Origin of the sequence: Oligosphaera ethanolica (assembly GCF_030814695.1) — a bacterium.
GTDB lineage: Bacteria > Verrucomicrobiota > Lentisphaeria > Oligosphaerales > Oligosphaeraceae > Oligosphaera > Oligosphaera ethanolica.
Genome location: NZ_JAUSVL010000001.1, coordinates 3690074 through 3920759 on the forward strand (window position 1 = coordinate 3690074; position 230686 = coordinate 3920759).

At 59.4% G+C, this 230686-nt stretch carries 160 protein-coding genes, 5 tRNA genes, 3 rRNA genes and 2 pseudogenes (1 of these 170 only partly in view); 85 read left to right on the plus strand and 85 right to left on the minus strand.

What is annotated here, in order from left to right:
* From J3R75_RS12760 to J3R75_RS19885, 5 genes are all read right to left on the minus strand, one after another.
* On the minus strand, nt 1-1595 hold the 5' portion of the coding sequence (locus tag J3R75_RS12760) for a TIR domain-containing protein (protein WP_307262100.1). The gene continues 2545 nt to the left of window position 1, outside the view; only the first 1595 of its 4140 coding nucleotides appear in the window; the start codon lies at nt 1593-1595; the stop codon falls past the left edge of the window.
* A gap of 76 nt (nt 1596-1671) precedes the next feature.
* On the minus strand, nt 1672-5790 hold the full coding sequence (locus tag J3R75_RS12765; protein WP_307265531.1) for a TIR domain-containing protein: 4119 nt from the start codon (nt 5788-5790) through the stop codon (nt 1672-1674).
* 5 nt (nt 5791-5795) lie between these two features.
* Complete coding sequence (locus J3R75_RS12770; protein ID WP_307262101.1) at nt 5796-10703, minus strand: AAA family ATPase; 4908 nt, start codon at nt 10701-10703, stop codon at nt 5796-5798.
* Nucleotides 10704-10989: 286 nt separating this feature from the next.
* Entirely contained in the window at nt 10990-11205 is a 216-nt protein-coding gene (locus J3R75_RS12775) for an integrase core domain-containing protein (protein WP_307262103.1), read from the minus strand.
* The gene (locus J3R75_RS19885; protein ID WP_370882401.1) at nt 11168-11599 is read right to left on the minus strand and encodes a transposase; all 432 of its coding nucleotides are present in this window, start codon (nt 11597-11599) and stop codon (nt 11168-11170) included. The genes J3R75_RS12775 and J3R75_RS19885 overlap by 38 nt, the downstream gene beginning before the upstream one ends.
* Before the next feature lie 653 nt (nt 11600-12252).
* On the opposite strand from J3R75_RS19885, the gene J3R75_RS19890 reads away from it, so the two are divergent.
* Complete coding sequence (locus J3R75_RS19890; protein ID WP_370882402.1) at nt 12253-12537, plus strand: DUF4372 domain-containing protein; 285 nt, start codon at nt 12253-12255, stop codon at nt 12535-12537.
* Here the strand turns inward: J3R75_RS19890 and J3R75_RS12780 are convergent.
* Nucleotides 12534-16505 carry a tetratricopeptide repeat protein gene (locus J3R75_RS12780; RefSeq protein WP_307262105.1) on the minus strand — a complete coding sequence of 1324 codons (3972 nt, stop codon included), beginning with the start codon at nt 16503-16505 and terminating at the stop codon, nt 12534-12536. The genes J3R75_RS19890 and J3R75_RS12780 overlap by 4 nt on opposite strands.
* Nucleotides 16506-16875: 370 nt before the next feature.
* On the opposite strand from J3R75_RS12780, the gene J3R75_RS12785 reads away from it, so the two are divergent.
* The 4 genes from J3R75_RS12785 (at nt 16876) to istB (ending at nt 20084) form a co-directional block, all read left to right on the plus strand.
* Nucleotides 16876-17433 (plus strand): hypothetical protein, encoded by a 558-nt coding sequence (locus tag J3R75_RS12785; protein WP_307262106.1) that lies wholly within the window; start codon nt 16876-16878, stop codon nt 17431-17433.
* Between the two features lie 107 nt (nt 17434-17540).
* Nucleotides 17541-17864, plus strand: coding sequence for a hypothetical protein (locus J3R75_RS12790; protein ID WP_307262107.1), 324 nt, complete (start codon nt 17541-17543; stop codon nt 17862-17864).
* Entirely contained in the window at nt 17861-19354 is a 1494-nt protein-coding gene (istA, locus tag J3R75_RS12795; RefSeq protein ID WP_307262108.1) for an IS21 family transposase, read from the plus strand. Before J3R75_RS12790 ends, istA begins: the two co-directional genes overlap by 4 nt.
* On the plus strand, nt 19347-20084 hold the full coding sequence (gene istB / locus J3R75_RS12800) for an IS21-like element helper ATPase IstB (protein WP_307259564.1): 738 nt from the start codon (nt 19347-19349) through the stop codon (nt 20082-20084). Before istA ends, istB begins: the two co-directional genes overlap by 8 nt.
* 274 nt (nt 20085-20358) lie before the next feature.
* On the opposite strand, the gene J3R75_RS12805 is transcribed toward istB, so the two are convergent.
* The 3 genes from J3R75_RS12805 to J3R75_RS12815 all read right to left on the minus strand — a co-directional run bounded on the left by J3R75_RS12805 (nt 20359) and on the right by J3R75_RS12815 (nt 22841).
* Nucleotides 20359-21171 carry a tetratricopeptide repeat protein gene (locus J3R75_RS12805; protein ID WP_307262110.1) on the minus strand — a complete coding sequence of 271 codons (813 nt, stop codon included), beginning with the start codon at nt 21169-21171 and terminating at the stop codon, nt 20359-20361.
* A 222-nt stretch (nt 21172-21393) separates the two neighbouring features.
* Nucleotides 21394-22203, minus strand: a complete 810-nt coding sequence (locus J3R75_RS12810) for a nucleotidyl transferase AbiEii/AbiGii toxin family protein (RefSeq protein ID WP_307262112.1) — start codon at nt 22201-22203, stop codon at nt 21394-21396.
* The gene (locus J3R75_RS12815) at nt 22200-22841 is read right to left on the minus strand and encodes a type IV toxin-antitoxin system AbiEi family antitoxin domain-containing protein (RefSeq protein ID WP_307262114.1); all 642 of its coding nucleotides are present in this window, start codon (nt 22839-22841) and stop codon (nt 22200-22202) included. The genes J3R75_RS12810 and J3R75_RS12815 overlap by 4 nt, the downstream gene beginning before the upstream one ends.
* A 341-nt stretch (nt 22842-23182) precedes the next feature.
* Here J3R75_RS12815 and J3R75_RS12820 point away from each other — a divergent pair, with 341 nt between their 5' ends.
* Nucleotides 23183-23377 (plus strand): hypothetical protein, encoded by a 195-nt coding sequence (locus J3R75_RS12820; protein ID WP_307262115.1) that lies wholly within the window; start codon nt 23183-23185, stop codon nt 23375-23377.
* A gap of 260 nt (nt 23378-23637) precedes the next feature.
* Nucleotides 23638-23949: a hypothetical protein gene (locus tag J3R75_RS12825; RefSeq protein ID WP_307262116.1), complete on the plus strand. Its 312-nt coding sequence runs from the start codon at nt 23638-23640 to the stop codon at nt 23947-23949.
* Between the two features lie 486 nt (nt 23950-24435).
* Here the strand turns inward: J3R75_RS12825 and J3R75_RS12830 are convergent, their stop codons facing one another.
* Complete coding sequence (locus J3R75_RS12830) at nt 24436-27231, minus strand: immunoglobulin-like domain-containing protein (protein ID WP_307262117.1); 2796 nt, start codon at nt 27229-27231, stop codon at nt 24436-24438.
* 1654 nt (nt 27232-28885) lie between these two features.
* Here J3R75_RS12830 and J3R75_RS12835 point away from each other — a divergent pair.
* From J3R75_RS12835 to J3R75_RS12845, 3 genes are all read left to right on the plus strand, one after another.
* On the plus strand, nt 28886-32296 hold the full coding sequence (locus J3R75_RS12835) for a tetratricopeptide repeat protein (RefSeq protein ID WP_307262119.1): 3411 nt from the start codon (nt 28886-28888) through the stop codon (nt 32294-32296).
* 167 nt (nt 32297-32463) lie between these two features.
* Nucleotides 32464-32652: a hypothetical protein gene (locus J3R75_RS12840; RefSeq protein WP_307262121.1), complete on the plus strand. Its 189-nt coding sequence runs from the start codon at nt 32464-32466 to the stop codon at nt 32650-32652.
* Nucleotides 32653-32655: 3 nt separating this feature from the next.
* On the plus strand, nt 32656-34608 hold the full coding sequence (locus tag J3R75_RS12845) for a hypothetical protein (protein WP_307262123.1): 1953 nt from the start codon (nt 32656-32658) through the stop codon (nt 34606-34608).
* Nucleotides 34609-34954: 346 nt separating this feature from the next.
* Here J3R75_RS12845 and J3R75_RS12850 read toward each other — a convergent pair whose 3' ends face one another.
* From J3R75_RS12850 to J3R75_RS19895, 3 genes and pseudogenes are all read right to left on the minus strand, one after another.
* Nucleotides 34955-35761, minus strand: a complete 807-nt coding sequence (locus tag J3R75_RS12850; protein WP_307262124.1) for a hypothetical protein — start codon at nt 35759-35761, stop codon at nt 34955-34957.
* Between the two features lie 341 nt (nt 35762-36102).
* Complete coding sequence (locus J3R75_RS12855) at nt 36103-36354, minus strand: hypothetical protein (RefSeq protein WP_307259863.1); 252 nt, start codon at nt 36352-36354, stop codon at nt 36103-36105.
* A gap of 109 nt (nt 36355-36463) precedes the next feature.
* Nucleotides 36464-36655 (minus strand): annotated as a pseudogene (locus tag J3R75_RS19895) (DUF6788 family protein); the annotation flags it as partial.
* A 180-nt stretch (nt 36656-36835) separates the two neighbouring features.
* On the opposite strand from J3R75_RS19895, the gene J3R75_RS12860 reads away from it, so the two are divergent.
* The gene (locus tag J3R75_RS12860; RefSeq protein WP_307262126.1) at nt 36836-37153 is read left to right on the plus strand and encodes a hypothetical protein; all 318 of its coding nucleotides are present in this window, start codon (nt 36836-36838) and stop codon (nt 37151-37153) included.
* Nucleotides 37154-37324: 171 nt separating this feature from the next.
* Here the strand turns inward: J3R75_RS12860 and J3R75_RS12865 are convergent, their stop codons facing one another.
* Complete coding sequence (locus J3R75_RS12865; protein WP_307262128.1) at nt 37325-38875, minus strand: transposase; 1551 nt, start codon at nt 38873-38875, stop codon at nt 37325-37327.
* A 449-nt stretch (nt 38876-39324) separates the two neighbouring features.
* Here J3R75_RS12865 and J3R75_RS12870 point away from each other — a divergent pair, with 449 nt between their 5' ends.
* The 7 genes from J3R75_RS12870 to J3R75_RS12900 all read left to right on the plus strand — a co-directional run bounded on the left by J3R75_RS12870 (nt 39325) and on the right by J3R75_RS12900 (nt 49175).
* Complete coding sequence (locus J3R75_RS12870; protein ID WP_307262130.1) at nt 39325-39861, plus strand: hypothetical protein; 537 nt, start codon at nt 39325-39327, stop codon at nt 39859-39861.
* A 424-nt stretch (nt 39862-40285) separates the two neighbouring features.
* A complete protein-coding gene (locus J3R75_RS12875) occupies nt 40286-45181 on the plus strand; it encodes a trypsin-like peptidase domain-containing protein (protein ID WP_307262132.1) in 4896 nt (1631 codons plus the stop codon).
* A gap of 143 nt (nt 45182-45324) precedes the next feature.
* Nucleotides 45325-46098 (plus strand): hypothetical protein, encoded by a 774-nt coding sequence (locus J3R75_RS12880; protein ID WP_307262133.1) that lies wholly within the window; start codon nt 45325-45327, stop codon nt 46096-46098.
* A 47-nt stretch (nt 46099-46145) separates the two neighbouring features.
* Nucleotides 46146-46808, plus strand: coding sequence for a vWA domain-containing protein (locus J3R75_RS12885; RefSeq protein ID WP_307262134.1), 663 nt, complete (start codon nt 46146-46148; stop codon nt 46806-46808).
* A 168-nt stretch (nt 46809-46976) separates the two neighbouring features.
* On the plus strand, nt 46977-48053 hold the full coding sequence (locus J3R75_RS12890; RefSeq protein ID WP_307262136.1) for a toll/interleukin-1 receptor domain-containing protein: 1077 nt from the start codon (nt 46977-46979) through the stop codon (nt 48051-48053).
* A gap of 46 nt (nt 48054-48099) precedes the next feature.
* Entirely contained in the window at nt 48100-48627 is a 528-nt protein-coding gene (locus tag J3R75_RS12895) for a winged helix-turn-helix domain-containing protein (RefSeq protein WP_307262138.1), read from the plus strand.
* Complete coding sequence (locus J3R75_RS12900) at nt 48606-49175, plus strand: IS630 family transposase (RefSeq protein ID WP_307262140.1); 570 nt, start codon at nt 48606-48608, stop codon at nt 49173-49175. Before J3R75_RS12895 ends, J3R75_RS12900 begins: the two co-directional genes overlap by 22 nt.
* Before the next feature lie 29 nt (nt 49176-49204).
* Here J3R75_RS12900 and J3R75_RS12905 read toward each other — a convergent pair whose 3' ends face one another.
* From J3R75_RS12905 to J3R75_RS12970, 14 genes are all read right to left on the minus strand, one after another.
* Nucleotides 49205-54577 carry an nSTAND1 domain-containing NTPase gene (locus J3R75_RS12905; protein WP_307262142.1) on the minus strand — a complete coding sequence of 1791 codons (5373 nt, stop codon included), beginning with the start codon at nt 54575-54577 and terminating at the stop codon, nt 49205-49207.
* 180 nt (nt 54578-54757) lie between these two features.
* Nucleotides 54758-60061, minus strand: coding sequence for a DUF4062 domain-containing protein (locus J3R75_RS12910; protein WP_307262144.1), 5304 nt, complete (start codon nt 60059-60061; stop codon nt 54758-54760).
* Nucleotides 60061-63222, minus strand: a complete 3162-nt coding sequence (locus J3R75_RS12915) for a trypsin-like peptidase domain-containing protein (protein ID WP_307262145.1) — start codon at nt 63220-63222, stop codon at nt 60061-60063. Before J3R75_RS12915 ends, J3R75_RS12910 begins: the two co-directional genes overlap by 1 nt.
* A gap of 15 nt (nt 63223-63237) precedes the next feature.
* Nucleotides 63238-63873, minus strand: a complete 636-nt coding sequence (locus tag J3R75_RS12920) for a vWA domain-containing protein (protein WP_307262146.1) — start codon at nt 63871-63873, stop codon at nt 63238-63240.
* Between the two features lie 67 nt (nt 63874-63940).
* A complete protein-coding gene (locus J3R75_RS12925; protein WP_307262147.1) occupies nt 63941-64711 on the minus strand; it encodes a hypothetical protein in 771 nt (256 codons plus the stop codon).
* A gap of 70 nt (nt 64712-64781) precedes the next feature.
* The gene (locus tag J3R75_RS12930; RefSeq protein ID WP_307262150.1) at nt 64782-66512 is read right to left on the minus strand and encodes a M48 family metalloprotease; all 1731 of its coding nucleotides are present in this window, start codon (nt 66510-66512) and stop codon (nt 64782-64784) included.
* A 218-nt stretch (nt 66513-66730) separates the two neighbouring features.
* A complete protein-coding gene (locus tag J3R75_RS12935) occupies nt 66731-67288 on the minus strand; it encodes a hypothetical protein (protein ID WP_307262152.1) in 558 nt (185 codons plus the stop codon).
* Nucleotides 67275-68144, minus strand: coding sequence for a phosphoribosylaminoimidazolesuccinocarboxamide synthase (locus tag J3R75_RS12940; RefSeq protein ID WP_307262155.1), 870 nt, complete (start codon nt 68142-68144; stop codon nt 67275-67277). Before J3R75_RS12940 ends, J3R75_RS12935 begins: the two co-directional genes overlap by 14 nt.
* A 202-nt stretch (nt 68145-68346) precedes the next feature.
* On the minus strand, nt 68347-70581 hold the full coding sequence (locus J3R75_RS12945; RefSeq protein ID WP_307262157.1) for an ankyrin repeat domain-containing protein: 2235 nt from the start codon (nt 70579-70581) through the stop codon (nt 68347-68349).
* Between the two features lie 42 nt (nt 70582-70623).
* Complete coding sequence (locus J3R75_RS12950; protein WP_307262159.1) at nt 70624-71916, minus strand: hypothetical protein; 1293 nt, start codon at nt 71914-71916, stop codon at nt 70624-70626.
* A gap of 247 nt (nt 71917-72163) precedes the next feature.
* Nucleotides 72164-73714, minus strand: coding sequence for a transposase (locus tag J3R75_RS12955; protein WP_307262161.1), 1551 nt, complete (start codon nt 73712-73714; stop codon nt 72164-72166).
* A gap of 99 nt (nt 73715-73813) precedes the next feature.
* Nucleotides 73814-75712: a DUF4062 domain-containing protein gene (locus tag J3R75_RS12960; protein WP_307262163.1), complete on the minus strand. Its 1899-nt coding sequence runs from the start codon at nt 75710-75712 to the stop codon at nt 73814-73816.
* A 542-nt stretch (nt 75713-76254) separates the two neighbouring features.
* Nucleotides 76255-77982 carry an IS1634 family transposase gene (locus J3R75_RS12965; RefSeq protein ID WP_307259869.1) on the minus strand — a complete coding sequence of 576 codons (1728 nt, stop codon included), beginning with the start codon at nt 77980-77982 and terminating at the stop codon, nt 76255-76257.
* A gap of 129 nt (nt 77983-78111) precedes the next feature.
* Nucleotides 78112-79155 (minus strand): toll/interleukin-1 receptor domain-containing protein, encoded by a 1044-nt coding sequence (locus tag J3R75_RS12970; RefSeq protein WP_307262165.1) that lies wholly within the window; start codon nt 79153-79155, stop codon nt 78112-78114.
* Between the two features lie 42 nt (nt 79156-79197).
* Here J3R75_RS12970 and J3R75_RS12975 point away from each other — a divergent pair, with 42 nt between their 5' ends.
* A complete protein-coding gene (locus tag J3R75_RS12975) occupies nt 79198-79485 on the plus strand; it encodes a DUF4372 domain-containing protein (RefSeq protein WP_307262168.1) in 288 nt (95 codons plus the stop codon).
* A gap of 120 nt (nt 79486-79605) precedes the next feature.
* Here the strand turns inward: J3R75_RS12975 and J3R75_RS12980 are convergent, their stop codons facing one another.
* On the minus strand, nt 79606-79737 hold the full coding sequence (locus J3R75_RS12980) for a transposase domain-containing protein (RefSeq protein WP_307262171.1): 132 nt from the start codon (nt 79735-79737) through the stop codon (nt 79606-79608).
* 258 nt (nt 79738-79995) lie between these two features.
* Between J3R75_RS12980 and J3R75_RS12985 the strand changes: the two genes are divergently transcribed.
* The 3 genes from J3R75_RS12985 to J3R75_RS12995 are packed head-to-tail and all read left to right on the plus strand — an operon-like array spanning nt 79996 to nt 83206.
* Nucleotides 79996-81252 carry a tyrosine-type recombinase/integrase gene (locus J3R75_RS12985; protein ID WP_307262174.1) on the plus strand — a complete coding sequence of 419 codons (1257 nt, stop codon included), beginning with the start codon at nt 79996-79998 and terminating at the stop codon, nt 81250-81252.
* The gene (locus tag J3R75_RS12990; protein ID WP_307262176.1) at nt 81249-82187 is read left to right on the plus strand and encodes a tyrosine-type recombinase/integrase; all 939 of its coding nucleotides are present in this window, start codon (nt 81249-81251) and stop codon (nt 82185-82187) included. The genes J3R75_RS12985 and J3R75_RS12990 overlap by 4 nt, the downstream gene beginning before the upstream one ends.
* Nucleotides 82188-82198: 11 nt before the next feature.
* Complete coding sequence (locus J3R75_RS12995; RefSeq protein ID WP_307262178.1) at nt 82199-83206, plus strand: tyrosine-type recombinase/integrase; 1008 nt, start codon at nt 82199-82201, stop codon at nt 83204-83206.
* On the opposite strand, the gene tnpC (J3R75_RS13000) is transcribed toward J3R75_RS12995, so the two are convergent.
* The 3 genes from tnpC (J3R75_RS13000) to tnpA (J3R75_RS13010) all read right to left on the minus strand — a co-directional run bounded on the left by tnpC (J3R75_RS13000) (nt 83127) and on the right by tnpA (J3R75_RS13010) (nt 85514).
* Complete coding sequence (gene tnpC, locus J3R75_RS13000) at nt 83127-84773, minus strand: IS66 family transposase (RefSeq protein ID WP_307262182.1); 1647 nt, start codon at nt 84771-84773, stop codon at nt 83127-83129. The two genes, J3R75_RS12995 and tnpC (J3R75_RS13000), sit on opposite strands and share 80 nt — an antisense overlap.
* A gap of 61 nt (nt 84774-84834) precedes the next feature.
* Nucleotides 84835-85176 (minus strand): IS66 family insertion sequence element accessory protein TnpB, encoded by a 342-nt coding sequence (tnpB, locus tag J3R75_RS13005; protein ID WP_307262186.1) that lies wholly within the window; start codon nt 85174-85176, stop codon nt 84835-84837.
* Complete coding sequence (gene tnpA / locus J3R75_RS13010) at nt 85176-85514, minus strand: IS66 family insertion sequence element accessory protein TnpA (RefSeq protein WP_307262189.1); 339 nt, start codon at nt 85512-85514, stop codon at nt 85176-85178. The genes tnpB (J3R75_RS13005) and tnpA (J3R75_RS13010) overlap by 1 nt, the downstream gene beginning before the upstream one ends.
* A gap of 96 nt (nt 85515-85610) precedes the next feature.
* Here tnpA (J3R75_RS13010) and J3R75_RS13015 point away from each other — a divergent pair, with 96 nt between their 5' ends.
* Complete coding sequence (locus J3R75_RS13015) at nt 85611-86672, plus strand: IS4 family transposase (RefSeq protein WP_307262191.1); 1062 nt, start codon at nt 85611-85613, stop codon at nt 86670-86672.
* A 219-nt stretch (nt 86673-86891) separates the two neighbouring features.
* Here J3R75_RS13015 and J3R75_RS13020 read toward each other — a convergent pair whose 3' ends face one another.
* From J3R75_RS13020 to J3R75_RS13035, 4 genes are all read right to left on the minus strand, one after another.
* Nucleotides 86892-88862 carry a toll/interleukin-1 receptor domain-containing protein gene (locus tag J3R75_RS13020; RefSeq protein WP_307262193.1) on the minus strand — a complete coding sequence of 657 codons (1971 nt, stop codon included), beginning with the start codon at nt 88860-88862 and terminating at the stop codon, nt 86892-86894.
* Nucleotides 88859-89284 (minus strand): hypothetical protein, encoded by a 426-nt coding sequence (locus tag J3R75_RS13025; RefSeq protein ID WP_307262195.1) that lies wholly within the window; start codon nt 89282-89284, stop codon nt 88859-88861. The genes J3R75_RS13020 and J3R75_RS13025 overlap by 4 nt, the downstream gene beginning before the upstream one ends.
* A 140-nt stretch (nt 89285-89424) precedes the next feature.
* Complete coding sequence (locus J3R75_RS13030) at nt 89425-90342, minus strand: IS3 family transposase (protein ID WP_307262198.1); 918 nt, start codon at nt 90340-90342, stop codon at nt 89425-89427.
* Complete coding sequence (locus J3R75_RS13035) at nt 90339-90659, minus strand: transposase (protein ID WP_307262202.1); 321 nt, start codon at nt 90657-90659, stop codon at nt 90339-90341. The genes J3R75_RS13030 and J3R75_RS13035 overlap by 4 nt, the downstream gene beginning before the upstream one ends.
* Before the next feature lie 313 nt (nt 90660-90972).
* On the opposite strand from J3R75_RS13035, the gene tnpA (J3R75_RS13040) reads away from it, so the two are divergent.
* The 4 genes from tnpA (J3R75_RS13040) to J3R75_RS13055 all read left to right on the plus strand — a co-directional run bounded on the left by tnpA (J3R75_RS13040) (nt 90973) and on the right by J3R75_RS13055 (nt 93764).
* Nucleotides 90973-91311: an IS66 family insertion sequence element accessory protein TnpA gene (gene tnpA, locus J3R75_RS13040; protein ID WP_307262205.1), complete on the plus strand. Its 339-nt coding sequence runs from the start codon at nt 90973-90975 to the stop codon at nt 91309-91311.
* Entirely contained in the window at nt 91311-91652 is a 342-nt protein-coding gene (tnpB, locus tag J3R75_RS13045) for an IS66 family insertion sequence element accessory protein TnpB (protein WP_307262207.1), read from the plus strand. Before tnpA (J3R75_RS13040) ends, tnpB (J3R75_RS13045) begins: the two co-directional genes overlap by 1 nt.
* 62 nt (nt 91653-91714) lie before the next feature.
* Complete coding sequence (tnpC, locus tag J3R75_RS13050) at nt 91715-93286, plus strand: IS66 family transposase (protein ID WP_307262210.1); 1572 nt, start codon at nt 91715-91717, stop codon at nt 93284-93286.
* 253 nt (nt 93287-93539) lie between these two features.
* Complete coding sequence (locus J3R75_RS13055) at nt 93540-93764, plus strand: transposase domain-containing protein (RefSeq protein ID WP_307262212.1); 225 nt, start codon at nt 93540-93542, stop codon at nt 93762-93764.
* Between the two features lie 64 nt (nt 93765-93828).
* Here J3R75_RS13055 and J3R75_RS13060 read toward each other — a convergent pair whose 3' ends face one another.
* The 5 genes from J3R75_RS13060 to J3R75_RS13080 all read right to left on the minus strand — a co-directional run bounded on the left by J3R75_RS13060 (nt 93829) and on the right by J3R75_RS13080 (nt 98884).
* Nucleotides 93829-94278, minus strand: a complete 450-nt coding sequence (locus J3R75_RS13060; RefSeq protein WP_307262215.1) for a hypothetical protein — start codon at nt 94276-94278, stop codon at nt 93829-93831.
* Entirely contained in the window at nt 94271-95344 is a 1074-nt protein-coding gene (locus tag J3R75_RS13065; protein ID WP_307262217.1) for a toll/interleukin-1 receptor domain-containing protein, read from the minus strand. The genes J3R75_RS13060 and J3R75_RS13065 overlap by 8 nt, the downstream gene beginning before the upstream one ends.
* A 38-nt stretch (nt 95345-95382) precedes the next feature.
* Nucleotides 95383-96327, minus strand: a complete 945-nt coding sequence (locus J3R75_RS13070) for a hypothetical protein (protein ID WP_307262220.1) — start codon at nt 96325-96327, stop codon at nt 95383-95385.
* A 151-nt stretch (nt 96328-96478) separates the two neighbouring features.
* Nucleotides 96479-96931, minus strand: coding sequence for a toll/interleukin-1 receptor domain-containing protein (locus J3R75_RS13075; RefSeq protein ID WP_307262222.1), 453 nt, complete (start codon nt 96929-96931; stop codon nt 96479-96481).
* A 69-nt stretch (nt 96932-97000) separates the two neighbouring features.
* Nucleotides 97001-98884 carry an IS1634 family transposase gene (locus J3R75_RS13080; RefSeq protein ID WP_307262224.1) on the minus strand — a complete coding sequence of 628 codons (1884 nt, stop codon included), beginning with the start codon at nt 98882-98884 and terminating at the stop codon, nt 97001-97003.
* Nucleotides 98885-99941: 1057 nt separating this feature from the next.
* On the opposite strand from J3R75_RS13080, the gene J3R75_RS13085 reads away from it, so the two are divergent.
* The 4 genes from J3R75_RS13085 to J3R75_RS13100 all read left to right on the plus strand — a co-directional run bounded on the left by J3R75_RS13085 (nt 99942) and on the right by J3R75_RS13100 (nt 104024).
* On the plus strand, nt 99942-100646 hold the full coding sequence (locus J3R75_RS13085) for a DUF1559 family PulG-like putative transporter (RefSeq protein WP_307262226.1): 705 nt from the start codon (nt 99942-99944) through the stop codon (nt 100644-100646).
* Nucleotides 100647-100915: 269 nt separating this feature from the next.
* Nucleotides 100916-101797: a sulfide/dihydroorotate dehydrogenase-like FAD/NAD-binding protein gene (locus J3R75_RS13090; RefSeq protein ID WP_307262229.1), complete on the plus strand. Its 882-nt coding sequence runs from the start codon at nt 100916-100918 to the stop codon at nt 101795-101797.
* 2 nt (nt 101798-101799) lie between these two features.
* Nucleotides 101800-103293: an NADPH-dependent glutamate synthase gene (gene gltA / locus J3R75_RS13095; RefSeq protein WP_307262231.1), complete on the plus strand. Its 1494-nt coding sequence runs from the start codon at nt 101800-101802 to the stop codon at nt 103291-103293.
* A 74-nt stretch (nt 103294-103367) separates the two neighbouring features.
* Nucleotides 103368-104024 carry a nitroreductase family protein gene (locus J3R75_RS13100; protein WP_307262233.1) on the plus strand — a complete coding sequence of 219 codons (657 nt, stop codon included), beginning with the start codon at nt 103368-103370 and terminating at the stop codon, nt 104022-104024.
* An 830-nt stretch (nt 104025-104854) separates the two neighbouring features.
* Here the strand turns inward: J3R75_RS13100 and J3R75_RS13105 are convergent.
* Nucleotides 104855-105649 (minus strand): HAD-IIA family hydrolase, encoded by a 795-nt coding sequence (locus tag J3R75_RS13105; protein WP_307262235.1) that lies wholly within the window; start codon nt 105647-105649, stop codon nt 104855-104857.
* Nucleotides 105650-105751: 102 nt separating this feature from the next.
* On the opposite strand from J3R75_RS13105, the gene J3R75_RS13110 reads away from it, so the two are divergent.
* Nucleotides 105752-107572 carry a chloride channel protein gene (locus J3R75_RS13110; protein WP_307262237.1) on the plus strand — a complete coding sequence of 607 codons (1821 nt, stop codon included), beginning with the start codon at nt 105752-105754 and terminating at the stop codon, nt 107570-107572.
* A gap of 11 nt (nt 107573-107583) precedes the next feature.
* A complete protein-coding gene (locus J3R75_RS13115; protein ID WP_307262239.1) occupies nt 107584-108360 on the plus strand; it encodes an alpha/beta hydrolase family protein in 777 nt (258 codons plus the stop codon).
* Nucleotides 108361-108631: 271 nt separating this feature from the next.
* On the opposite strand, the gene J3R75_RS13120 is transcribed toward J3R75_RS13115, so the two are convergent.
* Genes J3R75_RS13120 through J3R75_RS13130 form a run of 3 tightly spaced genes read right to left on the minus strand, consistent with a single transcriptional unit; the run spans nt 108632 to nt 110561 of the window.
* A complete protein-coding gene (locus J3R75_RS13120) occupies nt 108632-109294 on the minus strand; it encodes an ATP-binding cassette domain-containing protein (protein ID WP_307262241.1) in 663 nt (220 codons plus the stop codon).
* On the minus strand, nt 109291-110061 hold the full coding sequence (gene hisA / locus J3R75_RS13125) for a phosphoribosylformimino-5-aminoimidazole carboxamide ribotide isomerase (protein ID WP_307262243.1): 771 nt from the start codon (nt 110059-110061) through the stop codon (nt 109291-109293). The genes J3R75_RS13120 and hisA overlap by 4 nt, the downstream gene beginning before the upstream one ends.
* A gap of 5 nt (nt 110062-110066) precedes the next feature.
* Complete coding sequence (locus tag J3R75_RS13130) at nt 110067-110561, minus strand: hypothetical protein (RefSeq protein WP_307262244.1); 495 nt, start codon at nt 110559-110561, stop codon at nt 110067-110069.
* A gap of 180 nt (nt 110562-110741) precedes the next feature.
* Here J3R75_RS13130 and J3R75_RS13135 point away from each other — a divergent pair, with 180 nt between their 5' ends.
* The 5 genes from J3R75_RS13135 (at nt 110742) to J3R75_RS13155 (ending at nt 116392) form a co-directional block, all read left to right on the plus strand.
* A complete protein-coding gene (locus tag J3R75_RS13135) occupies nt 110742-111923 on the plus strand; it encodes a Gfo/Idh/MocA family protein (protein WP_307262246.1) in 1182 nt (393 codons plus the stop codon).
* A gap of 450 nt (nt 111924-112373) precedes the next feature.
* Nucleotides 112374-113951 (plus strand): hypothetical protein, encoded by a 1578-nt coding sequence (locus J3R75_RS13140; RefSeq protein ID WP_307262248.1) that lies wholly within the window; start codon nt 112374-112376, stop codon nt 113949-113951.
* A 122-nt stretch (nt 113952-114073) separates the two neighbouring features.
* Nucleotides 114074-114160, plus strand: a tRNA-Leu gene (locus tag J3R75_RS13145).
* A gap of 232 nt (nt 114161-114392) precedes the next feature.
* The gene (locus J3R75_RS13150; protein ID WP_307262251.1) at nt 114393-115061 is read left to right on the plus strand and encodes a DUF1559 family PulG-like putative transporter; all 669 of its coding nucleotides are present in this window, start codon (nt 114393-114395) and stop codon (nt 115059-115061) included.
* A gap of 656 nt (nt 115062-115717) precedes the next feature.
* On the plus strand, nt 115718-116392 hold the full coding sequence (locus tag J3R75_RS13155) for a DUF1559 family PulG-like putative transporter (RefSeq protein WP_307262253.1): 675 nt from the start codon (nt 115718-115720) through the stop codon (nt 116390-116392).
* A gap of 92 nt (nt 116393-116484) precedes the next feature.
* Here J3R75_RS13155 and priA read toward each other — a convergent pair whose 3' ends face one another.
* Together priA and gdhA are read right to left on the minus strand one after the other, a co-directional pair.
* The gene (gene priA, locus J3R75_RS13160; protein ID WP_307262256.1) at nt 116485-118743 is read right to left on the minus strand and encodes a replication restart helicase PriA; all 2259 of its coding nucleotides are present in this window, start codon (nt 118741-118743) and stop codon (nt 116485-116487) included.
* A 136-nt stretch (nt 118744-118879) separates the two neighbouring features.
* Entirely contained in the window at nt 118880-120220 is a 1341-nt protein-coding gene (gene gdhA, locus J3R75_RS13165) for an NADP-specific glutamate dehydrogenase (protein ID WP_307262259.1), read from the minus strand.
* 492 nt (nt 120221-120712) lie between these two features.
* Here gdhA and J3R75_RS13170 point away from each other — a divergent pair.
* The 7 genes from J3R75_RS13170 (at nt 120713) to rrf (ending at nt 127779) form a co-directional block, all read left to right on the plus strand.
* Nucleotides 120713-120789, plus strand: a tRNA-His gene (locus J3R75_RS13170).
* 360 nt (nt 120790-121149) lie between these two features.
* Nucleotides 121150-121683 carry an amidohydrolase family protein gene (locus tag J3R75_RS13175; protein WP_307262261.1) on the plus strand — a complete coding sequence of 178 codons (534 nt, stop codon included), beginning with the start codon at nt 121150-121152 and terminating at the stop codon, nt 121681-121683.
* A gap of 820 nt (nt 121684-122503) precedes the next feature.
* Nucleotides 122504-124015, plus strand: a 16S ribosomal RNA gene (locus tag J3R75_RS13180).
* Between the two features lie 137 nt (nt 124016-124152).
* A tRNA-Ala gene (locus J3R75_RS13185) sits at nt 124153-124228 on the plus strand.
* Between the two features lie 59 nt (nt 124229-124287).
* Nucleotides 124288-124364: transfer RNA gene (locus tag J3R75_RS13190), tRNA-Ile, on the plus strand.
* A 202-nt stretch (nt 124365-124566) separates the two neighbouring features.
* Nucleotides 124567-127512 (plus strand): 23S ribosomal RNA (locus J3R75_RS13195).
* Nucleotides 127513-127664: 152 nt separating this feature from the next.
* Nucleotides 127665-127779, plus strand: a 5S ribosomal RNA gene (gene rrf / locus J3R75_RS13200).
* Together the 16S, 23S and 5S rRNA genes with 2 tRNA genes alongside form the textbook arrangement of a ribosomal RNA operon.
* A gap of 587 nt (nt 127780-128366) precedes the next feature.
* Here the strand turns inward: rrf and J3R75_RS13205 are convergent.
* Together J3R75_RS13205 and rnc are read right to left on the minus strand one after the other, a co-directional pair.
* Nucleotides 128367-129134, minus strand: a complete 768-nt coding sequence (locus tag J3R75_RS13205) for an HAD family hydrolase (protein ID WP_307262263.1) — start codon at nt 129132-129134, stop codon at nt 128367-128369.
* A 170-nt stretch (nt 129135-129304) separates the two neighbouring features.
* Complete coding sequence (rnc, locus tag J3R75_RS13210; RefSeq protein ID WP_307262266.1) at nt 129305-130027, minus strand: ribonuclease III; 723 nt, start codon at nt 130025-130027, stop codon at nt 129305-129307.
* 98 nt (nt 130028-130125) lie between these two features.
* Between rnc and efp the strand changes: the two genes are divergently transcribed.
* The gene (efp, locus tag J3R75_RS13215; protein ID WP_307262267.1) at nt 130126-130692 is read left to right on the plus strand and encodes an elongation factor P; all 567 of its coding nucleotides are present in this window, start codon (nt 130126-130128) and stop codon (nt 130690-130692) included.
* A 180-nt stretch (nt 130693-130872) separates the two neighbouring features.
* Here efp and J3R75_RS13220 read toward each other — a convergent pair whose 3' ends face one another.
* From J3R75_RS13220 to J3R75_RS13235, 4 genes are all read right to left on the minus strand, one after another.
* On the minus strand, nt 130873-131364 hold the full coding sequence (locus J3R75_RS13220; RefSeq protein WP_307262271.1) for a helix-turn-helix domain-containing protein: 492 nt from the start codon (nt 131362-131364) through the stop codon (nt 130873-130875).
* Between the two features lie 846 nt (nt 131365-132210).
* Entirely contained in the window at nt 132211-132999 is a 789-nt protein-coding gene (gene hisF / locus J3R75_RS13225) for an imidazole glycerol phosphate synthase subunit HisF (protein WP_307262273.1), read from the minus strand.
* Nucleotides 132990-133622: an imidazole glycerol phosphate synthase subunit HisH gene (hisH, locus tag J3R75_RS13230; protein WP_307262275.1), complete on the minus strand. Its 633-nt coding sequence runs from the start codon at nt 133620-133622 to the stop codon at nt 132990-132992. The genes hisF and hisH overlap by 10 nt, the downstream gene beginning before the upstream one ends.
* A 282-nt stretch (nt 133623-133904) precedes the next feature.
* Complete coding sequence (locus tag J3R75_RS13235; RefSeq protein WP_307262277.1) at nt 133905-134567, minus strand: hypothetical protein; 663 nt, start codon at nt 134565-134567, stop codon at nt 133905-133907.
* A 220-nt stretch (nt 134568-134787) separates the two neighbouring features.
* On the opposite strand from J3R75_RS13235, the gene J3R75_RS13240 reads away from it, so the two are divergent.
* From J3R75_RS13240 to J3R75_RS13270, 7 genes are all read left to right on the plus strand, one after another.
* Complete coding sequence (locus J3R75_RS13240; protein WP_307262280.1) at nt 134788-135690, plus strand: permease; 903 nt, start codon at nt 134788-134790, stop codon at nt 135688-135690.
* A 14-nt stretch (nt 135691-135704) separates the two neighbouring features.
* Nucleotides 135705-136028: a DUF6951 family protein gene (locus J3R75_RS13245; RefSeq protein WP_307262281.1), complete on the plus strand. Its 324-nt coding sequence runs from the start codon at nt 135705-135707 to the stop codon at nt 136026-136028.
* 75 nt (nt 136029-136103) lie between these two features.
* Nucleotides 136104-136544 (plus strand): arsenate reductase ArsC, encoded by a 441-nt coding sequence (locus tag J3R75_RS13250; RefSeq protein ID WP_307262284.1) that lies wholly within the window; start codon nt 136104-136106, stop codon nt 136542-136544.
* Between the two features lie 128 nt (nt 136545-136672).
* Nucleotides 136673-137722 carry an ACR3 family arsenite efflux transporter gene (gene arsB, locus J3R75_RS13255; protein WP_307262287.1) on the plus strand — a complete coding sequence of 350 codons (1050 nt, stop codon included), beginning with the start codon at nt 136673-136675 and terminating at the stop codon, nt 137720-137722.
* Nucleotides 137723-138527: 805 nt separating this feature from the next.
* Entirely contained in the window at nt 138528-139871 is a 1344-nt protein-coding gene (locus J3R75_RS13260; RefSeq protein WP_307262289.1) for a TolC family protein, read from the plus strand.
* 1 nt (nt 139872) lies between these two features.
* Entirely contained in the window at nt 139873-141198 is a 1326-nt protein-coding gene (locus J3R75_RS13265) for an efflux RND transporter periplasmic adaptor subunit (RefSeq protein ID WP_307262292.1), read from the plus strand.
* Nucleotides 141195-144293 (plus strand): efflux RND transporter permease subunit, encoded by a 3099-nt coding sequence (locus tag J3R75_RS13270; RefSeq protein ID WP_307262295.1) that lies wholly within the window; start codon nt 141195-141197, stop codon nt 144291-144293. The genes J3R75_RS13265 and J3R75_RS13270 overlap by 4 nt, the downstream gene beginning before the upstream one ends.
* 16 nt (nt 144294-144309) lie before the next feature.
* Here J3R75_RS13270 and J3R75_RS13275 read toward each other — a convergent pair whose 3' ends face one another.
* From J3R75_RS13275 to J3R75_RS13285, 3 genes are all read right to left on the minus strand, one after another.
* Entirely contained in the window at nt 144310-145299 is a 990-nt protein-coding gene (locus J3R75_RS13275) for an NAD-dependent epimerase/dehydratase family protein (protein ID WP_307262298.1), read from the minus strand.
* A gap of 180 nt (nt 145300-145479) precedes the next feature.
* Entirely contained in the window at nt 145480-147537 is a 2058-nt protein-coding gene (locus J3R75_RS13280) for a DUF6259 domain-containing protein (RefSeq protein ID WP_307262301.1), read from the minus strand.
* Between the two features lie 62 nt (nt 147538-147599).
* On the minus strand, nt 147600-148523 hold the full coding sequence (locus tag J3R75_RS13285) for an alpha/beta hydrolase (protein ID WP_307262304.1): 924 nt from the start codon (nt 148521-148523) through the stop codon (nt 147600-147602).
* A gap of 174 nt (nt 148524-148697) precedes the next feature.
* On the opposite strand from J3R75_RS13285, the gene J3R75_RS13290 reads away from it, so the two are divergent.
* The gene (locus J3R75_RS13290; protein WP_307262307.1) at nt 148698-149537 is read left to right on the plus strand and encodes a nitrilase-related carbon-nitrogen hydrolase; all 840 of its coding nucleotides are present in this window, start codon (nt 148698-148700) and stop codon (nt 149535-149537) included.
* Here the strand turns inward: J3R75_RS13290 and J3R75_RS13295 are convergent.
* Nucleotides 149534-150643: a M14 family metallopeptidase gene (locus J3R75_RS13295; protein ID WP_307262310.1), complete on the minus strand. Its 1110-nt coding sequence runs from the start codon at nt 150641-150643 to the stop codon at nt 149534-149536. The genes J3R75_RS13290 and J3R75_RS13295 overlap by 4 nt on opposite strands.
* A gap of 357 nt (nt 150644-151000) precedes the next feature.
* Between J3R75_RS13295 and J3R75_RS13300 the strand changes: the two genes are divergently transcribed.
* Nucleotides 151001-152536: a YifB family Mg chelatase-like AAA ATPase gene (locus J3R75_RS13300; protein ID WP_307262312.1), complete on the plus strand. Its 1536-nt coding sequence runs from the start codon at nt 151001-151003 to the stop codon at nt 152534-152536.
* A gap of 50 nt (nt 152537-152586) precedes the next feature.
* Here J3R75_RS13300 and recJ read toward each other — a convergent pair whose 3' ends face one another.
* On the minus strand, nt 152587-154305 hold the full coding sequence (recJ, locus tag J3R75_RS13305) for a single-stranded-DNA-specific exonuclease RecJ (RefSeq protein ID WP_307262314.1): 1719 nt from the start codon (nt 154303-154305) through the stop codon (nt 152587-152589).
* Nucleotides 154306-154662: 357 nt separating this feature from the next.
* Between recJ and J3R75_RS13310 the strand changes: the two genes are divergently transcribed.
* From J3R75_RS13310 to J3R75_RS13320, 3 genes are all read left to right on the plus strand, one after another.
* A complete protein-coding gene (locus J3R75_RS13310) occupies nt 154663-156105 on the plus strand; it encodes a sigma-54-dependent transcriptional regulator (RefSeq protein WP_307262316.1) in 1443 nt (480 codons plus the stop codon).
* Nucleotides 156102-156659 (plus strand): hypothetical protein, encoded by a 558-nt coding sequence (locus J3R75_RS13315; RefSeq protein ID WP_307262317.1) that lies wholly within the window; start codon nt 156102-156104, stop codon nt 156657-156659. Before J3R75_RS13310 ends, J3R75_RS13315 begins: the two co-directional genes overlap by 4 nt.
* A 222-nt stretch (nt 156660-156881) precedes the next feature.
* Nucleotides 156882-159032, plus strand: coding sequence for a GreA/GreB family elongation factor (locus J3R75_RS13320; protein ID WP_307262319.1), 2151 nt, complete (start codon nt 156882-156884; stop codon nt 159030-159032).
* 55 nt (nt 159033-159087) lie between these two features.
* On the opposite strand, the gene J3R75_RS13325 is transcribed toward J3R75_RS13320, so the two are convergent.
* Entirely contained in the window at nt 159088-159300 is a 213-nt protein-coding gene (locus tag J3R75_RS13325) for a hypothetical protein (RefSeq protein ID WP_307262323.1), read from the minus strand.
* Between the two features lie 249 nt (nt 159301-159549).
* Here J3R75_RS13325 and J3R75_RS13330 point away from each other — a divergent pair, with 249 nt between their 5' ends.
* Entirely contained in the window at nt 159550-159675 is a 126-nt protein-coding gene (locus tag J3R75_RS13330; RefSeq protein ID WP_307260381.1) for a hypothetical protein, read from the plus strand.
* A 428-nt stretch (nt 159676-160103) separates the two neighbouring features.
* On the opposite strand, the gene J3R75_RS13335 is transcribed toward J3R75_RS13330, so the two are convergent.
* The 3 genes from J3R75_RS13335 to J3R75_RS13345 form a co-directional block, all read right to left on the minus strand.
* Nucleotides 160104-161858 carry an alpha/beta hydrolase-fold protein gene (locus tag J3R75_RS13335; RefSeq protein ID WP_307262325.1) on the minus strand — a complete coding sequence of 585 codons (1755 nt, stop codon included), beginning with the start codon at nt 161856-161858 and terminating at the stop codon, nt 160104-160106.
* A gap of 113 nt (nt 161859-161971) precedes the next feature.
* Complete coding sequence (locus J3R75_RS13340) at nt 161972-163621, minus strand: hypothetical protein (protein WP_307262326.1); 1650 nt, start codon at nt 163619-163621, stop codon at nt 161972-161974.
* Between the two features lie 101 nt (nt 163622-163722).
* Nucleotides 163723-163866, minus strand: a complete 144-nt coding sequence (locus J3R75_RS13345; RefSeq protein WP_307262328.1) for a hypothetical protein — start codon at nt 163864-163866, stop codon at nt 163723-163725.
* A gap of 457 nt (nt 163867-164323) precedes the next feature.
* Here J3R75_RS13345 and J3R75_RS13350 point away from each other — a divergent pair.
* Nucleotides 164324-164408 (plus strand) — tRNA-Leu (locus J3R75_RS13350).
* Between the two features lie 1054 nt (nt 164409-165462).
* Here J3R75_RS13350 and J3R75_RS13355 read toward each other — a convergent pair.
* From J3R75_RS13355 to J3R75_RS13380, 6 genes are all read right to left on the minus strand, one after another.
* The gene (locus J3R75_RS13355) at nt 165463-167754 is read right to left on the minus strand and encodes an AAA family ATPase (protein WP_307262330.1); all 2292 of its coding nucleotides are present in this window, start codon (nt 167752-167754) and stop codon (nt 165463-165465) included.
* A gap of 139 nt (nt 167755-167893) precedes the next feature.
* A complete protein-coding gene (locus J3R75_RS13360) occupies nt 167894-168178 on the minus strand; it encodes a hypothetical protein (protein ID WP_307262332.1) in 285 nt (94 codons plus the stop codon).
* Nucleotide 168179: 1 nt separating this feature from the next.
* Nucleotides 168180-168566: a helix-turn-helix transcriptional regulator gene (locus J3R75_RS13365; protein WP_307262333.1), complete on the minus strand. Its 387-nt coding sequence runs from the start codon at nt 168564-168566 to the stop codon at nt 168180-168182.
* Nucleotides 168566-168880, minus strand: coding sequence for a helix-turn-helix transcriptional regulator (locus tag J3R75_RS13370; RefSeq protein WP_307262335.1), 315 nt, complete (start codon nt 168878-168880; stop codon nt 168566-168568). Before J3R75_RS13370 ends, J3R75_RS13365 begins: the two co-directional genes overlap by 1 nt.
* A 206-nt stretch (nt 168881-169086) precedes the next feature.
* Entirely contained in the window at nt 169087-169980 is an 894-nt protein-coding gene (locus tag J3R75_RS13375; RefSeq protein ID WP_307262336.1) for a hypothetical protein, read from the minus strand.
* Complete coding sequence (locus J3R75_RS13380) at nt 169973-171520, minus strand: tyrosine-type recombinase/integrase (RefSeq protein ID WP_307262337.1); 1548 nt, start codon at nt 171518-171520, stop codon at nt 169973-169975. Before J3R75_RS13380 ends, J3R75_RS13375 begins: the two co-directional genes overlap by 8 nt.
* A gap of 640 nt (nt 171521-172160) precedes the next feature.
* On the opposite strand from J3R75_RS13380, the gene J3R75_RS13385 reads away from it, so the two are divergent.
* The 6 genes from J3R75_RS13385 (at nt 172161) to J3R75_RS13410 (ending at nt 177516) form a co-directional block, all read left to right on the plus strand.
* Complete coding sequence (locus tag J3R75_RS13385; RefSeq protein ID WP_307262339.1) at nt 172161-174071, plus strand: DUF4832 domain-containing protein; 1911 nt, start codon at nt 172161-172163, stop codon at nt 174069-174071.
* 65 nt (nt 174072-174136) lie between these two features.
* Nucleotides 174137-174709, plus strand: coding sequence for a hypothetical protein (locus tag J3R75_RS13390; RefSeq protein ID WP_307262341.1), 573 nt, complete (start codon nt 174137-174139; stop codon nt 174707-174709).
* 12 nt (nt 174710-174721) lie between these two features.
* Nucleotides 174722-175372 carry a hypothetical protein gene (locus J3R75_RS13395; protein WP_307262343.1) on the plus strand — a complete coding sequence of 217 codons (651 nt, stop codon included), beginning with the start codon at nt 174722-174724 and terminating at the stop codon, nt 175370-175372.
* On the plus strand, nt 175372-175728 hold the full coding sequence (locus tag J3R75_RS13400) for a hypothetical protein (RefSeq protein ID WP_307262345.1): 357 nt from the start codon (nt 175372-175374) through the stop codon (nt 175726-175728). The genes J3R75_RS13395 and J3R75_RS13400 overlap by 1 nt, the downstream gene beginning before the upstream one ends.
* Before the next feature lies 1 nt (nt 175729).
* On the plus strand, nt 175730-176728 hold the full coding sequence (locus J3R75_RS13405; RefSeq protein WP_307262346.1) for a sialidase family protein: 999 nt from the start codon (nt 175730-175732) through the stop codon (nt 176726-176728).
* 26 nt (nt 176729-176754) lie between these two features.
* Nucleotides 176755-177516: an HpcH/HpaI aldolase family protein gene (locus J3R75_RS13410; RefSeq protein ID WP_307262348.1), complete on the plus strand. Its 762-nt coding sequence runs from the start codon at nt 176755-176757 to the stop codon at nt 177514-177516.
* A 457-nt stretch (nt 177517-177973) separates the two neighbouring features.
* Here J3R75_RS13410 and J3R75_RS13415 read toward each other — a convergent pair whose 3' ends face one another.
* The 3 genes from J3R75_RS13415 to J3R75_RS13425 all read right to left on the minus strand — a co-directional run bounded on the left by J3R75_RS13415 (nt 177974) and on the right by J3R75_RS13425 (nt 181908).
* Nucleotides 177974-179266, minus strand: a complete 1293-nt coding sequence (locus J3R75_RS13415) for a glycoside hydrolase family 28 protein (RefSeq protein ID WP_307262350.1) — start codon at nt 179264-179266, stop codon at nt 177974-177976.
* 111 nt (nt 179267-179377) lie between these two features.
* Nucleotides 179378-180874 (minus strand): AlbA family DNA-binding domain-containing protein, encoded by a 1497-nt coding sequence (locus J3R75_RS13420; RefSeq protein ID WP_307262352.1) that lies wholly within the window; start codon nt 180872-180874, stop codon nt 179378-179380.
* A 179-nt stretch (nt 180875-181053) separates the two neighbouring features.
* Nucleotides 181054-181908, minus strand: a complete 855-nt coding sequence (locus tag J3R75_RS13425) for a glycyl-radical enzyme activating protein (RefSeq protein ID WP_307262354.1) — start codon at nt 181906-181908, stop codon at nt 181054-181056.
* Between the two features lie 488 nt (nt 181909-182396).
* Here J3R75_RS13425 and J3R75_RS13430 point away from each other — a divergent pair, with 488 nt between their 5' ends.
* Complete coding sequence (locus J3R75_RS13430) at nt 182397-182531, plus strand: hypothetical protein (RefSeq protein WP_307262356.1); 135 nt, start codon at nt 182397-182399, stop codon at nt 182529-182531.
* A gap of 269 nt (nt 182532-182800) precedes the next feature.
* Here J3R75_RS13430 and J3R75_RS19900 read toward each other — a convergent pair whose 3' ends face one another.
* The 3 genes and pseudogenes from J3R75_RS19900 to J3R75_RS13450 form a co-directional block, all read right to left on the minus strand.
* Nucleotides 182801-183031: a winged helix-turn-helix transcriptional regulator gene (locus J3R75_RS19900; RefSeq protein ID WP_370882403.1), complete on the minus strand. Its 231-nt coding sequence runs from the start codon at nt 183029-183031 to the stop codon at nt 182801-182803.
* A gap of 42 nt (nt 183032-183073) precedes the next feature.
* Nucleotides 183074-184224, minus strand: a pseudogene (locus J3R75_RS19905) (RNA/DNA-binding domain-containing protein); the annotation flags it as partial.
* Nucleotides 184225-184370: 146 nt separating this feature from the next.
* Entirely contained in the window at nt 184371-186437 is a 2067-nt protein-coding gene (locus J3R75_RS13450; RefSeq protein ID WP_307262365.1) for a pyruvate formate lyase family protein, read from the minus strand.
* A gap of 712 nt (nt 186438-187149) precedes the next feature.
* On the opposite strand from J3R75_RS13450, the gene J3R75_RS13455 reads away from it, so the two are divergent.
* From J3R75_RS13455 to J3R75_RS13485, 7 genes are all read left to right on the plus strand, one after another.
* Complete coding sequence (locus J3R75_RS13455; RefSeq protein ID WP_307262368.1) at nt 187150-187296, plus strand: hypothetical protein; 147 nt, start codon at nt 187150-187152, stop codon at nt 187294-187296.
* A gap of 392 nt (nt 187297-187688) precedes the next feature.
* Nucleotides 187689-189824 carry a type I restriction-modification system subunit M gene (locus tag J3R75_RS13460; RefSeq protein ID WP_307262370.1) on the plus strand — a complete coding sequence of 712 codons (2136 nt, stop codon included), beginning with the start codon at nt 187689-187691 and terminating at the stop codon, nt 189822-189824.
* Complete coding sequence (locus tag J3R75_RS13465) at nt 189821-191287, plus strand: ATP-binding protein (RefSeq protein ID WP_307262373.1); 1467 nt, start codon at nt 189821-189823, stop codon at nt 191285-191287. The genes J3R75_RS13460 and J3R75_RS13465 overlap by 4 nt, the downstream gene beginning before the upstream one ends.
* A 14-nt stretch (nt 191288-191301) precedes the next feature.
* Nucleotides 191302-191619, plus strand: a complete 318-nt coding sequence (locus J3R75_RS13470; protein ID WP_307262375.1) for a hypothetical protein — start codon at nt 191302-191304, stop codon at nt 191617-191619.
* A complete protein-coding gene (locus J3R75_RS13475) occupies nt 191616-192929 on the plus strand; it encodes a restriction endonuclease subunit S (RefSeq protein ID WP_307262377.1) in 1314 nt (437 codons plus the stop codon). Before J3R75_RS13470 ends, J3R75_RS13475 begins: the two co-directional genes overlap by 4 nt.
* Nucleotides 192930-193002: 73 nt before the next feature.
* On the plus strand, nt 193003-194967 hold the full coding sequence (locus J3R75_RS13480) for an RNA/DNA-binding domain-containing protein (protein WP_307262380.1): 1965 nt from the start codon (nt 193003-193005) through the stop codon (nt 194965-194967).
* Nucleotides 194968-194982: 15 nt separating this feature from the next.
* Nucleotides 194983-198018: a type I restriction endonuclease subunit R gene (locus J3R75_RS13485; RefSeq protein WP_370882404.1), complete on the plus strand. Its 3036-nt coding sequence runs from the start codon at nt 194983-194985 to the stop codon at nt 198016-198018.
* A 589-nt stretch (nt 198019-198607) separates the two neighbouring features.
* Here J3R75_RS13485 and J3R75_RS13490 read toward each other — a convergent pair.
* Nucleotides 198608-200419: an ankyrin repeat domain-containing protein gene (locus J3R75_RS13490; RefSeq protein ID WP_307265535.1), complete on the minus strand. Its 1812-nt coding sequence runs from the start codon at nt 200417-200419 to the stop codon at nt 198608-198610.
* Between J3R75_RS13490 and J3R75_RS13495 the strand changes: the two genes are divergently transcribed.
* The 3 genes from J3R75_RS13495 (at nt 200327) to J3R75_RS13505 (ending at nt 202569) form a co-directional block, all read left to right on the plus strand.
* Nucleotides 200327-200713: a hypothetical protein gene (locus J3R75_RS13495; protein ID WP_307262386.1), complete on the plus strand. Its 387-nt coding sequence runs from the start codon at nt 200327-200329 to the stop codon at nt 200711-200713. The genes J3R75_RS13490 and J3R75_RS13495 overlap by 93 nt on opposite strands.
* Nucleotides 200714-200958: 245 nt before the next feature.
* Nucleotides 200959-201480: a DUF6788 family protein gene (locus J3R75_RS13500; protein WP_307262389.1), complete on the plus strand. Its 522-nt coding sequence runs from the start codon at nt 200959-200961 to the stop codon at nt 201478-201480.
* A 138-nt stretch (nt 201481-201618) separates the two neighbouring features.
* The gene (locus tag J3R75_RS13505) at nt 201619-202569 is read left to right on the plus strand and encodes a hypothetical protein (RefSeq protein WP_307262394.1); all 951 of its coding nucleotides are present in this window, start codon (nt 201619-201621) and stop codon (nt 202567-202569) included.
* Here J3R75_RS13505 and J3R75_RS13510 read toward each other — a convergent pair.
* Both J3R75_RS13510 and J3R75_RS13515 read right to left on the minus strand, forming a co-directional pair.
* Nucleotides 202495-203412 carry an IS3 family transposase gene (locus J3R75_RS13510; protein WP_307262397.1) on the minus strand — a complete coding sequence of 306 codons (918 nt, stop codon included), beginning with the start codon at nt 203410-203412 and terminating at the stop codon, nt 202495-202497. The genes J3R75_RS13505 and J3R75_RS13510 overlap by 75 nt on opposite strands.
* Entirely contained in the window at nt 203409-203729 is a 321-nt protein-coding gene (locus J3R75_RS13515; RefSeq protein ID WP_307262399.1) for a transposase, read from the minus strand. Before J3R75_RS13515 ends, J3R75_RS13510 begins: the two co-directional genes overlap by 4 nt.
* Nucleotides 203730-204862: 1133 nt before the next feature.
* Between J3R75_RS13515 and J3R75_RS13525 the strand changes: the two genes are divergently transcribed.
* Entirely contained in the window at nt 204863-204988 is a 126-nt protein-coding gene (locus J3R75_RS13525; protein ID WP_307262402.1) for a hypothetical protein, read from the plus strand.
* A 1357-nt stretch (nt 204989-206345) separates the two neighbouring features.
* Here J3R75_RS13525 and J3R75_RS13530 read toward each other — a convergent pair.
* The 8 genes from J3R75_RS13530 to J3R75_RS13565 form a co-directional block, all read right to left on the minus strand.
* Entirely contained in the window at nt 206346-207086 is a 741-nt protein-coding gene (locus J3R75_RS13530) for a TlyA family RNA methyltransferase (protein WP_307262406.1), read from the minus strand.
* 253 nt (nt 207087-207339) lie between these two features.
* A complete protein-coding gene (locus J3R75_RS13535) occupies nt 207340-208041 on the minus strand; it encodes an HAD hydrolase-like protein (protein ID WP_307262408.1) in 702 nt (233 codons plus the stop codon).
* Nucleotides 208042-208057: 16 nt separating this feature from the next.
* Nucleotides 208058-209383, minus strand: coding sequence for an FAD-dependent oxidoreductase (locus tag J3R75_RS13540; protein ID WP_307262411.1), 1326 nt, complete (start codon nt 209381-209383; stop codon nt 208058-208060).
* A 14-nt stretch (nt 209384-209397) separates the two neighbouring features.
* Entirely contained in the window at nt 209398-212190 is a 2793-nt protein-coding gene (locus tag J3R75_RS13545; protein WP_307262414.1) for a hsp70 family protein, read from the minus strand.
* Nucleotides 212191-212254: 64 nt separating this feature from the next.
* On the minus strand, nt 212255-213277 hold the full coding sequence (locus J3R75_RS13550; protein ID WP_307262416.1) for a glycoside hydrolase family protein: 1023 nt from the start codon (nt 213275-213277) through the stop codon (nt 212255-212257).
* A 141-nt stretch (nt 213278-213418) separates the two neighbouring features.
* Entirely contained in the window at nt 213419-214306 is an 888-nt protein-coding gene (locus tag J3R75_RS13555; RefSeq protein ID WP_307262419.1) for a ribokinase, read from the minus strand.
* Nucleotides 214307-214354: 48 nt separating this feature from the next.
* Nucleotides 214355-215500, minus strand: coding sequence for a sodium ion-translocating decarboxylase subunit beta (locus J3R75_RS13560; protein WP_307262421.1), 1146 nt, complete (start codon nt 215498-215500; stop codon nt 214355-214357).
* Nucleotides 215501-215551: 51 nt separating this feature from the next.
* Complete coding sequence (locus tag J3R75_RS13565) at nt 215552-216706, minus strand: hypothetical protein (protein WP_307262424.1); 1155 nt, start codon at nt 216704-216706, stop codon at nt 215552-215554.
* A gap of 236 nt (nt 216707-216942) precedes the next feature.
* On the opposite strand from J3R75_RS13565, the gene leuS reads away from it, so the two are divergent.
* The 7 genes from leuS (at nt 216943) to J3R75_RS13605 (ending at nt 230621) form a co-directional block, all read left to right on the plus strand.
* On the plus strand, nt 216943-219534 hold the full coding sequence (leuS, locus tag J3R75_RS13570) for a leucine--tRNA ligase (protein ID WP_307262425.1): 2592 nt from the start codon (nt 216943-216945) through the stop codon (nt 219532-219534).
* A gap of 839 nt (nt 219535-220373) precedes the next feature.
* Nucleotides 220374-221090, plus strand: coding sequence for a type II secretion system protein (locus J3R75_RS13580; protein WP_370882370.1), 717 nt, complete (start codon nt 220374-220376; stop codon nt 221088-221090).
* A gap of 393 nt (nt 221091-221483) precedes the next feature.
* Nucleotides 221484-223544, plus strand: a complete 2061-nt coding sequence (locus J3R75_RS13585) for an alpha-amylase family glycosyl hydrolase (protein WP_307262428.1) — start codon at nt 221484-221486, stop codon at nt 223542-223544.
* Between the two features lie 81 nt (nt 223545-223625).
* Nucleotides 223626-225980: a glycoside hydrolase family 31 protein gene (locus J3R75_RS13590; RefSeq protein ID WP_307262430.1), complete on the plus strand. Its 2355-nt coding sequence runs from the start codon at nt 223626-223628 to the stop codon at nt 225978-225980.
* A 733-nt stretch (nt 225981-226713) separates the two neighbouring features.
* Nucleotides 226714-228096: a threonine synthase gene (thrC, locus tag J3R75_RS13595; protein ID WP_307262433.1), complete on the plus strand. Its 1383-nt coding sequence runs from the start codon at nt 226714-226716 to the stop codon at nt 228094-228096.
* Nucleotides 228097-228232: 136 nt separating this feature from the next.
* Nucleotides 228233-229570 (plus strand): DUF2157 domain-containing protein, encoded by a 1338-nt coding sequence (locus J3R75_RS13600; RefSeq protein WP_307262436.1) that lies wholly within the window; start codon nt 228233-228235, stop codon nt 229568-229570.
* Nucleotides 229563-230621 (plus strand): GDYXXLXY domain-containing protein, encoded by a 1059-nt coding sequence (locus J3R75_RS13605; protein ID WP_307262439.1) that lies wholly within the window; start codon nt 229563-229565, stop codon nt 230619-230621. The genes J3R75_RS13600 and J3R75_RS13605 overlap by 8 nt, the downstream gene beginning before the upstream one ends.
* Nucleotides 230622-230686 lie beyond the last annotated feature (65 nt).

The following is a 230686-nucleotide window of genomic DNA, read 5'->3' on the forward strand; positions in this document are numbered from 1 at the left end:
CCAGTTAACATTTCCCATACCATCGCACACCCCTTTTCCCACGTCCCACGTCCTCCTGTTCGAGTGAAGCCAAACGCCCCCCTTGTGGTGAGAACAGAACCGCCCTCAGGACTGAATGTTGCAGACCGTATGTCGTCTTGGAGGTTGGGTTCAGCAACGAGCGTGCCAGTGCCAGTGTCCCAGACACACCATCCACCCGAGTGACCGCACAGGAGGGGGCCATTCACTTCGCCGAACACGGTAAGAACCCGGCGACCGTCGGGGCTGAATTGCGCACTGGCGACCTCATCGTTGTGGTGCAGAGGTTCGCCGAGGGGTTTACCCGTGGCCGCATCCCAGACCCGTGCAGCCTTGTCCCTGCAAGCAGTAACGATGCGCGTCCCGTCGGGGCTGAATTGCGCACAGTTAACCATGCCTTCGTGATGCATGGGGGTGCCAATAGCTTCACCCGTGGCCACATCCCAGACCCGCGCGGTTTTGTCCCAGCTCGCGGTGACAATGCGCGTACCGTCGCGACTGAATTGCGCAGTGGTGACGACATCTTCGTGATGCAGAGGCCCGCCAAGGGGATTACCCGTGTCCGCGTCCCAGACCCGCGCAGCCTTGTCCCCGCCCGCGCTGATGATGCGCGTGCCGTCAGGGCTGAATGCTACAGAGTTGACCGACTCGCCGTGCTGCATCATTGCGAGCAAGCGGGGACGGTCTTCCCGGACAACCAGAGAAACAAATCGGGCCTGGCTGGCCAAGTGATCCGGATTGTGGCTCAAAGCCCGGGCTACGTAGGCCAACGCAGCGTCAGACTGGTCACTCTCTAGCAGATCGCAGGCCTTCAGAAAATCAGACTGTGCGGCTTGCATCCTCGTCTTCTGCTCACTCTCAACGGCCTTTCCCTCAGCCTGTTTTGCCAGAGTCTCTGCGGTTAGGGCCCGATCCCGTTGCCTCTGCGCTTCGCGTTTCTGGGTCCAGGCGATGAACGCCAGCGTGCCGAACACAGCGAGGAGAACGGCTGCGACAATGGTCGCCACCAACCGCTTCCGGGCCTGCGCCCGTTCATGGCGGCGGTAGAGCTGGTCGAAATCAAGCTGGGCGATGCCTGCGAGGATCTTGAGGAATCCGCGCGCCTTGCCGTCGCCTTCCTTGCGCAGGTCGCCGGCGATGGGTTCGGCCGGATAGCGCAGCGCCGGAGGAAAGCACTCGTCCTGCTCATGTCCCCGTGCGGTTGCGTTGGGCTCGCCGTCGAGAATCAGAGCGAGGATGCGATTGCCCTTTCCCATTGCCTGGTAGTCTACGATTTCCTTGTTGACCCACTGGGACCGGGCGGCGTTTCTGGAGCACAGGACGACCAGAAAGCGGGATGCCTCAAGGGCCTTGCGGATTGCCTCGCCAAGATCCGCCGAACTGGCCAGTTCGTCACGGTCGCGGAAGATCGGGCGCAGGTTCTTCCCTAGAACCGCGCCGTCGAATAGCTCCTGGCCGCGGAACTCGGGGGGAATGGGATAGGTTTCGAGCCGTCGGTGCAGCCACTGCCCCACTCGCCGGTCCTTCGACGAGTAGGAGATGAACGCCCAGTAGCTCTTTGTCTTGCCGTTCTCCATCAGCGACGTTCCTCTTTGCCGGCGGCAATCCCAGGCGGGGCGACTGACGCACGGAGCATCTTATTGTCCTGGCTACTCACTTGGCATCCTCCGCAGGCTGGATCCCCAGCAACGCCTCGATCCTCTTCATGTCCGGGTGGTCTTGGCCCGCCTCGCGGAGGAGCTTGAAGTCGTTGCGCAACTCGTCGTTCCAAGTGCGGCCGTCCTCGAAGGCTGTGCCGAGATATTTTGTGTAGATGGCTTGGGCCTTCTCGAACTGCCCGTTGAAGAGATAGGCGTGGGCGAGGTTCATCAGCAGCGGCTCAGGTGTGTCGGGCGGCAGAAACGGCAAGCAGGCTTCGGCCGATATGATCGCGTCCGCTGGCTGCCCGGAGAGCGCCGCCGTCCAGGTCAGAGACACCGCCACGCGTGGCAGGAAACGTCCTCGGTCAGGATCAGTCTTGGGTAACGTCTCGACGGCGTTCCACGCTTGCTGCGCCGCCTGGAATGCCTGCTTGCAGTCGCCGGTGTTCATGAACATATGGGTGCTAATCAGCAGGCTGACGGCCCGATACAGCGCTACGTTCTCGTTGCTGATCTCGAAGTTAGTGCGTTCGCCACGCACGCTGGCCAACGCGTGGCGGTTGATCCTATGCCAGTCGCCGCAGGCACGTCCCTGCTCAAAGTGCTCCGCTGCTTGCTTGCCCAACCCCGCCTGCTTCGCTTCCATGCCAAGAAGGAAGTGAACACGGGCCTTCTCTGTCGCTTTCCAGTCGTTGCGGGTGGCAACGATATCGCCGTGCGGTTGGCCGAGATACAACGCTTTCAGCGCATCTCTCTCCGCCTGCGGTGCAACCGCTGCCCCGGCGTCCCATGACTCCGCCAGCCGCGCCCGTGCCGCTGCCGGGTCGATTCCTGCGGCCAGGGCGCAGATGGTCGCGAACCGTGCCGCGTCCGATCGGGTGAGCGTCATATCCGGGGTGGCGGTATGCGGGGAAAGCAGCGGATACAGTGCCATTAGGCCGGCACACGCCTCGGCGGAACGGCCGTCACTCATCAGGAGTGACATGGGCACCAGGTGAATGGCCCCATTGCCGGGATTGTCGAAGAGAAACGAGACCGCTTCGCGCATCGCGCCGTTGAGCGTCTCAACATTACCGTCCGCCTCCCACCATGCCTTGAGAAGCATCATCTTCCTGAGACTGTACTGCTGCAGCATCGCGTCGCTCATTCCCTGCGCTCGACCGGCCTTTGCGACCTCCGCGAATGTGCCCAGGGCATCCTTATACCGCCGAAGTTCCGCTTGCAGTTCCACGATCTCCATCAAGAAGGGAATTTGCCGTGGTTGCAGACGCTGGATTTGCCGGTAGAGGCGCAAGGCCAGTTCGACGTTGCCGCTCTCTCGTGCCGTCTTCGCTTGTTGCTGCAGATCGTAGGCGGACCAGATGCGAACCTCCGACCGCTGTTGTCGCGTGAACTCCAGGTCCCCCACACGGGACCAGCACTCGATCCGGTTGCCAAACGCCACTACCCATTCCTTAGGGGAGGTGCATAGCGCCGTCACCGGAACCCCCATGGCACGCGTGGAATAAGCGACTTTGCGCTCTACGAGATTCACGACGTGAAGAACTCCCTCTTCGTCACCGGTAACGACGGTTTGGTCTTCTCCTGGAAACTGGGCCAACCGGAACAACGGCGCATCGACTACCGGAACGGTGTGGTGCAGCGCCATCGTGGCCCGGTCGAGTACCGCCAGTTCACCGGAAGCCAGAGCCGCCAGAAGCGGCCCATCGGGGAGCACCAGCAGATCCCGCACCGTCCCGCAGGCGCGCAAAGACGCCTCTCCCAGAATCTTGCCTGCGTTTGTCTCCACGGCCACAATCACCCCGTCGTTGATCCGTCCCAGAGGCGAACTGCGCGCCACGTACATGCACACACCATCGGGCGTGAATGCGGAAGCGGTAACCGGCATCGAGCCCGGAATCTCGGCAACGACGGTTACGGTAGACTCGGTCATTCTCACAAGTCGTACCGTGTCACCGAAAGTCTGTGGCGCCATGAGCAACAGTCCCGCCGGACCTGCGCGTAGATGCCCCACGGTTCCTGGCAGTTTGCCGACCTCCTGTGTCTTCCCCTCGTGATAGAGGGCAACCGTGCCGTCCTTCAGCCCGATCACGGCACGGCCATCGGGCAGCACATCGCCGCACACCGTTGCGGTTGGCAGTCCCCATTCGGTCAGTTCTGCACGCATGCCTGTCATCCCTAGAAGGCTGGCCCAGCCTCGCACGTAGGGCCACTGCTCCAGGGTAATGCCAATGGAACGCGTCGCCATTCTTCGCGTCAGCGTGCCGCCCTGCGGATCCAGCCAGTTTGGCCGACCGCAGGCGAAAGCGCGCAACGAGTTATCCGCTTGCGCTGTCACACGCCAGACCAGATCGCTCGTCTGCTGTGTCTGGCGTACGGTTGACAGATCGACCCACTGGCCTTCCCCCAAACCGGCGGCGAGCAGGCGATGCGGCGCGGCGTACTGCACCGTCGCCAGTTTGCATGGAGCCTGGTACAGACACTGGGCCGTTCCCGAAGCCAGGTTCAGCTCTTCGATGCGGCCGCTGGCGCCGACATCGCTGGCGGCGTAGGCCAGACAGGTCTCGTCCGGGCTGAACGACAGCCGACCGAACAGGCTCTTGCCCGAGGCGAACTGCAAGAAGCGTTGCCCCTGTGCCAGGACGGCGACAACCATGCCATCGGTGGCGTACCAGGCCATATAGCGGCCCGACGCAGAGACAGCGATGCGTCCCGGCCGCTCCGTCGCCTGTCGCCAGACCTGCTGTCCGTCGGCGGTATCGTAGGCTGAGACATGTCCCGCATCCGCATTGAGCGCGGCATAGAGCCGGGTTCCGTCGCCGGACAGACTGACAAACACACTGCCCCGACTTTGCCCGCCGACGCTGATTTCGTGTTCCACCTTCAGCACACCGCCAGTGCGCACCGCCAGGAGCAAGGCCGTGCCGTCCTGTCGCCCGATTGCCAGCCGCCGGCCATCCTTCGTGACACTGAGCGAGGCACACTTGTTTCCCACCTCGTACACGCGCTTCAACGAGCAGAAGTCTGCGGAGACCGCAAAAACTGCTCCGGCTTCGCCCACTCCCCATATCTGCCCGTTATCTTCCCGCACCAGATCCAGCACGACACCGCTGCCATGCGCTAGGCGGCCGGTTTCCCGGCCATCCTCGAAGCGATACACGGTTGTGGTATCCGCCACGGCCAATTGATTTGGCGCCAGGACGCAGACATTGTCGCGGACCACATCCGGGATGGCGTAGGCGGGGTGTTCCGCGGGCAGCGCGCAGATGCTTTCCCAGTAGGCCAGGCGCGAGGCCAAGGACGGTGCCGTGTCGACCGCCGACTCCGCCAACTGTGCTGCCACCAAGGGTTCACGCCGCGCCAACGCCGCGCGTGAACTGCTCACATAGGAGGTCGCCAGGTTGTTGATGGCCCGGTTCTCCGCGGCGGTGGCGAGATCGCGTTGCCTTTGGGCTTCGTTTCGCTGGCGCCAGGCGTATGCGCCGCCGCCGATGGCGGCTATGGCCAGGAGCGCAAACACGGCCGCTAGCAACCCCGCGCGCCGGGCCCGCCGCCGCTCCTCCCGTCGGCAATGGTCGCCGATGACCTTGCGGTCCACCCCCAACAGGAAGGACACCACCCCGACAAACCCGTTCTCCCAACTATCCTTCTCCCGTTCGTCGGCATCCGGCAGCATCGTCGGCAGATTGCGGACAATGAGCCGGTCCTTCAACTCGGCCAACGCCGGCCCCAGGCAGCCATCGCCATCCTTGCCGTCCAGCGTGCCGCCCACCACCACCGGCAGCAAATGCCCCACGGCGTCCTGCCGCGCGGGATTGTTCAGAAAGTGCCGGATCTCCTGGTCAACGGGGCCGGATTGCGCCGCAGCCGGTGAGCACAGCACGATCAAGAAGCGCGAGGCGTCGATCGCCTGGTGGATGGTATCCCAGTAGTGCGCCCGCGTTACGTCGAGGTCCGTCTTGTCGCGATAGACCGGCCGGACATACTTCGGATGCCCCGGACGCAATTCATCCGAAACCAGCTTCACTGGAAAACGAAACCACTCCAGCCGGCTCTGCAGCCAGCGCGCCACCCGCTCGTCCTTGCGCGAGTAGCTGATGAAGGCGACGTATTTGTAGGGCTCGTGGACCATGGTGATCAAGCCTCCGTTATGGTCTTCTGGGCATCTACCACGAAGGGGGTCAGTTGCAGTGGTTTGCCGCAGGCGTCCAGCGGGCAGGCGAGCTGCTGGCCGAGCATCCCGGCGTTGACCGGGAAACGTTGGCCACACCAAGGACAGAGCGCCGTCAGGTGCTCGTCGCAGCGGTCTGGGGCACCTTGTTCGCCAAAGCGCCAGAGCCGGACGGCAGTGATCAGCGGCGGACCGGACGGCGGGAAGTTGACCAGCGTGAGGAAGTGCATCTGGCCGTCTTCTGTGCCGCAGACGATCCGACTGCCGTCAGGAGAGAAGGCGGTAGAGAACACTCTAGAGCCAGCGTGGTAGACCGCCAGGCATTGACCGGTGTCCAGATGCCAGACCCGCAGGGTCTTGTCCCAACTTCCCGAGATGGCGCGCCACCCGTCAGGGCTCACACTCACGCTATTGACATCGTCTTTGTGTCCTTCGAGCGTGCGCAGGCATTGGCCGGTGTCCAGATCCCAGACCCGCAGGGTCTTGTCCCAACTCTCCGAGACGGCGCGGTGCCCGTCGGGACTTATGCTCACGCTCCGGATCAAGTTCGTGTGTCCTTCGTTTATGTGCAGGCATTGGCCGGTTTCCAGGTCCCAAACCTGCAGGGCTCCGTTGCTATCCTTCGAGACAGCGCGCCGCCCATCGGGGTTCATGCTCACGCATAAGACCTGTTCTGTGTGTCCTTCGAGGGTCCGCAGGCAGGCACCAGTTTCCAGGTCCCAGACCCGCAGGGTCTTGTCCAAACTCCCCGAGACGGCGCGACGCCCGTCCGGGCTTAAGCTCACGCTAAAGAATTCGGCCGTGTGTCCTTCGATTATGTGCAGGCATTGGCCGGTTTCCAGGTCCCAAACCTGCAGGGTATTGTTCCAACCCATCCCCGAGGAGACGGCGCGCTGCCCGTCGGGACTCACACTCAAGCTATTGACGCCCGTGTGTCCCTCGATTGCGCGCAGGCATTGGCCGGTTTCCAGGTCCCATAGCCGGAGGCTCTTGTCCCAACTCCCCGAGACTGCGCGCCGCCCGTCGGGACTCACTCTCAAGCTCCGGACCAAGCGCGCGTGGCTCTCGAGGGTGCGCAGACACCGGTCGGTTTCTATATCCCAGACCCGGAGGGTCTCGTCGGAACTGCCCGAGACTGCGCGCCGCCCATCGGGGGTCACGCTTACGCTGCAGATCCAGCCCGCGTGTCCTTCGAGGGTGCGCAGGCATGCGCCAGTTTCCAAGTCCCAGACCCGCAGGGTCTCGTCCCAACTCCCCGAGACCGCGCGCCGCCCGTCGGGACTCATGCTCACATTCAAGCCACAGTCCGTGTGGCCTTCGAGGGTGTGCAGGCACGCGCCGGTCTCCAGGTCCCAGACCCGGACGGTCCTGTCAGAACTGCCCGAGACCGCGCGCCGCCCGTCGGGGCTCACGCTCACGCTCTCGACCCAGGAGCTGTGGCCTTCGAGCGTGCGCAGGCACGCGCCGGTCTCCAGGTCCCAGACCCGCAGGGTCTTGTCCCAACTGCCCGAGACGGCCCGCCGCCCGTCGGGGCTCACGCTCACACTGTTGACCCCGCTGGAGTGGCCTTCGAGTATGCGCAAGCATGCGCCGGTTTCCGTATCCCAGACCCGCAGGGTCGTGTCATGGCTGCCTGAGACGGCGCACCGCCCGTCGGATATCATGCTCACGCTCCGGATCAAGTTCGCGTGGCCTTCGAGTGTGTGCAGGCAGGCGCCGGTTTCCAGGTCCCAGACCCGCAGGGTCTTGTCGTTACTACCCGAAACGGCGCGTCGCCCGTCGGAGCTCACACTCACGCTGAAGACATATCTCTTGTAGCCTTCGAGTGTGCGCTGGCATTGGCCGGTTTCCAGGTCCCATACCCGCAGGGATTTATCGGAACTCCCCGAGACGGCGCGCCGCCCGTCGGGGCTTACAGTCACGCTATTGACCATCTCCGTGTGTCCTTCAAGCGTGCGCAGGCACTGCGTCCTGAGCGGGGCCACGGACGGCCGGGGCGAACGACGCAACCAGGGTTGCTCCCGTGAGGCAATCCTGGCTTCTGCTTCGGCAGAGACTGGACCGTCTGCGGAAAAATTGAAGGCAAGTGGCAACACCTCTTGAGGGTTCGAGACCAAGGAGCTGAGACGGGCATTCACAAAATTGGCGAAGTGCCGGAGCCGCGCGGCGCGCGGAGAGTGCTCCTCGGGGATATCATGCGGGGTAGCGTCCTGTAGTTCTGCGGGCAGCGGCGGATAGGGCGGTTCGGGGCGTGTCTCGCCGCGTTCTTTCGCGAACCACCAGTCGCAACGAATCACCGCATAGTCCCGCAACGCCTTGTTGTAGGCGATCATGGCGACGTCGCGGTTAGCGAACCATGAGTTTTCCTCGCGGAACTCGGGCAGTTCGGTCAGTGCAGCGTTGTTGTCGCCGACCAATTCATAGATCAAGCCGGCACGCGCCTTGGTTTCGACGCAGTCGAGGTCGCATAGCACATCCACCAGCGCGTCCCAGCGGTCGGCGTCCGGCGTCAGTTCAGCGACACGGTGAAGATGAAACGGCAGTTCGCTGGCCTTACGGGCATTGGCGGGATCGGACCGCTCCGGGGCGCGGGCTGACTGACCGTCCTCTCCCGCCGGCGGCAGGAACCACGGTTGCCCGCCAAACCAGCCGGCCATGGTCTCGTGCAGGGGCAGGCGGGAAGCGGCGTCCGGTAGACAATAGGTCTGCACGGCTTCACCGAAACTACGGTGATAGAACCCGAACAGGGACGCGCCCTGGTTGCGGCGCTCGGTAAGGTAGAAGGCGATGTCGCCGTGCAGCCTTACCCAGATGGCGACCGGCAGGGCCTTGATGCGCTCGGCTTCGGGTTTAACCCGTTCGGAGGGCGAGCGGACGATAACGTCGGCCATGACCACGGGATCGGCACCAAGCACAGCGATAACTTCGTCCTCCGCCAGTCCATGGCGGGCCACGACGAGATAGCCCAGCGCGCGCTTGACGATGACCTCGCCATGTTCCTCGCCCCGGGACAGCCGTTGCAGGACGGTGGCGAACAGGTCGGGCAGACCGGACAGTAGCGGGTCGGGCTTGTGCCATGCCGGCCAGCGGGTGGCTTCCTCGGCTGCCACGCGCAGCCAAAGGGCGTTGCCCTCGACGGCGAAGGCGTCGAGGATGGGTCGGCGCTGAGTGTCAGAACGGAGCGTCCGCCCAGCCGCAGTCAGCCAGCGGTCGAGCAATGTCGCGCCATCAGTCTGCGTGAGCGGGGCAAGCCGGACGGTTTGCGCGCCGGGCGCGAGGCGGGTGAGGTTGCGGAGGAGGATTTCGGATTGCGGCGATTGTGGTGAAGGGCGTGTTTCGGCGGGCAAGGCTGCGGATACGACGATGCGGACGTGGGGCGGGAGGTTCTGCGGCAGCCACGACAGTGAGGCGGCTAGGTTGGCGTCGCGAAACTGGTCGAGGGCGTCGAGGAAGAGCCGGATCGGGTGTTCCGCCGTCGCCCTGTCCAGCGCCTCGCGAAAGGCATTGGCCAGGGGATTAATCTCGCTCGGAATTTCTCGGTCGTCGAGTTCCTTCTCCTTGGGGGCGCGGGACGGTTCACCAACAGGAGGGACACTTCTTCCTTTTTCTTTGACCTGGCGGGGGTATAGTGCACGAATCCGGGCGACCAGATCGCGGAGCAGTTCGATCAGGTCGGACGATCCTGGCGTGACGCCGATGAAACGGGAGAGGACCTGGGGATGGTGATCTGCTTTTTGTGTTTCGCCCTTTGCTTCGCCTCGGCATTCCGCTATCGCCTGGGCCATGAGGGCGGACTTGCCGGAGCCGGCTGGACCGACGATGGCGAGCGGCTGGTTCGGGCCGGAAGCGAGATATTCGCGAATCCGGCGTAGCGGTTCCGCGCGGCCAATGAAGCCGGCGCGGCGTTCTTCGGCGAAGTCGCGGTGCGCGGCTTCCTCCAATTCCTCCGGCGAAACTTCCTCGAGACCGGCGATCTGAGACTCGAGGACTTGGCGCAGCCGCACATAAACTTCCGTGGCGAACGCGGCTAGATCGGCGTCCTTGAATGCGCCCTTGTCGCGCCAGGGCACGTCGTAGGGATGGATGTTGGCAGGACCGAGGTGGTCATCCAGCTCGGCGCACAGGACATCCAGCCGGCGGGGGGAGTCGGTATCCGTCGTGCCGTCGGGCAACCAATCGGTAAACGCCGGATGCGGCGTTGCCGGGGGATTGACGATTCGCCGGCGAAAAGCATGCACATGCTGGCGCGCATCCGTCCTGGGCAGGGCCAGCGCACCGTGGATGATCTCCTGGTGCGTGGCGGAGAGGCCGATAGGAAGAGTTTCGCGCAGAGGCGCAGAGGCACTGAGGAAAGATGTAGACCTGACGACATCGCAAAGGGCCGCGAGAAGGGGCCACTCGACTTCTGTCTGCCAGACTGCGAAATCCTTGAAGCGACCCGTCCGCGGCTGCAGCACATACTCCGCCGGCACGGCGTTATCATCCCGTCGATACCAGGCATTCAGAATCTCTGCGTTCTTTGCGCTCTTTGTGGTTAATTCCCTCTCAAGTTCCTCGAATACCTCCGCGGGCAGCGTCTCCGGCAGCGGTCGCCACCCATACCGGTCGCCCAGCAACACGAGGAAATTCGGCTTGATCCGCCCCTCCTGACACCGCTTCAACTCGCGCAGGCAGATGCGCATCGTGCGGTTATCCTTGCCAGCCTCCTCTGGCACGCCCCATCGCAAGTCAATCGCCTGAAACCGCAGTCCCTTTGACAGGCAAAGCCGCTGCAGCTTCGGAAAAACTTCCCGTTGCAACAGGTCTCGCTCGGCCTTGAAGTCACGGAAGGTCGAACTGACGAACAGGCGGATAGTGCGGTGAGCAGTGGACATACTACATCCTCCCTCGATTCTTGTGGTCATACCACACGTGGAACCCGGTAGCGGTCAGGTCGGCATGGAGCCGCCTGACGAAAGGTTGATCCGGCGGATCATCGTCCCGTGCATAGGAAAGTGTAGTACTTCAATAGAAAAAAGACCATTGGTTCATTTTGAAATAAAAGATCTGCCAGTCGCACGACGAGGGGTAGCCATAGGCGGCGGTTCCGACTGCGGGTGACTCTGACTTGTGTATTGTCCTGCCGCCCTGGTTCTTCCGGGGCAGGTTGCTTTGGCGGCGCTACAATCGGCCGCGTTCGAGTTTTGCTCGTCGTTCCGTCATGCGGCGTTTGGGATCGCCACGAACGTACTCGGCAGGCTCCATGTAACGTAGACTGGTGTGCAAGCGGTGTTCGTTGTAGTCTTCGACTCGCGCGGTAATGACGTCCGGGGCTGCCGGATAGTGTGGCGGCAACTCGTCACGCAGGGCTGTGTGAGTGCTGCGGTGGCGGTGCATTGCCCGAACCGCGACCAGGGCTCGTCCAGCGACAGAGCGGGTTCTCCGAGTCGAGAATGTGGTAGACGGCCGACTCGCTCAGGTGAGCCACGCCCTGGTCGGCCATCTGCCAGTCCAGCCGCGTTTTTCTTGGCCTATTCGGCCTGTAACCGCTCAATTTCGGCTTCGGCGGCCCTCTCCTTGCCCCGCTCCTGTCCACGAGTCCGTCCTTCGCTCTTGCTCGCAGCTGAGCCTCCCAGCGATAAATCGTGCTGGCAGAAATGCCGTGTCGACGGCACAGTTCCGCGATGTTGCCCCCAGGCTGATACGCTTTCTTGATGATACCGTACTTCACTTTGGCGCTGAATCTGCGGAGCCAGTTCAGGTGACTTCCTCTGGTTCCGCCTTTCAACATAACCGCGAGCAGGGAAGTCTCCTCATGCAAAATCCGCTTGTGGTCCTGTTTCGACTGAAGCTATACAGCATTCTCACTTCCAGAAATGCCACCACTTCTTTTCGGAATCATCTGGGCGTCCTATACCGCCGAATTGCATGTCGCGGACTTTCCTCCACTTTGCCCGTTTCGCAGGATCGTCTGGTGCAGTTGATGGACAAGCTCCAAGGAGCGGGTAGGGCGCGTCGCACACGGAACACTTACCGTGGTCAGCACATTTGCCACAAAGGACCGCGTAGCATTCACCACAAATGCCCAGCGGATTCATCGTGATTACGACTTCGCCGCGCACAAACGGCCTCATGTCTTCCGGTACATTCTCAATCCCTGAGATCCGGTCAGACGAACAGCATTTGTCACACCGCAAGCCACTCATGACAACCTGCCTTCTTTCACTAGCGTCCCATAGGCGATGGCGGAACCACTCCAACATCACATCGTTGGCCATCATTGTACACGGTAGGGGCTTGAGTGTCAACCCGCGCAATCCGCAAAAGACGAGTACTGACATCGGTGCCGTCTGCCTGTAGCCTACAGGCGCAAGAATACAAACCAAGGCGCGTGACCACACTACCGCGAGGCCTGCGAGATGAGCTTTACCCCCCCTGTGGCAGATCGTCCAGTATATTTCCCGGGGGGGGCTACCCGACCAGATCGCGCGGGAGGCGCAGGCGGACATCAGGTCGTTCGCCTGCACAATCCACGTGCTGGCCCTGCTCTATGGCCAGATCACCCGCTCGGGCAGCTTGAATGAGATATGTGACGCGTCTCGGCTGCACGAGCCCGAGTTGAACCACATACGGGCGCGCCGGAGGGGTGGATGCGTTGCTGGGGACGCTGCTGGCAGGGGCGTGAGGGACGGAGACGGTAGCCTGCGGATGGCCTTTGCTCGGACTTAGGCGTCAAAATTTAACCCAAACCGCTCATATGTCGTACGAAGCCTCTCAATGATGTCGACTCTTGAGACGCCGTTCGCATGAAGAATGCCGGCAAGGTTATCAGCAGCCGATCTCGTGCATGGATGAGAGCACCGTGCCTGACGTGAGAATTCCAACGAGGTGCACAAGGCGCGTTCAGCATAGAGTTCGGATTCGTGCGTATGTCCCGATTTGTGCAGGAGAAAGGAAAGCGGCAGCAACTTGTAGGGCATGTTCATCAGGTTCGGCGGAGATTGGCTTTCGTCCATCTTCAAGGCACGCCGAATGAGCGCTTCAGCTTCCGGCATCCTGTTCAGGGATATGAGCACAGCGCCCAGATTGTTTAACGCGATGGCCACTTTCGGATGCACAGCCCCATAGCAACTCTCCAAAACCTCAGCCGATTGCCGTAAGAGAGGCTCGGCTTCAACGACCCGGTCAGTCATCCTCAAAAGTTGGCCCAGGTTGTTGAGGGAAACCGCTGCCTGGGGGTGGTTGGGGTTCAGACGCTGCCTGTCGATCGACAAGGCTTGGCGCATCAATTTCTCCGCCTCGGGAATGCGTTTCGTAGCCTGCAACAGCTGCGCCAAGTTGGTGAGCATGATCGAAACTTTCGGATGCATGGGGCCGAAGCGCGTCTGGAGAACCGCTAAGCACTTCCTCTGCATGGGCTCTGCCTCGTCCAGGCGCCCTGCCATCTTGAGCAGAATGCCTAGATTGCACAACGCTCCGATAGTGACAGTACGGTTGATCCTGTCAGACTTCGCATCGATCATGAGCGCACGACGCAACAGTGTTTCGGCATCATGGAAATGGCCTGCGCGCTGGTGTAGCTGTGCCATCGTGTTGAGTGCGCGAGAGACGTGCGGATGGACGTCACCGTATGTCTTTTTGAAGGCAGCCAACGCCGACTGAGCAAATCGCTCGGCCTCCTGGACGCGATCCACCTCAAGCAAGAGGTCCGCCATCCTCAGAAGAGCGACAGCAAGCTTGGGACTGTCGGAACCGTAGAACCGTTCATTGATCGCCAGCGCACGCTGCACGAGCGGCTCGACGTCCCGGCCACGGTTCATGTCCTGAAGAATTGTCGCGAGACGAAGAAGGTCTTCCGCGGTTCTTGGATGCTCGGTACCGAAGTTGCGTTCCGTGATCCGCAATGAGCGTCCCATCATGGCTTCGGCCTCCGTGAGGCGGAAATTATCTTGGGCCAACTGGGCGAGCGTGCCAAGCACGGTGGCGACCGAAGGATGATCGGGGCCGCAACAGACTTCGTTGATGGCCAGCGCACGCCGCGACAGATCCTCAGCGTCCGCACTTCGGTTCAGGGCTGCAAGTACCCCGGCCAAGTTGTCGAGGCGGATCGCCACGTTGGGGTGCGATAAGCCATAGTAAGCGGTCTCAATCTCCAACGCCCGGCGCATCAATGGTTCGGCATCCAAAGCGCGGTCCATTTCCAGCAACAACATCGCGAGATTGCTGACGCACCTGGCAACCGCTGGATGTGCTGGGCCATAGTTTACCTCGTCGATCGCCAAAGCCTGTCTGATGAGCGTCTCAGACTCGGCTAGACGACCGGCATCCTGCAGGATGATCGCCAGATTGTTCAAACGCAGAGAGACGTTCGGGTGCGTTGGCGAGAACTCTTGACGGTACTCCTCCAGGGATGTCCTCATCAACAATTCCGCCTCCCCATGGAACGCCAGAGAGGACAGAAACAGGGAAAGTTGATTAGCCACATAGGCAGCGCGCGTGACCGTTGGCTTGGGTGCTTTCAGCCACACGTTGAAGGCGTGAACATAGGACTGGGCGAGCGTGTTGTCGTCGTGCAAGGTTACTGTCCAGTAGCGTCGCAGTTCGTCTTCGTTGAGGTCAAACAGAAGCACGAAGCGGCCAACATCGAGAAGGCAGGTACGCAGGCGATCTCTGGCTTCGAGTTTCGACAACAGCCAGGGAAGTTCGTCGGCTTGACGGATATCCACTGGACGGGCCTCAAAAAGGTCCGCCAGACGCAAGCGCAAGGCACACACGGTTTTGGGCTTGGAAAGGTACCTGTGCTGCACAGCCGTGCGCAGGTGTTCGTGCGCGAAGGCCAGAACGCCGTCGCGGTCCACCAGGCCATCCTCCAACGCGCAGCGTAACGGCGACCAGAGCGCCGCAGGCAGCTGCATCTGTCCGGCCGGTTTCAATGCCTCCAGCAGTTCCGGTTCAGTCAGGCCGCGGCGGGCGGCCCAGAGCAGCGACAGCGCCTCGCGGACCAGCCCGGGGCGGTCGCGTTCGTAGTCGTGTTCGAAACGGGTTAGGATCTTGCCCAGCAAGGCGGGGATGTCGGCGGCTTTGAGATAATAGTCGATTTGCTGGTCGAGCTTTTGGTAGTCGCCGGTGACGCGCAGATCGTCAAGCAGGGTCTTGATATAAAGCGGGTTCGAGGCCGCCGCGACGCCGGCAATCCTGCGCGCGCGATCATTGGAAAGGCCCTGGGCGAAGTGTTTGAGGTGCCGCGCGATCAACTCGACGCGTTCGTCCGGGGTGAGCGGCTCAACGGTGAACGCGGGCCAGCCGCGCGGATGGAGGGCGTCGAAGGTGTCGCCGGGCAGGGTGGAGACGATCAGTCGCAGTTCGCCGGGCAGGCGATGCGGCAGCCAGGCCAGCAGCCGGCCGCGGTCGCGGTCTTCGAGCTGGTTGAGTGCGTCGAGCACAAGGACAGCCCCAACGCCTTTCTGCTTGGCTGTTACGGCAAGGCGACCAAGGTAGTCGGGGAAGACCTTGATGATCTCATCGGCATGGGCGGGAATCTTCCTTTCTTCTTCCTCCAAAACTCGTGCCCCGGATGGATCGTCTGCACCACACCAGCGGATGATGGCCACCATCAGCCGGCGCATCAGGGCGAGGTGAGCCGCGCTCATGGCGGAGCTGCCAATGTAGTGCTGGAAAACGAAGTCGCCGGGGCGCGCCTGGCGCCAGCGCGCTACCCAGTTGGCCAGCAGCGCGGACTTGCCGCCGCCCGACGCGCCCAGAACGGTCAGGGCGCAGCCTTGCGCGCCATCGCGGGCATAGGCGTCCAGCCGGTCGAAATAGGCATCGCGCCCGACATAGAAGTCAGTGCGGCGGCTCTTGGCGTATGCTTCGTGATCGCGGTCTTCACGCGACCAGACGTCGGGCACCTGGTCGGCCGGGAACGCAGCGTTAATGGCTGCTGTGAGGTCGGTGAGCACGAGGTCCGCCAGGGCACGGGGATCGGCGTAGTTCTCGCGCAGGGGGAGTTGCTTGGCCGCGCAGACCGCCTTGACCTTCTGTTTCAGCGCGTCCTGGCGGGTGGGCCGGGTGGTATCCTCTGATAGGTAGTCGCCGCCCTTGGACGCGGCGTGTTGCGGGTCGCGGAAGTAGAAGAAGGCCCGCCCGGCCATCTCGGGGTCGTTGTGCACGCCGTGAAGGATTTCCAGTTCGGTGACGCTGTGTTTGGCGACCTCGTTCTTCAGCCAATCTTCTTCATCAAGGAGCGCCGGGGGAAAGGCTTCCGGGCCGGGAGTCCAGCCGTAGCGTTCGCCCAGCAGGCCGATGAAGAAGGGGCGGCAGCGCTTGATCTCCGCCAGGCAGTGGCGCAGGGTCTCATTGCGCTGCGACTGCTCCTCGGTCACGCCCCAGCGCAGGTCCACCTCGACGAATTCCACTGCGCGTCCTCGGCAGATCCTCCGCAGGGCCGGCCAGACCCGGGCCATGAGTTCGTTGCGGTCCTCGACCATGTCCTTGAAGGTGGAGGAGACAAACACGCGGACGACGCGGTCCTTGGCGGCCGCGGCTTTCGCTCCCGGGTCGGCGGCGGCGGCCGGGCGCGAAACCGGGGACAGGGATTGAGCTGAAGCCGGCGTTGATGGATCGGCGGGTGCCGGATTAGAACGCGGTGTAGCCGTGTCCGGTTCGTTGCGCCCGATAAAGCGTCTCCAAAGGCTCATGATTTTCTCCTTCTTTCGACAAGGCCTTTTCATTTCTGCTGTCACCTGCCACATAAAGTGACCGTAACGCTGCCACTAGCAATGGCCGCGGCTTGACAGGCCGTTGGCCACTTTATCTGGCAGGGGGGATTTTCTCTTCGCGCGCCGTTGTTTTCTTCCCGGCTGGTTTTCTTCTGGCGTTTTCTTCTGGCGCTGGTTTGGTTTTTCTTGCGACTTCCGAGAGCGCAAGGTCTTCTTCTCTGGGTCTTCTTCCCAACCCTATTCAAGGCGATTATTCTTTTGGCCGTGGGCTGGGAACAAAAAAGGTGTTTTTGACGCGGTACATTTTGGTAACTTACCCCCAAAACAACCGCAGCCAAAAACACCAAATATGTGCAATACTATACCCCTTCGTTGCGCCAATCCCCGCTGTCCGCAGATTGTTTTTTATCGGCCGGCCACTTCGTCCAAGTGTTACTGCGATCACGCCGACTGCCAGCGTCTGTGCGCGGCGGAACGTCAGCGACGTCACTACCGCGAGGTGGCCACGACGCCATCCCGGCGTCCCGAGCACGAGGCGATGTTGGCCCGCAAGAAAGTGGAGCGCTTGCGTCGCAAGTATTGCGGCGCAGTGGTCGAAGCGTTGCCAAGCTCGCCTGCCACACGGCTGCGCGCCAAAGCCCCCGTTCGCGCATCCAGGCATGACGCGCGGGAAAGCTCCCTGAGCGTCATCATGCTTCTGGTCTTCATTCTGCAGACGCTGATTGGCTTGCTGGCCATGTTGTTTCAGACCAAGGACACGGCGTCCATGCTGGACATGCTGGCCAGGGCGCAGGCGGTCGGCCGCGATCTGACGGGTCTCCGCCTTGAGAATCTTCCTCTGCGCCAGCTTTTCCTCACCGGCATTTTGAGCATGAAATCCTCACAAAAACCTCCTTCTCCAGGCTAGCGACGCTATCCTCACAGACCAGTCGCCATCCGACTTACCCGGAGCATTGTAGATGGCGTTCCGGCATGTCGCCGGGGCCTTGCAACCCACGTCGAATGGAGGCAATCATGGTCATCAAGACTCACCTGCGGCCGCCCCGCGTCCTGGCGAAGGGATACGGCTGGGCGGATCATCGTCTGCTGCGTGACGGGCATCTGCGCCTGTGCACGACGCCTGCTCTGGCGCTGTATCTTTTCCTCGTTTTGGCCGCCGACGGCGACGGCCTGTCTTTCTACGGAGACCGGCTCACCTGTCATCTCCTCGGGCTGAGCCACGCCGAGCTCGAAGAGGCCCGGAATAATCTTTTGGGCAACGGCCTGATCGCTTGGGACTCTCCCCTGTACCAGGTTCTGGACGTGCCGCGGCAACCGGGGAAGGGAGACTGGGCATGATCAGCCGTGAACTCTTTTGGGAGATCGTCCGTCTGCACAAGGTCGAGAAACTGTGCAGCACGCAGATCGGCGCCAAGCTGGCCATGGCTCCGCGCAGCGTCCGCCGCTTCATGCGGCTGAGCGACTACCCCGTCAAGGCGGCGGAGCGGGAAAGACCGTGTCTGCTTGAGCAGCACGCGACGCGAATCCGCAGCCTTCTGGACTCCTTTGCCTACACCGTCTCGCAGCTTCACGCCCGCCTGGCCGAGGATGGCATCTCCTGCAGCTACCGCAGCCTGGCCCGCTACGTGAAGACGATCCACCCGAAGCAGCCCCCCGCCGTGATGAAGCTATGCTTCGAGCCAAGCGAGGCGGCGGAGGTGGACTTCGGTTCCTGCGGCATGATTTACTGCGGCCAGACGCAGCGGCGTCTTTCCGTGTGCGCGGTGGTCCTGTGCCACTCTCGGATGCTCTACGCGGAGTTCATCCCCTGTGAACGCCTGGAGCACTTTCTCGCCTGCCAGCAGAACGCCCTGCATTACTTCGGCGGCTCGCCACGGCGCATGATCGTGGACAACTGCCGCTGCGCGGTGTTGCGTCACCCGGGCGCCGGCGAGGTCAGCTACAACCCCGCCTTCCTGGACTTCTGCGGGCATTACGGGATGAAACCCACCGCGTGCAGCCCGCGCCACCCGCAGAGCAAAGGCATCGTCGAAAGGGCCGTCGGCTACATCAAGCACCACTTCGTCGACGGGCGGACCTTCGTCAGCCTCGACCAGGCCAACGCGGCCCTGCGCGTCTGGCTGGACGAGGTCGCCAACGTTCGTTCACACGGCACGACCGAGCAGCGCCCCTGCGACATGCTCGCCGAAGAACGGCTGCGGCTTCTGCCGCTGGCGGCCGAACCCTACGAATGCGTGCGCATTGACTCGCGCACCGTCGACCGCTTCGGGCGCATCCACTTCGATCAGAACGACTACAGCGTGCCGCATCGCCTCGTCGGCAGCATCCTCACCGTGAAGGCCTATCCGCACAAGGTGGCCATCTACAACGGCGACATGCTGGTGGCCACCCACCCGCGGTCCTACGACCGGCGCCAGGAAATCATCATGAGCGAACACCACGAGGACGTGATGAAACGGACAAAGGCCGCGCGCCTGCAAAACCTCCGCAGCGACTTTCTGCGCCTGGCGCCGGCGGCGGCCGACTTCCTGCGACAGCTGGAGGAAACCACCCTGGATGCCACCGCGCACCTGACCCGCATCACCGCCCTGGGCGAAATCTATGGGCGGGAAGCCCTCAAAAAGGCGTTGGACACGGCGTTGCACTTCCAGGTGTGCAAGGCCGAATACATCGAGCACATCCTCAGCACCGCCTCACGCCAACAGCCCGAGCAGCGAGGCGTTCTGCACGTGCCCAACGCCAATGGACAGCTGGACCTGCGCGTGCCGACGCCTGATCTGAGCCGCTTCAAAACCATCAAAACAACGGAACGAAACAACCATGGATAAAATCCTCGACGACAACCTGGCCTATCTTGGCCTGACGCAAATACAAAAGCAATACGACGCGCTTGAAAAGGCCGCCGCCACCAAGAGACTGGCGCCGGCGGCCTTCTTCGCGGAGCTCGTCGCCTGCGAAGTGGCCACGCGCAGGGAACGCGCGGCGCAGAGAAGAGTCAGGGCCGCCCACTTCCCGGTCATCAAAACCCTTGATACCTTCAAATGGTCCATCCCCACCTTGATCAATCGAGAGCTCATCCAGTATCTCTTCACCCTGAAGTTCATCGATGAACGCCGCAACGTCGGTCTCCTGGGCAAAAGCGGCGTCGGCAAGACCCACTTGCTCACCGCGCTGGGCTATAATGCCTGCCTGAAGGGTTACAATGTCCGTTTCGAGTCGGCCATCGCCATCATCAACAATCTGAAAAACGCCCAGACCAACGGCTCCTTCCTGCGCATCCTCAGAAACTACACCGCGCCCGAACTGCTCTGCATCGACGAAATAGGCTTCCTACCCATCGACCAGGAGGGCGGCAATCTCCTCTTTCAGGTGATCTCGCAACGCTACGAAACCGGCAGCACCGCCATCACCAGCAACCTCGACTACGACCAATGGACATCGGTCTTCAACAACGACGCCGCAATGGTCAGCGCCTTGCTCGATAGGCTGCTTCACCACTGTGACAGCATCCTCATCGATGGACCAAGCGTCAGAACGGGACTGGATGAAAAGCGCTAACCCGTCAACACCAATACCAACAACGAAAGCATAGACATGACGTTGCCAGCCTGAGCCTTCACCGCCAATGCCATGCCGTCCCTGCCGGTCAAACGGACCTGAACATGATCAGCGGCCCGCCCCCGGACATATGCGCATGACAGCCCCGGTGAAGTCAACCCAGGCTGGCTCTTTCAACTCAAAAATGGACATACACCTCCAGTCCGCTCCTACGGTTGCAGGACCAGGCAACCGCCTGCCTGCGACCCGGCTACGGCCAGCTTATCTGGCAAAATCACGGCCATTTTATCTGGCAGGTAACACATTTCTGCTGGCTCTTGATGAACGCGAGCAGTTCCTGGAACAGGGCCGGATCGTCACGCTGGAGTCGAGCGGCGATCTCCTGCAACTTCGACTGATCGCGCATGATCTCTTCAAGCACGGCGAGCAGTTTTGGCGAGGGGGTGTTTCCGGTTTTCCTGCCGCCCATCCCTCCGATAGTCATCCCGTAGCGGCCGGCCAAATCTGCCAGTGTGCCGCGGATCTCGTCCTCCGGCTTGCCCATAGCGCGCAGCAGGCCAGCGTAGTTGCCAAACGCGGTCTGCAAGTGCGGGTGTGGATGGCCCGTGGCACGGGTGAAGTTGAGGAAGATCTCAACCATACGCCGCATCAGGGGTTCGGCCTCCGCGAGCCGGTTGGTGGCCTTAAGCAACTGAGCCAGGTTGTTGAGGCCAGTGGCGACGGACGGATGGTTCTCCCCGTAGCTTTGCTCAGCGATCTTGAGGGCGCGGCGCATCAGGGGTTCGGCCTCCGTGAACCGGTTGGTGGCCTTAAGCAACTGAGCCAGGTTGTTGAGGCCAGTGGCGACGGACGGATGGTTCTCCCCGTAGCTTTGCTCAGCGATCTTGAGGGCGCGGCGCATCAGGGGTTCGGCCTCCGCGAACCGGTTGATGGCCTGAAGCAACAGCGCCAGGTTGTTGAGGCAAGCGGCGACGTCCGGATGGTTCTCCCCGTAGCTTTGCTCAGCGATCTTGAGGGCACGCCGCATCAGGGGTTCGGCCTCCGCGATGCGGTTGGTGGCCTGAAGCACAGTGGCGAGGTTGTTCAAACTCGTCACCACCTGCGGGTGACATTCCCCGTGGCACACTTCCGCCCCCTGCGGGGCGGACGTCAATTTAGGGCTGCTCAGCCGCTCTCCTGCGGAGATGCGGCCTGCGGCTTCGCAGCCAAATGCCTGCGTGAATCCATGAGCCCACTGATAATTCGTTCGTTTTTGTCCTTGACTTGGGGTCCACTTCGAATTTCATGGTGCGTCCTTTCTGTTCATCGTTCACTGCCCACTGCTCCCCAGCAGACCATCCAAATTATCACGGGTCAGCAAGGCCGCGTCCTGCGGCCGTTCCAGAAACGGGCTGACATCGTCGGCGATGGCTTGAAAATCCAAGGCGAGCAGTCGTTCGCGAACCCGTTCTCGCCAATCCGGCGCGTAGTATCGGCCAGCCCCCTGCGTTTGATCCAGGGCATTCTGTAACAAGGTCAGATTCGGGATCAATGGTGGACGCTGCGAGAGGTACCACACCAGATCATACCAATCCCGCCCTTTGGAGTACTTGCGGGTGATCGCAGCATGAAGCTTTCCCGCCAGAAGCGATGGCGGGTCGTAATACTGAAGCAAAAATGTGACATGCCGGGTCACCACCCGGCGCTCGCAGCGTGCGCCCGCCGGGGGACGCGTGTCGATCTCCACTTTGATGGCCAGCTTTTCCGCCGACATGGCTGACAAACCCGCGTCATGCAGAAGGTCACTCACGCGTACCCAACCCGTATGTACGATTTTGCGGTCGTTCCAAGTCACTTCAGGATTGAATCCGGCCAGCGTCAAATCCCGTTTCACTTTGGCCATCCATTCCCTGCCGTCATACCCTTCGGCTGACACCAGCGAAAAATCGAGATCCTCCGAGAAGCGTGGCAGGTTATGCAAAAAACGCAGAGCCGTTCCTCCGACAAAGGCCAGTGGACGGAACGCCTCACTTTCGTGGAGCGATCGTAATACGAAGGCTTGCAGATATTCCCGGAGCTGGTTCAGTGCCTGTCCGGAATCTGACATACCTCGCACCAAAGCCAAGGCTTCCTCTTTCATAGTGTCTCCGTCCCTTCTTCCGCATCTGATGCCAATCGGAGCCAATGTTCGACCGCCCGGTCGAGTCGCGGACTCCGAAATCGTTTGGCATACAGCTTGAGCCGTTCGGTATCAACTTGCGCAACATGTTGGTAACGCATTTCATCCAGACGTTCAGGGGTCCACACCCCCTCGATCAAATGCCAGTGATCCAGTAACGCCTTCTCCGGCTCCGCAACGAGAAACTTTTGGTCACCGACACCCGCCGATGCAAACCCGAAGAAGCAATCCTGTTTGATGTTGCGATAATCGAAAACGCCGAAGGGATTCTCGAAGCGACGCGGAACGCGCGAAGTCACGCTGGTAAACCGGACCACCCGTTCCGGAATCAGGTCGTAGTGGCCCAACGCCCACAAACCGCTGAGGTACGACGGACGGTACAGCGCATTCGCCAGCACGGCAGGATTCAGCGGCACGCGTCGGTAGGTCTCGGAGAGTGTGTACATCCCGCGCCGCAATCCGATCACCTTGCCTTGGGTCATCCAGCGCGAGAGCTGAACCCGGACCATCTCGCGCCGATCATCAAACGCCTGCGCCAGCAACGCCAGATCGAAGCACGGCATCGTTCCCGCAAGCTTTACAAGGTCGTCAAATTTCATATCCAAAAATTAGCACAACTGTTATTGATTGCAAACAGAGTTCAGGCCCAGCGTCGCCGCCACTCTATCTGTTTTGTGGTTCTTCCCGGTTTTAGGAAAAACGGAATGTTTCAGTCACGGAATGCACGGAGTGGGTATCAACAGGGTTGCTCTGGCGTGTCGCCGTACTGCGCGAATGGCCTCCGGCAAGGTGTCGTCGCGGCATAAACGGTTTTCCCCCGCTGTCGCGGGGCCCCCCATTTATACGCGACGTTCCTTGCCTCTGGCCATTCCCTCAGTGCAAGCCGGTCATGGTCGTCCTTATGAAAGCAAATGACACATTTGCTTTCATAAGGACGACCATGACGTTACCGGCGAAAGCAGTCGAAGCTGGTCTGCATCGGCCTTATGTTATTGGTTCATCGAAAACTGATAACAAGGAGGCTTTCAGGATGCAGACCAGCGACATCTACCATACTCAGGGAATCAGAGGCTTCAAGGTGGCAACGACCCATTACATCGGCGGCCTGTGCATAGTGAAAATCAAGGCCAGCTAACATATCTATCCCCGTTGTCGCTCCAGCGAGGTTACCGGTTCTTCCCGGTTTTAGGAAAAACGGAATATTTCAGTCACGGAATGCGCGTTGCGGGTATCGAAAGGGTTGCTGTGGCGTGTCGCTGTACTGCGTGAATGTCTCCGGCAAGATGCCGTCGCGGCATAAACGGTTTCCCCTCGCTGTCGCGAGTCTTCCCATTTATACGCGACGTTCCTTGCATCCGATCCTCCCCTCAGTGCAAGCCGGTCATGGTCGTCCTTGTGAAAGCAAATGACGCCTTTGCATTCACAGTACGATCCATGGCGTTATCGGCCAAAGCAGTCGAGACTGGCCTGCGTCGGCCCTACGTTATTCGTTCCACTAAAACAGGTAACAAAGATGCTTTCATATTGCCGACCAGTGACATCTACCATATCCGGGGAATCAAGGGCTTCAAGATGGCAACAACTCCTTGTTTCGGCGGCCTGTGCATCGTGAAAATCGAAGCCGGCAAGCATCTTTGTCCTCGTTGTCACTCCGGCAAGGCCTCCCCCTATCCGGTTAGCGAACACGAGATGCAGGCACAAAAGTAGGGCCAATCATGATTTGCCTGCAGTGGAGATAAAGAAGCAGCTGCTAAGTTCCTGCTTGTCGGCATGGCTTTTTCGCAAAACCGGGAAGAGTTTTTTTGTCCGCAGATTGACGCAGATAATTGATAAGATTTGCTGTTTGGTGTCAGTTGCCAGAAAAATTAACCGTATGGGCCGAGGAATACAGCCATAATTGGCGTTTTCCCAGGGTGGCGCGCGCCTTCAGCGCACTGCCCCTGGGAAGGTATGTGGCGCCACTTCAGGGCGCTTGCCGCTTCGTGGAGAGGGAAATGTTAGCTGGTGGCAAGGTATAGCATGAGAAAGGGTTTGCCCTGCAAAGTGTAAACGTAATTTGTGAACGACTCCTTATCAATGATTGGCCTTGCCGAGTGCGTTCTCAAGCAACTCAAACAGCGTCACGGCAACAAAGGCGAGTAAAAGCCTTTCTGCCGCGCTGTCATCGCCTGCGCGAGCTGGAGACGGCCGCGTTCAAGGTCTGACGATGATGTCCACATCAGTGTAGGCGAAGACCCAAATTCCCGCGAGTGGTGATAGTGTGCGGCAGCGGACGTAAACTGACGGTTCCGGGGCCCATTGCCAAGCTTGGCTATCAACGGGTAGGGCCCCAGGTTTGAACACGGACGCGAAGTCTGCTTCGGGTGGAAGTTTGGCTACGGACACGAGGTTCCATCCGGCCTTGAGGGCAATGACGTAGGCCCCAGGGTCGGTCATGGCGGCCAGTTCGCTGCGGTTGTTTTGGCCGTCCGCATCCGGATCATCATCGCCGTTCCAGCGGAAGTGGCCAAAATATTCCAGTTCCCACAGGTCTGGGAGCAGGTCTTCGTCGTTATCCGTCGAGATCAAGTAGCGGCGTGACTGGGGGATAGCGGCATTTCTGGAGGCGTCGGCTACTTCATAGGTAATCACGTATTCACCTGGCGTGCTAGTATCAACGGCTCCGGTGTAGGTCACTTGGGCTGTCAGATCGCCTTCGAAAGAGTCCATGGCTTGGACGCCTGCCCGGAGGTCCAGATCAAGGCCCGTGATACTCAGGATCAGGTCTGTCTCGACCACCAAGACAGGCGGGGTGGTGTCAGATACCACATAGGTGCGGACGCCGGAGATTTCCGGGCCGTCGTTGAATGTTACTGCATACCGGACCGAGTATTCCCCCAAGGCTTGGGTATCGACCAAGCCAGTGACCTGGATGTGCGTAGTGATGTCGTCGCCGTTGCCAGTCGCGGCCGCCACGCCCTGCAACAGGTCTGGCGGCGCCGTGCCGGCCTCAATGCGCATGGTGTTTGGCTCGATGGTTAACACCGGTATGGTACCAGGTTCGTTGAAGACGGTTGGTTCCGGGTCGTTCGCATCAAGAAGCCCGTCGTTATCGGTATCAGGATGGTCCCAGCGTGTGCCCAGCTCATCTTCGGCCTGGTCTGTTAGGCCATCGGAGTCAAAATCGGGATTGCCCGCGTAGGGGAAATAGTAGCGCCAGGCGGCCGCCAGTTCGGGGATATCGCCCATCGCTTGGTAGAGTGCTCGGGTCAAAGTCGAGTCGGTGAACAGCCAGCCTTCTGTTCCCAGCGCCAGGTTCCAGGCACCTTGCAGGGCGTTGACGTGAATGACATCGCCGGCGGCGTTGATCGACATTGATTCCAGCATATTGAGGGGAGAAAGCAGGCGCATCGCAAGAAGTGTGTCATGCATACGGAGCGCCTCTGCCCGCCGCAGGTCTGCAATCATCGCATGATAATGCCCGACCACGACGAAGTGGCCGTTGTCCTGGTACAACGGCGCGATGTGGTTGCCGCCGATGCCATAGGCCTGATAGATTTTCTCATTTTCCGCGTCCCATCCGGACGGTCTATCACCCGCGCTTAAGCCAAAAAGCCCCTTGGCGTTATAGAAGTCACTGGCATGTGCCTGGTTGGCGTACCAGGTAATCTGAGTTTGTGCCGCTGTGGAGCGGGTGGCAAACCAGTTGTTGTCGAAGCGGTCCTTGCCGATCGGGGTGATTGGATAGCCTGCTTCGTCGATGAAGCCGGAGCCATTATCCGTGGGTGGTGGCCCCATCATACCGGGGACGCCGCCGATGTATGCCGCGAGCAGCACGCCCAGCGTTTCGGTGCCAAAGCCATACCAGGCATCACTAAGGAGTTCGCCATTTACATTGTAGCCGTGGTGGAAACCGCCATTGGCGGCCTTCATGGCTGCCCAGTCGATGCTCTTGACGTATGCGATGGCCTGTGCCAACTCATTATCCAAATCAAGCATGCGTAGAGCCACGATGAGGTCAAGCATAGTATAAGCGGTGTCGCCGCTGGACCACTCGCTGAGATTGTTCTGCCCAGCTCCGGACGTAAAGTGCGGAATCAGGTTGGCTGATCCTCTTGGCAGGACATGAAGAATGGTATGGGCCATGTCCGCCACCCTTGCCCGCGCGGTATCTGCTTGCACCAGACCTTGTTTCGTGGCTAGGGCCAGGATTTTGCAGAGCTTCCCGGTCGCCGTGACATTTTCCCTTTTGTCTGGCTCAGGGTCGAATCGGTCATCGACGATCCTGTCCTGGCTATTGTAGCAGCGCAGGAGCTGTCCCAGCCAGATCACTGTCGCTTTTTCGGCTTTTTCGAGTTCGGGCATTTCATAGATCAGTCTGATTTCGTCGATGCTGACTGTGTCGCCGACAGTGGCCCGGTCCAATTGCCAAACCAGCGTATTGACGCTCCGGTTGTTTAGCGATGGGTCGATGACCATCCGCAAGGGTCTGGGAAAGGCGTCGGCGAGCAATTCGGAACGCGGCCAACTTTTACTGGCAATCACTTCCTTCTGGGTCGCGCTTTCATGCTTGAGCTGAAGGGAGAAGGAGAGATCCTCCCGGCCATCAGGTGAAGCGGCCGAGGAGAGATCGACTTCCACGGCGATAATCCGTGGCTGATAGTCTGCCTTGATGACCGTGGAATAAATCGCGCCAATGGTGATATCGTGGCCAAAACGATGAAATTCGCCGGCGGAAGTCCACAACTCGCCAGGCGGTAGCTTTGCACATTCGGCTTGTAGTGTGCCGAGCTGTGGCTGTGAGTAGGAAAACGTGCCTTTGGGATCGTCTCCTGCAACATTGAGCAGCCCGCGCGAAGCGCCCATCCGATTGAAAAGCCAGCCGATCGGGGGGGCGCCGGGGAGTGGCCGATCGTGAGTTTCCACGATGCCAACGATTTCGCGGGCCGAAAGGCAGGAGAGCGAAAGTAGGAGAAATGCTATTGTCTTGAAGTGGCAATGCCCGTTCATTTTATCCTTCTTTCCCTTGTAATCGTTTTGATGGCAGCTTTCCTGGTGCTGTCATCATCTTCTCATTACCGAAACGGTGTAGCTGGATCGTGACGATGATTTTTACAGGAATGTAGCGCTTCAATTGAACTAGGGTCAGCGGCTCATTGTGAATTAGAAGACCTGCTGTAATCGGTCAGCCATTGATATCAACCGGTCTCAGGGAACGCGTGGGACCGATGGGACCGGTTGGCGGCAGCGCTGGGGCGAGGACTCACGTCTCACGACTCATGGCCGGGACACTGGGGACTTTCGGGACTATGGGGAATGACGAATTGGACACAAGGGACTGATTGGGGACCGCTTGGACTTCGGTGACCGCTTGCTTGATACCTGGGCCTGCTGGGAGCGCCGCCATCCCGGCTCTTTTCGGCCAGATCGGACGGACCAAGTCGTCTGATGGTTTGCGGCAGGGCAGTCAAAAAGATCGCATGAACAACAGATATCAATGACTCCTATGAAACCCGCTGCCGCAAAGGTCGGCGGAAATCAAGGTCGGATGGCTGGGCGGCGACTGGCCGTGGGTTTCCTGCAAATTGTCCCCGGTGTTTTCCCCACCGGGGTGATTACTGACCGATTGCGCCGCGCGGGTAATTGGTCAGTGATTGATAACCGCTGGTCGTGCGGTCTTTTGTTTTCAGCGCCAACGGCGCGGTCTAAGATAGCCCAGGGCAAGCGCCCGCAGGGCGCGCCGCCCAGGGTAGAGCCCCCATCCCAAAAGAGCCCTGTAAGGGCGACCTAAAAAACTCTGCGGATGGGCAAGGTACATAGCGGGGAAAACGCTGTGAGGTTCCATTGCCTCTTTGGCCCCGGTCAGCTTCGCCGACCGGGGCCAAAGAGGCCGAGGAACACGACCTTGGTTGGCGCTTTACCCAGGGCGGCGCGCGCTTTCAGCGCTGCTTGCCCTGGGCTATCATGTTTCGCGCCTTCAGCGCTTCTGCCGCTTCGCGGCGATGAAATGCCACGATGTCATAAGTTTTTTTGCAGAAGCAACAAGCGCCATAAAGTTTATGTGAAGGTCCCTAATCCAGTCGTCTCCAAGGATCAGCCATAATCAATGACTCCTATGAAACCCGCTGCCGCAAAGGTTGGCGGAAATCAAGGTCCAATGGCTGGGCGGCGACTGGCCGTGGGTTTCCTGCAAATTGTCCCCGGTGTTTTCCCCACCGGGGTGATTACTGACCGATTGCGCCGCGCGGCTGCCTCGTGAGAGGGGAGTAATTGCCTTTGTTTCGATACACAGTATGTTTTGCCAGTAAGATGCGGACTACGACCTGGTGGCTCGGCCAAAATCAGACCTTGTGCGTCGCGCTGTGGCCCGTACGTTCCGCCGGCGCATGCCGCGCAGGCGGTTCATCGGCTGGGACTTCAAGCCGCTGCCAGTGGGCTACGTGGGGGCAGAGCGAATAGGGCTGGTGGAGATTGCGGAGAGAGTGAAGGGGCTGGTAGCTGGGGAAAAATCGGGAGACAAACTGCTCGGTCAATGGAACAGACATTCATGCCAGGTCCAAATCAGTTCCATTTCCGCTCAAGAAATAGTCGATGGTTTTCAGACATTTTCAGTCGCGGAATTAACTGTGGATGACACGGACATACTCGAAGGGAGGCGTTTTATATGAGAAAAAGCGGTTCCGGGGAAAAAATCTTCGGGAAAGAGGGCGCCTCCAAGGACCGCGTCGTCCGGGTGTTTGTCTCCTCCACCTTCAAGGACATGATCGAGGACCGCAACGAACTCATGGTCGGGGTCTGGCCGGCCCTGCGCAAAGTGTGCCGGGGGCGGGCGGTGGAGTTTGTCGAGGTGGACCTGCGCTGGGGCGTGACCGAGGAACAGTCCCAGCGCAAGGAGACCCTGCGCCACTGTCTGGCGGAGATCAAGCGCTGCCGCCCCTACTTCATCGGCCTACTGGGCGAACGCTACGGCTGGACCCCCGGCCCGGAAGCCTTTCCCCCGGCGCTCCTGGATGAAGAAGTCTGGCTGAAGAACGAGGTCGCCAAACACAGCGTCACCGAACTGGAAATCCTCCACGGTGTGCTCAACGACCCCGAGATGGCTGGACGGGCCTTCTTCTACTTCCGCGACCCGCAATACGCCGCGTCCAAGGGCGGCGACTACCTGCCGGAGGATACCGCCCGGCCCACCCGCCAGGACACGCTGAAAGAGAAGGTCAGGGCGGTCTGCCAGACCAAGAGCATTCCCCTGCGCGAGAACTACGCCGATCCCCGTGCCCTTGCCGCGCTCGTTCTCAAAGATCTGTCCGACGCTATCGACGTCGAATTCCCGCCCGACCAGGTGCCCGACGTCTGGTCGCGCGAAGACCGCGACCACGAAGCCTATGCCAGGAGCCGCCGCACCGACTTCTATGTCGGGCGCGAGGCCTATTTCGAGCGGCTCGACACCTTCGCCCGCGACGGTGCCGATGGCTGCGGCCTGACCGTTCTGGGCGCGTCGGGCGGCGGCAAGTCCGCGCTGCTGGCCAACTGGGTGGCGCGCTGGCGCCAGGCGCACCCCAACGACTTCGTCTTCCAGCACTACATCGGCAGCTCCGCCATGAGCGCGGGGCATCTCGCCCTGATGCGCCGACTCATGGTGGCCATCATCCGCTGGTGCGGCGCGGACGATCCCTCTGGTTCGCACGGGATGGAGGAAGAAGAGAGGAAGATTCCCGCCCAGGCCGAGGAGATCATCAAGGTCTTCCCCGAATACCTCGGCCGCCTCGTCGCCCATGCCAGGCGGAAGGGCGTTGGGGCCGTCCTCGTGCTTGACGCGCTCAACCAGATCGAAGACCGCGACCGCGGCCGTCTGCTGGCCTGGCTGTCGCATCGCCTGCCCGGCGAGCTGCGCCTGATCGTCTCCACCCTTCCCGGCGACACCTTCGACGCCCTCCAGCCGCGCGGCTGGCCCGCGCTCACCGTCGAGCCGCTCACCCCGGACGAACGCGTCGAGTTGATCGCGCGTTACCTCAAGCACTTTGCCCAGGGCCTTTCCGATGACCGCGCGCGCAGGATTGCCGGCGTCGCGGCAGCCTCGAATCCGCTCTACATCAAGACCCTGCTCGACGACCTGCGCGCCACCGGCGACCACCAGAAGCTCGACCAGCAGATTGCCGACTACCTCCAGGCCGCCGACATCCCCGGCTTGCTGGGCAAGATCCTGGCCCGCTTCGAGCGCGACTACGAACGCGACCACCCCGGGCTGGTCCGCGAGTCGCTGTCCCTGCTCTGGGCCGCCCGCCGGGGCCTGACCGAACCGGAACTCCTCCAAGCTCTGGGCTCGACTCCCCAATCTGAGATACCCAATCCCAAATCAAAAATCAAAAATCAAAAATCAAACCCCGCCCCCCTTCCTGCCGCGCTCTGGTCGCCCGTGCGCTGTGCGCTGGAGGATGGCCTAGTAGACCGCGACGGCGTCCTGGCCTTCGCGCACGAACACCTGCGCGCGGCCGTCGAACGACGGTATGTGCCGGAGGTCGGCACGGCCCGGGCCTTGCGCCTGCGGCTCGCCGACGACTTCGCCGGACGGCCCGTCGATGCGCGGCAAGCGGACGAACTGCCCTGGCTGCTCCGTCAGGCCGAATCCCGCGACCGCCTCCGCGCCTGCCTTCTCGACATCGACCGCTTCCTGCTCATGCACAAGCGCGAGGACAACGAACTCCTCGGCTACTGGGTCTGGCTGAAAGAGGAGCGCGCCATGGGCCAGCCCTATGTGCGGGCCTTCGAGCAATGGGCTGGAGGCAAGGGCGAAACCACCGCTATCTCCTACGCCGCGAATCAACTTGCGCACTTCCTCGCCTTCCGCGCCGCGCTTCATGCGGAGGCCGAACCCCTGATGCGGCGTGCCCTCAAAATCGATGAGCAAAGCTACGGGGAGAACCATCCGTCCGTCGCCAGAGGCCTCAGCAACTTGGCGGGGTTGCTTCAGGCTACCAGCCGGCTCGCGGAGGCCGAGCCCCTGATGCGGCGCGCCCTCGAGATCGATGAGCAAAGCTACGGGGAGAACCATCCGTCCGTCGCTATTCGCCTTAACAACTTGGCGGGGTTGCTTCAGGCTACCAGCCGGCTCGCGGAGGCGGAGCCCCTTTTTCGGCGCGCCCTCACGATCAATGCGCAAAACTACGGTGAGAACCATCCGAACGTCGCTATTAACCTCAACAACTTGGCAGCGTTGTTTAAGGACATCAATCGGCTCGCGGAGGCCGAACTCCTGATGCGACGCGTCCTCAAGATCGATGAGCAAAACTTCGGGGAGAAACATCCCTCCGTCGCCATTGACCTCAACAACCTGGCGATGTTGCTTCTGGACACCAGCCGGTTCGAGGAAGCCGATACCCTGATGCGCCGTGCCCTCACGATCGATGAGCAAAGCTACGGGATGCACCATCCGGAGGTCGCCAGAGACCTTAACAACTTGACTCATTTGCTTCAGGCCACCAACCGTTTTGCAGAGGCAGATCCCCTGATGCGCCGTGCCCTCAAGATTAGTGAGCAATGCTACGAGGAGAACAATCCGACTGTCGCCATTCGCCTCAGCAACTTGGCTCAGTTGCTTTATAACACCGACCGATTCGATGAGGCCGAACCCCTTTTTCGGCGAGCCCTCATGATCGATGAGCAAAGCTTCGCGGAGAACAATCCGTCCATCGCCACTGACCTCAACAACTTGGGGACATTGCTTCATGCCACCAACCGATTCGATGAGGCCGAACCCCTGATGCGGCGCGCTCTCATGATCGATGAGCAAAACTACAGGGAGAATCATCCGTCCGTCGCCAGAGATCTCAACAACTTGGCTCAGTTACTTAAGGCCACCAACCGGCTCGCGGAGGCCGAACCCCTGATGCGGCGTATGGTTGAGATTTTCCTCTACTTCACCCGTGCTACAGGCCATCAACACCCGCATTTGCAGGTCGCGCTTACCAATTATGCCAACCTGCTTGACGCGATGGGAAAGCCAGAGGATGAGATCCTCGGCACACTGGCAGATTTGGCCGCCCGCGACGGGCTGGCTCTCGGAGGGGCGGGTGGGTAAACCGGAAGCGGCCCTCGCCCAAACTGCGCGCCGTGCTTGAGGAGATCATGCGCGACAAGTCGAAGTTCCAGGAGATCGCCGCCAGACTCCAGCGCGAGGATCCGGCCCTGTTCCAGGAACTGCTCGCGTTCTTTCAGAGCCAGCAATAAGCCACAGCTCCTTCGCCCGTGCAACAGCGCGATGCACTTCGAAAACAAGTGAAGGAGAAGGAGCAATCTCTTGGTCCCAACCACACCGACACCAGCTCAGCCATCAACCAGTTGGCCGAGCACCCCGAAGGCATGGGCGCCTTTGACGAGGCGGAAACGGAGTACCGCCCGGCACTGGATCGCGCGCCGGGCGGCGAGGAAACATAAATCATGCACCCTGTTCAGGATATGAATGTTCAACCGCCAAGCGCAACGCCGCCCTCGGGTGGGCCGGGCTCGGATGAGGATCAGCACTGTGCCAACGTGGTGCCGGAGCGTTTGCCTGCTGCGGGTGGCCAGGCGCAAGTTTTGCTTCCTTCGGGGAAGGGCTCTCGCAGGTTTTTCCGGGGCGGTGTGATAGCGGCAGGGGCGCTTGTCGGCGCGCTCCTGGTCGCGGGCCTGGCCGCTTCAGTTCAGTCACGTTTTTTCAGGCATCAGGACGGGGAGGTTTGCTGCGGCTTGGGCAGTGAGGACGACGAAAAGACGGACGACAGCACGGCGGACTCCGGGCGGGTCCTCTGCTTTGCCGAAATGCGTCGCCTCGCTGCCAAGGCTATTCGCGTTCAGGAGCCGTTGCGAAGGCAGCGTTTGCGCGCGTGCGCAGCGCCGTATCCCGACGAGGTTATACTGCTGGTGGAAGAGGCGTATGAGGCCGCGAAGCGGCATGCCGAGCGGCGCGCTGTAGAGTGGAATCCTTGCATGGGGGGAACACTATCCGGACTCTGCATCATCGAGGTTCAGGAGCAACAGTGCGAAGACGTTGTCGCGTTTATTGAGCGAGTCTGCAATCGTCAACTGGCGGCCCCGTCGAGCACGCATGACGCGGAACAGAACACCTTCAAGGAAGACCCGTATTGTGATTATCCGGGCCGAGAGCCAGAAACAGCCCACAGATGCTTGGTCAGTCTGATGACACGACTGCTGCCGGATATGCCTTACAAGGAGGTCAAGCGATCTGTGAATGGGGTGCTCCGTCCGGTCTGTATGGCTGATCAATTCGATTATATTGGTCGTGATAGTTATCCCAGCCGATACTTGATAAAGGATGAGTATCCTTTTCGAACCGTCCAGTGCTGGGCGGCGCCTGCCCATGCGCAGAGAATGATCGAAGAGCAGAAACGGGATATCCGGCGATTGGAGCTGCGGGCACGCCAGGGGGAGCGGCAAAGCCTCGAGCAGATACTGGACCTGCTGGTCTTCAATCCGCGGAGTTTCTTTACGGCGGATCCCGTGCTTGCGAACGAAATCTATGAGAGCGCCAAAATGGCCAATCCCAATTTGCGGCTCAGTCAGGAGCCCCAGATTCAACTGGTCCTGTTTCTCAGCGCCAACACCCCTTCGGGCTGGGGCGATCATAGGGCGTATCCGGAGGAAGAAGGGGTCAACCTCGACTTATGGGGCGACGGGGAGCCGGGATACCTCATCAGCCTCGCCTGGCACTACGCACATGACCCCGCTTTCCGGTGGGACATCTTCCAGCGTATCCTTGTCCGATCCGGCGGCGGTCTCGATTGTTTATTGGCGAACCTGCGGCGGGCTTATCTTTACGCGCAGGAAAACGACGGCATGGGGCCAGACGGAGACTTGGGCTTTTTCAGCTATGATCTGGGCATCGACTTTGCATCGCCGCGTGAGATCCGCCGTTGGCTTGCCTATTATGAGCGTAAGCGTCTGGAAAGGTGTAAATACCCTGAACTCTATGAAAAAGGCGTGCGCTTCATCGCGCTGCAGGTCGCCAACGAAGAGGTCTTAGCCAACGAGAATAGCCCCTTGGATCGCGCCCACCAAGAAAACGCACTGCGGCAGGATATGGCCATTGACCTGGCTTGTATTGGGGAAACGATGCTGTCGCCGGTTCCCGCCGATGCGCACCAGACTCGGGAAGAATACCGGCGACTATGCGTTGAATTGAGCGCATTGCTGGTCGCTAAGAAATCCGACAAAGCTCCCACTGCGGCAGCCTTTCAAGCCACACAGCAGGCCTGGACGGCATACTGCCGTTTATTTGAGGATGTTATCCCTGAAAACGATCTGGTGCCGGAGGACGACTGGCGGGTTTGGCTGCTTGAGAAACGGATACTGCAACTCCGCCGCATGAAATATAGAATGCTTGGCAGCTTGTAGAAGGCTCCACACGACAGGTGATCTGCGGCTCGACCGAGGCCGCGCGCGAGAGCTATCTGTCTGCCTTGTATGTTCTCCCTCTGGCGCGGTGGGACGAGACGTGCCTAGCCACTGAGGCGCGCTCCAGGCGCAATCCTATGTTGTGGTCTTACCCAGGGTTGCGACGCTCTTGCCTCGGCGGCCTGTGTATCGTGAAAATCGCAGCCGGCAAACATTTCTGTCCTAGTTGTCGCTCCGACGAGATCACCACCTGTCTGGTCAGTCTGTGAGGACAGCGCTGGCATATATGGGATGTCTGCCGTACCTTTATGGTTTGACGGGTGCAATTCCCAAAAGTGGGTAACGCCTATGCAGCCAGGCCATTGAGTAAATCGGCGTAGAACATGCTCCAGTTGTTGGTTTTAAGCTGACACCTCAGGTGGAGTGCCGCCTCCGCGTTCTCCTGCTTCCAGAACATGCCCGCACCTTTGATTCTCAGGTTCACGATTCTGCGCACGGCGCTTTCAATCGCTCCTGAGCCAATCGGCTGCTTCTCTCTGCTGAGCTTGGCATAGTCAATTGCCGACATGTTGGTTTTGAAATACGCATATTCTCGCCTGATGACCGCGTTGCCACGCCGTCTTGATTTGGCCAGTTCAGCCAGGAACACTGCGGGAGGAGCCTTCTTGAGCAGTTTTTTCATGTTGTCGAGCCACGCGCGCTTCTCGATCAGGCTTGCAAACGTCTTAGCCTCCGCGACGCTTGCAAGATGCTCGACCGCGTGGTAGTAGTCAAGGCACGTTGACACGCGCGCCCTGTCGATGCCGACTTCTTCGATAATCTGGTCAATCCTGTTCCATATCCATTTTGCGCCGTCGCCCAGGAACGTGATTGATTTCGCGTTCTGCGCGCCCATCGCCCTGAGCTCCGCTACCAGCAGCCGAGTGATGTCCTCCGGGCCGCCGATGGTGCCGTCGCAGCGTTCAAGTCCCTTGCGCATTTTCCGGCCCTCGGCGTCCAGTTCGTAGATGATGAACAGCTTCGGTTCACGCCAGTCGGCGACATAGGTATGATAGCCCTTGGCGGTCTTGCGCCCGCGCTTGTTCGTTCGTATGAGGACGCGCCCCCCGTCCATGGCGACCGCGAGTCTTTTTCCATCGGCCTCGTTGCTCACTCGAAGACAAGCGAGCCGTCGTTCCCTCGCTTTCAGGGAAGCATGACCGACAGCCCGGCTGATCGTGCCGACGCGCTTGGCCGAAATGTCCCGGCCCCGTAAGCGCAACGCATTGGACGCCTCTTCGTAGGAGTCTCGCAGCCCTTCCAGCGTGACATCCTCGCACCAAGCAGGCGAAGCGCCGGCAAGGACGCCTAACAAAAGCAAAGCGGGAAACCTGCCTGTGCCCGCCACGCCGCGTCTACCCGTGCCGCGCTTGCGCCCGCGACGCTTCTCTTTTACGGGCAGATAGTAGGCCCCGGTAATCGAGGTATACTTCCCATGCTTGAGCTGAATGCTGGTCAGCCTTTGCCCGTGGTACCGGAGTTTTTTTTAGCGGGCCTTTCTATTCGGACGTCTCCCACCGTCTTTTGCAGCACCTCCGCCACGATGTCGTCCATCGCCTGTCCCAACAGGCGATCCGGTGTGTTTTCCGCTTCCTTGAAGGTCTTCGCCGACGGGCTCCGGTTGAATGTTTTCAGCGCCTGGACGATCTCGGCCTTGCGTTCGAGAAGCTTTTTTTCCACCAGGGCGTTCAGTTCTTCGTCCGTCATTCCCATTTTTCTTGATCTCCTTGATGTTGAGTTCAGTCAGTTCCTCGATGATTGCCCATGCGCGCTCATACATGGCCACGGCACGCTCAAACGCTTTTTCCTCGGACGGCTTCACATACTGGATCTTGTTTTTCGAACCAGCTGAAGACCGCGACAGGTAGCAGAACGGATGCTGCTTGCCTTTCGCGCATTCGCATTGTGCGCGCCCGCACTTGCGCGTCGTATGGACAATCGATCCGCGCACCAGACCACACAGCTTCACCAGTTCCTTTGCCAAATCGCGTTGCTTTTCCATCGCCATCGTCGCAACTCCTTTAATATATGCGGTTTAGCATACCATAAAACGACAACAAAAAAAAGCAAGTCGAGTACTTGCAAAAAAAATGGGGGGGGTAATGTTTACCCCATCGCGCAATGACCCACTTTTGGGAATTGCACCCGGTTTGACTGTCGTTGCGAGTTGCATGAATGGAGTGCCTGCATGAACACCAGTTGGACCGACGATGAATGGTATAATTTTCTTGACGATTTAAGCTCGAATTCCGGCCGTTACGTGCCTGTGATTGGCCCCGAGCTCATGGTCTATCAAGAAGGGGAGCGAACAGTCAGTGTGTATCAACTTTTGGGGGAGCGGCTTGCTGACAAGCTTCGTGTTGACCGCAAACAGCTGCCAGCAGCGTTTGGCCTGGGCGACGTCATTCGCAGTTATCAGTTGCGGCGGGGGGATTTCACTTCTGCCATGCCCTACGCATCGATAGCGGGAGCCCGTCCGAAAAGCCCTGGCGAGAGTCTTGTTTGAGTGCCATGGCGGCTGTCGGGGCGGACGCCAACTGCCCGGGCGGCGGCGACCCGGCTATTTCATTCAGAAAGATTTGTAGTTAGGAAGGATTCTTTGATCTTTTAAACGCACGCGGCGCATTTCACCCGTTAGGTTTATTATTTCTGTCTGTTTATGTCATGTTTTGTCTATTCATGCCGTGTTCCTCATCTTCTCTTCCTGCTCCTGAGCTTCCTTGGCCTTTCTGGCGCGGACCATCAGGATGCGGTCGACGTTGTAGGCGATGATCTTCTCCAGCATTTCCGCTCTGACGTTTTCCAGCCCGCAGCGCCGCATTCTGGCGAAGAAGTAGCCATCCTTCATGACCGCCATGAGGGACTCCACGGCGGAGCGTCGCGCGCGTTGCTCAATGGCCTCGGCGCTGTCCCATTCCCCGGCCGGGGTGATCTTCTTGCCCTTGGCGCCGGAGAAGGTGATCAGCTTGACGCCCAGTTTGAGCGCTGCCTCGCGGTTTTTCTGCGAGGCGTAGCCATCGTCCGTGGTGACCTTTTCCGGCACGTCGCCCACGCGGCCGGTGACGGCTTCGATCGTCTTGACCAGCACGCCGCTGTCGGCGGTATTGCCCTTGTCCAGCGCCAGGTCGACGATGAAGCCCGCGCGGCTGCGGGCCAGACCGGGACGGTAGCCAAGTACGGTTTCGCGGTCGCCTTTGATGATCAGGGCCGCGTCGGCGTCGGCCAGGCTGAGCAACTTCTCGTCCATGGGCACGGCCTCGTGATTGAACACCCGGCGCCGGATTTGATTGCCGGCCTTCCAGGCGTTGACGAGGGCCTTTACGCCATCGAGCAGGTGTCGCTCCCGCTTGGCCTGAAGCTGCGGAGCCAGCCGGGCCGCGTCTTCTGCGAACAAGGTCTTGTAGAGCTCTTTCATGGGTGCCATGGCCTTGTCCATCGTGTCAAGCATCTTGCGATACAACTTCCGTCTTTTGCTCGGAGCCTTCTTGCCGCGGGCCATGTTGATGTCACGCGCCAGGCAGACAATCGTGTCTTTCCAGCTTGGCATCCAGCCATCGGTGAACGTGACCACTCCCTGCTCCCGCAAGGTCCAAAGCTCGATGAAGGCTCGCTGCAGGCTGCGAGCGGCCAGACTGGCGTCATTGGGAAACGCCGAGTTGGCGCACACCGCCGTGCTGTCAACGCAGATTTCCTTGAAGTCGTCAAGCTCCTCGGTCAGGCAGTCCTGGAGCTGGGCATCCAGTATGGCCTGCCGCGTCGCGTTGGTCACGGCGTTGAGGTTGTCGACCAGCGCCTGACGCGATGGCAGGCGAAGACCGCGAGGCGACAGCACGGCCTCGATCGTCTTGTACTCGCAGAAGCGCTCGCAGGCGTCCTGGTCGCTGACCGAACCGTAGCGGCCGCGCATGAGCAGAAAGAGAAAGACGACCAATGCCGGCATTCTGGGGCGACCAGTCTCAAGGGTACGGGGGGCGACGCTGGGCTCCGCCTCGGGGATGTTACTCAGCAAGGCCGGCAAGGCTGGCAAGACTGCCCGTGCCGCTTGCCGCTGGCGCGCACGCTGGGCCTTCTTCCGCAAACCGTAGGCATCCAGGTCGGCGTCAATCAGCGGCAGCAACTCGCCATGGCGGTCGATGAAAGCCAGCATCTCCGCAGCGAAATCAGCCAAGTCGCTGTCGGGAGTGGTCGAAAACAACTGGTAATTTGGAAAGAGAAAAATACATTCCATGGCGTGCCCCATTATGTTTGTGCGACCTTTCTTCGCGGAATTCGATCGCGTTCAGCATAATGTGGCACTTTTTTTTGATTTGTCTCGCGCGTGCGCGCATTATGCGCGCGCACGAGGGCTTTTCGGATGACCTCATCCTAAACGCAAGCGCAGGATAATCATTTCTACTTGAAGAGCCGTTGTTTTTTGGCGTGTTTTTCGCGAAAAAGTAATTGGCAGCTTGCCCATTCCCAGTGATGGGCAGTGGCGACATTTCGCTTGTCGCCGGTCGCCTGCTTTGTGATTGAACGGCGTTCTGCACAGTCCGCAGGACGATTCCAGTATCACCTCCGAAAATTGTGTTTTTTTATAGTAGACAGCTGTTTTTTGCGTCTGTATAGTGCTTGCGGTTGTGGGAAATGCGACTTTTTTGATATTTTGTGCAGAGGGCGTTTTGAGAAGGAGGCAGTATGGCTGGAGCCGACAGATTACAGGCGGGTGGTGGCGGTTTGACCTCTCATGAGGTGCTGCGGGATACGGTAAACAAAGTCGGCACCAAAGTGGTCGCTGACGAATTGAAGTTATCCCCGGCGATGATCTACAAGTGGTGCCAGCCGAGTTGGGGGGAGTTGTCCAGCGGCGAGCGCAATCCGCTTGATCGTATTCTTGCTCTCTGCGAAGCTGCCTGTAGCGACAAGCCCGTCAAGTGGTTGTGCGAACAGCGCAACGGTGTTTTTGTGCGCAATGTCGCACTTGAGTTCGATGGCGAGCCTGCTGCTTCGCATCTTCGGGCAACCCAACGCATTGTCAAGGAATTTTCCGAACTCCTTGGCACGCTCGCCGAGAGCTACAGCGAGGAACAGGGGGTCAGTCCCGGAAGCGCCGCGTGCATTCGGCGTGACTGGGAGGATGTCAAGCGCGCTGCCGAACGTCTTGTCCGCGCTTGCGAACGTGGCGATTTTTCTGGGGAAAGGGCCGGCGGCAACGGACGCCGGGGGGATGTTTGATGCTGGACTGGGACAATGAGCCCGTCGGTGACGATGGGGGCTTTCTCTGCTGCAGGACGCCATGGGCGCAAAGTCACCAGCGCTGGCCGTATGTCCGTATGATAGCGTCCAGCGCAGAGGGCCTCAGTAACCACCGTGATGACGATGCATCGGGAACGGCAGGCCGCATTCTGTCTGCAGGCAGCCGGGGAATGCCGGCGAAAAACACTTGGATACGCGGGAGAAGTAGAGGCCGGTGAAGGCGACGCGATGGGTGGCCAGCAGGCGAATCAGGTCCCTGCCGGCGCGATTGTGACAAATGGGATTGAGGACCGTTATGAAAATATGTCAGCACTGTCAGCAAAAAGTCGGTGAAGCGGTGACCATCTGTCCCGGTTGTGGGAGCAAACTGCCCCCCGTTCGCGACAGGATTGGGCGTTTCACCTTGCATGAACTGGTGAACGAAACGGAAATCACCAGCGCCTATCGGGGACGAGGCGATGGTGAGGCGGATGACAAGCTGGTGCGGGTATTCAATGCCACCGTGCCAATTGACGCCGAGCGTGCAGGCAGACTGCGGATGCGTGTTGAGGCATTGCGGCAACTTGATTCGACTAAGCTGGTTCGTTATGAAGCGGTGGAACAGGATGCCGATGGGACTTGGTTCGTTGTCAGCGAATGGGTAGATTGCGTGGGTTGGGGAGATGTGACGGGTAAAGAACGCTTGTTTCGCGATCCGCGCCGCAAGCGGGAGTGGGTGGACCTGTTTGCGAAGATGGCTCAAGCGCTAGCCGCCTTGCATGTCTCTGGGCAGGTGGTGCCGAATCTGAAACAAGCCGACTTTCTGCTGGTTCGCCGGCAAGACGGCACTTACGATGTCAAACTCGACTGCAGCCTCGAACCGTTCCTGCGCGAGCCGGGAACTGCCAACATCGATGCCGGACATCCGGACTCCCGTGCCGGCAGGGCGCTTGATGGGCGCAGCGACATTTGGTCGATGGGAACTATTTATATTGCGTTAGTGGCGGGATGCACGGTGACGGCTGATAATGCCGTGGCCGTGATTGAGGGCATTCTGAACCGCTTTGCGCCGGTTGTCCTGCACCGCAAACTCGGGGCATTGTTGCGCAGCATGGTAGACGACGATCCGGACAAACGGCCCACCTCGGCCACGGCCGTCGCCGAGGCGATCAGCGCCGTGACTGATCAAGACATCGCAAAATGGGTGCGCTTCGCGAAAGACCCGTGGAAAAACAAACGACTGCACCGCCGCTTCGCCTGGACGGCCGCCATCGCCGTTGCGGTGGTGCTCACGGTTACCGCAGAATGGATTCGCCGCGAGCGGTCGGACACTGAGGAAAAAATCGAAGTCGTGGTCGATGGCCTGAAGACTGAAGATGCGCGTCGTTTGGCTGCTATACGCATGGAACTAGACAAGATAGACATCAATCGGCACGAGCAGCGCTTGGATTTGCTGAGCGATGCCTATAAACAGTCGTTGGCCTTTGTTGTCGTTGAAGTCTGGGAGGAAATTGCTGGGAGGCGCAATTCGCTCATGCACGCATCTGGATCGGCTTTTCTGGTGTCTTCGGATGGCTATCTGCTGAGCAATCGCCATGTTGCCTGCCCGTGGTTGGCGGATACTGACTTGGCTCAGCATTTCGCGAAACGAGCGGCACAGGGTGAACAGGCCGACTTTGGTTACACCATGTACCTTTGGTTTGAGGGCGACGAGGCGTTTTACTCCCGGCTTATCACCAGCAACGATGTCAGGGACCTCTATCGCACGGGCAATGCCTACTGCTCCGAAGGGAACACGCCCAAGCGTGTCGAAATTGTTGCGGTGAATCCGATGCCGGTCCTTTTGGCCGATCGGGAACGTGGTCTGCAGGACGACGTGGCGGTTCTGAAGGTCAATGTCATTCCTGCGGGGGCACTGCCGATACCGTTGGCCAAAACTGACGGGGGTGACGCCCCAACCCGGGCAATGCCAGTGATGGCGATCGGCTTTCCCTACGGCAAGGATCCGATTGTCGGGTCGCAGGTCGTGGCCAATTGGACGCGCGGGACGGTTACTAGTGTGTATGCCGACACTCTGGGCATTGATGCGACGTTGCATTCGGGAAACAGCGGCGGTCCAGTGATCGACATCAAAGGGCGTGCCGTGGGCATTGCCACCGCCGTCTTTATGGCGCGAATGACGGAGATTACTGCACAGGGCCAAACCGTACAGCGACGAGTTACCGCCTCCGACATGGGAAGGGTGCTGCCTATTGCCAAAGCAGTCGAATTGCTTGAACGTGCGCGTGCCGGGGAGCCATGCCAGCGAGGAATTCCCGAGTATGCCTACCGGCGACAGATTGAATCGGCCAAGGCGGCTGCGGTCAACGCAGACTGGCGGCAGGCGGCAGCCGAGACTAGGGATATGCTTGAACCGCATAGTGGTCCAGGCATCCTCTACTGGGCTGCGGTATTGAGCCCGACCAACGCCGATGCCAGCAAGCGCGCCCAAGCCCTCGACTGGGCTGTGGCCATGCAGCCCGATCATTACCCGGCTCATTTTCTGCGTTATTGCGATGACTGGCAGCAGGGCGTGGAGGTAGCGAAGCGCCGTTCCCGTGATACCCTGCTGGCCGCGGATTGGCGCAGCCAGGGCGAATTCTTTGGCAGTGCAGTTAAGCTGATTGAGGCCGCTGCCGGGGAGAAGCGCTTGGCGGCCATGGCCGAGACCGTTGAAGAAGCAGCCGTGCTGGACTGGGTGGCTGTTGAAACGCCTGGAACAAGACTGTCTGTCGACGATCGCCGGAAACTGCTCTTGTCGGCCTTTGGGAAAGTGGATCCCGATGCTCCCTTCGCTTACGTAATTCGCTATTCACTAGATCGGTTGGGACCGTGGACCGAGCCAACACAAAAGAAACATCAGCGCCAAGGGGGCGGCAAAGACGCCAATTTGGCATTCGTGGCCAAAATTCTGGCAGAGCTCGACCATGCCGCAGCGACGCCACGCATTACCGCGAGTACGGGTAAGACGTCACCCACCCGCAGCGCATATGTAGAAGACGCCTTTCTGTTAGCCGCCAATGGCGACTGGCATGAGGCGCTGCGCCTGGCGGAGAAATTTCTTTTAGAAGCGCCGTCGGCGCGTTGTTCAGCGCACTGTCTGCGCGTATCGCTTTTGCGCGCGCAGCTGCTCGCCAGTGCCGGTGATAGGGCGCCTTTACAGGCTATTCTCAAGGGTGGCGACGCGTGGTATGCGAAAATAGCCCGCGCTCTGCTCGACGCCAGCTTTGTTGATGAGCTCATCAAGGACGGCGCTGGCGACATTGAGCGGACCTTGCGGCTGCGACTGGCGCTTGGAATGGCGTCAGAGCTGGACGGTGCCCCCGACGCGGCGCTTGGACATTATCGGGACGCATTGGACACGATGCTTGTTGGACGGCCTGAATTCACTATGGCGCAAGGGCGTATTGAGGCGCTTGCTGGCAATCAGGGGCAAAGACGGTCAGCGAGTACGCGCTCGCTGATACCGCGTGCGATGACAACGCCATCGTGGTTAGGGCCCACGGGCTTGGCGACTCGCAAGGCCGCTGCTGCGGCTCGCGTCCCTGAGCCGCTCCGGGAAAGCAGTGCCTCGCGGGTTGCGCGTTGGGAAGCTTTGGGGGTGCTTTCGCCCGAAACCGTGCCGGCCGTGCACCGTGCCTTCACTGTCTATGGTCGTGTGTTACGGTCGGCTGACAAGCGGAGCAAGTACCTGCCTACTGCCGACAGCTTGCGGGTGGTGGACGGCGGCGGTGATCCCTGGGCGCTGGCCTTGCCCGACGGCCATATTGTGCTTTCCCGGCGTGCATTGGACCTTTGTTTTGCCGATGTGCCGACTGCCGAGGGTGATGCACGGCTGGCTTTCGTTCTCGGCCATGAATTGAGCCATCTGGCAGCGGACGATTTTCGCCATCTGCAGGCATATCTTTTTTTTGCCGAGCCGGAGCATGGCGACGAGGCTGTGCGGCGGATCTTGCGTGAGGGTGGTGATGCCGCCTTGCTGTATGGCGATAACGGCGACCCAGCCGAACGCGCCAAGGCAGTCGGGGCGATGCGGGCAGCCGAACTGCAGGCCGACATCAGTGGCTTCCTCTACGCCGCAATAGCTGGTTTCCGGGTGGACTTGCTGGCCGGCGATGGCAGCCAACGGGAGGACTTTTTTGCTGCTTGGGTACGGCAGGTCGCTCATGGTGCGGAAGATCCGAGGCATCCCGATGCGGCCACCCGTGCGCATGTTCTGCGTCGCCGATTGGGGCATTTGCAGGACTGCGTGTCGCTCTTTGACGCTGGCGTGCTTTTCCTGACGCTTGGTCAATATGACATCGCCTTGCCATTGTTTGAGACCTATCAGCGAGTCTTTCCGTCGCGGGAGGTGTTCAACAACCTCGGGTTGTGCTACCTGCGTCGTTCACAGCCCTATGGTATTGCCGGCTTGGGGACACTCGATACGACGACGCGGGCGCAGTTCCTTGGCTTCGACATGGCCGTAGCACAAATTTCCGGGCAGGACTTGTCGGAGCCGGCGCGCGGGGATCTTGGCTACGCCATTGCCTGCTTTGAGCAGGCTTGCCAGGCTGATGCCGCTTATGTGCCGGCACGCTTGAATCTGGCCACAACCAGCCTGCTGTTGGGAGCAGATGAACAGCATTCTGCCTTGGGCGCTCTTGATCAAGTTCTCGCGCTTGATTCCGGGCATAGCCAAGCGACTCTTTTGCGGTGGCTGATCAAATGTTGCCATGAGCCGGATGAAAGCGTGCGCGCCATCGCCCGCGACCGCCTAGCCGCCTGCACGCTTGATGAGACTATTCCGGTCTGGTTGTTGCAGCATGCAGCCCAGGTGCTGGCAGTCGGCGGGCAGGACGATGCCGCGAAGGCCTTCCACGCCGCCATGCAGTCGCGAACTCAGGGGACGCCAGTGGCGCCCGGGACGACGGCAGTTGCCTATGCTGACCTACTGACCATCACCTGGCCGGTAGCGCCCGGAAGGAGGGTCGTGCCGGATGAGGAACCGCCGGGGTTGCGTGACTATCGTCGCGTTGATTTTCATGCGGGTTGCGCGACGCTGGCTGACGCCCTGTATCTCTCTGACAACGGAACGATGGTGGCGGTAGTGGACGAAATTGTGCGGGGCGGGCGCTTGGTCTATGACACGCCGGAGCCGCTTTCTGCCGTGTTCGCTGCCGCGCCAGCGGACGAATGTGTGTTGCCGACGGGTGACCGGGTGCTGAGCAGCGGGCACGGGGATGCCTTGCTGGTTCGTCACGGTAATCTCAGCCAGTATTGGCTGGTGCATCAAGAATGAATCGCTGTTATCTCATGCCCAGAGGGCAGAAAGGGGGAAGGCAACGGCTGGTTCCGACAAGGATAAGAAGACGATGATTGGCGCCTGAGGCGTCAGAGGAAAACAATCGACAAAGGGAAATTCACAAGACAAAGGAACTGAACATGAAACGAATCTGCATGATGACAATGGGCATGGCACTCATCGGAACGCTATTGGCTGAACCGCAAGCTGAGAAGCAGGTGCTCACGCAAGCCGGGGAGTTTTCCACGTTGTGGTTGCCGTCTTCTTCCCTGATGGTCGGGGCGGTGGTGGAGGCCAATGGCGCGGCGCGCATGGCGGCTCAGCTTCCCAAGGAAGAATCGGCGACGGCCTACGGTTTCGCTGCGGCTGGGATCACGAAAGAGCAGGGGTCTTTCTGTCTTGGCGTGTTGATGACGGACCTCAAGGTCGCTTTGCAGGCGAATGACCAAGTGCGCACGACGGCCGCGATTGACGCGCTGGTGACTGGGTTGCAGCAATTGAAGGCTTCAGAACCTTTGCTGCGTGCGACTCTGCAACTTGGCGCCGCCCACCATGCAGGCATGGGCACGGATGCCTTGCGCCGTCTGGGCCTGCCCGTGATAGAGCCCTTTATCGAGGCATTTGTTGAGCAGGAAGGCCTGGTGGTGCACCTGCGCCTGGGTGAGTGGGTGGAGTCTGTGCGGCTGGCATTGGCAAGCGCTGACGAAAGCAAGCCCGCTGCGGCAACACTGCTGCTGACTCAGATGAACCCGGCTGCCTTCTTCCTGTCGGCTCTTCAGAATGCTGGCCTTCCCGCTGGTGGCAAGGCGGCCTTGGAAACTTTGAAGGCATTGGCTAATGAGCCCAAGCTATCGAATGCACATATTACCCAGGCCCGCACGGCAGTCGAGCAGATTGCCTTGGCCATGCGCTGAGCAGAGTCTACTAATCGTTCCGTAATTAATAATCAAGGAGCACTGTCATGAAACATTTGTCTCGTATTTGTTTGTTCGTACTTATTTCATTTGCCGGTGTGTTTGCGACGACCGCTCTGGCGCAGAACCACGTTCCCATGATCACTGCCCTAGTGCTGGATGCCAGCGGCTCGATCTCGGATAGTGACTTCAATGTTCAGAAGGCTGCTGCCATCAAATTTATGCTTGCCTCCCACGAGCTGTCCAAGGTCTACGGCGGTGAGCGTTCCGACTGGGTGGCTGTCAGTTTCTTCGGTACAGACGATCTCTATGCCGGCATCCCATTCGTGAATGTGAACAGGCAAAACGATCTCGCGGAGGGAATTCGGGCGGTTGCCGGCTATCCGCACCCAAAGAGCGGCACGGCCATCTATACGGCCATACTCAAAGCAACGGTGGAGGTTGAACAGCAATACGGGTCGCTTCCGGGGTTTTACATGCGCAACATCATCCTGGTCACGGACGGCCAGGATAACTCCAGCCGCCGGGATGCCAAGCAACTGGTTGAACAGGCGTTTCCCAATTCGGAGTTCAACCTTATTGTGGTTGGTGTCGGCAAAGATGCTAAAATTGACCAGTTCAAAAATATAGCTGACATGACGATGATGATTGATGACTATGATGAGCTTGTTGCCGCGCTACTGGCAGCGCGGCATGCGCTTTCAAACTAATTCATGCGCATCGCCCCGGCCCACGTTCGGCGGGCCGGGGTTGCATAGTCGCCCCTCCGCGGGGTGATAGCCTTGATGGATACAGTGGACTAATGATTATCGGCTGGGGGAGTTCGTAATTATCCTGTTGCTTGTTGCTGGGCGAGAAGAGCCGGAAGGAAAAACTGCATGAATCATCAAGATAGTGATTGGCGTTCGCTCTTGCTCAGGCCGATCAAAAATGGGAAAATGGTGCCGATCGTTGGTCAAGAACTGTTGACCTATTGCGGTGAAGATGGGCGAGTTGTGCCTCTGCGCGGCGTGTTGGCAAAGAAATTAGCCAGAAAGCACGGACTTGACGAGAGTGCCTTCACCGAGCAGTCAACGCTGTGTGACGTGGCCTATCAGCTTGATCCCTCGGTTCGCAAAGATGATACCTTTTATGACGAAGTGCGAGATATCTACGAGGACATCAATCCGCCTGTGCCCCCAGTCCTTCGGCAGCTTGCCAAAATTGGCTTTCGTGCCTTTCTGACGACGACTTGGGAGCCACTACTCTGCCAGGCTATTGCGGAAGAACGCTACAAAGGTGACCAGTCACCCATCGTTGTCCGCAAACTCCGACTTTTTGACAACGGCCGCGATGGCGTTGTTGAAGACATCCCGTGGCAACAAATTCCCGATGGCGTGACCTTGGTCTATCATCTTTTTGGGAACCTGAAAGAATCGGGGCGAGACTACGCCTTGACGGAAGAGGACATGCTGCGTTGCGCGGCCCGCTACATTGAATGTCGCCATGATTACCTCACGAACTTTGTTTCCTTCTTGGAGGGGGTAAAATTACTGACTCTGGGCTGCAGTTTGCCAAACTGGTTTGCCCGTTTTTTTGTCTGCTTGCTGAAGGGCGACAAGATTGAACAGACGGTACAGTTGGCAGATGAAAGATCACGCACCGATCCGGACCTCTGCGCATTCATGTCCCGGGGCGGCAACCACATCTATGATAGTGATGCGCTGGAGTTCACCCGGAGGTTGTACGAGCGCTGGGATATGTGGAATGTTCCTCTCGCAGCGGAAAATGACAATTCGACCTTGCCACCATTTCGTCCCGGGGCAATCTTCATAAGCTATTCCAAACAAGGTGAAAAGGATCGGCAGGCGGCATCGGCATTGTTCGATGCGTTGCAAAAGCTTGGGGCCAATGTCTGGATGGATGTTATTCCAATTTGCATTCAAGATGATTGCAATTACATTATCCACTGCTGACAAAGGCGGCAGAAGGTCTGTCGCCGCCAAAAACAGGAGTGGCAACATGGGTCAAAAAGTCGCATTTTCTGATGCCGAGATAGCCGAGGCCAAGCGCATGGTCAACGAAGCCGCTGATGTTCGCGAAGTCAAGCAGGGAATGTCGGTTGTCCTTTCCGTCGAACTGGGATTGACCAACAAAGAGGTAGCGATTGCCCTGCAGTCCAGTCCAGCCACAGTCGTGAGGCTGCATGGAGGGGTTCGCCATTGCGCGGCCAAGAGTCATTCTGATGCCGATAGGAAGGCTGCATGGGGCGGGCGACGGCACTCCTACATGACGCCGGAGGAGGAAGATGAGTTTCTTCTGCCATGGGCTGAAAAGGCCGAAAAGGGCGGCGTTCTGATTGTTCCGCCGATTCACAAGGCGTTTGAAAGTCGCATTGGGCGGCGCGTTCAGCCGGCAACCATCTATCGTCTTCTTGCCCGGCATGGCTGGCGAAAGATCGCCCCGGACAACATTCATCCGAAAGGCGATCGCGAAGTCCAGGAGGCCTTCAAAAAAGGGGGCTCTCGATGGCTGTGGACGAAGCGCTGAAAGGGAATCGGAACAATCTGCCGGTTTTGGTGATGTTTCAGGACGAAGCCCGGTTTGGTCGCTTGAGCTTGCCGCAGAGATGCTGGGCACCGGCGCCGATGCGGCCCGTCGTCGTGCAAGGAGTCGTGCGCGAATACAGCTACACATACGCAGCGTTGGCGCCGATGAGCGGCGAAATGGATTGGATGATAGCCTCCAGTATGAATACGACGGAAATGACAGCTTTTCTTCGCCACGTGGGGTCGCGTCATAGCGATCAGTTTGTGGTAATGGTTCTTGACGGGGCGCCATCCCACCGGGCGATACAGCTGGCAATTCCAGAGAACATGGCATTAGTTCGTCTGCCGCCATACTCGCCGGAGCTGAACCCTGTGGAGCATCTATGGGACGAAATTCGTGAAAAGCACTTCGCGAATCGAGTCTTTGACTCGGTGGGGGCGGTAATAGCCCAGGTGGTGGATGCGATAGACAACTGGGAGTCGTCGCCAGATGCGGTTCGCTCGCTATCGGCATGGCCTTGGATTGTTGAAAGTTTGCAATCATCTTGAAAACAAAATGGAATTATTGTCCTGGCTACTCACTTGGCATCCTCCGCAGGCTGGATCCCCAGCAACGCCTCGATCCTCTTCATGTCCGGGTGGTCTTGGCCCGCCTCGCGAAGGAGTTTGAAGTCGCTGCGCGCCTCGTCGTTCCATTTGCGCCCGTCAAGAAAGGAGGTTCTGGCGTACTTCTCGTGGATGGTTTTGGCCTTCTCGAACTGGTTGGTGAGCAGATAGGCGTGGGCCAGCTTCATCCTGGCGGAACATGGTTTGTGGTGGGCGAGGAGGGCGACGGCTTTTTCACCTGCCTCAAGGGCGTCCTTGTGCTTGCCAGTGAGTAAGGCCACCCAGCAAAGCAAGCTGCTGGCATCGCTGAGAAATTGTCCGTCCACGCCCTGAAACTTCGATGCGATGGCTAGGCTCTCGCTAGTCGCCGCGACCGCTTCCGCATAGCTCTTGAGTTCAGCGGCAAGCCCGCCCTGGACTAACAGCGCATCCGCGAGTTCGAGGGACTCGCCCTGCTGGCGTCGCAGTGCGACCAGCCGCGCTAGATGGTCGAAGGCGGCGGCAGGGTCGTTTACAGCCAGGTCGCAATCGATGCACGCGACCAGAACCGCGTCTTGAAGCTCGGCATGCAGCAACGAGAGGGCCGCGGAAAACGATTGCTCGCCACCGAGGAGCCTGATGTCATAATTGCGCATGAAGACGGCACGAAGGGGAAGGCCGGGGTCGCGTTCGGATGCTGGATTCGCCCTGTTTTCTCTCACCCACGAACCCGCCAAGAGGGTCCGGGCGAAGGGAATCGTGGGGTCGTAACGCAGCGCGGATTCAATCCCCGGGCGCAAGAGCGTATCGCGCTCACGCTCGGCGATCTGCCGGACGGTGACGTGCGAACCGGGGGAAAGCAGACGGCTGGGGCGCGAATCGAGGAGCCAGTCGGCCAATGTTCGCCACTCCTTTGGGAGCGTTTCCCTAGTGTGCAAGAGAAGATGGAGACGTTCGCCGTGGGGGATTTCCTGAATCTTACCGTCCGGATCGTAACGCAGCCCAGCTACGCCACTTGCCCATATCCGCACCGCATCGGTGCTCGAAACCTTGTCAACAGCCGCATCCCACACCTGCGCCGTCCGGTCAACACTCGCCGTCACCACCCGCGTGCCATCCGGGCTGAAACTCGCACTGGTGACATCGTCCTCATGGCGCAACGGCTCGCCGATGGGCTTGCTGCTGGCCGCATCCCACACCCGCGCAGTGTTGTCCTGGCTTGCCGTGACCACCCGCGTGCCATCCGGGCTGAAACTCGCACTGAGGACCGAACTCTCATGGCGCAACGGCTCGCCGATGGGCTTGCCGCTGGCCGCATCCCACACCCGCGCAGTGTCGTCCCAACTCGCCGTGACCACCCGCGTGCCATCCGGGCTGAAACTCGCACTGAGGACCGAACTCTCATGGCGCAACGGCTCGCCGATGGGCTTGCCGCTGGCCGCATCCCACACCCGCGCAGTGTCGTCCCAACTTGCCGTGACCACCCGCGTGCCATCCGGGCTGAAACTCGCACTGAGGACCGAACTCTCATGGCGCAACGGCTCGCCGATGGGCTTGCCGCTGGCCGTATTCCAGACCCGCGTGGTCCCGTCGGAACTCGCCGTGACCACCTGCGTGCCATCCGGGCTGAAACTCGCGCTGCAGACAGAACGCTCATGGCGCAACGGGACACCGATGGGTCTGCCGCTGGCTGCATCCCACATCCGCGCCGTTTTGTCCCAACTTGCGGTCACCACCCGCGTGCCATCCGGGCTGAAACTCGCACTGTTGACCCAATTCTCATGGCTCAACGGCTCGCCGATGGGTTTGCCGCTGGCGGCATCCCACACCCTCGCCGTCTTGTCCTGGCTTGCCGTCACCACCCGCGTGCCATCCGGGCTGAAACTCGCGCTGAGGACCCTACCGTCATGGCGCAACGGCTCGCCGATGGGTTTGCCGCTGGCTGCATCCCACACCCGCGCCGTCTTGTCACGGCTTGCGGTCACCACCCGCCTGCCATCCGGGCTGAAACTCGCACTGTAGACCCAATTCTCATGGCGCAACGGCTCGCCGATGGGCTTGCCGCTGGCGGCATCCCACACCCGCGCAGTGTCGTCCCAACTCGCCGTGACCACCCGCGTGCCATCCGGGCTGAAACTCGCGTTGACGACAGGATACGCATGCCGCAACGGCTCGCCGATGGGCTTGCCGCTGGCCGCATCCCACACCCGCGCCGTCTTGTCATGGCTTGCCGTCACCACCCGCGTGCCATCCGGGCTGAAACTCGCGCTGCAGACAGAACGCTCATGGCGCAACGGGACACCGATGGGTCTGCCGCTGGCTGCATCCCACACCCGCGCCGTGTTGTCCTGGCTTGCCGTCACCACCCGCGTACCATCCGGGCTGAAACTCGCACTGTTGACATCGTCCTCATGGCGCAACGGCTCGCCGATGGGCTTGCCGCTGGCCGCATCCCACACCCGCGCCGTGTAGTCATCGCTTGCCGTCACCACCCGCGTGCCATCCGGGCTGAAACTCGCACTGCGGACCGAACCCTCATGTCGCATGGGCCCGCCGATGGGTTTGCCGCTGGCGGCATCCCACACCCGCGCAGTGTCGTCCCAACTCGCCGTGACCACCCGCGTGCCATCCGGGCTGAAACTCGCGTTGACGACACGATACGCATGCCGCAACGGCTCGCCGATGGGCTTGCCGCTGGCGGCATCCCACACCCGCGCCGTCTTGTCATGGCTTGCCGTCACCACCCGCGTGCCATCCGGGCTGAAACTCGCGTTGTAGACATCGTCCTCATGGCGCAACGGCTCGCCGATGGGCTTGCCGCTGGCCGCATCCCACACCCGCGCAGTGTCGTCCCAACTCGCCGTGACCACCCGCGTGCCATCCGGGCTGAAACTCGCGCTGCAGACCGAACTCTCATGGTTCATGGCAACTAATGGGCAATCGCGCCGGACTCGCCCTTGATGGCGAATGGTGTCGTAAAGCCACAACGCTGCCTGTTCGTTTGTGGGGTCGCGCTCCAACGCCCGCACCAGCAACGCCACCGCCTCGTGCCAGCGGGACTTGCCATTGAACCCTGCCGCTCGTTCTCCCTTCTGCTGCGCGTCGAAGTCCTCCTGCCACGCCTTAATTGCGCTGGCCAGATCGGCGTTGCTGGCGGCGCGGAGATTCTCGAGGTTCGCACGGTTCGCTTCCGTGGCATTTTCGGTCTGGCGACGAGCTTCGGCAGCATGCGCATCCGCCTCCCGCCACTGCCAAAGCGCGATGGCACCACCAGTCAACGCAAAAAACGTCAGTGCCGACAACCCCGCTACGACCGTGCGGCGGATGCGTTCGCGCCGGCGTATGGCAGCGTCGAGCTGGGCGAGTTGGGTGGCGATGTAATCGCGCTGGGCGGGATCGAAGGTGTCAGGATGCTCGGCAAGGTGGTGGCGGGCGAAGCTGGTGAGGGGGTCGTTCTCGGCCAGCGGGGCACCTTCGGCCAGGCGGGCGGCGATGCGGTCGCGGACACGCAGGCGGTCGCGGTTGGCATCGATCCACTGCACGGCGCGTTCCCAGCGGCGCAGCAGGGCCTCATGGGCGACGAAGACTTCGCCGCGGTCGGAGCTGAGCAGCCGCGCGGCGAGCAGGGCCTCGACGAGTTGGCGGCGCTCGGGGGTGGTGGCCAGGGCGTCCAGCGCGACGCGGCGGCGGACGGGGCGGGCCTCGTCGCTTTCGTCGAGGGCGACAAGGGCCTGAAAGACCGGGCCGAAGGCGGCGCGGACGGGTTCGGGCTGGGCGGCGAAGACCGCTTCGGCATGACTGCCGATTGCCCCTTCGACCCCACCGAGCTTTTCATAAGCGGCGAAGGTGAGCAGACCCTCGGCGGTGCGGGCTTCGTAGAGTTGGGCGAGCGCGAACTCGAGTAGCGGCAGGGCCTCGGGGTGGCCGACGGCATCGTTGAGGATGCGCTGGTCCAGCGATTCGCCGCCGACGTTCTTCTCGAAGGCGACCCCGGCCAGCATAGCGGGGCCGGTGATGATGCGGTGGATGTCGGAGGGCTCCGGCGGCAGCAAGTCAATCTGGCCGCGTTCACCCTTCATGGCCATCAGGGTCGGCAAGCGCTGGCAGCGGTCGTAGAAGTCGCTGCGCACGGTGGCCAGCACCCATACGCAGCCGGAGACGGCCAGCGCCTGCAGGGCGGCGAGGAAGGCGGCAACTTCCGCCTCGGTGACGGCCGGATGGGTGAAAAGTTCCTCGAACTGGTCCACCAGCAGGACGAGGCGGACCGGGCCGCGTCCGTCCCCGGCGCAGGCGCGTTTGAGCAGCAGGTTCAGGGCCTTACCCTGTCCGTCGCGCAGGGCCTGTTCGAGGTCGTCGAGGCTGTCGTCGTCGCCGCGCAGTTCGGGGATGCGCTCGAGCAGCGTGCGGGCCAGTCCGCGGCAGAGACCGTCGGTGCATTCGCCGGGGGTCAGCGTGGCGGTGCGCCATTCGGCGACCGTCTCGTCGGGGTTGTCGGTTTCGAGAGCGGGCAGGACGCCAGCGCGGGCGAGCGAGGATTTGCCGGAGCCGCTGGCGCCGACCAGCAGCAGGAAGGCGCAGCCCGCCGCGGCCTGGGCGCGCAGGCGTTCGAGGATGTCGCAGACCTCCTCGTCGCGGCCGAAGAAGATCGGGGCGTGTTCGGAGCGGAAGACCTCGAGTCCGCGATAGGGGGAGCCCTCCCAGGAGCCGAAGCCGAGGCCCTCGTCCATGACGATGCCGTCGAGCAGGCTGCGCAGGTGGGTCTTGAGCCGTTCAGCGAAGGTGTTGGGTTCGGGGAAGGTATGGTAGGCGCGCAGGTTGCTGCCGGTCGCCGCGTCGTGGAACTGCTCGCGGATGAACTGCTCGGCCAGCCGGTGCTGGCGCAGCATCTCCTCGATCTTGTCCGTCGGCGTCTCCTGCAAGGCCGCTTTGAAACGCCGGTCATCCTGCCGGACATAGACCAGGATTTCGGGGAGGTTGTCCGGCGACAGCGCACGGGCGGCGAGCATCAGGTCGAACTCACGCTCCGTGCCCGAGCGATAGGGCGTGCCATCCGGCTTGCGGATCGCCGCCCCGAGCGGCGAGCCCAGCCGCGACCAGAGGATGAAAACGGCGATGTCGACGCAGTGTTTTTCGGAGAGCAACAAGTCCACCGACTTCTGGAACGAGGACTCGGTGCCGGCGATCGCCTGATCGATGCCCGCTTGGAACGACTTGTCCGCTCCCAGCGGCAGATCCTCCCACAGCACGGTTTCGAGCCGCAGGCGTCCCGCGTAGCGCTTCTGCAAGCCTTCGACGACCTTGCGCGCCTTGTCGCGTTCGACCGCCACGTCGCCAGGCGAGGAGATGAAGATGCGGATGGTTTTCATACGTTTTCCCCTGCGTTACCCCGCAATCCCGGATTGCGCGTTGTCATGATCGGATGCTAAACCCAAACCAACAATGCCTGCTTCGGAGGTTTCCTTGGATACACCATGCCTGCAGAATTTGGGGTAGTACCACAGTTTTCGATGTGACATTCAGACTTCCCTCTTCAACAGAGCCTTGATCTATGCCATGAACCAACCACTCAATTGACTAAGCGAAGGGCCCTGTCTGGGGCTGGACTTCTCCGCTCCGTTGGCCTCGACCAAGCGGGGGACTGCGAGTGATCTCGCGATATTGTTCTGGCTAAGTCTGAGGATGTGGACACCACATGGCTCAGTCAGCAGGTAGGTGTCAAGCGATGTTTGCACGCAGTTGCTTATGTCGTACTCGCAATGCCACAACACCCACTGCGGCGGATTCGCCCAGAGATCGAGCAAGGCAAGCTGAGGACCTGCCAGACATTGTAGCAGGGGAGATCGTGCTCCTTTGACGAGACAAACCCGCAGAGAACGCGGGGACAACGTTTCAGCGTTGGGGAGGTACGTCTGCGCCAACAGACGGCCGGTGCAGGACTGCCACCGGCTGAAGCAGCCGTCCTTTGCCCATGTCACGATTTCGCCGTCTCCGATGTGAAAACCGCCCATGACATTCGTATCGTGCCTGATCCTGCGAGTTAGGGCCCCTGTGTTGATGTCGAAAAGACGGGCATCATTCCCGTTAAGCGGCAAGGCAACGATGGAACCGGCTATCGTCTCGAACGCGGAGGAAATTGCATCCTCCTTCTCCAAGATAACAGATGCTTTTGTCTTGTAGTTCCAAACGCCCAGACTCCCCAGCCATTCCTCGCCTGAAAAGCTGTACCGGCTATAGGGAACAGACCATAGCAGTAAGCCGTTGCTCAATGCCTTAACTGATTCCTCTGGCTGGTAGGCAAGCCAGGGCTCATCCCTTAAGAAGTTGGTCTCAGGGAAACGCATGCCTGAGAGCGAGGCCAGCTCTCTGCCGGTACACAACTCCCAGACATGGATCGTATGAGCTGTCCAAGCAACCCAGGTGTTCTCATTCAATAGAACTCCCCCTTCGGCGGGCTGGCTACAGTTCTCAAGATGGACTACCGTATCGGAGTTAGGCGAAATTACGCTCGGCGTCCCGGACTTCGGATAGAACAGTAACCGTTCGTCTGGAAGGGCACGAATTTCCTCGCAATCGGCGTCCAGTGCGAAAGAACGGAGCAGTCCTGTATTCGGACGCCAATACGTAATCGCATCGCCCGCGACTGTGGCGAAGAGGTTTTCCCACTTGCTTGCTAGGCCCCAGACGGAACCGTGGATTTCATGTTCCGCCAACTTTTCGCCAGTCGTGGCATCCCAGAAAGCAAGCGAGTAGGGATGCTTGGAGAGTGTCGCTACATGTTTGCCGTCGCTGGTCGCTCTTGCTTTGGTAACTTCGCCAGAAAGGGAAGGAAGACTTCGCACCTTAAGGTCAGCGTCAGCATCGACAAGCCAGAGTGAGTTCCGCGTCCCTGCAGGCGTTCGGCTAACACCGTACGCCATGGCCCGGTTTTCCTGGGTGCAAACCATACCGTGAATTGCTATGTTTTCAGGGGCTGTCTCCTGTTCGGGCTTCGGAACCTGCCAGACCCTGACTGTGCTATCGTCCTGCTGGTATTCGCCATACATTCGCGTGGAAGTCCACAGCCATCCTCGAGAGAGTATTCTCCCATCCGAGAGTTCATCAGCATGCTTGATTCTGCCATTATGTCCATATAAAACGTGCTCAGATGCCCCGGTCCTGGCATTCCAGATACGGAGTGTTCCGTCCTGAGACCAAGACAGAAGACTATGATTGTGTTTTCCCGAAAGTTGCCGCATTCCCAAGATTATGTCCGTATGCCCATCCAGTCGGAACACGCCATCGGAACTGTGAATCCATCCACTTTTCCCAGCCCAAAAACAGATTCCGGTATCGGGCAAATCAATCAGTCCGCCGAGTGGGCCAAACTCTTGTGCATTGGTCACCTCCTCCGCGAGAAGGAACCGCCACATGACCAGTCCGTCAGCTTTGAGTGTATAGAGGTACTCGCTGTCCCACAAGACGGTATCGTGGTTGGCGCGTAGCACGAACCCATCCGCATGGCAACTGGGATAGGAAAATGGTGCCTTCTCGTTGATCATCTTCACAACTGACCGGTTGTGAGGCACCCCCCGTAGCCCGTTCTCACCCTGTCGTACCTGACCGCTGACCGGGATGCCCATGAGGGTTTGCAGGTGAAAGGCCGTTTCTTCCGGGAACTCTGCCCGGGGAATCTCTATCCCTTCCGTCGTCCATATTCTATAAGTATCGTTGTCAGCTCTTGACAGGATGTGCCCTGATGGCATCTGAATCACGGCCCGGATTTTGCCTGTATGTCCGAGCATTTTGGCACATTCCCGACCAGTCTCCAGATCCCAGATATAGAGGGCGTGCTCACAATCCTCCCCACCCCATCCCAAGAAGCGCCCGTCCTGTAGGAACATGCCGCCCTTCACCCAGTCCCGCGTCTGTAGGCAACGGAGTTCCTCTCCGCTATCCAGCCTCCACACGCGAACGCAGCAATCCTCTCCCCAGGAAACGAACAAGCCATCACGATAAGGTAATACGCCGCGGACATCACTCCAGTTCCGGCCATGGTGCCGAAACACCTCGCGCTGCTTGCACGAGGCCAGATCCAATAGGCGAATCTCCGGCCTGTTTGCCCACAACAGAACCTGTCCCTCAGGCAAGAAAAGTGCTCCCGGCTCTCCGACCAACCAGTTATTCTTTGTTCCAAAGTCCTTGAAGGTCTCTAGGTTTCTGCCGGATTCCAAATCCCATAGTATACACATGCCATCGTCCGCCCAGGAAATCAACTTCCCATTAGGCAGTTCTATGGTCCCGGTAACATCCGCGCTGTGCCCATCTAGCACCAGTTGACAAGGATCAAAATACAAACGGGATGGCCGATTCATGTCGTACAACAATGTCCACTCACAGCCATTGTCATCCTGCCACTCCTTGGCGGCACCGGACAGCGGGCTGTTGCCTGCGTGCTCAATCGCTAGTTGCAGAAATATCTTTTGCGCGGGCCATTCCTTACTCTCACGCCGTAAGATGTGTGCCTTTTCGCGAAAAAAGTCGGCCCAAGGCCCCAACCGTCGCACCTGTTCCACCGGTACTTCACGGCGAACCATGTCGTAATCCTCGAACACACCATCGAGCATACCAATCCGGCACTTGTGCAGGAGGAACGGGAAACAGGTGAGAAGTCCAGCCGCTTGTTCGTACCGTCCCGACTTGGTGAGATGGAAGACGCACTCGCCGAACCCGCGAACATTGTCCGTTTCCCATTCCTTCTTCGGGTTGGTTCCCTTGGCGGCGACAACGAAGTAGTCGGCGATCTCACCATGAACCTCGGTTGTCTGGCTCTGCGCCTCCGCGTCTCTGCACGAGACCGGTTCTCCGAACTGTTCGAACACCGCTTGGCGCAGTTGGCTGTGGGAGAAATCGAGTTGTCCGCCTCGACGGAGGAGATACCGGCGCAGTCCGCGTTCGATGCGCTGGGCCGTAGCCGCTGCGGTCGGCCCGAGTTTTCGGACAAGCAAGTCAGCCAGTTCGTGGCTAGCCATACCGACACGGCCATGGGCCAGATACAGGCACCACCACTTCACGGCATCCGGCGCCTTCTCGTTGAACACTTCAAGCCGCTGCAGCACCCAACGGAACAGGGCTACCGTGTCAGGGAAGTCGCGGGACATCGAGGCTATGCGCGCAGGCACGATCACATTCAGGTCGTTGCCACCCAGTGTCCGCAGTTCGTTCAGCATCACGAGCAGGTACAGCGGATTGCGCGCTTGCGGGATGGCGCACAACGCATCCAGATGCTGGCGGTCCAGTTCGTGGCAGTACTCCTTGAGGTAGTCGACGACAATGGTGCGAATATCGCCTTCCGTCAGCGGGCCGAGCGGCACGCGCAGCGGCGCCGGTTGGCGCGTGGCGAGAGCGCGGAGGACGCGCTGTTCGGCGCTTTCAGCAAACCCGGCCGACGGTGAACCGCTGGCTTGCAATCCCGCCTTCAGGCGATCCGGACCGGCTGAAGCCGGCACTGCTAACGGGGGTGCCACCTCAACACAACTGACGACCACCCGCACCCCCGGCCCCAGACGATTCGGGAGCCAATGGAGATCGTGTCCATCCGTGAGTTGATTGAGCGCGTCGATCAGGATGACGATGCGGCGTTCGCCCGCGTAGTCGCCGAGACGTTGCCGTAGTCGTACGCATAGGCTGTCGAAATCGCGTCTTGTTTCTTCGCCTTTCCTCTGCCCGTCTGCGGGCCAGGCGATGCCGCTGCGGTCGAGTTCTCCGATCAGGCGTTCAACGAGCGTATGGGCTGTTGCGGAGCGTTCCGTGGCACCGACAAAGTGCTTGACGACCAGTGGTGTGTGAACAGCGAGTGGCGAACTGGGATCAGTGGATGGGGATTCGGCGAGTTTGGCGAGTTTGGCGAGAAGGGCGGACTTGCCTTGGCCCGGCGCGGCAGCAACCACGGCGAGGCGCGGAGCGTTTTCGTCAGTCGAGGCCAGGAAGTCCGTCAGTTGCCCCAGCTCCTGCGTTCGGCCTTGGAACCAGCGCAGACGGGTTTGGGCAAAAGCGTCCATCTGTTCACGTTCGGCATCCAGGGTGTCTTGTGGAGGCGGCTTGGCGAGCGCCACAAGTTTGGCCGCAAGGTCGGGGGGGACGGGCCTGGATTCGTCTGTGTATCGCGGATCAGCATCGGGATCGGCATCGAGCGCCCGCCGCCAGACGTCCTTGCCCACGTAGCGTTCGTCGCGCAGCACGCCCGACCAGAGATCGTCTAGGACGAGGTGGCCAAAGGCGTCGAGGTCCTCGAAAGACTTCCCGGTCCAGCGGGGGGTGTAGGAGCGCACCGGGCGACCGCAGGTACGGATATCGGCTTTGAGCTGTTCCAGGTTACGGCAGGAAATGGGGTCGGTATCGACGAACTCGCCGTGGATGGCCGGATCGGTATGCGGCGGTTCGGGGACAAGCGTCACTCGAAAGTAGAAGCTGCTGCGACGGAGGACCCGGCGGCTGAGGACGGCGTGGCGGATCTCCATGTCGGTGACGGATCGTCCGCCCCAGAGCTTGCGATCCTCGCCGTCCCTGATCTCGTGCGGTTGGGGCACCCAGCCGTAGCGCTGGCCGAGCATACAGACGAAGAACGGCTCGACGCGGTCAATCCATCGCTTGCAGTATTCCCAGGAGTTGGCCTTCTCCCCATCGACTCCGGTCTCCGGCACGCCCCAGCGCAGGTCCACGTCGAAGAAAACCAGCCCCAACTGTTCGACCCGCTCGCGCAGTTCCGGGAAGACGACTGTGACCAGATGATCACGCTCCGCGTGCATGTCGCGGAACGTGGAGGAGATGAAAACGCGGACAGACTCGTTGGCGACGGGCATCGACATTGCCATTACTTGCTCCTCACCGCCTTCCGGCGTTCCTGGGCGAGTTCGTATTCGAGCCAGTTGGCCTGACAGGTGTCGAGGGCGAGGTTGTACCAGTTGATGGCGGCCTCGCGGTCCTGGTCGCGCTCGGCGCGGAGACCGAGGGCGAGGCCGAGGGTGATCGTCTCGGGGCGCTTGCCCGCGACGGATTTCAACGCCTCCTGGGGGTCGGTGGTGCCGAGAAGGCAGTCGGCGATCTGCCGGTACCAGCCGTTGGCGATGCCGGCGCGGAATTCAGCGAGGGCCTTTGCCTCGGCCGCCTTGTTGCCGGCAAGTCCGATGGCCTGGCAGCGGAGGAGGCCAACCCCCAGAATGTTGGCGCTCTCGCGGTGCGGGAGGGCAAGGTAGCGGTCGCAGGCAATGCGGACCCGCTCCCATTCCCCGCGCTGGGCGGCGTGGAAGACTTTGGGTAGGAGGTCGAACTTGGCGGTGCCCGGATTGGCGGCGGGAGCGGCGGGGCTTCCGTCGAGAAGGACTCCCTCGAAGGCGGCCAGCATTTCCTTGCCGGTGGCGGGCTGGGGGCGGGCGGATGGGGGAGCGGGGACCTGCCGACCATGGTCCCCGGCATGCCAGAGGGAGCAGCGCAGCAAATAGGAGGTGAGTTTGTCTTCGGGGGGAATGGCGCCGAGCGCGATCCGAAAGCGTTCGTGCGCGGTCGCCGGGTCGCGGTTGGCCTGGGCCATGGTGCCGTCGATCCAGAGCGCGTTGGCCAGTTCGGGGGCGGACTCGGCCTGCTCCGCCGCCGTTCCGGGCGCGAGGGTGCCTTCGAGCATACGGACGCCCTGGCCGTAGGGTTCGAGCGGGGAGTGCCAGGGCGCGTCGAGCAGCAGGGCGCGGGCGGCCCGGTCCGGCTCGGGCACACCGGCACGCCAGTCGTGCCAGTAGCGCAGGAGGTGGACAAAGCCTACTTCGGGGTCTAGGACGGCGAGCCGCTCCAGGAGGCGGTGCCCTTCCGGGGTGAAGCCGTCGGGGGTGTAGCAGAGGATGGCCGCCATTTGGGCGACCTCCGGATTGGCGGCCACCCCGGGAACAGAGGCGAGTCCTCTTGCGGTGGCCCAGTCGCCGGCATCGGCCGCCGCCAGGGCGGTGCGCATTTCGGGTTCGAACGCTTCGGGGGGCAACCCGTCCCAGACCGGAACATCATGGCGCACTTTCTGGAGAAAACCGTTGGCGAGATCGATCGGAAGCAGTCTCCCCATGGCCGTCTGGAGGCCGCCGCCAGGGCGGTTGTGGAGCTGGGAAGCGATCCCGACGACATAGCCGTCCAGGTCCAGGACAGGCCCTCCGCTGTTGCCGGGGTGAAGATCGGCATCGGTGGCTATGGCATCGGCGAAAACGCGGGTGACGCTGCCTTCGGAGGCGCGGGCGAGCGCTCGGGTGTCCGCGTTTCCGTCGCGTCCGCTGGAGTAGCCCAGTGCCAGGACCCGGGTGCCGCGGACGGGCGGTTCCCCGGCTCGGAGGGGGATGGGGACGGCCCCCTCGGGGAGCAGGTCGATCTTCAGCACGGCGACGTCGTCCTGCATCCAGGAGGCAAGGGCGGTGGGGACGTCCTGCGGCGGCACCATCACCCCGGCGACAACCACGTTCCGGTGGACGTTGCCGCTGGCATAGGCGGTGTCGAGACGGTACTTGTCCTCCGCTTTGTCGCTGTTATTCCCAGTGCTCAGGGGGCGGAAAGCTTCGTCGCCATCGAACCAGAGCCGGTAGGTGACTCCGAACCGGAAACCAAGTCTCCTCCGCCGGAGTTCGGCATAGGCATCGGCGACCTCCGACTCTCCCAGCCATGGGGTGACGACGTGGCGGTTGGTGAGGAGATGGCCTTCCGAAGTCACCAGGAACGCGGTCCCTTCACAGGACGCAATGGCCAGCCGCCTGCCGTCGATCTCCAGCCACCCTTCGGTCTGGACGAAGGCGACCGACCGGCTGTAGCGGGCGAGGACGGCCTGGGCACGCTGCTCGGGGGATGCCTGCCGGATATCGGCCAGCGCCTGGCGCACGGCCTCTTTGGCGGAGGCGTCGACAAAGCCCTGCCCGTCGCGGACCAGGCTCTCCACTTTCGCGACAGCCGCGCTGGTGGTCCGCCGCGTCTCGTCGATCCCGGTGGAGAAGCGGTGGTACAGCACGGTGCCGAGGACGACCGCCACGACAACAAGCGCCGCCGCGACGGCCAAGACCCGGTTTAGCAGCCGCCGGTTGCGCCCGGGGTCCTTCTCGAATCTCGCCCACTTGGCAAGGTCCGCGTCGTCTACCGCAGCCAGAGCGGCGAGCACGGAATCGGCGGAGGATGGACGCTTGCTGGGATCGTCCTCGACCATCTGGCGCAGCAAGGCGCTCAGCTTGCGGTGCAGGACGACCGGCTCGAAGCGATGGTAGATGCCGTCCGCGAGTGCCTGATAGTCGTCGTGCTGGTCGGTGCCCGTGAAAAGGTCGAGGAAGAGATGCCCCAGCGACCACAGGTCGCTGCGTTGGTCCAGCAGGCGCTCGGCATTCAGGTCCGGGTGCAGGCGGCGCAGGCGGGCGGCATCCGGGCCGTCGTCGTCGGTCGCGAGAGGCATAAAGCGGGTGAGTTTGGGATCCAGCCGGACCTGCAACACACCTGCCGCATCCCGGACCAGCAGAAAGTCGTCCAGAGTCATGAAAGGCATCAGATGCCCCGCCTCGTGCAGGGCCGCCACGCACCGTGCCATTCCCTGCATGAGCTCGAGGCACGGCCGGCGCTGCCGGGGATCGCGGAACAGGCGGTCGGGACCAAGCATATCTCCCCAGGAACGGACCTCCTCCCAGGGGGTGGCGCGCAGGGCGGTGGCGCTGTCGAGCAGGCGGAAGTCGAGCGTCGGAACGACGAGTTCGGCGGGGGCGGCAGCCACTTTCCCGAGAATCGCGCGGGCCCGCTCCAGAACGTCGTCCCCATTCCCGGATAGGTGGTAGAGGCGCAGGCAGACGTGCCGACCGTCGGCCTCTCGCCGGGCCCGCCAGACGCTGTAGCCGAGGCGTTCGCGCACCAACCCGAGCAACTCGTAGCCGGGCACGGCGCGTTGCGTGGCGGGCAATGCCGTGCCGCAGGCGGGGCAGACCTCGACCGTTTCGGCCACGCGCTGGCCGCAGTCAGGGTTGGTGCAGATTCGCATGCTTTATTCCCCTATCTATTGCCCTGCCAGGATCAGGGCTATCAGCAGATTGTCGAAGTTGTCGACATTTATACAGATATCCGCGAGAGGTCCGAGCGACGCCATATTCGCCTTGGAGCCGACCCCGATGATGCAGAGGCTGGCGTAACGGTTGGGAAAGGACTTCTTGATGCTCTCTACCAGTCCCGGGTCGGACGAATTGTCCTGGCCGCTCGTGACGATGATGATGTTCTTGGCATATTTGCCGGATAGAGATTTTTCCTTCTCCATGCACTCCAACAGCCCCCTGCCGATGGCGGTGTACACGGAAGAGTTTTTGTACTTCGGGTGGGGCATGGTCGCGATCTGCTTGACGACCCGCTGGATTGCCTCTTCGTCGTCGCACTTGAAGAACGGCATTCCGGTGTAGTCATCGTCCCCGCCGAAGAAGTTGACGCAAAGCCAGTCGGACCGGCAGGCCGGGTTGTTTTGGGCGCGGACATAGTAGGCCGTAATGAACTTGATGGCGGCGAGGCGCTCCTTCTGGAAATCCTCCTCGGACACCGAGCTGGTGGCGCCCAGGAGCAGGCAGTTGATCATGGGAGTGGAGGCCGTGGCCGTGGTCCCGGCCAGGACGATGGCGAGAAGAAACAGTTTCCGCAGCATTTTCATGGAATGGAAGCTCCGTTGTGGCATGGATTGCATGGATGCGGGGGGTGGCAGGTGCCGACGCCTCGGTTCAGCCGCCGAACGCGGCCAGGTCGGCGAGCGCCTTGCGCGCCGTCTTGACATCACGCGCGTCAAGCTCAGCCTTGGCACCGAGTTCGGCCAAAGTCCCGAGGGCCTTTGCCATCCCTTCCGGGGGGGCTTTGTCCTTCCCAATCTCGGCGAGGAAGACGCTTGCCGTCCGCAGGCCGCCGAGGATCAGATCGGCAGAGGGGAGTTCCGCCGTTTCGGCCGCCGTCAGGGCCAGAAGAGTGCTTTCGGTCCATTCCCCCAGCCGATAGTGGACGAGCTGCCCCTCCGCCTCCACGAAGGCTTCGAGCCACTGGTCGAGGATGGGGATGGCGGCCTTGCGAACCGCGTCGAAGTCCCCGGATCTGGCCACGTCGGCGGTGTGGCTCACCGCGATGGCCAGTCCGGCGGGTGCCCCGGTGGCCTGGAATCCACCGATCAGGCTCACCGCCGTCTGCTGCACGCGCTTGCTGTCGGCGGCCGTGACAGCCACCTTCAGGTCGGCCATGAGCATGCCCAGCTTGAGCGAGCCGCTCTCGCGGGAGACGCTGGTGGAGAACCCATAGGTCGGATCGCCCTTCCCGGCGGGGAGAGCGGCCGTCAGTTCGGCGGCGGATACATGCCGGAGCAGATTGCCGAGCATCAGCGTGGAGTCGGGCACGGCCAGCAGACTTCCTTCCCCGGCCGGGGCAAAGGGGGCCTTGCCGTTGTCCGGCGGCGCGGCAAGGGCGTAGAGCCCGATGCTGGCGGTGATGGCGAGCAGAATCCGTTTCATCTCTTGTTTCCCCTTGGTTGCGGTGTTGGCATACGTCGTCCTTCGCCTTGGGAGGCGGATTTCATACTGGTTAGCGTTCTTGTTCGGGTGGCTCCGGCGGTGGCTGGCACTCCCAGACTTCGACGAGCCTGCTTGCCTGCCAGAGGCCTCCCCGGTCTCCGTGGCGGCGGAATTCGAGTTCCGCCTCGGTCCGCATGGATTCGCCGGGGGCGTTGCCCGCTATTGCGCTGCCCTTGTTTTGCCCGGGGTCCGGGCCGGACTGGGCGAGAAGGACGGAGCGGAGCACGACCCGGTCGTCCACGACGACGACGAGCCCGATGCCGTTGCGGCTCACCACCCGGCACTCGGTATTACCCCACCAGAAGACGCGCTCGAAGGCACCCCATTGCCGCAGGCGGAGTGCCGCCGTCTGGTCGCGCAGGAGGTCGGTGCCGCAGTTCGCCGGCAGAGAGTCGAGACAGGCGGTCGCACAGACGGTAAGCCCGCTCCAGTCCGGCATGCCCACGTCGCTGGTGGCGGGCGGAAGAGCCGCAGGGGACGGCGGGACGGTGGTGCCTGGCAGGCTGCCAAGCCAGGCCGCGAGGGAGGGGTCAAGACGGATGGCTTCGCGCGCCGTTTGGACGGCGCGCTCCCGGAAGGCGGGTCCCAGGCAAGCCAGGGCCAGAGCCTCGTTGGCTTTGGCGGGGGCATAGGCTTGGTCGGCGGCGGCGGCCCGGGCGAACCACGCCGCTGACTGGCGGAAATGGGCGGCGGCGGCTTCGGGGATATCCCCCGCTGGCATCTCGGCTATGGGCGCCAATGCCTGGCGCTGGCTTTCGCCCGAGTCCCACATAACGGTTCCGGCGTGCCTGCGCAGAGGGTTGTCCCCCGGCAGCAGACGGCAACCGAGCGCCAGATGGCAGGCTCCGATGTTCGTCGCGGCCGCGCGGGACGGGAAGCTGCGGTGGAAGGCGGAAAAGAAGGCCAGGGCCAGTTCGGTCTGCCCCATGCTCGCCAACCGCAGCCCGGCGTCGAAGGTGGCCATGGCCTCCTGCATGTCGCGGAGACCCGCCAGAAGGGCCGTCGCGCGAGTCCGCGCGTCGGGATGGCGGCCATCTCCGACCGGACGGCCGAGGGCGGACATCCAGAAGTCGAAGAAGTCCTCCCCGCCCGGTCCCTCGATCAAGCGCCAGACCTGGTAGCCGGCCAGCGCGGCATGCATGAGGCCCGCCTGGTCGGCCGCAATTTCCTTGGCCTGGCAATGGCGCAGGGCGAGAGCCCGGCGGCGCTCGGCATCCAGGCCGTTCCCGTCGGCGAAGGCGAGGGCGGCGTCCGTCCCGTCCAGCAGAACCGCCACTGCGTCCGCGGCACCGTGCGCCGCCGCGGTGCGGGCCTGACGCAGGTCGCGGAAATGGCCGTGGGTCAGATGTCCGAGTTCGTGGCCCAGCAGAAACGCAAGGCGGGTGTCGCCGACTGCCTCCGAAACCCCCTCGACGCAGAGCGCGACGGCCGCCCGGTTGACCGCGATGCGGTCGTCCGGCAGGGCCAGCACCAGCGGGCTTCCCGGTCCCTCCAGCAGCGTCAGCACATCCTCCGCCAGGGGCGGCAGGCCGGGGCTGCGGTCGGCCACGGCATAGATTCGGGCGAACACCGCCGCCGCCCGCCGGGCCGGTGGCGAATCCGCAGCCATCCCCCCATGCAGCCGGAGAAGATCCGCCGCCCGGGGACCGGGTTGCGCCTCGCGCGCGACACCGGCGAGCGCGAGGCATAGACACCCCGCTGCCAGCGCCCGAACCGCGATCCGCACCCCTGTTCCGCCCATTGGCTATTCCCTTCTGACCCTCTCGGCTGCCTAGTGCGAGAGCCTTGCCTTGGTCGGCGTCCCCCTCCGTTCAGCAGGGCGTACCGTTCTTGCCTTTTTACTCTAGGCGATGGTCTGAACCTGTGCAAGGGCACCGTGCGAGTATTTTCGCTGCCTGTCCCGACGTCCTCTTTTTCGTACTGCCTATTCCAGTACAGCAGGCATTACAATCCAGCTGCTCAAGCCTTTCGTTGAAACGCAAAACACGCTACCACATCGACCGCAATCTGTTCCAGTTCAAAACGTCCCTCCAGATCCGCACGGTAAACCCTCATAGGAACAGATTCCGGTTCGGCCGCGAGCGCGTGATAAGCGTCAATGAACCGGCGTCTGGTTTCCGGCTGGAGCAGCCATTCTCCTGTTAGCCCATGCTTCGCCACTTTGTCCAGAATCGTCTGTTCGGTGTTCAGCAACAAAACGGTCAAGTGGGGATAAGGCAGACACAGGTTCCTGGCTTCCGGCAGATCGGTCGAAACGAAGACGGTCGGCCAGCCTCGATCCCACACCAAAACCTCCCGGTCGGCATGTTCTTTTCGAATTCCCTGCATCACGTCGTTTATCCGCTGGGAAGCGCACAGCGGATCCGTCTCCCAAAGCGGATACACCTCCACCTCTCGAAACGGTGCCGCCACTGCTACGGAAACACCTTCCGCCGCCAGACGAGCAACCAGTGTATTAACCAGCGGTGTCTTGCCCCCGCAATCCGTTCCGTCAATAACGATTTCAAACGGGGTCATTCGTCGCCTCCAACGCTTGCTCAAATTGTTTCCACCGTGCCAGAAGCAGATCAGGGCTGCCGTCCTTGCGCCAGATGTCCTTATCATAATCCTCGCAGGCGGACAGGGATTTGATTCGCATGTTATCGGGCGATATTTCTCCGCATACCACATCGCCGCTTTCATTCATAAACAAACAGAAGTCCAACACATCGAATCCGGCACGTTGACATGTAGATCGGACTACCGAAAAAACCCGCAGCGCGGTGTGCTCTGCCGCCGTCGTGTCGATCAGCCGTTCGGCCAAATACATCGGAAGTTGTTCATCGCGCAACCGGTCACCATTGCTATTCGTCAGCGGATTGCGGTAGTCGAATCGAACATAAGGGGCATGCGCCTCTCCCTTTGTAAACGACTCCCCGTAGCGATCCATAATCTCAAATATGCCGTCATAAATATGCGCCGGGGTGCCGACCAGTGCCGCCTTAACGATCACCTCCACCGGAGGCACCCGTTCCTCGGTCACGAGCGCAAAATCGGAGCCTGCCGCCAGCACGCAGGTCTTTATTCCCTCCCTATGCAGCCAATCCCAGAACAAGCATGAAATCCTCATGCGAAGCCCATCCGTTCCCGCGACCTCGCCAGCCCGGTTGATCCGGTACGAGTAGACCGTCGGCAGAAAGCGTTGAACCAGAATTCCCGGCACATCGGTTCGTCGAATCTCCTTGCTGTTGCCCCGATGATACAACGGCAGCGATAAAAACCGTTCGCCGCTGTCCAGCAGAAGACTGCGCACGGCATCCGCATCCAGCCCCAACCGGTTGAATGCCGGGTTGCGGCAGAACACTCGCATGACATCATCATTCTCGCGCATCATGTTACCCATCGCGTTCCCTCCCATCTACCAGAAACGGGTTCAGTTGCAGCGGCTGGCCGCAGGAGTCCAACTTCACCGGAAAGTGAAACCACTCCAGCCGCCGCTGCAACCACCGCGTCACCCGGCTGTCCTTGCGGGAAAAACTCATACCGATGTCTTCATTATTTTCTTAATCCGACAATCTGCCATGCCTTTTCGCAGTCTATATCAACCTCAACGATGCTGCGATGCGGTCCCCCAAGTAGGCAACCTTGCAGAAGTCTTGGAAGGTGCAGTTACGTGCATACATCTGTATTGATATCTCAAGTTCGGAGCCGAGAGACGGGTCCTTAGCAAGCCGACTTGAACTAAGCTCTCGCGTAACCTTCTCTGCTGCGGGATTGTCAACAATAATGACATAGTGCCTGCCCCATTCAGACCCCTGCGTGTCATAATGGGTGAATGCAACATGACCATTGCCTTCATTTGTGTGAAGGAGGTGGATTCCAACAAGCTTGCCAGAATCTTTCGGAATGACGTTACCCGATGTCAGGTAATCATCGAATCGTCTCGCAACCTCAACAAAATAATGTGGGCGCGAATCTAGTGTGTTGAAGCGAAGGCGCTTCCCGGCCTGTAGCGCGATTCCTGATGTTACGTAAATCCGCAGGAAGTGTCCATCACACTCACGCTTGAACCGTCGCGCCTTGGCATCCTCAATTCCTGTGCGGATACTCTTGACCTCCCTCATTAATGTGCGGAGCGGTTGGCGACCTGGCTCCCATTCCTCCCATCCGCCAAGATCCAGTGTGTAGCGAACACCGTGCCGCCATTCAAAAGTCCGGGTCATTGGCGGTGCCTGCTGGTCCAGTATGGGAAAGGTGAATTCGGAACCTACATGCAGGGAGATTGCCGCAGAAAGCATTTGCCGATCTTTGTCCGATAGCTCTGCCAAATCTTTTCCAAGATGGACTGCCGGTTCACCAGAGATGGCGGGGACATCCGCGTAGAGTTGACCGTGATCGGGGCAGGTTATATTGAGAATTCGGTCACGCGGAAGTTTCGATGTCAACGAGGATGCCTCACTCTTGCAGTAAGGTGAGCCCGCGTAACACGCATTGGTGATACAGATGGCTTTAGTGGATGCCTCCACTGCATCGTCAATGGCTCGTTGGAACTCCTCCGGCTGCATGGCGATCTTCTCCTTCTGATCAGCCGAAATTTCATACTCGTCAAACCACACTGGAACTCCGCCAGCCATAAGTTGCTCGGAGAGGAAACGGACGAATCGGGCATCGGTCGTGCGGTAACTCATGAACAAACGACTTGAGTTCGAATCTCCCCTAAAGGCGAAAGTGGAGAGTGTTTTTGCAAGATCGTGTTGCCCGTTCTCCCAGGCAAGGGTTATGGCAGAAATGCCCCCCATCATGTCTGCATGGAAGGCGAGAAGCGGATTGCCACCTGCACGGAAAAGAGCTTCTGCGATAGCTCTATGGCCGCCTTGAGCCGCCAGATGAAGAGGAGTAAGTCCTTCCGGCGTTTGCGTGTTCGGGTCAGCTCCGCTTGATAATAGTTGCTCGACAACATCAAGTTGATCTTGGATCAAGCCAGGGGCTCCGCTGCTTTGCGAGCGGAAGAGATCAGTGCGCTTGTTCTGCCTTCGCGATGCGGCGCTCGCGGCGAGATGGAGAGGTGCCGACCCTTTACTATCCTGAGCGTTTGGATCTGCTCCCGCATCAAGCAACTGCCTAACGACAGCAGGACGTCCATTCAACGCAGCCACAGCTAAAGCTTGATTCTTTCCGGTGGCATCAACATTGTGCCCCAGAAGGAGTGCAACCATTTTCGCATCTGCTTCTGATGCTGCGACTTCGAGTGCGGTTAAGACTTCATTCTTGGTGGAGGCATTTACATCCGCCCCGTTCACCAGCAGGAGTTTCACCTTATTGTATTCGCTTCTTGAGACTGCGACGTGTAAAGGATAATATCCCAGAGAATCAGGACTGTTGACATTGATCAGTTCTGAACGGAGCGCATTTTCTAACAACGCCGTGTCACCATCCGTAATTATCGTCGTCGCAAGGCCTTTGCGAATATAGTTTTTTGCAACCGTGAGATACTTCCAATTCATGTGGAGGGTCATGCAAACAAGGCTCACCAATAACAACTTTCTCACCCAAACGATTTCTGGCGCAAGAAAGGCTATTGCGACGAGAACGATAACGCACAAGACACTAGCTGCAACAAGGAGAATTCTGAACAAATGCGCCGCCTGAACTTTCTTTTGCACCGGCAGAGTTGTGTTGGACCTTGCTATGTAAAGAAACAACACAATATTGCCCGCCATGCACGACGCAAATAGAAGGTTCAATATGGCCTCGCCCGAGTAATTGGCAATGATACCCGTTTGTGCCCAAGGCAAAACACCGGATGCAAATATCGTAGTTATAACATTCATAAAGACTCCTTCGATATCGTATTATTCATTTGGTCCGCCCTTTCATTGCTTGCGAAACAAGAGGATTGCTCCAATGACCAGCCCGATGATAGGTAGACCCCTAACCCAAAACATTTTTTTCAGGAAGTGCCCAAATGGGCCCTGTGTCACCCTCCGACGCATTTTATGACGTGCCCAACAACGACGCAAGTATTCAAGGTGATTACAACTCGATTGAAGTGTTTTAGCAAGCCGCGCAAAGTTTTGAGCGCGGGCTAACACATCCTCCCTGCCGTTATGTCCTTGCAGAATGTGAACTGCTTCAGCGCAGAGGCACTCGGTTTTATTCCATCTGTCGTTGTCCGCCATGGGGCCGAAATGGAGGTGAACATACGCGAGGTCGAGAAGTCTCTCTGGCAACTGGTAGTAATTTCCCACAAACCGACAACAGGAGATTGCCTTCTCGTAGTATTTGGCCGCCTGCCTGCCATCGCCCGACACAATACTGCATTTCCCCAGCAGGGCGTAAGCCGATGCGAGCTTGTCAGGATCGGCGATGGATTCCTGCTCCACCATCTGCAACACTTGCTGGGCAATTCTTCTGGCTTGAGTTTTCTTGCCCATAAGCAGACGGATTCCAAAACAGCCGTGAAGTGAATCCAGTGCCATTGAACCATCGTTAGTCTGCCTGGCTGCAAAGTATTCCATTGTGAAACATTTGTCAGCCTCTCTAGCTTCGCAATGCAAATCCCATAGCGATTTGAACCCTGTGAATTGAAGTAAAAAATTGACTTTTTGGGTATGCGCCGTCCCCAGCGCACCGCTTGCAGTGCCTTCGAGTGAAATATTACCCATATCATTGGCGCGTCCCCATGCATTGAGATAGCATGTGATCGCCATATCAAACTCCCCGCCCGACAATAACAAAGCCCCTTGGCTCATCTCCAGTTTGGCCAGTTGGAGTCCATTGGTAGCCTCATCTTTCATGAGACGTTCTCGATAGAGTCTAATTGTGCGAAGTGCCAACTTGCGGCCTTCACTGTCATACAAGCAGTATTGAGCAGCCAACTCGCAGAGGATATCGAGCCGGTTTGCTGTCAGGGCGGATTCGGGGCCATCCATATGCCGTCGTAATCCGACAACAAAGTGGTCGGCCTTTTCACGCTCCATTGTCCTCCAGAAGATATCGGCATCGCGTATACTGGTCTGACACATAGCCTCCAGCCAGACGAGATCGTTCAATAACCGCCGCGCCAGTTCCCAATGCTTTGCCTCAACGGCATTCCACGGTGCTTCCGCAGCCATGCGGGAAGTAACAATAGGGGTTTCATATCGCGTTGCGAAATAGTTTGCCAATGCATGATGGGCCTGCCGTTTTGCTTCGTCTATAGAAAGAGCCCGTCCGAAAAGCCCTGGCGAGAGTCTTGCTTGAGTGCCATGGCGGCTGTCGGGGCGGACGCCAACTGCCAGGGCGGCGGCGACCCGACTATTTTACCCGGAAATATTAGCAGCTAGGAAGAATTCTTTGATTTTTTAAACGCGCGCGGCGCATTTCACCCGTTAACCTTATTATTTCTGTCTATTTATGTCATGTTTTGTCTATTTATGCCGTGTTTCTCATCTTCTCTTCCTGCTCCTGAGCTTCCTTAGCCTTTCTGGCGCGGACCATCAGGATGCGGTCGACGTTGTAGGCGATGATCTTCTCCAGCATTTCCGCTCTGACGTTTTCCAGTCCGCAGCGCCGCATTCTGGCGAAGAAGTAGCCATCCTTCATGACCGCCATGAGGGACTCTACGGCGGAGCGTCGCGCGCGTTGCTCAATGGCTTCGGCGCTGTCCCATTCCCCGGCCGGGGTGATCTTCTTGCCCTTGGCGCCGGAGAAGGTGATCAGCTTGACGCCCAGTTTGAGCGCGGCCTCGCGGTTTTTCTGCGAGGCGTAGCCATCGTCCGTGGTGATCTTTTCCGGCACGGCGCCGATGCGGCCGGCGACGGCTTCGATCGTCTTGACCAGCACGCCGCTGTCGGCGGTGTTGCCCTTGTCCAGCGCCAGGTCGACGATGAAGCCCGCACGGCTGCGGGCCAGGCCGGGACGGTAGCCAAGTACGGTTTCGCGGTCGCCTTTGATGATCAGGGCCGCGTCGGCGTCGGCCAGGCTGAGCAACTTCTCGTCCATGGGCACGGCCTCGTGTTTGAACACTCGGCGCCGGATTTGATTGCCGGCCTTCCAGGCGTTGACGAGGGCCTGGACGCCATCGATCAGGTGTCGCTCCCGCTTGGCCTGAAGCTGCGGAGCCAGCTGGGCAGCGTCTTCTGCGAACAAGGTCTTGTAGAGCTCTTTCATGGGGGCCATGGCCTTGTCCATCGTGTCAAGCATCTTGCGATACAGCTTCCGTCTTTTGCTCGGAGCCTTCTTGCCGCGGGCCATGTTGATGTCACGCGCCAGGCTGACAATCGTGTCTTTCCAGGTTGGCATCCAGCCATCGGTGAACGTGACCACTCCCAGTTTCCGCAAGGTCCAAAGCTCGATGAAGGCTCGCTGCAGGCTGCGAGCGGCCAGGCTGGCGTCATTGGGAAACGCCGAGTTGGCGCACACCGCCGTGCTGTCAATGCAGATTTCCTTGAAGTCGTCAAGCTCCTCGGTCAGGCAGTCCTGGAGCTGGGCATCCAGTATGGCCTGCCGCGTCGCGTTGGTCACGGCGTTGAGGTTGTCGACCAGCGCCTGACGCGATGGCAGGCGAAGACCGCGAGGCGACAGCACGGCCTCGATCGTCTTGTACTCGCAGAAGCGCTCGCAGGCGTCCTGGTCGCTGACCGAACCATAGCGGCCGCGCATGAGCAGAAAGAGAAAGACGACCAATGCCGGCATTCTGGGGCGACCAGTCTCAAGGGTACGGGGGGCGACGCTGGGCTCCGCCTCGGGGATGTTACTCAGCAAGGCCGGCAGGGCTGGCAAGACTGCCCGTGCCGCTTGCCGCTGGCGCGCACGCTGGGCCTTCTTCCGCAAACCGTAGGCATCCAGGTCGGCGTCGATCATCGGCAGCAACTCGCCATGGCGGTCGATGAAAGCCAGCATCTCCGCAGCGAAATCAGCCAAGTCGCTGTCGGGAGTGGTCGAAAACAACTGGTAATTTGGAAAGAGAAAAATACATTCCATGGCGTGCCCCATTATGTTTGTGCGACCTTTCTTCGCGGAATTCGATCGCGTTCAGCATAATGTGGCACTTTTTTTTGATTTGTCTCGCGCGTGCGCGCATTATGCGCGCACGCGAGGGCTTTTCGGATGACCTCTAGAAAGCAGTTCCGCCTCGACCGCCTGGCGCAGGAAGTCGTGGCCGAATGCCCACAGGCTGCCGCGCTGGACGAGGTGCGGTTCTATTGCCAGCAACAGCGGACGCCAGGTTTGCCGATCCATCGGGCCATGCTCATCGGCGAGTAAGTCCAACCACTCGTTTTCGCTCAGACCCTGGCGGGCGGCCCAGAGGTGGAGAAGGGATCGGTTCACCAAGTCACGTCCAGCATGGAAATCGTTCTGCCAGCGGTGGATCACCAAGCGGAATAGGTCTTGAGGCGTGGTCGCCGTCAGGTATTCGGCAACCTTGTCCGGCAGTTTGTCGAAGTCGCCAAACTGCCGCAGTTCCTCCAGCACGGTGCGCAGGAACAAGGGGTTGGCCGTGCCTGCGGAATCGAGGACCTGCTTGCGCAGGGTTATTCCCAGTGCCTTTCGGTAGTTCTTCAGGAAGGCGTCCATCATCCGTCCGCGCTCGCCCGTGCCAGCCAGCTGGCCGCGCTCGTCGGTGTCGGCCAACGGCAGCAGGTGCTCGGTCCAGCCGCGCTCGCGCAGGACTTCGAGGGCCGGTCCGGGAAGACAGGAGACCACCACCCGGATGTGGGCGGGGAAGAATCGGGGCAGCCAGTTCAGACGGCGGTCCGCCTCGTCGCCTTGGATTTGATTGAGACCGTCCAACACCAGCACGATGGGCTTGCCGCCGCTGGTTTGCGCCAGCCACAGCGGCAGAGCCTCCCGCATCTTCTCGGGCGTGGAAGGTATTTCGTCACTGATTTTGGCCAGCCGCTTGAGCTCGCCCAGCAGACGGTGCAGGAACCCATCCACGCTGGCGCTGTCGGGAGTGGCTCCGAAGTAGTGCTCAAAAAGAAAAGTTGAAGAATGAGGGCGCTCGGCGAGTTCAGCCGAGCCGATGAAGGATGAAGAAGCGAAGGCGGCCAGCAGGGCGGTCTTGCCGCTGCCCGAGTCGCCGGTGACGACCAGTCCCTTGCCGGCAGAGGGCGCGGCCACGAACGCGGTGAGTGCCTGTGAGTGGCTGGGACGATCCACATAGGCCAGAGTCTTGCGCAAAGCATGGCTGCGGTGACCGGCGGCTTGCTGATCGAGCGGGTCGGGAACATCCTCTATCGGATAGAGCTTGTCGATCAGTTCGCGGAACTGCTTCTCAACAGCGGCGGCGAGTTCTTCGGGGGTCTTGTAGGGATCGACAAGCGGACGGCCGCTCTTGCGGATGGTTTCCTTGAGGGCGGCGAGTTTGGCTTTGCGCTCTTCGGTGCGCCGCGCGGCTTCTTCCGGGCCGAACGACGCGATGTCCTGCGGAATGTCGCGCTCGATCATCTCGGCCTGCTCGTAGGCGGGACGTGTCGCGACATACGCCGGATCGCGCAAATAGAAGAAGGCGTGGCCATCCATCTTCGGGTTATTGATCACACCGTGGAGAATTTCCAGTTCGGTGACCGAAGTCCGGTTGCCGACGTGTTCTTTGGTCCACGGTTCCTTCTCAATGACTTCCGGCGACACGGTATCGGGTATCCAGCCGTAGCGTTCGCCGAGGATGCCGATGAAATACGGACGGCAGGTATTGATTTCCTCCAGACAGATCGGCAGCACCTTGCCTTCCGCCGCCTCCTCCCTCGTGATGCCCCAGCGCAGGTCCACTTCGGTGAACGAGACGAACCGCTCGTCGCAAATCCGGCGCAGTTCGGGAAACACTTTCTTCACCAGCAACTCCCGCTCCTCCTGCATGTCGCGGAAGGTTGAGGAGATGAAGACGCGGATCTGGCGCTTGGGGAGAGGCTCTGATTTCAGTTCTTGTGGGTTCATGCTGTTCTGTTCCCTTTTAGAACCGGATGTTTCTGCATTGCTCATTGGCCTCTTTTTGGGCTGACGCTGCCCTTAATATCTCGTATGGTTTGAATTAGCTTGTGTAGTGACATTACGAATGCGGCAATCATCACAATGATGAAATACCATTGTATGCCAGTACGACTGGCAATCAGTAAGATAATGAGTCCCAAGGTTAATGCGCTATGATAAACCAAAGCAGGAAAAGTGTTTTGGAGACAGTATTTCAACCAAAATCGACCAGACTCCAAGGGGTTCTTGAAAGTGTTTGCGTTCAAAGCGGCCGTCTCGTTTCGGATCAACAGGCTTACACCAAACATGGCTAGAAAACATACGAATACAATTTTACCGGGCGGATTCAGCAGCCATCGTGATAAAACGGGAACTTCTGTAACCAGTGTCCCGGTAAGTGCAACGAATGTACAAGCACCAAGCAGCAAGCGGGATATTTGCTGCATACTTGTTCTGAAAGAAATGCCGAGATCATTTTGAAAGGCTTTGATGGCACTTATGCTGCAGATTCGAACAGATGCACCCAGTAGCAGGGTCATTAACCTAAAAGTCGGCTAATTGCTACACGATTCAGTTACTCCCAGCAACTTCAGGAACAGGCGATCCCTCGCCACTGATTCAGTAGTCCAGCGGCGCGTCCCGGCATCGGTCTTGACCGACGTGGTTTCGACGCAATCAAACCAGTCGAATATCTGGGCCAGCGAGCGCTGCTCCAGCCAGTTTTTCAGACCTTTCTCCAGCTTCAGCTGCTCCTTGGTCTTGTTCTCCCCGTCGGTGCCAAGCTGTTCCTCAACCGCCTTTATCTTCTTGGTGATATAGCACCTGTAGCACAGGGCCACAAACTGGACAAATTGCCGGCCTCGCAGGGCATCCGGATACCACAGTCGTGGTCTGCGCCCGTCGACGCTTTCCTTTTCGTTCTTGAAAAGCTCCTCGATCTTTTCCCGCAGCCGGTAGTTCTCAAGGGCTTCGAAAACATCCATGGCACTATTGCTGACCAGGACGAAGTAGCCAAAGTATTTCCTGGCTCCAGCGCATTCCTCCTCATTGAAGGTCACGTGCAAGTTGCCACCACGGCCCACGCGTGACTGCACGAGATACCGGTCGATCCGTTTCTGCGCGGCCTCCGTGAACTCCGCCACGCCTTCCTCAACCTGCCTTTTGAGTTCCATCAGTCGCTGACGGAAGCTGACCTCGTGCTTGCTGACTAGATCATTGGATTTGAATACATGAAAGTACAGCCTGCGCTGCATAACCTCCTCGTCTCCAGCCTGTTTCTCCGCCCGCCGCCTCTGGCGCTGCCACGTGAAGGTATGCATGACTGACAAGGATGCGCCGGAAACGGCGTAGTCAAAGGGGCATACCGCGCTCATCGACTCCAGTTTGTCGCGCAAGGTCTCCACGGTATCCCTTGCCATGATCACATCCGTGTCGATCAGGGTGAGGAATTTCATATTGCGACGGCACATGTCTCGGATGTTGTCATGGCTGTAGTAGCCGGTGTCCGTCGTCACCAGCGGCTTTTCAATGTCAAAGCAGTTGAGCTGTTCGATGGCATTGTCCAGGGCGATGACATCCGGAATATTTCCCGGCTGTTTGGCGAAGGCTATCGGTTCCCTGTCCTTGACAGAATACAGGGTCAACAACTTGATGGTGTCCAGGCCGTCACGATCCTTGTTGAAGCCCCGCCGCGCTTCCTTCTGATTCTGAGAGTACGTGGAAATGGTGGTCGAATCATAGGCGATGACGGGCTTCCTCGACAGGCGAGAGGCCCGTGCCAGAAAGTAACGCTGAATACCATCCTCGTTGCAGCCAAGTGACTTGAAGAGCTCGCCGTATACATCTTCGCTGATGCCATACGAGTAGGGCAGATCATGCATGACCTGCCAGCTCTCGAGTCTCGGCAAGGTGTTGCCGTCCGTGCCGAGCCAGTAGCGAGCGATGGACAGAATCTTGTCGGCATCGCCATGGCTGAAACTGGAGCGAACATCCTGGTCGATCAGGGAACCGCGACCGGCCCATTCCAGAATGTCCGTCAGACCCACGTGCCGACGGATGGCTACGGCCTGCGCAGCTCCGAGCCCATTGGACTTCCGCGGCCGAGTCGGTACGACGTCGGCGCTTCCTGGAAGGATTTTGCCAATCAGTTTGCTTGCGCTGGTCACGGTTTTCCTGGTCTTCTGGTCGTAGTGAGTGGTGCGCTCGTAAACGTAGGTAATCCCGCTTTTGCGCTTGATGCGAGACTGACTGACGTGGACTTTTCCTGAATACGGCCTTGGCATCGTGTTCTCCTTTGCTTAACGTGTAGCAATAATTACTTTGATTGCTACATGTTAAAATGCAAGTAAAAAGCCCAACTTTTCCCGTGGAAAAATTGGGCTGCGCGCGTTTTCAGCGATTTCGTGCGACAACTAGCCGACTTTTAGGGTCATTAAAGAAAGCTTAAGAACTAGATGCAAAGTAGTTGGATACCAACAGAGTCCAGCAAGCAGCAGCGCGGGATACATAATCTTTACGGGATCAAAGACTCTAGGAAAGCCTCCTGTTTCAAGTGTGTTGACAATCCGATCCATTAACGGTGCCAGCCGATGAAATGCGGCCTCATCACACTTATCAAGTACCCCAAACGTGATAAGATATTCCAAAACACATTTATGTTCCTCAGAATACAGTGAAATAGAGTATTTTCTTTCCCAACGCTTACCCAATCCGAAACTGTCCATATCAACTTGTCTAGTAAACGCTGCATGGCTGTGATTCCCAATAGACAGCAGGTGCAGACCGCATACCTTTGCCGGTTCATTGGAATTCAGTTTTTTGACCACTGCGCACACCGCGCCATAGACCGCACGATCATTGGAATCCGCACCCTCAGTGCGAATTGGGATCAATTCATTGTCTGGGCCAATGCTTATCGTCAGCAAGACGTTGTGTCCTTCAATCCTTGCCAAAAAAGGGCAATAAACCGTATCAGGCGCAGTCGAAGGAATTACATTGTGAGGGGCGGAAATCCATTCTGAGCCCAGTTTCAGAGAAAAGTCCTGCCCATAATAATCGTATTTGTATTCGGTAGCATTATTAGAAGCATTCAGTACAGTCTGCAATCCGGGATGCCCCAGATGGTTTCCGAGAAACTCAAGCACATCTGCATAGTTGTTGCTGAATTGATGTCTGGGGGCATTAGCCAGGCTTTGGTGTGCGAGACTCTTTTCTTTTGCCTCTTCGTCCAAATCAATAATGAGGACGCTTTCGGGATTCTGAGCATGCTTTGTAAAGCTATCCAGCTCCCCAAGGCAGTGATGTGAAGCAAAGTATCCTTTACCAAGAAAGCAGATAAGCATCTTGCTGTCTTTAACTCCCTGGTCAATATAGTGCTGAAAATCATCATAATTATCAATAACGATTTCACAGCCGTCCCATAACTTGATGGTGGCTTCGTAAAAAAAAGGATTCACGGCATCTTAATGGTAGCCTAGTAAGCAACCATAGGAGGTACCATGAATCCACTAAAAAGTACTGTGTCAGTCCTCGCGCAGATTGCAAGCTGGATACCTGACCGGATTATCGACAACCTCGCCAAAAAGTACAAAATCCAGACACGGGCCTTCAGCGCCACCAGCCATGTAATGGCTATGCTTTACGCGCATCTGGCGCATTCATTAAGTCTGAACGACATCTGTGACAGCCTTCACAACCATGCCGGCCCACTTGCTCAGATACGCAACTGCACGCCTCCGAGCAGGAACGGCCTCTCTCACGCCAACAAGACCCGCAATGCGGAGTAAGCGTTCGCCCAGCCCATATCCCCGCATGTGTTTCGCGTGATTACATTAGCACCTGAACGCGAAAAGCCCCGGTCCGCGTGAAGCGGATCGGGGCGGTGGCGCGATAGTGTGCGAGTGGTGTCAGTTGCGTGCGGGAGTCCAGTTGTGTGGCAGCAAGGAGTCAATGTCGTCATGCCGGGTGGTGCCGAGGCGGGTGAGGACGTCCTCGAGCCAGGCCTTGAAGTCGACTTTGTTGTCTTTGCAGGTGGCCACGAGGCTGGCGATGATGGCGGATTTCTCGCCGCCGCGTTCGTTGCCAACAAAGAGCCAATTTTTGCGTTTATGCCAAGCTTGGCATAAACGAAATAATGCGGAGTTCGGGATTATGCGGAGTAACGTGGAGCATAGGCCTGGAGCATGTTGGCCCTCAAGGAGAAACAGGTTTATGACTCTATCAGTCGCTTGACATAATACGGTATGCGTTCTCCTGGCGCCCCAGCGCCATGCCATTAACTCAACAGGAGAACGCCAATGTCACTGCCACGCACCATCCATGACCTCTCACCTTGTTTTCTCGGCCTCGACGCGGCGAGACGCCTCGCGGATATCTCCAAATACCTCACGGACCGCGGGCATTCGCCGGCTACGGTTCGGAACTACGTCCGATGTGTCGAACATTTTGAGCGTTGGTTTGCCACGGAAAACCAGCTCCACGCCGGGTTCGGCGAGGAGGCTATTCGGGAGTTTCTTGTTGCCCACCTCCCGAAATGCTCGTGCCCGCCTCCCGTAGTAACCCACATACACAACGTCCGCGCAGCACTTAACCACTTCTTACGTATGCTCCAGCATCAGGGGCTGATCGTTTCCAATGCGAGCGTTCCGCCCACACCCGTGGATCGGGAGATGGCAGCCTTTGATGAGTACCTCATTGAAGTATGTGGCGCTGCACTACAGACGAGGATTTACCGTCGGCGATATGCCAGGGGATTCCTATCCTCCCTCTTTGGTGCGGGACCCGTTGACATCTGTGCCATCCTCCCCCAAGACGTAATGGGCTACGTCGCGAGGCAGGCGGAGGTCTGTAAAGCTGGAACCGTCAAAGTTATCGCTTCGTCGCTTCGGAGTTACTTCCGATTCCTCGTCCTTCGTGGTGCCTGTGATGGACGTCTGGTCGGTGCCGTACCTACGGTTCCTCAGTGGCGTCTGGTATCAGTTCCCAAGTACCTGGAAGCCGAGGAAGTAGATGCATTGCTGCAGACGTTCGACCTGTCGACCGCGACAGGCTTGCGTGACCACGCTATGGCGTTGCTTATGGTTCACCTTGGCTTGAGGACTCAGGAGGTGGCCGGTCTAATTCTCGGAAGCATTGATTGGCGTGGAGGCTATATCCGGGTCTCCGAAAGCAAGACGAGAAGAGAACGGGTTTTGCCACTGCCGCAGTCTGTAGGAGAGGCTGTGGCAACGTACCTCCAGGGAGGGCGTCCAGCCTCAACAAGTCCATCTTTGTTTCTACGCCACATCATCTCCCCAGGCACACCCGTGACTACGGCCATTGTTCGTGGCGTCATACGTCGAGCCTGTGCCCGGGTAGGCATCTTCCCACCTCGAGCCGGCCCCCACGCGCTACGCCACACGGCGGCGACAAGACTTGTGCGGCATGGAGTCCCCCTGCCGGACATCGCCGACATCCTGGGACACGGATGCATCGACACAACTGCCATCTACGCCAAAGTGGACCTACCCAGGTTGGCTCAGGTTACTCTCCCGTGGCCGGGGGTGTCGCCATGAAACGACGCACCATCACCTCGTTTGCCCAGGAGTACCTGCGCTATCGCCACAGCCTCGGATTCAGGCTCAAGATCGAGGGGCCTCTGCTGATGAAGTTCGCAACTTTTGCCGACGCTGAAGCCGAGGATGGACGCCTCGATACGACGCTCGCCCTCCGCTGGGCACGACTTCCTGGCGCAGCTTCTCCTCTCTATTGGGCGAGACGGCTCGAGATCGTACGGTGCTTCGCCCGATACCTTCTAGTCTTTGACTGCAGGACACAGGTACCGCCCAAAGGGATATTGGGTCCCGCGCACCGGCGCATATCGCCACACATCTACACCGAGCAGGAACTGAAAGCGCTGATCAATGCGTGTGTCGAGCTCGAACCTGTCGACGGGCTGCGTCCGCACACCTATGCCACGCTATTCGGCCTATTGGCTTCTACTGGCCTCCGGATATCTGAAGCGCTATGCCTTGAAGACTTTGACGTTGACCTGAGGAACAGCGTGTTGAGTATCCGCGAGACGAAGTTTCACAAGTCGCGTTTGGTGCCTGTGCATCCATCCGTTCGGGACCAGCTTACCACCTACAGACGCATGCGCATACAACATTGTCCCCACCCCTCTAGTTGCAGTTTTTTCCTTTCGGACCGTGGGGCTGCCTTGCCGTATTCAACGGTCAGACATGTCTTCCGAGCTATCGTGCGTCATCTCGGCTGGGAACCGCAAGACGGGCGCCGTTGCCCACGGATATACGACCTTCGCCACACCTTTGCCTCTCGTCGTCTCGCCACATGGCAGCAGGAAGGCGCCGACCTCAGAGCGATGCTGCCTGCTTTGTCGACGTATATGGGGCACGTGAAGGTATCTGACACCTATTGGTATCTCAGTGCCATCCCTGAGCTCTTCGCCGAAGCGACAAGCTCTTTTGAACAGTTTGCCCATCCCAAATGAGGAATATCACGATGAACCAACGATCTTCTCCGCCTTGCTTCGCGGCTATCCTGCAAGACTTTTTCTGTCGTTATCTGATCGACCAGCGGAATCTCAGCGCGCAAACGGTCGCGTCTTACCGGGACACATTTCGCCTGTTGCTCACCTTCGCACACGAGCGTAGGAACAGGGAGCCCGCAAAACTCACTCTTTCGGACCTTGATGCGTGTTTCGTGCTGGAGTTCCTGCACTATCTTGAACGGGAGAGAGGCAACGTTGTTCGCACCAGAAACGTCCGCTTAGCAGCTATCAGGTCGTTCATCAAGTATGCGGCGCTTCGTGACCCTGCTTCGCTGGCAGACGCGCAATCCCTGCTGGCGATACCGCTCAAAAGGGCTGATCGCAAGATCGTCGGATACCTTTCTCGAACCGAGATGGAGGCCGTTCTACTGGCTCCCGATCCAACGACGTGGTCAGGAAGACGGGACCGAGTGATGTTTGCGACATTCTACAACACGGGCGCCAGAGTGTCGGAAATCATCCAGTTGCAGGTCGCAGATGTCGAGCTCGAACGCTCCCGGAGTATCAGGCTTCACGGAAAGGGGCGCAAAGAACGCATCACACCAATCTGGAAGACCACGGCCAGACAACTCCAGCAGTGGCTCCAGGCCCAAAGAGCGACTCCCGGTGATCCCGTGTTCCCCAATCGGAAAGGACAAGTGATGACCCGAAGCGGCGTCGAGTACCGCCTGCGGTTGGCCGTCAATGCGGCAGCAGAAATATGCCCCTCATTGGCCGAACGGAACGTGTCGCCGCACACGCTCCGGCACACCACGGCAATGCACCTGCTTCAGTCTGGAGTGGATCCAACCGTGATCGCGCTCTGGCTCGGACATGAGAGCCCCACGACCACGCACATTTACGTGGAAGCGGACCTCACGATGAAAGAGCGTGCTCTCGCTACACTGCAAGAGCCAAGCGACCAACCCGTCCGTTACTCCCCGCCTGACGATCTATTGTCCTTTCTGGAGTCTCTTTGATTATGCAGAGCGAAAACCGTGCGACAGACCGCAATTGATGCCGGACAAGCTTCGTCCGGAGGCCCTCACTCCGCATAATCCCGAACTCCGCATTATTGCGTCCGAGTGCCCATGGGCGGATGGCGTTCTCGGCCGGATTGTTGTCGATGTTCACGCGTGGGTCACTCAGGAACACGGAGAGCTCCTGGCGTTGCTTGAGCGCGTAGACGGCGGCCCGGACGAGCATGGAGGTCGGTGGCAGACGCCGGCGGACGATGTCGTCGCACAGCGCGAAGAACTGCTCGACCAGCTCCGCCGAATTGGCCCGCTGCTTCCCGCGCGTCTCGGTCAGGGATGGGACGACGATGTTGAGCTCGCCGCCGGCCCGCGCGGCCTCGGCGTCCTTGACCTCGTCAGCGGCCCGCGCCTCGTTGTCGTACATGATCCGGATCAGCTTCAGGGCCGTCAGGCGCTGCTCGTTGTCCAGTTCAGGCACCTCGTAGAACTTGCGGCGCACGTGCGCCCAGCAGGCGGCGCGGGTTCCGGGCAGCTTGTCGTAGCCCGTATAGGCATCACTGATGAATATACCGGCGTAATTTCCGAGGATTTTTTGCGCTTCGCCCTGACCTCGCCCGGGCGAAAAATGAAAGAGGGTGATCGGCGGGCCGACGCCGGTCTTGCGCACCCAAAGGTAACACTTCTGACATTTTCCTTTCGCCAGCATTCGCGCGGAAGTTTCATCGGCGTGAATGACGTCGCTTTTCAGCAGCAGGTCGGTCAGGCGGTCCATGATGGGTTGAACCAGGAAGGCGATCTTGTCCGCCCAGTCGCACATGGTGCCGCGGCTCAGAGTGATGCCCTCGCGTTTGAGGTCTTCGCTCTGGCGGTAGAAGGGCATGTGGTTAACGAATTTCTCGTGGAGGACGTGAACGGGCACGCTGATGTCGAAATGGCCGCGGTCGGAGTCTTCGGACAGGACGTTCGGCAGCGGCGGCGCCATCACGACGCCCAGCTCCGGCTCGCCCGGCACCACATATTTGGCGCGCTTGATGACCAGGACGTAGAAGGGAGGACGGTATTTGAGCATTTTAGAGATGTCAAAGCCGATGAACTCCTTCCCGAGTTTGTCGGCTTCGGGGATATCAAGAATGAGGTCCTTGCGCTCGAGGTGATCGGCAAAAGGAACGCTCTTGGTATCCTTGTCGGCGGCCTTTTGCGAGCGATCATGGCCCTGAACCTGGACCTTGACCGGTTCCGGCTTGGCGGCCGTTTCCGGCACAAACAGGCCCGGCAGCAACGGGGTCTTCTCGTCGACCACGCGCTCGGAGCTTCTGCCGAAGAGCCGTTTGTTCAGCCAGGCCAACTGCAGTTCCATTTCGGCCAGACGCTGGAGGGATTTTTTCAGCGCGTCGCGTAACTCGCCGGTCTCGGCGGTGGCGATCTGCTGGATTTGTTGCAGCGTTTCACCCAGCTGGACGTTCTCGGCGGTGGCCTGCAGGAGTTGCTCACGCAGGCGGTCGTTCTCGGCGGCAAGTCGCGCGGCGTTGCCGCCGAAAAAGTTGCTAAAATGAAACGTATCATTTTGCATGCCAATAACTTACACCAAAAACAAAACCATGCAAGCAGGTACGCAAAAAAAGATGGCGAAATCACATTTTTTTTGAAAATCTTTTGTAGTAGGCGCCCGGCTTCACGCCATCAAGCATGGCGTGAAGGTCACGCAGATCAAGCAGCAGGCGGTCGCCGACGGCTTTGGGCAGGTTGAATTGTCCCTGCTCAAGGCGCTTGCTCCAGATGGTGTAACCGTCGCCGTCCCAGTTGAGGATTTTGATCAGCGTGCGCCGGGCGTTGAGAAAGACGAAGAAATGCCCGGAAGCCGGACTCTGGGCGAGCAGCTGGCTGGAAGCCGCCGCCAGGCCGTCAAACGACTTGCGCATGTCCACGGCCTGGTGGCAAATGTAGATGCGAGCGGATGGCGGCAGGGACAACATCAGTCCGCCTCCAGACCCGACAGGACGGCCAGCGCCCGGGACAGCACCGACGGATCGAAGCCAGCTTTCAGACTGATCCGACAACGTCCGCACTCAATGGCCACGCCGCTGTCCGCGGCCTGCCGCGGCGGCTCGGATAGCTCCACGAGCGAAAAAGTCGGGGCAGGCGCATCAGGGACGGACAAGCCGGCGGCGCCGTCAATCGTGGCCAGGCGGCGACGCCAGTACACCGCCTGATGATAGTTGAGCCCCTTGTCGCGACAATAGCGACTCAAAGGCATCCCGGACGACGAATGGGCGGACAAGGCGTCACGCCAGGCAGTTTCACGGTCGGTCATTGGGCAGTCTCCTTGCTTGGTTTCAGGACTGCCAATTAACCTAAATGCTTCAGATTTTCCTGCTTAATGGGCTGGGCGAACGCTTACAATGCGGATATGGCCGAAGAACTGTTCTGGAAGGTATATGAGTCACTGTCAACCCGTTACCCCGAGTTCCTGACCTCCAGCCGCAATTATCCCGGTTTGCCCTACCGCTTCCGGACAAGAACCATTCGCGCCGTTGATTCAACCACCATCAAACTGACGGCATTTAATATGGGCTGGGCCCAGCACCGACGCCAGAAGGCGGCCGCCAAGATGCACACGGCGCTGAACATGCGCTCGTTCCTGCCGAACTTCGTCCTCGTCAAAAGTGCAAAGGATTCTGACCCGAAAAACGCCTGGGAACTGTGCGCCGACATGAAGGCCGGAGAGGTCGTGGTATTCGACAAGGCCTATGTTGATTTTAAGCATCTTAAGGTCCTTGACACGCGCGGCGTCTCCTGGGTGACGCGGGCCAAGGAAAACATGCTCTATGAAGTTATGGGACAGCATGCGACTGGGAAACCGGAGGCGTCTGATCCCGTCAAACATGCGTCCGCCTCCTCAGAACCCGAGACAGATACGGCTGAAGTTATGGGACAGCAAGCGCCCTGCAAGCGCCGCTATGTCCGCAAGAAATGCAAGGTGTTGTCAGATGAGCGCATCAGGCTGATAGGGGTGCAGACCAAGGACAATTACCCCGATGACCTGCGGCTGGTCACGGCAGAGGTCGAGGTGAAGGGGAAGATGGTGGTGATGACGTTTATTACCAACAACTTCGAGTGGTCGCCGTTTTCCGTGTGCCAGCTCTATCAATGCCGTTGGGGTGTGGAGGTGTTTTTCAAGGAAATCAAACAGACGCTGCAGCTGGCCGATTTCCTTGGATATAACGAAAATGCCGTCCGCTGGCAAGTCTGGACAGCGCTGCTTGCCTATCTCCTGCTACGGTTCGTCGCTTGGTACAACAAGTGGAAGCGCCAGTTCAGTCGGCTCTTTACCTTGTTGCGTGCCGTGCTCTGGAATTACTTCAGTTTGCCCAGTATCATCGAGTGCTGCGACACGAAGCGGGAGCGGCGCCATATTATCCGGGGAAGTCCGGAAAAAGCATATCAGCTGTATTTTGAAGGGATGGTATAGTCTCCTGGCTAAACTTTTCCACACACAAAGAAGGTGTCTTGAAAAATCAGGCGGCCTCGTGCTCGCATGTGCCCAAAAAACAGGTAATTTCAGTGACTATGGGACGGCTGTGTAACGATTTTGTATTCGGCAAACCATACGTTGAGTCCTGAAGCCATTATGGGCTCAACAATGTTACGTACAACTTGCGCGTCACCTGATCGGTAGCTGATAAAAGCATCATACATACTTACATTCCTTCTCTTTTGGGATCAAATCTCCTGTTTGTGCGCACTTGCTCTGAGCCTGCATCGCGCCCAGGATCATGGAGGCAAGAAGATAGGAAACGAACTCTGGCTCGACGCTTTTGGTGCCGAGCCAACAGAAGGTGGCAGCACCTACGAGGGTGGCACCAAAAACGATCTTCGGCCTGATTGGCATCCGGTGTTTGAATATGTACACGAAGGAAACAAGTAAATACCCCAGGAATGCGCAGGACAAGAGCAAGATTGCCGGGAACGCTCCGGCCTCTGATATTCTTGCAAACAAGCGGCCTGCCGCGTTGCTGAAAAACAGGGAACAGATCGTCAGCATGAAGGCCATCGGGGCCATCACTTCACAGACCTTCGAGAAAACCTGTCTCAGCCAGTAGATCCGCATGCTGATCCGAGGGCCGATAAGCCCCATGCGCAACCATGCGACGGATTTAAGGAGTTCAAATGCATCCGGCCAGGTTTCCTTGCGATAGATGTATCCAAACGGCATCCGCCAATCGACTCCCGACTTTGACTGAAGTGCCGCGCCGACAGTTCCGAAGACAGGAAGTGTATCGTGTTTGTCGGCCTCCTCCCAATAGTTGGACTCTGCAATCACCGCGATTTGGGGAGAAGCGATATAGGAGACACTCCTCAAAGCCGACTCTAACTCGGCTGCTGCCCAGTGGCTCTTGGCCGTAATGTCGTCAAGAAGCGTTATGAATAGTGTTTGACGGTTGATGTTCTTGTATAGGTGGTGCCGCCAGTGGCTGCCTTCCGGAATACAGTCCCGATCCAGAAAACAGGGTATTTTGCTTTTGCGAAAGTCTGCGGTTAACTCATGCGCCCTGGCTGCACTCCAAGCGGAACGACGACTGTAACTGATAAACACAGAACCCGACTCGTCCGTGGATGCAAAGATTTGGCATCGTTCGTAATTGTCCGTAATGCCCAAGGCGGCTTCATACACATTGGAGTCTATTTTCCCTCCAACTTCCGTGGCAACGGACCGATTATCAAGATAAGAAGAGACTTCTGCCGACAAGGCATGCAGGAACAACTCCGAGCGAAAACGTTTTCGGAACAGGCCTTCAATGACCCAGCCGATCACATAGCCCAGGCAAAACAGCGCAATGGAGAAGCTTGGGTGAAGCATGAGCCAGATCGTGACACCGATTACAAAGGCAGACATCGCAAGCCCCATATCAAACCCACGGATTCTGAAGGTTCGCTTGATTGAATTAGTAAAGAAGAAAAGCACATCAACACTAACGAGGGCGGCAAATAGCCCGATCAGGAATTCAATGCCAGAAACCCGGCATATCTGATTCCTCATATCCACCCAACCCGCCAACCCGGTCGATTGCGAACCGGAATCAGAAAAGAATAAGAGGACAAGCAATGCCAGTGGAATTGCCACTGGGACCCAACCAAAGCCTTTTCCGGTCTTGGTTGTTCGCTGTTGCTTCGCCAAGTCATCAAGATATTCCTGTCGCTCATCGTCTCGTCTGATCAGGTAATTTGACAATTTCGCAGCCATTTCCTGAATGATTTCAACTCCGCTGATTTGAACGGTCTCGACAAGCTGGTTCACTGTCTTCGAAAGCGGGCCATCATCTTCTGACCCCATATTCCGTAGGTCTTCAATGGTCATGCCTGTAAAGCAGACAAACAACCGGAAATCGATTCGCTTTCCCACCTCGTAAACGGCAGTAGACAAAAATCTCAGGAAGTCACGATTCTGCAGCATCGAAGGCGACAGAAACACCACAACTCCCGCGCTTGTGCTCAAGTCCTTATCGAGCAATGTCCCTTCAGGAAGCGAAGTCAGAGCAATGCAATTCAGACCAGCAATTGCACTCGCTTCTGCATGGTCTTCTTTGAATGCACTGAAAAACGCTCGAAGTTCTTCCTCGGCGTTTCCAACTACAACAACCTTGATGTTCTCTTCATTCATTGATGTGTCTCCAATTTCTGCCAAGCGGCATACAGTTCCGTTGCCTCATCTTTCAGTTTTCCAGACAAACCGGTTTCTGATGCTGATGAATCCAGCCACGCATGAAACTCCCTCACTTCCCGATACTCGGCCAAGAATGATTGCGCAATCGAGGAATCCGAGGCACTGGCTTCGTGAGCAAGCAGTGCTGCCGTTGTGGAGGCAAATAGAAACTTGTAGAACGTATCCCGATACTCCGAGAATGCGGCGTTATCGGTCTCTCGCAGCCGGTCCGCTGTTTTCCTCCATGGCTGTTGATACGATTCAGATTTTCCCTTGAGTAACATGGCGGTTTTGGCGAAAGCACTGGACAACATCTGAACATAATGTGCCCTGCAAACGATTGGAAACGATTCCACCAGTGAGCGTGTCACCGTCATCATGGCCTCACACGAGACCCAGCCTGCGGGATATTGCCACTTGCGCCGATAAAGACCTTCCTCACAACATGTGATGATCTTTGCATACTCACCCTGAAGTGGACCCCAAGTCAAGGACAAAAACGAACGAATTATCAGTGGGCTCATGGATTCACGCAGGCATTTGGCTGCGAAGCCGCAGGCCGCATCTCCGCAGGAGAGCGGCTGAGCAGCCCTAAATTGAAGTCCGCCCCGCAGGGGGCGGAAGTGTGCCATTCGTCCGGCGTCTGGTAGCCGAGGGCCTCGTGCAGGCGGCGTTGGTTGTAAAAGTCTATGTAGTTGGCCAAACTGGCTTTCATGCTGAAAACATCCTTGAACGAGTGCAGATACAGCCACTCGTACTTGAGGCTGCGCCAGAAGCGCTCAATGAAGATGTTGTCGAAGGCCCGCCCCCGGCCATCCATGCTGATGGCGACATCGCGCGCCTTCAGGGCGGCAATGAAGGCATCCGAGGTGAACTGACTGCCCTGGTCGGTGTTGAAGATATCCGGCTTCCCGTGCTCCCTGAAAGCATCCTCCAAAGCGGCCACGCAGAAGTCGGCATTCATTGTGTTCGAGCAACGGTAGGCGAGCACCTTGCGGCTGTACCAGTCGATGATGGCAACCATATACATGGTGCCGGGCGCGTGTGGAAGGTAGGTGATGTCAGTGCTCCAGACCTGGTTCGGACGCGTCACGACAAGGTTTTTGAGCAGGTAGGGGTAGACTTGGTGTTCCGGGTGGGGCTTGCTGATCATGATTCCGGGAGCAATGCCCATGATGCCCATGATGCGCATCAGGCGCTGCACGCGCTTGCGATTGACCACATAGCCTTCGCGCTGGAGCTGAGCCGTGATCCGTCTGCTGCCGTAAAAAGGCGTCTCCGTGTAGATACGGTCAATCTCGAATGCCAACGTCGCGTCTGCACGGGAAAGCATGGTGGAGGCCTTGATGCGCTGCCCGTAAAAGCTGGAACGGGGCACGCCAAGCAACTCGCATTTGCGTGTCAGAGGCAGCTGCGGTTCGGACTGCTCCCCGTTCATAAGCTCACCTCGTTCTCGGACAGCCCCAACTGCATCGACTTTTTTTTTAACCAGGACAGTTCAACGCGAAGACGACCAACTTCCTCATAAACAGCGGCTTCGCTGATTTTGGACTCTTTGTCCAGGCGGCGGCGCTGAGCGTCACTGATGAAGGCGTCGGCAGAGGACGCGCGCAACTGCTCTTTCCATTGACTGATCTGGTTCACATGCACGCCAAAGGCGCTGGCAAGCTCCACCAGCGTCTTGTCCTCTTTGAGGGCGGCAATAGCGACTTTGGCCTTGAACTCAGGCGTAAAACTGCGCTTCTTCTTGTTCATCCGGGAGACCTCCTTGGGTTGGGCTGAGGATAATGTCTTTCACACTTATCGCCTTGTCCAATTTTCGGGGTCCACTATATAAATAGGAACAATCCAAAAAAGCATATTGGAATCTAGGTGCCATCGCAATGCTAGTGCAATACCAAGGCCGAATACCGAACTCATAGCAACAACTCCGGCGAAATTCCATGCAAATAGCCAAAGAGAACGACAGCGCACCTGGCAGGGTAAGCGCTCGCCCAGCCCATTAAGCAGGAAAATCTGAAGCATTTAGGTTAATTGGCAGTCCTGTAACCAACAGAGGAGACTGCCAATGACCGACCGTGAAGCTGCTTGGCGTGACGCCTTGTCCGCCCATTCGTCGTCCGGAATGCCTTTGAGTCGCTATTGTCGCGACAAGGGGCTCAACTATCATCAGGCGGTGTACTGGCGCCGCCGCCTGGCCACGATTGACGGCGCCGCCGGCTTGTCCGTCCCGGATGCGCCCGCCCCGACTTTTTCGCTCGTGGAGCTATCCGAGCCGCCGCGGCAGGTCGCGGACAGCGGCGTGGCCATTGAGTGCGGACGCTGCCGGATCAGCCTGAAGGCCGGCTTTGATCCGTCGGTGCTATCCCGGGCGCTGGCCGTCCTGTCGGGTCTGGAGGCGGACTGATGTTGTCCCTGCCGCCATCCGCACGCATCTATATTTGCCACCAGGCCGTGGACATGCGCAAGTCGTTTGACGGCCTGGCGGCGGCCTCCAGCCAGCTGCTCGCCCAGAGTCCGGCTTCCGGGCACTTCTTCGTCTTTCTCAACGCCCGGCGCACGCTGATCAAAATCCTCAACTGGGACGGCGACGGCTACACCATCTGGAGCAAGCGCCTTGAGCAGGGACAATTCAACCTGCCCAAAGCCGTCGGCGACCGCCTGCTGCTTGATCTGCGTGACCTTCACGCCATGCTTGATGGCGTGAAGCCGGGCGCGTACTACAAAAGATTTTCAAAAAAAGTGTGATTTCGCCATCTTTTTTTTGCGTGCTTGCTTGCATGGTTTTGTTTTTGATGTAAGTTATTGGTATGCAAAATGATACGTTTTATTTTAGCGACTTTTCTGGCGGCGGCGCCGCGCGACTTGCCGCCGAGAACGACCGCCTGCGTGAACAACTCCTGCAGGCTACCGCCGAGAACGTCCAGCTGGGTGAAACGCTGCAGCAAATCCAGCAGCTTGCCACCGCCGAGTCTGGCGAGTTGCGCGACGCGCTGAAAAAATCCCTCCAGCGCCTGGCCGAGATGGAACTGCAGTTGGCCTGGCTGAACAAACGGCTCTTCGGCAGAAGCTCCGAGCGCGTGGTCGACGAGAAGACCCCGTTGCTGCCGGGCCTGTTTGTGCCGGAAACGGCCGCCAAGCCGGAACCGGCCACGATCCAGGTCCAAGGCCATGATCGCCCGAAAAAGGCCGCCAACAAGGACGCCAAGAGCGTTCCTTTTGCCGATCACCTTGAGCGCAGGGAACGGGTTGTCGACATTGCCGAAACTGACAAACTCGGGAAGGAGTTCATCGGCTTTGACGTCTCTGAAATGCTCATGCACCGTTCCGCTTTCTACGTCCTGGTCATCAAGCGTGCCAAATATGTGGTGCCGGGCCAGCCTGAGCTGGGCGTCGTGATGGCGCCGCCGCTGCCGAACGTCCTGTCCGAAGACTCCGACCGCAGCCATTTCGACATCAGCGTGCCCGTTCACGTCCTCCACGAGAAATTCGTTAACCACATGCCCTTCTACCGCCAGAGCGAAGACCTCAAACGCGAGGGCATCATTCTGAGCCGCGGCACCATGTGCGACTGGGCGGACAAGATCGCCTTTCTGGTGCAACCCATCATAGATCGCCTGACCGACCTGCTGCTGAAAAGCGACGTCATTCACGCCGATGAAACCTCCGCGCGGATGTTGGCGAAAGGAAAATGTCAGAAGTGTTACCTCTGGGTGCGCAAGACCGGCGTCGGCCCGCCGATCACCCTCTTTCATTTTTCGCCCGGGCGAGGTCAGGGCGAAGCGCAAAAAATCCTCGGAAATTACGCCGGTATATTCATCAGTGATGCCTATACGGGCTACGACAAGCTGCCCGGAACCCGCGCCGCCTGCTGGGCGCACGTGCGCCGCAAGTTCTACGAGGTGCCTGAACTGGACAACGAGCAGCGTCTGACGGCCCTGAAGCTGATCCGGATCATGTACGACAACGAGGCGCGGGCCGCTGACGAGGTCAAGGACGCCGAGGCCGCGCGGGCCGGCGGCGAGCTCAACATCGTCGTCCCGTCCCTGGTCGAGACGCGCCGGAAGCAGCGGGCCAATTCGGCGGAGCTGGTCGAGCAGTTCTTCGCGCTGTGCGACGACATCGTCCGCCGGCGTCTGCCACCGACCTCCATGCTCGTCCGGGCCGCCGTCTACGCGCTCAAGCAACGTCAGGAGCTCTCCGTGTTCCTGAGTGACCCACGCGTGAACATCGACAACAATCCGGCCGAGAACGCCATTCGTCCCTGGGCACTGGGACGCAATAATGCGCAGTTCGGGATTATGCGGAGTAACGTGGAGCATTGGCCTGGAGCATGTTGGCCCTCAAGGAGAAACAGGTTTATGACTCTATCAGTCGCTTGACATAATTCAGACATGAGAGACCCACGACCACGCACATTTACGTGGAAGCGGACCTCATGATGAAAGAGCGTGCTCTCGCTACACTGCAAGAGCCAAGCGACCAACCCGTCCGTTACTCCCCGCCTGACGATCTATTATCCTTACTGGAGTCTCTTTGATTATGCAGAGCGAAAACCGTGCGACTGTCCTCAATTGGTGCCGGACAAGCTTCGTCCGGAGGCCCTCACTCCGCATAATCCCGAACTGCGCATTATTGCGTTTATGCCAAGCTTGGCATAAACGCAAAAATTGGCTCTTTGTTGGCAACGAACGCGGCGGCGAGAAATCCGCCATCATCGCCAGCCTCGTGGCCACCTGCAAAGACAACCAGGTCGACTTCAAGGCCTGGCTCGAGGACGTCCTCACCCGCCTCGGCACCACCCGGCATGCCGACATTGACTCCTTGCTGCCACACAACTGGAATCCCGCACGCAACTGACACCACTCGCACACTATCGCGCCACCGCCCCGATCCGCTTCACGCGGAACGGGGCTTTTCGCGTTCAGGTGCTAATGTAATCACGCGAAACACATGCGGGGATATGGGCTGGGCGAACGCTTACCTGGCAGGTTACCCCCATGGGTATGCCCCAGACACACGCCAACGTAATCGGGATGGCTCCGGCATCCAGATTGCTCGTGCTGAAGCAGACTAGGCAGGCCGCTTGAGCACCGATAAAGGAACATACCGGTCGAATGAGGGTGGACGGAGAATCACTTCCTTGATCGCTCCTGAAGAGCAGGGCACTGACCAGAGTGGCAGCGAGATAGCCGATTATACAGCCTGAAAACCAATGTATCAGCAACTGCTTCCAGAACTCAACTCCGCTGACCCAGGTTTTGATCAGCAGACCTGTCGCCACCCCGATCAATCCGGCTGGCAAAAACATAGATATATCAAGCCGCAAGCATTTGATAAAGGATTGCCTTGCTTGTTCTATAATATTATTCATTCCGCACTCCTGATATTATCAGTGATTCAACCATGCGGTCAAAAAGACCGGCGACTCGGCAAAAGGATTTGAACGGACCCACCGCAAAGAAAACGAATGCAAATTCAAGCAGCACATTATCCTTTGGGGATGGAAGCACTACAGAATAACGTCGGCACCAATTATGCTGATCGGTAAACGTTGTAAATCCTGCATGACTGGTATTGCCTACAATAATTAGGTGGAGTCCAATATCATCCTGGCTGCTTTCCGGAAAAAACTGTTCTGCATATTTCCGTGCTGCTTTAAACTTTTCACGATCATTATTGGATTTGAACCGCTCATCCGGATATTTCAGGTCGCTTTCACCGACAATTAGATTTCCGCTGACCCGCATGCCGCCGATTCTTTTTGAAAACTTCGGCCCGCCTTCGTTTCCAGCCTTTGGCGTCCACCAGTCTCCGCGGGATTTAATATCCCATCCAGTCATATCAAGACTATATGAAATTACTCCAAAGCTGAAAGTCTCACGCTGTGGGTGCTCTGAAGTAATCGTGGGATGTCGATAACGTCTTCCCAGAGATTCTAAAACAAACCGTAATGCATCTGAAGATGTTCCGGTGTAGTCAAAGTGCCGAGCCGCCAACATGCCTGTATATTTCTCGTGTAGCAGGGGTTCTTTCGGGTTGCAGATCTCCAACAGCATACCCTTCGTGGAATGAGGACGCTGCAGAAGCCGTTCAACTTCCCCGCAGCAATGAACCGAAGACACGAACCGTTCATTGGTGATAAAAAGAGCCGATTTTGAATTGTGACAACCCTCATCAATAAATTGCTGAAAATCTTCCTGTCGTCGCATTGGAATACAGTATTCCACAAACCAGACCTTGATCCCAGCGGCAATCAACTGTTCTGACAGCCATCGAGCCAGCATCACGTCCTCACTTTTATAGCTGATAAAAAGATCAAATGCCGCATTTTTTGAAGATGATGCAACATTCATTCTTTGGCGATCAAAAGGTGTTCGGCGGCAACGCTTCAACTTACAGAAGAAATAAGCCTGCGCCAGCCACCCGACCATCAGCATCGCATAGGCGATATATCAGATTAAAAGCCAGGCTTGTTTCATAATCCCCTCCCCAAACTTATATAATGGTTTAAATACGTGCGAATAGCCTCCGTTACGGTCGATGATGGAGGATTCATGTTCATCCAGCCTATCAAAGGCTCAAGCCCCAGCGGCAGGTGACCGGCTTGCGGATTGGGAAGAACCGCCAACATTCTTTCCCCATCAGATTTCTCTCGCGTCATGACAAAGCGGAGAAACCGGGGGTAGTAATCGAGGGAATCGAGTTGAATGGAAGTGTCCAGATGGGACATTATATCGGTTCTGTTCGGATTAGGCGTGGCCATCAGCAGGGCGGCCAATTGTGCATGATAGATTGGAAATCCAACGAGGTGTGTCTGTAATGCACGAACAGCCACCAGATCCCGTTTACCAAGTGAAAGAGTCAATCGCATCAGCGAAATGAACTCATTCAAAGACAGTGGCCTTAGCATGACGCCCTCACGAATCTGATCGCGCCCGATATTGAAGTAGCAAACATAGTAATCCACCGTAAACTCACCTCCCGTCCGTATCCCTGGAAAGCCGTTCAAGTGGCGACTAAAATCGCGGTAACATGCAACACTGTCCAAATACAACATGCCCTCCTGAAATTGAATGCCGAAGGTCAAATGCTGTCGGAGGTAGATGAATCGGAGCAAGTCTTGTTGGGCAGGAAATAGACGCAGGAATATAAGATATAGTATGATGGATGATGCGTAGCAGTTCAGTTGCACGCCATTATCCGTATCGAGACCAAGTCCGCCATGTCTAAAGTTATCATCCAAGTAGGCAGCAATATCGAGGTAGAGGTGTTTGACGTTGGCTTCGGTCAGTCGCCCTTCCGCTTTCATCTGGCGGATCACGCTTGTGCGTGTAAGGAAGAAGAACTCGATCGCGTGGGAAACGGATCGCCTTCCCTCTTCGGGCAGTTCATTTAGCAGCATTGCTTCTGTGTTTTCCATGTGTGTTCTCTCTGGTTCTAGCTTGGTTTTTGATGATTGTCATTGGCCGTGGCCGTTGGCGTTAGTTGCCTGTGGACGCTGGGGCGCCCGCGAAGCGCAGGCTTGCGTCGCTTTCGACCACGCGGATGATTTGGGCGAGTTTGGCCTGATACTAGCTTTCCCAGGAATCGGGATGCTCGGGCGGGACGCTCGAGCCACGTTTCTTCCGCTCCTTCCAGTCGTGCATGTCGAGCCACTGGATGTGGCTGATGCTGGCGGGCGGTTTGACCTCCAGCTCGCTTTCCACCAGCACGGTTTGGATGTTGCCGCCCTTGACGCCGATGGCGATGGCGATTTCATCGAGGCAAACACCGGGGTCGCGGGTGGAACGCTTCGACAGGAACGAGAGCACCTGGTTGCTGCGGTCGATGCCGTCCAGAATCGCCCGCCGCCAGTCGTCGCCGGCTTGTATACCTTTCTCCTTCTCGGGGGTCTTGTCGAACCAGACATCGTGCCCACGCGCTTCCAGGTCCGCTAGGATGAGGCGGACCAGCTCCTCGTTGTCATCATGTCCGTAGCTGAGGAAAATGCGCATGGGGAATGATGTTTTTGTGGCCTCAGTCATATCTCCGTCCTTGCTTTAGTGTCTAGCCCAACTTTCGCATTTGGGGGTATAGCTACGCTCAAAAAGGCACTACAGTCCTTTTTTTGCCTCCGTGTCGGCCAGTGAGGTCATGCGAGCCACCGGCAGGACCGCCAGGTCAATGCCGAGCGCCTGGTAGACGGCGGCCTGGCGCTGGTCGGGCACACCCGGCCTGCGGATGGTGTGCAGCTTGCCATCCTTCGTCGGCAGGCAGATCGTGGAGTAGCTGTGCGTCTGCAGAAGCCTGCGCACGTTCCTGAAGGTCACGGCATGTCCCGCCATGGCCATTTTTTGCTCCACCCAGCGTTGCAGGTGGAAAGCCAACACCGTAATCATGATATGCGCCTCGCAGCGTTCGTCCGTCTGGTGGTAGAAGGGTCGCAGCCCGAGATCGCTTTTCATGTCTCGCCAGCCGGCTTCGATCCTGGCCAGCGACATGTAGATGCGCCACAGATCGTCGTCACTCAGGTCAATCCGGTTGGTCCGCAGAAAATAACATCCATTCAACTCCATGGCCTCGTTGTACTCGCCATCTTTTCTTTGCCAGGAAAGCGTCGGCTCGTCCGCGCCCACATAGTGGACGTCGTAAAATTTGGCCACGCGACTGCGGGTCGCGCAGATTTTGCCGATGGCGCGATTGACGCCGGCGTCGCCTTTGCCCAGTTTGAGCCGGGCGTCGCCCTTGGCGACCCGTTGCTGAAGCTTCTCCAGCTCCTCCAGAAATTTTTGTTCGGCCTTGCTGATCATGGCGTCTTCCTTGAGCTTTCGGGCATCGCTCTTGCACAGCACGATCTGCTCGCGGCCCCGGCTGAGCTGGCGCACGGACACGGCTCGCTTCGGATCGCGACCGGCTATTTCATGAAAGTCATCGCCAGCCAGAAACTCATCATAGAAGTCGCCGCGTGACTGCCGTTTGCCACTGACGATATAATCGTAGCCCTTTGCCAGCAGAAAGGCCAGATTTTCCTCGGTGGCGATGCCGCCATCCAAAATAACGGTAGGCGTTTTGCTCATCCCGGAGAGTTTTCGCAGCTCGGCGACGATGTCGACGATCGTCTTACAGTCATGAATGTTGCCGGGAAAAACCTTATGACACAGAGGAAAACCGTCGGCGTCAAGAACCATGCCCAGGGCCACCAGCGGGCAGTCCGTCCGATTCTCCTTGCTGTTCATGCTGCGGGCGGCAAGGGGGTTGGCCTCCGCCTGGCCTTCAAAGTAGCTGTTGGTCAGATCGTAGAGCAATATGGAGCGGGAAAGGGAAAACTCGGCCGTCTCCCGGGCTGCCAGATGCTTCTCCAGCTTGGCTTTGCAGTCCAACAGCTTGTCGCCGGCGCGGTAATAGCGGTCGCGACCAGTCAGTTCGAAGCGATCACCAAGTACATCGGACAGCGACGTGGTCGCCACCCAGTCGTGCAGGCCATTTTCGCTCGTCGGCTCGCATAGGCGGTTGTAGACGCAGACCTTGGCGGCATTGATCTGACTCTGAGACAAGCACTGCCGCAGCAGAAAACCTTCCAGGCCCAACGCCTTCCACGCCGCCTCCAGCGGCAGAAAGGGACCCAACATCGTGTCTTGACAATGAGAAACGTGATCAACCAGAACGCCGTCAAGGACTGGCTCACTAGGCGGCAAGGGAGCTGTCGGACGAGACGGTGCGCCGGAGGCGGGGGACTTCACCGCAGCCACTGGGACCCGGCGCAGAATCTCATCCACATAACCGGCGACCTCAAGGGGAAGCGGAAACAACTCCGCGGACGACGCTCCCGCAAGGCGGTTTTCAACGGCGGCGGCAACGTCGCGGCGGAGCGAAAGCGGAATGCGCAGCCCACCCAAAGAGGCAACGATCTGCTGCCGGACGCGGCCATCGGCTGTCCTGACGCTGCGCACCAGTTGCAGGAGGCTATCGTTCGTCGTGGTCTTTTCGCGTAGAAACATGAGCTGTCGTACCGCCTGCCAACCGGACTTGCCGCCGCCGCAACCACCCTTGTACGCTTACCAGCGCACGATCGCGGACACGCGTAAACAATAGGCCATATTCTCAAAATGCTAATCGCTTTTCAAAATTCCACAGGCACTACAAATGCATTTTCAAAAAAAACTTATTGTTGATTATGAAGCACTTACAAAAACAGACTAAAAACGTTCAGCCTCAAAAAACTTTTTTCAAACTTTTTTTGGTGCGAAAGTTGGGCTAGACGCATCTGCGTGCCGTCTTCGTACTTACGTGCTGATTGTCACGGTGGGTGTCGCCTATGCGGATGCGTATGAGCAAAAATGGTTTATGTGGCGTATTACCTGAAATAGGGCTGAAGGCTCATGGTGACCGAGGAAATATTCGATTACCCTATCTCGAAGCGATCCCAGAAGGGTGAGAAGAATGAACACCAATAGCCTCAATATCGCTTACCCGGTAGCAGCTGCCAGAGAAGTTCTAGCCAACGCTTGTAATGACATCCTACTGAATTTGGAATTGGCCGAAATCCCCAGCTGCGGGGAAATGGCCTTCCCTTATCGTCGCGTCCAAGCCTGCACGCTCCCATTATTTCATCATGTTCAATAAGAATCTCTTTTCCGGCTATAACGACGATACGACGAGGGCTATCAAAGTAATGGCAAGTCAAACAACACTCTCGATTTACGTCAGGATAACGATACGGCATATACAGCTCTTACAACTTCCGGTGTCATTTCTGTTGTGCCTACCTTTGAAACGAAATTTTGGCTGGTCGTTTGCCGGGGCTTACATTAGGTCTTGTCGGCGGCCAGAAATTTCATCAGGAGGCAAGCAAATCGGGGTCCACTTCACTGGATTTGGCGCGGGTTTGGCTGCGGTTAGTTTTGTGCATATACGGCGGGTATTGGGTGGGTGAAGCGTGGTTAGCGCTTGATATCGAATGCCAATGTGTCTATACTTTGCACATCGGACTCGCTGGGGGCCAGTGGGTGGCAGTGATGACATCGGTATCAGGACACAGACATGGAGTGGCGTGGCATGACAAACAAAGTGGGGCGGTTCTTTTCGTTTACGCTGATTGAGTTGTTGGTGGTGATAGCAATTATCGCGATTCTGGCGGCGATGCTGCTGCCGGCGTTGGCGAAGGCGCGGGAGAAGGCGCGGGCAATATCCTGCACGAGCAACTTGAAGCAAGTTGGTCTGGGCATGCGGCAATACGTCGACGATCATAATGGCACCTTCCAGTATGTCGTGGTTGACGGCGGCAACAACCTCAATGCCGGCGCCTGGCCGGCCAATTTGACCAACATTGATTTTCGAACGCTGAAATGGGCTGAGCATTACTGGGGGATTGTGTTGTATTCGTATGTGGGCGACAAGAAGAGCTTTGGCTGTCCGTCGGCGGTGGCGCCTGATCACTATCCGAGTTCCGAGCCGCTGGCCAATATTGCCAAGTACGCCAGTTACGGTTTGCCGGGTTGTTTTCTTCATGGCAAGAATGAGGTTGCCATCAAGAATCCGTCCGAGACGGTATTTTGTCAGGACAGCTACGAGCACTGCTATGACAACAATGGCGACATGCCCTTTGAGGGCCTGACGCAGTGGGGCGGCACGGCGGCCCGCCGTTACGAGTATTTCCGGCATAACTCTCAGGGCAATGTGGTGTGGGTTGACGGGCATGTCAGCAGCATCCGCGAAAACCTGTATCACCCCCGCAAATGGTGGGATTTCAGCCTGCAGTGAGTGCATTGGGTGAGCGTCCAGCGGGCGGCCGGGCGGCAATCCCGGCCAGACCCTGGCGCTAGCTTCCCCAGTGACCATGCGCCCCGCGTCCCGTGCCGATATGACGGCCGGCGCCGCGGGGCTTTTTTGTTGTCGGTTATGCCGTGCCGGCGATCCGTTGTCACGTGGTCTTTTTTCGGGTAAAGAAGCTCATTCTGGCCAATGGCCCTTATATTACGTGTTTTTATGTCTTCGTAGTCCGCACCCTGTTTTTAGCGAAGGGACGCCCGATGAAACCTACTGATTACGCGATTTTGTCCAAGCGGCAATTGTCCGAAAATGTTTACATGATGCGCATTCACGCGCCGTATATTGCGGCGGAGCGCAAGCCCGGCCAGTTTATTCTGTTGTCGGTGGACGAGTCGTATGGCGAACGCATTCCGCTGACCATTGCCGACGCCGATGTTGCCGAGGGCAGCATCACCATCATCTTCCAGAAAGTCGGTTTTACGACGACGCAGCTGGCGGCTATGGAAGTCGGCGACCACCTCGCGGCGGTGCTTGGGCCGTTGGGGCAGCCGACGCATGTGTCGAAGGTCGGCACGGTCGTCTGCGTTGGTGGCGGCATTGGCGTGGCGCCGATGCATCCCATCGCCAAGGCCTTCAAGGCCGCCGGCAACCGCCTGATCTGCATACTGGGCGCCCGCAACAAGGACCTGGTCATATTGGAAGATGAGATACGCGCTTTTGCCGACGAGGTGATTGTTTGCACGGATGACGGCTCGGCCGGTCGCAAAGCGCTGGTGACGGCGCCGCTCAAGGAGTTCTGTGAGCAGGCGCCGCGCCCGGATTTGAGCATCGCCATTGGCCCGCCCATCATGATGAAATTCTGTGCCGAGACCGTGCGGCCCTACGGCGTGCCACTGATCGTGTCTCTCAACACCATCATGGTTGATGGCACCGGCATGTGCGGCGGCTGCCGCGTCACCGTCGGCGGCGAGACCAAATTCGTCTGTGTGGACGGGCCCGAATTCGACGGTTTGAAAGTGGATTTCGACGGCATGATGAAACGCCTGCAGGCGTACCGGCCCCAGGAGCAGCGCATGGCTGCTGGGGGGGGAGATCACCAATGCCGCATGATGGCGCAAGCCGAGAAGCTGGAGAAGAAGTGACGATGAGCACAGTATCACCCGAAGAACTCAACGATAAGGCCCAAAAGATCCTTGCTGATATTGACGCCAAAGGCGGCGTGCTCAAAGCGAGCGAGCGTCTGGCCATACCCGCGCAGGAGATGCCCAACCAGGATCCCGGCCAGCGCCGGCACAACACCGACGAAGTCGCCTTGGGTTACAGCGTCGCGCAAGCTCGGGTTGAAGCCAGTCGATGCCTGCAGTGTAAGAATCAGCCCTGCGTTGCTGGTTGCCCTGTGAGTTTGCCTATCCGCGACTTTGTGTCGGCTATCGCCGCGAATGATTTTGGCAAGGCCATTGCGTTGATCAAGGAAAAGAGCCTGCTGCCGGCAGTCTGTGGGCGGGTCTGCCCGCAGGAAAGCCAGTGCCAGGCCAGCTGCACGGTCGGCAAGTCACTCAAGGACGTGGACAAAGCCGTGGCCATTGGCCGCCTGGAGCGCTTTGTGGCCGACTGGGAGCGCGAGCAAAGCCAGGCGCCCGTGCCGGAGGTGAAGCCGGCCAGCGGCAAGAAGGTCGCCGTTGTTGGCAGCGGCCCGGCCAGTCTGGTGGTTGCGGCCGATGTGCGCCGCGAAGGGCACGACGTGACGGTGTTTGAGGCATTCCATAAATTTGGCGGCGTCATGCTCTACGGCATACCGGAATTCCGCCTGCCGAAGGCCATTGTCAGCGCTGAAGTCGAGACTTTGCGCGCCATGGGCGTGAAGCTGATACCGAATTTCCTGGTCGGACGCACGCGCACCCTGCAGGACCTGATGGACAAGGACGGCTTTGACGCGGTCTTCGTCGGCACCGGCGCGGGCTTGCCGCATTTCATGAATATTGAGGGCGAGAATCTTGTCGGCGTCTTTTCCGCCAATGAATATCTGACGCGGGCGAATCTGATGCGGGCCTACGAGAAGGGCCGGGCGGCGACGCCGATCGTGGACGCGCATCGAGTCGCCGTCCTAGGTGGCGGCAATGTCGCCATGGATGCGGCGCGGACGGCACTGCGTCTCGGTGCGGACGAGGTCTATCTCATCTACCGGCGGACGGCGAAGGAAATGCCTGCCCGTGTGGAGGAGGTCGAACACGCCAAAGAAGAGGGCGTGCAATTTCACATGCTGCGCAATGCCAAGCGCATACTGGGCGATGAACAGGGGCGCGTCACGGGCATTGAATGCCTGTGCTACGAACTCGGCGAGCCCGATGCGTCGGGGCGCCGCGCGCCCGTGGCCATCGCTGGCAGCGAATTTGTGCTGCCGGTGGACACCGTGATTGTCGCCATCGGCAATGGCTCGAATCCGCTTATACGCCAAACGACGCCGGGGCTAGAATTCAACAAACGCGGCAATATCGTCTGCGATGAGAGTGGGCGGACGTCCTTGGCGAAGGTTTTTGCAGGTGGCGACATTGTTCTTGGCGCCGCCACGGTCATTCTTGCCATGGGGCAGGGCCGTCGCGCGGCGGCGGCCATCAACGACATGCTCAGCAAGGCCTGAGCGACTGGTGCGCGTTACGGCACGTCGACGGCAGGCGGAACCCACAGACACTCGCAACGAAAGGGGAATGCATCATGATGAACCGAAGCATGTACCTATCATTATCCATGCTGGCATTGGCGGCTGGCTTGTCCGCCGCGGAGCCGGCGGTCATACAGCTGCCGGTGGCGCGCCGCAGTGGCGGCATGCCGCTGCTGGACGCCCTCAGCGCCCGCCGCACGACCCGCAGTTTCAAGAAAGACGCGCCCATTCCGGACGCGGTGCTGGGCGAGCTGCTGTGGGCGACCTGGGGCTATAATCGCGAGGACAAGCGCACCGCGCCGACAGCAGTCAATGCCCAGGAACTCGACGTGTATGTCTTGCGCGCCGACGGTGCGTGGCGCTATGACGCCCGCAAGCACGCATTGGTCCAGGTCGTGGATAAGGATATTCGTAGCGCCACGGTGATGGAGAAAATCGCCCAGCCCTTTGTGCTGGACGCGCCCGTGACCCTGGTGTACGTCTGCGATACCACCAGGGGCCCAAGGGGCGCAGACGGCAAGGGCATCATCGGCAAATGGGCCGGCACTGACACGGGCTTCCTGGCCCAGAACGCCAATCTGTACTGCGCCGCTGCGGGGCTCGGGACCGTCATTCGCGGGAGCTTCTCGCCGGAGGTCCTCGCTAATGCTCTGCAGTTGAACGAAAATCAATTCGTCACCCTCTGCCAGTGCGTCGGCTGGCCGCAGTAAGCGCGCAGAGAGGCTATTGAGCGCTTCAAGGTCGCGTTTTCAGAGCTCTCAGCGGACGGATCGGCAGACGAATCGGACGTGCTTTCAGTGTTCATGGTTACCGCTGACCGTTGTTGGTCGCCTAGGCAGTTAATTAATGTGGCGCCCTCCGGGCGCTGGCTATTTTTGTTCCTTCTGCCCTGGGTTGCGGCGCCCTCCGGGCGCCTCACCCAGGGTTATGCATGGTGCGGCCCTCCGGGCCGAATTTGGTTGATCGGACGGATCATCGGACCGATCGGACGGATCGGACTGATCCGACTGATTGATCGGTCTGATCGGTCCGATCCGTCCGCGAAAAAAGACAGAAGACCGCTGATCGGTCTGATCGGTCTGATCGGTCCGATCCGTCCGCGAAAAAAGACAGAAGACCGCTGATCGGTCTGATCGGTCTGATCGGTCCGATCCGTCCGCGAAAAAAGACAGAAGACCGCTGATCGGTCTGATCGGTCTGATCGGTCTGATCCGTCCGCGAAAAAAGACAGAAGACCGCTGATCGGTCTGATCGGTCTGATCGGTCCGATCCGTCCGCGAAAAAAGACAGAAGACCGCTGATCGGTCCGATCGGTCTGATCGGTCCGATCCGTCCGCGAAAAAAGACAGAAGACCGCTGATCGGTCCGATCGGTCTGATCGGTCTGATCGGTCCGATCCGTCCGCGAACAAAGACAGAAGACTGCTGATCGGTCCGACCCGTCCGCGAAAAAAGACAGAAGACTGACTGATCGGTCTGATCGAGTAACGGAACTCCATGCCTCCCCGCCGCGCCTGCCTGTAATGCTGCTTGTTCGCGTCTCAGCCCTTGCCGGCGGGGATATCGCCGACGCCGTTGAGGATGTGTGATGGTGCGAAGCCGAAGCGGCTGAGGTCATTGCGGCTGGTGACGCCGCTGAGGACGAGGACGGTTTCCAGTTCGGACTCAATGCCGGCGATGATGTCGGTGTCCATGCGGTCGCCGACGATGACCGTGTCTTCTGGGCGGCTTCCCAGCACTTTGAGAGCGTGCCGCATCATCAGTGGATTGGGTTTGCCGACGAAGTACGCCTTGCAGTTGGTGGCCAGTTCGATGGGCGCGACCAGTGCGCCGGTGGCCGGGACGATGCCGCGCTCGGTGGGGCCGGTCAGGTCTGGATTGGTGCCAATGAGCTTGGCGCCCTGGCGGACCAGCGTCACCGCGTCGGCAATCTTCTCAAAACTGTAAGCGCGTGTTTCGCCGATGACCACGTAGTCGGGGTCGATGTTGTTCATGGAGAAGCCCGACTGGTACAGCGCTTGGATGAGGCCGGCCTCGCCAATGACGTAGGCGCTGCCGCCCGGCCGCTGGCTGGAGAGAAACGCGGCAGTCGCCAGGGCGCTGGTGTAGAAGTGCTTTTCGTCGATTTCCAGACCCATCCGGCGCAGCTTTTGGCTGAGTTCGCGGGGCGAGCGTTCGCTGCTGTTGGTCAGGAAGAGATAGTCCTTTTTTTCACTGACCAGCCAGTTGATGAATTCCGGTACGCCGGGCAGCAGGTCGTTACCGTGGTAGAGCACGCCGTCCATATCGCAGATAAAGGCCTGTTTATTGCGCAGTAAGTCCATTATAGTACCCATGTTTTTGGTTTCATGCTGTATTGTTGTTGTTTGTTGGCCGCGGTGCCTGTTGGCTCGCGGTTTTACTATACTGGCGAAAAAGCGAAGGGGCATTTTGGGCTGATGAAAAAGCGCGTCAGAGCCATACACCGCTGGGGCATCTTTCAACTGGTGCAATTTTGGCGGAAGAAGTGGCACGAGAACAGCTTGGTGGTTTTGTTAGCTTTGCTGATTGGCGCGGTGACGGCTTTGGCGGCGGCGGCGTTGCATGTGATGGTTCATCGTTTGGCCGATTTCAGTCTGTGGCTCACCGCTGCGGCCAAGGACATGGGCGGTCACGGCTGGCTGCTGGTGTTTCTGCTGCTGCCCATGGTTGGCCTGACCCTCTCCTATCTGGTGCAACGCTACTTTGGTGGCCATCAATACGCCAAGAGCCTCACGCCGCTGGTATTCGCCCTGGATCGCCGGCAGACCTTCATTCCTGTTATTGAGTGCATCAACCACGTGATCTCCAGCGCGCTTTCGGTGGGCCTGGGCGGGTCGGCGGGGCTGGAGGCTCCGAGCGTCCTTACCGGCGCCGCCATCGGCTCCTGCACCAGTCGTTTCTTCTTCCTCGAGCAGCGTCATCGCACGTTGCTCATCGGCTGTGGCGCGGCTGCGGCGATATCGGCCATCTTTGATTCGCCGGTGGGCGGCGTGCTTTTTGTGGCCGAGGTGCTCATGCCGCAGTTCACCGTGTCGGCCTTGGCGCCGATGCTGTTGGCTAGCGCCGTCGCGACGGTGGTGTCCCGGCTGATCTTTGGCCAGAATCTTTTTTTTCTGGCTATTACCGCGCCCTGGGAACAGCATGCCGTGCCTTATTACTTCTTCTGCGGGGTGGTCTGCGCGTTTATTGGCGTGTACGTCATTCGGGTTGCGTTTCATCTTGGCACCATCCTGCACCGTTATGCGCCAGGGCCCTGGCTGCGGCTGCTGATGGGCGGCAGCGTGCTTTGCGTAGTTCTGTTTGTCTTCCCCATTCTTCGCGGGCAGGGCTATCGCTACATTGAATTGCTCTTTAGCGGCGATGTGCAATCGGTGCTCAAGGACGTACCGCTGCTGCAATGGTTGCCGGCCGGGCCGTGGCTGCCGGTGGCCATCATTGCGGCAGGCGTCTTTCTCAAGGCCATTGTGTCCGTGTTGACGGTGGAGGCCGGCGGCGACGGCGGTATTTTCGCGCCGTGCCTGGTCATCGGCGCCTTCACGGGCTTTGCTTTTGCGCGGCTGATCAACCTCAGTGGCGTCATCCAGCTGCAGGAATTTAATTTCGTGGCCGCGGGCATGTGCGGTGTTTTCACTGCAGTCATGCACGCGCCCATGACCGGCATTTTTCTGATTGCCGAAGTCACCGGCGGTTATGTGCTACTGGTGCCGCTGATGATCGTGTCGGCTGTATCGTGGCTGACGGCCCGGGCCGTCGAGCCCAATTCGATCTATCGCAAAGCCCTGGCGGAGAAAAAGCTCATTGATGACGATCCCGATCGCAACGTGCTGCGGCGGGTGCATGTCGCCGAATGCCTCAACAGCCACTATCGCGTGCTGCGGGCCAACGACACCATTGCGACAGTCATTCGCCTGGTGGAAGATATGGCCGTGCCCGACGACATCTTTCCCGTGCTCGACGGCAACGGCAAATTGCAGGGCGTCGTCCATCTGGAAAAGGTCCTCGCGGCCATGCTCAACCCAAAGATCCACGATATGCTGCTGATCTTCGATCTGATGGACCCGCCGCTGGGCATGCTCAGCCCCGAAGACGACCTCGTCAAAGCCATGAATTATTTTGACAAATACAGCCTGAAGTACCTGCCGGTTTGCGCCAAAACGGGTAAATTTTGCGGCTTCATCGAACGCACGCCGATTTTCACTCGTTACCGCCGCATGATCAGTGAAACGGAATCATTCTGAAAGGGGTGCTAGTGGACATCCGCAGTCATCTGTCGTCGTGGTCGGAAGAGAGTTGGGAAGGCTATTGCTGTTTGTGCGGCGAGGTCGATGGCCGGCCATGCCGGTTGGTGCTGCCCCACGGCGGCCTGCGCCGGGATCGCCGCTGGGCTTGGCGGGCCGAATTCTTCGGCGGCTTTGCCAATGCCGATGCCGAGCTGTTGCGGCGGGGCTACGTGCTGGCCTACATGGACGTGCAGAATCACTACGGCGCGCCCAAGGCGATGGCGCATTTTGACGCTTTCTACGCATTCACACGCAGCCTTGAGCTGCATCCGCGCGTGGCGCTCATTGGCCTGAGTCGTGGCGGGCTCTTTGTGTACAACTGGGCCATACGGCATCCGGAATGGACCGCCTGCATTTACGCTGACGCACCGGTCTGCGATATTCGCTGCTGGCCCTGCGGCCTGCGTACGGCACCGGCTGCCGGAGAAAATCACGAGCGCTGTTTGGCCATGTACGGCCTCACGGAAGAGACACTGCGGACCCAGTATCGCCCACCCAGCGCCGACGTCGCCGTGCTGGCCAAGGCCGGCGTGCCGCTGATTCACGTCTGCGGCGACGCCGATCGCGTAGTGGTGATGACGGAAAACACCGTGCCCTTGCTGCAGAATTTCATGGCGGCGGGCGGTTCCTGCCGGCTGATTGTCAAGCCGGGTTGCGATCACCATCCCCATGGTTTGGACGACCCGACGCCCATTGCCGATTTCATCGACGAGGCTTTCGACGGCTGGTCCCGGCAGCGGGGGTGAACATGAAAGGCATAGTTGGGTTTGCGAGGGGGAGGGAAGGGCCATTGGCCCTTCCCTCCCCCTCGCGCTCCCCCACCTATCCCTTTTCGGCTCAGCGCCCTGCGGCAATCGCTTCGCGTTTGCCGCAGGGCGCTGAGCGTCAATTACTGGGGGGATGGGTTGGGCTTATCTCTGCTTTTTACGCGGCAGTCATGGCTGTTTTGTGGCTACAGGAAAGCTAAGAATGTGCCTGCGGCAGGCTAAAATTGCTTGGCGCCCCTTTGGACGATCTCTACTCCGCCGGCTCGGCGCTGCCCGTGATGGGCGTGCCGGCGACGGTGCAGACTTCCAGCCCCATGGTGGTCATGATGGGCAGGTCGTGGCTGATGGCTAGGATACTGCCGTGTTGCTGTTCCCGCCAGGTGCGGATGGCCTCGGCGCAGATCTGTGCCATGGCTTTGTCCAGGAAGCTGAAGGGCTCATCCAGCAGAAGCAGATCGGGCTCCATGGCCATGGCTCGGGCAATGTTCACGCGTCGGCGCATGCCGCCGCTGAGCGCGCCCGGGCGTTTGTGCGCGTGCTCTGACAGGCCGAAGCGCTCCAGCCAATGACGGCTGCGCGACAGTGCGTCATGCCGCAGGAAATGCCCGGATAGCGCGAAGGTCAGATTGGCCTCGACGTCGAGCCACGGCAGTAGCCGGTCGTCCTGAAAGACGTAGGCCGGCCGGCGTGACGCGTTGAATACGTGGCCGGCGCGCGGCGGCAACAGCCCGGCCGCCACCAGCAGGATGGTTGTCTTGCCCAAGCCGGATGGCCCGCTTAGGCAATAGCCTGCGCCAGTAGGCAGGTCCAGGCTGAAATCCTGCAGGATTGCTGGGCCGTGGCCATAGCCGGCGTGGATGCTGTTCAGGCGCAGCATCAGCCCCTCGTCGGCTGGTGGTTTCGGTCGGCTCACGGCCGGTTCCTCCGGTCGAAATCGACTAGGTCGGCGTAGCGGATGCCAGTGCCGCCGAAGAGGTCTAGCGCGCTGCCGACGGTGACGTCGATGCGGCCGGCGCCGGCCTGCTCGATGGCCGCGATGTCTGCCATAGAGCGGGCTCCGCCCGCGTAGGTGACGGGCCATTCGCAGTCCCGCGCTAGTTGCGACACCAGCGCGTCGTCAATGCCGTGTTGCTTGCCCTCGACATCGACGGCGTGCACCAAAAATTCCGTGCAGTAGTGGCCGAGCTGCCGGAAAGTCGCCGCGCTGATCTGTAAGGCGCAGATGTTCTGCCAGCGGTTGCAGGCAACGTGGTAGGCGCCGTCGTGCCAGCGGCAGCTCAGATCGAGCACGAGTTGTTCGCGGGGGACGACCCGACTCAGCGCGGCCAGGCGCTCTTCGCAGAGTTCGCCGTCCTGGAAGATGTAGGAGGTGACGATTACCTTGCCGGCGCCGGCGTCCAGCCAGCGACGGGCGTTGTCTGGCGTGATGCCGCCGCCGACCTGCAGATTGCCGGGGTGGACCGCCAGAGCCTCCTTCGCGGCGGTGTCATTGCCCGGTCCGAGCATGATCACATGGCCGCCTTCCAGGCCGTCGCGGAAGTAGAGATCGGCGTAGTAAGCTGGCGGCTGCTGAGCGGTGAAATTGGTTTCCACGGCGGCGTCGGCGTCATCGCGCAGTGTCGAGCCGACGATTTGTTTGACCTGGCCATGATGGAGGTCAATGCATGGGCGAAAACGCATGGTGGTCAGCGCTCCCAGTAGCTTTTGAGCTTCACGGAGCTCTGCACCGGCGCGTCCTCCAGGGGGCACCAGCGGCGCAGATAGTCGTCCACATTGGTGGCTTCGCCCCAGAAGCGGTATTCGCCGGCGGCGATGATCGCCTCGGCCAGGCAGGCGAACTCGACGTAGCCTTCGCCACGGTCGAGCTTGATTTCCTCGCCGGTCTGGGAATTGAAGGCCTTCACCAGCATAAGCACTTCCGCCTGCGGTGAGTAGCGGAAGACCTTTGTGATGTGCGGAAAGGCCGTGATGAAGCCGATGCCTTCGTTGCCGCTGGCCAGAAAGGCCTTTTCGTAGTCGGCCTTCTTGAGCGGATTGCGGTCCCATTCAAAGCGCTCGGGGGTGGGGCGACCGACGATGCTCACGTAGTACACTTTGAACACCGACTTGCCGTCGGGCATGGTCAGCAGCTTGGTGCTTTCGATCTTGGCGTGGTAGCTGTTGCAGGTGGCGACTTGCATGGTATGGCCCTTGGTTGCTGGGTGGTGGTGAGCTGTTCTGACTGATTGCGCGCCGAACCGCCGTGGCGGGAAAAATCGCCTGCGCGCAATCGCCTGCGGCTAGTGTCGTTATAGTATAACACCGCGAAGAGCCACCCTCTAGCAGGAACAGCCAAACCACCAACGAAGAAAGAGCATCTGATGACAGCGTCCACCGCCATTCGTCTGGGTTTCATCGGCACCGCCAATCAAGGCACCATCAACCTCAAGGGCTTCTTCAAGCACGACAGTGACTGCGTGGTCACGGCCGTCTGCGATGTGGACAGCCGCCACACCGAGGCCGCTTGCAAGCTCATCAACGAGCACTACGGCAACGAGCAGTGCCGCGTCTTCCACGATTTCCGCGAGTTGAACCGCTGGGATGGCGTGGACGCCGTGGTTATCACCACGCCCGACCACTGGCATGCGTATATGGCCATTGACGCCGCCCGCTGTGGCAAGGACATTTACCTGGAAAAGCCCCTGACACTCTTTGTTGCTGAAGGCCGGGCGATCTGCCGGGCCGTCACCGCGGAGAAGCGCATACTGCAGACCGGCAGCCACCAACGTTCCATGGCGGAGTTCCGTCGCGCCTGTGAACTTGTGCGCAATGGCTATCTAGGCAAGATCGACTGGATTGAGGTGGCCATCCCGCCCAACAACAAGACCTGCGAGCCCAGCTGGCAGCCCATGCCAGTACCGCCGGAGCTGGACTACGACTTTTGGCTGGGGCCGGCGCCGGCAGTGCCCTACCACGAACAGCGCTGCCATTATCAATTCCGCTTCATCAGCGATTATTCTGGCGGCCAGGTTACCAACTTTGGTGCCCATCATCTCGACATCGCCCAGTGGGCGTTGGGCATGGACCACAGCGGACCAAGCGAAGTCTGGGGGCAGGGCGAATACCCCGCTAGCGGCCTCTTCAACACCGCCACGAAGGTGTCCTTCGGTATGCGCTACGACAACGGCGTCGAAGTCCGCTGCGTGACCGGCGGCAGCAAAGTCATTTTCCACGGCAGCCGCAGCAGCCTCGAAGTCTGGCGCGGCGGCCTAAAGACCGACCCGGCCGACATCGCCGACACGGTTCTGGCCGACAGCGATGTCCGGCTCTATCACAGCGGCGACCACTACGCCAATTTCCTCGCCTGCATCCGCAACCGCCAGCAGCCAGCCTGTCCGGCCGAGGTCGGCCATCGTTCGGCGACCTGCTGCCACTTGGCCAATATCGCCATGCAATTGGGCCGGCGTCTGCGCTGGGACCCTGCCGCCGAACAATTCGTCGGCGACGACGAAGCCAACGCCATGCTGACGCGCCCATACCGCGCGCCGTGGACGTTGCAGTGACTATCGACTTAGGCTGCTGCGGTTTTGAGCGCCAAAGGCGCGTTCAAAGAGCGCCAAAGGCGCGTCCTCAGATAGCCCAGGGCAAGCGCCCGCAGGGCGCGTCGCCCTGGGTGAGGTGCCTCAACCAAAAAGAGCCCTGAAGGGGCGACCTAAAAAGACCCTCGACGAAAGGAAACAGTGCAACGACAACGGCAGCCAGTGAGTTCCATTGCCTCTTTGGCCCCGGTCAGCTTCGCCGACCGGGGCCAAAGAGGCTGAGGAACACGACCTTGGGTGGCGTCTAACCCAGGGCGGCGCACGCCTTCAGCGTGCTTGCCCAGGGCTATCATGTTTCGCGCTTTCAGCGCTTTTGGCCGCTTCGCGGCGATGAAGATGCCGGGATGACTTAAGGCTGTTTGGTTGAAACAACCAGCGTCAGGGTAATCGTTAACTTAAGAGCATTGATCTAATATGACGGCACGCAGGATAGTCATCGCCGCGCTGATGCTCGTTCTCACCGCTGCTGGCGCCGAGAACGCCGGCAATGGCGTTGGCGGTGCTGCCGATGCATCGCCGGCAAGGGCCGCCAGCGTCCGGCGTTTTCTCGACGGTTTTTGGGTGACGATTACCGCTGAAGAGCCTGCGCCGGAGGTGTCGCCCGCCGCGGCGCCCAGCAACCCGGCGTTGGTCCAGGTGCCCATTCTGCCGCCGGCGGCGCCGATTTTGCAGCTGTGCTCCATGCCGACCTGGCGGCGTTGGCACTTGCCGCGCTGGAGCTGGTGTGCTGCCGCCGCGATGCTGATCGTCGCGGTCGGCGTCGCTCTCGCTGGCGCTTTGCGCGGCATCTGGCTTGAGTTGCGTCATCCGCGGCGTTTGCGCCAGTTGGCTGCCGTGAAAGCGCTGCGCGCTTGGCGTCTAACGCCTACGCCGCCATTCGCCGGTTTGCTCCAAGCCTTTCGCGAGTTCTATGGCTTGCCGGCCGGTTGCGATGCTGATGCCATCGCCGCAGTCGTCGGCAAAACCGATGTCGATCTGGCGCAGGCAATCCTGGCCATGGACTGCCAGCGCTTCGCACCAGCAAACAGCCCCGCTGCGGAGAGTGCCGCAAACGCCTCTGCCGGGGCGAGCGCCGTTTGCACCCCCGCCGTGGCACCCGCTGCCAGCGCTGAGGCGGGTACTGTCCCTCCCGTCCATCCTGTGTTCGCGCTGCTTTCCCGTTGGTTGGGGCGCTCGTCGCGGATGTGGCCTGGCCGTGCGGCCGCTGCTGCCGCGGTGGCATTGGCCATTGCCGCAGTCCTTTCCCTGGGGGGTGTCGTCGTCGCCGTCAGGGACCTGACGCGTTCGGAAAGCTACGCGCCAGCGTGGAATTGCGCACTGCAGCATGCTGCCGAGCGACATTACGCACGCGCCTTCATCGCTTTTCTCGCCCTGGAGCGCGTATCGCCGAGCTCGCCCGAGTTGTCGCGCAATCTCGCGGTGTTGGCGGCGGCGACTGGGCGCGACGAAGCCGCGCGCGCCTGGCATCGCCACGCGCTTATCCAAGAACAGCTGCGAGGTCGCATCCGCTTGGTCGGCCGCGATTGGCGCTGGCCTGTTGCTGTTCCGGCGTTGCTGCTGGCGACGGCTTTCGTTGGCTTTTGCGTGGCGGCCATGGGCTGGCCTGGCGCGTGGCGTCGAACGCTGGCTTGGCGCGCATGGCTGTTGCTGCCTTTGGCGCTGCTTGCGTGTAGCGCGTTGCTTCTCGGCGGCCATTGGCGGCAATGCCGTCGTCTGCAAGAGCTGGCCGTCGTGGCTACGGCGCAGCCGCTCATGGTGGCGCCTGGGGCGACGGCGCTTGCGCAAGCACGAGTTGCGACGACAGACCTGGCGCCGGCTCAGGCCGCAACCGGGCCGGGCGCCGTCGACACAGCCACAGCCACGGCCCTAAAGCAGCTCGCCGCTGGCGATTGCGTGCAATTGCGGCAACAGCGTTGCGAATGGTGCTTCGTGTCGATCAACGGCATTGCCGGCTGGCTCCCGCTCTCTGGGATCCTGCCCTTCCGGTTGTAGCCTCACGGCATGCCGTGAGGCTACAAGACGGAGCTTGTTGGCGCTTTTGTCTTTTTTGCGTTGTTTTCCGTTTTTCTACTTGATTTGTGCGTCTGGTGGGATAATTTAATGTTGTTCTTCACGCCGGAGTGGCGGAATTGGCAGACGCGCTGCGTTCAGGTCGCAGTGACCGCAAGGTCGTGGGGGTTCAAATCCCTTCTCCGGTACCATTTCATGGTACAGCAAAAACACGTTCTTTCGGGAGCGTGTTTTTTTTGTTTCCAGGCGGGAACAAACACGGCTCCGCCGAGATCACAATGATTGAGTGATGCCGTAAAATGTCCTGTTATTGTGCCAGTGGCGGAAAAACTGCGGTTCAATGCCGTCGTGCCCTTGTCTTTACCAGCTTGTTTATGTATAATGAAGGCAGCAACCCAACCGCAACAAACAAGGAGAGCAATCATGAAATACAATCGCAAACAAGTCTTTACGCTGATTGAACTGCTGGTGGTAATCGCCATCATCGCCATCTTGGCCGCCATGCTCCTTCCCGCCCTCAGCAAGGCCCGCGAAAAAGCCCAGCAGACATCCTGCGCCAATAACCTCAAACAGTTCGGCGTCGCTATTACCATGTACGCCGGCGAAGATGTCCGCCGACCGACGTTCCCGAGGTGCTTTGATGATAAAGATCCAAATACGACGGGCACGCCAGCTTATCTTGTGACCACCAAAAACTGGGGCTGGATTTACCGCCCGGCCGCCTCGGTATCCTTTACGCCCGAAGATGGCAGCCTATACAAGTACGTTGGCGACAAGGAAGTCTATCTGTGTCCCAGTGATCCGAAGGACTACGGCAATTCTTACGCTATGAACACTGTTCTGTCGGGAATGAGGGTGACAGTGGTGAAGAAAGCCAGTTCGGTTCCGATCTTCCTGGAAGAGAAAACTGACGTCACCGACACCGCCTTTGTCGATGGCTGTTACCTTGGTAACGATACGGCGGATACGGAAGCCAGTGACCTTGCCAATCGCCATAATGATGGCAACCTTTTCCTTTTTGCCGATACGCACGTGAGCTTCCAAAACTGGAACAAAGCTGACACCTTGGCCAAAACCAAGAGTTACAAGTAACAACTGAATACGCTTCACGCCGATACCCACGTCGCCTCCGCGAACCTGCCCAAGCTTGAGGCCCTCCAAGCCGCCCGCAACTACAAGAAGTGGTAAGGGTTTTCGGTTGAGCTAAAGCTGAGTTTATCTTTGCCCCGGGTTGCCATGACTGGCTCCCCGGGGCGTTTTCTTGTGCATTACACAATTTTGGTAATCGCTCAGCCATTGATAACCAAAACTGTGGTGCCTCTACGAGGCACTGTCTGTTGGCAGGCTGCGTCCCCAGGCTAAAGCCTGGGGTTAAGCATGGTTAAGCGCCTACGGCGCAAAAACATGGATATTGAATGATGGTGGTTTTCGGCCCGAACCGGACAAAGCAAGTCGCCTGATCGGCCAAGTTCGGCCCGGAGGGCCGCACCATGCATAGCCCCGGGTGAGGCGCCCGGAGGGCGCCGCAACCCGGGGTATGATAGCAAGTTAGAATTGCGCCCGAAGGGCGCCACATTGGCGAGGCACGCCGCGTTCCACGCGCCAGCCAGAGGCATGCCGTGCATCCGTTATCAATCACTGGCCGATTACACAATTTTGCTGGGGACTTCTGGTCGGCACTTGCCTTTTCTTATATCCCTGTGTATAATTGAGTCGGTTTCACCATACACACTTAAGGAGAACGCATCATGGGAAAAGAGCACAAGGCATTTACACTGATTGAGTTGCTGGTGGTCATTGCCATCATCGCCATTTTGGCCGCCATGCTGCTGCCGGCCTTGAGCAAGGCCAGAGACAAGGCCCAGCAGACATCCTGCATCAACAACATGAAGCAGCTGGGCGTGGCGACGACCATGTACATCAACGATGGCGGCCGCAGCATGCGCTTTCCGGTATCCGGTTGTTCATCTGGTTATGGCTGGGTGGCGGGGACACTGGTTGCGGGGACTAGCACGCAATATGACTTCGACGTGGAGGGCGGCTCGCTCTTTAAGTACGTGGGCGACAAAGAGGTATATATGTGTCCCTCGGACCCGAGCGAAGACCGTGGCTGCTCATATTCGCTTAACAGCATCATCGGCGGGAAAAAGGTCAGCGTCGTCAAGAACGTCTCGACGGTGCCGGTCTTCCTGGAAGAGAATGGCAGTGACGACGGCAATTTCAGCGTCCGGAATACCTACGATTCCACCACGGACACCTATACCCTCACGCCCACCGACAGCAATTCGGTCGCCACCGACCGCCATAATGAGTTTGCCAACTACGTGTTTGTTGACGGCCATGTGGCATCCTATAAATGGACCAAGCTGGAAATGATGCGCAAATGCCTGGAGGTCAAGCCCGGCATGACCATCGTGCAGTAACTGCCTCGCGACAAAAGGGGGGTGGTTTTCCGGCCCGGGCAGGATAGCCCGGGCCGTTTCGTTTGCCCCTTTGACAGGTCGCCTGGTTTGCGTCACATCAAGCTTCTGGGGTCCACATCGAGGTAGACATCGACGCCTTTGGGAAAGCTTTGGCTGACGACTTGCGGGCGCAGCAGCGCCACGAGTTTGAGGACGCTGCCGCCGCGCAGCTGCAGTTGGAAGCGGTAGTAGGTCTTGACCTTGGACAGCGGCGCCGGCATGGGCCCGATGATCTGCACGGCCGGCTCCAGCAGCGGCTGAATGCCCTGGTGAAATTTTTCTGCGGTATCGGCGGCGAGAGCTTCGTCTTGGCTGCGGAAGTGGACGATGACCATGTGGGAGCAGGGTGGGAAGTCCAGCATTTTACGGCTGGGCATTTCCTCCGCGTAGAAAGTCTTGAAGTCGTGTTTGAGGGCGGCCTGCAGGGCGAAGTGGTAGGGCGTGTAGGTCTGGACGACGACGTGGCCGGCGCAGTCACCGCGGCCGGCGCGGCCGGCGACCTGGGTGATAAGCTGGAAGGTCCGTTCGCCGCTGCGAAAATCCGGCAGGTGCAGCTGGCTGTCGGCCTGGATGACGCCGACCAGCGTCACATTGGGGAAATCCAAGCCCTTGGCGATCATCTGGGTGCCAACCAGGATGTGAATGCGGCCCGCGCGGAAGGCGTCGAGCACTTTTTTGTAGGAGTCCTTGGTCGTCATGGTGTCCGAGTCCATGCGCGCGATGGTCGCTTGCGGATAGAGGGCGTGGAGAATCGTTTCAATTTTTTCCGTGCCGACGCCGGTGTAGCGGATTTCCTTGCTCTGGCACTGTGGGCATTTGTCCGGCGCGGCCAGTTGCACGCCGCAGAGGTGGCAGATGAGTTGGGCGGCTTTGCGGTGGTAGGTATAGGCGGTGCTGCAGTTGTCGCAGGTGGCGACGTAGCCGCATTTTGGGCAGAGCATCTGCGTGGCGTAGCCGCGGCGGTTGAGCAGCAGCATGATCTGTTCGGCCTTGTGCAGGCGGTCGAAGATCAGCTCTTTGAGGCGTTTGGAGAGGAGCTGTGCCTGGCCGGCCAGCGCCGCTTCCTCGGCCATGTCGATGAGTTCCACGGCCGGCATGGCGCTGGCGTCGACCCGCTCGGGCAGCTCGACCAACTGGTAGCGGCCGACTTCGCAATTGTAGTAGGATTCCAGGGACGGCGTGGCCGAGCCGAGCACCACGGTGGCCTTTTCGCGTTTGCCGCGCACCACAGCGACATCGCGGGCGTTGTAGCGCGGCGACTCTTCTTGCTTGTAGCTGCTCTCGTGCTCTTCATCGACCACGATCAGGCCGAGTTTGCGGAAGGGCGCGAAGAGTGCGGAGCGGGCACCGACGGCGATACGCGAGCGGCCCTCGTTGATGCGCGTCCATTCGTCAAAGCGCTCGCCGTCACTTAGCCCGCTGTGGAGGACGCTGACCAGATTGCCGAAGCGCTGGCGGAAGCGGTCGCAGGTCTGCGGGGTGAGGGATATTTCCGGCACCAGGACGATGGCGTCTTGGCCGCGCTGCAGGCAGTGGTGGATGGCTTGCAGGTATACTTCAGTTTTGCCGCTGGCGGTGACGCCGTGGAGGAGAATGACCTGCGCGTCGCCGGCGTCCAGCGAGGCGTTGACGCGTTCCAGGGCGGCCTGCTGGCCGCCGGTGAGCTGCCGTGCGCTGTCGGGCTGAATCAGATCATCGTGGAAGGGATCGCGGTCCACCACCCGTTTTTCCTTGATGAGCCAGCCGTGTTTGCAGAGCGTGTTGATGATGGCGGCGCTGACGTTCGCCTCGCTTTGCAGCTCCTGCAGGGGCTTGGCGCCATGGCGGTGCAAGTACTTGATGGTTTCCTGCTGTTTCTCAGTCAAGGCCGCAAAGTCGTCTCCAAAATTGGCGGCGCGGAGTGCGAGTGAGACGAAGATCACCTGCTTGTGTTTCATCGCGCCGCTGCGGACTACTGCTGGCATCAGCGCTCTCACAGCGTGTTCCTTGGGGCAGCAGTAATAGGCAGCGATCCACTCGGCCAGCCCCAGCAGGTGCGAGGGTATTTGCTCGTTCTGCTTCTCCAGCGCGATGATGGGCTTGAGCTCGCCCTCGTGGCTGCTCTGCGCGGCGACCGACACCACAAAGCCGCTGCGTTCGCTGTGCCCAAAGGACACCCGGACGCGGCTGCCGGCGCGGATCTGCCCAGCCAGCGCCGGCGGGATCGCGTAATCGAAGCCCTTGTCCAGGGACAAATTGAAGACGACGTGCGCCACCCGTGGTGACTGCGGGGTCACCAGATCGCTGTTGCTGTTCTGAGGTCCGTTGTGCATGGCGTCCAAATGTAATGCCGATTGGCCCCTGCTCAACGCCGCTGCCGGCACATGTCCGACAAAAGCGAATGCCGGCAGCGGACTGTGGCGCCGCTGCCGGCATTCATCGTGAAACTCAGGCTAAATTGACCGTGGTTTACACCAGGCCCTGATCCAGCATCGCTTTGGCGACTCTGATGAAGCCGCTGATGTTGGCACCCATCATGTAGTTGCCGGGCTGGCCGTATTCCTCGGCCGTGTCCGCGCAGGTCTGGTGGATCTTGATCATGATTTGGTGCAGGCGGTCTTCGACTTCGTCGCGTCCCCAAGATAGCCGCATGCTGTTCTGACTCATTTCCAGGCCGGAGGTGGCCACGCCGCCGGCATTCGATGCCTTGCCTGGCGCGTAGAGGACTTTGTTCGCCAGGAAGAGATCAATCGCCTCGGGTGTCGACGGCATGTTGGCGCCTTCACAGACCAGGCGGCAGCCGTTCTTGATCAGGGTCTCTGCATCGGCGGCGGTGATTTCATTCTGGGTGGCGGAGGGGAAGGCGCAGTCGCAGGGGATGTCCCAGGGGCGCAAGTCGCCGTGGTACTCGGCGCCGTACTTGTCGGCATATTCCTTGATACGGCCGCGACGGCGGTTCTTGAGCTCCTTGACGAAGTCGAGCTTCTCCTCGTCGAAGCCGTCTTTGTCATAGACGGTGCCATTGGAGTCGGACAGTGAGACGACCTTCGCGCCCAGCTGGTGGAGTTTTTCGACGGTGTACTGCGCGACGTTGCCGGAGCCGGAAACCGCGCAGGTCTTGCCGGCGAAACTCTCGCCGCGGGTTTTGAGCATTTCTTCAGCGAAGAACACCGAGCCGTAGCCAGTGGCTTCCGGGCGGATCAGGGAGCCGCCCCAGCCGAGGCCCTTGCCGGTGAGCACGCCGGTAAATTCATTGGTCAGGCGTTTGTACTGGCCGAACATATAGCCGATTTCGCGGCCACCCACGCCGATGTCGCCGGCGGGCACGTCGGTGTCCGGGCCGATATGGCGGAAGAGCTCTGTCATGAAGGACTGGCAGAAGCGCATGACTTCGCGATCGGATTTGCCCTTGGGATCGAAATCCGCGCCGCCTTTGCCGCCGCCCATGGGGAGGGTTGTCAGGGCGTTTTTAAACACCTGCTCGAAACCGAGAAAGCGCAGGATGCTCGGGGTTACGCTGGGATGAAAGCGCAGGCCGCCCTTATAGGGGCCGATTGCGCTGTTGAATTCAATGCGGTAACCGCGGTTGACATGAACGCGTCCTTGGTCATCTTCCCATGGAACCCGGAACATGATCTGCCGCTCGGGCTCAACCAGGCGTTCCAGTATGCCATTGTCACGAAACTCGGGGTGCGCCTCCAATGCCGGAATCAGAGTGTACAAGACCTCCTTCACCGCCTGCAGAAATTCTGCCTGGCCGGGATCCCGAGCTTCTACGGTCCGAACCACCTGCTCTACATACTGCTTCATTGTTGTCCTTTCACCATGGTGACTTTACCGGGATAGAGTCGCAGGCACAAAAAAAAGCGAGCCCCCGGTCGTGGTCTCGCTCTGGCTACCTACTTGTCTCAGTCCTCAAGACCGGAGTATGAATATATGTAAAAAACTCACAAAATCAAGGTGTCAAATCAGGAAGAAACACGATTTTATTGGAGGAAACATGACAAATCAGTCATTTGCTGACCTAATATGGTAATAGCTGTCCAATCAGGCGCGCTGCCCCCCCATGATGGGCGGTCGTGGACGGGGCGACTGGGCGGTCTGAGCGGATGGATATTCTTTCTTGTTATCGCGGACGGATCGGACGGATCGGACGGATCGTCGACTTGATCGGTCTGATCGGTTCGCGAAACCAGATAGCCGATTCGTCCCCTAGAAAAAAAGCAGCAATTTGCGCTAGTTGGTTTGACTACTGAGCAATGGCAGGCCATATTAATGCCTCGTTTTCCACACGCTTATATGGTAGCTGTAGCTCAGTTGGTTAGAGCGCCTGGTTGTGGCCCAGGAGGTCGCCGGTTCGAACCCGGTCAGCCACCCCATGTATAAACGCCCCGCAGTTCACATGAACTGCGGGGCGTTTTTTGTTCTGCCACACGGCTGGGCGTGGGGACACAAGGGTAGCCGGGCGTTATAAACACTATAAGGATTATAAGACAGCCCCACGGCGCGCCGTGACAGCACGAGCAGCAGGGGCGGACCTGTGTGTCCGCCCTGGGCATGAACCGTCGCCATGCCGATGTGTGTGGCAGGCTGCGCGGGTTTTCAGCGCCAAAGGCGCGGCCTATAAAACACTGCTTGGGTTCCCCGGCCTGTTTGGCCCCAGTCAGCTTCGCCGACTGGGGCCAAACAGGCCGGGGAACACGAACCATAATGGCACGCTACCTAGGGCGACGCTCCGCTTGGCCCAGCAGCACGGTCTGCCCGTCACCGGCGAGGCCTGCCCCCATCATCTCTTCCTAACCGACGAAGCCTGCCGGACTTTCGGCGTGAATGCCAAAATGGCCCCGCCGCTCCGCGAAGAAGCCGACCGCCAGGCGCTTATCGACGGCTTGCGCGATGGCACACTCTGCGCCATCGCTACCGACCACGCGCCGCATAGCGCCGACGAGAAAGCCGCCGGCTGGACTAAAGCGCCCTTCGGTATCATCGGCCTCGAAGCCGCCGTGCCACTCTGCCTCTCTGAACTCTATAATAAAGGCGTGCTTACGCTCCCGCAGCTCATCGCGCTCTTCACCGTTGGTCCCAGAAAGGTACTGGGCCTACCCGTGGGTAGCCTCGAACTCGGTGCTACGGCTGATGTCACTATCCTCGACCTGGACGCCAAGCACAGCATCAGTGTCGAGTCCTTCGCCTCACGCTCCCGCAATTGCCCATACGACGGCTGGCAATGCCGCGGTAAGGTCGTCGGGACCCTGGTCGGAAGCAGTCGATAGACGGGCCAGGTACGGTCGGCGTGGATGGCGAGTGCGGGAAATGAGCCGTCTTGTCGGAGTGGGCGGGACGCCCACTCCACGGCCGGGATATGTACGCGCTACGGCCGGGATATGTACGCGCTACGGCCGGGATATGTACGCGCTACGGCCGGGATATGTACGCGCTACGGCCGGGATAGGAACGCCGGGACGGGGCCGCCATGGACACCCGAGGACGTCTTGACGCTGAAAGAGGCCTTGGACTGCCAACAACCAATCTCAAAAAGAATCTGCGGTAATCTGCGACATCTGTGGATAAAAAAAGCTCCCCGCACCACGACCGGAAGCCGGGGCGTCCAGATCTGTATGGCCGGTGGCGAAAAAAGGCGAAAAAATCCGTCTTTTTGCGGGCAGGTGGCTTGCTAGTTGGCGAATGCGTGGCATAGTAATGCTTCGCGCCCCCCAAACGGGTCGCAACGATCCTTAGCAAAAAAATTATTGGAGAAAGCTGGCCGAGGGGCTTGCAGACTGCCGAAGGCGGTTTACAGTAAGTAACTCGGACGGAACACTTTGCGCTTGATCCAAACAGAATTTCCAAAAAAAGTTCTGGCTGGGCTTGCGAAAGTGGAAAGCTCCGATAAAGTAATGCTCCGCCTCACCTGAGGCAGGAAAAGCTCCTTGGCAACTGAGCAGCGAAATATAGTGCGATTGTCACGATGAATTGAATTATCGGTGACGGCAACAAAGCGCGTTCCTTCGGGAATGTGGCGTACGCTGTCACCCCCCCTTGAGAAGTTATTAAAGAACAGGGCATTCCTTCGGGGATGCGTTCGAACTTTTCGTAATGGAGAGTTTGATCCTGGCTCAGAATGAACGCTGGCGGCATGGATTAGGCATGCAAGTCGAACGTACTCCCTTCGGGGAGAAAGTGGCGAAAGGGTGAGTAACACGTGAGCAACCTGCCTCCGGATCCGGAATAATCCAGGGAAACTTGGTCTAAAACCGGATGAAGACATTGGTCCGCATGGTCTAATGTTAAAATATTTATAGTCCGGAGAGGGGCTCGCGGCCCATTAGCTTGTTGGCGGGGTAATGGCCCACCAAGGCTACGACGGGTAGGTGGTCTGAGAGGATGGTCACCCACACTGGGACTGAGACACTGCCCAGACTCCTACGGGAGGCTGCAGTCGAGAATCTTCCGCAATGGGCGCAAGCCTGACGGAGCGATGCCGCGTGAGGGATGAAGGCCTTCGGGTTGTAAACCTCTGTCATCCGGGACGAAAACAATGACGGTACCGGAAAAGGAAGCCACGGCTAACCACGTGCCAGCAGCCGCGGTAACACGTGGGTGGCGAGCGTTATTCGGATTTACTGGGCGTAAAGGGTCCGCAGGGGGCCTGCCACGCCTGCCGTGAAATTCCAAGGCTCAACCTTGGACCTGCGGCGGGTACGGGCGGGCTAGAGTGCAAGAAGGGCAGACGGAATTCCAGGTGTAGCGGTGGAATGCGTAGATATCTGGAAGAACACCGATGGCGAAGGCGGTCTGCTGGCTTGTAACTGACCCTCAGGGACGAGAGCGTGGGTAGCAAACAGGATTAGATACCCTGGTAGTCCACGCCGTAAACGTTGTGTGCCAGATGTGGGTGGGTTCGGCCCCATCCGTGTCCAAGCTAACGCGGTAAGCACACCGCCTGGGGACTACGGCCGCAAGGCTAAAACTCAAAGGAATTGACGGGGGCCCGCACAAGCGGTGGAGCATGTTGCTTAATTCGAGGCAACGCGAAGAACCTTACCCAGGTTTGACATGCTTTCGACCGGCGTTGAAAGACGCCTTTCCTTCGGGACGGAAGCACAGATGCTGCATGGCTGTCGTCAGCTCGTGCCGTGAGGTGTTCGGTTAAGTCCGGCAACGAGCGCAACCCGTACTGCCAGTTACCATCAAGTAATGTTGGGGACTCTGGCGGGACTGCCCGTGTCAAGCGGGAGGAAGGCGCGGATGACGTCAAGTCCGTATGGCTCTTACACCTGGGGCCGCAAACGTGCTACAATGGCGGGTACAATGGGCTGCTGCATCGCGAGATGTGGCGAACCTCCAAAACCCGCCCCAGTTCGGATTGCAGCCTGCAACTCGGCTGCATGAAGTCGGAATCGCTAGTAAAGGGACATCAGCTACGGTCCCTTGAATACGTTCCCGGGCCTTGTACACACCGCCCGTCACATCATGGAAGTCGGTCTCACCCAAAGCCACTGAGCTGACCCGCAAGGGAGGCAGGTGCCAAAGGTGGGCCCGGCGACTGGGATGAAGTCGTAACAAGGTAGCCGTTGGGGAACCAGCGGCTGGATCACCTCCTTTCTAAGGAAACGCAAGGGTCGCAAGACCTGCGCGTGCCGGCGTGGCAATGTCAGTCATTATATTTCGCTGCTCAGCAGCCAAAGGATCAGCTCTTTGGTGCAACAAGAAGAAAATGGGCGGCTCGAGGCCGTTTTACTGGGGCCGTAGCTCAGTTGGTAGAGCGCCTGCTTTGCAAGCAGGATGCCGCGGGTTCGAGTCCCACCGGCTCCACCAGCTTTACTGGCGGTGTACCCGGAGACGCGTTCTCCAGGCCAGCCGGACCGGAACAATGTGGGCGCGTAGCTCAGTTGGTTAGAGCGCGTCTCTGATAAGGACGAAGTCCCTGGTTCGAGTCCAGGCGCGCCCACCATATTTTCCGCTGAGGCGACACGGTGAAGACCCGCGAGGGTCCCAGCCGGTTGCGACAGTGTTGCTCTTTGAAAATCTGCAGTAGTGAAGAATCAGAAGAAGAAGAATGTTGAACCGCGCGTTCCACCCTGTCCATGTCGGGCCGGGGGATCAAGGAACGCGCAATGGAACCGGACAGTGTCCGACCGCTGAAACACTTTGGCGGCCAAGCTGTTCGGGCGCATGATGAATGCCTTGGCGACGGCAGGCGATGAAGGACGCGGCAAGCCGCGATAGTCCACGCAGAGGCGCAGGCAGCCTGTGAAGCGTGGGTTTCCGAATGGAGCAATCCGGTATCCGTCATGGGATATCATCTGTACATGAATACATAGTGTGCAGAGGCGACACCCGGGGAAGTGAAACATCTCAGTACCCGGAGGAAAAGAAATCAAATGAGATTCCGCAAGTAGTGGCGAGCGAACGCGGACGAGCCCAAACCACGGAGCGTGCTCTGTGGGGTTGCGGGACCCGGTCATGATGACCAGCCGATTAGCACAAGCCTTTGGAAAGAGGCGCCGCAGAGGGTGACAGCCCCGTGTGCGAAAATCCGCTGGAAGTCTACGGGTATCCCAAGTAGGACGGGACACGTGAAACCCTGTCTGAATCTGGGGGGCCCACCCTCCAAGGCTCAATACTAGCCGTCGACCGATAGTGAACCAGTACCGTGAGGGAAAGGTGAAAAGAACCCCGTCTAGGGGAGTGAAATAGACCCTGCAATCATGCGCCTCCAAACTGCGGGAGCCCTTTCGGGGGTGACCGCATGCCTTTTGCATAATGAGCCTGCGAGTTGTCGCGTCACGGCGAGGTTAAGCCGTTGGCGGAGCCGAAGCGAAAGCGAGTATGAACAGTGCGTTCAGTCGTGCGCGGCAGACCCGAAGCTAGGTGATCTATCCATGGCCAGGCTGAACCTCCGGTAACACGGAGTGGAGGGCCGAACTAGTTGGTGTTGAAAAACCTTTGGATGAGCTGTGGATAGGGGTGAAAGGCCAATCAAACCTAGTGATAGCTGGTTCTCTCCGAAATAGCTTTAGGGCTAGCCCCGTTCCATTACCATGCGGGGGTAGAGCGACCGAATGGCAGATGACCCCTACCGGGGTACTGACGCCAATCGAACTCCGAATACCGCATGGCGTACAACGGGAGTCAGACTGCGGGGGCTAAGCTCCGTAGTCGAAAGGGAAACAGCCCAGACCGCCGACTAAGGCCCCTAATCGCGCGCTGAGTGGATTGAAGGATGTGGGGTCGCACAGACAGCCAGGATGTTGGCTTAGAGGCAGCCATCATTTGAAGACCGCGTAATAGCCCACTGGCCGAGTGACCTTGCGCCGAAAATGATCGGGACTGAAGTGCGCAGCCGACGTCGCGGAGACGTTTCTTGTAAACGATCTGGTAGGAGAGCGCCGTATGGGGAGTGAAGGGTGTCCGTAAGGAAGCCTGGACCGCATACGGGAGACCATGCAGGCATGAGTAACGACAAGGCGGGTGTGAATCCCGCCCACCGTAAATCCAAGGTTTCCTGGGCCAGGTTCGTCCTCCCAGGGTCAGTCGGTTCCTAAGGCGAGGCCGAAAGGCGTAGCCGATGGGTGTCAGGCGAATATTCCTGAACCCGCGTGCCCGGTCAATGGGGTGACGCGGAAGGCAGAGCGGGCTTCCGATTGGAAGTGGAAGTCCAAGCGAGCAGGGTCGCGGTTGTTAAATGCACCGCATAGACCTGAGACGTGATGGGGAGCCAGCCAGCAATGGCCGGCGAAGCCGCTTGCGCCATGCCGCCAAGAAAAGCCTCTAGACGCTAACGGCACGCGGACCGTACCGCAAACCGACACAGGTGGATGGGTCGAATAGACCAAGGTGCGCGAGAGAAACCACGTTAAGGAACTCGGCAAAATAGTCCCGTAACTTCGGGAAAAGGGACGCTCCCGACGGTGAGGAAAGCAATTTGCTTGCTGTTGGGAGCCGCAGTGAAAAGGCCCAGGCGACTGTTTAGCAAAAACACAGCACTCTGCTAACTCGCAAGAGGATGTATAGGGTGTGACACGTGACCAATGCCGAAAGGTCAAACGGATGGGTCAGCCGCAAGGCGAAGCTCTGAAGTGAAGCCCCGGTGAATGTCGGCCGTAACTATAACGGTCCTAAGGTAGCGAAATTCCTTGTCGGGCAAGTTCCGACCTGCACGAATCGTGTAACGATCTGGGCGCTGTCTCAACGTGGATCTCGGTGAAGTTGTAGTTCCGGTGAAAATGCCGGATACCTGCGGAAGGACGGAAAGACCCCATGAACCTTCACTGTTGCCTGACATTGGCAATCGGTCACTCATGTGCAGCATAGGTGGGAGGCTGTGAGACGGCGGCGTCAGCCGCCGTGGAGCCATCGGTGAGATACCACCCTTGTGTGTCTGGTTGTCTAACCACGAACCCGTGAATCCGGGCGTGGGACCGTGTCAGGCGGTCAGTTTGACTGGGGCGGTTTCCTCCCAAAATGTAACGGAGGAGCTCGAAGGCCGGCTCAGCGCGGTTGGCAACCGTGCGTTGAGTGTAAGGGCATAAGCCGGCTTGACTGCGAGACCGACGGGTCGAGCAGCTGCGAAAGCAGGACCTAGTGATCCAGCGGTGGAATGTGGCATCGCCGTTGCTCATCGGACAAAAGGTACTCTGGGGATAACAGGCTGATCGCGCCCAAGCGTCCACAGCGACGGCGCGGTTTGGCACCTCGATGTCGGCTCATCACATCCTGGGGCTGAAGCAGGTCCCAAGGGTTCGGCTGTTCGCCGATTAAAGTGTTACGCGAGCTGGGTTCAGAACGTCGTGAGACAGTTCGGTCCTTATCCTCCGCAGGCGTAGGATGATTGACGGGAGCGCTCCTTAGTACGAGAGGACCGGGAGCGGGTGGCCTCTGGTGTTCCGGTTGTCCGGCCAACGGGCATTGCCGGGTAGCCACGCCACGAAGGGATAAGCGCTGAAAGCATCTAAGCGCCAAGCCCCCCCGAAGACGAGTCATCCCAGTGCGCAAGCACTCTTAAGGCCCCCGGAAGACGACCGGGTTGACAGGCTGGAGGCGCAAGACCCGCGAGGGTTTTACCTGACCAGTTCTGATAGGCCGTGAGGCTTGGCCGCCTTTCCCCCCGGCACCCCGCCCCTCAACAGGCGGAGTCCCGGCGGGAAAACAACAAGGCGAATCGGATACCACCGCTCGAACGGCGGACGGTTCCAGACAACATGAGGCTTCTTCAACCTCCACAACTACTGCAGGTTTTCTTCCATCTTGGACTGGTGGCTTTGGCGGGGATGTCACACCCGTTCCCATCTCGAACACGGCCGTTAAGCTCCCCAGTGGCGATGATACTACGCTCAAGAGCGTGGGAAAGTAGCGCGCTGCCAGTCCTTTTTTTAAGCCCGGGGCCCGTTGGTAAAATACACCGACGGGCCCCGGGCTTTTTTTTGCCTCACGGCAATGCCGTGAGGCTACCGAGGGTGTTTTTTCCTCACGCGAAGGCGCGAAGGCGCGAAGAAGACAAAGAAAAATGGCGGCCTGTCTTGCCGCTGCGCGGCAATTCACGCCGCCGATAAAAAGGCGCGAAGGCTGGCAGGGGGCTTTTTTTTCCTCACGCGAAGGCGCGAAGGCGCGAAGAAGACAAAGAAAAATGGCGGCCTGTCTTGCCGCTGCGCGGCAATTCACGCCGCCGATAAAAAGGCGCGAAGGCTGGCAGGGGGGCAGGGCGTTCAGTGCCTCGCGGCAATGCCGTGAGGCTACCGAGGGTATTTTTTCCTCACGCGAAGGCGCGAAGGCGCGAAGAAGACAAAGAAAAATGGCGGCCTGTCTTGCCGCTGCGCGGCAATTCACGCCGCCGATAAAAAGGCGCGAAGGCTGGCGGGGGGGCAGGGCGTTCAGTGCCTCACGGCATTGCCGTGAGGCTACCGAGGGTATTTTTTCCTCACGCGAAGGCGCGAAGGCGCGGTTTGCTCGGGCCTTATTTTTTGAGCCAGCTGGTGAAGCGGTCTATGCTGAGGCAGTGGATGTCTGGGTGTTGTTCGGCCTGGGCGCATTCGGTGGGGGTGCCGTAGCCCCACGGTGCGAAGTAGAGTTGGACATTTTGCAGGGCGGGATTGTGGTGAACAGCGAGGAGGGTGTCCAAGCGGTCTTCGACGAAGTGGACGCGGACGTCGTTTTCCTTCAAGAGATCTGCCAGCAGGACTTCTTTTTTGACTTTGCGGTCGAGTCCCCAGATCAAATTGGTAGGGAAGGGCAGGTGTTGACTGTTGAAGATTGCGGCGACGAAGCGTTCCTGTTTGGTGGTGAGGATATAGAGGCGCTTATTTTGGCGCAGCGCGGCTCGCAGGGCGTCGATGACGCCGGGATAGAAGCTATGGCGGTCGAGCCAGGCGGGGAGGTCCGTGCGGATCCATTCGTCGCGGACTGCGCCAAAGAGGGTGATGAGATCATCCTTGTTCTTGCCAAGTTCACGGAGTGCCTGATCAACGTGCTGGTGAAGGTCATCGCGGAAGGCGTTAATGGGGGCTTTTTCTACGAGCATGCGGATCATGACGATGGCCTGGTAGCCAATTTCCAAGTAAGGCCTGACGGTGCGGAATTGTTCGACGATATCGTCGGGGGCGTCGCTGCCTGGCATGGCCAGAGTAGGCCAGAGTTGGCTGGCGGCGCGCCAGGCGCTGACTGCGGTTTCATCGGCGCTGTTGCAGATGACGCCATCGAAATCCAAAGCGAAGAGGTCATTCATGATGGTCGGTATATCCTGTTGCGAGTGGAGCCTGGGAGAGAAGGGGGTAGGGAATGCGAATGGCAGTGGCAAGACGCTGCTCTGCGAGCGGGGTGAGACGGTTACCGGGGTGGGATGGGGAGAAGAGGGCAGGGGGGCGGTGGGAGAACAGCCGCGCGCTGGCATTGTTCTCAGTCCTGCGCGCTGTCTTCCTGCAAGATTTTCAACAGCGCTTGTGAAGCGGCCTGGCGTTCGGCGCTGCGGTGGCTGCTGCCGCTGCCTTGGCCCATTTCGACGTTGTTGATGCTGACACTGACGACGAAGTTCGGGTCGTGAACCGGGCCATCGCAGGATAGCACGCTGTATTTGGGCTTGCACTTGAAGCGGTCTTGGCTTAGCTCCTGCAGAGTGCCCTTGGGGTTGTCCTTTGCCAGGAGCAGGCGTTTGCTGTCGGCCACTGGCGGGAGCAGTCGCAGGCAAAGGGTGCGAGCAGCGTCCATGCCACCATCGAGATAGACGGCGGCGAGGAAGGCCTCAAAGAGGTCACCAAGAATGGACTGCCGTTCTCGGCCACCGGTCTGGTCCTCGCCTTTGCCGAGGAGAATGGCCTCTTGCAGCCCGAGTTTCTTGGCATAGGAGGCAGTGGCCGACTCATTGGCCAAAGTCGCACGCAGGCGGGTTAAGGGGCCTTCCTTGTCATCCGGCAGTGATGCGAAGAGCAGGTCGGAGAGAATAAGTTGGAGGACGGAGTCGCCAAGGAATTCCAGTCGTTGGTTGTCAGGTGGCGATGGAGTTTGTTCGGCAGCAAAAGATGGGTGGGTCAAAGCCTGGGTCAGTAGGTTCAAGTCCTTGAAGTGATAGTCGCATCGTGTCTGCAGTTGCTCTTGAATGTCAGTTGAAACAGTAAGGGTCATATTGTTTTTTGCCGTATCTACGTTATCTTAATACGCTTGTTTTTTCCCACACAGTGATTTAATCCCGCAACCTGTGATACTATGATGGAGGTTTCCGTATGTACGAGGCAGCTGATCTGCGTAAAGGGCTGAAGATCGAAGTTGATGGCGAGCCATATATTGTCACCGAGTTTGATTTTTGCAAGCCGGGAAAAGGTCAGGCCCTTTATCGCTGCAAGCTAAAAAGCATGCTGAGCGGCGGCACTATGGACCGTACCTTTCGCTCCGTGGACAAGATTGGCAAGCCGGATCTTGAGGAGAAAGAGCTTCTTTACTCCTACGACGAAGGGGACTTCTACGTCTTCCAGGACCCCGAGACCAACGACGAAGTCCGCATCGACGCCAAGGTGATCGGCGACAATAAATATTTTTTGGATGACAACATGGAGTGCTCCATTCTTTTCTACCGTGAGCGCCCGATTGAAATCACCCTGCCTTTCTTTGTCGAGAAGAAGATTGCTGATACGGAGCCTGGTGCCCGTGGCGACACCGCCACGAACGTGACCAAGCCCGCTCGCATTGAGAATGGCTATGAAATTCAGGTGCCGCTCTTCGTCAACTTGGGCGACACCGTGCGCATTGACACGCGGACCGGTCAGTACGCGGACCGCGTCAGCAAGGCCTGAGCTAGAAGTATCGGGTCCATATAGCACTTACAGGCACTGGCTTTACTGGCCGGTGCCTGTTTTTTTTGTGTAGGGGAGGCCCAAAGCGGAGCGGCAGCCGCGTTCACGGGAAAACCGGCGCCGGCAATAAGCCGCGACAACGCATGACGCGTTATCCGTCGTACCGGCTGCCAAGCACGGCTATGGGTGTGCGGGTGGGGCGACGGCGTTCCTCTCCGTCGCCAGGCGGGCCAGAATGCCATCGGTGAGATCGTCAAGCTGGCGAATGATGGCTGATTGCAAACCGGCATTGGACTGAGCCAGCTGGTAGAGATGGGCAATGCGGCGGAGCACAGAGTCAAGACGCTGGCTGCCGGCATCATCTCCCGAGCACAAGTCGGCAGCGGGCAAGGGCAGGGGAGAGATATCCCGCCGGACCGTAAACAGATGGTCGTAGTCGCCAGCGATAAAAGCTTGCAGTTTCTCGTGGTGAGAGGACGAGTAATGACTCGTTTCGCCAGTCTCCCACTTTCGCACTGTCGACCAGTGCACGGAGAGAAGCTTGCCCAAACGCTCAAAAGATAAATTCAGATCGTAGCGCTTCTGCCGCAGCCGCTGCCTGGTTGGTGCTGAAAGTGGATAGCGATGCCGTGATCTCAGCGGCGGCGGCTCATTGTTATTTTCCTCTGCCATCCGGTTCCTCCTATGCGCTGTCCTGCGAGGTGCCTGATACCGGATAACAGTATAGTGATTGAAGACATTGTCAAACAGTCATAATACATTCATATATAATAACTTATATTCCTATTGTTGGCGTTTTTTATGGTAAAAAAAGCTTGTTTTCATAGAGTATATTGTGTTAGCAGCATGATTAATCTTTACTTATATGATTTATGTTAAGACTTAAATTCTGCTGCGGGTAAGCAAACAGAAAACCTTGCGCTCTGGCCCGGCCTCTTTGTTGCGGTTTTGCTGCGACAATTCGCCATGGCGCTACAACGAAGCAAAAGCTAATTCTTTCTTTATTTATTTGTAATGAATTGATTTTCAGCATAATAAGATAATATATTTTTGTGTTTTGCCTCCTTTTCTCTACTAATTCTTAAGAGAAAGACTCAAAAAAAGCGCGCTAGAGTTAACAAAAAGCTTGATTTTGTCATCTGCAAATCTATATTAGTATTGTTTCAAGGCTGGTTATAGTATTACGTTTTGCCCTCAGCAGGATAATCCCCCCTTCCCTCCTCCCTCTCTTCCCAATCCTGCTGAGGGCTTTATTGGAGAACAGCGGCAACGCATAATTGATACATTTTTTGGTCCCTAGCAGGATAATCCCCCCTCCTCCCTCTCTTCCCAATCCTGCTAGGGGCCTTTTTGTATCTTGGGCTTGTGGGTATTTCGGTGCAGGTTGGCGGTGGTGGGGGGCCGGTTAGTGGACAAGGGGAGTGGCCACCGATTATCCGCTATTGCTTGCTGCGCGAGCAACTATTCTGACAGTTTTCCAGTACTGTCATGGTGTGCAGCCGGTTAGACAGGGAGTGTTTAGCGGTTGTGAAGACCGCTGCGGACAGGGATGCCGGCTTTGGCGAGTTCGGCTTTGATGCCGTGGCAGCTGAAGATGCTGGAGTGGACCATTGAGGCGACGAGTGCGGCGTCGGCGTGTCCGTCCTGAAAAGCGCTGATGATGTGAGCGACGGTGCCGGCGCCGCCGGAGGCGATGAGTGGCACGCTGACGGCGTCCGCGATCTTGCGGGTGATTTCGAGCTCATAGCCTTGCTGGACGCCATCGGTATCGATAGCATTGAGGCAGATTTCGCCGGCGCCGAGTTCGGTGGCTTTTATCGCCCACTGCACAGCGTCGAGTCCCATGGGTGTTCTGCCGCCGTTGATGACGACTTCGTAGCCGGAGGGGAATTGGGTTGAGGCGCCGACGCGTTTGGCGTCCAGTCCGAGGACGATGCATTGGCGTCCGAAGGCCTTGGCGCCTTCTGTGAGGATGGCTGGGTTGAGCACGGCGAGGGAGTTGAGGGAGACCTTGTCGGCGCCGGCGAGGATGGCGGCGCGCATGTCGGCGACATTGCGGAGGCCGCCACCGACGGTGAAGGGCACGAAGATGCGCTTGGCGGCTTCGGTGACCATGGCGATATCGGTCGGGCGTTTTTCCGCGGACGCGGTGATGTCGTAGAAGACCAGTTCGTCAACGCCGTCACGGCAGTATTTTTCAGCGAGGGTGACGGGGTCACCGACGTCGACATTGCCGGCGAAGCGGACGCCCTTGGTGACTTTGCCACTGCGGACATCGAGGCAGACGATGAGTCTTTTCAGCAGCATGAGGTAGTGTCCCAGGTCGTGAAATTTTGGAGGATACGCAAGCCGGCGTCGCCGCTGCGTTCGGGGTGGAATTGGGTGCCAAAGACGCTGCCGCGGCCGGTGATGGCGCAGAAACTGAAATCGGCGTAGTCGCTGATGCCGAGGGTGTGTTCCGGCGAGTCTGGTTTTGCGTAGTAGGAATGGACGAAGTAGAAGGCTTCGTGCTGGCCGATACCTGCGAGCAAGGGGTGTTGCTGGGGCAGGGCGACGGTATTCCAGCCCATGTGGGGTACTTTGACGCGCTGGCTGGCGGGGAAGTGGAAGAGTTTGACGCTGCCGGGGATGATGTCGAGGCACTGCACGCCGTCGTCTTCTTCGCTGCTGGCGAAGAGCATTTGCATGCCCAAGCAGATGGCCAGGACTGGCGTGCGGCGTGCGGCGGCGTCTTTGAGGAGGGTGTGAAAACCGCGCTGGGCCAGGCCGTCCACGCCGCTGCGGGCTGAGCCGACGCCAGGGAAGACAATGCGATCGGCGGCGCGGGCGTCGTCGGCATTATCAACGATGATGGCATTGGCGCCGATGCGTTCGAAGGCGAGGCGGACGCTGGTGAGGTTGCCGGCGCCGTAATCAAGAATGGCAATCATGGGTGGCCTTGGCTTGGTCGTGAGTAAAGTTGCGGTGCGGCCGGAAATGCGTTGGCGCTACATGCCGCCAGGGGGATGTAGCGGTGTCGTGCGGCGACCGCAGACGGGCGCGTAATGTAACGTGAAGAGGTATCGGGTGCAAATGTTTCCAGGTATGGAAATCGGGGGGGGAAATCGGTCAGCCATTGATACTGGCGGTTTCAAGGGACGCCTGGGACCGTGGGGACCAGTTGGCGGCGGCGCGCACTGGGGCGAGGACTCACGGACTCATGAGGCATGATCTCATGGATTGGACCGTGGGGGCGAATTGGACCGTGGGGATTGACTCCCGACGCCTTGGACTGATTGGGGACTGATTCGACTCCTGGGAGCGCCGCCGTCCCGGCGGCATGTGAGCGCTGAAAACAAAAGACTACAGGAAAGGCCAGTATCAATGGGTGAGGCATTACGGGGGGGGCATCGGTCAGCGCTGGGGTGTACACTCCTATGAAACCCGCTGCCGCAAAGGACGGCGGAAATCAAGGTCGGATGGTTGGGCGGCGGCGGGCCGTGGGTTTCCTGCAACTTGTCCCCGGTGTTTTCCCCACCGGGGTGTTTACTCCTATGAAACCCGCTGCCGCAAAGGACGGCGGAAATCAAGGTCGGATGGTTGGGCGGCGGCGGGCCGTGGGTTTCCTGCAACTTGTCCCCGGTGTTTTCCCCACCGGGGTGGTTACTCCTATGAAACACGCTGCCGCAAAGGTCGGCGGAAATCAAGGTCGGATGGCTGGGCGGCGACTGGCCGTGGGTTTCCTGCAAATTGTCCCCGGTGTTTTCCCCACCGGGGTGGTTACTCCTATGAAACACGCTGCCGCAAAGGTCGGCGGAAATCAAGGTCGGATGGTTGGGCGGCGGCGGGCCGTGGGTTTCCTGCAAATTGTCCCAGCGAAGCGCCGGGGTGTACACTGACCGATTACGGGGCAATTGTAGCCGGATCGACGCACGAGTTGACTGCTTAGGGTAGCGGCCTATATTATGGCAATTAGTGAAATAACAAAACTGCTAGTGTTGGTATTCTGAATGGAGCTGGCATTGGCGTGGATTGGGGCCGAAAAGAGGCTTGGCCATATGGTGCTGGGGTTAGGGTTTATGACGGCATTGGGGTATGACTTTGGGAGTATAAGCGATGAATACGCTAGTTGACGCGCTGGGGTATTTTGGTTTCATTTTTTTGGAACTGGTCCTGCTGTTTTTAGTCATCAGCACCGGGATAGCGTTGCTGTTGCAGTACATTCCCAAGGCGAGGATAGGTGCCTGTTTGTCGGGTCGTGGCGCATATGTCATGGGGGCTGTTTTGGGCAGCGTGACCCCATTCTGCGCCTGTTCGACGGTGCCTTTGACCCTGGGGCTGCTAAATGCCGGGGTGGCGATTGGCCCGATACTGACCTTTGTGCTGGTTTCGCCACTGCTCAACCCGATCATAGTCGGGATGGTCTGGACCATGATGGGCTGGCGTGCGTGCGCGGTGTACTTCGGGGTGTGTTTTTTTGCGGCCATGGTGGGCGGCTGGCTGATGAGTGTGCTGCGGGCAGAACGCTACGTACGCAAGCCGGCCGACCATGCCACGTCCTGCTGTGGCGATGAGGGGGAGAATGCTCCGGCGGCGGCGCGTTTTTGGGGCAAGGTGAAGAGGGCGGGGGGATCGGCCTACAGCGATTTGCAGGGTGTGTTGATCTACTTGATCATTGGCACGGCGATTGGTGCGTTCATCTACGGCTATGTGCCGCAGGATTGGGTTGTTTCAGTTGCTGGGAAGGGCAATCACTTCGCGATACCGTTGGCGGCGCTGATTGGTGTTCCTTTGTACATTCGGGCGGAGAGTGCCATTCCCATTGGTTTGGCGCTGGCGCAAAAGGGCATGAGTTTGGGCGCGGTCATTGCCCTCGTCATTGGCGGTGCTGGCATGGCCATCCCGGAGATGTCCATGTTGCTGAGCATTTTCAAAGGGCGGGTGGTCGCGGCGATAGTGGCGCTGGTTTTTTTGACCGCGGTGATCGGCGGATATTGTTTTGATGGGTTCTTGGGCTAGGAGGCAGAATGAACGTGAAAGTGAAAGTTGAAGCGGGGGTCTGTGGCTTTCAGTCGCAAATAACTGCGCAAAGCGACGATCAGCAGATGGTGACTCTGAAATTGGCGTCTGGTTGCGAAAAGATTCGCGGTCTGGCGGCAGGGCTTGCCGAACTGGGACCGCTGGATGTCTATGCGGAAGTATTTGACGGCAAGGACAGCCTGCTGGGCCTATGTCGGCAGCAGTTGACGACTTGTTGTGCGGGTTGCGCTGTGCCGGTGGCGTTGTACAAGGCCATGCAGGTCGCCGCGAATCTGGCTTTGCCGGCGACAGTGACCATCAGCATGAGCGAGTTGTAATGACGACATGGACGCCAGGACACGATTTCATCTCGTTGGAATTGCGACATTGAAAAACCAACAAAGGACAGGCCGATGAGCGACAAGAAGATCAAGATTCTCTTTCTTTGTACGGGCAACAGCTGCCGGAGTCAGATGGCGGAAGGGTGGGCGCGCGCGTTGAAGCGTGCGACTATCGAGCCCTATTCAGCCGGGATTGAAAAGCACGGCATGAATCCCTACGCCATGAAAGTGATGGGCGAGGCCGGGGTGGACATCTCTGGTCAGCATTCCAAGTTGCTGGCTGAGCTGGCTGGAGTGGTTTTTGACGTCGTGGTGACGGTCTGCGGCCATGCCAATGAGCAGTGCCCATGGTTTCCGGGCAAGACCAAGGTGGTGCATGTCGGGTTTGAAGATCCGCCGGCCCTGGCCAAGGCGTGCCGGACCGAAGAGGAAAAGCTCGCAGTGTACCGCCGGGTGCGGGATGAGATCAGGGCTTTTGTGGAAAGCCTGCCCGAGGCCCTGGCGGAACTTTGAGTGCGGGACACTGGGCGGCGCAGTACGGTGCGGCAGCGACGACAGCGGCGTAAGGCCGTGGCAGGCTGATGAATGACGGCGGCGATGTGACGACTTACAGACACAACAACAGAAAGACGACATTGCGTATGAGCAAAAGTAACGCGGGCATAAGTTTTTTTGAGAAGTATTTGACGGTGTGGGTGGCGCTGTGCATGCTTGCGGGCGTCTTGATCGGGCAGTTTTTGCCGGGCATACCGGCGTTTCTCGGTCGTTTTGAGTATTACCAGGTGTCGGTGCCGGTTGCGGTGTTGATTTGGTTGATGATCTACCCCATGATGATGAAGGTGGATTTTGAGAGCGTGCGCAACGTCGGCAAGAATCCCAAAGGGCTGTTTGTGACCTGGGTGGTGAATTGGCTGATCAAGCCCTTTAGCATGTATGGGATTGCGGCGCTGTTTTTTTACGTGATTTTCAAGCGCTGGATAGCGCCGGACTTGGCGCGGGACTACCTGGCCGGCGCGGTACTGCTGGGTGCGGCGCCCTGCACGGCGATGGTTTTCGTCTGGAGTCACCTGACCAAGGGCAATCCGGCCTACACGGTGGTGCAGGTGGCCACCAACGACCTGATCATCTTGGTCGCGTTCATTCCGATCGTCAAATTTTTGCTAGGCCTGTCGGACGTGTCGGTGCCATGGAGCACGCTGGTACTGTCCGTGCTGCTGTTCGTGGTCATACCGCTGGCTGGTGGTGTGCTGACGCGGGTGGGGATCGTCCGGAAAAAAGGCCTGGATTATTTTCAGAACACGTTTTTGCCGAAGTTTAACCACATCACTATAGGCGGCTTACTGTTGACGCTGGTGATCATCTTCTCGTTTCAGGGTCAGGTAATCATCAACAACCCGCTGCACATTGTGTTGATTGCCGTGCCGCTGATTTTGCAGACCTTTCTGATTTTCTTTATCGCCTATGGTTCATGCAGCTGCTTGAAACTGTCCCATGACATTGCCGCGCCGGCGGGCATGATTGGCGCGTCGAACTTTTTTGAGTTGTCGGTAGCGGTGGCGATAGCGGTTTTCGGTACGGCTTCGCCGGTGGCGCTGGCGACCATCGTGGGCGTCTTGGTGGAAGTGCCGGTGATGCTGATCCTGGTGCGCTTCTCCAACCGGACCACGGGGTGGTTTCCACGTAAGCCGTGAGGGAGACTGGTCGCTACGCAGGCAGGTGCCGTGTGTCGGTGGGCGGTACCCGACTTGGGCGGCAGCTTTGTCCAAGTGAAGATAAAATCATGGGTAATGTGCGAAATCTTGTGATAAAAAGAGAGACTTGACACAGTAGTTCTGAAGCCTTTCTCAGCGCCTACGGGGCAAATTCATGCATAAACACCTGATAAGGAGTTTATTGTAAAGAAGCCTTTCGCAAAAGAAGAGTTTCGGTCACATTGGCGCCAGTACAAGTGTTCATCACAAGATTTCGCACATTAACTAATCATGTCGTTAGGCAACATTTCTTTCTCAAAAAGGCTATAAGGAGCTGTTCGATAATAACCTTTACGACTATACCCACGCCCGCTGAAGGCGTCCATCCTCGCGAAAGCAGCCTGCAAGGGTGCGATAGTGCAAGCAAGAAAGGTGAGTTCCATTGCCCCTTTGGCCCCAGTCAGCTGCGCCGACTGGGACCAAAGGGGCCGAGGAACACGGCCTTAGTAGACGCTTTACCCAGGGCGGCGCACGCTTTCAGCGTGCTTGCCCTGGGCTAATATGTATCGCGCTTTCAGCGCGTCTGCCGCTTTGCGGCGTGGGAAATATTGACCGGTGGCAAGGCTTTTCGGCAAAGAGCGTTTGCGTTGAAAAGTGTAAACGTAATTAATGAACGACTCCTAAGGGATTCGCTGGTGGGTCATGCGGTATATTGTTGGCTGTGAATAAAGCATGTGCAGAGCATGCAAGTCATGGCATAGAAAGCCGGCGAAGAGATTTTACACGCGCTATAACGGGAATGAGTATGAAAACGACGAAATGGCGAGCAGGGGGGGCTTTTTGGGGAGTAGTCTTTTTGTATCTAGCAGCCGTGATGTGCGCAACGGGCGCTGACGAGCGGCCTATTGGCATGAGCTTGTCGGAGGCTATTGAGCTGGCGCTGAAGCACAACCCCGAGTTGTCGGCGCAGGGCCATGATCTTGGCGTGGCCGAAGCGCGTTACGACGCGGCGTTGGGGCGGCGCCTGCCGGGGGTGGATGTCGTTGGCACGGCCATGTACTACCAGTATGACCAACGTTTACTGCCGGCGACAGCGAACGGCGAGGCAGGGGCCTTTAGCGACAAGATGCTGTCCAGCGACATTGTTTTTTCGCTCCCCATTTACACGGGCGGGCGGTTGCAGCGGGAGCAGTCAGCCGCCCGCTTGCTGCGGGCATCGGCGGAACGGCAGTTGGCGCGTAGTCGCAGTGAGTTGATCTACAACGTCAGCAGCGTGTATTACGGCATCTTAGCCCAGCGGCGGGTGATTGCGTCGCTGGAGTTTTCTCGCGAGGCTTTGCGCGAGCACAGCAAGCGGGTCCAGGAGATGATTTCGGTGCAGAAAGCCGCTGGGGTGGATCGCTTGCGCATGGACGTTCGCGTTGCGGACTTGGAGCAGCGGATGGTCTGGGAAAAGAATGTCTTGGCGGTGCAATGTCGGGTGCTGGCCAATCTGCTGGGCCTGCCTGCTGGCAGTCCCCGACGCACGCCCATGGGCGAGCTGCCAGAGCTGCCAATGGCAAGTGCCGCGGAGCTGCCGGCGTTGGCGGTGGTGCTCGCCAATCGCAGTGACTACCAGGCGGCGCAGGCGGCGATAGCGGCGCAACGGGAAGCTGTGGCGGCAGCTTCGGCGGGGCATTTGCCCACGGTGACCGTGCAGGGCAGTTATGGCCGTCGCCTTGCCGTTGAGTCGTCGGATCGCCGCAGTGGCCTGGATAGCACGACGGACATGGGCTGGGGCGGCGTGGTTTTCAATGTGCCGGTGTTTGCTGGCGGGCAAGTGTCCGCTCGCGTGCGTGAGGAACGCGCGCGGTTGGCCGCTGCGGAAGAACGTTTGCGCAAATTGGCGTTGCAGATTGAGCTGGAGTTGGAAACCGCCAGCCTGAATATCCAGTCTGCGCGCGAGCGCCTGGAGGCTTTGGCGAAGACCAGTGAACAGGCGCAGGAAAGTCTGCGCATCGAGCGTGAAAAATACGAATTGGGCAAGGGGTCCATTACGGACGTACTGGATGCTCAAACGGCGTTGTTGGATACTGAGACCGCGATGAGCCGGGCGTTGGCGGACTACCACACGGCCCGGGCACAATTGGCCTTGGCGAAGGGAGAATGACATGACTGCGACGATAGGTAAAGTGCTGTTTGTTGTTGGGATGGGTGTCGCCATGCTGTTTTTGGGTGCTTGTGGCCGCGACGGTGTGGCCACGCCGGGTGCTGGCAAAGCGCCGAAGGCGCCAGTGGTGAACGTCATCACTCTCCGGGAAGAGCCGCTGGTGCAGTGGCTGGCCCTGACGGGAACGGTGGTGGCCACGAACGCGGTGCAGATTAGCGCGACCATTGAAGGGCCTATCGCCTACTGTCCCTGGCGGGAGGGCGATGCCGTCAAAGAGGGTGAGAAACTACTGGAGATTGACCGACCGATCTATCGCCGGGAGGTGGCAGCAGCGCAGGCGGCGCTGGCCGTGGCACGGGCGAAGTTGGCGGACCTCAAGGCTGGCGCCCGCGAAGAAGAAATTGCCCAGGCCAACGCCATGGTGACGCAGCTGGAGGAAAACAGCGTTTTTGCCAAAAGCGATTTGGGCCGCATCGAACAGATGGTTGCCAGTGGTTCGCTGCCTGGTGAAGCGCGGGATAAGGCTCGGGTGGCGTATGTGAAAAGCACGACCGATCTTAGCGCCGCCAAAGAGCGCTTGCTGATGTTGCAACGGGGACCGACCGCGACGGCGCTGGCGGTGCAGGACGCGTTGGTGGAAGAGGCTGCGGCGCGCTTGGCGCGGGCGGAAGCCACGGCGGCGGAGTGTGTCATCACGGCGCCTTTCAGCGGCGTGGTCACTCAGGTGCATATCCGCCCTGGTGACCTGGCCACTGCCAAGGCGCCCCTGTTGGACATGATGGCGCCGTCGTCGCAGGTGGTGCGTTTCAGTATTCCCGAAAGCTACGCGCAGTTGTTGCAACCTGGTGCTGCCTGCCGTCTGCGTTTTGACGCCTTGCCGGGAGAGCGTTTTGACTCGCGCCTAACGATGCTTTATCCGGAATTGGACCGTGTCACCCGCAGCCGTCTGGCGGAAGCGGCCATTCCGGCCAAGGCGGCCGTGGTTCCGGGCATGTTCGTCCGCGTGGACATTGCCGCGCGCGAAATGCCTGTAGCATTGACGGTACCGGACCGGGCTTTGCTTTCGCAACCTAACGGTGGGATGCTGGTGTACGTGGTCAGTGATGGCGTTGCCAAGCGCCGGCCGGTGACCATTGCCCTGGAAGGCGATGGCATTGTGGCCCTGGCCTCGGGCGTTCGCGTTGGTGAGCAGGTTGTCGTGCGCGGCCACGAAATGCTCAAAGATGGCGCGAAGGTGCAGGTCGCCGGTGCCGGCGCTGCGGGAAACGGCGGCAAGCAGCCGGGTGCGGCCGGTGAATGCAGGGTCAAGCAGGAGCAGGCACAGTGAAGATCACGCAAGTTACTCTGGCGCGGCCAGTGGCCGTGGGTGTCCTGGTTTTAGCCACTGCGGTGATCGGCTGGTTTTCGCTGACCCGGATTGATGTCGATTACCTGCCGGACATCAACTATCCAATGGTGAAGATCCACATCTGGTGGCGTGGCGCGACGCCCGAGGAGATTGAGACGCAGATTGCCGATCCCATTGAGCGCGCCATGTCCACGGTGGAAAATCTCGACTACCTGGATGCATCCTGCATTGAGGGCATGTACACCCTGCTGGTGAATTTTCGTTATGGGGTGGATGTTGATATTGCCTACCAGGACGTCTTGGCCGCGATGGGTCGCGCCAATCGCCAGCTACCCACGGACATGGAGGCGCCTCTGATTATCAAGGCCGATCCATCGCAGTTGCCGGTGATGGAATTGACGATATCCTCTTCTGATCGCAGTCTAGTCTGGTTGCGCGAATGGGCTGACAAGTGGCTGGTCGAACGGCTTAATACGGTGCCGGGCACTGCCGGCGCGGAGGTTGTTGGTGGCGTGGAACGTGAGATTCGCGTGCATTTGGACCCGCAGCGCCTGGCGGCGTACAGTCTGACCCCGGAAAAAGTCGCCGCTGCGCTACGGGGTGACAACCGCCAGACTTTCGCGGGGCGGGTGACGGTTGAAAACCGCGAACTGATAGCGCGTACCATGGGCGAGTTCGAAAGTCTGGACGAAATTCGGCAGGTGGCTCTCTGTCGTGGTCCAAACGGTGAGTTGGTCACCATTCAGGACCTCGCCGAAGTTTCGGACGCGCATACGGAGATGCGGGTGATCACGCGCTTTAATGGTCAGTCCTGCGTGAAAATCAATGTATTGAAGCAGGCCGAGGCGAACACCGTGAAGGTCGCGGGCGCTGTCCAGGCCAAATTGGCGGCATTGGCATCGGAGATACCGCCGGACATTGCCTTTGGGGTGGTTGAAAATCAAGGCGACTACGTGCTTGGTGCCATCAAGAGCGTACGCGATTCGGCGATTTTGGCCGCCATTCTGGTGGTGTTGGTCATTTATCTTTTTCTGGGCCATTGGCGGCAGGTCGCCATCATGCTGGTGGTACTGCCGTTGATTCTGCTGGCGAATTTCTTTGTGATGAAGAGCGCGGGTTTTTCGCTCAACTTGTTTTCACTGGGCGGGTTGGTTGTTGCCTTGGGTGTGTTGCTGGACAACTCGACGGTCGTGTTGGAGAATATCACGCGGCTGCTGGCGAAGAAGCCCGCTGCGGACGGCGGTGGTGGCGAGCATCCGGCGCTGGTGGCAGTGCGGCAGGTCGGTCCGGCTATTGTGGCTGCGACCGTGAGTTTTCTGGCTTTGTTTCTGCCGTTTTTGTTTATTCCGGGGATGGCGTCCCTGCTCTTTCATGAGTTGGTGTTGACGGTGGCGAGCATTGTCGTCATATCGTTGCTATTTGCGGTGACTCTCACGCCATTTTTGGCGAGTCGCTGGCTGAAGGCGGACGCTCGGCCAGGGGCGGCGGCGCGTTTGTTCGCGGCGTTGGTGGACTGGCTCACCGGCGTCTATGGGTGGCTGTTGGGCTGGTGCCTGCGCTGGCGCTATCTGACTGTGCTGGCTTTCGCGGCCGTGCTGGCCATGGCAGTTATCGGTGCCAAGCGACTCGGTACGGAATTTTTTCCTGAGCTTGATGATGGCCGGGTGATGGTGAAGGTCAAGATGCCCAGTGGCACGTCGGTTGCGGAAACGGATCGCGTGCTGGCCAAGATCGAAGAACAGGTGAAGGGCCTTCCTGACGTGCGGAGCGTTTTCACCATGGCGGGCGGGCGCATTTGGGGTCTGGCCACCTATGAGATCGCCAATGAGGGCGAGGTCAATATTTTACTGAAGCCGAAGGCCGAGCGTCGTATGAGCACGGCGGAGTTTGTGCAGCATATTCGGCCGATGGTGAACAAACTGCAAGTGCCTGGTGCCAAGATGCCGGTGATGCAGATGAAGGTCAAGGGCATTCGCCAGATTGGCGTGCAGGCTGTCGAGGTCAAGGTGCAGGGCACGGATGTGCAGGACATGTACGCCTTTGCACGGGCGCTGGCCAGCGGGATGAGCGACGACCCCAGCCTGGTCAACGTGAATATCTCCATGGACATGACCAAGCCAGAATATCGCGTATATATCGACCGCGCGCGCGCTTCTGCTTTGCAGATACCGGTGGAGCGGGTCGCCACGACGCTGCGGACGTTGGTGACTGGACTGGTGGCGACGGAATTTCGCGAGGGCAGCGAGTACTACGATATTCGCGTGATGGTCCCCGAACCACGCCTGAACAGCCGCGAGGACCTGGCGGCGCTGGTCGTTGATGTTCAAGACGGCCAGCCCATCTATGTGCGCGATATCGCGGAGATTAGGCGTTCGGTCGGTCCCGTGGAAATTACCCGTGAGAACCAAGTCAAGCAGATCATTGTTCGCGCGGATCCGGCCGATGGTGTGAAACTCAATCACGCCATTGCCCAGGCCGAGGCGTTGGCGGCCTCTCTGCCCAAAGTGCCCGGGCTATCGACTGCCTTGGGCGGGCAAGCCCAGATGATGGCGGAAAACACCCGGACCATGGGCTTGTTGCTGGCCTTTGCGGCCTTTTTCGCCTTTGCCGTCCTGGCGATTCAGTTTGAGAATGTCCGTCTGCCGGCGGTGATTTTTGTGAGTTTGCCGATTTGTCTGGGCGGCATGGTCTTTGGCTTGATGGTCGGGGGCATGTCCTTTGGGGCGACGGTGGCGATCGGCGTATTCATTGTCATATCCGCTGCCGTCAATGACGGTGTGCTCCTGCTGGAACTGGCCGAGGAGCTCCGTCGGGAGGCGGGCCAATCGGCGTTGCCGGCGGTGTTGGCAGCGGCGAAAGCGCGGCTGCGGCCGCGGGTGATGACTACGGTCAGCACCATTGCCGGGTTTATCCCGCTGGCTCTCAATATGGGCGAAGGCGGTGATTTGCTGCAGCCCATGGCGGTTGCGGCCATTGGTGGGCTGCTGCTGGAAATTGTCACCGCGCTGTTTCTGATGCCTGCGCTCTACGTGTTTTTCGCCCCCAGGGACCGCCGTCAGCCATTGCCCGCGTGATGGTGGGCGCGGCGGCCTAGCGGGCGTTGCGCCAGGCGTTGATGATGCGGTCGAAGGTGGTGTCGATGGCGGCGCTGACGGTTTGGCGGGCCGGGTCGGCCTTGAACCAGGCGGCGGCTTCGCGGACGCCGTCACGGAAGGGGATGCGGCATTGGAAGTCGGGGACGAGGCGTTTGATCTTGGCGCAGTCGAAGACGGCCGGTGAGCTCTTGTCGCCCTTGAATTTAGCGGTCATGTCGGGATCGACGTGGCAGATGAAGTCGGTGGGGATGTATTCAATGTCGACGTTGTCGACACCGATGGCGAGGCGGATTTCGTCGACAATTTGGTTCCAGGTGAGGACGGCGTCGCCGGTAATCTGGATGGCTTCGCCGATGGCCGCGCTGAGGCCGCAGAGGCCGGCAAAACCGACGGCGAAATCGCGGGTGTGGGTGAGGGTCCAGAGGCCCTGGCCGTCGTCGTGAATAAAGATAGGGCGTTTATCTTCGAGTCGTCGCGCGAAGGTATAGCCGGCGCTGGTGACGGGGTTGGGCAGCCACTGGTGGGAGTAGGTGTGCGAGGGCCTGACGATGGTGACGGGGAAACCGTGCTCGCGGTGCTGCCGCATGAAGAAGGCCTCGGCGGCGGCTTTGCGCTGGCCGTAGGGCGAGAAGGCGTTGCCGGTGGGGGCCAGTTCCGTGATGGGCAGGACATGCGCGGGCTTGCTGTAAACGACGACGGTGCTGATGAAGATGTACTGGGCGCAGCGGCCGGCAAAGAGCTCGGTCATGTCGCGGGCTTCATCCTCGGTGTAGGTCGTGAAGTCGGCGACGACATCGAAGGACTTGTTGGCGAGGGCCTGCTGCAGCGCCGCGCGATCGTGCCGGTCGGCGACAATGCTCTGATAGGCGGCGGGGACGGGATTGCGCCCGCGGGTGAGGACGCTGATGCGGTGGCCGCGCTGGGCCAGCAGGGCGGCGCAGTCGGTGGAGATATTGCCGGTGCCGCCGATGAAGAGGATGTTCATGTCGCGTGTCCTTTGGGAGTGGGGGCGTTGGGTTGCCCCGGGGTGGTAAGTCGCAGGCCTTCAGTTTGTCTCGATCACGGCGGTGCGATTAGTGTTGCGTCTGTGTGCTTTGAACGCCGTCAGCTTGGCGATATTGGCCCCGTGGCGTTCAAAGGCACATTTATCGTGCATATATGCTATTCAAGGCTGGGGTTGGAAGGCGAGGAGGATGAGGCCGTGACGGCCGATGCGGACTGTGCCGTCGGCGTTGCGGGTGGCGTCGCCGATGGCATCGTTGGCGATGAATTTAGCGTTGGGGACGGTGATGAGCGCGGTGGCGTTATCGAGATGCGACTGGGTGGCCATGATGACGATGCTGCCATCACGGGCTATGTAGCCGGCGCTGTCGAGCTCGTCGTTGTCGCAGTGATGAAGGATGGTCGAGCGGTACGTGGCGCCTCTGAGGAAGCGCGCGTTGCGGACGCGGAAAGCGTTGGCCAGGCCGAGGTAGCTTTGGTAGTGCGGGGTTTCAGCGATGGTCTTCTTGCAGCGGTAGATTTCCACGTCGGAGATGAGATTGGTGAGCACGAGGCGGTTGACGCGGCGTTCGACGTCGCTGTCGTCGCGGATTTCGCGGTTGGAGATGATGACTTCGGGGAAGATGTAGCGGAACCAGTCCATATTGCGGGGCACGCGTGGTTTTTGGCCGATGGCGGCCCAGTTGGGGTTGCTGACGGCGGCGCCGCCGTTGACGGTGTGGATGTAGTCGCTGTAATGGGCGGCGATATCGGAAACGTGTTCGATGCCGAAGCTCATGCCGGGGTACTTGTCGTTGATGTACTGGCGGAGCTTGCCGACCATGTTGGCGCGGGCGAGGGTGCTTTGGGTGAAGGGCACGGGGTGGCCGTGGCTGGGGTCACAGCAGATAGCGTTTGCCGCGCCGAGCTGGTCGTAGAAGACGCCGTCGCAGGCGAGTTCGTGGGCGAGGTCGGCGACTTTGCAGAGGGTCTCGAACCACTCCTGGCAATATGGGCATGCCAGCACGAAAGTGCGGTTGCCATAGAGGCGCTGGGCCATGCCGCGGCCGCTGAAGCCGTAGAACTGCTGTTGTTCGTTGCCGTTGAGGTCTTTGGTGGAGATGCGCTGGCCGGTTTCGCGGTAGAAATCGGCATTTTTGTCTATGAGCTGGCCGTTGCTGTAGAGGATGACTTTGCCGCCGGCTTGTTGGAAGAGCTTGATGTTCTTCTTGAAATTGTCCTTGCCGCCGAGTTTATCGCAGACGACGTAATTGGGGTAGTCGTTGTCGTGGCCGCCTTTGTGCCAGCCGAAGAGGAAGAGTGTGTCGATGCCGGCCTTGGCGCCGTCGGCGTAGATTTGTGGCATGGCGTCGAAGGGGTAGAAGATTTCGCCGTATTGGCTTTTGGCGATGATGCGCTGCCAGCCTTGGCAGTTCGCGATGCTGTCGGGGGTGCTGTGGTGGGTGCTCCAGGAGTCGGCCCAGGCGCGGTATTTGTCTGCGGCGCGATGCCAGGTGCCATTGATGGGCGCCATGACGTAGCCATCGGCGGTCCATTCGGCGCCGGGTTTGAGGAAGGGGAATTTAACGAAGAGGAAGTTGAGTTTTTCGCGTAGTTCGACTTCGGAGCACAGGAGGGTGTCTTGGAAAGACCGGTCGTAGCTAGCCAGATAGAGGCCTTCCTGGTCATTGGCGAAGGCCCAGGAGCTGGTGGTGGCTTGTGAGCCGGGATAGCGGAGCATGTGGCGCTGGTAGAGGTTGTCCATGCCCTTGTAGATGGTGTTGGCCTGTTGGGCCCAGGGACGGATGCGTTCGATGACTTCGCCGCCCGCATTGGGCGAGTGGAGAGTCATGGCTTCGACGGCGTCGCTGAGATTGACGACCGGGAACAGCCATTCGCGGACTTCAATGGCAGTGCTGCGGTTGGTGATGTGGCAGGACCAGCGGAGTTCGTCGTCTACGAGCTTGCCGGCGATTACGAGGTCGATGGCGTGATCGTGACCTTCGCTGGTGCGGAGGGCCTGGTAGCGGTACTCAATGGCGTCGACGCTGGCGCTGACAACTGGCGTGCAGTCTGCGGCGACGATTTCGACCTCGAGGTTTTCGTCTTCGGCGATGATCATGCGCCAGAGATCGTGCGGTTTGGCCAGTTCGGTGCCGGTCTGGCGGTTGCAGAAGCTGATCAGCTGGGCTTTGTCGTCGAGGACGGCCTTGACGAAGGCGTTTTCGAGGCAATGTTGCATGGTGGTTATTCCGTTCGTTATCAGATGGTTGGTGCGAGTTTTCGCGTGAATGGGCAGGGCGGTTACTGGGCGTTTTGGGCGGGTGCTGCGGGCATTGGCGGTGGGCTGACGCGGTTGACGAAGTTGATGAGCGGCGTGGTGGCCGGCGTGGTCATGCCGTGGCCGTAGCCCTGGAATTCATAGAGGGTGATGTCTTTGTGGCCATTGATTTTGAGCATGCGGGCGAGGAGGGCATTTTCCTCGTAGCGGCCGAGCATTTCCATTTCGCGGTCGCCGGTGAGGAGGAGCATGGGGGCGATTTTGGGCCCCTGGCTGGCGTGGTAGATGGGCGCGAAGTCGTCCACGAGGGGCTGTCTGATATTGAGGTTTTTTTCGGCGCGCAGGCGTAAGTGGGTGATGGCCTGGCCGCTCATGGGGATGAGGCCCTTGATCTGGCTGATGTCGCAGCCGTGCTCGGCTAGCCAACGCGGGTCCATGCCGATCATCATGGTCAGGTAGCCGCCGGCGGAATGGCCGCTGATAAAGACCTTCGCCGGGTCGCCGCCATACTCGGCAATGTGGGCGAAGACCCAGGTCAGCGCGGCGGCGGCGTCGCGGATGCAGTCGGCGCCTTGAATGTCATGTTTGCCGGCGAGGCGGTAGCCGACGCCGACGACGAGGCAGGGCTGCTTGCTGTTCTGCCTGTAGAAGTCCTTGGGGATACCCTTGTTGCCGGCGGTGAGGCCGCCGCCATGAAACCAGAGAATGACGACAGCGTTGCTGACGCCTTCGGGGTAGTCGATGTCCAGCGCACAGCGCTCCTGCATGTAGGTGTCGTCGGCGTATTCGGCATCGCTGCGGTAGCGGATGTTGGTGGCGACTTTGCGCGTTTCGGCGGCGTGGACGCCCATGGCGAAGGCCATGGCGCCGACGAGTAGGCAGCGGGACAGGCGGGCGAGGACGTTGCGGGTGATCATGGTGCGGAACTCGGGGTTTTGGGTTGTCATGCAGAAAGCTCCAACTATAAGCGCGCGCGCGGCAAATGTCACCGTGCGGAGCGGCGAAAAACGCGTGTGCGGGGGGAACTGGCGTTCGCGCCGCTGCGGGGGTAGCTTAAGGCACTGCTGATGGAGGTTATGATCTGCCGGCGGCTTTTGGTCGCCGGCGCAAGCGGAGGAACGATGATGAGCGACGGGATGACATTCCGCCTGGGGCTTTGCCAGATGAACGCGGTGGCTGAAGAGGACGCGAACATCGCGGCGATCCGGCACAGTCTGAGCCAATTTGCGGCCGACGGCTGCGATCTGGCGTTGCTGCCAGAGTACGCGTTCTGCTTGGGGGGCCGTAATGCCATGCGCGCTGCGGCCCGCGACGACAGTGCCTGGCGGGAGCTGCTGGGAACGCTCTGCCGTGAGGCGGGCGTGGCGGCGCTCTTTGGCGGCGTGGTGCTGCGTGACGGCGACAAGCTGTATGACCGCGCCTACGTGATATCCGAGCAGGGCGCGCCTTTGGGCTGCTATGACAAGATGCACCTGTTTCCTTTCCGGCCGGAACATCCCGAAGCGATGATCGAGACGGAATTTTTCACGCCGGGGCTGTCGTTACCGCAGCCGGTGTCGCACCACGGCTGGCGCATTGGTTTGAGCATTTGTTTCGACCTGCGTTTTCCCGAGCTTTATGTTGCGCAGTGGCCTTGCGACTTGCTGATTTGTCCGGCGGCTTTTGCGGCGCATACGGGCCGGGTGCATTGGTCGGTGTTGTTGCGTTCGCGGGCGATTGAGAACCAAAGCTGGGTGGCTGGCGTGGGGCAGGGCGGCGCCAACGCGGCGACGGGCCTGGAACTCTATGGCCATTCGGCGATCTACGATCCGTGGGGGCTGCCCATCGCGGAAGTGCCGCACAGCCGGGCGCTGAACTTGGTGGTCAGCATCAATAAGGAGCGATTGGCGCAGTGCCGGGCGGCGTTGCCCATGGGGCGTCCAGAGCCCGGCTGCGGTCACTGCGCCTGCGGCTGCCACTAGGCGTTGTCGAGGCCCAGAAAGCGGCAGATGCTGCGGGCGAAGGCTCGGCCGAGATCCCGCGCACCGGCGCGGTCAAAGGGCTGACCGTGGGCAGTGGCGAAAGGGATTTCCACGGACATGCTGTCGGGTTCCCATGAGTTTTCGCCAGCCCAGAGTGTGAAGCCCTTGCCCTGCGCGTAGTTGCTGCCGGTGTTCCAGCTTGATCCGAAGGGAATGTCGTCGCTGGTGAAATGCGGCGCCTGCGGCGGCGCTTCTTCGCTGAGGAGCTGCGAGAAGCGCTCGATGCCGGCCTGCAGGCGGGGATTGTTCTTGCCGACGAAATAGACCGCTTCGTTGTCTTTGCCGCGCAGCCATGGGCAGTGCAGGTCAATCATCAAGTGCTGCTGCTCGCGTTCCACCAGCGTCATGATGGCGCGGGTTTCGATGTGGACGGTCAGTGGGCCGTAATCGCGGTTGTGGTCGTGGGGCCAGCGGTTCTTGCCTTGGTCGCCATTTTCGACGCCGTCTTTGTCTACGAAGGGCACGACGCGGGTGAAGATATCACGGTAGCGATCGGGCTTGGCCACAAATTCGCTGATGATACCTTCGATGACGAAATTGGCCATGGACTCATTGGCGTGGTGCCGGCAGGTCAACAGCAGGCGCTTCGGCGCCTCGGGTTTGCCGATGCTCAGCAGCTCCACGGCGCGGCCTTGGCGGGTGCGGCAGAGCGTGTCGACACGGATGGCGCCGGCTGGCTGTGTTTGCAGAAAGCGCTCGAGGTCGCTTTGCAGATAGGGAATGCAGACGCAGAAGAGCCGTTCCTGCGGCGCGTCAGCGCAGTGGTAGACGAATGACTCATCCTGGTAGTTCACGCAGTCGCGGCCGAGAAAATCCCAGCTCAGTCCCTGGTCGGCGCTGACGGCGGGACCGCGTGGACCGATGGACGGGCCTTCGCCAATGCGGAAATGGTAGTCGCCGACCGTGTCAAAACGCGCCCGAAATTTCCAGAAGAACCACTGGCCATGGGTGTCACGGAGATCCTTGCGGAGAACGATGGTGCGATCGTCAATGGACTCGACGATGATGTTGCCGCCGGGAATGTCGGCATCTATGCGTACTGACATGGAAAGGCCCTTTCGCTGTTCACCGATGACGGGGTGCCGCCTAGCAGGCGGCGACAGGGACAATGCCCACAATATAGCCGCAGAAGGCTCAGGACGGGCACAACGCGCAAAACAGGAACAATGAAGCGGCAGGATCGGACGGATCGTCGGTCTGGTCTTCTTGTTATCGCGGACGGATCGGACGGATCGGACGGATCAGGTCGATTGATCAGTCGGATCAGTCGGATCAGTCGGATCAGTCGGATCAGTGATTGTGCATTGCATTATTATGCAAATAAAAGAATTGCATTTAATGAATCTTATGTTATTCTGTGGGGGTGTTTGGGTAGTACGGTATGAACAGAGGAGTGACAGACGATGTTGGCGCAGACTTACAGTGCGGCGATAGTGGGTGTTGAAGCGAAAACGGTGGCGATTGAAGTGAACATCTACGAACCGACAGACACGCCGGTGATTACCCTCGTCGGCCTTCCCGATGCGGCGATTCGGGAGAGTCGTGAGCGTATTTGGTCGGCAATAGCGTTAAGCGGCTACCGTTTGCCGCATGGGCGGACGACGATAAATCTGGCGCCGGCGGATTTGCGCAAAAGTGGTTCGACCTATGATCTGCCGATAGCGCTGTGCGTGTTGTCAGCCTTGGACTTCGTCAAGGTGGAGTTGCTGGCGGGCACGATGATGATCGGCGAACTGGCGCTCAATGGCAGTTTGCGCCCCATACCTGGGGCGCTGCCGGTGGCCATGCATGCGCAGCAGCTGGGCATGAAAAACCTGTTGGTGCCGGCGGAAAATGCCGAAGAAGCCGCTGCCGCACAGGGCGTGCAGGTTTTTGCCATCCGGCATCTCTGCGAGGCCGTGGAGTTCTTCCTGAATCCCGGGTCTTTTGCGCCGACGCGCGTGGATCTGGACAGCTTGTGGAAAGTGCCTGATGACGGCGGTCTGGATTTTGCGGACGTGAAGGGCCAGGAGAGCGTGAAGCGGGCGCTGACGGTGGCTGCTGCTGGGAGCCACGCGGTGATCATGATTGGCGAGCCCGGTTGCGGCAAAAGCATGCTCGCCAAGCGTCTGCCGAGTATTTTGCCCCGTTTGACGATTGAAGAGGCGCTGGAAGTCACCAAGATCTACAGCATTGCCGGCGTGCTGGATCGCCATTCGAGTCTGGTGGTGCAGCGGCCGTTTCGGGCGCCACATCACACGGTCAGCGACGCCGGGCTGGTGGGCGGCCAGGCGATGCCGCGGCCTGGCGAGCTGAGTTTAGCGCATCGCGGCGTGCTGTTTTTAGACGAATTGCCGGAATTCCGCCGCAATGTCTTGGAAGTGCTCCGGCAGCCCTTGGAAAGCGGCGAAGTGACGCTGGCGCGGGCGATGGGCTCCTTCACCTTTCCGGCGCGGGTGATGCTGGTAGCGGCGATGAATCCGTGCCCCTGTGGCTATTATGGGTCGCAACGGCAGCGTTGCCGTTGCAACAGCATGCAGATCAGCGCGTATCGCGGGCGGATATCCGGTCCATTGTTGGACCGCATTGATCTGCATATTGAAGTCATGCCTATCAGCGAGCAACAGATGCTGTCGCGTCGCCGGGGTGAAGACTCGACGAGCATGCGTGCGAAAGTGCTGGCGGCTCGCGAACGGCAACGCGCGCGTTTCCGTGGCACGGCGACCATCGACAACGCCAGCATGAACAGTCGGCAACTGGACCAATATTGCGAATTGGATGCCGAGTGTACGGGGATGATGCGCCAGGTGGTCAGCTCGCTGGGGCTGAGTGCACGCGCCTACGACCGCATTCTGCGCGTGGCGCGGACCCTCGCCGATCTGGACGACCAGGACCGCATCAGCTCGGTGCATATCTGCGAGGCCGCAAACTACCGCGTGCTTGATCGCCAGAAATGGTGAGATGGCACCAAGCACGCCCTTGCTGGCCTGCAGGCCGGGCGCCGTTGTCCTCAGAGCTCGTTGAGGATGGAGGTGCGGACGTCGTGAATCCGCATCTGCGGTATGGCTGAGCCGTTGAAGCGATTGATGTGGGGCGAGAATACCACGTCCCATGGCGGCGGGGGAAATTCCTGCGGCAGGCGACCGAAGGCGATAAAGGGCAGGCGGGTGCCGGAATTGTCCCGGACCATGCCGCGAGTGTGCGAACGGCCAGCCGGCAGGCGGCGCTCGGGAATGATGCCACGGGTGAGGAAGACGGGCTCGGGGTTGCCGTGACCGAAGGGCTCAAGCATGCGCAACTCCTGGAAAAAGACGTCATCGAGTTCATCCAGGTTGACTTCGCCGCAGACGCTGAGGCTGGGCTGCATGGAGTCGATGCTGAGCACGCGTTGGACGGCCTCGTCGAACTGTTGGCAGAACACGGGCAGGTTTTCTTCGTAGAGCGACAGGCCGGCTGCCATGGCGTGGCCGCCAAAGCGGATCAGTGAGCCGCTGCATTCACCAAGGAGCTCGACCAGATTCAGGCGGCGGATGCTGCGGGCCGAGCCTGTGAACTGGCCGCTGGGATCGCGGGTGAGGACGACGGAGGGCCGGTGATAGCGGCGGGTTAGACGCGAGGCGACAATGCCGACGACGCCCTGGTGCCAGTTGTCACTCCAGACAACCAGCGAACGGATGGTGCCGAGGTCATAACGCCGGGCGATCTGTGCCTCGGCGTCCTGCACGACGGCTTCTTCAATGGTCTGTCTTTCGCGATTTTGCGCATCCAGACGCCGGGCGAGGGTGGCGGCATCGACAACGTTGTCAGCTTCAAGGAGCCTGAGACTGTCGGTGGGGTCGCCCATGCGGCCGGTGGCATTGATGCGGGGCGCGAGACGGTAGGTGATATCAGTGGTGGCCAGTTCTTCGCTGACGCCGGCAATATCGCAGAGAGCGTGGATGCCCGGGCGGTGCTGGCGGGCGAGGATTTCCAGGCCGTGCTTGACCAGAATGCGGTTTTCATGCAGGAGTGGCACAATGTCGGCAACGGTGCCGAGAGCGACTAGGTCGAGGACTTGGCGCAGGTCGGTGTCTTCGCCGCCAAAGCTCATTTCCCGCCCGTATTTGAGGAAAGCCTGGCAGACCTTGAAGGCCACGCCAACTCCGGCGAGCTCCTGGATTTCCAGGGGCGAACCGGGCAGTTTGGGGTCGACCACAGCGGTGGCGACAATCGGCTCGGCGCCGGGTGTGTGATGGTCGGTGATAATCAGATCAAGATTTTTTTCCAGGGCGAGGGCGACTGCTTCGTAGCTGGTAATGCCGCAGTCGACAGTGAGCAACAGATCAAAGTTGTCGACGTTGGTCTTGGCGATGGATTCGGCGGTGAGGCCGTAGCCGTCGTCAATGCGGTGCGGCAGGTAGCATTCCACCTGGGCGCCGTTGCGGCGCAAAACCCAGGCGACCAGCGCCGACGCGGTGATGCCGTCGGTGTCGTAGTCGCCATGGATGAGTATGCGCTGGTTTTTCTGGATGGCCTGCCATAGCCTGGCGGAGGCATCGCGCGTCCCGGGCAGGAGGTAGGGGTCGCCAATATTAGACAAAGAGGGATTAAGGAAGTCCTGAATCTGCTCCGGAGCAATGCCGCGAGCGTTAAGCACCAAGGCAATAGGCCTAGTTACCCCCGCGCCATCTATCAGTTCCTGAACCCGTGCTTCGTCATTTTCTGCTAAGTCCCAAAGATAGTCTTCCATGTTTCCTTTTTTTCCTTACATCTGTTAGCAACGGCTAACACTATACGCCCTTATTGCCAGCTTGCATCCCCCGTAAACTTTTTTTCGGGGATTTTGTTTGGGGCTTTTCGCGGACGGATCGGACGGATCGGACGGATCGGACGGATCAGGCCAGGGCGGACACATAGGTCCGCCCCTACGCGTTCTGATTGGTCTGATTGGTGAGGGATTGTCTTGAAATGACATGATTGCGCTTGCGGTGCGGGGAAAAAACTGCTACATTAAAGGTTTTGCGCCTGCAACTTTGAGACGAAGAACAGCGGACCACGACATTAGACACTACGGGGATGATGATCTCCTGACTGCGAGCTCCTTGCGATGCCAGTGAAAGCGAAGATTCTCATAGCCGAGGAAGACGAGAACCTCCAGGAGGTCTTACGTGGGCTTTTTCGCAGCTTGAATCATCGTGTGAAAGCTAGCAGTGATGCCGCCGAGATCTGCAGTCTGCTGGAGCGTGAGGGCTGGGACGCTTTTTTCTGTGACACGCGCCTATGGGACTCCAGCCGGTGCGAGCATGATTTATTGCAGCTGGCCTTGAGTCGGCAGCCGCGGGTGCCGGTGGTTATGACCGCCCATTACACTGAGATTGTGCTGGCGCAAAGCGCAATGAGCCGTGGTGCCTTTGCTTGGCTGCCCAAGCCACTCAAGGCCATGGACGCCCTGCACGTGCTGGAACGCATCCTTTGCGAGGCACCCTCGCCCGCGGCTGAGGCAGTAGCCGCGGATTTCCCTGATGCGGTTAAGGGAACGGGCAGTACTGATCAGGCCATGCCAGCGGTTGAGCGTCATTTCGAGGTGCTCATTGGTGAACATGAGCGCATGCAGGAGCTCTACACCCAGATCGAGAAAGTCTCGGCCACGGCCGTGACGGTGTTGCTTCGCGGAGACAGCGGCACTGGCAAGGAGTTGGCCGCTCAGGCGATACACAACTCCAGCGCACGCTCAGACAAGCCCTTTGTAGCCGTCAATTGCGCGGCGCTGCCGGAACAGTTGTTGGAATCGGAGCTCTTCGGTCATGTCAAGGGTGCCTTTACAGGGGCTGTACGCAATAAGGATGGTCTTTTTGTGGCGGCGCAGGGCGGGACCTTGTTCCTGGACGAAATCGGTTCCATTCCGGTGCAGATGCAGCTGACCTTGCTGCGCGCCCTGCAGGAGCGCGAGATACGCCCAGTCGGTGGCGTCAGCATGATTCCGGTCGATGTCCGGGTTATTGCGGCAACCAATGAGGATCTTGAGGAACGCCTGCGCTCGGGGTTGTTCCGCGAGGATCTCTTCTATCGCCTCAGCGTTTTTCCCATAACCTTGCCCCGTCTGGCTGAACGACGGACAGACGTGCTGCTTTTGGCGCAGCACTTTTTGGGCGAGTGGTCGCAGAGCGACGGCATTGCGCCGGCGAGGCTGACGGACGATGCCGCCGACGCGCTAAGTAAGTACTCGTGGCCTGGCAATGTGCGCGAACTCCAGAATGCTCTGCGGCGCGCCTACACGCTGGTAGCTGGCGAAAATCGGCCAATTTCCTTGCGCGAGCTGCCCGATGAGATTCGCCGCGCCGCCATGAACCGCCCCCAGGACAGCAAGGAGCAGGGCGGCGTGCCCATCCCGGCGCGCTCGGCGGGTATGACGCTCAAGGCCTACTTGCGTGCCTGTGAACGGCAGTTTGTGCAGGTCGTGCTTGATGAATGTCAAGGCGACAAGGACGCCGCCGCCAAAAAACTCGGAGTCAGTTTGGCGACCTTTTACCGGAAATACGGAGGGCAATGATGGCTGAGGCAGGCACGAGTTCGGGTGTTCGACGTATGCAGCTTCGGCCATGGTGCTGGTTGGCAGTGCTGTTGTTGCTGTTGCTGAGCGTGACAGCCTGCCGCAACAAGCGGGACGGTCTGGTCTTTGTGCTCAGTCTGCATGAGCTGGTTCCTGCCGGAGAGGTGTACGACAGCCAGCTGTTTTATCCGGTCACAGTCGCGGGTGAAGATCGCCAGTATCTGGTGAGGCGTTTTCCCATCGTCGATTCGCGTTTCTTCTACAAGGGCGAGATTGTTCCGGATGCCGACGGTGTCCATGCGGGGGTGCGCGTCTATATCGACCGCATTGGCCTGCGAATCTGGGAGCAGGTGACAGGCTACCGCGGCGGCGATGCCGTTGCGGTGGTGATGGACGGCTTCTACGTCGGTTCGTCGCCATTGCCACCGCGCATTGATGATCAGGGCATCTGCACCATCAAAGCGCTGTGGGTCGCGGCGGAGGCCGAGAAAATCGTCGCCCACGTCGAATCCAACTACAAAATACTATCATCAGCCCCCGAGAGCCTCCACTAAGGCCCCCGGGGTTTTTTCTGTCTATGAACAATGAGGTGCTTTGGCTATCATGATGACGACGTCAACGATCATGTTGTTCCAGAGGCCAGCCGTGCGACCGACGATCATGGCCCTGTGGCTGTGGTTGGCATTCTGGTAAGAGGCACGGCGGAGACGCCAAGACAAAATCTTGAGGTTGAACCGGATAATACGAACAACAAACCCAAAAGGAAAAAGAAGGCTATGGCATCGAAAATAACTTATTCGTCATGTGATGAGACTCTGGAAAACCAGTTGTTGGCCGCTGCCGACGGCAATGCGGCGGCCTTGACTGCACTGGCAGAGCTGCTGCGTGGTGCCAGTCCGAAACAGTGCTCGCAATGGGAAGCAGGAGTGAAATCATTCTGGCAGAGCGGGCTGGAACTGGTCATTGACAAGATGGACAGCAAGCAGCTCCGGCCTGAAGACAGCCTCTTGCTGGGAAGCATGCTCGCGGCGGGGTTTGACAGTGTCGGCATGCGCGACCGCTATGCGGCTTTGGCAAAACGGGTTTTCAGTCATTATCGCGATCCCATCGGCTTGACTGCAGCCATTGGCATTCGTAACGACGCGCTTGGCATTGCTCAGGTCTATCAGCGCTGGCAAGTCATCGGCGAGCTCAAGATTGGCGCGTACTGTTATGACAGCAGCTCTGGCGTCGGCACGATTGCGGCTATCGACGACCTCGCCAATGACGTGCAGGTGCAGTTTGATCGTCGCCGCAGCATGAGCTTGAGCCAGTTTGTCGACAGCGTTATTGTGATTAAGGACCTATCGCTGCTGCATGAAGTGCTGTCAGGCAAACACAGTGGGAAACTGCCGCCGATCAAAGACATCAGTGCAGCGCTGCCGGTGAGCCTGGTGGCCGCTGGAGCCATCCCGGATGGCATCGTCAAGCAGCTGCTGGTACCGGCGGTACTGACGGATGACGCCTTCGCCCGCGCGACCACGGCGGTCGGTGGCGCCCCCAAGGCCAGTGCCGTGTCGGCGCCGGTGACAAATGCTCCGGCGCCGACGGTGGCCGCGCCGCCGCCGGGCTCGCAGCGTTGGGATCACAGCCGGAGTATTCTCGAGTTGTGTGAGCGTTTGAAGGGCGTCACATCGTTGAAAGTGGACAGCGAGCCGACGCTGGACAACGTCCAGCGCATTCTGCAGCAGGCGGGCATCCGTCCGGATCAAAGCGACCACTTCGCCCTGGCCTTGGCGATGTTGCAGAAGATGTCCGGCGATCTAGGTGACTGGCTGCGCACGACGGTGGAATATCTAGCCGACGAGGCGGTGATCTGGCACAATGGCGATACGTGGGCCGAAGTGACGGATAAGCTTCCCGGCAAGCTGGCGCCGTTCTGGTTCAAGGCCACCCAAATAGCCAAGGGCAGCGATTATCTCACTACGAACACGCTGCGGCTGCCCTTCCGTCTGTGGGCACAGACGGAAAAGTTGCTCGGTTCCGGGTCTGACAAAGACCTGTTGGCCGCCAAGGTGCTTGATGCGCTGGAAGGCAAACACGCCAGCGCCGATCTGCTGATGTGGCTGTGGCGTTCGGGGTCTCAGGCGGTGAAAGACAAGTATCTGTCCGATTCCCATCTGATTTTCAAGACCCTGCAGCTTGACGTCCGCGGCAACTACCTACGGGCGCAGCGTGATTTGCGGCGCTTGCTGCTGGAGGACGAGAAGTTCCATCGGCAGGTCATGCTCAATGGTGATCGTGACGCCCTCATTGCTCTGGTTCGTTGCATCAAACGCTTACCCTTGCTGGACTCCGGCGAGCGCCAGAGCCTGCTGGTGAAAATCGTCCGTTATTATCCTGAGCATATCCACGAGGTCGAAGAGCGTCGTCAGGCGCCGGCGCGCCGCGCCGTTGGCAAGCTGACCTCGAAACGTAGTTATAAGCAGCGGCAGGAAGAGCTTGAGCACCTCGTCAATGTCCTGGTGCCGGCGAACATCGCCGCCATTGAGCATGCCCGCGGCTACGGCGATCTGCGTGAAAACTCCGAATTCAAGTATGCCAAGGAACAGCAGGTTTTTCTGGCTTCTCGGCGCCAGGAATTGGAAACGAGCCTCAACGGCATGCGGGCGACGGATTTCAGCGACGTCGAGGTGGACGGCGTTGCCGTCCCGGGATCGACCATCACGGTGCGCTATCCCAACGGCAAGAAAGAGGACTTCCACCTCCTGGGGCTTTTTGACAGCGTTCCCGAGAAGAACATGATCTCCTATGAAACGCCGCTTGGTGAAACGCTGATGGGCTGCAAGCCCGGCATGGATCTGACTATGCCTTCCGGCGATAATGTGACCGTCGTGGCGGTGTCGCCGCTCCCTGCGGAGCTACGCGCCTGGGTCGTCGGGGCATAAACCACGCGCTAGCGCGCCGGCGCCGCCCGCCATCCAGGCCGAGGCGGCGGCCGGGCTAAGGCAACGCGCCGTCCTTATCTCGTTGTAATCGGTCAGTAACCACCCCGGTGGGGAAAACACCGGGGACAATGTGCAGGAAACCCACGGCCAACCGCCGCCCAACCATTCGACCTTGATTGCCGCTGACCTTTGCTGTAGCGGGTTTCATAGGAGCAATGCTTTCACATAGCATGCGGCAATCGCCGGCGATGAGTTGATTGGTAACCATGCACAAGATCATTCGCCGAGGTTTTGAGCGCCAAAGGCGCGGCCTAAGAAAGCCCAGGGCAAGCGCCCGCAGGGCACGTCGCCCTGGGTAAAGCCCCATCCCAAAAGAGCCCTGAAGGGGCGGCCTAAAAGACTTGCGACGAAGGGTCACAGCGCAAAATTGCCGCAGCAATCAATGAGTTCCATTGCCTCTTTGACTCCAGTCAGCTTCGCCGACTGAAGTCAAAGAGGCTGAGGAACACGGACCAATATGGCGCGCTACCCAGGGCGGCGCGCGCCTTCGGCGCCGCTTGCCCTGGGCTATCATATTTCGCGCTTTCAGCGCTTCTGCCGCTTCGCGGCGGAAATGCACGATGAGAAAAGGCTGCTTGGTTGAAACAACAAGTGCCATGGATACCGCAACATGAAGAGCAGCGGTTTCATAGGAGCAATTGGTTCCAGCCATTCCTGCGGCTTTTTGTTATCAGCGCCAAAGGCGCGGCCTAAGAAAGCCCAGGACAGGCCCTCGCAGGGTGTGCCGCCCTGGGAAAGAGCTCTACCCGACAGGAGTCCCTTTAGGGCGCCTGCCGCTTCGCGGCAGAGATACTGGTGGCGTGCTTGGCTCCGTCTGCTGGCTTCTTGCGACGGCGCGGTCTGAAAGCCCGCGCCACGGCTGGGAGACGGGCGCGTCTGGGGCCGCCTGTTGCTCTACGGCTCAATTCTCCATGGGTGACCGATTACATCTTGGGGTGGTCTGTACCATGCCTTGTGGGCTTGTTTCTCGCTTTTCGGTGAGGAATGCAGATAAAGTAATCGTGCGGGTGTTTAGCGGCTTAATTCGATGACGACGCCCTCGGGCGAGGCGATGCTCACGGCGGGAATGGTCAGGATGCCATCAGCGGGCACGGTGTAGGGTGTTGTGGCATTGTCACCGAGTTTGAGTTGGAGCTTATCGCCTGCGGCGGGTTTGAAAGCCTGGCGGCGGCGCAGCGTCACGTCAACCTGCACGGGGTAGCTGAGCTCGGGGTGGGCGACCTTGATGGCGATGGCGTAGTTGGCCGGGCTGTCTCGGAGCAGTTCCCAGCTGAAGCCGCGGTTGATCCAGCCGATGCGGTCGCCGTCTGTGGGATCGCCATTGCCGAACTGACGTCCATCGCTGCAATTGCTGAATGCGGGGTAGCTGCGGTCAAGCCGGTAGCGGCGGATCAGCTGCGACCACGCTTTGACGTCGTCCGGCGCCTGGCTGCTCATGCCGTGATCGCCGTCGTTCCAGAAGACCGCGAATGCCTGCCGAGCGGCATTGGCAGCCTGGTAGAATGATGGATTGTTGACCCATGGAATGGAGCCATCCTTGCGGCCGTTGGTGGCGAAAATGGGCGGCGTGTCGTGCGCGGCGGCGATGTTCAGGCGGTTGTCCAGAGCCTGCAGGAGATCTTTGCCGGCGGTGGTGAAAGCCGGCGTGTCCTTGATGGGGCCGCAGTTGCAGACGAGGCGCGCGGCGGTGAGCGATTTGCTGGTGCTGCAGCCCTCCCAGGTGTAGGCGTATACGGGCACCTGGGCATAGGCGGCGGCGAAGAGCTGCGGGTATTTCAGGGCGAGGGTGATAGCGCCGGAACCGCCCATGGAGCCGCCGCTGACATAGGTCTGCTGCGGGTCCGTGCCCAGCCAATTTTGCGCCCACTGGATCAGTGCGAGCAGGTACTGGTGGGTGACATCACGCACCACAATGCGCTCAGTGCGGGTGCTCACGGCGATGTTTTCGTTGTAGCCGTACCACCAGGTGTTGATGGCGGGGCAGTGATCGCGGGAATCAGGCGACTCCAGCACCGGCCGGTTGACCCATTCGCGGTCCATCGGCGAGATGATGACTGCGTCCCCGGTGATGCGCAGGGCAAATTTACCGCTGAGTCCTTCTCGCCAGCCCTGCTCGGCACTCTTGAACCACAGACAATCGGTCGAACTGACGCCGCCTTCGCTCCTGGCGGTGACGCCGCCGCCGCGGCCATGCAGTGACAATATCAGCGCTTTGCCGCGGGCGCAGTCTTGTTGTGGCGCCGGACTGTCCTTTTGCCAGATGGGCTGGACTTGCTCAGTACGGACCACGCAGGGGCGCGTCGTGCTGTTGACGCCGGGGACGATTGTGCGCAGGGCTCCCTGGTCTTCAGGAGTTGACCAGGTGACTGCGTAGTGCCGTGGACCATCTTCCCCGACAGTTACCGTATGGACGTGCAGGCCGCTGTGCGGATCCAGAGGCGCCGTGCCTGGCGCAATGACGTAACCGGCCGGCGCCGCCGCCTCGGCGTCCTTGGCAAACGCTGCCGGATCCTGCCACCAATCACGGGCACTGCTCTTGTGGACGCGCGTGGCCAAGACCTGGGCTCCGGCAAGGTTATCCTGGGTAATGGGCTGTTCCGAGCTAAAGACACTCAGCTCGGCGGCTGCCGGCAGGTCCTTTTCCTGCCAGGTCAGAAAGACCTGCCCATGTCTGTATACTGCCTGTATATCCGTAACAGTGGCAGCTAGAAGCTGTGCTGACAACACGGTGCCGGCCAAGGCAGAAAGTCCCAGGATTTTTCGCATGTCGGATGGTCCTTGTCATGGGTGATGGCGGCAGAGCTTCGACTCTGCCATAAAACAGGCGCAAGACGGTGTTGTCTTGCGCCTGTTGGGTAGGAAAAGGGAAGTAAGTAGTGTTATTGGATTTGCTGCACCATGTCCAACACAAAACGGACAATGCTGACGACGACGGCAATGGCGGCAACCGACGTTGTTACCAGCTCCAGGATGGATACTGTGCCGGTGGCGCCGGCAGAAGCTGCGGATTCAGCAGGAGCCGGAGCCACATCGCTCTTATCTGCCGGTACGCCGGCCGCTGCGGGCGGCGGTACGGCAGCCTGGGTTGCCGCCGCTGATGCGCCGCTCTGCGTTTCGCCACCCTTGCGAATTTTCAGACCGCCTTTTTTCTGTTCGGCAGGAGGCGCTGGGACGGCGACGGTCTGAGCGGACTCTGGCGTCGCTGGAGTCGGGGCTTCGGCAACCGCTGGCGGGGTACTATCAGCCGCAATCGCGGCCGCAGCTGCAGCCGGGAGTACTGGCGCGGCTGGCTGTGGTGTCGTAACTGGCGGGATATCCTTCTTGAGAGTGATCTTAACTTTGTCGCCGCCGGCTGTTGGTGGCGGTGCTTTGATCTTTACGGTTGCGCTGGCTGGTGAATCAGTTGCTGCCGCCGGCGTTGCCGCTGCCGCGCCACTGGCTGGGCGGATCTTCAAGGTGCTGGATGCGCCGGGAATTGCTGGCGCTGGCGCCGCAGGCTGGGCCTCAGCAGCTTCAGTAGGAGGCGATACCTGGGCAGTCCGCTCAGCACTGGGCGGGGCGACCTGCACAGTCTGCTCAGGCGCCGCTGCCGCGGGTGCAGCGGGTGCAGCGGGAGCAGCGGGTGCAGCGGGAGCAGGTGCAGCGGGAGAGGCTGCGGGTGCACCGGGCTTGCGGATGTTGAGCTTGATCGTCGAGGACGAAATTTTTGCTGCCGCGGCTGCGGGCGCAGCCGGCTTGCCATCCACCGTGTCTTCTTCGCCAGCCCCGGGAGCAACGGTCGCGGAAGTGATGGGGCGGGGCATCTTGGCTATGGTTTGAGTCTCAAAATTGGTGTTGGCAGCGGGAGCGGTAGGGGCAGCTGGGGCTGGCGCTGGCGGCGCAGGTGCCGCCGCGGCTGGTGCTGCTGGTGCTGCTGGTGCTGCTGGTGCTGCTGGCGCTGCTGGTGCGACTTGGGGAGGGGTGGTCGGCTTGGGAATCTTGGGGATCATCTGCGTTTCAGATTTCGCGCGCGCAGGCTCCGCCGGGCTGGGCGTGGGGGGCGGGGCGACAGTCGCCGTGGCATCCGGGGCAGCTTCGGGGCTTTGTGGGGCTGCTGCGGGAGTCAGCGATATAGTTGGTCTCGGCGGGGGCGCGACTTGCGGGGTGCCTTCCGTGAGATTGACGGTGGGGCGCGCCGCCGAGCGTACGACTTTGAGGCGGACTGTTTCCGTTTTGGCACCCTGAGGGGCCCCGCCGGGGGCGCTGATCGGTTGCGGTGCCAAGGCGTTGGCTGCTTCCTGGGTATCAGTGATCCGCTTCAGTTTACCGGTGGCGGTGTCGCGCAGGCTCAGCGGGTCGCTGATGGCCTGAGTGACGGATGCCTTGCTGGCCGCGTCGTCCTGCGGTACGTCTTTGGGTTGAGCCGGCGCCGCATCTTCGGTGGTGGGGAGCTTCTGCATACGTCCAGTGACGACTTTGAAGCGGTTCGTGTCGGTATTCTTCAGCTTGAGTTTTAGCTTTGAATCATTGCCGAGGGGATTTTCGCTCATGGTGCGCGCTCCTTGGGGCCGACAAACGTCAGCCTACGCTCAGAAAGTCCGAATTGCCAAGTTCGTGAGTCAATTGAAAACTAACCATATAACGGCAGTGGTCATTTGGCAAACGGCAAGTAAGGAAAAAGAGCGCCGCGCAGCGATCGGTCAGTAACCGCCCCGGTGTATTCCCCGCCGGGGTGGTTACTCCTATGAAACCGATGCTCTTCATTTAACGGTATCCATGGCACTTGTTGTTTCACCCAAGCAGCCTTTTCTCGTCGTGCATTTCCGCCGCGAAGCGGCAGAAGCGCTGAAAGCGCGAAACATACCAGCCCTGGGTAGCGCGCCCTCTACGCTCGTGTTCCTCGGCTCCTTTGGCCCCAGTCGGCGAAGCTGACTGGAGCCAAAGGGGCAATGGAACTCACTGGCTTTCCTGGGGTTGACGTCGGCGGCATGTCGGGCATCCAATATCAAAGACTCCTATGAAACACGTTGCCGCAAAGGTCGGCGGAAATCAAGGTCGGATGGCTGGACGGCGACTGGCCGTGGGTTTCCTGCAAATTGTCCCCGGTGTTTTCCCCACCGGGGTGGTTACTGACCGATCACACGATATGGCCAGTTCCTCCGGCTATGCCGTGGAAAATGGCCTTGGCGGCGGTACATTATGCACGCTGACACGCCCGGTGGCAATCATAAAACCGGCGCCCAGATCCTTAGGCGAGAGTGGCGGAATTGGCAGACGCGCTGGATTTAGGTTCCAGTGGGTAACACCGTGCGGGTTCGAATCCCGCCTCTCGTACCAGGTTCATAATCAAGGACTTGCGGTTAATTTCGCAGGTCCTTTTTTATTGCCCGTGTTTCATGGTTTTTTGCCTTGTTTCATGCTGTTTTTGCAGAATTCTTGTACCATTCTTGTACCAACTTTTCAGCCCACGAAAACAGCGCTTTTCAGTAGGATTTCCCGCGTTCTCAGCGGCTCCGGCGCGGCGGGTCGTATCAGCCCCGGCGCTTTTTCTTGTACCAACTTCGGGAATTCTTGTACCAAGTCTCCCAGGGTGCAGGCGGCGCGGGTCATGCCTTGCGGCCCTCGATGCCAGCGGCGCCGTTATGCCGCGCTGGCGGCGTTGTCTCCCCCAGGGCGGGCAAGTCTTCCAGGGGGCGCGGTTGCTCTTTTGATGCCGGCGCCCTCGATAATGACAGCAGCGGCGCGGTGTTACACGTCCAGCCGGCACGCGTGGCGCGGTCGGCGTCATGGCTTCCAGGGTGCCGCATTATCGACGCGATGCGGCAGCGTCGAAAAGGGTAGCTCGGCAGCGTCAATAACAATTCCCTCAGCTAGCCCGCGCGGCGCGTCATTCTGGCGCTTTCAGCGCTTCGGGCGGGTGTCGGGTCGGGTCGGCGGGATGCGGCGCTTGTAGCGCGTTCTGGGCGATGCGGCCCGGCGCAGCATGCGCACAAAGAGCAGAAAGAAAGTGTGTGCCCCCTCAGCGCTCCTTCCGTGGCCCAGCCCTGCCCGGTCCCCCAGTTCCAAGGACCCAAGCCCTCTTTCATTGTGTCCCCTTTCCCGGTTGCCGGCCTGGCATGTCTTCCAGTGGCGTCAGTAATCATCTTGTCGGGTTGCCCTCGCGTTGTGTCTCTGTCCAGTGGGGCGAAGTGTCAGCGCTATTCTTTTTCTTTTTCTTCTTTTTCGGGCGGCGTTCTTTCTGTTTTCTTGCCACTTAGACTTTTTCTTTTTCGGCATATTACCCCCCCTTTAAGGGGGGGGGTATATTATATGCCTCGAAAAAGTATAAGTAAGAGTTCGCGCGCTTTCTTTTTCGTTCTTTTCGGCTTTCTTTTTCGGACAGTCGAAAAAGTTAGGGCGCTTCTTCCGGGTCCGGGTCTGGCGGCGGTTCGGGCGCTCTTTCCAACATAAACCGCACGCCCTTTCCGCTTTCGCTTTTGTTCGGGTCTGGCGGTCTCTGGATAATCAGCCCCAGGTCAATCCCTTTCTGAATGATGTCAAGTTGCGTTTTTGTTGTCCCCGGAAAGCCCTTGCCGGTCATTCTCGATTGTAGAAGCGTTTGCGTCAATGCTTCCCCTGGAAGAAGAAGCTCAGCAACGGCCCGCGCACGGTCGGCCATGATGCCTTCGTTCTCTTCACGCTTGCGCTTGTCTTGCGCGGCCTTATCTGGGCATTCTGGCAGCGGGTCTTTGTTCACTTCCCAGTAGATGCCGTTTTCCCCCCACTTGACGCGTTGCACGTCCCAGCCCAGGCGTTGCCCCCGTTTTCCCGCGCGGAGAATGAAACAGCCCCTTTCGGCGGCCGGATCGTCTTCAAGGGTGAAAGAACACCTGGCGAGGTTAATAATTTCGGTGGCCCCTGCAAACTTGAACGCGGTCTTTATGCCCGTCTGATTGTTTCCTTGGTTCTGTGGCTTATTCATATGGTGAACGAGTATAACCCCCACTTTGTGCTTTTGGATTACGGGGAAAAGCCCGTTGCGCAAAAACGCGGTGGCTTCCACTGGGCGCATAAGGTCGCAGCCGGCGAAAGCAAAAAGCGGGTCGATTATGATAAGGTCGGGCTTGACTTCGGCCGCGTTCAGCTCAGCATCAAGCCATGAACAAAAATCTTGTCCAGTCTTGAAGCAGTCGGAAACGACGGATACTTTGCCGTCAAAAGCCGCGTCGATGTCCGAGCTTGCCAGCTTGTCTTTTTGGTCCATTAGCGCGGTAATTCCCTGCAATTCGTCCAGAATGTCCCGGCCGTCGTTTTCCGTCTGAATAACAAGGGTTCGGAGCGGTCTTTTTGGAACAAAGCCCAGCGTGGGCAATCCCAGGGCGAAGTAATGCGCCATTTGCATGATTAAGCTGGATTTGCCGGTGCCGGTCTCAGCGGAGAAAAGGCAGATTCCCCCCTTGCACAAAAACCGGTCTTTTATCAGTTCGTTGGGGTCGTTTGGACCTTCGGCCAGCCCTTCCCGATACAAGGTGCCGGTGCTTTTGCCAATGGCCTTTATTGGCTCCGGCTCCCAGGCTTCTATGCGCTTGCGCACGTCGGCCGGTGATAGTGTCGGCTCCCGGCGCCGCAGCTCTTCCAGCCAGTCGGAAAAGTCGCCATGCTCGGGCACTCCGGGCGGGGTAAAGACGCGGACCCGCGCCCCGGCTTCTCTCATGGCGGCAGCGGCCTTGCTGGCGTAGCCCTCGCCGGGCGCGTCGTTGTCTCGGATAATGACAACGCGGCGGCCGGTGGCGGCGAACGGGCGCCACTTCTCCGGGTCGGCAATGGCTCCCCCTGCGGCTTTGTGGCAGGTGACGTTGTAGCCCAGGGCGGCGAGGTTGTCGGCGTCCTTCTCGCCCTCGACGCAATACAGAACGGCGTCGGGCGCCATGGCGGCAAGGTCGTTTTCACGATACAGCGGGTCCGGCCGGCGGCCCTTGCCATAACCTAAATCAAAAGCGAAGTCGCCGGCTCTGAGGTTTTTTTCTCCCTCAGCCCAACAGCGCCGGAGTTGCAAGCCTTCCCATGTCAACGGCGCGGTGTCGGCGTCGGGACACGCGGCATAAAACTTCCGAAAGGTTTTGTTTTTTAACTCGCTCCCTTCTTCTTCGGCCCGCGCCCTCTCCGCGTCGGTGTAAGTAATCGGGATGCGCACTTGTGCCTTTACCAGCTCGCCGGCGGCGTTGCGGTAGAGGTAAACGGTGATGTTCTGGTAGTCCATTGTTCCCGGCTTCTTCGGCTCAATTCCCCCAGGTGGAAGGACAGTAAGCCCCACTGGCAGCAATCCCCCAGCGGGGTTACTGGTAGCCCCGGGCGTGGGGGCAGGCGCGGCCGGTGAAGTCATTGCCCGCGCTGGCGTGGCGGGTGCATCCTCGACAGGGCGCGGGCGGTATTTCCGTTCCTTCGCCTGAAAGTAAAGCGTGGCGGCCTTCACGGCGCCGGGTTTGATGCTGTCCCAGGTTGCGGTAAAGTTGGCCTCATCGTATTTGTCGGAAAGTTGGCTCCACGATTTAGCGCCCTCGAAAGTCCCGCCAGCGTCTTTGTAGGCGGCCAGTCTTGTAAACCATTCGTCCCGGTCCCCGTCTGGCGAAAGACAGCGCAGCGCTTCATCTGGATTGTCTATCCACTTGGTTTTCTTGGCGGCCGGTTTCTTTATGGCGCTCATTGCCGGCCCCCTCTCTCCCCGTGTTGTGCTTTCTTTTCCGCACGGCGTTGCATTTCCAGGCGGGTCAGTCTCTCCGGTCGGTTGCGGCGGGTCTTCTGGCGCGGCCGGCTTCTGTTATCGTCAAGTAATTGGTAGCGTTTCATTGGACGGCGCCCCCCTCTCTCTCTTCCGGTTCTTTCCAGCCGTCGGCATGCGCGAAGAGGTACAGCATTAGCCCCACTGGCATATTGAAGGCCATGCGCCACAATGGCAGGCTTTCGGCGGCTTCGCCGTCTTCCCGCCTCAGCCATGTCATAACGTCGGCAAAAGACAGCCCGGCTTCCCGCGCGGCAAGGACAATTAACAGGCGCTTGGAAAAGTCCCCCTGGGTTGTAATGGCGGCCAGCATTGCGCGGCGGTCGCTCTCTGAAAAAGGCTTTTTCACGTTAAGCCCCCTTTCCCGCACGCGTGGCGCTTCGGGTGCTGGCGCCGGTGATAAGCTCGGGCACGTCGGCGCCGGCAATAACGCCGTTCAGCAGGTCGTTAACGCTGGCGGCGTCAATGCGGACGCTCTTAGCTGATAGCACGATGCGGCGCAGCCGGCCGTCATTCATGTATCGGCTGACACTTTGCAGGCTAATGCCCAGCAGCGCGGCTACTTCTTTCCGGGTCATTGGCTTTTCGGCCTTCGCGGTCGTATCGGCGGCGCCGTCGGCCTTGTAGGCTTTGATTGCCTTTACCAGCGCTGAGGGTGAAAGGTCGGGCGCGTAGGGTTGCAGCAATCCAACAGCAGCCGATAGAACGCTCGGGGTTATGGTGTCTCTGAGTTGCATTATTCGGCCCTCCCGTCGTTGCCCGTTGTGCTTCCCGACAGCAACGCTTCCACGCTTGCGGCGTCGATGCGAACGGCCTTCGGGGTGACGCGGACGCTTTTCACCTTGCCGTCATTGATAAGGCGGTGCAGGGTGACAAGGCTTATTCTCATTCTGGCGGCGGCTTCGGCGCGGGTCATGTACCGCTTCCGTTGTCCGGGTTCGTACTGGCGCAGCGCCTCGACAAGGTTCTGTGCTGTGAGCTCCGGCGCCAGCGGTTGCAGTAGCCCCGTGGCGGCCTCGATGATGCGCGGTGACGTTCCTTTGACTTCCATGTGTGCAGCTCCTTTGCTCTTTCAGCGTGAATACTAAGGGCGGGAAACTGCGCATATTTTCAGGCTCGGTTCGGGTATAGTTCGGACACAAAAAAAGACCGGCAAAGGCGTTTCGCCCATGCCGGCCATGGTAGATGAATGAAAAAAGATGTAAATAAAATTCGACGGTTCGGACTTACTCGGGTAATCCGAACTATGGCGCGCGCTTAGGTTTCTTCCTGGTTACGCACTCTCCCAGGTATATCAGTCAGTTCCGCCAAAAAACGGGAAACGTCGCCGGGGTCCATGCTCCCAGGTTTCCGCGATGCCGCGCAGTGCGCTTTCACTATGTCCAGAACGTCCGCAATGCGATACGCTTTTGTCCCTCTATTATCCAGGGTGATAACGTCCTTCAACTTGGCTTTGCGCAGCCTCTGGCGTAGTTTCGTGGCGGTGGCTTCCGGGTCAAGTTTTGCGCTGGCAAAGGCTTTGCATAGCGCGGCGGCGGCCATGCCGGCGGTAACGCGTCCGGGCAGTTGCTCCCGCGCTTCGTTGCGTGTGGCTGTTACCTTTGCGTCCATGCCTTCCAGCTTGGTATCATGCTCCCGATGTTCGGCCGTCGTTCTGGCGTCATGGTCGGCATGCTCCCTTCGCATATCACTAAGCATTGAAAACGTCTTCCGTTGTAATTGTTCGGCCGTTAACACATCGGCAAGCTCAGCTAATTGATGACAGCGCCCAATAAAGGAACACGATAAGGCAAGCTCGTAAATGTCAACGATAATGTCAAGGTCTAGAACTGTTCCAGGTTTATTGATGCCGGGTGAATTGACAATGTTCATAACGTCCACGCCCAATTCACCCATCCAAATAAGCCCATGACGCCATTGCTCATTTTCCGGGGTTTGGGGCGTTTCGTCCAGCGCTTCCCGTACCCATTGGACAACTTCAAGAGCTCGATGATATACGGCTCTTCTCACTTCTCCAAGCGTTACGTCTTCTTTCCCGGTGTTTATCTCGACGGGTTCAATAATGCCCGCGTCGTTGGGTATCAGTGCAATAAACTTGCCTTTTGCGGGTCTTCTCCAGGGTGTTTTCGTGTCTTGGCTCTCTTTATCCATTGTTCCGCGCTCCCTTCATGCTCTCCAGTAGTCCGGCGGCTTGTTCTTCGGTCATGGTGTCGATGATGCGGCGAAGTTGCGCCCTCGCCCCGGCAATCCCCGGCGCCCCAAGTATAAAGTCCGGCAGCGGCCCCTGGGGGTCATGCTTCCCTTCACGTCTTACTGTGGGGGGCTTCGCGGCCGGCGTGGCGTCGATGACCATATCCCGCGCGGCCGGCGCGGCTGGCATGTCCAGGGCGGCAGCATACTTCACGGCGGCGGCGTCCGATATGCGCGTGTAATGCTCAGTCATGGCGGGGTTGCTGTGCCCGGCGTTACGCTGGATAATGGCGGCTGGCGTCCCGGCTTCGGCGTTGTGGCTGATATAGCTGTATCGCAGCGAATGAAAGCCGTATTGGACGACAGCACGCGGCCGGCCCTTCTCATAGACTTTTCGCTTGCCTTCGTAGTGGTAGGCGGCGCCGGTGCCCTGGGCGCGGGTCTCGATGCCGCAGCGCTCGAATAGGCGCCGAATTTCGCCATGGATAACATCCCGGCGGTCCCCCAGGTACTTAGCGGCGGCGTCTGGCAGAACGTAGGCGCCGGCCCTGGGCAAGGCGGCCAGCAGCGCGGCAAGGTAGGGCGGTATGCCTATCTTGACACGCGCCTTGTCTTTGTCCTTCACGGTGTTTTTAGTCTTGCTCGGGACGCGCTCAATGATGCCGCGCCCCAGGTCCGTTTCGTCCCACCGTAGGCAGCAGCAATCACCGAAACGTAACCCGGTGAAGTAGCCTAGGGCAATCAGCGCTTGCAGCTCCCCGGCGGCCGTGTCCAGCAGGGCGCTTATTTGCTGGCGGGTCAGCGGGCGCTTGCTGTGTGTCTCGCCCTCGATGCTGTCAATGTCGGCAAAGGGGTTTTGCTGTATGGTTATCTTGCCAGCGTCGGCCAGCACGTCATAGAGACAGCGGAAAAAGGTTAGATACTTGCCATGCGTCCCGGCGGAGCTCATGCCGGCGATGGTGTCCATGAAAGCGGCGGCCAGCTCCGGCGAGACTTCCGACAGCAGGCGCGTCTTTCGATGGTGCGCTTTTATCCAGGCGGCGAAGCGGCCGTAGAATGACCGATAGTTATATGGCGTGGTATCCCTGGGCAGGGTGTCGCCGGCCTTGTAGCGCTTGCAGCTCGCCGGGCGCTTTGGGCAAGCCATGAACAATTCCCAGCCGTCCGCGATGGTGGCGCGGGCGTTCAGCGTGTCGGCTTCGGCTTCGCCGGCGGCCGTCTCCGCGTCTCGCAAGTCGTTTTGCAGCACGCGCAATCGCTCGGCCTTGTCTGATATGCGGATATGCGCGAGGTAAATATCCGCGGCAGCTTCGGCGGCCTTCCGCGCTTCGGCGGCGGCGGCGCGGCTCAATGGCTTGCCGTCGGGACCGGTGCCGTGTATCGGCTTGCCGTCCGGTGTCAGCAGGCGGACACGCCGCGCGATGCCTTGCGCCATGTAACGCAAGTAATAAGTCTCCCGGTTCCCGCGCTGTGTCAGCGTCCCATTGGTTTTTCTTCCCATGGCTTCCCGTCCTTCTTTATGGCCTTGTTTTATGCTGGAATGTCATGCTTCAAGTTATGCCATGAAAAGGGCGGTTCAAGCCAAAAAATCGAAAATAGTTGTCCCTTTTTTGTACCAAGTGCCTAAATCTAGCCATGCCGCGCTGGATTTAGGTTCCAGTGGGTAACACCGTGCGGGTTCGAGTCCCGCCTCTCGTACCAGCCTCGTAATCAAGGACTTGCGCTTAAAAACGCAGGTCCTTTTTTATTGCCGGTGTACTCCGTTTATACCCCGTTATATGGCCTTTTTTGCCTTGAAACCGTAGCAAAACCGTAGCAATTTAGTGTTGCGAGGCAATTGATTGCTTCGTTGTTTATGCAAAGTCGGCATGTGGGGTGTTTTGCTTGATGTTCGCGGGTGGGGTTTTATTGTAGCGGCTTGCGGGCGGACGCGTGCAAGCGCGGTGTCGTCTAGAAGAGCAAAGCGAGAAACAGCCCGCAAGGGGCAGCGAGTCGCTTCTGCAGGCGACGAGTGATGCGTTTGGGGGAAGCTAGCAGTTTTAGCCCGGGTGCTAGTTTCACGGTGTTGGCAGGAGTGTTTCACCCAAGTCGCGCAAAGAAAACGTGTTTCATCATACGGGCAAGCAAGGAGATAGCGGATCATGATGCGTCGAGTGGTATTATCGTTAGCTGGGTTGTGCGCGAGTGTTGTGGTCATTGCGGCGCGGGTGGAGGTTCAGCCGGCGGCGAGTGACGACATTTTGTTTAATCCGGGGATGGGCGTTTATCATCAGTATCCGCCGGCGGGCTTATCGGCGGAGCATTGGTCGAACGAGGTATGCGGGGTGGCGTATTGTCGTTACAACTGGAGCGCGCTCAATCCGGAGCCGGGGGTGTACCGTTTTGACGAAGTATTGGGGGCGTTTCACGATGTGTGGTATGTGAAGCGCGGCGTGCCGATCGCCTTCCGGGTGATGAGTCAGAATATGCACGCGCGTGAAGAATATGTGACGCCGAAGTGGGTTTTTGATCTTGGCGTGCCCTCTGTGGAGCACGTTGCGTTGACCAAGCAGCTGCAGCTTGATCCAGTATTTTGGGACGAGCGCTACCTTGAGCAGCAGGAGATTTTTCTGCAGGCGTTGGGCAAATGGCTGGAAGGTCGGCCGGGCATTGAGTTCATGGACATTGGCGCCATCGGCGAGTGGGGCGAGATGCACTTGGCGCGCTGGACGCCCGAGCAGCTGGCGGCGACGGGCTACAGCCACTACAAGTACGTCATGGCATATCGGCGCATTATTGACGCGCATCATCAGTACATGCCGCGCGGCACGCGGATATTCCTCAATGTCGGCGGGCAGAAAAACCACGTGATCAACGACTACGCGTTTCTGCGCGGGATGCATTTCCGGCAGGACGGTTTGAAACACAATGGCGCCAGCTATTTCTGCGGCGAATGGCTGTACAAGCCTTACGCGGAAAAGGGCGTGCTCTGCAATTACGAATTTCACTCTGGATATAACGAGATGGTAAAGAAGAACTGGAGCTTGTCGCAGAGCATCGACGTGGTGTTGTCGGAGCCGATATCGTATCTGAACAGCAATTTGGGAATTTATGGCGAGAATGTGCATCCGGAAGTCGAGGCCGAGTTGCGGCGGGTGGCGCGTAAGATCGGCTACCGCCTGCGGCCGAAGGCAGTCAGCTATCTTGATCAGGTGACGACGGGCAATGCCAAGCGCTTGCCGGTGACCATCACCTGGACCAACGACGGCCTGGCGGCGCCGTCCATGAGTTTTGTGTCTGAGGTCAGCCTCTGGCGCGCTGGTGAAGAGCGGCCCGTGCTGGCGACGCGGCAGTTCCCGGCGGAGCCGACCACAGCGTGGAAGCCCGGCGTGGAAATTATCCAGAGCGGCTTTTTGGATTTGCCGGCGGACTTGCCGGTTGGCGACTACGAGCTGCGCGTCGGTTTGGTTCTGCCGGAACATGATCAGGCGATCAAATTGGCCTGCGCCCATCGCGACGCGGCTGGCGGCTGTGTCGCTGGCGTGGTGAAAGTCGTCGCTGCCACCAAGGAGTATCCCGTGTTGGTGTACGAAGACAACTTTGATGACGCGGCGCGGGAGACGGCGTGGGGGGCGACCAGTGAGGATTTTCAGACCGAGGTCGTCGCCGGGCAGGGCGTGGACGGCAGCCGCTGCCTGCGCTTTTTTGGTGACAAAGTGAAGAACGCGTGGAATTACGTCGGCGTGGGGAAGCTGACGCAGACGGTGCCCTGGGGCAGCTATCGCCTCAGCATGAAAATGAAGGTGATAGCCTATCCCGACGACGTCCGCGGGGTGCCGCATCCCAAGCTGGCCATACATGACCTGGAAGACAAATGGCTGTCCAACCAGAACGGCACGCCTTACGACATGAGGCGCAAGGGCGAGTGGCAGGAACTCAGCGTCGTGCTGCATCTGGAGGACGACGAGCGGTTCCTCGGTTCGGCCATTGAAACCGGCGCCTACGGCACGGTTATCAAGGGCGTGGAGATTTTGCTGGACGACATTCGCCTGGAGCTCATCTCGGAACCGTGACAGGGCCGGGCAGGCCGTAGCTGTCCTGAGCTATAGCAGAGGGATATTCGAGAGGCACAACGACTATGATTGAGCCAAGATGCCCGGCGTGCGCAACGGCGTTGACCCTGCCGATCGGGTTGTCGCCGGAGATGGCGGCTCGCTGTCCCCGATGTGGGCGCGAATTGCGTTACCGGCTCTTTCCGGCGGCCTTGCGGGATGCGCGGGTGGTGCACGGCAGCCGACGGGTGCTGGCCGAGGACAGCAGCTGTTATTTTCACGCCGAGAAAGTCGCCGAGGCCGTCTGTGGCCAGTGCGGGCGTTTTCTCTGCGCATTGTGCGCCGTGGATTTTGCTGGCGAGTGCCTCTGCCCGACCTGCATAGCGGCGCAGAATGGCAGCGATGGGCAGGGCCGTCGGGTGACGCGACTTCGCTATGATCTCATTGCCAGCAGCTGTTTCTGGGTGGGTGTGCTGACGTGCTGGGGGGCTGTGCCGGGCGCACTGGCGGCGCTGGTCATCTCATTGTGGGCCTACCGCAAGGAATGCAGCCTGGTTCGGTCCTACCGGGGCGTTATGCTGGCCCAGATCATTCTCAGCGTCGTGACCGTGATCGGTCTTGGGGTTCTGGTTTTGTTTGTTATTGACTCGGAGTCATAGCGAGGGATGCGGATGAACAAGGCGGGCAAATACTCGAAGTTGCTGGGCTGCGTTTCTTCGTTTACGCTTGCCGGTCAGGAATCGCTGTATTACAACGACGAGCATCTCGTGCTGGTGAAACTTGTGGGCTTCAGCGAGTCCTACACGTATTTTCACTACCAGGACATCCAGGCGCTGCTGGTGCAGCCGACGCCATTATGCCGGCGCTTGTTTGCGGCCGGGTTTGTGCTGATCCTGTTGACGGCGCTGCTTTTCCAGCTGCCATTGGCGGATTATGTCGCTTTTTTTCTTTGGCCGCTGCTGATAGCCGAGCTGTGCGGGCTCATCGGCGTCTTGATCAGCGCGCCGCGCTTCCGCGTGTACTTGCAGACCGCCGTGCAGACCACGCGGCTGCGCAGTGTCATTTATCAGCGCCACCTGCGCAAGCTCGGCGCATTTTTGGACACGCGCTGTGGCGGAGCGCTGACCATGGCTAGCAGTACCAACGCTGGCGCCACCGCGAGTGAAAACGACGCAAACACAAACGCTGCTGTTGCCGGTGCGATAGATGTACCCGCCACCGGTGGGATTGCGGCCGATGTTGCCACTGCGGCGGCGGCGGCGCCAGCGCCCCCGGTAGTCACGGTTGCCGGGCCAGGCGGTGATGTTGGGGGGAATGGCTAATGCCGCAGGTGATACGCCAGCAGTGTTTCAACCATCCGGCGTGCGAGGCGGCGGTGCGCTGTCCGGGCTGCGGGCGTTTTTATTGCCGGGAATGCGTGGTTGATTTTGAGGGGCGGCTGCTCTGTGCGTCCTGCGTGGCTAAGCTCAGCGCGGCGCCGCGATTTCAGCGGCGCCTAAGCGCTCTGGGGCATCTCGCAGTCGCCCTGGCCGGCTTTGCTTTGCTGTGGGCGCTTTTCTCGCTGCTGGGCGTAGCGTTGAGTCGCGTGCCGGCGGATATCCACAGCGGCGCTTGGCTGACCACGGCCGCCGCACCGGCGGCGGCTAGCGCCGGCGATGCATCAACAGACGGAGAGTAACATGAGCGCTTTCACCATGCTTCAGGAGCTGTTTGTGACGCCGCCGGCGGCGGGTCACTGCCACGCATCGACCTTGCTGGCGTTGCCCGATGGCGCCATACTGGCGGCGTGGTTTGCCGGCAGTAAAGAGGGGGCTGATGACGTACGCATCCGCTGGTCGCGTTTCGATCCTGTTGTCGCGCGGTGGTCGCCGCCGGCAGAGATCGGCAATGGGGAGCATCTGCCGCATTGGAATCCCGTGCTTGGACGCATGCCGTCGGGCCGCGTTGTATTGTTTTTCAAGGTCGGTGCGGCCATTGCCGGCTGGCGGACCTACGTTTGTGAGTATGACCAGGCTGATCAGAGCTGGTCGTGGCCAGCGGAGCTGATTGCCGGCGACGATAGTGGTGGCCGTGGTCCGGTCAAGAACAAGCCAATTATACTCAGCAACGGCTGGGTGTTGGCGCCGGGATCGACGGAATGCGGCCCGTGGCGCCCATTTGTGGACATCAGCCGCGACGACGGTCGCAGCTGGCAGAAGGTCGCCGTGGAATTGCCAGACGTCGTCGTGGACGACAAGGGCACGGCGCTGGGGCTGATTCAGCCGACGCTGTGGGAGTCCGCGCCCGGCAAGGTCCACATGCTGCTGCGCAGCAACGCTGGCTGGGCTTACCGGAGCGACTCGGCCGATTTTGGGCTGAGCTGGTCGCTGCCGGTGGCCACGGCGCTGCCCAACAACAACTCGGGGCTGGACCTGGCGCGGCTTGCGGATGGGCGGTTGCTGCTGGCGGCCAATCGCGATGGCCGCAACTGGGGCCGGCGTGACGAGCTGTATCTGTATGTCTCCCCTGACAACGGCTTGAGCTGGCCGGAAACGCAGAGTCTTACCCTCAGCGATGGCGAGCCAAGCAAAGGCGAGTATTCCTATCCGGCGATTATTGCGCTGGCCGACGGCACCGTGGCGCTCAGTTATACCTGGCGCCGGCAGTGCATTCGTTTCCAGCATTGGCGCATTGACTGAAGCTGAATGTGAGCAAGGAGCGCAACGTGGATATCAACAATCTGTCCCGCTTTCGGGAAAAAGTCGCCTCGGGCAAGACTGCCTATGGCGCCATCGTGACGATGTACGACAGCAGCGTGTCGGAAATGGCCGGCGATGTCGGTATGGATTTTGTGTGGATCGACCTCGAACATTCGCCGATGACCATTGTGGACGCCATGCACCACGTCATGGCCATTCGTGGCACGGGCTGCGCGCCATTTGTTCGCGTGCCATGGAATGAGAACTACCTGCTCAAGCCCGTGCTGGACCTGGCGCCGGCGGGCGTGATCATACCGATGATCAACGACGCGACGGCGGCCGCGGCGGCCGTTCGCGCCTGCAAGTATCCCCCGCAGGGCGGCGAACGGGGCTTCGCCACGCGTCGCAGCACCGGCTACGGCAATATGCCCATGGCGGAATACCTCGCTATTTCGCAAGCGGAGCCGATGGTGATCATTCAGATTGAACACCGGGATGCGGTGCGCAAACTCGATGAAATCCTTGCCGTGCCTGGCATCGACAGCGTCTGCATCGGCCCCTACGACTTGTCGTCGTCATACGGCAAGCCTGGGGAATTCGGCGACGCGGAAATCTCCGCCGCCATTGACGAGATTCGGGAAAAGACCCTCCACGCCGGCCTGCTGATTGGCGGCTATGCCGCGCAGGACGACGTGTGGGGACGGCGCTTCATGCACTGGAAAGCCCTCGGCTGCGACATCAATATCATGGCCGACGGCTTTCGCACGTTGCTCAAGACACACAAGTAGGAGAGATGGCAAAACTGCGCCGCGCGCCGCAGAACGCTTAGGTGCCGTTCACAAATTACGTTTACAGCTATACCCAGGCACGCTGAAAGCGTGCGCCAGCGCAAACAAAAAAAGTTAGGTTCCATTGCCTCTTTGGCCCCAGTCAGCTGCGCCGACTGGGGCCAAAGAGGCCGATGAACACGAGCGCAATAGGCGCTGTACCCAGGGCGGCGCTCCGCCTGCGGCGTCGCTTGCCCTGGGCTACGATGACAGCGCCCCTCCAGGGCGCTTGCCGCTTCGCGGCCAGGGAAATGTTGGCCGTCGCTCCGCCTGCGGCGTCGCTTGCCCTGGGCTACGATGACAGCGCCCCTCCAGGGCGCTTGCCGCTTCGCGGCCAGGGAAATGTTGGCCGGCGACAAGGTATGACATGAAAGAGCGTATGCACTGCAATGTGTAAGCTTAATTAATGAACAGCTCCTTACGCCAGGGCGTGGCCCTTGCTGAAGGCGCAGTTGTTGAAGACGACGTCTTGGCTGCCGACGGCGTTGACGTCGTGCAGCCAGCGCGGATCGTCGTTGAGCCAGTTGATGCGGACCTGGTCGAAGACGATGTCCTGCGCGTATTCCAGGTGGAAAGCCGCCGGTGGCGAGATGTGGCAGGGCTCGGAATAGCCGTTTGGCGGGTCGACGACGACGCGGTCGCCGCCGCTGTAGTCGAAGCGCACATCCCTGAAGCTGATGTCGCGAATGTCGCCCAGCGCCCGGCCCTGGATGAGATTGCCGACGCAGCCACGGCCGCGGATCTGGTTGAAGCTGATGCGCTGGATGGGCTTGATGCCGGGGCCATCGGCGGCGCCGTGCGCGCCGATGACAATCGCGATGGGCCGGTCGGCTTCAATGAAGATGTTGCTGAATGATATGTCCTCGATCTGCACGGCCCGGGGTGCCGACGAGTACTTGGTGCACAGGCAGATGCCCATGCGCGAATCGTGGATGACGACGTTGCTTACTGTGCAGTTGCGCACCAGGCCGTTGCCGACGCCGATGCGGAAGGCGTTGCAAATGGTGCGCAGGACGCAGTTGCTGATCGTGATGTTTTCGCAGGGGCGCGGCGTTTTTAGCGGCGCGGAGTTGCCGCGCAGAGTGATGCAGTCGTCGCCGGAGTCAATGATGCAGTCGCTGATGGTGACGTTCTTGCAGCAGTCGATGTCAATGCCGTCGCCATTGCGGGTGTGCATGGGATTGTCTATGCGCAGGCCGCGAATGGACACATCGACGCAGCCGTGCAGGAAGCAGGTCCAGTACGGCGCATTGTCCAAGTGGGCATCGCAGATTTGCACGCCCCGGCATTCGCAGATGAACAGCATTTGGCTGGGGCGCCAGGCGATGTGCCGCGACCAGATCTGCTCGCGTTTCTCCGCCAGCTCGTAAAACGCCTGGCGGTTGCCGTCAATGCGCCCGCGGCCACGGATCACCACGTTTTCCTGTTCGACGGCAATGAGCAGGTGCGCGCCGTAAGAGCATTCCTGCAGAAAGGCGTGATTCTGGGGACAGAAGTCTGCCGCGTTGTAGTCCTCCTTGTCCGGACTGCCGAGAATGACTGCCCCCGGCGCCAGATCAAGGCCGCCGTTGCTGCGCAGATAAAGACTGCCGCACAGATAGACGCCAGCGGGGACATGGACCATGCCCCCGGCGTCAAGCGCCCGCTGCACGGCCACCGTGTCTTTGCTCACGCCGTCGCCGATGGCACCAAAATCCTTCACATTCAGCATCGTCATTTCTCCCAGTTGGTTTGTCTATGCGTACGGTGCACTTGCAGATACATGCGTGCCGTTATCGGTTCGCGTGATGCGGTTGATTTCGGTGCGCGGCGCGCCATGGCCCTACATGCGTTCCATGACCATGCGGCCATTTTCGGTCAGGCGGTAGCGCTGGGTCGGACTGGTAGGGGAATCTGGCTGGGTCATTTCGATGAGGTCTTCTGCGAGTGCTGGTTCCAGATAGTTTTTGGCGAAGGTGACCCGGTCCTTCATGCCGATTGCCCGCATGAGTTCGGCCCTGCTAAGTTCACCGACTGCGGAGGTCAGCAGTCTTTTTACTTGCGGGGTTACTTGCGGGGTTACTTGCTGGGTTACTTGCGGGGTTACTTGCTGGGTTACTTGCTGGGTTACTTGCGGGGTTGTGTCTAGCGATGCGTGTTTTGGGTGCGCCTTGCCGGTGTCTGGCGTGATGGCATGCGGTTCTGCAAGGAAGATGGTGAATCGTAGGCGCAGGGCGATTTCTTCAATTTTTGGTTCAGGCAGCTTGAGTTCGCGTGCTTCGGCGAAGATTCTGCGGACACCAGTTCCCCATTGTTCAATCAGGTGGAGTTCTTTGAATACCCGGGCGATGACCGGATTGCGAATGCGGGAGGCGCCTTGCTTCATGTCATCAATAGTCAAGCCGGGTAGGAGGATGCCCATGCTTTCGACCTCAATGCGGTCGTCAAGAAAGACGATTCGGATGGGAGCGCCGCGTTGCGAGTAGTCGCTGTGCACGAGAGCATTGATGATCACTTCACGCAGGATTCCCAATGGGATGCTCCAGACATCTTTGCGACGCAGTTCGGATAGGTCGGCGCCACGAAAAGCGTGCTTTTTCAGAAAGAGCATGACCTCGTCGACCGCTTGAGGCAAGGGGCCGTCAATCTCACAGTGGTCAAAGATATCGATTTTCTCAGTTCCGAAGAAGCGACCGCATTGAATCCACGCGTCAGCAAAATGCCGTGTGCGTTCTTTGCCGAAAAGAAGAATGGCGCCCTGAGTTGGCACGAGGCGTTTTTGATGGCGAGTCAGCAACTTCAGGGTCAGCAGATTCTGCTCATCAAGCAGTCGGTTATTGCCAAAGGCTTTTTGCGCTGCCGTGATATCCAGGTCGTCGCTTGAGAGGTCTGGCATGGGCATTTCGTCGAAGGACACGCCTTCGACGGATCGGCGTAACTCAGCGATCAGCTCTCTGTCGGCTTGGCGGTTGGTTGAGCCGAGGCGGACGTAGACTCCGGCATCGGGTCCTTCGGCACGAAAGAAATGGGGACGGGAGTTGCTCAGGAACACCTCGACGACGAGGAGGGTCTTGCCATCGACTGTGGTCATTTCGACATTCGGCACCAGGCGCGGGCTAATGGAGTCGGCGATCAAATTGCACAGGCGTTCTTCTTCCTCCAGCGGATTATCGATACCCCAAGGCGTCCTGGTCTTATCCTCAACGCCAATGACTACTCGGCCGCCGGCGGTGTTGGCAAAAGCTACCAAGGTTTTGAGCAGATTGCGGGGGGACGATAGGTCCTGTTTGAAATCCAGGGTTTTGCTCTCTGGTGCCTGTAGATAGTCGTCTATGCTCATAGTTATTGTCCCTCGGCTGCTTTCCCACCCGCCGTGACCTTGCCACTGCCTACAGTGTGACGAACGTCCAAGACGCGTGACGCTGCACCTGATATATCATTTGTGAAAGAAAAAAGTCAAGTTCGCCCATAGCGAAAACCCCGTGCAGTCCTGCGATTATCTCCGGGCGCGTCGTGCTTCTACATGACGACGCATTGCAGGCCGCGGTCCTGGAAGAGGTCGGGTCGGGGCAGGACGGCGGCGTGTTCGTCGAAACCAGGCTGGTATTTGAGGCCGGCCATGGCGTATTTGCTGCCGGCGCCGAGGTGGTATGGCAGGAGTTCGACGCGGAGCATGCCGGAGGGGCCGCTGAGGAGGTCGGCGCAGCGGCGCTGGTTGTCCTCGCTGTCAGTAACGCCGGGGATGAGGGGAATGCGGGCGATGAAGGCGTGGCCGCTTTCCTTGAGCCAGGCGAGATTGCGGAGGATAGGCGCGTTGTCCACGCCGGTGAGGCGGCGGTGCTCGGCGGGATCGGCGTGTTTGAGGTCTTGGAAGACCAGGTCCATGTGCTCGACAACGCGCTGGTAGGTCGCCAGCGGCGCGTAGCCCGACGTTTCAATGGCCAAATGGACGGGCTTGAGCAGCGGACAAAGCTCCAGCAGGAAGTCCGCCTGCGCCAGCGGTTCGCCGCCGGAAAAGCTGATGCCGCCGCCGTTGTTGAGGAAGAAATCGCGGTCGCGGAGGAGCTCGGCGGCCAGTTCGGCGGGCTCGCGCCAGACGCCGCAGAGGCGCCGGCAGCCTTGCGGGCAGACTTTGCTGCAGGCGCCGCAGGCGCGGCAGGGCTCGCCCGGCTGGCGGGGACAGACGCGCTTGCAGGCATCGCAGTGGATGCATGATTGTGGTGCAATCAGCAGCTGCGGCGCAAAGGACAGGCCTTCCGGATTGTGACACCACGGACATCGCAGCGGACAGCCCTTGAAAAAGACGGTCGTGCGGATGCCCGGGCCGTCATGCAGACAGAACTCGCGTACTTCAAATATCAGACCACGGCTCATGAAACGCCTCTTCGTTATGCTCATCGCGCAGGAAACGCGCAGGGTACCAGCGCTTGCCTACAATAGCCTGTTGTGTGGGAAGGGTGAATGGCCATGACCACAAAAAACGCGCGGCGGTCGTAATCAGTCAGTGTACACCCCGGCGCTTCGCTGGGACAATTTGCAGGAAACCCACGGCCAACCGCCGCCCAACCATCCGACCTTGATTTCCGCCGACCTTTGCGGCAGCGTGTTTCATAGGAGTCATTGATATTGGATGCCCGATATGCCGCCGACGTCAACCCTAGGCAAGCTAGTGAGTTCCATTGCCCCTTTGGTCCCAGTCAGCTTCGCCGACTGGGGCCAAAGGGGCCGAGGAACACGGGCGTAAAGGACGCGCTACCCAGGGCGGCGCGCGCCTTCGGCGCCGCTTGCCCTGGGCTAGTATGTTTCGCGCTTTCAGCGCTTCTGCCGCTTCGCGGCGGAAATGCACGACGAGAAAAGGCTGCTTGGTTGAACAAGTGCCATGGATACCGTTAAATGAAGAGCATCGGTTTCATAGGAGTAACCACCCCGGTGGGGAAAACACCGGGGACAATTTGCAGGAAACCCACGGCCAACCACCGCCCAGCCATTACACATAGGTGGCCAACCAGGCAGCGGATTTCATAGGAGCCAAATGCTATTAGATGGACGACATGCTTCTTGCTGGCGCGGTGGGACGGGACGTGCCGGGCGAATGTAGTGCCCTTCAGGCGCTTTTCCAGGTTGTTGGCACACTCTGGTTGCGGTGTCCTCCGGGCTCCTCACTTGGGGCCATGCATGGTGCGGCCCATTGGGCTGAACTAGGCCAATATTACCCAGGCGCACAATCCGCACTATGACCTGAAAGCTGCGCACCGTGATCTACCATTCAACCTTCAACCACTTCCCAGTGGCCGGTTTTTCTGGAGCCTATACGCCGCAGGAAGCCTGCTTCCTTAAGTTTTCTTATATTGCGCATGATGGTAGTGCGGTCCTTATGGGTTATTTCCGCCAGTTCGTCATATGAAACAGCTGTATTTGACTGAATAAATTCAAGCAATTGCCTCTGGATGCCAGATAAAGGTGCTTTTATAGGTGCGGCCTTCTTTCTTTTATGCACCTTTAAGGCATCTTTATCTGCCAAATCCAATACTTCTGCCGTCTTGCGATGAACTGTGGCCGTGAACAGGCAGCCGTCGTGGTCATCGGTCAAGTCGATGGCGGACCACTTCTCCAGCGCCCGCTTGATGCCCGAACCCAAGCCGTGGTACGGTAGCAGCCCCTTGGCCACGTAGGAAACCAAGGTTGGATTGCGGATGTTGGAATTTCCGGCCCGGATCTTCTCCACCGTCAGATTGTTGGGAAGATGCCCCGGGCTGATTATCTCAATGCGGTTGTCGAAGATAAAGAGGCGGATCGGGGCGCTGACCAGATAATCCCGGTGCACCAGGGCATTGACCAGCAGCTCCTCAAACACCGCTTCAGGAATCTCCGGTGTACCGGGCGCGTTCACCCCTCGCCCGGCCTGCATCTTGTGCAGATTGCGCATAACAAAGGCCAGCGCCCCCTCGAAGAGCTTAGGCAGTGGTCCGGCAAAGTCTTCGGTGTCGAGGTAATCGGTGGCGTGTATTTTGTTGCCTGGGTAGCGAATCGCTTTGAGCACGAATTGCGGAACGATTCATTCTGGCTGCTCGGCAAACAGCAGCACACCGGCCAAGTTCAGCCTGCCGGCATCGGTGGCCAAGTTCATGTTTTGCAGCAGCCGGGTCAGCTCGGCGGGGGAATCGGGGAACTCTTGTTTGTATACATCTCGCAAGAAATCGCGGAAGCGCAGCTTGTCCAGCTTGTCGATCCCCGCCTTGGTGGGCAGTTCGTCGGCATGGAACTGGTTGGAAAACTGAAACAGGCGGCGCAGTTCTTCCTTGGAGTTCACCCGCCGCTTGTCGGCCCCGGCCTTAAGCCAGATCACCCCGTTCTTGTCGAAATAGGGCTTGTCAATCCCCTGGGCACAGACAGAACGATGACAATGCGGTCGTTTGCCATGGCCAGGTTCTCGGTTTGCACGGCCAGTGGGCTGCGAACCAGTTGGCTGGCGGAATTGCTGATGAGCTGGTTGACGCGGGTCACATCCTCCCCGGAAAGCCCCGGCGTCGTCCCATCATCGGCCACGCCGATAAAGATGGTACCGCCATTGGTGTTGGCGAAAGCCGCCATCTCTGCAGCCAGAGAGTCGGCATTCCTGACATCCGCTTTGAACTGGCGGCTGGAGTCTTCGCCGAGGGCAATTTGGGCGAGGAGGTCAAATCGTTTCATACCATCAATGCCTCCATGCCATATTCGGCGAGCGGTTCCCAAGTGTTGTTCGGGCTACTTCTCGGGCGCCTGCGCAGGAATGATGAACGCAATTCGTGCAATTCCCATTGCGTGGGGTGGTTCTCTGTGGCTGATGGCTCTGGCTATTACGATCCCATGCTCATTTCGACGCGTTGGATGACGTGGTCCTGGTATTCCTTGTCGAGCTCGATGAAGTATCCGCTCCAGCCCCAGACGCGGACAATGAGGTTGCGGTATGCCTCGGGGTGCTTCTGGGCTTCTTTGAGGCGGTCGCGATTTACGGCATTGAGCTGCAGCTGATGTCCGCCCTGTTGGGCGAAGAACTGCACGAGCTGTGCTACTTTGCGGATGCCGTCGGCTTCACGGAAGGCGCTGTCGTGGATTTCCAGGGTGAGGGGGCCGCCATTGCACACGCGCTGCAAGTGCTCTTTGGTGAAGGATTTCACCACGGACATCGGGCCTTTGACGCGCACATTGAGGCTCGGCGCGTAATTGGCCGGGAAGGGATGGCCCTTCAGGCGGCCGTCAGGCGACGCCGGCAGTTCGTTGGCGTGCCAGATGTAGTACATGGCCGAGCCGGTGCCCGCGCGCCAAATACCACCACGACAGTTCCGACGGCCCGCCCAGGCATCGGCGAATGAATCGAGCAGGGCGGTGCCCAGCGCGTCGACGTCGTCGTTGTCATTGCCCATCTTTGGCACGTCGTACCTCGTGGCGGCGAGCAGCTCGGGCTGGCCGTTGAAGTTGTCGTCAACGGCTGTTACCAGCTCGGCCAGGGTGAGGCGTTTCTGCATGAAAACCAGCTGTTTGATGGCCATCAGCGAGTCCGCGGCGGTGGCCAGGCCGGTGCCGTGGACGCCGAAGTTGTTGTACTTGTTGCCGCGGGACACGTCCCGGGCGGCGTCAATGCGGCCCGTGCAGAGCACGGAAGCAAAGGGCCCCGGCAGCATATCGACATTGTTTAGGGACGCTTCCAGCTTGTCGGCTTCGGCGCTGGTCTGCTGGCGGACGTCCGCCATGAAGTCGTCAAAGGTCTTGGCTTTGGAATTACGCATGACCGTATCGACCATGCGCGGCATGGAGAAGGCACCGATGTTGGGAATGTCCATGCCGCAGCCCGGGATGATGAATTCCCAGCAGGCGGCGACGGAGTAGTCGCGGGCGTCTTCGAGCTCATAACCGAATTTAACCAGCGCCGGAATGACCACGTCGTCATTGCTGTACTGGGGGAAGCCCAGGCCCTGCTTGGTCAGCTGCGTGGCCAGTTCCAGCACCGGCAGGGGCGTGCGCGGCGTGATGCGCAGATTGATTTTCGGGTCGATGAGCTTCAGTTCGTAGCATACTTCCAGGCACATGCTGGTGAGCAGATTGTAGGCGTCCTGGCCATCGCGGGTGCAGCCGCCAAGCATGAGTGTCTGGCCATTGTCGCCCTGTTGCACGCCGACATAGAGATCGCTGTCGCGATTGAATGACAGGAAGAATTCGGCAAGGAGGTCGTAGGCCTCGTCCTTGCTGATGCGACCGGCGTCGAGATCGGCTTTGAGGTACGGGTAGAGGTACTGGTCAAAACGGCCAATGCCCACGTGGTACTCGCCCTCGCACCACAGGGTGTAGTGGAGAATGCGCAGGAACTGCAGGGCTTCATGGAAGGTGCTAGCGCCGTATGCCGGCACTCGTGCCAGCAGCTTGGCCAGCTCGTCACGACCGGCGGCGACAGCCGCCTGGCGGTAGCGCTCGGCGAGGTCCAGTACGGCGTTGATGCCGCAGAGGGCGCTGGCGAGGAATTCCTGCCCTTCCTGGTCGTTGTCGTCCGTGGCGCGCTTCATGCGGGCCTGGATTTCCTGCTTATGAGCAAGCAGCCCGGCTTTGATCGTCGACCCGAAGTCCGGGCTGAAATTAAATACCACGCCTTTTTCGTGGTAGTACGCCTTAGCGCGCAACGCGGACATTTCTTCTTCCGTGTAGAGGTCGGGAATTTGTTTGACGGTGCGGATGTAGGCGATGCGTTCGTCAGCCAGGAACGCCGGTTTTTCGGCCGCGAGCATATTCGCCAGCCCTTCGGCCGCCCGTTCCATCGGCTGGAGCTTGCGCGAGGCGAAATTCTGCGCCAGATTCCATTTGACATCGCGGCGCAGGTGGTGATGGGAGAAGGCCAGCAGATAGTCGCGTTGGGTCGCTATGCGCTCATTCATGGTCGGCTCCGGGGGAGGGGTGAAACAAGGATGGATAGCAAGTCAATTTGCCAATAATGTAGCCTGCCAAGTGCCAATGCAAAGCGGCCTGTTAGGAATTATTCTTGTGAAGGCGCGGGCCGCGCATTGATACCAGCTGGTCCAAAGGGGCATCTGGGACCGTGGGGACCGGTTGGCGCTGCGCTGGGACGAGGACTCACGACTCTCACGTCTCACGACTCATGGCTGGGACTACGGGGACTGCCGAGACGCTAGGGAATGACTCCCGACGTCAGAGACTGATTGGCTGACTCCCGGGGCTACTCCTGTGAAACCGATGCTCTTCATTTAACGATATCCATGGCACTTGTTCAACCAAGCAGCCTTTTCTCGTCGTGCATTTCCGCCGCGAAGCGGCAGAAGCGCTGAAAGCGCGAAGCATACCAGCCCAGGGCAAGCAGCGCCGAAGGCGCGCGTCGCCCTGGGTAGAGCGCCAGTATTGTTCGTGTTCCTCGGCCTCTTCGGTCCCAGTCGGCGAAGCTGACTGGAGCCAAAGAGGCAATGGAACTCGTTGATTGCGGCGGCAATTTTGCGCTGTGACCCTTCGTCGCAGGTCTTATAGGCTGCCCCTTCAGTGGTCTTTTGGGTTGGGGCACCTTACCCAGGGCGACGCGCCCTGGGCTATCTTGGGGCGCACCTTCGGTGCTCATAACCTCGGCGAATGATCTTGTGCATGGTTACCAATCAACTCATCGCCGGCGATTGCCGCATGCTATGTGAAAAGCATTGCTCCTATGAAATCCGCTGCCTAATGGTTGGGCGGCGGCGGGCCGTGGGTTTCCTGCAAATTGTCCCAGCGAAGCGCCGGGGTGTACACTGACCGATTACGATTGGTCAGAAACTTGCTTGTTTGGCATTTCCCTGAAGGGGGCTTACCGGCTATATTGCACGCTGCGCGCTTGGGATTGAGCTCAGGGGCTTTGCTTGCCGGCGCGAGTGAGTTATGCCATGGCTTGAATGCACACGGTTATAGCCTATGGCTGTGGGATGTCTTGGCGGAAGCAGTCATACCGGCAGCCTGTTCTTGGAGCTCTGATCGGTCTCTGACAAAAAGTGCCAGGCTGTGAGAGGGCCATGAGCGTGTATACGTGCAAAGCGTGGTAAAACGGAATAATGTTCTTTGTGAAGCTGGCAAAAGAGGCAAATTGAAACTTTCCGCAGACGGACGTCGCAGCTCGGCAAGCCGAGGCTCGACAACAAGGATACCTACCTATGGCCCCTGGCAATTTTCAGCAACTGGCAAATTTCATCTGGTCGGTAGCGGATTTACTGCGCGGACCCTATCGGCCGCCGCAGTACGAACGGGTTATGTTGCCGTTGACAGTGCTGCGCCGTTTTGATGCCGTTTTGGCTCCCACCAAGGAATTGGTTCTCAAGCGTTACGAGGTCTTGAAGGACAAGGACCCGCAGTTGGTAGATCGGGTTTTGAATGAACTCGCCAAGGATGATGATGGCCAGCCGCTTGGCTTTCACAATCACAGTCCGCTCGATTTTGGCAAGCTCAAGGGTGACCCGGATAATATCGGCCAGCATCTCGTCGGCTACATCAAAGGTTTTTCTGAGAATATCCAAAATATCTTCGAGCGCTTCGAGTTTGAGCAGGAAATCACCAAGCTTGAAGATGCCAACCGCCTCTATCAGGTGGTATCGCAGTTTGCCGAAATAGACCTTCATCCTCGGCAGGTTGACAACATCACCATGGGTTTGGTGTTCGAGGATCTGATCCGGCGCTTCAACGAGGCGGCCAATGAGACCGCTGGCGACCACTTCACGCCGCGCGAGGTGATTCGCCTGATGGTCAATCTGCTGCTGGAGCCTGATACTCAGGTGCTAACTCAGGCGGGCAAGGTCGTGACCATTTGCGATCCGGCCTGTGGCACTGGTGGTATGCTGGCCGAGAGTCAGAACTGGCTGCGCGCTCACAATGAGCAGGCTACGGTCAAGGTCTACGGCCAGGATTACAATCCGCGTTCCTACGCTGTCGCTGCCTCCGACCTGTTGATCAAGGGTCATAAGGACAGCCGCATCGAATACGGCAATACTCTCACCAACGACCAGTTCTCTGATATGCGTTTTGATTACCTGTTGGCGAATCCGCCATTCGGTGTGGATTGGAAAGCAGAACAGAAGGAGATTTTGCGCTGGCCCAATTTTCGTGGCTACAGCGGCAAGCTACCGCGGGTTAACGATGGCGCCTTGCTGTTCTTGATCCACATGATTGCCAAGTTTCAGCCGTGGCAGACTGGTGACCGCGACAAACCGGGGACGCGCGTGGCCATCGTTTTCAACGGCTCGCCGCTGTTTACTGGCGGTGCGGGCAGCGGTGAGAGTGACATTCGTCGTTGGCTCATTGAGCATGATTGGCTGGAGGCCATTGTTGCTTTGCCGGAGCAGATGTTTTACAACACTGGCATCGGCACCTTTGTCTGGGTGCTCAGCAACCGCAAGGAGGCACACCGCAAAGGCACAATTCAACTCATTGACGCGCGTGAACGCTGGACGCCAATGAAGCGCAGTCTTGGCAACAAGCGCCGCTGTCTGGATGAGAAGGCCATCAATGACGTGACTCGCGAGCATGGCGCCTTGTCTGTATCCCCAACCAGCAAGATTTTTGACAATGCCGACTTTGGCTACCGTCACGTCACCATTCTGCGCCCCTTGCGCCTCCAGTTCCAGATTACCCAGGAGGCCAAGGAACGCTATCTCGACAGTTGCCCAGAGCTGCTTGACGCCGTGTTGGCTATCGAGAAGGCGTTGGGCAATGATGCGCATCACGACTGGAATGCCGTGTGGGCGGTGGTGCAGAAGATCGTCAAGAGCCTGCCGGATGATCAGGGCTGGGCCAAGGGCGCCAAAGGCACGGCGCAGAAAAAGGCCTTCCGCGAAGCCTTTACCGAGGTCAATGCCAAGGCGGTACCGGTCGTTGCCAAAGAACACAAGAAAGTCGAACTGGATTTTGCTGCACTGTTCCCAGGTCAGGATTGGTCTGGCGCGACGTCACGAAGCCGCGACGAGATTGCAGCGTTGTTGGGATTGCACCCGGCAGGGAAGGGCAAGTGGGTCGAGTATGAAGCCGACGCGAACTTGAAGGACGCTGAGAATATTTCCCTCAAAGATGATGTCGTAAGCTACGTGCTACGCGAAGTGCGGCCTTACGTGAATGATGCCTGGATTGATCGCGACTCCCTTGATGAGCAGGACGGCGGCATCGGCAAGGTCGGCTACGAGATCAATTTCAATCGTGAATTCTTCCAGTACCAGCCGCCGCGGCCGCTGGCCGAGATCGATGCCGAGCTGGCAGCGGTGGAGAAGCGCATCATGGGCTTGCTGCGGGAGGTGACAGAGTGAGCATTGACCGGCCAGAAAATGATCTGCTTGGCATCTTGGCCGAGCTGCGAAAATTGCCCCGCGAAACTGAATGGGCCGAGTTCAAACATAACAATGCCCAACCAGACGAGATCGGAGAATACCTCTCTGCTTTGGCCAATTCCGCTGCCCTCACCGGCAAGGTACACGCTTGGCTTGTGTGGGGCGTGGATAACGACACTCACGAGGTCATCGGTACCACATTTATCCCGGCAACCACGAAAGAAGGCAACGAGGAGCTGGAAAGCTGGTTGCTGCGTTTGCTATCCCCAAAGATCAACTTTCACTTTTACCGTTTTCAGGCCGAAGACAAGCCAGTCGTCCTGCTAGAAATCAGCGCAGCTTTTCGTCATCCGGTGCAGTTCAAGGGGGCGGAGTATATCCGCGTCGGCTCTTATAAGAAAAAGCTCAAGGACTTCCCGGAAAAAGAGCGAGAGTTGTGGCGGGTTTTCGATCGCACCCCTTTTGAAAAGGAAGTTGCCGCTGAAAACATGGTTCCCGACGAGGTTCTTCGGCTGCTTGAATACTCCGCCTATTTTGACCTGCTCTCCCGTCCGCTACCCGAAGGCCGGGACGGCATTCTGTCGGCCCTATCGGCTGACGGCATGATCGCTCCGGGCAAGGGTGGCACATGGAATGTCACCAACCTCGGCGCCGTGCTGTTCGCAAAACGGCTGGCCGATTTTCGAACGCTCACCCGCAAGGCGGTACGGGTGGTTCTTTATCGAGGCGAAAGTCGAGTAGAAACCGTGCGTGAGCAGGAGGGCAGCAGGGGTTACGCCACGGGATTCGAAGGGCTGATCTCCTTCGTCACCAATTTGCTGCCCAGCAACGAGGTCATTGGTCAGGCGTTGCGCAGGCAGGTTCCCATGTTCCCTGAACTGGCCGTCCGTGAGTTGGTGGCCAACGCCATCATCCACCAGGATTTTCATATCACCGGCACCGGGCCCTTGATAGAAATCTTTGCGAACCGTATGGAGATTACTAGCCCTGGTTTGCCGCTGGTGCAGATCGACCGTTTTCTCGACAGTCCTCCACGCTCCCGCAACGAGGCGCTGGCCTCCTTCATGCGCCGCATCGGCGTTTGCGAGGAACGCGGCAGTGGCGTCGACAAGGTGGTCTTCGAAACCGAGTTTTTCCAGCTTCCCGCTCCTTTGTTTGAAACCACGGACGAACACACCCGCGTTGTTCTCTTCGCACACCGCGAGTATAAGGCCATGGACAAGGCCGATCGCGTGCGTGCATGCTATCTGCACGCCTGCTTGCGTTACGTGCAACGGGACTATATGACCAACACCTCCCTGCGTAAACGCTTCGGCATTGATGAAAAGAACAGTTCCATGGTCTCTCGCATCATCAAGGATACCGTCGAGGCCGGTCTGATCCGTTGTCATGACGAAACGGTCGGCAGCCGAGCCAGAAAGTACTTGCCTAGGTGGGCATGATGACGAAGCGACGTATGCTTGACCGTTGTATGACTGGGGATCGCTGGGTAGAGACAACTCGCGAGCTGAAGTTACGACATTTCAACGAGTTGTGTTGGTTTCTTTTGTTTGACCGTTGTTTGACTGGCGAAGCTCAAGCGGTGGAAAAGCGAATCATGGGGTTGTCGCTGGGACAGCCCTGGGCGGCAACAGTCGAGGATTCCTTGAGCGTGAAGAATGGTGGCCGCCGCCGGCCCCAGCGCGGCGTTGAGCCCAAACGGACCGCTGCCGACGAAATCGCGGAGCAGGACCATACCGACAAACAGCCCCAACGTAAGAAAGATATGCGATGAATCCAGGGATCATGATGGCTTCACAGGAAGGCACTAGGACAGGAAGAAGTGAAGACGTTGGCAGACGTCTGAAATACATTGCGCCGCTTCGAAATGAACGAACGGATGCAACCTCTGAGCAAGCCGACTACTTAGGGCTGGAAAACATTCAATCCTGGACCGGAAAGCTGTTGCCCATTGCAACCTCAGATACTTCCGAAGGTGATGATTCCACAACCGGAACGGCAAATGTTTACTATTCCGGTGATGTGCTATTCGGAAAACTGCGCCCTTATTTGGCGAAAGCGTTTCATGCCGACCAAGACGGTGTGTGCAGCACCGAACTTCTGGTGTTAAAACCACAACCGTATATGCATCCGCGTTTTCTGTTTTATTCACTGCTATCGCCTATTTTTGTGGGCCAAGTAGACGCCTCCGCATATGGTGCTAAGATGCCTCGTGCAAACTGGGAGTGCATCGGATCGATGAAACTTCCGACCCCTTCCTATGTAACCCAGCGTCTGATTGCGGACTATCTTGACCGTGAGACCTCGCGCATTGATGCTTTGGTGGCGGCGAAGGAAAAGATGCTGGCCTTGCTGGAAGAGAAGCGGGCCGCCCTGATCAGTCGCGCCGTTACCCGCGGCCTCGACCCGACCGTCCCCCGCAAGCCCTCCGGCATCGACTGGCTGGGGGAAATTCCTAGGCATTGGGAGACTAAGAAGCTTAAATATGTGGTATCTAAGATCGGAAGCGGTATTACGCCGAAAGGTGGTGCCGATTCTTATCAATCAGAAGGCATCCCTTTGTTCAGAAGCCAAAATGTACATTTTGATGGATTGCGTATGGACGACATCGTGTACGTTGATAGTGATACACATGAATCCATGAGCAACAGTAAGGTACTTGACGGTGATGTTCTGATAAACATTACTGGAGCATCAATCGGTCGCTGTTTTTACATAGAAAATTTACACGGCGCTGCCAATGTTAACCAGCATGTTTGTATCGTCAGACCTGAGCCAATGATTGAAACCAAGTTTCTCTATTTCACACTTCGCTCTGACGTGGGACAGCGCCAAATCGACCTTTCCCAATCAGGTAGCGGACGGGAAGGTCTTAACTTTGAGGCACTTGGCAACTTTAGCATTGTGGTGCCGCCACTCAGCGAACAGAAGACAATCATTCGATACCTAGAAAAGACAGGTAACCAAAGTAATGAAATGTTGCGCGAGATGCAGCAGTCCATTGCCCTTCTGCGGGAGCGTCGTTCTGCCTTGATCACTGCTGCGGTGACGGGCGAGATACCAGTGGAGGAGATGCGTCCGTGAATAGCCTCATATTGAAAATCTTCTTCGCGCTTTTGCGTCTTTGCGTGTTCAACCACAATGCGGAGATGCGTGTATGACCGACCAGCTCATCAATCATCTCGACATTCTGCTCGAACTTAACTGGGCTGAAAGCGACGACCTGGAATTCAAGTCGGCGAAAGGTGGTTTGCCGAAGAGCCTGTGGGAGACGTACAGCGCGATGGCTAATGGTCATGGCGGGGTGATCCTACTCGGTGTGGAGGATGATGGCTTGGTTAGTGGCGTCAGAGAACCACGTAAGCTCAGGAAGGCGTTTTGGGATAACGTTAATAATCGCGGCAAAGTGAGCATTAACTTGTGTTGCGATGCAGATGTTGTGGAGGTGAAACATCCCAACGGGCTGCTGCTCGCTATCCGGGTGCCGCAGGCGACGCGCTATCAGCGCCCGGTTTTTATTGGCTTGAATCCGCTCACGGGCACCTATCGCCGTAATTTTGAGGGGGATTACCGGTGCACGGAGCAGGAGGTAAGCAGCATGCTCTCGGATCGGGCTGAGGAGGCGGCGGACAGTAGGATACTGGACGGCTATGGCCTGGCGGATTTGGATTTACCAAGCTTGCACCAGTATCGCCAACGTTTTGCCTCTCTCAAGCCGACCCATCCTTGGTTGAGTGAGGACGACAAGGGATTGTTGATCAAGTTGGGCGGTTGGCGGCGTGATCGAAAGAGCGGTAACGAAGGCCTGACTGTGGCCGGACTACTGATGTTTGGCTGTGACGAGTCTCTTCGCGAGGCTATGCCCAGCTACCATGTGGATTACCGGGAACGGCTCTCCAATAGCCCCGCTGAGCGTTGGAGCGACCGTCTCACCGCCGATGGAACTTGGCAGCCGAATCTGTTCCAATTCTATTTGCGAGTGGCACAGCGCCTGTTATCCGAGCTGAAGCTGCCCTTTCAACTTGATGGCGACTTGTTCCGCAGAGGCGAGACAGAGGTCCACGAGGCGATTCGCGAGGCGCTGGTGAATGCTTTGATTCATGCAGATTACATCGGTCAGGGCGGTATCGTGGTCGAGAAATTACACGATGCGTTTGAGTTCTCCAATCCTGGCACTTTGTTGATTTCCTTCGAACAGCTCCTGCGCGGCAATGTCAGTGAATGCCGCAACAAGGCGCTGCAAACCATGTTCATGATGATCGGGGTGGCGGAGAAAGCTGGTTCTGGGGTCGATAAGATTCACAAGGGGTGGGCCTCGCAGCATTGGCGTTTGCCGATGATTCGGGAGCAAGTGCAGCCCAATCGGGTTACCTGGCGTCTGCCCATGGTGAGCCTGATTCCCGAGGAGTCGTTGGCCAGACTGGAAGAGACTTTTGGTCGAAAATTATCAGAGTTTAGCAAGCACGAGGTTCAGGCACTAGTTACCGCAGAAGTCGAGGGCAGCGTCGACAATGCCCGCATGCGCCAGATATGCTCATTGCACCCAGTGGAGGTCACTCGTCTTCTTCAGGGGCTGGTGGCCAAGGGGGCCTTGCATCAGGAAGGACAGGCGCGGTGGAGCCGTTACCGACTCTCCGCTTTTCCTGGCTCCGAACACAAGGGCGGTGGGTCCGAACACAAGGGCGGTGGGTCCGAACACAAGGGCGATGGGTCCGAACACAAGGGCGGTGGGTCCGAACACAAGGGCGGTGGGTCCGAACACAAGGGCGATGGGTCCGAACACAAGGGCGATGGGTCCGAACACAAGGCCGGTGGCTTCGAACACAAGGGCGGTGGGGCCAATGCTAGCCGTACTCTGTGGGATATTGCCGCATCCGCACGACAGCATAAGCGCCTACAACCCGATGCTATGGAACGGATTATCCTAGAGCTTTGCCGGGGGCGCTGGTTGACCCGCAACGAACTGGCAGAGCTCTTGAATCGTCATCCGGATGGTCTGCGCCAGCGTTTTTTGAACCCAATGGTGGGGCATGGCATACTTCGGCTGCGTTATCCCGACAAGCCAAATCGTGCGGATCAGGCCTACAGTGTTGGTGATAGGACAGAGAGCGAAACTGAATAAGCACAGGTCATCATGATGAACTCCACTTCTGAAGCCGCCTTCGAAACTGCCATTGAGGCGGTGTTGTTGAATGATGGATATGAGAAGCTGGCCTCGGGAGCTTTTGACCCTGAGCGGGCGATTTTCCCTGACGAGGCGCTGCGTTTCATCCGCGAGACTCAGGGTAAGACGTGGGATAAGCTGGAGGCGTTGCATGGTGTGGAGACCGGCGAGCGGATTGTGCAGGCGCTCTGCAAATGGCTGGACACCCATGGCGTGTTGACGACGTTGCGTCATGGCTTCAAGTGCTTTGGCAAGACGCTGCGCATCGCCTTTTTTCGCCCGGCCCATGGACTCAATCCGGAGCTGGAGGCGTGTTACCGCGCCAATCGGCTGGGGATTACCCGGCAGCTTTTTTTCAGTAGCAAGAACAAGAAATCGCTGGATGTGGTCTTGAGTGTCAACGGCATCCCGGTGGTGACCTTGGAGCTGAAGAATCCCCTTAGCGGCCAGACGGCGGCCAATGCCATTCATCAATACCGCTATGACCGCGACCAGCGCGAGCCGATCTTTTTATTTACCAAGCGCAGTCTGGTGCATTTTGCCGTGGACACCGACGAGGCGCACATGACGACGCGTCTGGCTGGAACCAGTACCCATTTTCTGCCCTTCAACCAAGGCTGGGACGGCGGCGCGGGCAACCCGCCAGACAAGCACGGCCGCAACTATAAAACCGCCTATCTGTGGGAAGAGGTGCTGCAGCGGGACAGCCTGCTTGACCTCTTGGCGCGGTTTCTCCACCTCCATATTGAGGAGAAGGTCACCGAAGATGGCCAGAAGATTCGCAAGGAAACGATGATATTCCCGCGTTATCATCAGTTGCAGGCGGTGCGGCAGATGGTTGCTGCCGCAGGCAGTGAGGGAGCCGGGCATAACTACCTGGTGGAACACTCGGCGGGTAGTGGCAAGAGCAATACCATCGGCTGGCTGGCGCATCGTCTTTCCTCTCTGCACAACGAGCTGGACGAGCGCATCTTTGACAGCGTGGTCGTGATCACCGACCGGGTGGTGCTCGATCGCCAGTTGCAGGACACCATTTATCAGTTTGATCACCGCCAGGGCGTGGTGCAGAAGATCGACGAGGATTCGCGGCAACTGGCCGAGGCACTGGAATCAGCGGTGCCGATCATCATCACTACTTTGCAGAAATTCCCCTTTGTCTCGGGGCAGTTGCTGAAACTGGCCGAGGAGCGCGGTGGTGGCAACAGTCATCTGCCACAACGTAATTATGCAGTGATTATCGACGAAGCGCACAGCTCTCAGTCGGGGGAGACCGCCACGGAGCTGAAGGGCGTTCTGGGTGGCGCGGAATTGGTCCGCAAGGCGCGGGAAGCGGCACAGGAGGACGGCGAAGTGGAGTTGGAACGCCTCTTTCGCGCCATGGCCAAGCGCGGCCGCCAGCCCAACATGAGCTTTTTTGCTTTTACTGCCACGCCCAAGCACAAGACCCTGGCGATATTTGGCCGGGGCGGCGAGCCTTTCCACCGCTACACCATGCGCCAGGCCATTGAGGAGGGTTTCATTGAGGACGTGCTGAAACATTACCTCAGCTACAAGACCTACTACAAGCTGCTCAAGAAGGCTGATGACGACCCCAACGTCGAGCGCAAGCAGGCGGCCCGGGCGCTGGCGCGTTTCATGCGGCTGCACCCGCACAATATCGGCCAAAAAACCGAGGTGATGGTCGAGCATTTTCAGCAGCACACCCGTCACAAGATTGGCGGTCAGGCCAAGGCAATGGTGGTTACCGGCTCGCGCTTGGAGGCGGTGCGCTACAAGCTGGAATTCGACCGCTATATCCACGAAAAGGGTTACCCCATCAAGAGCCTGGTGGCCTTCTCCGGTACGGTGGCAGATGACAAAATGCCGGATAAGAACTACACTGAAGTCGAGATGAATAATGGCTTGAAGGAAAAGGACCTGCCCGAGACCTTTGCCAAGTCCGATTATCGGGTTTTGCTGGTTGCCGAGAAGTACCAGACCGGTTTCGATCAGCCCCTGCTGCACACCATGTACGTGGACAAGCGCCTGGCCGGAATACAGGCGGTGCAGACCCTATCGCGCTTGAACCGTACGCATCCGCTGAAGGACGACACTTTCGTGCTCGATTTTGTCAATGACCCGGACGAAATTCAGGAGGCGTTTCGCCAGTATTACGACGGATCAATCATGGGCGAGGAGGTCGATCCGGATCGCTTGTACGAAGTCAAAGCCGAACTGGACGGGGCGGGTATCTACCAGCAAGATGAGGTGGACGCCTTTGCGCACATCTTTTTTGCGCCCAAGCGTCGCCAAAGTCCAGCCGATCATAAGACCATGAACGCGCTACTTGATCTGGCGGTGGCTCGCTTTGTGGGGCTGCAAAACCGCGAAGAGGAAGCCGCCGAGCTATGGCGCGGCAAGGTCCAGGCGTTTAGGAACCTCTACAGCTTTTTGAGTCAGGTTATTCCCTACCAGGACAGCGATCTGGAGAAGCTTTTCACCTATTTGCGCCATCTGGCTTTGAAACTACCCAGGCACAAGGCTGGTCCTGGGTACCAGTTCGATGAGGACGTGGAGCTTGGCTACTACCGCTTGCAGAAGATCAGCGAGGGATCAATCACCTTGGCAGAGGGTCATGCCAAACCGCTTGATGGACCGCGCGAGGTTGGCACTGGCATGGTGCGCGAAAACGCCATCGCTCTGTCGCGCCTGATTGACATCATCAATGAACGCTTTGGCAGTGACCTCACCGAAGCGGATCAGTTGTTCTTTGATCAGATTGCCGAGGCTGCGAGCCAAAACGAATCCTTGCGCAAGGCCGCTGCGGTCAATTCTCTTGCTAAATTCCAGTTGGTCTTCCGGCAGGTACTGGAATCGTTGTTCATCGAACGGATGGAACTCAACGAGGAGCTATTCACCGACTTCATCAGCAAACCGGAGCTGCAGAATGTGGTGTCAAAATGGCTGGGTGGGCAGGTGTATGACCGACTCGGTGGCTTCAACGCCGGAACGGCCTCACCGATGACCTGATGCGACGGGGGGACGGCTTGAATAACAGGTGCGACTGGCCCAGGACCGCGAGGCGGGACGCGGTGATGAGATAAAAGCTCTTCATATAAGAAGCACCTCGATCTGGCAGGGATTCGAGAACCCATACAAGCAAGTGGGTTCCATTGCCTCTTTGGCCCCAGTCAGCTTCGCCGACTGGAGCCAAAGAGGCCGAGGAACACGAGCAAAAATGGCGCCTTACCCAGGGCGGCGCGCGCTTTCAGCGCTGCTTGCCCTGGGCTGGTATGTTTCGCGCTTTCAGCGCTTCTGCCGCTTCGCGGCAATTTTCTTTTTTAGCCGACGGATTGGCCGGAGCGGCGTGACGTTTTGTGGGTGTGGTGCACTGCGGGCACCTCACCTTGGATTATGCATGGTACGGCCAACCGGGCCGAATCTGGCGGATCGGCTGTCGTTTATCGCGGACGGATCGGACGGATCGGACGGATCAGACGGATCGGATTGATGATCGGTCGGATCGGTCTGATTTTCTGTTGTTTATCGCGGTCGGATCGGACGGATCGGACGGATCCGATTGCTGATCGGTCTGTCTTTGATTGCGGAAGGAACGTCGTTACATCTTGCTCAGTAGGCTGATTTTGAGTTCGGCGTCATCGTTTCGGGTGAGTCTGACGATCCACGAGACACGGATGGGTAGGCCGCCCTTTGTTGAAGACGAGACGATGACGGTGACCCGTTCGTAAGTGCTGCCGTAGTCGAGGATTTCCCAGTTTTGGACGCTGAACAAGGTCTCACTCAACGATGGGTATAACCAGTAGTGGGAGGTTTCTCTGCCGATTCTCATATCGCCGAGCCAATTGTTGATGAGGTTGTCGACTTCCTTTTCGCGTTCGGTTTTGGACATGGCGGCGATTCGTGCGCGCTGTTCTTGCGCACGCTTCAGTCTTTCGAGAAGGGCGCGTTGTTTTTCCTGCAGCTGTCTGACCACGTACTTGGCGTTATTGAGGTTGTTGGCTAGTGGGCAGGAGGCGATGGCGTTTTCGAGGGTGGTGATGGCGTTCTGCGGCGGGGTGTCGTCGGAAACGCTGTTGAGGGCGATATTGACGACGTCGGTTTGTCGGGCGACTTCGCGGCCGGTAATGCCTTGGCGCGTTTTGGTGATAGTCGCAAGCGCGTCGTCGTAGCCCTGGGCCATTTTTTCCAGTTGGTCGAATTGGCTCATCAGTTCCTGGTATTCGGTGTAGGTCGTTGGGTAGTGTTTGGCGGTTTGGCGGACGAGATCGAGGATTTGTTTTTCGCCGGTGGCCCGGAGGAAGTCGGCGACGGCTTGGTGTCCGCGGCTGGAGGCGATGCTCAAGGCGGTTTGTTGCTCGTTGTTCATTGCCAGCAGATTGATACCCTTTTCCAGCAGAGTTTGTGCTAGGTAGAGGTTTCCGGCCCCTGCGGCCAGCATCAGCAGGTTATTGCCGGCATCGTCTTGGCCAGTGAATGGGCAGCCGGCGTCCAACAGATGCATAGCGCTTTCATGATTGCCATGGGTTAGGGCGCCATAGAGTGGCGAGGCGGTGAAGGTTGGGCTAGCCAGTTCGATGTGTTGTTTCAGGAGATAGTCAAGCATATCGACGCTACTTTGGGAGGCCGTCGCAGCATAAAACAGGACATTGCGGCCATTGTGATCACGGCGGGGGCGATTGTTGTCGGTGAGTGATTGTGTTAAGCGCTGGATGTCTCCGGCCTGGGCGCAGAGCATGGGGATGGTCACTCCGGCTGCGTTGGCGTCGTCCAAGTTGATCGCAGAAGGGGGAAAGAGCGAAATCAGTTCACGGTTGCCACGTTGCATAGCGAGGAACACGGGCGTCTCGCCGGCCTGGTTACGTGCGTTTGGGCTTGCCCCCTGGGCGAGTAGATAGCGTGCAAGAATGCTGTTTTCAGCGGTGATTGCGATGGCGAGAGGCGTATTGCCGTCCTGGTCCTTGATGTCGATGTCGCCTTTTCGTAACAGCAACTTGGCGCAGTTGTCGTGCTTATTGGCGATGGCCCGGAAAACCGCTTTTTGTTTATGTGGCGGTTCATTCAGGCTTTGGGCGTGATTGACTAAAAGCTCAATGATGTCCTCGTAGCCGGCTTCAGCGGCGACGCCGACGCATGAGTCGGCATCGCCATCTCGGGCGTTGACATCGGCGTTCTTGCTGAGCAGGAACCTGGTCATATCGGCGTCATTGGCCTTGACGGCGTGGAATAGTGCGCTTTGGCCATGGCTATCAAGCTGGTCGATATTTGCGCCGGCCTTGAGGATGATATTGACCAGATCGTATTTCTGGCTGCGCACGGCATGAATCAGCAGCGTGAGGCCCTGGCTGTCTACGGCACTGGCATCTATTTTTCGCAGTATTTTGGCCAGACTGACGTCGTCGTTGTTGCTGATGTGATTGAGCGCTTCAGCGAAGAGGGCTTGCTGAACCGCAGGTTGACTGTCGCCGGCAGGGGACGATGCCGGGCCGGATGCCAGGAACCCTATTGCCAGCAGAAGAATGATAACGCCCAGTGCACCAAGGCTATAGGCGATGGGAAAGCGCTGTTTCTTACTCGTAGTTGCCGTCGCTGCTGTCGTTGTGGTTTCCGGTGGCTGCGGCTGACGGACAGCGAGACCGGCATTCAGGCCTGTTTGATGAATAGCGGCTTCGGGCGAGTGTTCGGGCGTAGACGGTGCGGGGGGTGACTGTGGCGCGGTGATGATGAATTTGTCGCCGCACTCCAGGCAGGCAAATTGCGTTCCCGCCTGGTTTTCCAGGAAGGTGTAGCTTTGGCCGCAGTTTGGGCGGGTGCAATTCCCAAAAGTGGGTCATTGCGCGATGGGGCAAACATTACCCCCCCCCCCCCATTTTTTTTGCAAGTACTCGACTTGCTTTTTTTTGTTGTCGTTGTATGGTATGCTAAACCGCATATATACAAGGAGTTACGACGATGGCGATGGAAAAGCAACGCGATTTGGCAAAGGAACTGGTGAAGCTGTGTGGTCTGGTGCGCGGATCGATTGTCCATGCGACGCGCAAGTGCGGGCGCGCGCAATGCGAATGCGCGAAAGGCAAGCAGCATCCGTTCTGCTACCTGTCGCGGTCTTCAGCTGGTTCGAAAAACAAGATCCAGTATGTGAAGCCGTCCGAGGAAAAAGCGTTTGAGCGTGCCGTGGCCATGTATGAGCGCGCATGGGCAATCATCGAGGAACTGACTGAACTCAACATCAAGGAGATCAAGGAAAATGGGAATGACGGACGAAGAACTGAACGCCCTGGTGGAAAAAAAGCTTCTCGAACGCAAAGCCGAGATCGTCCAGGCGCTGAAAACATTCAACCGGAGTCCGTCGGCGAAGACCTTCAAGGAAGCGGAAAACACACCGGATCGCCTGTTGGGACAGGCGATGGACGACATCGTGGCGGAGGTGCTGCAAAAGACGGTGGGAGACGTCCGAATAGAAAGGCCCGCTAAAAAAAACTCCGGTACCACGGGCAAAGGCTGACCAGCATTCAGCTCAAGCATGGGAAGTATACCTCGATTACCGGGGCCTACTATCTGCCCGTAAAAGAGAAGCGTCGCGGGCGCAAGCGCGGCACGGGTAGACGCGGCGTGGCGGGCACAGGCAGGTTTCCCGCTTTGCTTTTGTTAGGCGTCCTTGCCGGCGCTTCGCCTGCTTTGTGCGAGGATGTCACGCTGGAAGGGCTGCGAGACTCCTACGAAGAGGCGTCCAATGCGTTGCGCTTACGGGGCCGGGACATTTCGGCCAAGCGCGTCGGCACGATCAGCCGGGCTGTCGGTCATGCTTCCCTGAAAGCGAGGGAACGACGGCTCGCTTGTCTTCGTGTGAGCAACGAGGCCGATGGAAAAAGACTCGCGGTCGCCATGGACGGGGGGCGCGTCCTCATACGAACGAACAAGCGCGGGCGCAAGACCGCCAAGGGCTATCATACCTATGTCGCCGACTGGCGTGAACCGAAGCTGTTCATCATCTACGAACTGGACGCCGGGGGCCGGAAAATGCGCAAGGGACTTGAACGCTGCGACGGCACCATCGGCGGCCCGGAGGACATCACTCGGCTGCTGGTAGCGGAGCTCAGGGCGATGGGCGCGCAGAACGCGAAATCAATCACGTTCCTGGGCGACGGCGCAAAATGGATATGGAACAGGATTGACCAGATTATCGAAGAAGTCGGCATCGACAGAGCGCGCGTGTCAACCTGCCTTGACTACTACCACGCGGTCGAGCATCTTGCACGCGTCGCGGAGGCTAAGACGTTTGCAAGCCTGATCGAGAAGCGCGCGTGGCTCGACAACATGAAAAAACTGCTCAAGAAGGCTCCTCCCGCAGTGTTCCTGGCTGAACTGGCGAAATCACGGCGGCGTGGCAATGCGGTCATCAGGCGGGAATATGCGTATTTCAAGACCAACATGTCGGCTGAAGTGGACCCCAAGTCAAGGACAAAAACGAACGAATTATCAGTGGGCTCATGGATTCACGCAGGCATTTGGCTGCGAAGCCGCAGGCCGCATCTCCGCAGGAGAGCGGCTGAGCAGCCCTAAATTGAAGTCCGCCCCGCAGGGGGCGGAAGTGTGCCATTCGTCCGGCGTCTGGTAGCCGAGGGCCTCGTGCAGGCGGCGTTGGTTGTAAAAGTCTATGTAGTTGGCCAAACTGGCTTTCATGCTGAAAACATCCTTGAACGAGTGCAGGTACAGCCACTCGTACTTGAGGCTGCGCCAGAACCGCTCAATGAAGATGTTGTCGAAGGCCCGCCCCCGGCCATCCATGCTGATGGCGACATCGCGCGCCTTCAGGGCGGCAATGAAGGCATCCGAGGTGAACTGACTGCCCTGATCGGTGTTGAAGATATCCGGCTTCCCGTGCTCCCTGAAAGCATCCTCCAAAGCGGCCACGCAGAAGTCGGCATTCATTGTGTTCGAGCAACGGTAGGCGAGCACCTTGCGGCTGTACCAGTCGATGATGGCAACCATATACATGGTGCCGGGCGCGTGTGGGAGGTAGGTGATGTCAGTGCTCCAGACCTGGTTCGGACGCGTCACGACGAGGTTTTTGAGCAGGTAGGGGTAGACTTGGTGTTCCGGGTGGGGCTTGCTGGTCATGATTCCGGGAGCAATGCCCATGATGCCCATGATGCGCATCAGGCGCTGAACATGCTTGCGATTGACCACATAGCCTTCGCGCTGGAGCTGAGCCGTGATCCGTCTGCTGCCGTAAAAAGGCGTCTTCGTATAGATACGGTCAATCTCGAATACCAACGTCTCGTCCGCGGCGGAAAGCATGGTTGAGGCTTTGATGCGCTGCTCGTAAAAGCTGGAACGGGGTACGCCAAGCAACTCGCATTTGCGTGTCAGAGGCAGCTGCGGTTCGGACTGCTCCCCCTTCATAAGCTCACCTCGTTCTCGGACAGCCCCAACTGCATCGACTTTTTTTTTAACCAGGACAGTTCAACGCGAAGACGACCAACTTCCTCATAAACAGCGGCTTCGCTGATTTTGGACTCTTTGTCCAGGCGGCGGCGCTGAGCGTCACTGATGAAGGCGTCGGCTGAGGACGCGCGCAACTGCTCTTTCCATTGACTGATCTGGTTCACATGCACGCCAAAGGTACTGGCAAGCTCCACCAGCGTCTTGTCCTCTTTGAGGGCGGCAATAGCGACTTTGGCTTTGAATTCAGGCGTAAAACTGCGCTTCTTCTTGTTCATCCGGGAGACCTCCTTGGGTTGGGCTGAGGATAATGTCTTTCACACTTATCGCCTTGTCCAATTTTCGGGGTCCACTATAGGCAATCGACTATGCCAAGCTCAGCAGAGAGAAGCAGCCGATTGGCTCAGGAGCGATTGAAAGCGCCGTGCGCAGAATCGTGAACCTGAGAATCAAAGGTGCGGGCATGTTCTGGAAGCAGGAGAACGCGGAAGCGGCACTCCACCTGAGGTGTCAGCTTAAAACCAACAACTGGAGCATGTTCTACGCCGATTTACTCAATGGCCTGGCTGCATAGGCGTTACCCACTTTTGGGAATTGCACCCAAGCGCATTGCGGTGTCAGGCATGTCGCCCACAAAATGCCATGACTACTCAAGGCGAAAACGGGCAAGGAAACTGTTGATCGGTCGTCCCCCTCCCGGAGTGCGCCTTCGCACGGGCATAAAATGTCGTCGATTGCAGCGAAGTCAAACAAAAAGGTCATGACTAACCCGCGAAGCGGTAATCGGTCAGTAACCATCCCGGTGGGGAAAACACCGGGGACAATTTGCAGGTTACATGCTCCTTGGGTAGGCGGCGGCGTATGTAGTTCAGGCTTTAGCCTGCTCCCCATTCCCCGGTTATCCGGTTATGTAACATAGGAGTGATTGATAATGTAGGCACGACACGCCTCGTTCTGGCATCGTTGGAAGCGACTAGCCTTGCCAATGTGGCGCCCTCCGGGCGCAATTCCAAGTTGCTGTCATACCCCGGGTTGCGGCGCCCTCCGGGCGCCTCACCCGGGGTTATGCATGGTACGGCCCTCCGGGCCGAACTTGGCCGACCTGACGACGTGATTTGTCCGAGGTTATCCGGTCATGTAACATAGGAGTGATGGATAATAGCCGGTACTGCGGCCTTTTGTTTTCAGCGCCGAAGGTGCGCCCTAAGATAGCCCAGGGCAAGCGCCCGCAGGGCGCGTCGCCCTGGGTAAGGTGCCCCATCCCAAGAGAGCCCTGAAGGGGCGGCCTAAAAGACCTGCGACGAAGGGTCACAGCGCAAAATTGCCGCAGCAATTAATGAGTTCCATTGCCTCTTTGGCTCCAGTCAGCTTCGCCGACTGAAGCCAAAGAGGCTGAGGAACACGGACCAATATGGCGCGCTACCCAGGGCGGCGCGCGCCTTCGGCGCCGCTTGCCCTGGGCTATCTTTGGCCGCGCTTTCAGCGCTTCTGCCGCTTCGCGGCGGAAATGCACGACGAGAAAAGGCTGCTTGGTTGAAACAACAAGTGCCATGGATACCGTTAAATGCAGAGCATCGGTTTCATAGGAGTAACCATCCCGGTGGGGAAAACACCGGGGACAATTTGCAGGTTACATGCTCCTTGGGTAGGCGGCGGCGTATGTAGTTCAGGCTTTAGCCTGCTCCCCATTCCCCGGTTATCCGGTTATGTAACATAGGAGTGATTGATAATGTAGGCACGACACGCCTCGTTCTGGCATCGTTGGAAGCGACTAGCCTTGCCAATGTGGCGCCCTCCGGGCGCAATTCCAAGTTGCTGTCATACCCCGGGTTGCGGCGCCCTCCGGGCGCCTCACCCGGGGTTATGCATGGTACGGCCCTCCGGGCCGAACTTGGCCGACCTGACGACGTGATTTGTCCGAGGTTATCCGGTCATGTAACATAGGAGTGATTGATAATGTAGGCACGACACGCCTCGTTCTGGCATCGTTGGAAGCGACTAGCCTTGCCAATGTGGCGCCCTCCGGGCGCAATTCCAAGTTGCTGTCATACCCCGGGTTGCGGCGCCCTCCGGGCGCCTCACCCGGGGTTATGCATGGTACGGCCCTCCGGGCCGAACTTGGCCGACCTGACGACGTGATTTGTCCGAGGTTATCCGGTCATGTAACATAGGAGTGATGGATAATAGCCGGTACTGCGGCCTTTTGTTTTCAGCGCCGAAGGCGCGATCTAAGATAGCCCAGGGCAAGCGCCCGTAGGGCGCGCCGCCCTGGGTAGGGGCCCCGCCCGAAATGAGAGCCCTGAGAGGGCAACGTAAAATAACACTGCTGAAGACGCAAGGTACAAGACGGTGAAGACGTTACAATGGGTTCCATTGCCTCTTTGGCTCCAGTCAGCTTCGCCGACTGAAGCCAAAGAGGCCGAGGAACACGAGCAAAAATGGCGCCTTACCCAGGGCGACGCTCCGCCTTTGGCGTCGCTTGCCCTGGGCTGGTATGTTTCGCGCTTTCAGCGCTTCGGCCGCTTCGCGGCAATTTTCTTTTTTAGCCGACGGATTGGCCGGAGCGGCGTGACGTTTTGTGGGTGTGGGGCCCTGCGGGTACCTCACCTTGGATTATACATGGTACGGCCAACCGGGCCGAATCTGGCGGGTCGGCTGTCGTTTATCGCGGACGGATCGGACGGATCGGACGGATCAGACGGATCGGATTGATGATCGGTCTGATCGGTCTGATTTTCTGTCGTTTATCGCGGACGGATCGGACGGATCGGACGGATCAGACGGATCGTCTGTCTTTTGTCGCGGACGGATCGGACGGATCGGACGGATCGGACGGATCCGATTGACGATCGGTCTGATCGGTCTGATCGGGTGGATCGGGTGGATCGGGTGGATCAGGGGTTTCTGAAGACGGCGAGGTACTCCTGGTTGCCTTTGGGGCCGATGACGGGCGAGGGGATGACGCCGATGGGCTGCCAGTGGCACTGGAGCTGGGCGCAGGCGACGACGCTTTGGATGGCGCGTTGGCGGACGGCGTCGTCGCGGACGACGCCGCCTTTGCCGATATCGCGCGGTTCGGCCTCGAACTGTGGTTTGACGAGGACCATGATCCAGGCGGCGGGGGCGAGGAGGGGGACGCAGGCGGGGAGGATCTTGGTCAGCGAGATGAATGACACGTCGGCGACGAGGACGGCGATGGGGTCTGGGATGAGGTCGCGGTTGAGGTCGCGGGCGTTGGTCTGTTCGATGGATATGACGCGTGGGTCCTGACGGAGCTTTGCGTGAAGCTGGGCGGTACCGACGTCGACGGCGTAGACCTTGTTGGCGCCATAGGTGAGGAGGACGTCGGTGAAGCCGCCGGTGGAGGCGCCGATGTCGAGGGCGACCTTGCCGGCGATGTCCGGGGTGAAAGCGGTGATAGCGGCGAGGAGCTTGCCGGCACCACGGCTGACGAAGCGTGGCTGGTCGTCGAGTGTGAATTGCGCGTCATCAGCGACCATTTGGCCGGGTTTGCGCAGGGGCTGGGCGCTGTCGGCGAAAGCGACGCGTTGGTCTTTGATGAGTTGCTGGGCGGCGCTGCGGCTCTCACAGAGGCCGCATTCGACGAGGCGTTGGTCGGCGCGGATTTTACTCATGGCGGGGTAGTGGGAGGGGGGAGAGGTTGCGGGGGCGAGGTTGCGGGGGAGAGGTTGCGGGGGAGAGGTTGCGGGGGAGAGGTTGCGGGGGAGAGGTTGCGGGGGAGAGGTTGCGGGGGAGAGGTTGCGGGGGAGAGGTTGCGGGGGAGATTCGGGGTGGGGGCTTAGCGTGATGCGTTATGCGCAGGGAAGCAGAAAATTGGGCAAGCGTGATCTATTTCGTTTTCATTTGCGATTGCGATGTCGGGGGCGATCAGTGTGTTGTGTCGATAGTGTGGTTTTGTTGCAGGTGTTGTTCGAGGGTGCGGATGGCGGTGGGGATGTCAGCGGGGGTATCGGCGATGGCGTCGGGAGCGGCCTGGGCGATTTCGTCGCCGGTGCCGTAGCCGTAGGAAACGGCGACGCAGGGCATGCCGTTGTCGTGGGCGGCTGCGATGTCGTAGCGGCGGTCGCCGACGAAGACGGCGGTGGCGGGTGCGATGCCTTCGCGGCGGAGGACTTCGGCGGTGAGGAGGGCCTTGTCGGTGAAGGCGCCATTGAGCTCGCTGCCGTAGAGTGATTGGAAGAAGGTGCGCAGGGCGAAGTGGGAGATGATGCGTTCGGCGAAGACGATGGGTTTGGCCGTGACCAGGTAGAGCCGACGGCCATCGCGTTGAAGGGCGGCGAGGGCTTCGGGGATGCCGGCGTAGAGCTCATTTTCGAAGAGGCCGATATCGGCGAAGCGTTCGCGGTAGAAGGCGACGGCCTGTTCCGCGTCGTCGTCGCCGGCCTGTTCGCCGAGGAGGGTGCGGAAGCTTTCGCGGAGTGCCGGGCCGATGCACCAGTGGAGCTCGTGGCGTTCGGGGATGTGCTGCTGGCCCATTTTGCGCAGGGCGTATTGGATGCAGCTGCAGATGCCCAGTTGTGGGTCAGAGAGCGTGCCGTCCAAATCGAAAAAGACGTGATTGAGTATCATGAGGCGGGGACTTTCTTCAGACGTTGAAATTGGGCAGGAAGGCGCCGTCGCGTTTGAGTTGCTGCTGGAGGGTGCGCGCGGGCAGCGCCCGTGGCGTGCAGTCCTGGGCGATGCTCATGGCGGCGGCGGTGCCGGCGGCCATGCCGGTGATCCAGCAGCCGGGGATGACGCGCAGAGATGCCATGACGGCGCGGTCGGTGCTGACGCAGCGGCCGGCGCAGAGGACGTTTTCGACCTGTTGCGGGCAGAGGACGCGGTAGGGTATGCCGTAGCTTTCACCGCGGCGGTAATGCTGGCCGATGTACTGTTTTTTGTGCTCGGCCAAGGACGCATCGCCGCCGGGCTCGGCGGGATGGATGTCGATGCCGAAGTTGTAGCGGCCGATTTCGTCTGGGAAGGTGGCGCGTTTCTGGTAATCGTCGGCGTTGAGGACGTAGTCGCCGGTAATGCGGCGGCTTTCGCGCACGCCCATGACGGCGCCGGTGGCGGCGATTTCGGCGTTGGCGAAACCGCGGATAGAGGTGCGGAAGAAGCGTTCGTACTCGGCGCAGACCCGACGGTTTTCGATGAGCTTGGCGGTCATGGACAGCTCGTCGAGGGGATTAATGCCGAAGCAGTGGCTGAGGTTGCCGGTGACGACATTGTCGGAAGTCTTGGTCATGCCGGTGAGGTGGTAGTCGTCCTGGGAGAGCATGCCGTCGGCGACGGCCTTTCTGAGCAGCGCGAGCATATTATCGTCGTTATGGCTGAAGGCGCCGCCGAGGCGGAATTCGTGCCAGTCGACGCCGGCCCAGAGACTGCAGAGCGTGCCGGGCATCATGCGGCCCTGTGCGTCACCGATTTCGTATGGTGCGCCGGCCATGACGGCCAGATCGCCGTCGCCGCTGGCGTCCACATAGCGCTGGGCTTTGACGGCGAAGGTGCCGCTTTTGGCGTTGAAAATCGCCAGGTCGATGTGCTTGTCGCGCATGATGACGTCGATAAGTTTGGTGGTATAGCTGATGACGACGCCGGCTTCGAGGAGCATGTCTTCGTAGAGGCGTTTGAGGCGTTCGGCGTAGATGGCGCCGCCGCGCATGGCGCCGGTGGCTTGTGCGCGGTCGATGATTTCCTTGCCGATGCCGCCGCAGAGGACGTTGTCGCCGTCAGTCCAGGGCATGAGCACGGGCACGAGTGCGGCGGTGCTCATGCCGCCGGGCATGGCCAGGGACTCGAAGAGCATGACGGACTGGCCCTGCCTGGCGGCGGCGATAGCGGCGGCGATGCCGGCCGGGCCGGCGCCGACCACGCAGACATCGCAGCGGTGCTTGATGGCGAGTTCTTTCTGGTAGATGACGGCCATGGCGGGTTGCTCCTTCAGGATTGGGTGCTGCTTGTATCGTCGGTGCCGGGGTTGTTGATGACCAGTCCCAGCGGCAATTCATCGCCCATGAGTTCGGTTTGGAATGCGCGTGACGGTTCGTGCTGCGCCTGGATGTCATTGAGCATGGCGAGCCATTCGGCGGGTGCCTGGTGCTTGTCGAGGAATGCTGTGGCTTGTTTGCGGGCGGCGGCGCCAAGGTCGATGCCGCGGATGCCGGTGAGGCGGCAGCTGTTGGCGATGGCGAAGAGCGCGGGGCGGCAGCCGTTGTCACGATGGGCGCGGCTAAGCAATTCTGGTAGCAGCGGCTCCCATTTGCCGGCTGGGACGACGGCGTTCTGCGGGCCGTGGAAGGGCCGGCGTGCCGCCAGGCGGGCGATGATCCAGAAGAAGGGCTCGGGCCAGCGGCCGCTGTTTTGCAGGAGGACCTGCAGCAGCCGCAGCTTGCTTTGGGCGCTGAGGTGCTCAAGGGCCGCCAGACAGCGCCATTGCTCCAAGCCGGCCGGCTGGCCTTTGTGCACGGCATTCTTTTCGTCTTTGCTGACGACGGCGCGGGTGATCGCGCCGGCGATCTGGTCCTGCTGGCCACTGCGCAAGCCCGGCGCGATGCGCCGCCAGCAGATCCACCAGTCGGCTTGTATCTGCGCATTTTTGGCGGCGGCGGGGCCTTGGAGCCACAGCTTCCAGCATTCGCGGAGGCGCCAGTCGTCGCCAGCGACGCCGAAGCCTGGGCGGAGACAGAAGCCGAGGAGGTTCAGCCAGCGCGCCTCGTGCTGGGCGGTTGTGGTGCGCCAGGCGTGGTTGCGGAGCAGCTCGTCGGCGATGCGTCGGCAGAGTGCGGCGTTCCAATCAGCGCGGGGGATGTCGAGGGCATTTTCCATGGCTTTGGTGACGGCGCTGAGCGCGGTGGGGGCGCCGGCGAAGCCGCGCTGGAGTTCCTGCATGGCGGCGGCGATGCGTTCTTCGGCGACGGTGACGCCGCGCGGTGCAGCCGTGGCGTCGTCGGGCGTGCTGTTGCCGCGCAGATCGAAAGCGAGGGGGAAGCGGTGGCTGCTATCGACGGCTTCGCACCAGAGATCGAGCGTACCGAGTTCATTGAGGCAGGCTGACAGGACCACCGAGAGGAGGGTGTGTTCGCTGCCCTTGCCGTATTTCATCACGGCTTGGAGTGGTGGCAGGGCGCTGATTTCGGCAAAGTCGTCGACGCGGTCGCCGAGTTGGTCGTGGAGGCGGGTGGCGCTGGCGAAGAGCGGGAAGGACACGGGCTGGTTCGCGCGCAGCTGGAACACGGGCTCGGGGAGGCGGCGGACCTGGCCTTCGTCAGTATCGCGGGGCATGACGCAGATGAGCTGTGGGTGGCCCTGCTGTTCGACCTGCAGGTAGTAGGCGCGGGCGATGCCGCCTTTGACACGGATGCCCTGGCCGCGGCGGACCATGCCGTAGTAGGCAGCGCCCTGTGACACCGCGAGGCTGAAGTCGGTGCCGGCGAGCTCGGGTACGGTGTCGCGTCCCTGCCAGCCGCCGACAATGGCGCGGACGCGTTCGCGGACGGCGCTGGGAATCATGACGCCGCCGTTGAAGAGGATATGCGTGGGGCGGGCCACCTGACCGGCTTCTTCGCCGGCGTGCTTGAGGAAGTGCAGCAGGTGCCGGGTGACGGCGGCGTCTGCCGCGTAGGGCAGGCCCAGTTCCTGGATGCCCTGGCGCCGTTCCGGCGGCGGGCTGTCTACCGGCAGCGCTGGGAAGAAGCCGTCGCTGACGAGTTTGCGGACGTCCTCACGGGCGAAACGGTGTGTTTTCATGCCGGCGAGGACGGCGCTGCCTGGCGCTGCCAGTTGCACGACGATGCTGTCGGGCGCGTCGTCGGCGAGGAGTTTTTCTTTGGCGCGGCGGCATTCCTGGCAGAGCATGGACCACTGGCGTTGGGGCAGGCGGGTCTTCCAGGCGCTTTCGGCCTGGCGGGCGAGGGCCATGTCCATATTATCGCCGCCGAGTAGCAGGTGGTCGCCGACGGCGTGGCGGCGGATGACGGCGTCTTTTTCGATGCGCACGAGGGTGAAGTCGGTGGTGCCGCCGCCGACGTCCATGACGAGCACGGCGTCGCCGGCGGCGAGGTTTTTCTGCCATGACTGCTGGTGGCTGTCGAGCCAGGCGTAGAAGGCGGCGAGGGGTTCTTCGATGAGAGTGATGTGCTTCATGCCGGCTTCTTTGGCGGCGCGGAGGGTAAGTTCGCGGGCGCTTTCATCGAAAGACGCCGGGACAGTGACGATGATCTGCTGGTCGGCGATGAGGCAGGGATTGCCGTCGCGGTCGCGGTTTTTGCCGTGCTGATGATCCCAGGCTCGACAGATGTGCTGGAGGTAGGCGGCGGATGCCTGGACGGGCGAGCGCATTTGCGGGCCGAGTTCGCCGCCCCAGGGGAGAATGGGCTTGAGGCGGTCGACGCCGGCGTGGGCCAGCCAGGACTTGGCGGAAAAGACCAGCCGTTCGGGCACCAGTGCGCCTTGGTCGCGGGCAAAACGTCCGACGGCGTGGGGCGGATTTTTTGCCCATGGCAGATCGAGGGCCTTTGGCGGTAGTTCGCTTTCGCCCGGCAGGTAGCAGAAGGATGGCAGCAGAGCTTCGGGCGACCACTCGCCGGCGGCCGTGAGCTGGACGACGGGAAAGGGCGTGATGTGGGGTTGCTCGGCTTCGCTGTCGACAAAATGAACGGAGCAGTTGGTGGTGCCGAGGTCGATACCAATGATGTAGCGGCTGAGAAAATCCGTGGCGGCGGCGCTGTTGCTCATAGTACGGTGGTGAATTCCTGCAAAACGGTGATCAGGTCGGGGCGGAAAGATGCGCTGGGGGCGCTCAATGCGGGCAGTTTGGCGCGGCTGGTGCCATGGGTATGGCGATATTCCAGGTGTTGGCGGCCTTGCGGAAACTGCCGGGGCCGTCGGCGGCAGCGGCGAAGAACGCCTGCGGTTCGCCGTCGGGGCTGAAGAGCAGCTGAGGGCGTTCCAAGCAACCGAGTTGGGCTTGCGAGCCGTCGTCGTAGCTGACCAGGCGCGAATAGGCGCGAGGCGAGGGCGCCGGCCGCCAGGAAATGCCGTCGTCGGAGTGAAAGTGGGCGCCAGCGAAGATTTCGCCGCAGATATCGCCGGTGATGTCCTTGGCGATCATTTCGAAATGCCGGCCGTTATGCCAGACGTATGGGTCTTCGACATTGAAGCCCTGGAGCACGGGCTCGTCCTGCACGCGTTCGTAGGGTCCTTCGGGGCGCTGGGCGACGGCCAAGCCGATGCGCAGGCCCTGCGGGGTGTTGGAGCGGTAATAGAGGAAGATGCGGCCGTCGGGCAACACGCATGGCGCGGGGTTGGTGACGATCTGGCTGTCCCAGCGGCCGGGGCGGGGCAGCAGGATGGGCGCGTCGAGGTTTTGCCAGGGGCCATCTGGGCTGTCAGCAATGGCCAGGCCGATTTTGATGTTCTGGTAGACCTGGTTGCGGCGGCGTTGGTCGCTGATGGCCTCTTCGCGGTTGGGGGCCGGGCCGTCGTAGGTGCTGGCGATGTAATAGAGCAGGTAGCGGCCGCCATAGGCGTGCACAGTGGGGTTGTGGGCCATGCGGCCATCCCAGCGCGAGGCGTCGCCGCCGGGAAGAACGCGATCGACAAAGCGGTATGGGCCCAGCAGGGTCGGCGAAAAGGCGTGCACGATCTCGGAGAGGAAGATGTAGCCTTCGAACATGCTGTGGGTTTTCGGCCAGCGCGCGGCGTAGAGGTGATAGCCGCGGCCCGGCTCGGCTAGAGCCGAGCCGCACCAGACCCAATAGCCGTCCTGACGAAAGCCGCTGTTGACAGGCGTTGGGCGAAAGCGCGATGAAAATGAACTCATGAGCGGGGGCTCCATGGGGGAAGAATGCGGCTTATGTGCGCAAAGCACAGTGGACACAGTGGACAAAGTGGACAGGTTTGTGCGGTCTGAGTGTTTGTCTTTTCCCCTGGTCAGAGTTCGGTCGTGGTGTAGCAGCGGGGATTACTTCACCTCGTCGCGGGTGGGAATGGACTGACTGGCGCCGGGGCGGCTGACGGTGATAGCTGCGGCCTTGCAAGCGAAGGCCATGGCTTCGGCGGGGGGCGTGCCCCGGCTGATCTCGTGGAGGAAATAGCCCACGAAGGTATCGCCCGCGGCCGTGGTGTCGACCACGCGGGTGGCGAAAGCGGGCTGGCGAAGCAGGTCGGTCGCTGCCGACCAGAAGAGCGCGCCGTCTTCGCCGAGCGTGACGCAGATCATGCTATCGGAGAAGAGCTCGGCCAGTTCGCGGATGATGTCTTCCATATCGACCGTGGTCGAGCGCGCTGCCAGCTCGGCTGCTTCGATTTCATTGACGATGAAGAGATCGACGCAGTCCAGCGGGTAATCGCGCACGGAGTCGGTCATGGGTGCGGGGTTGAAGCAGATGTTCATGCCGGCGGCTTTGCCGGCCTTCATCAGTTCGGGGGTGAGATTGATTTCATTTTGCAGGGTCAGCCAGTCGCCGGGGTGGGCGTCAGCGAGGACCACGCCGATGTGGCTGGTGGGTATTTCCTGGTTGGCGCCGCCATAGATGACGATGCTGTTCTGGCCGTCGTCATCGACTTGAATGATGGCATGGCCGCCGTGGCTGTTCGGTGAGATGATGACGTGGCGGACGTCGACGCCTTGCTTGGCCAGTGACTCTTTCAACCATTCGCTGTCCTGTCCGACCATGCCGGCCTGCCAGACGTGGGCGCCGGCGCGGGCCAAGGCGACAGACTGGTTTGCACCTTTACCGCCGGGGTTGATCATCAGTGACTTAGCCGCGAGGGTTTCGCCGGGGCGGACAATGCTGGGGACCTGATAGACATTATCCACATTCAATGAGCCGAAGTTAATGATTTTCATGGCGGGGTCCTTCCCTCTGTGTGACTGTGAATATGCTGACGGTTTTTCTTAGAACAGCACGGGCACGGGCAGGTCGATGTTATTGGCGATCATCCAGGTGGCGATGGCCAGGAGCAGGCCGCCGACGAAGACCGAGCCGATCTGGCCGGCGACATTGGCCGCAATCGTGTGCGGCAGAATTACGTTGCCGGGATCTTCCTCCTGCGCGATTTTTTGGACGACACGCGCGGACATCGGGAATGCCGATATGCCCGCCGCGCCGACCATGGGATTGACTTTGTCCTTCAAGAAGATATTGGCGACTTTGGCGAAAAGCACGCCGCCGGCGGTGTCGAAGACGAAAGCGATCAGTCCCATAAGCATGATGAAGAGCGTGTCGCGGGTGAGGAAGCGGTCGGCCACCATGGTCGAGCCGATGGTGATGCCCAGCAGCAACGTGACCAGATTGGCCAGTTCATTCTGTGCGGATTTGGACAGGCGTTCCAGCACGCCGCATTCGCGGATGAGGTTGCCGAACATCAGCATACCGACCAGCGCGGTGCAGATTGGTGCGACCAGGCTGGCGATGATAGTGACGATGATCGGGAAGAGAATGCGGGTGCGGCGGGATATCTCGGTGCCGCGGTAGGGCATGCGCATGGTCCGCTCGGCCTTGGTGGTCATTAGGCGGATCACCGGCGGCTGGATCAGCGGTACCAGCGCCATATAGGAATAGGCTGCGACCGAGATGGGGCCCAGCAGCTGCGGCGCGAGACGCGCCGACACCACGATGGCCATCGGGCCGTCGGCGGCGCCGATGTTGCCAATGGCCGTGGCCGCGCCGAGGTCAAAGCCCAGCATGCGCGCCGCGACCATGGTGATGACAATGCCGATCTGCGCGGCAAAGCCGTAGCAGAGCATGAACGGTCGGCTCAGCAGGGGCCCGAAGTCAATCATGGCGCCGACGGCGACAAAGATCAGCACCGGGAAGAGCTCGTTTTCGATGCCGTTCTTCATGAGGTAAGTCAGCACGCCGTGCTCGCCGACCGCCGATGAGCCGGGGATGTTCGCCAAGATTGCTCCGAAGCCGATGGGCAGCAGCAGCATGGGTTCGTACTGCTTCTTGATGGCCGCCCAGATTAGGGCCAGGCCAATGGCGAACATGGCAAGCTTGCCCCAGGTAAGGCCGATGAAACCTTCTAACAACTCTTCCATGACAGCGGATGCTCCGTTTCTTTCTTAATGGGTAATATGCTTGCTATGGTACTAGTTCAGAGTGGATTTGGTGGCAGTGCCGTTGTTTTTGCCGGTGGCGGCCTTGGCGCCGTCGCCGCTGGGCGCGTTGTCACCGTTGACAGTGTCGTCTTTGGCTTCTTCGCCGGGGCCGATTTCGACGAGTTTGAGCCACGCCGGCGCGTCGTCGTTGGCGGGGTTGAGGGTATTGAGGCGGAAGTGGAGGCCGTGGGACTGGAAGTGGTCCTCGCCCTTGGCGATGGCTTCCTGCATATGTGCCAGGAGGCTCTTGCCGCCTTCGCCGGCGATCATATCCCAGGCGTGTTTGTTGGCGACGAAGATTTCGTGTTGGCCGGCAAAGAGGATGGCCGGTCGGGGCAGTACGTTCACGAGGGTGAGGGCGGCTTGTTGCAGGGAGTGGAGTTGCTGGCGACTCTTGTCCAGCTCAACCTGTTGTTTGTCGATCAGATTATTGATGCGGTCGGTCAGGTCATTGAGCAGGGGGTCGTGCTGAATGGGCAGGTGGTGCGCCTGGGGTTCATCCTTGATGATGGACTCCAGGGTGAGCGTCATTTTGCTGATGGGACGGATGAGGATGTTCTGCAGGCGGTGATGCCCTTTCATGGCAAAGACCATGCCGATACTGACGCAGGTGATGACCAGCCATACGGCGCGGGTGATGGTCTTGAGCATCGTCGCGTTGAGTTCCTTGAGCTGCTGTTCCTGAGCGTTGATGCCGTTGGTAAAGTCCATGTGCAGGGCGTTGCGGGCGGCAAGGACCGCTGTGAGGCGCTGCTGGCGCGGCGCGGGGTTTGGCGCCGTGCCGGGGTCGCGCAATTCGGCGAGGGCTCGGGCGTAGTTGTCGAGGTCCTTGTCGGTATTTTCGTCGCTGAGGAAACTGAGGTCCTGGCGGAACTGCTCGATGTCGTCCTGCAGGGCGTCGCAGATACCCATGGTGGCGGTGGCGGTGGCGGCGGTGTCGGTGGTACTGATGTTTGCCAGCTGCTGCTGACTGATGGCCAGACGGGCCTGGGCCGCGACGAAGTGGCCGAGATTGTCGTGCAGAGTTCTGGCCCGTTTGACCATGACGTGTATTTGGGCGAAGTCGTATATGGCCACCAGACCCGTCAATAGCAACAATATGGTGCTGAAGGACATGAAGGATTGGGGGCTGTTTTTCGTGGCCATGACGATAAAATATTGGGCTAGGGTGAAAGGAGGAAGGCCGTGCCTGACGCGGTTTACTGCGGCACGGCACTTTTTGGGTGCGCCAACGACTCAATATAATGGCGTGAATGGACTCCTGCCATGACACCGGGAAATTGCCTGTGGGCGGATATTCTTTGCGGCGGCGTGGGCTATATTAGGCGTTTTTCTCAGCGTCTTTGCGTACTCAATGCATTCAGTTAACAGGAGATGGCTTCATGGCCGAGCGGACAAAACAGTACGATCCTGCCGTGATCGAGGCAAAATGGCAGGACTATTGGAAACAGCACAAGACCTTCAAGGCGGTGGATTGCGACCGCAGCCGCGAGAAGCTCTACGTTCTTGACATGTTTCCCTATCCGTCTGGCGCCGGTTTGCATGTCGGCCATCCCGAGGGCTATACCGCGTCGGACATCTGGTGCCGTTACAAGCGCATGAAGGGCTACAACGTGCTGCATACCATGGGCTGGGACGCCTTTGGCCTGCCGGCTGAGCAGTACGCGGTCAAGACCGGGACGCATCCGGCGGTGACCACGGCCAAGAATATCACGGTGTTCCGTCGGCAGCTGGAGGCCTTCGGTTTCAGCTTTGACTGGGATCGGGAGATCAACACGACCGACCCGGGCTATTACAAATGGACGCAATGGATTTTCAGCCAGCTGTACAAGCAGGGCTTGGCCTATCAGTCGGAGCAGCCAGTGAACTGGTGCCCGGAACTGGGGACCGTGCTGGCCAATGAAGAAGTCATCAACGGCCGTTCGGAGGTGGGCAATTACCCGGTGATCCGCAAGCCCGTGCGACAGTGGGTGCTCAAAATTACCGAGTACGCCGAGAAGCTTCTGGAAGGCATTGACGGTCTGGACTGGCCCGAGGGCACCAAGGAAATGCAGCGTAACTGGATTGGCAAGTCCACTGGCGCCGAAGTGGACTTCGCAGTCGCCGGCCGGGACGAGCGCATCCGCGTCTATACTACGCGTCCGGATACGCTGTTTGGCGCGACCTACATGGTGCTGGCGCCCGAGCATCCGCTGGTGGCCAAGCTGGTGAGTTCCGAGCGCAAGGACGCGGTCATGGCCTACGTGGAGGCCAGCCGCAGCAAGTCCGACCTGGACCGCACGGAGCTGAACAAGAACAAGAGCGGCGAATTCACTGGCGCCTATGCGATCAATCCGGTCAATGGCCAGCAGATACCCATTTGGATATCGGACTACGTGTTGATCAGCTACGGCACGGGTGCGATCATGGCCGTGCCGGCTCATGACACTCGCGACTTCGAGTTTGCCAGCAAATTTGGCCTGCCGATAGTATGCATTCTCAAGCCGTCGGAGAAGGACTGCGCGGCGGCTGGCGTAGCGCTGGACGATGTCCTCGCGGGTCGTGCCTGCTGGACCGGCGACGGGACGCTTTTCCAATCCGCCAACAGCGAGGTCGCTCTGGATGGGCTGGCGGTAGATGACGCCAAGAAGCGCATCAGTGACTGGCTTGAAGGCAAGGGCATCGGCAAGGCGACGGTGAATTACCGCCTGCGCGACTGGCTGTTTTCGCGTCAGCGTTACTGGGGCGAGCCCTTTCCGCTGGCACACATGGCCGATGGCAGCGTGAAGCTGGTCGATGACAGCCAGTTGCCCGTGCTGTTGCCTGAGATGGACGACTACAAGCCCACGCCGGACGGCGAGCCGCCGCTGGCGCGCGCGAAGGACTGGCTGAACTACCGCGATCCCGCCACCGGCCAGACCGGCAAGCGCGAGACCAATACCATGCCGCAGTGGGCCGGCTCCTGCTGGTACTACCTGCGCTATATCGATCCGCATAACGACCAGGCCGCGTGGGACCCCGAAAAAGAGAAGTACTGGATGCCGGTGGACCTCTACGTCGGCGGCGCTGAGCACGCCGTCCTGCATTTGCTCTACTCGCGCTTCTGGCACAAGGTGCTTTACGATCTCGGCTACGTGAGCCATCCGGAACCATGGAAACGCCTCATTCACCAAGGCATGATCCTCGGCATTTCCTACAAGGACGGCCGCGGCGCACTCGTGCCCAACGACCTCGTCGACAATCGCGACGGCAAGTACTTCCACAAGGAAACCGGCGAAGAACTCACCATGCTGCCGGCGAAAATGTCCAAGTCGCTTAAAAACGTGGTCAATCCCGACGAGATCGTCAAGCGCTACGGCGCTGACAGTTTCCGGCTCTACGAGATGTTCATGGGGCCGCTGCGCGAGGTCAAGCCATGGAATACCGAGGGCGTCGAAGGCGTGTACCGCTTCCTCTTCCGCTTCTGGAAGATGATTATCGACGCCGAACATGGCGGGCTCTGCGCCGAAATCGGCGACGAGCCGATGGACCGCGACGGCGAACGGCTGCTGCACCAGACAATCAAGAAGGTCAGTGAGGACATCGACAATTTGAGCTACAACACGGCCATCAGTCAGCTGATGATCGCGGTCAATGAGTTCGGTCGCGCGCCCAAGCGCAATCGCCGGGCCATGGAGACGATGGTGCTTCTGATCAGCCCGCTGGCGCCGCATATCGCTGAGGAGCTCTGGCAGCGTCTGGGGCATGACACGACGCTGGCGTATGAGCCATGGCCACAGTGTGACGAGGCAAAGCTCAAGGTCGATAGCGTGGAAATCGTGGTGCAGATCAATGGCAAGCCGCGCGTGCGCATGGCCGTGCCCGCTGAAGCCGATCAGGCCGCGATGTGCGAACTGGCGTTAGCCAACGCCGAGGTGCAGGCGCAAATCGCCGGCAAGACGGTCGTTAAGACCATCGCCGTGCCCGGCAGGCTGATCAATGTCGTGGTGAAATAACCCGCGGCTCCCTGCTATATCCCCTTCCTTCGCGAAGGGGATTTTTTTATCCACAGATTACGCAGATTAACGCAGATTTTGGCGTCGTGTCTTGCCGCTGCGCGGCAATTCACGCCGCCGGGTGGAAGGCGCGAAGGCGCGAAGGGGATTTTTTTATCCACAGATTACGCAGATTAACGCAGATTTTGGCGTCGTGTCTTGCCGCTGCGCGGCAATTCACGCCGCCGGGTGGAAGGCGCGAAGGCGCGAAGGGGATTTTTTTATCCGCAGATTACGCAGATTAACGCAGATTTTGGCGTCGTGTCTTGCCGCTGCGCGGCAATTCACGCCGCCGGGTGGAAGGCGCGAAGGCGCGGCGTAGGGGCGGACCTATGTGTCCGCCCTTTTTTTTATCCACAGATTACGCAGATTAACGCAGATTTTGGCGTCGTGTCTTGCCGCTGCGCGGCAATTCACGCCGCCGGGTGGAAGGCTCGAAGACGCGAATTTGTAGGGGCGGGCGTCCAGTGCCTCGCGGCTTGCCGCGAGGGTATTTTTTTCTCACGCGAAGGCGCGAAGGCGCGAAGAAGACTTTTTTATCCGCAGATTACGCAGATTAACGCAGATTTTGGCGTCGTGTCTTGCCGCTGCGCGGCCAAGCCACGCCGCCGGGTGGAAGGCGCGAATGTTTGTGTCTCACGCGAAGGCGCGCAAAAGGGCATGCTATCAGAAAAGTGACCGTCGCTTTCTGATAAATCAATAATTTTCGCCGTTGATGCGTTTGTATGCTGAGACGGGGCTGGAGGCGAGGGCCGCCACACAGAGCCGAGGCAAGAACACAAAAACGAGATTTGGTAGCCATGCAGAAATATCGCACCTTTACCCTAATCGAATTGTTGGTCGTCATTGGCATCATCGCCATCCTGGCGGCGATGCTCATGCCCGCATTGGGCAAGGCCCGCGAAAAGGCCCGCCAGACGGAATGTATGAACCAGCTTAAGCAGATCAGTCTCGGCATTGAGATGTTTAAGAGCGATAACAGAGGCAAGTTTCCACCTTGGATATCCAATCTTTATCCGGATTACATCAATACCAAAAAGGTCTATCAGTGTCCAATGGATAAGGATACAAGTTCAAAATCTGACCCACATCCATACGACAATGATTTGGCAAAGAAATTTTACGAAATTGAGGGAAACAAAGGAGTAGAGCACGATCCCAATGTGGGCACTGAGAAAAATCAAGTCCCTCATGTGAGCTACTTGTATCAGATGAACAATGGCAGCTCGGAGGGCGTTGCGGGTTCGTGGTTCGGGACTTCGGAAGAAGAGTCGCCTACAATCGCTGATTGTAAGGAGTTTCAACTTAGGTACGGCAATCAGGATGCGAAAAAAGCACATCCCGATGATCCTGGCGGCCCTTACGACCCGACAGTCTTTCCTATTGTCAGTTGCTTTTTTCATGTCAAGAAGAACAAAGATGGTATTGAGCATTACGCGCCTGTCCTTCAAATATCTTACTCGGGGAATTTCTTCATGAGCAAGGTGCGTTGGGAATACGGCCAGTGGGTGCCATAATGCCTGCGTGAAGCAGAATTGATCCAAGTGTTTTAGCCCGGGCGAATTGCCCGGGCGTTTTTGTTTGTGTGGAGCGCCTTGCCAGTCGGGCCGGCGTCTTTGGAGGGAAAATGTGACCTGCGGACAAGCGTGGCGTGGACAGCGTGGACAGCGTGGACAGCGTGGACAGAGTGGACAGCGTGGACAGCGTGGACAGAGTGGACAGCGTGGACAGCGTGGACAGCGTGGACAGAGTGGACAGCGTGGACAGAGTGGACAGAGTGGACAGCGTGGACAGAGTGGACAGCGTGTCCATAGTTCCGTGTCTTACAGGGGGAGCCTCGCGCCGATTTTGTGGTGTGTGGGTGTGTTATCTTGTATTGGCTGCTGGCGGTGGTTACATTGATTTCACCTATGTCAAGCACAACCACACCCCAAGCAGCGCAACATTGTCGCATCAGTAACGACCCCGGTGATTTTGGCGCCGATCCGTGGCTCCGGCCCTATCTGGGCGAGATTGCCCGGCGGAGCGATTTTGTGGCCGCGCGGCGGCGGTCGCTCTGTGGTGGTGGGAGCTTATCGGCTGCGGCCGCGTGGCCTGACCGCTACGGCTTGCATCGGGAGGGCGATGGCTGGCGTTTCCGGGAGTGGCTGCCCAATGCCACGGCGGTGGCGCTGGTGGGCGAATTCAATGGCTGGACGGCCACGCCGGCATACCAGCTTCGGCGGGAAGAGAATGGCGACTGGTACGGTGAATTTCCGTTGGGAGCCATGGCGCACCGCGATCAGTATCGCCTGGCGGTGACCTGGCCGGGCGGCGGCGGGGTGCGCATACCGGCGGGTGCGCGGCGGGTAGTCCGTAGCACGAGCGACTTGTCGCGCTCGGACGTCCTTTTCAATGCCCAGCTGTGGTCGCCGGAGGAGCCCTACGCGTGGCGGCACCGTTCGCCGCGCCTGGCATCGCCATTGATATACGAGGCCCATGTGGGCATGGCGCAGGAGAAGGCCGGCATTGGCAGCTTTCAGGAATTTACGGCGGCCATACTGCCGCGCATTGCGGCGGCCGGCTACAACACCGTGCAGCTCATGGCGGTGCAGCAGCATCCGTACTATGGGTCCTTCGGCTACCACGTGGCCAATTTTTTTGCGGTCTGCGATCTTTTTGGGACGCCGGACGAGTTCAAGGAGCTGGTTGATACCGCCCACGGCCTGGGGCTGCGGGTGATCATGGACTTGGTCCATTCGCATGCTGTGCGTAATGAAGGTGAGGGTCTGGGGCGGCAGGACGGCACCCGCTGGCAGTACTTCCACGATGGCCCCCGCGGCGAACATCCCGCCTGGGATTCGCTCTGCTTTGACTACAGCAAGGACGACGTCTGCCGCTTCCTGCTTGGCAACTGTCGCTTCTGGCTGGATGAGTACCACGTCGATGGCTTCCGCTTTGACGGCGTCACCAGCATGCTCTACCGCGATCACGGCCTGGGACGCAGTTTCAGCGGCTACGGTAACTATTTTGATGATAACAGCGATTGGGAGGCCTTCGCCTATCTGGCGCTGGCCAACGAGCTCGTGCACGAAATTCGACCGGACGCGTGGACCATCGCCGAGGATGTCAGCGGCATGCCGGGCCTGGCATCGCCGGTGGAGCAGGGCGGCTGCGGATTTGACTACCGCCTGGCCATGGGCGTCACCGACTACTGGTTCAAGCTCAGCGATCAGCCCGACGAGCATTGGAGCATGAACGGCCTGTGGCATGAGCTGGTCAATCGCCGGCAAGACGAGCGCACCCTCAGCTACCTCGAATGCCACGACCAGGCGCTGGTCGGTGGCCAGAGTTTCATTTTCAAACTCATTGGCAAAGGCATGTTCGACGCCATGCACTGCGGCTCGCAGGACATCAGTGTCGAGCGGGGCTGCGCGCTCCATAAGCTGGCGAGGCTCGCCACCATCGCCAGCGCCGCCCACGGCTACCTCAACTTCATGGGCAACGAATTCGGCCATCCCGAATGGATCGATTTTCCCCGCGATGGCAATGGCTGGTCCTATAACTACGCCCGCCGCCAGTGGCATTTGCGCGATGACCAGTCGCTGCGCTACCACGGCCTAGGCGAATTCGACCGGGCGATGCTGGCCGCATGCGGCCAGCGGCCGGATTTTTTTGCCTGCCGCCCCCAGCTGCTCAAACTGGACGATTTGGCCAAAATCATCGTTTTCGAACGAGCCGGACTGGTCTTCGTCTTCAATTTCCACCCATGGCAGTCCCAGGCAGACTACGGTTTTGTCTGTTTGTCCGGCCACTACCGGCAGGTTCTTGACAGCGACGCGGCGGCCTTTGGCGGTCTCGGGCGATTGCCTGCCGAGCAGTGCCATGTGGCCTGCGCAGTCCGCAATGGTGATTGCCGCGACTACTGGCTGCGCGTTTACGTGCCGTGTCGCGTCGCCATTGTGCTGGAGAGAATCGACGACGGGGAATGACCTGTCTGCCGGCCGACCTAAGCTGGCAGGCGTACCTTCATGCAACATGGCGCCGGATGCGCGCCGGGAGAACAGGACCACATGACAACGAAAGACAAGAATGCCGGCCGCGTCACGCAGTTGCCGGACGACCGGCCCGTTGGCCCGCAGAGCCGTGTCTTCAAGCTGGGCAATGGCCTAGCGCTGCGGGTCGATGTCCTTAAAGCCAATGTGTTTCGCCTGCGTTACAGCGTCAATGGCCGCTGGACGGAGTCGGCGCTGAACCGCTACGGTATTCTCAAGGACGATTTCGCCCCGGCGCCCTTCACCTGCGCGGATGGGGCCGGCGGCGGCACCGCAGTGTTGCGGACCGAAGCCGGTGAGCTCGCCGTGGTTCTCGCCGATGGCCGCGTGAGTTTTCGCGATGCCGGTGGGGCGACGCTGACCACGCAGAGCGACGCGCCGCAGGTCGGCCGTGGCTACACGCTCAGCTTCGATCTGTGCGCTGACGAGCGGCTCTATGGCCTTGGTGACGCCAGTCGCGAGAACATCATGCGCCGCGGCGGCGCTTACGCTCTGTGGGTCGAAAATGTCAAATGCTACATACCCATACCGGTCGTTCTCAGCAGTTGTGGCTGGGGGCTGATGATCAACTCGACCTGGCGCCAGGCGGTCGATGTCGGCAAGACGCACTCGGAACGGCTGCTTTTCACCGCGCCGCAGTCCAATACCGACTACTATCTCTTTGCTGGCGCCGACTACGCCGCGTTGCTGGACACCTACACCGAGCTCAGCGGCCGGCCGGCGTTGCTGCCCATCTGGGCCTATGCGTTGACCTACGTCTGCAATGAACACGTGGATAATTTCCGCATGATGGACGACGCCATGGCCTTCCGCCGCGAGGGCATTCCCTGCGATGTGCTGGGGCTGGAACCCGGCTGGATGAGCAAATACTACGACTACAGCACTGAGAAAGCCTGGGATCCCGGACGCTTTCCCATCCCTAAATGGGCAGCAAAAGGGCCGTCCACGGTTATGGGCGCGCTCGACCGCCAGGACTTCAAACTCAGCCTGTGGCTCTGCACCGACTACGATTTTAGCGTACACGAAGAACAGTGCATAGCCGGCGTGCAACCGCCCCTGCGGCCCGACGAATTGGCGCCGTTGCCCGGTGATGACGACGATTTCGAAAAGGACGAGCACTTCCAACAGCCCAAGGCCGGTGACGCCGGCGCTGGCACGGATGGCGCCGCGGCTCCTGCGGCTTCTGCGGCAGAGTTGGAGCCGTGGATTGAGCATTTAAAGAAGTTCATGGACCAGGGCGCACGGGCGTTCAAGCTGGACGGCTGGCGGCAGGTCCTGGAGCATCCCGAACGCGACTGGGGTAACGGGATGAGCGACGAGCAGATGCACAATCTCTATCCGCTGATTTACGACAAGCAGATGGCTCGCGGCGTGGAAGCTCACACTGGTCGTCGCGCGATGGTGTATTCGGCCAGCGGTTTTGCCGGCGTGCAGCAATTTGTCGCGTCTTGGGCGGGCGATACTGGTGGCGGGCCCAAGCCGCTGCTGTCGATGCTGAACCTGGGTTTTTCCGGTCATTCGAATCACTCCTGCGATATGGACGTCTTCACGCGTGACGGCATTCACTTCGGTTTTCTGCAGACTTGGGCGCAGCTGAATAACTGGGCCTACTGGCGGCAGCCGTGGTTTCTGACGGCTGCGGACAAGGCTATGTTCAAGGACTACGCCCGTCTGCGTTATGCATTGCTGCCGTACCTGTATTCGTCGGCCTACCAGGCTGCGCTGACGGGCTGGCCCGTGATGCGCGCCATGGCCATGGTCTGCCCCGACGATCCCGGGGTGGACGAAGCCCGCACCCAGTACATGCTCGGGGATTTCTTTCTGGTCACGGCTTTTGCCGAGGAGGTGGTTCTGCCTGCCGGGCTGTGGGTGGACTTCTGGACCGGCGAGACGCTGCGCGGACCGCAGCGACTGCCCGCGCGGCACCCCGATAATCGCGGCGGTTGCCTCTATGTCAAAGCCGGCGCGATCATCCCGACCTGGCCCGTGCAGCAGTCGGTCAACCAGGGTTGGCATGAGGATCTCGGCCTGATGGTCTTCCCCGGCGAGGGCGAGTCGGCCTTCACGCTTTACGAAGACGACGGCCAAAGCACCGATTACCGCCAGGGCCATTTCGCGCAAACGCGTTTCAGCTGCAATGGCCGCGCCGATGGCGCGGAGATCGCTATCGCCAGCCGCCAGGGCAAATTCGCCGGCATGGCGGCGGAACGCACGCTCACCCTGCGGGTGCGCTGTCCGCGCCGGCCCGGGCGTATTTGTGTCGATAGCGCCGTCGTTACCCGCTGGCAGTGGGACGTAGATAAGCGCGACGCAGTCGTGGTTATCGCTGGCCAGGCAAGTGACGCGCATCGCGTCGTCGTCGACTGGGGGTGAGAGGCGGTCCATGAGGGGCACGCAACTCGCGGGGCACTTGCCTGGACGAATGCGGCGCCTCAGGCGCCGCCACCAGGACTTTTGAATAGGGCGGACACCTGCGGCCGCCCCTGCCCGGCGGGGCGGGGGTGGGATGAATGCCGCCGGGACGGCGGCGGTCCATAAAATGCTTTTGTTTTCAGCGCCAAAGGCGCGCCCTAAGACAGCCCAGGGCGCGCCGCCCTGGGTAGAGCCTCCACCCCAAAAGAGCCCTGTAAGGGCGACCTAAAAAACTCTGCGGATGGGCAAGGTACATAGCGGGGAAAACGCTGTGAGGTTCCATTGCCTCTTTGGCCCCGGTCAGCTTCGCCGACCGGGGCCAAAGAGGCCGAGGAACACGACCTGGGTTGGCGCCTTACCCAGGGCGGCGCGCGCTTTCAGCGCTGCTTGCCCTGGGCTATCATGTTTCGCGCTTTCAGCGCTTCTGCCGCTTCGCGGCGATGAAATGCCACGATGACATAAGTTTTTTGCAGAAGCAACAAGCACCATAAAGTTTATGTGAAGGTCCCTGATCCAGTCGTCTCCAAGGATCAGCAATAATCAATGACTGACCGATTTCTATTGCCTAGCGCATTCCCGTGCCGGGCGATGCCGGATGGCCGTCGTGGCATTATGTTATGTCTTTTCCCCAAGGTCGTTGACGTGCGACCTCTGCGGATAAATCTTCAGTTATAGCCCAAGGACGGACCTAAGCATGAGTGCATCGGAGTATGTGAGTACGCGCGGCGGTGTCGCGAGAGTGAATTTTGCTGACGCGGTGATGATGGGCCTGGCTGATGACGGCGGACTGTTGTTGCCGGCGGCGATTCCCGATATGCGCGCGCAGCTGGCCAGCTGGCGTTCGCTCAGCTACAGCGACCTGGCCTACGCGGTAATGAGTCCCTTCGTGGGCGACGCCATTCCCGCAGCGGCGCTGAAAGACATCATTTGCCGGAGTTACGCGACTTTTGCCACGCCGGCGGTGGTGCCAGTGCGGCGCTGTGGCCGCGTGCATATCGCCGAGCTATTTCACGGACCGACGCTGGCGTTCAAGGACGTTGCCCTGCAGTTCCTCGGCAATGTCTTTGAGCATCTGCTGACGCAGCGCGGCGGCAAGCTCAATATTCTCGGCGCCACCAGCGGCGACACCGGCAGTGCGGCCATCCACGGCGTGCGCGGCAAAGCCGGCGTGGACATCTTCATCATGTTCCCCGATGGCCGCGTCAGCCCGTTGCAGGAACGGCAGATGACGACCGTGCCGGACGCCAATGTCCACTGCATCGCCATCAAAGGCACCTTTGATGACGGTCAGCGCGTGCTGAAAGAGGTCTTCAACGACCTCGGTTTCAAGCGCGACTATCAGCTGGGCGCGGTCAATTCGGTGAACTGGGCGCGGGTGCTGGCGCAGGTCGTCTATTATTTCTGGTCGGCTTTCCGGGTGCAGGAAGCCACGGGCGCGGCGACGGTGCAGGTGTCGGTGCCTACTGGCAATTTCGGCGACATCTTTGCTGGCTACATCGCCGTGCGCATGGGCGCGCCCATCCGCCGGCTGGTGCTGGCCACCAATGAAAATGACATCCTCAGCCGTTTTTTCCGTAGTGGCGAGTACAGCCAGGGCGCGGTCTGCCCGACGCTCAGTCCCAGCATGGACATACAGGTCGCCAGTAATTTCGAACGCTATCTCTATTATCGCGTTGGCGAAAACAGCGATAGGGTGCGCGAGCTCATGGCGGCCTTTGCCCGGGACAAGAAGATCGTCATCACGGACGGCGGCGACTCGCTTTTTGCTGCCGGTCGCGGCGACACGGCCATGACCATCGAGACCATCCGGCGCTACTATGCCGCGGAGAAATACATCCTTGATCCGCATACGGCCGTGGGCGTGGCCGTCGCCGAGCAGTATCTCGGCGATGACGCGCCAATGATCTGTCTGGCGACCGCCCATCCCGCCAAATTCTCCGCGGCGATTGAGCAGGCGCTGGGCAGCGATCTGGCCAAGCACCCGGCGTTGGAGGCCCTGAAGGACCTGCCCGTGCGGCGAGTGCTGCTCGAACCCGATAAACGCGTCATCGAGGACTACGTCAAAGCCACGGTGTAAAAATCAGTTTTTCCCGCAGATGTCGCAGAATGACGCAGATTGCTTTTGTGGTGGCCTGCCTTGCCGGAGCGCGGTAAGGCATGTCGCCGGTTGAAAGACGCGAAGGTTGTTTTTCACACGCAAGGAGGCCGTCGTCATGAAGGACCGCGATCGCAATCGCTGGCTGCATGAGCAGCTGGTCGGCTGGGAACGGGAGGGTATTGTGCAGAGCGACCAGGCGGCGGCTCTGCGGGGCCGCTATCCGCTTGGCGCGGACGACAGCCGTTTCGGGGTGATGCTGTTTGGCGGCATCGGTGCCGTGGTGGTTGGCCTCGGCGTCATTCTGATGTTTGCCTACAACTGGTCGGAGATGACGAAGATCAGCAAGCTGGTCGTGATTTTCGGTGCGTTGCTGGCGGCACACAGCACGGGCTACCTGCTGCGCTACCGGTGGTTGCGGCCAATCTTGGGCGATGTGTTCGGTCTGCTCGGGACGATGTTCTTTGGTGCGGCGATTTTTTTAATTGCACAGATTTATCACATATCGTCGCATTATCCCAACGCCTTTTGGTACTGGGGACTGGGGGCGATGGCAATGGCCTGGGCTGTGCCGTCGCTGGCGCAGGGCCTGCTGGCCAATGCGGTGCTGACCATCTGGGCCGGAATGGAACTCTGTGGTTTTCATGAGCCGATGCTGTTGCGGCCCCTGGCCGTGATGATCGCGTCGGGGGCGTTGGCCTGGTATCTGCGTTCGGAAGTCCTCACGCTGGTTTCCGGCGTCAGTGCTTATTTCATCTTCTGCTTTTTCGGCACCCATTTTGCCGGCGAGCTCTTTCCTTACGCTGTTCTGCTCACAGGCGGGCTTTATGCAGCCAAAGCCGAAGGGCTGGCGCTGCATGGCAACGCGGTTTTTCCGGCCGCCGGGCCGGTACTCAGCAAGCTGGCTGTCGCCGGCATGCTCTTTGCGAGCTTCCTGCTGGGCTTCGACGTTTTTCATGAGAAACACGTTTATCTGAACCTGCGTGATTGGGGAGGCACGGCTGAATATGTCTGGTGGGCCCTGGCTGTGGTTTCATTGGTGGCGTTGCTGGGCGTTATGGCCTGGGGCCAACGCCGTGGTCGTGGCAGCTGGCGGCGACTGTTATGGCCCTTGTTGGCCGTGTTGGCGGCCACGACAAGCCTGCTCATCGGTCGTTTAGACCTGGGTGGTGACGGTGTGGCGACGGCAAAGTCCCTGGTATTTCATGCCCTCTACGTCATGCCCGTGCTATTGGTCCTCTGGACGTCCTGCGACAACGGCGATGCTCGGCAGGTCCTCATCTTCGCTGCGCTGCTGGCGGTGTGGATATTTGCTCGCTACTGCGACTGGTTCGAGAGCCTCTTCACTCGCGGGGTGGCTTTTGTACTCTTCGGCGCGCTGCTGTTTTGTCTGTCCATCCGCTACCAACGCCGCCGAAAGGCGTTGGCTGCAGGAGGAGGGCTGGAGCATGCGTAATATAATTGTTGCAGCACTTATTCTGGCGCAGGTCGCCCTGTTGTTGGTGATGGCCATCGGCCGGGAGACGATTGTCCGCCATGGTGAACGCGTGTGGCTGAGAACGAGTCCGGTGGACCCGCGCGATATATTTCGTGGCGACTATGTCCGCCTCAATTATGACATCAGTAGACTTCCCAAGGCGTTGTGGGGCGACGCGGTGGCCACGTCGGTTCAGGACAAGGCCAATCGCACCCGCTACTTGCGCGAAAAGACGCTGTATGTGAGCTTGGAACGCGGCCCGAAGGACGTGGCCACAGCGATCAAGGCGGATCTGACGCCGCCAGCGCGCGGACTCTTCATCCGCGGCGCGTTCCAGCCTGGCCGTGGGTGGCGTTTGGGGGACAAGGTGCCGACTTTCCTGAATGACCTCCGCTATGGTATTGAGTCCTATTTTGTCGAGCAGGGGAGCGGTCTGGAACTGGAACGTGGCCGTCCGGAAGGAATCAATGGGACCTTGCGCGTGCCGCTGGATATCGAAGTGGCCATCAGCAAACGCGGTGAGGCGGTGATCCTGCGGCATCGCTGGGCCGAAGCATTGGTGATAGGACATGAGATGTCAACGGTCAAGGCAGCTGGCGAGAACAGCGAATACCGACTGCTGTCATTGCAGGTCTATCGTTCGCCGGCTGCTGACGAGACGGCGTTGCTGCTGCCCGATGACCTCCGGACACTCTCGCTCGCTTGCGGCCAGCAGCGCATCGCGATCTGTCCAGACGCGGGTAAAGATGCCGCAGAACGGCCGTTCACCCAAGATGACGTGCGCGTTATTCCGCCTCTGCAGGAGTACAAGGACATCGTAAAAATCCCCGTGGCGCGTTACCATAGCGGCCAGTGGCTCAGCGCCGACGGCAGCCGCGTGCTTGGCCATAGCGAGCACGAATGGCAGATCGCCATTGTCTATGATCCGCCCGCCGTGCCACTTGGACTGCCCGCCGAGCTGCTGCCCGGGCTGTATCGGCGACGGCTGCTCAGCGATAACGCATGGTGGATAGACCTCGACGCCAACTAAAGTACGCCGGGCGGTTTTTTTATCCGCAGATTGCGTAGATTGGCGCAGAATATGGCGGCCAGCCA

Coding starts and splice junctions, on each gene's coding strand:
- J3R75_RS12765 (WP_307265531.1), bottom strand. CDS start 5,790: ATGGTCCACGAGCCCTACAAATACGTCGCCTTCATCAGCTACTCGCGC.
- J3R75_RS12770 (WP_307262101.1), bottom strand. CDS start 10,703: ATGTCCACTGCTCACCGCACTATCCGCCTGTTCGTCAGTTCGACCTTC.
- J3R75_RS12775 (WP_307262103.1), bottom strand. CDS start 11,205: ATGCACCGCCACCGCAGCACTCACACAGCCCTGCGTGACGAGTTGCCG.
- J3R75_RS19885 (WP_370882401.1), bottom strand. CDS start 11,599: ATGTTGAAAGGCGGAACCAGAGGAAGTCACCTGAACTGGCTCCGCAGA.
- J3R75_RS12780 (WP_307262105.1), bottom strand. CDS start 16,505: ATGAGCCTTTGGAGACGCTTTATCGGGCGCAACGAACCGGACACGGCT.
- J3R75_RS12785 (WP_307262106.1), top strand. CDS start 16,876: ATGTGCAATACTATACCCCTTCGTTGCGCCAATCCCCGCTGTCCGCAG.
- J3R75_RS12790 (WP_307262107.1), top strand. CDS start 17,541: ATGGTCATCAAGACTCACCTGCGGCCGCCCCGCGTCCTGGCGAAGGGA.
- istA (WP_307262108.1), top strand. CDS start 17,861: ATGATCAGCCGTGAACTCTTTTGGGAGATCGTCCGTCTGCACAAGGTC.
- istB (WP_307259564.1), top strand. CDS start 19,347: ATGGATAAAATCCTCGACGACAACCTGGCCTATCTTGGCCTGACGCAA.
- J3R75_RS12810 (WP_307262112.1), bottom strand. CDS start 22,203: ATGAAAGAGGAAGCCTTGGCTTTGGTGCGAGGTATGTCAGATTCCGGA.
- J3R75_RS12815 (WP_307262114.1), bottom strand. CDS start 22,841: ATGAAATTTGACGACCTTGTAAAGCTTGCGGGAACGATGCCGTGCTTC.
- J3R75_RS12820 (WP_307262115.1), top strand. CDS start 23,183: ATGACGTTACCGGCGAAAGCAGTCGAAGCTGGTCTGCATCGGCCTTAT.
- J3R75_RS12830 (WP_307262117.1), bottom strand. CDS start 27,231: ATGAACGGGCATTGCCACTTCAAGACAATAGCATTTCTCCTACTTTCG.
- J3R75_RS12835 (WP_307262119.1), top strand. CDS start 28,886: ATGAGAAAAAGCGGTTCCGGGGAAAAAATCTTCGGGAAAGAGGGCGCC.
- J3R75_RS12845 (WP_307262123.1), top strand. CDS start 32,656: ATGCACCCTGTTCAGGATATGAATGTTCAACCGCCAAGCGCAACGCCG.
- J3R75_RS12855 (WP_307259863.1), bottom strand. CDS start 36,354: ATGACGGACGAAGAACTGAACGCCCTGGTGGAAAAAAAGCTTCTCGAA.
- J3R75_RS12860 (WP_307262126.1), top strand. CDS start 36,836: ATGAACACCAGTTGGACCGACGATGAATGGTATAATTTTCTTGACGAT.
- J3R75_RS12865 (WP_307262128.1), bottom strand. CDS start 38,875: ATGGAATGTATTTTTCTCTTTCCAAATTACCAGTTGTTTTCGACCACT.
- J3R75_RS12870 (WP_307262130.1), top strand. CDS start 39,325: ATGGCTGGAGCCGACAGATTACAGGCGGGTGGTGGCGGTTTGACCTCT.
- J3R75_RS12880 (WP_307262133.1), top strand. CDS start 45,325: ATGAAACGAATCTGCATGATGACAATGGGCATGGCACTCATCGGAACG.
- J3R75_RS12885 (WP_307262134.1), top strand. CDS start 46,146: ATGAAACATTTGTCTCGTATTTGTTTGTTCGTACTTATTTCATTTGCC.
- J3R75_RS12890 (WP_307262136.1), top strand. CDS start 46,977: ATGAATCATCAAGATAGTGATTGGCGTTCGCTCTTGCTCAGGCCGATC.
- J3R75_RS12895 (WP_307262138.1), top strand. CDS start 48,100: ATGGGTCAAAAAGTCGCATTTTCTGATGCCGAGATAGCCGAGGCCAAG.
- J3R75_RS12900 (WP_307262140.1), top strand. CDS start 48,606: ATGGCTGTGGACGAAGCGCTGAAAGGGAATCGGAACAATCTGCCGGTT.
- J3R75_RS12905 (WP_307262142.1), bottom strand. CDS start 54,577: ATGAAAACCATCCGCATCTTCATCTCCTCGCCTGGCGACGTGGCGGTC.
- J3R75_RS12910 (WP_307262144.1), bottom strand. CDS start 60,061: ATGGCAATGTCGATGCCCGTCGCCAACGAGTCTGTCCGCGTTTTCATC.
- J3R75_RS12915 (WP_307262145.1), bottom strand. CDS start 63,222: ATGCGAATCTGCACCAACCCTGACTGCGGCCAGCGCGTGGCCGAAACG.
- J3R75_RS12920 (WP_307262146.1), bottom strand. CDS start 63,873: ATGAAAATGCTGCGGAAACTGTTTCTTCTCGCCATCGTCCTGGCCGGG.
- J3R75_RS12925 (WP_307262147.1), bottom strand. CDS start 64,711: ATGAAACGGATTCTGCTCGCCATCACCGCCAGCATCGGGCTCTACGCC.
- J3R75_RS12930 (WP_307262150.1), bottom strand. CDS start 66,512: ATGGGCGGAACAGGGGTGCGGATCGCGGTTCGGGCGCTGGCAGCGGGG.
- J3R75_RS12935 (WP_307262152.1), bottom strand. CDS start 67,288: ATGACCCCGTTTGAAATCGTTATTGACGGAACGGATTGCGGGGGCAAG.
- J3R75_RS12940 (WP_307262155.1), bottom strand. CDS start 68,144: ATGATGCGCGAGAATGATGATGTCATGCGAGTGTTCTGCCGCAACCCG.
- J3R75_RS12945 (WP_307262157.1), bottom strand. CDS start 70,581: ATGAATGTTATAACTACGATATTTGCATCCGGTGTTTTGCCTTGGGCA.
- J3R75_RS12955 (WP_307262161.1), bottom strand. CDS start 73,714: ATGGAATGTATTTTTCTCTTTCCAAATTACCAGTTGTTTTCGACCACT.
- J3R75_RS12960 (WP_307262163.1), bottom strand. CDS start 75,712: ATGAGCAATGCAGAAACATCCGGTTCTAAAAGGGAACAGAACAGCATG.
- J3R75_RS12965 (WP_307259869.1), bottom strand. CDS start 77,982: ATGCCAAGGCCGTATTCAGGAAAAGTCCACGTCAGTCAGTCTCGCATC.
- J3R75_RS12975 (WP_307262168.1), top strand. CDS start 79,198: ATGAATCCACTAAAAAGTACTGTGTCAGTCCTCGCGCAGATTGCAAGC.
- J3R75_RS12985 (WP_307262174.1), top strand. CDS start 79,996: ATGTCACTGCCACGCACCATCCATGACCTCTCACCTTGTTTTCTCGGC.
- J3R75_RS12990 (WP_307262176.1), top strand. CDS start 81,249: ATGAAACGACGCACCATCACCTCGTTTGCCCAGGAGTACCTGCGCTAT.
- J3R75_RS12995 (WP_307262178.1), top strand. CDS start 82,199: ATGAACCAACGATCTTCTCCGCCTTGCTTCGCGGCTATCCTGCAAGAC.
- tnpC (WP_307262182.1), bottom strand. CDS start 84,773: ATGCAAAATGATACGTTTCATTTTAGCAACTTTTTCGGCGGCAACGCC.
- tnpB (WP_307262186.1), bottom strand. CDS start 85,176: ATGTTGTCCCTGCCGCCATCCGCTCGCATCTACATTTGCCACCAGGCC.
- tnpA (WP_307262189.1), bottom strand. CDS start 85,514: ATGACCGACCGTGAAACTGCCTGGCGTGACGCCTTGTCCGCCCATTCG.
- J3R75_RS13015 (WP_307262191.1), top strand. CDS start 85,611: ATGGCCGAAGAACTGTTCTGGAAGGTATATGAGTCACTGTCAACCCGT.
- J3R75_RS13020 (WP_307262193.1), bottom strand. CDS start 88,862: ATGAATGAAGAGAACATCAAGGTTGTTGTAGTTGGAAACGCCGAGGAA.
- J3R75_RS13025 (WP_307262195.1), bottom strand. CDS start 89,284: ATGATGACGGTGACACGCTCACTGGTGGAATCGTTTCCAATCGTTTGC.
- J3R75_RS13030 (WP_307262198.1), bottom strand. CDS start 90,342: ATGAACGGGGAGCAGTCCGAACCGCAGCTGCCTCTGACACGCAAATGC.
- J3R75_RS13035 (WP_307262202.1), bottom strand. CDS start 90,659: ATGAACAAGAAGAAGCGCAGTTTTACGCCTGAGTTCAAGGCCAAAGTC.
- tnpA (WP_307262205.1), top strand. CDS start 90,973: ATGACCGACCGTGAAGCTGCTTGGCGTGACGCCTTGTCCGCCCATTCG.
- tnpB (WP_307262207.1), top strand. CDS start 91,311: ATGTTGTCCCTGCCGCCATCCGCACGCATCTATATTTGCCACCAGGCC.
- tnpC (WP_307262210.1), top strand. CDS start 91,715: ATGCAAAATGATACGTTTTATTTTAGCGACTTTTCTGGCGGCGGCGCC.
- J3R75_RS13060 (WP_307262215.1), bottom strand. CDS start 94,278: ATGAATAATATTATAGAACAAGCAAGGCAATCCTTTATCAAATGCTTG.
- J3R75_RS13065 (WP_307262217.1), bottom strand. CDS start 95,344: ATGCTGATGGTCGGGTGGCTGGCGCAGGCTTATTTCTTCTGTAAGTTG.
- J3R75_RS13070 (WP_307262220.1), bottom strand. CDS start 96,327: ATGGAAAACACAGAAGCAATGCTGCTAAATGAACTGCCCGAAGAGGGA.
- J3R75_RS13075 (WP_307262222.1), bottom strand. CDS start 96,931: ATGACTGAGGCCACAAAAACATCATTCCCCATGCGCATTTTCCTCAGC.
- J3R75_RS13080 (WP_307262224.1), bottom strand. CDS start 98,884: ATGTTTCTACGCGAAAAGACCACGACGAACGATAGCCTCCTGCAACTG.
- J3R75_RS13085 (WP_307262226.1), top strand. CDS start 99,942: ATGACAAACAAAGTGGGGCGGTTCTTTTCGTTTACGCTGATTGAGTTG.
- J3R75_RS13090 (WP_307262229.1), top strand. CDS start 100,916: ATGAAACCTACTGATTACGCGATTTTGTCCAAGCGGCAATTGTCCGAA.
- gltA (WP_307262231.1), top strand. CDS start 101,800: ATGAGCACAGTATCACCCGAAGAACTCAACGATAAGGCCCAAAAGATC.
- J3R75_RS13100 (WP_307262233.1), top strand. CDS start 103,368: ATGATGAACCGAAGCATGTACCTATCATTATCCATGCTGGCATTGGCG.
- J3R75_RS13105 (WP_307262235.1), bottom strand. CDS start 105,649: ATGGGTACTATAATGGACTTACTGCGCAATAAACAGGCCTTTATCTGC.
- J3R75_RS13110 (WP_307262237.1), top strand. CDS start 105,752: ATGAAAAAGCGCGTCAGAGCCATACACCGCTGGGGCATCTTTCAACTG.
- hisA (WP_307262243.1), bottom strand. CDS start 110,061: ATGCGTTTTCGCCCATGCATTGACCTCCATCATGGCCAGGTCAAACAA.
- J3R75_RS13130 (WP_307262244.1), bottom strand. CDS start 110,561: ATGCAAGTCGCCACCTGCAACAGCTACCACGCCAAGATCGAAAGCACC.
- J3R75_RS13135 (WP_307262246.1), top strand. CDS start 110,742: ATGACAGCGTCCACCGCCATTCGTCTGGGTTTCATCGGCACCGCCAAT.
- J3R75_RS13140 (WP_307262248.1), top strand. CDS start 112,374: ATGACGGCACGCAGGATAGTCATCGCCGCGCTGATGCTCGTTCTCACC.
- J3R75_RS13150 (WP_307262251.1), top strand. CDS start 114,393: ATGAAATACAATCGCAAACAAGTCTTTACGCTGATTGAACTGCTGGTG.
- J3R75_RS13155 (WP_307262253.1), top strand. CDS start 115,718: ATGGGAAAAGAGCACAAGGCATTTACACTGATTGAGTTGCTGGTGGTC.
- priA (WP_307262256.1), bottom strand. CDS start 118,743: ATGCACAACGGACCTCAGAACAGCAACAGCGATCTGGTGACCCCGCAG.
- gdhA (WP_307262259.1), bottom strand. CDS start 120,220: ATGAAGCAGTATGTAGAGCAGGTGGTTCGGACCGTAGAAGCTCGGGAT.
- J3R75_RS13205 (WP_307262263.1), bottom strand. CDS start 129,134: ATGAATGACCTCTTCGCTTTGGATTTCGATGGCGTCATCTGCAACAGC.
- rnc (WP_307262266.1), bottom strand. CDS start 130,027: ATGACCCTTACTGTTTCAACTGACATTCAAGAGCAACTGCAGACACGA.
- efp (WP_307262267.1), top strand. CDS start 130,126: ATGTACGAGGCAGCTGATCTGCGTAAAGGGCTGAAGATCGAAGTTGAT.
- J3R75_RS13220 (WP_307262271.1), bottom strand. CDS start 131,364: ATGGCAGAGGAAAATAACAATGAGCCGCCGCCGCTGAGATCACGGCAT.
- hisF (WP_307262273.1), bottom strand. CDS start 132,999: ATGCTGCTGAAAAGACTCATCGTCTGCCTCGATGTCCGCAGTGGCAAA.
- hisH (WP_307262275.1), bottom strand. CDS start 133,622: ATGATTGCCATTCTTGATTACGGCGCCGGCAACCTCACCAGCGTCCGC.
- J3R75_RS13240 (WP_307262280.1), top strand. CDS start 134,788: ATGAATACGCTAGTTGACGCGCTGGGGTATTTTGGTTTCATTTTTTTG.
- J3R75_RS13250 (WP_307262284.1), top strand. CDS start 136,104: ATGAGCGACAAGAAGATCAAGATTCTCTTTCTTTGTACGGGCAACAGC.
- arsB (WP_307262287.1), top strand. CDS start 136,673: ATGAGCAAAAGTAACGCGGGCATAAGTTTTTTTGAGAAGTATTTGACG.
- J3R75_RS13260 (WP_307262289.1), top strand. CDS start 138,528: ATGAAAACGACGAAATGGCGAGCAGGGGGGGCTTTTTGGGGAGTAGTC.
- J3R75_RS13265 (WP_307262292.1), top strand. CDS start 139,873: ATGACTGCGACGATAGGTAAAGTGCTGTTTGTTGTTGGGATGGGTGTC.
- J3R75_RS13275 (WP_307262298.1), bottom strand. CDS start 145,299: ATGAACATCCTCTTCATCGGCGGCACCGGCAATATCTCCACCGACTGC.
- J3R75_RS13280 (WP_307262301.1), bottom strand. CDS start 147,537: ATGCAACATTGCCTCGAAAACGCCTTCGTCAAGGCCGTCCTCGACGAC.
- J3R75_RS13285 (WP_307262304.1), bottom strand. CDS start 148,523: ATGACAACCCAAAACCCCGAGTTCCGCACCATGATCACCCGCAACGTC.
- J3R75_RS13290 (WP_307262307.1), top strand. CDS start 148,698: ATGATGAGCGACGGGATGACATTCCGCCTGGGGCTTTGCCAGATGAAC.
- J3R75_RS13295 (WP_307262310.1), bottom strand. CDS start 150,643: ATGTCAGTACGCATAGATGCCGACATTCCCGGCGGCAACATCATCGTC.
- J3R75_RS13300 (WP_307262312.1), top strand. CDS start 151,001: ATGTTGGCGCAGACTTACAGTGCGGCGATAGTGGGTGTTGAAGCGAAA.
- recJ (WP_307262314.1), bottom strand. CDS start 154,305: ATGGAAGACTATCTTTGGGACTTAGCAGAAAATGACGAAGCACGGGTT.
- J3R75_RS13310 (WP_307262316.1), top strand. CDS start 154,663: ATGCCAGTGAAAGCGAAGATTCTCATAGCCGAGGAAGACGAGAACCTC.
- J3R75_RS13315 (WP_307262317.1), top strand. CDS start 156,102: ATGATGGCTGAGGCAGGCACGAGTTCGGGTGTTCGACGTATGCAGCTT.
- J3R75_RS13320 (WP_307262319.1), top strand. CDS start 156,882: ATGGCATCGAAAATAACTTATTCGTCATGTGATGAGACTCTGGAAAAC.
- J3R75_RS13325 (WP_307262323.1), bottom strand. CDS start 159,300: ATGGTTACCAATCAACTCATCGCCGGCGATTGCCGCATGCTATGTGAA.
- J3R75_RS13330 (WP_307260381.1), top strand. CDS start 159,550: ATGGCGCGCTACCCAGGGCGGCGCGCGCCTTCGGCGCCGCTTGCCCTG.
- J3R75_RS13335 (WP_307262325.1), bottom strand. CDS start 161,858: ATGCGAAAAATCCTGGGACTTTCTGCCTTGGCCGGCACCGTGTTGTCA.
- J3R75_RS13340 (WP_307262326.1), bottom strand. CDS start 163,621: ATGAGCGAAAATCCCCTCGGCAATGATTCAAAGCTAAAACTCAAGCTG.
- J3R75_RS13355 (WP_307262330.1), bottom strand. CDS start 167,754: ATGAGCGCCATAAAGAAACCGGCCGCCAAGAAAACCAAGTGGATAGAC.
- J3R75_RS13365 (WP_307262333.1), bottom strand. CDS start 168,566: ATGCAACTCAGAGACACCATAACCCCGAGCGTTCTATCGGCTGCTGTT.
- J3R75_RS13370 (WP_307262335.1), bottom strand. CDS start 168,880: ATGGAAGTCAAAGGAACGTCACCGCGCATCATCGAGGCCGCCACGGGG.
- J3R75_RS13375 (WP_307262336.1), bottom strand. CDS start 169,980: ATGGATAAAGAGAGCCAAGACACGAAAACACCCTGGAGAAGACCCGCA.
- J3R75_RS13380 (WP_307262337.1), bottom strand. CDS start 171,520: ATGGGAAGAAAAACCAATGGGACGCTGACACAGCGCGGGAACCGGGAG.
- J3R75_RS13385 (WP_307262339.1), top strand. CDS start 172,161: ATGATGCGTCGAGTGGTATTATCGTTAGCTGGGTTGTGCGCGAGTGTT.
- J3R75_RS13390 (WP_307262341.1), top strand. CDS start 174,137: ATGATTGAGCCAAGATGCCCGGCGTGCGCAACGGCGTTGACCCTGCCG.
- J3R75_RS13395 (WP_307262343.1), top strand. CDS start 174,722: ATGAACAAGGCGGGCAAATACTCGAAGTTGCTGGGCTGCGTTTCTTCG.
- J3R75_RS13400 (WP_307262345.1), top strand. CDS start 175,372: ATGCCGCAGGTGATACGCCAGCAGTGTTTCAACCATCCGGCGTGCGAG.
- J3R75_RS13405 (WP_307262346.1), top strand. CDS start 175,730: ATGAGCGCTTTCACCATGCTTCAGGAGCTGTTTGTGACGCCGCCGGCG.
- J3R75_RS13415 (WP_307262350.1), bottom strand. CDS start 179,266: ATGCTGAATGTGAAGGATTTTGGTGCCATCGGCGACGGCGTGAGCAAA.
- J3R75_RS13420 (WP_307262352.1), bottom strand. CDS start 180,874: ATGAGCATAGACGACTATCTACAGGCACCAGAGAGCAAAACCCTGGAT.
- J3R75_RS13425 (WP_307262354.1), bottom strand. CDS start 181,908: ATGAGCCGTGGTCTGATATTTGAAGTACGCGAGTTCTGTCTGCATGAC.
- J3R75_RS13450 (WP_307262365.1), bottom strand. CDS start 186,437: ATGAATGAGCGCATAGCGACCCAACGCGACTATCTGCTGGCCTTCTCC.
- J3R75_RS13455 (WP_307262368.1), top strand. CDS start 187,150: ATGGTTACCAATCAACTCATCGCCGGCGATTGCCGCATGCTATGTGAA.
- J3R75_RS13460 (WP_307262370.1), top strand. CDS start 187,689: ATGGCCCCTGGCAATTTTCAGCAACTGGCAAATTTCATCTGGTCGGTA.
- J3R75_RS13470 (WP_307262375.1), top strand. CDS start 191,302: ATGCTTGACCGTTGTATGACTGGGGATCGCTGGGTAGAGACAACTCGC.
- J3R75_RS13475 (WP_307262377.1), top strand. CDS start 191,616: ATGAATCCAGGGATCATGATGGCTTCACAGGAAGGCACTAGGACAGGA.
- J3R75_RS13480 (WP_307262380.1), top strand. CDS start 193,003: ATGACCGACCAGCTCATCAATCATCTCGACATTCTGCTCGAACTTAAC.
- J3R75_RS13485 (WP_370882404.1), top strand. CDS start 194,983: ATGAACTCCACTTCTGAAGCCGCCTTCGAAACTGCCATTGAGGCGGTG.
- J3R75_RS13495 (WP_307262386.1), top strand. CDS start 200,327: ATGAATCAGCAGCGTGAGGCCCTGGCTGTCTACGGCACTGGCATCTAT.
- J3R75_RS13500 (WP_307262389.1), top strand. CDS start 200,959: ATGGCGATGGAAAAGCAACGCGATTTGGCAAAGGAACTGGTGAAGCTG.
- J3R75_RS13510 (WP_307262397.1), bottom strand. CDS start 203,412: ATGAAGGGGGAGCAGTCCGAACCGCAGCTGCCTCTGACACGCAAATGC.
- J3R75_RS13515 (WP_307262399.1), bottom strand. CDS start 203,729: ATGAACAAGAAGAAGCGCAGTTTTACGCCTGAATTCAAAGCCAAAGTC.
- J3R75_RS13525 (WP_307262402.1), top strand. CDS start 204,863: ATGGCGCGCTACCCAGGGCGGCGCGCGCCTTCGGCGCCGCTTGCCCTG.
- J3R75_RS13530 (WP_307262406.1), bottom strand. CDS start 207,086: ATGAGTAAAATCCGCGCCGACCAACGCCTCGTCGAATGCGGCCTCTGT.
- J3R75_RS13535 (WP_307262408.1), bottom strand. CDS start 208,041: ATGATACTCAATCACGTCTTTTTCGATTTGGACGGCACGCTCTCTGAC.
- J3R75_RS13540 (WP_307262411.1), bottom strand. CDS start 209,383: ATGGCCGTCATCTACCAGAAAGAACTCGCCATCAAGCACCGCTGCGAT.
- J3R75_RS13545 (WP_307262414.1), bottom strand. CDS start 212,190: ATGAGCAACAGCGCCGCCGCCACGGATTTTCTCAGCCGCTACATCATT.
- J3R75_RS13550 (WP_307262416.1), bottom strand. CDS start 213,277: ATGAGTTCATTTTCATCGCGCTTTCGCCCAACGCCTGTCAACAGCGGC.
- J3R75_RS13555 (WP_307262419.1), bottom strand. CDS start 214,306: ATGAAAATCATTAACTTCGGCTCATTGAATGTGGATAATGTCTATCAG.
- J3R75_RS13560 (WP_307262421.1), bottom strand. CDS start 215,500: ATGGAAGAGTTGTTAGAAGGTTTCATCGGCCTTACCTGGGGCAAGCTT.
- J3R75_RS13565 (WP_307262424.1), bottom strand. CDS start 216,706: ATGGCCACGAAAAACAGCCCCCAATCCTTCATGTCCTTCAGCACCATA.
- leuS (WP_307262425.1), top strand. CDS start 216,943: ATGGCCGAGCGGACAAAACAGTACGATCCTGCCGTGATCGAGGCAAAA.
- J3R75_RS13580 (WP_370882370.1), top strand. CDS start 220,374: ATGCAGAAATATCGCACCTTTACCCTAATCGAATTGTTGGTCGTCATT.
- J3R75_RS13585 (WP_307262428.1), top strand. CDS start 221,484: ATGTCAAGCACAACCACACCCCAAGCAGCGCAACATTGTCGCATCAGT.
- J3R75_RS13590 (WP_307262430.1), top strand. CDS start 223,626: ATGACAACGAAAGACAAGAATGCCGGCCGCGTCACGCAGTTGCCGGAC.
- thrC (WP_307262433.1), top strand. CDS start 226,714: ATGAGTGCATCGGAGTATGTGAGTACGCGCGGCGGTGTCGCGAGAGTG.
- J3R75_RS13600 (WP_307262436.1), top strand. CDS start 228,233: ATGAAGGACCGCGATCGCAATCGCTGGCTGCATGAGCAGCTGGTCGGC.
- J3R75_RS13605 (WP_307262439.1), top strand. CDS start 229,563: ATGCGTAATATAATTGTTGCAGCACTTATTCTGGCGCAGGTCGCCCTG.